Below are 230,686 nucleotides of genomic sequence, written 5' to 3' on the forward strand. Positions count from 1 at the left end.
ATCCGATGCCAGGAATGCGATGGCCTCTGCGACGTCGCCCGGCTGGCCGCCTTGCTGGAGGGAATTGAGCCGTCGGGCCACCTCCCTGGTAGCGAAGGGGATTCGGGCAGTCATGTCTGTTTCGATGAAGCCGGGGGCGACTGCATTGATGGATCCACCGCCTTCTGCCAGCAGGGGTGCCGTGGCGCGGACCATTCCGATCACTCCGCCTTTGGAAGCCGCGTAGTTCGTCTGCCCGCGATTCCCTGCGATGCCGCTCGTGGAAGCCACAGAGACGATTCTGGGGGCTTTGCTGAACCGCTTGGACTCCAGAAGCGCCTCGTTGATTCGCAACTGCGAGGCGATGTTGACGCCGATGACCGAGTTCCAGCGACTTTCGTCCATGTTGGCCAGGAGCCTGTCCCTGGTGATGCCGGCGTTGTGGATGACGATGTCAAGGCCGCCATGGCGTTCCATGGCGTGGTCTATGATCCGTTTCCCCGCGTTCTCCGCCGTGATGTCCAACTGCAGGGCGGTGCCGTGGACCTCGTTGGCGACGGCTGCGAGGTGGTCCCCGGCGGCGGGGATGTCCACCACCACCAGCCGGGCGCCGTCGCGGTAGAGGGTGCGCGCGATCGCCGCACCAATTCCACGGGCGGCCCCCGTGACCACGGCGACTTTGCCATTCAGGGGCTTGTCGGCGTCGGCGGGTAGCTGGCCGGCACCCGTGGTGACCGTCAGGAACTGCCCATCCACGAACGCGGACCGGCCCGACAGGAAAAAGCGCAGTGCACCCAGTGTGCTGGGGCTGGTTGTGCCGGCGCTGCCTCCAAGGAGAATGCCGTTGGCTGTGGCGCCCGCCCTGAGCTCCTTGGCCAGCGAACGCAGCAGCCCGTCGACCCCTTGGCGTCCGGCAGCGACAGCCGGGCTTGCCGCGGAGGCGGAGGTGCGCGAGATCGTGACGACTCTTGCGCACGGGACCAAATCCCGGAGCGATTGCGCGGCCGTGAGGACGGGGCCGCCTAGGTCATCAGGGTGCTCAACGTCGTCGAGCACCACGATGATCGCCCCGAGCTTCTCCTTGGGCAGTGCATTTCTCCGCACATCCAGCCCCCAGCCGAGGAGCGCTGCCGCCAGTTCATCGGCGCCTGATGCGTTCCCGTTCCCCAGCAAAAGTACCGGCCCTGGAGCCAAAGGTTCTCCCGCTTTGTACCTCCGAAGCACGGCAGGTTGGGGCAGTCCAAGTTTCTTGGCTAGGTCCTTGCCGATCCCCTGGCTGACAAACTGTGTGTATTTGTCGGTCATGCCGGCTACCGCCCTTCCGGAGCGGAGTAGGCCTCGAGGATCGCTACGACGCCCTGTCCTCCGGCGGCGCAAATGGAAATGAGTCCACGGGCGGGACGACCGTCCACCGGGCCGTTCTCGTGCAGCATCTTCGCCAGCGTTGCGACTATCCGTCCACCAGTGGCAGCAAAAGGATGGCCGGCGGCGAGGGACGAGCCGTTGACGTTGAGCTTGGCGCGATCGATCTTGCCGAGGGCGCCGTCCAAGCCCAGGCGGTTGCGTCCGAATTCTTCGTCTTCCCACGCAGCGAGCGTACTCAGAACGGTGCCCGCGAAGGCTTCGTGGACTTCGAAGAAATCGATGTCTTCGAAGGACAACCCGTTGCGGGCGAGAAGCCGTGGCACCGCAAAGACAGGGGCCATGAGGAGTCCGTCCTTGCCGTGAACGAAATCGACGGCGGCCGCTTCGCCATCGACGACGACGGCCAGTTTGGGCAGGCCGCGGGCGTCGGCCCATTCTTCCGTTCCCAAGAGCACGGTGGAGGCGCCGTCCGTGAGCGGGGTGGAGTTGCCCGCCGTCATAGTGGCCTCCGCTCCGAGGCTCTTGCCGAAGACGGGGTTAAGCGTCGCCAGCTTTTCCATGGACGTATCCGGGCGAAGGTTCGAATCGCGGCTCAGGCCACGGTAAGGAGTCACGAGGTCATCAAAGAAGCCGCGCTCGTAGGCCGCGGCGAGATTATGGTGGCTGTTGAACGCGAGCTCGTCTTGGGCCTCGCGGCTGATCTTCCACTGGGCCGTGGTCAACGCCTGGTGCTCACCCATGGACAAGCCGGTCCGCGGCTCCCCGGTGTTCGGGGCATCCGGGGCCAGATCCTTGGGACGAAGCCGGGACAGGACCTTCAGGCGCTCGGGCAGCGATTTGGCCCGATTGAGGTCGAGCAGGATTTCGCGAAGTCCCTCACTTACGGCAATAGGGGCATCGGACGCAGAGTCGACGCCGCCCGCGATGGCCGAGTCGATCTGGCCGAGCTTGATCTTGTTGGCCAGGCCGAGGACTGTCTCGAGGCCGGTGGCGCACGCCTGCTGGAGATCGTAGGCCGGCGTCTCCGGCGACAGCGCTGAGCCGAGCACCGCTTCGCGTGTCAGGTTGAAGTCGCGGGAGTGTTTCAGGACAGCACCTGCGGCAACTTCACCGATCCGCTCCTCCTGGAGCCCGAAACGGGCAATCAATCCGTCCAAGGCGGCCGTCAGCATGTCCTGATTGGAGGACTTGGTGTAGGCGCCGCCGGTTCGCGCAAAGGGGATCCTGTTGCCGCCAACCACCACGGCTTTGCGAAGCGTGACCCGGCCGGTGGCGGTTTCCTGTGGTGCGCTCGCGGACTCTGCTGCTTCAGGCATGCGTTTCTCCTTATGATCACATTCGGGTTACTGATACCCAGCGTACCTGATACGCTGGGTATCGTGAACATCCCGAGCCCAGCACTTTCGGCCGGCGCCCCTGCCGAGAGCGCCGCCCTGGCAGACGGTCGGAGCCCCGCCGTCGACGGCCGCGCCACCCGCTGGCAGAGCCACCGCGAGGAACGCCGCCGCGAACTCATCAAGGCCGCCCGCAAGGCTGTCCACGCGCTGGGCAGCGACGCGTCCATGGAGGACATAGCCGCCGCCGCGAACACCTCCAAGTCGGTGTACTACCGGTACTTCGGGGACAAAGCTGGCCTGCAGCAAGCCATGGGCGAAGTGGTGCTTGGACAGATGCAACGCCGGATGAAGGAAGCAGCGGAAAGCGCGCAGACTCCACGCGAAGGCTTGTTGGCCATGGTCTCGGCCTACTTGCAAATGGCAGAGTCGAGCCCCAACGTCTATGCATTCGTCACACGACTCACGCACGGGGAGCCCTCCGCCCAGGACGCCATTGCCGCTTCCGGAGCCCTCGGCCACTTCTTCGAGTCGATCAGTGCCATGATCGCCAAGCCCATGCGGGAACACCTTGGGGCGGAAAAGGAAGCACTCATTGAGTACTGGCCCACCGCTGCAATCGGGCTCGTCCGCAATGCCGGCGAAATGTGGCTAGCTAGCCCAGCCTCCCCAGCGAAGCCCAACCAGGAAACCATGGCCTCCCGGATCACCGATTGGCTGTGCGTGGGAATCGCCTCCGAACTCAAGACCAACTCCGCAGAAAACCAGCAATGACACATCAGTTGTTCGGAACCAAAGAAGGAATCAACATGACTGAAGTAGTGGATCGCACGCCCTCCAGCACCCGTGAGCCTGCCGGCACCGCTGCAACCGCACAGCCCGCAGCACCCGTAATGGATGTAGCGGCGCTCGGCGAACTACTGCTGGGCAAGTGGGCCCACATCCGGCGTACGGCGCGCGACCTCGCCGGCCGCCCGGAGGTACACAAGATCGAAGGCCTGACACATACCGAGCACCGCGAGCGCGTGTTCGGGCAGCTGAAGTACCTCGTGGACAACAAGGCGGTACACCGGGCCTTCCCCTCCAGCTTGGGCGGTTCGGACGACCACGGTGGCAACATCGCAGGCTTTGAGGAACTCGTCACAGCCGATCCTTCACTCCAGATCAAGGCCGGCGTGCAATGGGGGCTATTCGGTTCCGCCGTCATGCACCTCGGTACCGAGGAACACCACAACAGCTGGCTGCCGGGCATCATGAGCCTGGAGATCCCAGGCTGCTTCGCCATGACCGAAACCGGCCATGGTTCCGATGTTGCCAGTATCGCCACTACGGCCACGTACGATGACGCCACCCAGGAGTTCGTGATCAACACGCCGTTCCGTGCAGCGTGGAAGGACTACATCGGCAACGCAGCCGAAGACGGCTTGGCCGCCGTCGTGTTCGCCCAACTAGTGACCCGCAATGTGAACCATGGCGTCCACGCGTTCTACGTTCCGCTCAGGGACCCGGACACCAAAGCATTCCTTCCGGGAATCGGCGGGGAGGACGACGGTGTCAAAGGCGGCCTCAACGGCATCGACAATGGCCGGCTTCATTTCAGCGATGTCCGCGTCCCCCGCACCAACCTGCTCAACCGCTACGGCGACGTCTCCCCTGACGGGGAATACACCTCCCCGATCGCCAGCCCGGGACGGCGATTCTTCACGATGCTTGGCACGTTGGTGCAGGGCCGTGTCTCCCTGGATGGCGCAGCAGTAGCCGCGAGCAAGGTGGCTTTGACCACCGCCATCCGATATGCCACCGAGCGGCGCCAATTCAACGCCTCCTCTCCCACCGACGAGGAAGTCCTGCTGGACTACCAGCGGCACCAGCGCCGCCTGTTCACCCGGCTGGCCACCACCTTTGCTGCAAGTTTCGCGCACGAGCAGCTGCTCGAAAAATTCGACGACGTCTTCTCCGGCCGGCACGACACCGACGCCGACCGCCAGGACCTGGAGACCCTCGCCGCGGCGCTCAAGCCCTTGAGCACCTGGCACGCTCTCGACACCCTGCAGGAATGCCGTGAGGCCTGCGGCGGCGCCGGATTCCTCATCGAAAACCGTTTCGCCTCGCTCCGCGCAGACCTGGATGTCTACGCCACCTTCGAGGGCGACAACACCGTGCTGCTCCAGCTCGTCGCAAAGCGCCTGCTGGCCGACTACGCCAAGGAGTTCCGCAATGTTGACTTCGGCGTATTGGCGCGCTTCGTCGCAGCCCAGGCGGCGGACGTCGCGATCAACCGCACCGGGCTGCGGCAAGTGGCGCAGTTCGTGGCCGACACGGGATCCGTCCAGAAGGCAGCTTTGGCCCTGCGGGACGAAGAAGGACAGCGCACACTGCTGACCGACCGGGTGCAGTCGATAGTGGCGGAGGTGGGTTCGGCACTCAAGGGTGCGAATAAGTTGCCACAGCACCAGGCCGCCGCCCTGTTCAACCAACACCAGGACGATCTGATCGACGCCGCCCAGGCCCACGCCGAACTCCTGCAATGGGAAGCGTTCACGGAAGCCCTCGTCAAGATCAGCGATCCCGGCACACTTCAGGTGCTGACGTGGCTTCGCGATCTCTTTGGTCTCTCGCTCATCGAAAAACACTTGTCTTGGTACCTCATGAACGGCCGCCTCTCCATGCAGCGCGGGCGCACGGTGGGCGCCTACATCAACCGGCTCCTCATCAAGATCCGTCCCCACGCCCTGGATCTGGTTGATTCCTTCGGCTACGGTCCGGAGCACCTGCGCGCGGCCATCGCGTCCGGAGCCGAGAAAGAGCGCCAGGACGAGGCCCGCAGCTACTTCCGGGCACAACGAGCCAGCGGCAACGTTCCAGCCGATGAGAAGACCTTGCTTGCATTAAAAGGGAGGAAGTCCGGCTAGCATCCTGCCGGGACCGGCAGGTGAACAGTTGCCGAATCCTTAACGACGACGGCGCCGCACCCCTCAAGCGGGAGTGCGGCGCCGTCGTCGTTCCTTCCCAAGTGACTCGCACTTAAAGTCGTTTTGGTCGCCCAAAACGACACCTACTGCTAGCTAGTTGGGCTCGTGGGTTAGAGGCTCAGGGGGCGAGGACTGAACGATAGACCTCAAGGGTTGTCTCGGTGATGGACTCCCAGGAGAAGTGCTCCTCCGCCCGGACGCGGCCCGCGGCGCCCATGACCTTGGCCCGCGCAGGATCGGACACAACCTCGTTGAGGGCGGCGGCGAAATCTGCGACAAACTTTTCGGGATCCAGCGGGGTGCCGGTACCGTCCGTGACCTGCTCCAGTTCCACCAGCAGTCCCGTTTCACCGTGCTGAACCACTTCGGGTATGCCGCCCGTAGCGCTTGCCACCACGGCCGCGCCACATGCCATGGCCTCGAGGTTGACGATGCCGAGGGGCTCGTAGATCGACGGGCAGGCGAAGGCCGTGGCATGGCTGAGGACCTGGATGAGCTCATGCCTCGGAAGCATGCGTTCGATGACCAGGACACCTTCGCGTTTGCTCTGCAGGTCCTCGATGAGCCGGGCCGTTTCCGCTGCAAGTTCCGGAGTGTCCGCCGCGCCCAAGCAAAGCACAAGCTGCACGTCTTCCGGCAGGCTCGCGGCCGCCTTCAGGAGGTAGGGAACACCCTTCTGGCGCGTGTTACGCCCAACGAAGACCACACTGGGCTTGGCGGGGTCGATGCCGAGGGCGCGAATTGCGTCTTCGCCTTCGTCCGGCTGCCACATGACGATGTCGATGCCGTTGTGGACGACTCTGACCTTGGCCGGATCCACGTTCGGATAGCTACGCAGGATGTCCTTCCGCATGCCGTCCGAGACGGCAATGATAGCCGCGGCGGCCTCATAAGCGGTCTTTTCAACCCATGAGGACAACGCGTAGCCACCGCCCAACTGCTCCGCTTTCCACGGCCGCAACGGCTCCAGGCTATGGGCGCTGAGCACATGGGGTATCCCATGCAACAGCGACGCCAGGTGGCCGGCCATGTTGGCGTACCAGGTATGGGAATGGACCAGGTCCGCTCCGGCGATGTCCGGCACGATGCGCAAATCCACGCCGAGGGTCTGCAGGGCGGCATTGGCCGCACTCAGATCCTCCGGTGTGGAATACGACGTCACCGTTGCACCGTGGAAGTCCGCCTCACGGGGCGCGCCGAAGGCACGCACCTGCAGATCCACATGTTTTGCCAGGACGCGGCTGAGCTCGGCAACATGCACGCCGGCCCCGCCATAGATTTCGGGTGGAAACTCTTTAGTCACAATGTCTACGCGCACGCTACCTAACGTAGTCCTTCCGGAGTATGTGTTCTAGTGTGAAAGGGTCCGGCAACCCGGGCTTTTTTCGGGGGCTACAAAGACGTACAGGGAGAGCAAACACCATGGCGTTGAAGAAAGTATTGTCAATTGTGTTGGCTGGCGGCGAAGGAAACCGCCTTATGCCATTGACGGCAGACAGGGCCAAACCTGCGGTGCCGTTTGCAGGGGGCTATCGTTTGATCGATTTCGCTCTCTCGAATCTGGTCAATTCGGGGTATCTGCAGATCGTGGTGTTGACCCAATACAAGTCGCACAGCCTTGACCGCCACATTTCCGAGACCTGGCGGATGTCCACCCAGTTGGGCAAGTACGTGGCCTCGGTTCCCGCCCAACAGCGCGTGGGCAAGAGCTGGTTCCTCGGCAGCGCGAATGCCATCTACCAGTCCCTGAACCTGATTCACGACGCCAGCCCCGACATTGTGGTGGTTGTCGGAGCGGACCACGTCTACCGCATGGACTTCCAGCAGATGGTCCAACAACACGTGGCCAGCGGAGCCAAAGCCACGGTCGCCGCCGTCCGCCAGCCGCTGAACATGGCCAACCAGTTCGGTGTGATCGAGGTCGACAAAAACGATCCCCAGAAGATCTCAGCGTTCGTGGAAAAGCCTGCAGAAACAGAGGGCCTCGCGGCAGATCCCACGCAGTTCCTTGCCTCCATGGGCAACTACGTATTCGATGCCGACGCACTGGTGGAAGCACTTCGCATCGATGCGGAGCGTCTGGACACCAAGCACGACATGGGCGGCGATATCATCCCTTACTTCGTTGGGCAGGGCGAAGCAGGCGTCTACGATTTCACGCTCAACGACATTCCGGGATCCACCGACCGCGACCGCACCTACTGGCGCGATGTAGGCACCATCGATTCGTTCTATGACGCGCACATGGACTTGATTTCACCCGTCCCTGTGTTCAACCTGTACAACTCGGAATGGCCCATCTACACGCGGCAGAGCGTTTCACCGCCAGCCAAGTTTGTTAGGGGCGACAACAACACGGTCGGCACGGCGCTGGACTCCATCGTGGCCAGCGGCTCCGTGATCTCCGGCGGAATCGTGGAAGGATCCGTCCTCTCCAACGATGTCTACGTTGGACCGGCAAGCAGGATCCAGGACTCTGTGTTGATGGACAAAGTGCGCATCGGCGAAGGCGCAGTGGTCAAGCGAACCATCATCGACAAGAACGTGAAGGTTCCTGCCGGGGCTGCCATTGGCCTGGATGCCGACCTCGACCGTGCCCGCGGCTTCAAGGTCACCGAATCCGGAATCACGGTACTCGCCAAGGGTCAAGTGGTACCGGAGCCTGACGCTTCCGAGCTCTCCCTGGCTGCCGAATACCGGCTCTCCGTACCTGAGGCGATCAAAGCCGCCACAGAGAAATTCCCCGACATCCGGGATTCGGCCGAGCAGGTCACCAAAATCCAGGCTTCCTCGGTAGAAGTCTGACCCAGGCTCCAGGAACCAAGAGCAGCCCACGGCCTCTCCGGCGACAACAGGTATTCAGCCTCTGTCGCCGGGGAGGCTTTGCTGTGCCGGACCCTGTAAAATTGAGCCAATGAGCCCCGCCGATTTGACGCCTGAAGAGATCCAGGCCGCCCTCAAGGTCCTGAATACAATCCACGTTTATGACGAGGAGCACCCTGACTACGTCGCCGTCCGTCGTGCCACGGGGAAGATGTTCAAGGCCGTCAAGCGCCACCGCCGGGTCACCAAACGGGACGAGATCGCGGAAGCCGACCGCGCGGTCCTCGCCTTGACTGCCACTGCGGCCCCGGACAGGATCGACGACGAGACGCGCGGCAACAAGCTAGCCACCTCTGCCACGGGCGAAATCGCTGGCCATCTCATCCGCTCGAGGCCCTGCTACATCTGTAAACAGCACTACACGCAGGTAGATGCGTTCTACCACCAGCTGTGTCCGGAATGTGCGGCCTTCAGCCACAGCAAGCGCGATGCCCGTACCGAGTTGAGCGGACGCCGTGCGCTGCTCACGGGCGGCCGCGCCAAGATCGGCATGTACATCGCCCTGCGCTTGCTCCGCGACGGCGCACACACTACTATCACCACCCGTTTTCCCAAGGACGCCGCACGCCGCTTTGCAGCCATGGAGGACAGCGCGGACTGGTTGCACCGGCTCAGGATTGTGGGCATCGATCTCCGCGACCCTTCGCAGGTCATGGCCCTCACCGACTCACTCAATGAAGCCGGTCCCCTCGACATCATCATCAACAACGCCGCCCAGACGGTCCGCCGTTCCGGGAACGCGTACAAACCCTTGGTGGACGCCGAGGACGAGCCACTGCCGGAGGCCCTGCAAGCGGCCAATGGCGGTCCGGAGCTGGTCACGTTCGGACACGCCCACGACAAACATCCCTTGGCCATCACCCATAGCGTCACCGAGCGTCCGGTACTGGCAGGAGATGCGATTACCTCGCTCGCCCTGTCCACTGGCTCCGCGTCGTTGGAGCGAATCGCTACAGGCACCGCGATCGACGCCGGCGGATTGGTCCCCGACCTTGCGACGATCAACAGCTGGACCCAAGTGGTCGACGAAGTCGATCCCCTGGAGATGCTCGAGGTTCAGCTTTGCAACGTCACGGCGCCATTCCTCCTGGTCAGCCGGCTCCGCGAGGCCATGAAGCGCTCCACGGCACGCCGAAAATACATCGTGAACGTCTCAGCGATGGAAGGGCAGTTTTCCCGCGCCTACAAGGGCCCCGGGCACCCGCATACCAACATGGCAAAGGCTGCGTTGAACATGATGACGCGGACCAGCGCGCAAGAGATGCTGGACCTTGACGGGATCCTGATGACCGCCGTCGACACCGGTTGGATCACGGACGAACGTCCGCACTACACCAAAGTCCGGCTCATGGAGGAAGGCTTCCACGCACCGCTCGACCTCGTGGATGGAGCAGCGCGCGTCTACGACCCCATAGTCATGGGCGAAAACGGCGAAGACCAGTACGGCGTCTTCCTGAAGGACTACAAGCCCTCCCCCTGGTAATCCCAGGTGGAGGGCCGCGGGCCGCTCACGTCAATCGCGTTATCTCAACGGTCACGGTCAGGCCTGAGCCGCCGCCGCCGGACAAAATGCCCTTCAAGGGCGGAACATCCCGGTAGTCCCGGCCCCGCGCCACAGTGACGTGGAGATCTCCGGCAGGCTTGTGGTTGGTGGGATCCCAACTGCGCCATTCGCCGTCCCACCATTCCAGCCACGCGTGGGATTGGCCTGCGACCGTTTCGCCAATCTCGGCCGTGGGCCGCGGATGGATGTAACCGGACACGTACCGGGCTGGAATGCCGCAGCTGCGAAGCGAGCCGATGGCCAAGTGGGCCAGGTCCTGGCAGACTCCTTGACGCTGATTCCAGGCTTCCTCGGCGTTGGTGGTGACGCCGGTGGTGCCCTTCACGTAGCTCATTTCGCCGCGCATCCATTCGAAAACCGCCATGGCTGTCTCGTGCGGGTTCTTGCCGGCCACGACGGTGGGAATGATGCCGAGGACTTCCTCCCCTGGACCGCTGAGCTGCGACTGCGGCAGCCAATCGCTGAACTGGTCCCGGATCTCGTCCGAGCCCATCACATCCCAGCCAACGATCTCTTCGTCCAGGGCCACGCGTTCCACCCGGTGGACTTCAACGGTGGTAGTGGCCAACACCTCGAGGCGCTCGTGCGGCATCTGCATATCGAACGCGGTCACGCGGGTGCCCCAATAATCACGGTAGGTGCTCACGGCAGCCTGCGACGGCGTGATCTTCAGTGAGGATTCAAGGACCACCTGTTGCGGATCGGTCAACGGCGTCATGCGTGCCTCGTTGTACGACAGAGTCACGCGCCGGTTGTATTTGTAGGCCGTCTTGTGGACGATGCTCAGCCTGGTCATGAAACTTCTCCCACCCAGGCCAGTTCATCCGCCTGATTGAAGTACTTACGGGAAATCGCGTCGGAGGCCTGCGTTACTGCCTTCTGAACCCGGTCCATGTGCTCGGGCAACTCGGACATGAGATCGTCCGTGCGGTGGAACTCAAGGAACGTGCGGGCCTGGCCGACGATCCGACGGGCGTCATTGATGAAGCCCACCCGCTGGGCGGAGGGATCCAATTTGGCAAGGCACTCGTCGGCGTCGCGCAGGGCGAAGACGATGGAGCGTGGGAACAAACGGTCCAGCAGGAGGAACTCGGCAGCGTGCTGGTCTCCGAAAGCAGCACGGCGGGTCCGCAGGAACGACTCGTATGCGCCAGCGCAGCGCAGCATGTTCACCCAGGACATTCCAGCGGAGAGGACATCCCTGGTGGACAGCATCCGCGCGGTCATGTCGGCACGTTCGAGCGAGCGGCCGAGCACCAGGAAAAGCCAGCTTTCGTCGTGGCTCACAGTGGTGTCCGCGAGGCCCCTGACCATGGCGGTGCGTTCCAGTACCCAGTTGCAGAAACGGTACGTACCCACGACGTCTTTACGGTGCTGGTTCAGCCCGTAGTACGTGGTGTTCAGGCTCTCCCACAACGAAGACGACACGGTCTCCCGTGCCCGGCGCGCGTTCTCGCGCGCAGCCCCCAGCGAACCCGCGATGGAGGTGGCACTCGTCTTGTCGTAGGCGAGGGCGTGAAGCAGCTCGGGCAAGCCGAAATCTTCACTCTGCGGCCTGGCCCCCATGACAGCAAGGAGTTCCCTCGCCACGCTGCGTTGCTCTTCGAGCGGAAGGTGGTTCAGTCGTTCGAGATGGACGTCCAGGATTCTGGCCGTTCCGTCGGCGCGCTCCACATAGCGGCCGATCCAGAAAAGGGATTCAGCAATACGGCTCAGCATGGGGCTGTGCCTCCTTCGGGTCCTGCGTTGTGGCGATGAATGTCATCCGGTCCGTGCACCATGGCGAGGCCGGTCACTGCTGCTGGTCCGACTGGCGATCCCGCCAGTTGCTTTCAACGGGCCATACCGAGACCTGCTCACGGACCGTGATGGAGGACCGGGGCAGCTCCACGGCGGGCAGTTGCGGGGAGTCCGAGAGCACCCAGGTGTCCTTGGACCCGCCGCCTTGGGAAGAGTTCACGATCAGGGAGCCTTCCTTCAACGCCACCCGGGTCAGGCCGCCGGGCAGCACCCAAACGTCGTCGCCGTCGTTGACCGCGAACGGACGCAGATCGACGTGCCGGGGCCCGAACCGGTCCCCCGAGAGCGTCGGCACGGTGGAGAGCTGCAGGACCGGCTGCGCGATCCAGCCCCGCGGATCCGCCAACACCCGCTTCCGCAAGGCATCCAGCTCCTCCCGCGAAGCGTCCGGACCGATCACCAGGCCCTTGCCTCCGGACCCGTCCACCGGTTTGACCACGAGTTCCTCGAGCCGGTCCAGGACCTGCTCGCGGGCTTCCTTCTCCTCTAGCCGGAAGGTCTCCACATTGGCGATCACCGGCTCCTCATGCAGGTAGTACCGGATCAGGTCCGGCACGTAGGAATAGACCAGCTTGTCGTCGGCCACCCCGTTGCCCACCGCGTTCGCAATGGTCACCCCGCCTGCCCGGGCGGCGTTCACCAGTCCCGGACACCCCAGCATGGAATCGGAACGGAACTGCAACGGGTCGAGGAACTCATCATCAATCCGCTTGTAAATCACATCCACGCGCTGTTCACCGGCCGTGGTGCGCATGTAGACCCGGTTGCCGCGGCAGATCAGGTCCCTGCCCTCCACCAGCTCCACACCCATCAGCCCGGCCAGCAGCGTGTGCTCGAAGTAGGCGCTGTTGAAGACCCCAGGCGTCAACACCACCACCGTGGGATCATCCACCCCAGACGGCGCCGTCTTCCGCAACGCCGAGAGCAGACGGCGCGGGTATTCCTCCACGGGCCGGATGGGCTGCTGCCCGAACGCCTCGGGCAAGCCCTTCGCCATCGCCCGCCGGTTCTCCAGCACGTAGGACACACCGGACGGCACCCGCACGTTGTCCTCCAGCACCCGGAACGTGCCCGCCGCATCACGGACCACGTCGATCCCGGACACGTGCACCCGCACTCCGCCAGCCGGCTCGAAACCATGCACCGCACGATGGAAATGCGCGCTCGTTGTCACCAACGCCCGCGGCACCACACCATCTGCGACCACCGCCATCCGCCCGTACACATCATCGAGGAACGCTTCCAAGGCGCGCACGCGCTGCTTGACCCCACGCTCAAGAACATCCCACTCGTCAGCCGGAATCACCCTCGGCACGATATCCAACGGGAAAGGACGCTCCTCCCCCGCATAATCGAAGGTCACGCCCCGGTCCAAGAAGGTCCGCGCCATCGACTCGGCACGCGCACTCACATCGGCAAGCGAAAGCTCGCGGAGTGCACCGTCCACCTGACCATAGGATTTTCGCGCAACTGTGCCTGGGGCGAACATTTCGTCGTAGGCGCCGGAACGGGCGGCGGCCTCGGAGTAATCCCGGAATAGCTCTGACATGGGATTCAGACAATCACCTTTTCGATTACGAACGCATTTCGCGTTCTGCATGTTGCGACACCAAGTGTGAACCCGGTTCGCATTTCAGCGCTTGCATGCATCAAGGTTGACGAATGCACCCCAATCGTTTCCCGGCCCCCGTCTCCCGATTGGGAGCCGGGATCGTCATGGCAGTGGCAGCCACTGGACTTGCCTTCATTGTCCATGCCCTGCTTCCCCCCATCCCTGCCATGACAGCCGCTGTAGCGCTGGGTTTGTTAGCTGCAAATATACCGGGCACGGCGGCATGGGCTGCCGGACGCGCCCGCCCGGGGCTGGACTTCGCCGGCAAGCACCACATGCGGGCGGGCATCGTGCTGCTGGGCTTGAAGGTCAGCGTTGTCGATGTCCTCGACCTTGGCTGGTTTGCGCTCGTCCTGATTGCCGCCGTCGTGCTCCTCAGTTTCGCGGGCACGTATGGGCTTGCCCGACTGGTGAAGCTTCCGCGCGAGGGCGCCCTGCTGATAGCCACCGGTTTCTCCATTTGCGGCGCCTCGGCGATCGGCGCCATGGCCGCAGTGCGCCGCATCAAACACCAGGACACTGTCCTGCCCGTTGCCCTGGTGACGCTTTGCGGGACGCTCGCCATCGGCGTCCTGCCCCTGCTCATGCACCCCTTGGGCCTGAGTCCCCAACAATTCGGTGCTTGGACCGGCGCTTCCGTCCACGACGTCGGTCAAGTAGTTGCCACGGCACAGACCGCGGGTCCGGCGGCGCTGGCCATCGCCGTCGTCGTCAAACTGACTCGGGTGATCCTGCTGGCTCCCATTGTTGCGGGGGCCGGCCTCACGCAACGGTGGTCGATGCGGCGGAAGTCACGCAACGGCAATGAGGCGAATGACGACGGCGGCAAGTTCCCGCCGATCGTTCCCCTGTTCGTCCTCGGGTTCATGGCGATGGTGGCCGTCCGTTCCTTGGGCTGGTTGGGCCCGGGCGTCCTGGACGCTGCGGGCGGACTCCAGGACATCCTGCTCGCCTCAGCCTTGTTCGGTCTGGGTTCAGCGGTCCGCGTCCGGACGCTGTTGCTCACCGGGGGGCGCGCCGCTCTGGTTGCCCTGGGCTCGTGGTTCCTCATCGCATTGCTGGGACTGGGCGCCGTCTTGCTCATGATTAGATAGCTGAGTGTCGAATCGCAATCTGGCGCGCGCTGAGGCCGCCTCCCGTTCAGCCCTGATCAGCACGCACAGCTACGATGTCTCCCTGGACGTCCGCGAAGCCGCTGACCCTGACGTGCCGGGGTATATGAGCCGGAGCGTCATCAACTTTTCTGCCGAGCCCGGTTCCTCCACGTTCCTGGATTTCATCCACGGTGGTGTCCACAGCGTCTTCCTCAACGGAAAAGGGCTAGACGTAGCCGAGGTAGTGGACGGCGACAGGATCCACCTCAACAATCTTCAGGCCGAAAACCAGGTGACGGTCACCGGAACGGCCCTTTACAGCCGGTCCGGAGAGGGCATGCACCGCTTCGTCGATCCCGCCGACGGGCAGTGCTACCTCTACACGCAGTACGAACCGGCGGACGCCCGCCGCGTCTTCGCGAACTTCGAACAGCCGGACCTGAAGGCCGAATTCACCTTCCACGTCATGGCGCCTTCCGCCTGGCAGGTGGCCTCCAACGGCGCCGAGCTCGCCCGGACGCAACTGACGAGCGATCCGGCAACGAGCCGCTGGGACTTCGCCACCACCAAGCCGATGTCCACCTACATCACCACCGTCCTCGCCGGTCCCTATTTCCGCGCTACGGACCACTGGAGCAAGACGCTCGACGACGGGACCAGCCTTGAGGTTCCGCTGGCGCTTTATTGCCGCGCATCCATGCAGGAGTCCTTCGATGCCGCGGAGCTTTTCCGGTTGACGAAGAACGGCCTGGACTTCTTCAACGACCTCTTCGACTATCCGTACCCGTGGGGCAAGTACGATCAGGCGTTCGTGCCCGAGTACAACCTTGGTGCGATGGAAAACCCGGGCCTGGTCACCTTCACGGAGAAATACGTCTTCACCTCACGGGCCACCGATGCCCAGTACCAAGCCCGCGCCAACACCCTCATGCACGAGATGGCCCACATGTGGTTCGGCGACCTCGTGACCATGACCTGGTGGGATGATCTCTGGCTCAAGGAATCCTTCGCCGACTACATGGGCACGCTCGGCGTGGACAAGGCCACGGACTGGGACAGCGCCTGGGTGAATTTCGCGAACAAGCGCAAATCCTGGGCATATCTGCAGGACCAACTGCCCACCACGCACCCCATCGTTGCGGACATACCCGATCTGGAAGCCGCCAAGCAGAACTTCGACGGGATCACCTATGCAAAAGGTGCGTCGGTCCTCAAGCAATTGGTGGCTTACGTCGGCTTCGAAGCCTTCATTGGCGGCTCGCGACGCTATTTCAAGGATCACGAGTACGGCAACACGACGCTGACCGACCTCCTCGAAGCATTGAGCGCAGCGTCAGGCCGGGACCTTGGAACCTGGGCCCGGCAGTGGCTGCAGACTTCAGGGATTTCCACCATTGCAGCCGAAATCTCCGGGAACGGCGATGCCATGGAGTCAGTCACCCTGCGCCAGGACTCCGTGGACCCCATCACGGGGAGGCAGGAACACCGCCCCCACAGGCTCCGGATCGGTCTCTACGACTTCGATGACAGTGGCAGGTTGCTCCGAACCGAGGTCGTCGAGACCGATGCCCAAGGCGCCGAGACCGCGGTGGAGGCACTGGCGGGCAAGCCGCGCCCGGCTCTTCTCCTCGTCAACGACGACGACCTCAGCTATGCCAAGGTCCGCCTGGATGCGGGGTCCGAGGCAACAGTGCGTTCCGCCTTGGACCGACTCAGCGATTCGATGGCCCGGGCACTGTGCTGGACTGCCCTGTGGGATTCAGCGCGCGACGCCGTCACGCCGGCGGTGCTGTACGTCAACGCCGTCGAACGCTTCGCCCCCGCCGAGTCAGGAATCGGCGTGCTGCAGAACGTCCTGGGCAACGCTGTGACCGCCGTCGAGCGTTACGTGCCGGCGCCGCAACGCAGTGCCGTCCGCGGGAGCCTGCTGGAGACGAGCGGGCGGCTAATGCGCACAAGCGAGCCCGGTTCGGACCAGCAACTTGCCTGGGCCAGGACCCTGGCCGAGCTGTCGCGCCGTGATGATGCCTACGTAGAGTTCCTCCGCGGCATCCTCTCCGGAGGCGTCATTGTGGACGGCTTGACGGTGGATGCGGATCTGCGGTGGAGCCTGTGGCAGGCCCTTGCAGCGAATGGGTCGGCCGAGCTGCCGGAATTGGATGCCGAACTTGCCAGGGACCACACGGCATCCGGCCGCGAAGGCCATGCGCTGGCCGCCGCTGCCCGTCCCGATGCCGCAGTCAAGGCAGCCGCATGGGATGCCGCAGTGAACAACACCACCCTCTCGAACGAGATTCTGAGCGCGACGATCGCAGGTTTCTCCGTTTCCCCGTCGGGACTGCTGGACGGGTTCACAGAACCGTACTTCGATTGCTTGGAAAGCGTCTGGGAGTCCAGGAGCATAGAGATCGCAGGCCGGATTGTGCGGGGTCTTTTCCCGTCAGCCCAGGACCTCGCCCCGGGCATGATCCCGGCGGATCACCCGGTGCTCCAGCGCACGGACGATTGGCTTGCGACGCAAACGGGAACCCCGAGGGCCCTCCGACGGATTGTCATTGAGCAGCGGAGCCATTTGTTCCGCGCCCTGACGGCTCAAGCCCCCGGCTGAGTTCCGGGCGACGCCGACCCTTCTCCGGCCGGGCCGGCGTTGAACCTGGGGATCGCCGGCATCGTCTTTAGATGCAAGCCCGGCGCTCCGCATGGGCCTTTCTTGAGGACGGTTACCATGAAGATTCCCCGCCCCGTGCTTGCCGCCGCAGCGCTGGGCACCACCCTATTGCTCGGAGCCTGCTTCGGCGGACAGCCCGCCGCTCCGGCGCCGGTTAGCCCACCCACGAGCACTGCGCCTTCTACCGGCACACCGGCGCCTTCGCCGAACGTCACCACCGGGACTCCCACGCCGTCGGCCTCCCCGACAGCGACGCCGATCGCGCCACCGGCTGCCCCGCCTGCCACAGTTCCGCCCACGCTAGTCCCACAAACTCCAGTCCCGCCAGCCGTCGTTCCCCCACCGGTACAGGCGCCGCCCCCGATGGTGCCGGCTCCAGCACCCGCCCCGCCTCGTATGATACCGCCACCCCCGCGGCACCCCAATGGCGGCGACCACGACGGTGACGACAACGGCGGACCGGACGACGGCGATGGAAACAAGTAGCGCCCCGGCCCGCTCCAGGGCAACGCTGTCCGCAAGGATAGCTGTGATCACAGCTAGCGGGATCATAGCCATGGCAGCCTGCAGTTCCCCTGTCCAGAAGCCGTCGCCAACTGTTCTATCAGCAGAAGCGCCGTTCGCCTGGTTCAACGCCGCACCGGCTCCGGCAGGGTGGAAAACCATGGAACTTCCGGATGGCACCGGGGTCCTTTCAGTCCCATCCGACGCCAGTCCCGCGGAAAGCGATCCCGGCAGCGTATCCGCAGCTGTCACGTCTTCAACGGGCGAACTGCGGATATACCTCAATGCCACTCCTCAGCAGGGCAGCGAGTCGCTGGAAAACTGGAACACCTTCAGGCTCGACCACTTGGCTGACGAGAACTCCTCGGCGCCCACCAAGATCGCTGACCATACCGGAATGGCTTTCCGGGGAGGCACTGGTTCCTGCGTGGACGACAGCTACGTGACCCGCGTCGGCAACAACCGCTACCGTGAGATTGCCTGCTTCGTGGCCGGCAGCCGGGGCAGCAGCGTCCTCATCGTGGCGGCTCCCGCCGATTCATGGCCACTCTACGGTCCGGTCTTGGAACAGGCAGTGAATGCGTATCGGGCCGGGTAGCTATTAGGGAACACGGTGCAGCCATTCCTCGGTACCGAACTTTGACTGCACCCGCTCACGCGCCGTTGCCAATTCGGCGTCGGAGATGCGTGACTCCGTGGCGCCGTAGCGCTCGACGAAGACCTCCTGCATGGCCTTGATGATTTCTGTCCTTGCCAGGCCGGTCTGGCGTCGCAACGGATCCACGCGCTTCTTGGCACTCCGGGTGCCCTTGTCGGAGAGTTTCTCCTTGCCGATGCGCAGGACTTCGACCATTTTGTCTGCGTCGATGTCGTAGCTCATGGTGACGTGGTGCAGCATGCCGCCGTTGGCGAGGCGCTTTTGCGCGGCACCGCCGATCTTGCCTTGCTCGGTGGCGATGTCATTGAGCGGGACGTAGAACGCGGTAATGCCCAGTTTCTCCAGGGCGGCCATGACCCACGCGTCCAGGAACGCGTATGAGTCGGCAAAGCTGATGCCATCCACCAGGCTCTGAGGCACATAGAGCGAATAGGTGATGCAATTTCCGGCCTCCATGAACATGGCTCCCCCGCCGCTGATGCGGCGGACCACAGTGATGCCGTGGCGCGCGACGCCGTCGGGATCTACCTCGTTGCGGTAAGACTGGAAGCTGCCGATCACCACTGACGGCTCTTCCCAGTCCCAGAAGCGCAAGGTGGGGTTGCGGAGCCCCGCTCCCACCTGCTCAGTGAGGACCTCGTCCAACGCAACGTTGAGGTGCGTGGGAAGGACCGACGGCGGGATGACCTGCCACTCGTGGTCCGCCCAGCCACTGGCCTTGGCAAGCGCCCGGCGGACAGCAACGGCGACGGCATCGGCGGAAAAGCCGAACAGGACCGAGTCGGCAGGCAACGCGGCGGAGACGGCAGCGGAAATCTCGGCCGGCGTCGAACTTTCCGGGAGTCCCGTAATGGCCCGGTTGATGTCCAGCAGGGCCTCGTCCGGTTCCAGGAAGAAGTCTCCGCTGAGCGAGACGTGCGCGAATTTTCCGTCCACCACGTCGAGGTCAACGACCACGAGCTTTCCGCCAAGGACCTTGTATTCGCCGTGGAGTTGTTGCTCGCCTCGCTCGAAAGCCATGCTGGAAGTCATGGCTTCCATCCTGCCGGAAAACGCAAAAGCCCGCAGCCACCGAAGATACGGCGGGTGCGGGCTTTCACCAAAGCTTGGGGGTGAAGTTGATTACTTCTTGCCGCCGAAGCCCTTGAAGCGAGCGTTGAAGCGCTCGACGCGGCCTGCAGAGTCCATGATGCGCTGCTTGCCCGTGTAGAACGGGTGGGACTCCGAGGAGATTTCGACGTCGATGACCGGGTAAGTGTTGCCGTCTTCCCACTCGATGGTCTTGGAAGAAGACACGGTGGACTTGGTCAGGAACTTGACGCCGGAAGCCAGGTCGTTGAATACAACAGCTTCGTACTTCGGGTGGATATCAGACTTCATAATGGGACCTTTTGCTCACGCAGCTGGATTTTGCCAGCTGCCAGGTATGAATGGATTCGGTCCGCACACCATGTGCCGTTCAGAGCGGTTTCGCTTGAAAACAGATACCCAGTGCCGGGCCAACAATCCATCATAGCTGAAACGGCACCTCGCGACGAACCGACCCAACGGTGGGTGGCGTCACTCTCGGCTGGGGCGGCCACGTACAATCCCGCCAGGACAGCAGCCAAGAAAGCCTCGAAGACGCAGCAACAGGTGATGACGGGCAGGAACTCTGCGACGGACCGGCAGCGCCCAACAGCCGGCCACGGAGCGGACTCCTTCTTTCCTGAGCGACCGGCTTACGGGCACTTACGCGGAAGAAGAAGGGTGTCTCGCTGGAATGCGGACCCATCCCCAGAAGCCTCAAGCATTCCTTCAAGAGCTTTGGGACAATAATCACAACTGTGGAATTACTGCCATGTTAGCCCCGGACGCTTTCCGGTTTGAAAGGATCGAATGATGGCTGAGAACCAAGACCGCGGACCCATTGAACTTTCGACGGCCAACCTGGTCGAGAAGTCTTTCGACTCACTGATCACCAATCCCGAGACCTCCTCCGGGGTGTCCGCAAGTGACTACATGTCAATGATCGCCAGTTCGAACATCGTCAGCGACAGTTCGAACGTCGTTAGCGATAGCTCCAACATCACTGGGGACTGATGCCGGCGTCCGGTCTGGGCGTCCTGGTTTTCCTCGTGGCTGTAGCGCCCGGCTTCTATTACGAAATCCTCCGACAGCGCCGATTTACACGAGCGAAGGAATCTGCGTTCTTCGAGATCAGTCGCATTCTGGTCGCATCCGTGGTCATTGGACTAATCGCCGGGTCGGGCGCCTTTGGCGCATGGGTGTGGGCGGCCCCGAACGAGCCACCCAATGTCGCAGCTCTCCTTCGACATGACCTTCAATACATCGGCGATCATGTCGCGCTTGTCGTCGGGTCGCTAGTCACCTATCTCGGCGCCAGTGCAGCAATTGCCCATGTCGCCAATGCATTCCACAAACGCGGAGCCGGGGATTTGATCACAGCCCATTCCCTCTGGCACGAGGTCTTCCGGAATCGGGTCCCTCCTGGACGCAAACCTGTCGCGAGGGTCACTTTGAAATCCGGAGCAGTCTGGATGGGCAAAGTAGCGAAATATAGCGCAGAGCATGAACTTGCCGACCGCGAGTTGGTGCTCTTTAAACCCATCTACCTCGGCACGGTTTCGACAGGAAAGTTAGGTCTGACCCATCACGATTCAGTGGTCCTCAGGGGTGCCGAGATTGAGAGCTTTTCGGTAGATTACCCGGGGGCTGATCCTTCAGAGAGCGAGCCAGAGTGAAAACACCAAGGACCAGCGCAGAGACGATAGATTCCATGAGGGAGCAGCTCTTCTTCCTTCAGGCCTCATGCAAGGCATTCGATGACGGGGGGACGCGAGAGTCGAAGCGGATCGCTACATCGCTTAGAGTCCTCTTGTATCACACGGCGGACACACCACGCGGGTCGTCACATGCCCTTCTAAGGCTGGCAGGTGTGCTCGACAGTTTGCTGATCTTGGACAGTGCAGGAGAAGTCGACCTTCCGCGACCAGAGTCAACCTTCACTCTTACCGCAGTCCGCATGAAGGTTGGCGGGGATCACAAGACTTTCGACAACTCCTTCGCTCCGAAGTTCGACGAAGACGGCCCCTATGCGCAGCCGGAACCCAGCGTGCAGATCCGCGCCCTCCTCCAGGGCGGAAGGCCGGAAGGGCTCCAGGCCTGCACGTACCGTTCGACAGGTGGTGGACGCAGACTGTCATTAATGGCCCGAAGGGCCAGAAGTTCAGCAGGAAGACCCTCGTTCTGGCAGTTGCCAATCAGGACGGCGGGGCGCATGTCGACCCCACACTCAATGCTGACTACTACGAGCTGACCAGGCTCAATTCCTTGGAAGTCTATGCAGGCGGCGACAGGGAACAGATGTATTTATCGTGGGGAAGCCCGGATCCCGAAGCACCCGATGCGGAGTTGACGTCCGCAGGCTCTCCCGTCCCCGCGTCGCTGAGGCAGATTGCATGGCAACTGGTCAGAAGTCTAGAGGGACGCTATCCGCAGTTCATAGCGTGAGAGCCCGGGCATTGCTTGCCGCCCGGTAAAGGATCGGCTGACGGTCACCACAGGTGAGCCGTTAGTGAATTACAGACTATTGCGGGAGTCGCGGAGCATACTCGTGTCCCGCGAAGGTGTGCCGAACCCGGCGGGCCGCAAACCGATCTCCCGGGACCGACTGGGGTCGCCACGACGTACTTCTCCGAAGGAGCGAAGCTACTGGGGCCCAGCCTCGTGAATCCTCCAGCCTTCGGCCGGCGTGTAGGCCGCGAGGACGGGGCCCTCGCCAAAGGCGGGACTTAGTCCGTGGGCATACCGCAAGACAGCTGAGGTGCAATGCAAACCCTGCAGAACATCTTTCGCCCTGGGTAGAGCGTCGCCAAAACTAGCGCACTGGATAAGGGAACGACCAGCAGCCTGGTCGGTCACGTATTCCACGAAGTACGCCATGGGCGGAAGCATGACACACCCGTCAAAGCCGGAATAGAGCCTTAAGTCACAGCTGTGGACGTCGTTGATGCAGCCTCTGGAGATCACATGCAGCACGGACGTCTCCGGACTCATTCCCTGACGCCCGCCACGGCGGGAAAAGCCACCAACGTTACTAATGAGATGGGTCGTGGACATGCCACAAAGATGTCCACAAATAGGCCATAACCCGCGTAATTTCAGGGTTTTTGGTACCCACCTCATATATCAACTTTGGTCCCACGGAGTTCATGTGGTCGTACCAGACACTGTTAAGAAAGGAGATGGGTGCTCCCTAGGCAGAATCTTCCCTGCGTGCTGGACCGGGAAAACACATGCCCGAGGTGGGACTCGAACCGCATTCCAACCCTTGCAGACACTGGTAACTCCCGAAAGCATGCCGAGTACGGCCCAGTCCGGCGGGAAGAGTGTGCACCTTTGTGCACACCCCGTTTTTGGCGAAGGTGGAAGCCGCGCTGAATGCCGTCGTCGTCAGCTTCGGCGGAACAATCAAACGGGTTTGCCGAGGCGGTCTAGGCAGTCGTTGAGGTCCGAGCGGGTGTATATCCAGTCCAAGGGTTCGGCCGTGCTGTTGTAACGGCGATCGTCCTGTTTGGGAAGGAGTCCATTAGATGGCCGCAGTTCCAACTGTGACCCCGCCGCAGACGTAGAGCGTCTGCCCGGTCACAAAGCCCGCGCGTTCGTCGAGGAAGTAGGCGGCGGCTTGGGCCACATCTTCTGGGGTGCCCATGCGCCTTACTGGGATGCCGTCGATGATGGCCCTAGTGCGAGGGCTGTCGCTCGGGTTCGCCTTGGCGAACAGATCTGTCGTGATTGGCCCGGGACCGATCGCGTTGGCGGTGATTCCGGAGGCGCCCAGCTCCAACGCCCAGACCCGGGTGAGCCCGATCAGTCCGGCCTTGGTGGAGGCATACGCCGAGCGGAGTTCTTTGCCCAGAGCCGCTCGCGAGGAAATGGTCACGATCCGTCCGAAGCCAGACTCCTTCATGCCGGGCATCAGCGCTTGGGTGCACTGCATGGCGCAGCGGAGGTTCAGCGCCCATGCGCGGGTCAATTCGTCAAGGGACTGCTCCTCCGCTGAACCGGGGAAGACTGCTCCAACGTTGTTGACTATGCTGGTGATCGGTCCGCCTTCAAGTGCGTCTTCCAAGGCTTGGGCGGTGGAGGCGGTATCGGAGAGATCGGCAAGAATGCCGTCGCCGATGCGGTCGATGACGACGACCTCGAGGCCGTCTTGCCGGCAGCGTTCGGCGATGGCGGCGCCGATGCCCGATGAACCTCCCGTCACCAGAACACGTCGCGGGGCTTGCATTTGGTCAGTCATTACATGGTTCCTATCGGGGTTACTGGGGAGCCGAATCCGTTGCCATACCGCCGGCCTAGGTGGCGAAATGCGTCAGCGAAGTTGAGTTTGAACAACGTGTCGAGTATCTGGACGAAGGCACTTTGAGTTTGGATGTCGTGATCCCTTGCGGCTCTGGCCTATTGGTGTTGCTGCCGGATCAGTCCGAAAGGCACTGCCGGATCGGCCCTAACGGTGTACTTGCCGGGACCGGTTCGCGTGATCATCATTCCTGTCTGGTGGCGCGTCGCAGCGCCCTGGACCTCGGCGATTGCGTCGTCAAGCGCCCGGTCAACCTTTGAAGCGTGGTCGACCCTGACCTCCAACATTCCGGGTGATAATTCCAACGAAGACGATCCTGTCATGGTGCGAGGACCACTGAGGCGGTGGATTGCAGGTCCGTTACCGAAAAGCCGGCGTGGAGTTGATATGTGCCGGCCTCGTAAGTCCATCCTTTGTCCCAGTAGGCGAGCAGCCTGGTGGGCACGTTCACCACCTCAGAGACGGTTTCGCCTGGTTCGGCCCAGACTGGCCTGGAGGCGACGAGCCAGCGGACGGGGCGGTCTACGGTTGAGCCGGGTTTTTCGGCGTAGATCTGTACAACTTGTTTGCCGGGGCGGTTGCCGGTGTTGGTCAGGGATACGGTTACGGGTACTGCGCCGCCCGGCGAGGAAGCGGCCGGGGCATCGGCGCTGTCGAGCGTCCAGGTGGTGTAGCCGAGGCCGTAGCCGAATTCGTAGGCGGGTGTCGCTCCGGTCTTGAGCCAGGCGCGGTAGCCGATGTGGATGCCTTCGTCGTAGCGGAGTTTGCCGTCGGTGTCGGGCGTGGTGTTGATGACCGGGAGGGTGCCCTGGGTGGCGGGCCAGGTAGTAGGGAGCCGGCCGCCGGGTTCGGTGTGGCCGGTGAGGATATCCGTGAGGGCGTGGCCGAATTCCTGACCGCCGAAGTAGCCGATCAGGGTGGCCGCGACTTCGTGGCGCCATGGCATCAGGACCGGAGAGCCGGCGTTGACGATCACGATCGTACGGCGGTTGGCGGCTGCGACGGCATGGACCAGGCGGTCCTGCAGTCCCGGCAGGTCAAGGGTGGCGCGGTCGTAGCCTTCTGACTCGACACGGGAGTTGGTGCCGACCACGACGACGGCAACGTCGGCTTCCCGGGCTGCGCGGGCAGCGTCGATGATGAGCCGTTCGGGGTCGGAGTTGTCGGCCTCGGTGCCGATGGTGATGCTGAGGGCGTTGGCCAGTGCACCGGTGCGGTTTGCGATGTCGAGTTCGATGCGGACTCTAAGGGGCGTGCCCGCGGTGACTTGCACGGGGATGGTTTCGGAGGGTGGGGCGAGGAAGGCGGCGCCCAGGTCCGTGCCGGTGGGAACGATTGTGGCCTCGTGCCTGAGCTGGCCATCGATGTAGATGCGGCCGTGGCCTGCGGTCGCGAAACCGAGGTGGATGCTGCCGGTTTCATTCGGCGCGTACGTGGTCTCGAAACGGACCATGGATGTCTCCGCGATCGGCGCGTCTCCGCCGAACCAGACCAGCGCCGTGGATCGGCGGTCCTCGGCGAACAGCTCGCTGCCGTCCGCGCCCAGGAACGCGACCCGAAGCCCGGGTTTTCCGGTGGCCGGGTTGGTCAGCTGCTCCAGGGGAAGCTCGGCGACGCCTTCCTGGACCACGGCTCCGACATTGTACGTGACCTTGTCCGCCCCGAATGCGGCGCGGATCCCGTCGAGCGGGGTGACGACCTTTTCGGGCAGGACCGTGGCTGACCCGCCGCCTTGCGTGCGGGCTTGCAGGGCGTTGTGTCCGATCACCGCGATCCTGCCGATCCCGCCCGGGTCCAGCGGCAGCACACCGTCATTCTTCACCATCACTGTGCCGGCTGCGGAGGCCTCGCGGGCTAACGCGGTCGGATCCTCCCGGTCCACCGGCTCAGCCTGCACGGGATCAAAACCTTCCAGCGCGCCGACCCGGGCGGCGAGCTGCAGGATCCGCAGGACTTTCCGGTCGATGCTGGACTCTGCGACCTCCCCGGCCCGAACTGCGGCGACGAGCCCTTCTCCCCACGGCCCGTCAGGACCAGGCATGACCAAGTCCTGGGAGGCGTTGGCGGAGTCGATGCTGCGCACGGCCGTCCAGTCGCTGATGACCACGCCGTCGAATCCCCATTCGCTGTTCAGGGGCGTTTCCAGCAGGTCGTTTTCCGTGGCGGTGGCGCCATTGATGGAGTTGTAGGCGCTCATCACTAGCCACGCATTCGATTCGACGATCGCTTTTTCGAAGGCGAGCAGGTACAGCTCGCGGAGGGGACGTTCGTCGACCAGGACGTCCACGGTGAACCGGTCCGTCTCGGAGTCGTTGGCCACATAGTGCTTGGGCGTCGCGCCCACGCCGTTGCGTTGCAGACCGGCCACATAGGCCGCTGCGAGTTCGGCCGTCAGTACGGGATCCTCGCTGAACGCTTCAAAGTGGCGCCCTCCCAGGGGGGAGCGGTGCAGGTTGATCGTCGGACCGAGCACGACGTCGACGCCCTTGCGGCGGGCTTCGACCGCGGATGCGGCGCCGAGGCGGTCGGCAATGGCGGGGTCCCAACTGGAACTGATGGCAGTGGCGGAGGGGAAGTTCATGGAGGGTTGACGCTCGTCCCATACCTCTCCACGCACGCCACTGGGGCCGTCGGAGACCAGCATGCGGCGCAGCCCGATCTTCGGCACGGGCCAGGTGGTCCAGAAATCGCGTCCGGTGAGAAGCTGGATCTTCTCCTCCAGGGTCAACTGGGTCAACAGGGCGTGCAGATGTTGGCCTGTCGTGAGTTCCGGCGACTCGTTTGGGGTGAGGGCTTCCATGGTTCTCCTGGTAGTGATCGTGTGGTGCCGTCGGCAAGCGGCAACGTATTGGGCGGGGGGCTTTAGCCGGGAGGCTGAGCTCCTCCCGGGGCCGGTCTTACGCCTGGAGTAGGGCTTCCTGACGGCGCTGCTCGAGCGTGTCACGGACACGGATGACATCCCGCGGGTAGTAGAAGTAGAGAGCTGTCAGGACTGCTGCGTTGACCAGCATGAGGACGACCAGGGTCCAGAGGAATACCGACTGGATACCGAGTGTCGCGGCAAGGGCGCCGGCCCCGAGCGAGAAGACGGCCCAGCCAATTGTCTCGAACACGGTCAGGAAGATCGCAAAGGCCTGGCCGCGGAGTTCCGGCAATACCACGGCGGCGACGATGGGTCGGTTGGCGGGCGGGTTGGCGCCTTGGGCAAATCCGAGAAGTGCCCAGAATGCGCCGTAGATGCTGATGTTGTCATAGTGGAACTGGGTTGCGAAGAAAGCAACGGCGGCGAAAAGGACCTGGGCCCCTTGCAGGTAGGCTACCCGGCCACGGTCGGGCAGGATCCGGTCCAGAAGAGCCATCAGCCACCCCCCGCCCACCGTGCCGGCGAAATAACCCAGGCCGAACGGCACCAAAACGATCGCAGCGACCGCGTTCGTGAAGCCCCGCTCGACGACGAGGAACTGGATGCCGAAGATCGCAAGGAGGAGATGGCCTGAGAGCAATCGCGAAAACATCATGACGGAGAAGCTCGGGACGCGGAACAACGAGAGGACCGAGCGTATGGTGACTTTCGGGGCCAGATGCTCGCGGCCTGCAAGATCGGCAAGTTGTTTTTCCGAGGCGCCCACCCCGGGGTCCCCGAGGAATAGGGTCACCAAGAGGCCGGCCAGAATGCAGATGCCGCCAATGGTCCACATGCCGAACCGCCAGCCATCAGTGATGCCCGTGAACAATGCGATCAGCGGGGCAATAAAAGAGGTGATGAGGCTCATGAACCCGTAGAAGTATCCGGCCGCCTTGCCCCGGTGGCTGTCATCGAAGGAGTCGGCAATGATTGCGTTGGCGATCGGGCTTCCGCCGATGATGGACGCTGACATTAGCGTGTTGAATATCAGGAGCTGGACGAAATCGTTGGAAAAACCGGCTGCGATGCCGAAAACTCCGCCAGTTAAGGTGGTTGCAATCAAGGCGTTGCGGCGGCCAATCTTCCCCGCGAGCCATGCCCATGCTGGTCCGGCCGGGACCGAAGCGAGCTTTCCGAGGGCCGCAAGCAGGCCGAGGTGGCTGCTCTGCAGTTTCAGTGCGCTTGCGATGGTCGGGAAGAGGGTGGCGCTGAGGCCGGCCTCCGTGTTGTCCACGACAGTGACTCCGGTGAGGACTGCGAGGTTCCGCCAGCGGCCAGGTACCGTGCTGGCTTGATCGGCTCCCTCTGTGGGAGAAGCCGTGGAGAGTGCGAGGCCGGGATTGGTGTTCATGGAATTTGGTCCTGTCTACATTGTCAGGCTGGGGTGTCTTGGCTGGGATGTCACGCAGTCACTGCGAGGGCCAGTTCATCGGCGACGGCGATGAGGGCGCTTACGGGAACCGGGATCACGGCTGCTAGCCGGTAGAGACTGAGCTGCGCGGGGATGTTGACGAGCTCGGTCCGGATGAGTTCGGGGAGATTCTTCTCAAGCGCCTGGCGGCTGCGGGCGTCCTGAAGCAGTTCCAAGATCGAAACGGTGAGAGCGGCTCCGCCGTCGGCGAAGCTGGCGAGGGGCGGCAGCGGCTCCAGGGCCATCCGTGCTCTTTCGCTCTGTTCCATCACAAGCAGGTGCTCGCTGTTTGGTTCCTCGTTGAATGGAATCCCGAGCCGCTCAAACTGGCTTTGGGGAGCCTCATTGTTATGCATAAGACGGGCCAGGAGCTTTAGCATTCGCAGCTCGATGTCCTCATCCGTCAGAGGTTGTTGTTGCTGAGGGTCGGCTTCGAGGTCGAACAGCAAGGTTCCATGTGCCCAGGAGTTCATCATTGAGGTCGTCTGGATCTGGAGGGTACGTAGTCCTTTGGTGAAGCCGAATGGCTCTGCCGGTTGCCAGTCAAGGAGCTCGCCGATCCCGAAACGGGAACGCATGTGGGTCGGCATGAGGGTGAAGTCCTCGAGAGGGGAGTTGGAGGGGTCTTTGGCGGCGCGCATGTAGACATAGCGGCCGTCCGTGACATTGACATGGCCTCCGTGAATACCGAAGAGGGCTGCTTCGCGTACTTCGCTGTCGTCCTCCAGTACCAGGGCCAGGTCCTGGCCCTGCATATCGGGTGTGGGTTCCAGGCTGAAGTAGCGCAGCATCGTGGGTGCGATGTCAATGGTTTGCGCCAAGGCTCCGCGGCGGGTGTCTTTGCCCCCGGTCCGTGGGTCCCAGAGGAACATTGGCAGGTGGACGAGTTCGTTGAACCAGGGCTGGACGGATTTGGCCCACCAGCCGTGTTCGCCAAGCAGGAATCCATGGTCTGTGTTGACCAGCAGAAGGGTGTCTTCCCATAGGTTGTACCGGTCCATGGCGTCCAAGACACGGCCCAGTGACTTGTCACACATGGACACCAGCGCGGCGTACTCATAGCGGGCATGCTCCACCTGGTCCTCGGGCTCGGTGACCTTTTGGTAGCCGGGCCAATCGAACTGGGGACCATCGTATTCATGCTCGTACATGGCCTTATAAGCGCTGTGCGTAAAGAACGGTTCGTGCGGATCGAACAGTTCAAGTTGCAGCATCCACTGGTCGGCCCGATGGTTTGTATCGATGAAGTGCAGGCCGGCATCTACTGTTTTCGTTTGGGAGTGCTCAGCTTCGGTCTTCATGTAACTGCGGTTGATCATGTCCTGGCGCTTCATGCCGGCGTAGCGGTCCTGTGAGCTTTGGGCCGGTTCCACGACTCCCTTCCAGGGGTCGCCTTCCTGTCCGCGGAAGAACTCCCAGGTGGTGTAGCGGGGGTGATAAGTGGCGCCGCCGTCTTCCCAGTAGTGGGGGTGGTCGGAGACGAGGTGCGTGTGCACGCCGGCATTGCCAAGGATTTCTGGCATGGAGTCATCGAATGGTTCTAAAGGGCCCCAGCTGCGGTGCAGGAAGTTGTACCGTCCCGTGTGCATTTCACGCCGAGCGGGCATGCAGGGCATGGATCCGGCATAGAAATTCTCAAAGGTCACAGACTTCGCAGCCAGCCGGGCGAAATTTGGCGCGTTGACGAACGTGTCGGCAGCGTACGGAGCGAGCATGTGCCTGTTGAGGCTGTCGAACATGAGAATAATGGCCCTCATCTGGGGGTCCTTCCTGAAAGTACGGAACGGCCAAAGGCGCGCAACAGAACGACGACTGCGGTCAGCTGGCGGCGTCGGCCAGGAGCTCGCCGGGCACTGCCGTCAGAGAGCGGGAGGAAAGATTGCCCTCCAGAAGGTCGCGTCGGATTTCCTTCAGTGCAGCGACGTGTGCATCCATGGCGTTGGCTCCCATGATGTGCAGACGCTCCCCCACTGATTCGGCGAGCTCTGCATCGAACGGGATCGTCGGCGCCCAATCCTCCCGCCGATCCCGGGACCGGTAGCGAGCGATCTCATCCTGACGGGTCTGGATTTCAACATCGAGAATTCGCAGCAGTTGCTCGCCACTCATGAAGCCCGCGAAGGCCAGCCGGGCGCCTAGCTCGGGGTCTTGAAAGCGCGTGGCCGGATGGTAAGGCCCGGTGAGCCAGTCGAGGAATACTGTCGCCCCTTCGTCGGTGACTCGGTAGGTTTTCGCGTCCTGCGCACCGGGGCGAGGATCGACGCTGTGGGTCACCCAGCTTTGCTTCTCCATTCCTCCCAGTGATCGATAAACCTGGCTCATTTGCGTGTTCGACCGCAGGAAACGTCCGTGGCCGTCCAGGAACTTCTTGAGGTCGTAGCCCGTGGCCGGATGCTCCAGCAGGACCCCGAGGAGGAGGTCTTCAAGCTTCATATCTGTCTCCATTGGCGGGATGTTGAGTGACTTCGATCACTCCATTTATGATGACTATTGCACAAGTAGAAGCCTCAGTCAATGACACAAGTGGAATCCACTGCTACGCTATTCGTAGAAATTACCGACGATTGGCATGGGAACAAGCAAATGAACCCTTCATCGCTCAACAATTGCTGCTCTGTCCCCCGCTCTCCGGCGGACCGCGCTCAGGAGAATGCGAACCAGACCAGCCTTCCCTTGCCTGCGCAGGGTTTGGTCAGCACGGCCACACATGATGATGTGCTAGTTCGTGGTGGCGTCTTCGCCATGGGTGACGCTTTTCAGGAGGGCTACCCTGCTGACGGTGAAACTCCGGTTCACGAGGTCCGGCTTGATGCGTTCCGGATTGATGCGACGACGGTGACGAACCGGATGTTCGCGACATTCGTGGAGGAGACGAGCTACCGTACAGAGGCCGAGCAATACGGTTCTTCTGCCGTGTTCCATCTGCTGTCCACGGCATCTGACCGGGATGTGCTTCGAGCTGCCCCCGGAGTGCCGTGGTGGTTGAATGTCCGCGGGGCCGATTGGGCCCATCCGACCGGACCGGACTCAACCTGGCGCGGACTCGCGGACCACCCCGCAGTCCACGTCTCGCATAACGATGCCATCGCTTACTGCGCTTGGACTGGCCGTCGGCTACCCACCGAGGCCGAGTGGGAGTACGCGGCCCGGGGTGGATTAACTGGAATGCGTTACGCCTGGGGCAACGAACTCACACCCGACGGCGAACACCGCTGCAACATCTGGCAGGGCACGTTCCCAACGATCAACACCCGGGATGACGGACACCTTGGCACCGCGGGAGTAAGGGCCTTCCCGCCGAACGGATACAACCTCTACGAAATGGCAGGGAATGTCTGGGAATGGTGCCAGGACTGGTTCTTGCCCAATTACTACCGCAACTCCCCCGCCGACAACCCGCAAGGTCCAACAGCCGGCACGGGACGTGTCATGCGCGGAGGTTCCTACCTCTGCCACGACTCCTATTGCAACCGATATCGAGTCGCGGCCCGAACCTCAAACACACCCGATTCCTCCTCCGGGAACTGCGGCTTCCGGACCATAGCCCTGCCTTAGCCACCGTCAGGCACCACAGCCGGTAACGAACAAGAGGAAATCCCCCAGTGTCAGATGCAGAATCCCAAGACAGCGGAAATCGCAGTGGTTTGTCCGTCCGGATCCTTCGGGGCGGTCATGAACCAGATCCGCGGTTCAGCCTCGCCAACGAACGCACTTTCCTTGCCTGGATCCGCACCTCTTTGGCGCTCTTGGCAGGCGGCATCGCCGCTGAGGCATTCATGGGCGACCTCTTCGGCTCGGAACTGCGCAAAACAATCGCAGTATTCCTGCTATTACTCGCCCTGGTGATAGGCGGAGGCTCGTTCTTCCGGTGGCTGAACGTCGAGCGTTCCATGCGGCAGAAAACGCCACTGCCGCTGCCTTGGATCGCCCCCATCCTGGCGACCGGGGGCGCCCTCGTCGCCGCGGCCATGATTGTCGTCGTCTTCGTCCGGCCCGCCTGACCCATGCCAGCCCCACATCGCATCCCGGTGCACGACGACCCGGGACTCCAGCCTGAGCGGAGCGACCTTGCCTGGGGCCGCACAACTTTGTCCATGATTGTTTCCACCGCAAGCTTCCTGCGCTGGATGCCCCATCACGGCTGGTTTGCCGGCACTCTCGTGCTGACTGCGGGAATCGCCGCACTAGCCATCCATCTGTCTCGCAGGCGACGCTTCCACCGGGCCGTCCGAGGTATCAGTCAAGGTTCCATGTCACCTGACATCGCCGGCACCGCGGCTGTCGCGTCCAGCGTCGCAGTACTTTCGATCCTGGGAATCTACGCTGTCCTGTTCCTGCCCATAGGGTTATGATCAGGATCCGGCCGATTCGCATTGGCAGTCGCTGTCTGCACAACTGCGCGGCCGGCCCGGGCGCAGGACATGTCCAGTCCTCGGCCGCGACTGCCATCCAAATTGAGCTGCGGAGATGCGTGGGAATGTACTCCCCCGCACCGGAGGCCTCCACGGCCGAAGGCGCTCATCACTTTCCTTGGCGGGCGTTCTCCTGCAAGCTGTTCCTAGTCCATCCGTGATGAGATGAACGAGTATCCCTACACGGGAATGGCGGTTAGGAACAGCGTGCGTGGAAGACGCCGGGATCTGGGATGACTCATTTCTGTCGACGCCCTTCAGACGCTTCACTCGTTATTGCCTTCGCAACAGCACGGGAAACCTGCGACGCAATTCGCGAAGGCAACTTCCCTTACCAACTTCCTACACAATCACCGTAGGCGAGGACCGACCCACCCAATTCCCGGGCTGACCCTTGTCCAGGGGTTAGCCTGCGTAGCTATCAAAGTGACCGAGACCGCGAAACCTCCACTGGCTCGGTGAACATGCTTGGGAAGCGCTTGTGTAAGGCTTAGGCTTTTCGTCCTTGGCCTCTGTAAACGGTGTCCTTCGGTTGCACAACGGCGCCCAGGTGACGGCTGATGTCGCTGGAGGTGCGCAGTAGCTCGTCCTTGAGATCATCGAGAAGCGCTTGCTTTGTGAAGCGGCTGCTCGCAACGGCAATATTGACTCCCGCCACCACGCGTCCGTCGGCGTCGACGATGGGTGCGGCGATGGATCGCAGTCCTGCGGCCACCTCTTCGTCTTGGATCGCGTAGCCTTGCTCGCGGATACCGGCCATCTGGGCCTCGAACTCTGCGAAGGAACGGACAGCGTTGGGGCCTCCCCCCTCATTGAAGGATCTTTCGCTCAGAAGCTCCTGGCGTCTGCCGGCTTCGAGCTGAGACAGCAAAACTTTGCCGATGGAAGTTGAGGTTGCCGGCAGCGAAGAACCTGCTTCCAAATGCGCTGTGACAAGGTCGCTGTTCCGGATCCGGATCAGATACAAGATCCGGTCCCCGGTCAGGATGCCAAGGTTGACTGTTTCCCCGATTCTGCGCGAGAGGTCCTTCAGTGGGCCTTCGGCCACACCGACGAGTCCGGACGCGCGCAGGCTTGCGAAACCAAGTTGCAGCACTCCCACGGCCGGGAAGTATCGCCCATCCTTGTCCTTGTCCAGATAACCTTCATGCTCGAGGGTCGAGACGACGCGGAATAGCGTTGCTGTCGGTATCTGAACCAGTTCGACCAGCTCGGTCAACCGCTGTGGCTTGCCTGTATCAGCCAGAATCCGCAACACACGTAGCCCGCGGGCCAGCGCTTCCACTTGGTATTTAGCCATTGTCTCGAGCATCGATTCGCCTCCATTTCCTAACTCCCTTCCCCGCCAGGGACAGGGGTCTGGTAACCATAACGATCCCGCACGGAACCGTGGACAGGACTACATCGGCGAGCTATTATTTTCGTACAACGATAATCATTATCGCACAATGAAAATGGAGATGCAATGAGTAGTCCTGACTGGCTTGGCCTGGCCGGCAAGAAAGTATTGGTGGCTGGTGCTGGCGGATTGGGGTCTGCGGTAGCCACAGGGTTCGCAGAGGCGGCAGCCAACGTGCTGGTTATCGATCGCGATGAGGAACGGCTGGAAAAGATCGCCGTGGAACCCGCATTTCAGGCCGCCGGCGGACACACGCTCGTTGCAGATCTTTCCACAGGGGACAGCGGGACCTCCGTCGTGGAGCACGCGCTGAAAGTTCTCGGCGGCCTTGATGTAGTGGTGCACAGCATTGGCATCAATGACCGTCGGCCGGTGCTGGACTTTAGCGAAGAGGACTGGTGGCGCATCGTGGACACCAACCTGTCCACAGGATTCCGTCTGGCGCAGGCAGCAGGGAGGCACATGCTTGGGCAAAAGGACGGCCGAATCATTTTCTTTTCCTCGGTCTCGGGCCTGCTGGCACATAAGAACCACGCCCCGTATGCCGCAACCAAGGGTGGAATCAACCAGCTCATGCGCGTAATGGCTGCCGAGTGGGCGGGCGAGGGCATCACCGTCAACGCTGTGGCACCGGGGTATGTTGAAACCCCGCTGACGGAGGCCTACCTGGACAAGCCCGGCGTCCGGGAGAATCTTGTCAGCCTCGTTCCGGCCGGCCGGTTGGGAACTCCAGACGAGGTGGTCGGGCCAATCCTCTTTCTAGCCTCACCCCACGCCTCATTTGTGACCGGGCACGTCATGTACATCGACGGCGGCCGTACCTTGGTCTGAATCCTGTCCTCGGGAAGCAGGTTCAGTTCAGAATTACTTTGGAGTAACCATGAACCCAGAGACAGCCCCACCGGCGGCCCTGTCGATGCCGGAGAAGAACAAGAACCTATTCGGTGCGGGTTCCGGGTAGCCGGTACCCGCTCCGTGACGTAACTCCAAGAATAGGAAAACCATGTCTCAGCGGCACCGCAGCCTGACCAGTGACCAGCTAGACGCTGCCCAGAAAGAACTCTACGACAACATTCTCAACGGACCGCGTGGGGCCGGCAAACAGCTATTTCCTCTGGCGGCACAAGACGGCTCGCTCAACGGGCCTTTTGGCGTCATGCTGCATGCTCCCGTCCTGGGCAACGCGTTGCAGAACCTGGGCGCGGCGATACGCTACAAGTCCTCGCTCAGCGATCGAGTACGCGAGATCAGTATCCTCAGGGTTGCAGTCATACAGGGCAGTGATTTTGAATGGTTCGCTCATGAGCGGGTGGGCAGGGCAGCCGGTCTGACCGATGAGGAGCTACTGGGGATCCGCACCGGCAATTTTAAGTCGGCTGACGAATCGGAACAGGTCGGGTTTGAGATTGTCGACGCACTGTTGGTCAGAGGCGACGTCTCTGATGAAGAGTTCCATCGGACCGCCGGATTGATCGGTGTTCAGCAGATTTACGAGCTCGTCGTCCTGGTTGGCTATTATCGGACACTGGCGCAGTCAATGCGCGTTTTCGGCGTCGACGTGCCGCAGACCGACAACTGAGTTGGGTGCAGCCCCGAAGCAACGTGGAGGACGTGCTCTTCCAACTATGGATGATACACACCCCTGAATGGACTGCCCCGGATGACCCATCCGGCTTCGGCCGGGCCCAGAACGAGCTTGTCTCCCACGCTCGCGTCCGCAGTCCTGCCCGCACGCCACCCAGGCTGCCGTTGCCGCGGATGTCCTGCCCGCAAGGGTCAAACACCGGGAAGGCCCGCTGGAGCTGGCCCGGCGGTGCGGGGTCAGCGCCCGGACCGTGTCCAGAATCCTAGCCCGTGCCGGCATGCCGCGCCTGTGGGACCTGGACCCGGTCACAGGGACCCGGATCCTGTCCTGCCGCAGCACGGACCGCCGCTACGAACGCGATGCACCCGAGACATGATCCACGTCGACGTGAAGAAACTAGGCCGGATCCCCGACGGCGACGGCTGGCGGGCTGACCCGTCGCACAATGCGGCCAACCACCGCTACTCGAACCAGAAGATGGGCTTCGACTACGTCCACGTCGCCGTCGACGACCACACCCTTTTCGCCTACGCCGAGGTCCTGCCGGACGAGAAAAGACCAACCTGCGCCGGCTTCCTCACCAGAGCAGCCGCGGCCATGGCAGCCCACGGGGCGCCGGTGCGACGGGTCATGACCGACAACGCCGTCGCCTACCGGTTCTCCCGTGACTTCCAGGATGCGCTGGCCGCGCCGGGCACCAAGCACGTCCTGATCAATCCACGCTACTCGTGGCAGAACGGCAAAGCCCCTTTAGGAAGGCTGGGGCCTACCGGCAGGCCCTCACATCGAAGCAGGCACGCACCGATGCCCTGCAGCCATGGCTAGACTTCTACAACAACCACCGGCCCCACGGCAGCCTCGGGCGTATAGCACCGATCAGCAGAGTGCAACCAAGCTACTGACTGAGTACACCTAGGCCACGCGTTCCCCGGCCGCAGCCTGGGCTTCATTTCTTCGGCCCGGACCGGCGCCCAGGCGCGGCCGGCGTTGTACTTTCGCCGCAACCGTCTGGCGTCTCGCAGCATCGTGGCTTCAAACCATTCAGCGATGGGGGGACCCCTCCATGTGGCTGGCGGCGTCGAAAGTGGCGCAGACCTCCCATGTCAGTCTTGGCTGAATGCGGCGTCGAAGCTGGTTTGGGAGGGCGGGAAGTCGTATTTCTTGAGGTTGGCGAGGGCTTCGGGGGCGCCGTGGAGGCGGTCCATGCCGGCGTCTTCCCATTCGATGCTGATGGGTCCGTTGTAGCCGATGGCGGTGAGGGCCCGGAAACTCGATTCCCAGGGCACGTCGCCGCGTCCGGCGGAGACGAAGTCCCAGCCGCGGCGCGGGTCGCCCCAGGGCAGGTGGGAGCCCATGACGGTGTTGCGGCCGGTGGGGCGGAGCTTGGTGTCCTTGCAGTCCACGTGGTAGATCCGGTCCTTGAAGTCCCAGATGAAGGAGACGGGGTCGATGCCCTGCCACATGAAGTGGGAGGGGTCCCAGTTCAGCCCGAACGCTTCGCGGTGCCCGATCGCTTCCAGGGTCCGCACGGTGGTCCAGTAGTCGTAGGCGATCTCGCTCGGGTGGACTTCGTGGGCGAAGCGGACGCCGCATTCGTCGAAGACGTCCAGGATGGGGTTCCAGCGGTCGGCGAAGTCCTGGTAGCCGGCCTCGATGACTTTCTCGGGGACGGGCGGGAACATGGCGACGTATTGCCAGATGGAGGAGCCAGTGAACCCGACGACGGTATCCACCCCGAGCGCCTTGGCGAGCCGGGCGGTGTGTTTCATTTCCTCGGCGGCGCGCTGGCGGACGCCTTCGGGGTCACCGTCGCCCCACACCTTGGCCCCGACGATCGCCTGGTGGCGGAAGTCGATGGGGTCATCGCAGACGGCCTGGCCCTTGAGGTGGTTGGAGATGGCCCAGACCTTGAGGTTGTATTTGTCCAGGATGGCGAGTTTGTTCTCGGCGTAGCCGGGTTCGTCCCAGCGCCAGGCGTCCAGGTGGTCGCCGGACACGGCGATTTCCAGGCCGTCATAGCCCCAACCGGAGGCGAGTTTGGCGACTTCCTCGAGGGGCAGGTCGGCCCACTGGCCGGTGAACAGGGTGTACGGGCGGGGCATTGGTTCTCCTTGCAGAAAAGTTTCGGGGGGCGTGCTTCGGGCGGCTGCCGGTGGCTGCGCTACTCAGTGACCGGCGACCTGGATGATGGCGGACTTGGCGTCGGCGGATTCTTCGACAGCGGCCAGCACCCGCTGCACCTGAAGTCCGTCTTCGAACGAGGGCGACGGCGCTTCGCCGGCGCTGATGGCGGTGAGGAAGTCGCGGATCTGGTGGGTGAAGGTGTGCTCCCAGCCGATCACGTGGCCCTGGGGCCACCAGGCGCCCATGTAGGGGTGGTCCGGTTCGTTGACCAGGATCCGGCGGAAGCCCTGCTCCCGGACAGGGGCGGTGGCGTCGAGGAAGTTCAGTTCGTTGAGGTTCTCCAGGTTGAACGTCAGCGCACCATCCGTGCCGTAGACCTCGATCTGGAGGCTGTTCTTCTGCCCGGTCGCCACACGCGACGCTTCAACCGAGGCGCCCATATCGCCGCTGAGCCAGAACGTCGCCCAGGCGGCGTCATCCACCGTGACATCCTCCAAGCCGTCCGGCCCCGGGCGCTGGGTGACGAAGGTCTTCAGCACGCCCGAGGCCTCACGAACGGTCTGCCCGGTCAGGTACTGGACTTGGTCGATCGCGTGGGAGGCGATGTCGCCCAATGCCCCGGACCCGGCGGTTTCCTTCCGCAGGCGCCAGCTCATCGGAGACGCGGCGTCCGTGAGCCAGTCCTGGAGGTACGCGGCCCGGACGTGCCGGACCGTGCCCAGCCTGCCCTCGGCGATCAGTTCCTTCGCGAGGGCGAGGGCGGGTACCCGGCGGTAGTTGAAGCCGATCATGGACTGGACGCCGCGCGCCCGGGCGGCACGCGCGGCTTCTGCCATGGCTTCGGCCTCGGCCAGGGTGTTGGCAAGGGGCTTTTCCACGAGCACGTGCTTGCCCGCCTCGAGCGCGGCGATGGCGATTTCGGCGTGCATCCAGCCCGGGGCGCAGATATCCACGATATGGATGTCATCGCGTTCCAGGACCTGGCGCCAGTCCGTGGCGGACTCGCTCCACCCGTACTTCGCCGCGGCCTCGGCAACCTGTTCCGCGTCCCGGCCCACGAGCACTTTCTGCTCGAAGGCCGGAACGTCGAAGAAGCTGGCCACGTTCCGCCACGCGTTGGAATGGGCTTTGCCCATGAACGCGTAACCGATCGCGGCAACACCGAGGGTTGTGTTCCCGGGCTCGCCGTCCTGCGGGTTGGTGGGGGTAGGGGCGGAGCTTGTCATGAGGGATTCCTAGAGGGTGGCGGCCATCGGGTCCCAGTCCTCGGGGAGGGCCTGGGAGGTCACGGCGGAGCTGTCGACGCCTACAAAGGTGCCGGTTTCGGCGGACTCGGAAATGGAAACCAGGGTATCGACCACGTGGTAGGCGAGGGCTCCCTGGGCGCGGTGCGGAACACCGGCGCGGAGGGAACGGGCCATGTCCAGCACGCCCATGCCGCGGCCGTTGGCCGGTCCCGTGGCGGGAATGGTGGTCCAATCCTTGTCACCGGCATGCCACAGCTTGATGTCGCCCATAAAATAGTTGGGATCCGGAAGGGAAATAGTGGCCTCCGTGCCGGTGATCTCCATGAAGCCCGTGTTGGGCCGGGGGGATTCGAAGCTGAAGACACTGTGCGATGAGGCCCCGCCTTCGAACTCCGCTATCGCGCTAACGTGCGTGGGGACCTCGACGGCGAATTCCTCCCCGGCCTTGGGCCCGGAACCGACCACGCGGACTTCCTTGGCGTTGGAGCCGACGGCGGCGACCTTGCGGACCGAACCGAAGGTCTGCACCAGCGCGGTGATGTAGTACGGTCCCATGTCGAAGAGCGGACCCGCGCCGCGCTGGAACAGGAAGGCCGGGTTCGGGTGCCAGGACTCCGGACCCGGGGTCTGGAACATGGTCAACGCGGTCAACGGGGTGCCGATGTCGCCGCGTTCGATGATCCGCCGGGCTGTCTGCAGCCCGGCTCCGAGGAAGGTGTCCGGTGCGCAGCCCAGGCGGATGCCCGCGGCGTCGGCCGTCTTCAACAGGGCCAGGCCGGATTCGCGGTCCAGGGAGAAGGGTTTTTCGGTCCAGACGTGCTTGCCGGCGTTCACGGCCGCCGTGGCCACCTCGACGTGCGCGGCCGGGATGGTCAGGTTGACGATGATCTCGACGTCGGGGTGGTTCAGCGCGAGCTCGGGTGAACCGAACTCGGGGATGCCATATTCCTTCGCCCGTGCCTCTGCGGCCTCCTCGAACAGGTCGGCGATGACGTGGACCTTCAGGTCCGGGAAGACCGTCAGGTTGTCCAGGTAGGCCTTGCTGATGTTGCCGGCGCCGATGACGGCGACGCCCACCGGCCCCCGGCGGGTGGAAGGTGTGGTTTGGTGCGTTGCGGCGCTCATCCTTCGGCTCCGGCGGTTGCAGCTGAGTTCTGAAGGAAGGCGAGGCTCTCGGCGATGCCTTCGAAGATGTCTCCGGCGTAGTCGTCGAACTCCACGACGCCCACTTCCAGGGACTTGGCGGCAGCAACGACGTCGAGCACCGCGATGGTGCCCTGGCCGGCCGGCTGCTGGGCCTTGGTGTCCGTGGTGCCGGGGCCGTCCTTGATGTGGATGAACTTCACGCGGTCACCGAGACGGGCGAGCAGTTCCACGGGGTTCTGGCCGCCGACCGATGCCCAGTAGGTGTCCACTTCCAGGACCAGTTCCGGGTCAAGGAGGCCTTCGAAGTATTCCAGGGCGGTCTGGCCTTCGACGATGGACTCCAGTTCCCAGGCGTGGTTGTGGTAGCCGACGCGGATGCCGTATTCGGCACCCTTCTTCGCTGCGGCGTTGAGCTTCGCTGCGGTGGCCTGGATGTCCTCGGCGGACTGCCAGTGCTCGGCAGGCAGGTACGGATCGATCACGGTCGCGATGCCCAGTTCCTTCGCTGCGGCGAAGATCTCGTCCTGGTCCTGGCTCAGCAGTGGCGCGTGGCCGGACGGGGCCGTCAGCCCGTTGTCCTTCAACGCGGCGCCGAGCTCCTTCGCCGTGGCCAAGAAATTGTACGGCTCAACCTGGGTGAAGCCGATCTCGGCCACGCGGCGGATGGTCCCGGCGAGGTCTGCCTCGAGGGGCTTGCGGAGGGTGTACAGCTGGATTGAGTAAGACATGGATTGTTCCTTAGAAAGATGCGCCAGTAAGAAACTGCACAGCGGCGGGATGCCATTCGGCGGCGCCGGGAAATCAATACACTCAGGCAATAGATGCACGGCGCCGGAAGGTTTTGGCCGAGACGTTGTTACTTGATGCCGGTTGCGGAGCAGGCATCTCTGCGAACGGTCGGTTATAGGAATAGTCCCATAGTAGGGCCGTTGCTGCTCTTGTCAATGGCTGCCTCAAGACGCCCCTCGATACCGCCGGCTGTTAGTGCTTGACATCACATCTGACGTCACTCAATATAGGACTATTCCCATAGCCCAACTCCCGGAGTATCCGTGCCGGAACATTCAAAGGAGAATGCAGTGCATTCACCCAAACGAGCGGTCGCCGCTCTTGCAGCCCTCACGGCCGTCGGTCTTTTGCTCTCGGCCTGCGGAGGCGGTGGCCAAACGACTGGCCTGGCCAGCGCGGGAGGAGCGGCCCGTACGCTGACGATCGCGAGCGTCGCGGACAATAAATCGTTCGATCCCGCAGCCCTCGAAATTGGCAACGCGGTCCACTACTGGATGCCGGTGTATGACACCTTGCTGGTCTTTGACAAGAACGCTGAGTTGAAGCCGAATCTGGCTACCGCCTGGTCGTATAACTCGGACAACACGGTGCTTAATCTCAAACTTCGTGAAGGCGTCAAGTTCACGGACGGCACGCCGTTTGACGGCGCAGCAGTCAAGGCAAATCTGGAGCATCTGAAGGCCGGGAAGGGTCAGAACGCCTATATGGCGGCCTCCATCGCCAGCATCGACGTCGTCAGCCCCACCGATGTAAACCTCAAGCTCACGGCGCCGGACCCCGGCCTGGTGTTCTACCTCGGCGTTGTCGGCGGCGCCATGGCCAGCCCTGCTGCAGAAGCCTCCCCCGAGATCGCCACAACGCCGGTCGGCAGTGGTCCCTACAAGCTGGACAAGAGCGCGACAACGCCGGGCAGCCAGTACACCTACACACGAAACCCTGATTACTGGAACAAGGCGGACTTCCCGTACGACAAAATCGTCGTCAAGCCCATCACCGACGCCACGGCCCGGCTCAATGCCCTGAAATCCGGACAGGTTGATTCAGGTGTGATTGACGCTAAGAGCGTCAAGGAGGCCGAAGCAAAAGGGCTCAACATCACCACCGTTCCGGTTGACTGGCGAGGCCTGTTCATCGCCGACCGGGAGGGTAAGACTGTTCCGGCACTCGGCGACGTGCGCGTCCGGCAGGCAATCAACCTCGCCATTGATGGCGGTGCCCTTCTTAAGAGCCTTCAGCTCGGCCAGGGTGAAGTGACCGACCAAGTCTTCAATACCAAGAGCCAGGCCTACATGAAGGACCTGGACAATAAATACCGCTTCGACGTCGACGCCGCCAAAAAGCTGATGAAGGAAGCCGGCTTTGCGGACGGATTCGAGGTCCTGATGCCTGATTTGGCCGGCTTCCCGGAGGTAACTCCCATTCTCGAGCAGCAACTCAGCGCCATCAACATCAAGGTCAAGTGGCAGAAGGTTTCGGCGGACTCTACCATCTCCGCCTTGCTGTCAGGAAAGTTCCCGATGTTCTTCTTCTCACTGGGCAGCCAGTCAGCCTGGCAGGACATCCAGAAGGTGGCCCTGCCCACATCTCCCTGGAACACGGCCAAGGCCAACAATGCCGACCTGAACGCCCTCGTGCAGGCAGCCCGGATGGCAAAGCCAGGTGACGAACAGAACAAAGCAATGCAGGCTGTCAACGCCTGGCTGGTGGACAACGCCTGGTTCGCGCCCTTATACCGATCCAATACCATCATCGCTTCCAGCGCCAAAACCAATGTGACGCCCCAGCCGTGGAATGCGGCACCCTGGATCCGGAACTACCGGCCAGCCTCCTAACCGACTAAGTGGTGGCCCGCAAAAGCGGGCCGCCACCCTACCCTCGCTGGTGAAATCATGCTCAATTTTCTGGCACGTCGCCTACTCTCGGGCGTCGTCCTCATCCTCGTCATCACCACAATCACCTATGCACTGATCTACTCCAATGCCGGCAACGCTGCGCGCAACATCCTCGGCGAAAGTGCCACGGCAGCAGACGTCGCAGCTAAGGCCAAGGACCTGGGACTGGACCGGCCCCTGCATGAGCAGTACCTGGACTGGCTCAGCAACGCAATCCACGGTGATCTGGGGGTTTCCTGGTTCACCAACGAACCCGTCAGCAACCTCCTGGCCAACCGGCTCCCGGTCACCTTGTCCATAGTCATCTTCGCAGTGCTGGTAACAGCGCTCGTCAGTACCGTCCTCGGCGTTACAGCTGCGGTCCGTCGCGGCTGGCTCGACCGGCTCCTGCAGGTGGTCAGCGTCATTGGCTTCTCCCTGCCGAACTTCTGGGTAGCACTGGTCCTCGTTGTCCTGTTCGCGGTGGCGGTGCCAATCTTCCCGGCCACCGGCTATGTCCCGGTCACCGAATCTCTTTCCGGATGGTTCCTGGCGCTCATCCTCCCCGTGACTGCCCTGGTCCTGGGCGGCATCGCCTCCGCCGCACAGCAGATCCGCGGTGCAGTGATCGATGTGCTGGAGATGGACTACGTCCGGACGCTGCGGGCCCGTGGACTGAGTTCCACCAGCGTGCTCCTCAAGCACGTTCTGCGGAACGCAGCCCCACCGGCGTTGACCGTCCTGTCCCTGCAGTTCATTGCGCTACTGGGCGGAGCCGTGGTCATCGAGCGGGTCTTCGCCATCCCCGGCATGGGCACCCTGACCATCAACTCGTCCTTGCAGGGCGACGTTCCTGCCCTGATGGGCGTTGTGGTGGCCTTGGTGATCCTCGTCGTCATCGTCAACCTCGTCATCGACCTTGCCAATGGCTGGATCAACCCGAAAGCGCGCCTGCAATGACCGAAGCAACCACAGCCCTCACGAATGCTCCGCTGCCCGTAGCGCCCGGACGAGTCTCCATCACGCGCGCTGTCCTGCGCAACCCGCTGGGTCTGAGCGCACTGATCATCCTGACGCTGATCATTCTGATCAGCGTCGTCGCGCCATTCTTTGCCCCCCACAGCCCGACCGAGGTGAAGATCGACAAGATTCTTGCAATGCCAAGTTCGGACTATCCGCTTGGGGGCGACGGTGCCGGACGGGATGTTTTCAGCCGCCTCATCTGGGCAGGCCAAAACACTTTGCTCGGGGCTTTGATCGCAGTATCGATCTCGCTGGTGCTCGGCTCCGTGGCCGGCCTGGTCGCCGGGTACTTCGGAAAGGTCTTCGACACCACGTTCAGCTGGGCCGCCAATATCCTGATGGCCCTGCCTGCCATGATCGTTCTGCTCGCCCTCTACCAGACCCTGGGCGGATCGGTGTATTCCACCATGGCGGTCTTCGGAGTCATGCTCTCACCGGGATTCTTCCGGCTTGTCCGCAACCAGGTCATCGCCGTCAAGAACGAGCTTTACGTCGACGCCGCACGCGTGTCAGGGCTCAGTGACGCCCGGATCATCAGCCGGCACATCCTGCGCGTTGTCCGCTCGCCCATCATCATCCAGACAGCCATCATTGGCGGCATCGCCATCATCATCCAGTCCGGCCTGGAGTTCCTGGGCCTCGGAGATCCCGCTACGCCAACCTGGGGCGGGATGCTGCAGGACGCGTTCAGCAACATCTACATCAACCCCGCCGGCATCCTCTGGCCCGGGTTGATCATCGCCGCGACAGTGGCGTCCCTGGTCCTCTTGGGCAACGCCATCCGTGACGAGCTGGGGGGACCCCGCGCGTCCGCTGCGCGTCCCCGCGCCAAGCCCCGGCACGGACACGCCCATGCCCGCACGCAGGGCACCGAAGCGCTGAACCCCGGCTCGGGAAACGGTCCACTTCTTCGCGTCCGGGACCTGCACGTCGGTTACGGCAGCATCGAAAACCCGCTCACCGTCGTCAGGGGTGTCAGTTTCGACGTAACGGCCGGAGAGATTGTCGGCATTGTCGGTGAATCCGGCTCAGGCAAGACGCAAACTGCGTTTTCGATCCTGGGGCTTCTCCCCCGCGGCGGCAGGGTCCTGTCCGGATCCATCAAGTTCCGGGGACGGGACATCACCTTCGCCCCCGGGAACGAGATGCAGAAGATCCGCGGACGTGACCTCTCCTACATCCCGCAGGAACCCATGAGCAACCTTGACCCGTCCTTCACTATCGGACACCAACTGGTTGAACCGATGCAGGCTGTCTTCAAGATCTCCAAGGCTGAAGCCCGCAAGCGTTCGCTTGTGCTCCTGGCACGGGTGGGCATAGCGGACCCCGAGCGGACCTTCCGTTCCTACCCCCACGAAATCTCCGGCGGCATGGCCCAACGTGTTCTTATCGCCGGGGCGGTCTCCTGTGGGCCGAAACTCCTGATCGCCGATGAACCCACCACGGCCCTGGACGTGACAGTTCAAGCCGAAGTGCTCGACCTGTTGCGGGACCTACAGCGCGAAATGGGAATGGGCATCGTCCTGGTCACGCACAACTTCGGCGTCGTCGCCGACCTGTGCGACCGCGTCGTCGTCATGCAGAACGGGCGAGTGGTGGAAACCAACGACGCGGAAACACTGTTTTCCGCCCCGTCCGACCCCTACACCCAGGCCTTGCTCGCTGCCACCCTGGACGATTCCCCGCCACGTCCACCTCTGGCTGTCACGGCCGCAGGCACAAGCAAAGGAAAACTGTGATGTCTGAGACGGATACATCTGCGCCCCTCCTTGAAGCCAAAAACGTCGTTGTCGAATTCCCCATGAAAGGGTTCCGCAAAGCGCCCTTCCGGGTCCTTCACGGCGTCTCACTCGACATCCACCCCGGGGAAACTGTCGGGCTCGTCGGAGAATCCGGATCGGGCAAAACAACAATCGGCCGGGCCATACTTGGTTTGGTCGAACCCGCAGCAGGCACCATCACCTTCGACGGGCAGGACATCACCAGACTGCACCGCAAGGAGCGGCGTAAACTCAGTGACTCCATCCAGGTGGTATTCCAGGATCCCTACACATCACTGAACCCCACAATGACCGTCGGAGACATCCTCAGTGAACCCCTGCTGGTCAAAGCAGATCTGAAAGGCTCCGCAAGGACCCGGATCCGGGAACTCCTTGACCAGGTGGGGCTTCCTTCCGGCGCTGTGGATAAATTCCCTCGGGAGTTCTCCGGCGGTCAGCGGCAGCGTGTTGCGATCGCGCGCGCGCTGGCGCTTTCGCCCCGCCTCGTTGTCTGCGACGAGCCGGTGTCAGCCCTGGACCTCTCTACGCAGGCACGAGTCCTTGATCTGTTCATCGAAATCCAGGAAAGGACCGGGGTGGCCTATCTCTTTGTCTCCCATGATCTCTCAGTGGTCCGTCACATCAGTCACCGTGTGGCCGTGATGTACAAGGGAAACATCGTCGAATACGGAGACGGAGACCAAGTCACTTCCGAACCGGTGCACCCCTACACACAAAAGCTCCTGATGTCGGCCCCCGTCGCGAACCCTGTCCGGCAGCGCGAACGCCGTATCGAACGGCACACGATGCTGGCGGCCTCCAGCAAGGAAGGACATAACTGATGCGCGCTATCGTTGTCATGTTCGACAGCCTGAACCGGCACATGCTGCCCCCTTACGGGGCCGAAGGCGTCCACGCCCCCAACTTTGAACGATTGGCCCGATCCACGGCCATGTTCACCAACTGCTATGCCGGAAGCATGCCCTGCATGCCCGCGCGGCGGGAAATGCACACTGGCCGCCACAACTTCCTGCACAGGTCCTGGAGTCCGCTGGAACCATTCGATGACTCGGTTCCCGAGATGCTGAAGGGACAAGGCGTCTACACGCACCTTGTGACCGACCACCAGCACTACTGGGAAGACGGCGGCGCGACCTACCACAACCGCTTTAACACCTACGAGTTCTTCCGCGGCCAGGAAGGCGATGCCTGGAAGGGCCACGTTGCACCTGCCACGGCCCCGGCCACCCTGAATGCCGACACCCACCTCACCAGACAGGACTGGATCAACCGCCAGTACCTCAAGGAGGAAGCTGACCACCCCCAGACTCGGACCTTTGACGCCGGCCTTGAGTTCATGCAGACCAACGTCAGCCAGGACCGGTGGATGCTGCAGATCGAGTGCTTTGACCCGCACGAGCCGTTCTTCAGCTATGACCAGTATCGAAAGCAGTATGGTCTGGAAGACGCGGAAGGCCCCGTCTTCGACTGGCCTTCATACCGACGCGTGATCGAAGAGGACGACGTCGTCGACCGAGCACGCAACGAATATCTGTCCTTGCTCTCCATGTGTGACCGCTCGCTCGGACGGGTTATGGACTTCATGGACGAGCACGACATGTGGCAGGACACCCTCCTCATGGTCTGCACCGACCACGGGTTCCTTCTGGGCGAACACGGGTGGTGGGGCAAGAGTATCCAGCCCTGGTATGACGAGACCATCCACACGCCGCTGTTCATCTGGGACCCGCGCACCAACGTTTCCGGCCAGACCCGCGAGAGCCTCGTGCAGACCATCGACTTCGGTCCCACTCTCCTTGAGTTCTTTGGCGTCGACCGAACCGCTGATATGCAGGGCAAACCGCTGGTATCGGTTATCGAAAGTGACGAGCCGCTACGCGAGTCGGCACTGTTCGGCAGCTTCGGAGCCCACGTAAACGTCACCGACGGGCGGTATGTGTACATGCGGTCCTGCGCGACCCCGGAAAACAAACCTCTCTTCGACTTCACGCTGATGCCGACGCACATGCGAAGCCGGTTCAAGGTGGAGGAACTCCGCGATGCCGCCCTTGTTGACGGATTCTCCTTCACCAAGGGGATCCCGCTTCTCCGCGTACCGGGCTGGAGCATGGGCAGCCCCTACGGTTTCGGAACCCTGCTCTTCGATCTTGAAGCGGACCCGCACCAGGAAAATCCGCTCAAAGACACCGAGCTGGAGCACCATATGGCAACACTTCTCGTGGAACTCATGCGCGCGAATGATGCTCCGGTGGAACAGTTCATGCGCTTGGGGCTGCCGGGGACGGGTCCTGTGAGAGATGAGCACTTGCTGATTGAACAGAACTGGCCACAGGTAGTGGCCTCCCGGGAGCCAGCAGCCCGTGTGCAGGATTTTCCCGCGGACGCCATCGTTGCTACCGTGCCTCTAGCTGCGCTGCTCAAAAATCAGCATCAGCGGGAGACTCTTGTGGCCGCGATGCCGGCGTTGGGGAACGGGGCGTCCCTCGCCATTTTCGCTTCGCGCACCGTCGTGGAAGCAGCGGCCATGACCCCGAACCTGCGGGTTGCAGAAATCCTGAAGCTAGAAACCGCGCTGTCGCAAGCCGGGAGCTAACTGCGTGCCGGCTGCCCGCGCCTCGGAAAACGGGGCGCCGGGGCGCAGGCAGCCGGCACGTAGACGGTAAACTGGGTCTCAAGTACAACCGCGTGGGCTGAAGAAAGACGCTCCGGGGAAGCTTGAGACGGGAACAATGCCATGAAGTTCGAAGAAATCCTCCTGGCCTTGATCGCGCGGGCGCCCTCCAGTGGGTATGATCTGGGACGCTGGCTCGCCACTGAGGGACAATTCATGCGTGCCAACGCCGACCAATCCCAGATCTACAAGACGCTCAACCGTCTCTTGAAGCAGGGCCTGATCGAGTTCACCATAGCGAAGCGTGACGGAGCTCCCGACGCAAAGATCTACAGCGTCACGCCCGCGGGAGGACAACACCTCATGGAGCAGACGGAGTCAGAGTACGTACCTCCGGATCGTTGGCAGGAGCCGGACTTCACCGCGCGGCTTGCCTGCCTCGTTCCCATCAACCCTCCCAGCGTGATCCCGCTCATTGACACGGAACTTGCATTTCGCCGTGATCAGGTCCGCCGCTTCCGGCACCGTGACCGTACCGTCCGGCTGGTGCCGGGAATCGTTCCGATGGATGCCGAGGTCATGGCTGAACTGTTGGATGCCATGCATTATCGGAGCGCTGCTGCGACAGACTCCTGGATAGTGTGGCTGGAACAACAGCGTGAAAAGTGGACCACCTACCTGGCTACCCGCGCCCAGGACGGCGCCCGGGTGAGCTAGGCCCCTGGAGGCGGCGTGAGTCGCCCGTCCTGCTTCCAGCGCCCCGGCTCCCGTGTCGGGGCCGGTTCACGACCGGGGGGACGATTCAACGGAGCTTTTGACGGTGGAATCCGAAGTCCGCAGCCGACAATTGGTTGCTGCTCGCCTTCGCGCTCTGGAGCGCAACGCGTCACAGTGGAGGTGGCGCTTCCCGCCCGAGGGGATGATGCCCCCGTCGTCCATACGGACGGGCTGATCCGTGCAGGATCCTTCCTCATGGGAGACAGCTTCGGCGATGGCTATCCCTGCGACGGGGAGGTCCCCACCCACATGGTCGAGCTGAGCGCCTTCCGGATAGACACCACCGCCGTACCAAACAGCTCGTTCGCGGCCCTCGTCGACGCCAAAGGGTACCGGACCGAGGCTGGGCAATACGGAACGTCAGCGGTGTTTCACCTCATTGTGCAAGCTGAACGCAATGACATCCTTGGAACGGCTGCCGGTTCCCCGTGGTGGCTCAATGTCCGCGGCGCCGAATGGGCACGTCCCCTGGGACGCAAGCTTCACTGGTCGGAGGTCCCCGACCATCCGGTGGTCAGGTCTCGAACAACGACGCCCTCGCTTACTGCAGGTGGGCCGGACGCAGGCTCCCGACGGAAGCGGAGTGGGACGCGGCCCGTGGCGGTCTGCATCAAAAGCGCTACCCCTGGGCAACGAGCTTCACGGGCAGGCCGGAGCCCACCTTTGCAACATTGGCAGGGAAAATTCCCGGACGTAAATACCGGGGCCGACGGATACGTCGCCACTGCGCCCGTTCGGAGCTTTCCGCCCAACGATTACGGGCTCTACGAAGTCAGCGGCAACGTCTGGGAATGGTGAAAGGACTGGTTCTTGGCCAAGTACTACCGCAGTTCACCGGCAGAGACCCCCAGGTCCAGCCGTCGGCACCGGACGCGTCATGTGCGGGGGCTCCTACCTGTGCCACAACTCGTACTTCAACCGCTACCGCGTAGCAGTCAGAAGCTCCAACACCCCGGATTCATCCAGCAGCAACTGCGGTTTCAGGACCGCAACCGACCACTACTGCGGTGGCTGCAAACCGTCCACGGCCGAAGCTGACCCCTTAACCCAAGCGCAAAGACCCATACGTGCCCAGTGATACATCATCCGGAAACGGGAAAGGCAGAAGCCCGGCTTTCAAACCGCTTCCTCCACGACGGCACACAACCGGACCGGCAGCCCCACCCTCGCCGACGAAGGAGCACTGACGGCGTGGATCCGGACATCACTTGCCTTGCTGGCAGGCCGCACAGCCGTCGAAGCATTCACCTCCGGGCTCTTCTTCCCCGAAATACGCAAGACCACACCGGTCCTGTCGCATTCTTGCACTCTTCATCAGCCCATTGCGCGGGTCTTCTCTGTGACCTGGATAACGTCGCCTTGCGGCGCGCTTCAGCTCAAAGTGAAACAGACGATCCTCTTGCCGGGGAGCACGTCCGTCTGCCGGACCAGAACAACCGGAACGCAACGCTTCCCGGACCCGACGATAAAATACCGGGCGTCGCCCTGCGTTCAGGGAGGACACCCATGGCCGGCATGTTGAACTCTTCATCGACGAGGACACGTGCTTCAGATCCAGACTCGAATCCCCCGATGGAACCGTGGTGGCCTTCTCCCGGTCTTTTTCCGACAAGCGGGCCGCAGTGTCCGGCATCAACGGGGGGCCCTGCAGTCCTCCGCTGAACATTCCACCTGGGCCCCGCGGCGCACCACCGCCACGGATCTTAGCGGCTGGCAGTTCCACGTCGGGTTCCGGTCGGATCCGGCCTGCACAAGGTTGTCCGGGGCGCAGACCAGGGCGAGGCACACCCCGGCAGGGGCCGAAGACGGCATCAGAGCATCCATCGTTTGGAGGCTTTAGCTTCGGGATGGCTCCAGGCCTTAGAGGACCATCGTGTGCTGCCGCCGAGAGGGCATGCGTAGCGTGTGGCGACTACGATCAAGGTTATGGTCAAGAGGGGTTCATATGCCAAAGGTGTCGCAACGAAGGAAGATCTACTTGCTGCCGCTTTGGAGGTCGTCGGGCGAGTCGGCTATGGGCGCAGTTCGGTGCGGGAGATCGCCGAGGAAGTCGGGATCACGCATGCAGGACTGATGCATCACTTCGGTTCCAAGGACGTCCTGTTCCGGGAGGTGCTGCGGAAACGGGACGAGGTGTCGCGTGCCCGGGCTGAGCAGGCGGATATCGAGCTCGGGACCCCTGAACAATTGACGACAACAATCCGTTCCAATGCCGAAGTGCCCGGTCTTGTGCAACTGTACGTTCGGCTTTCCGGCGAAGCCAGCGAGGACGGGCACGCGGCCCATGAGTTCTTCGCGGAACGATACCGCGAGCTGAGAAACCTTGGAGCAGAACGAGTTCGCACCTTCCAATCCGAGGGCAAGTTTCCTGCGGCGTTGGACGCTCAACGAATTGCCACCCTCGTCCTCGCTGCCGCCGATGGACTCCAGCTGCAGTGGCTCTATGAGCGTGACCTCGATATGGCGGGGCTCATCGAGTACTTGTTTGAGGCTCTCGGCCTGGTGCAAGTCGCTGGAGCAGACGCCGACGAGGTCTGAATCCAGGCCGCAGGCGGCCACCGCCTGATAGTGCGATGCCCCGCGAATGACTTCCCCTGCCACACGTGGCTTTGCTCCCGAAGTCCCCGCGTCGAGCGCTTCGGTTTTGTCCTCTCAGCCGGATTCCCACGATCGGGCAGAGTTCGTTGATCAGCCCCCGCGTGAGATCAGGGTCGTAGCGGCAAGGTAGGGCGTGGCGGCGGGCCACGTCACCTTTACCTCTGTTCGATGTGGCCCATGCCTGTTTCTAGGCCCAAGAGCAGAAAACACAACCGGGCCTCGATCGCCTTCGATGATCCGTCCGCGCGCGCCGTTCCCGCGGGGTGCTTCTTCGTTTTCTCCCGGCGGTCAGGCCTCGACAATGACCAACCCATCCGCCAAAGTTCGCCGCAGCGCCCGGGGCCGATATTTCATGGGCATCTGACAGCCGATGAACGCACCCCGTTGCGCGAGCACCTTGGGTAATTCTCGGCGACCCCTTGTCGGCGAATACTTACCGTAGTAATGTTTTCACATTCGCCCCGACATGTTGAGTAGTAGCACTGGACGCCCAGCGCAACGTGGCCGTTGGCACCACTCCAATCGCACCGATTTACCGAAAGGTCAGTATGTCGACCAGTTTCCAACTCCCAGATGGATTTCTTTGGGGCGCCTCAACCGCGGCGCATCAGATCGAGGGCATGAATGTCAACAGTGATTTTTGGGCCTATGAGCACAGTGGTTTACTCCCGGAACGCTTTAGGGAAACCAGCGGTGACGCGTGTGACAGCTATCACCGCTGGCGGGAAGACATGGACCTTTTGGCGGAGCTTGGATTTACTGACTACAGGTTCAGCATCGAATGGGCGCGCATTGAACCGGCGCCGGGCGAGTTCTCCAACGCTGCAATCGCCCACTACCGTCGCATGGTTGAGGGGGCGATCGAACGAGGTCTTCGTCCGATGCTGACACTGCATCATTTCACCTGCCCCCGGTGGTTCGATGAGCAGGGTGGGTGGGATTCAGAGGATGCCGTTGATCTCTTTGGACGCTTCGTTGACGCCGCGGCCCCCATCTTTGCGACGAATGTTAAGCATATTTGCACCATCAACGAGCCCAACATGGTTGCCAGGTTCGCAACGTTGCGCAAGGCGGTCCTGGCGGACAACGATTTGCAGCAGTCAGGGAGCCTCGAACCTGACGGTGCCACCACCGGGGCGCTGATAAGAGCCCATCAACGAGCAGTTCAGGTGATCAGGGGCGTGACGCCGCACATCCAGGTCGGATGGTCGGTGGCAATCCCGAACTACTTCGTCGTCGACGGAGGGGAAGCGAGAGCGGCAGAGATAGCGTCCCGTTCGCGGGATGTCTTCGTCCTCGCCTCCGAGGGTGACGACTGGATCGGGGTGCAGGCATACACCCGGGTGTTCGTCGGGCCGGACGGGGAACTGCCGGTTCCCGAAGGCGCACCGAAGACGCTCACCGGCTGGGAGTACTACCCGCCGGCGCTCGGTGAATCGATTCGCAGCGTTGCCCAACTCGTGCCGGGGACACCCATCATCGTGACCGAGAACGGCATCGCCGAAAGCGATGACACGCGCAGGATAGCCTACACATCCGGCGCTCTTGAGGGGATGCGCGATGCAGCAGCAGACGGTATCGATATTCGCGGGTATTACCACTGGAGTGCCCTGGACAACTACGAATGGGGAAGCTTCGTCCCGACTTTCGGATTGATTGCGGTCGATCGGAAGACGTTCGTTCGTACGCCGAAGCCGTCCGCGGCATGGCTCGGCGCCGCCGGTCAGTCCCGATCCATCGAACTGATCTCCGATGACCTGATGTCCGAAAGCGTCGTCTAGCTTCACATCGCAACTTCAGCTTCTCCCAATCACCCGCATCTCGACCGGCTCACGGAGGGGTGTTCAAAAGCAATGCTCCAGACACCCCTCCCCCATGTTCAAAGGAACAGCCCGTGACATCGTCGTCAGGCAATCCCGGCGGTACAACCGCGATCACCACAGCACCACCTTCGCACCAGACTGCGCCTGAAGCGGAAGCCAAGACTCCGCGCAGACTGATGGCCTCCATCGCTCCTGCAACCTTCAGCATTTCCCTCATCTGGGGCGCGGTCCCGTCGATCCTCTTGGCATTGCAGGTTCAGCAGGCCTTCGGGGAGGACGCCAAAGTTGCGGTTCTGGCCCTTGTCTCAACGTTCGGCGCCTTCGCGGCCATGATCGCCCAGCCCGTCGCCGGGGCCCTGTCCGACCGCACGCGGAGCCGCTTCGGCAAGCGGGCCCCGTGGATCGTCCTCGGTTCCCTGTGCGGCGGACTCGCCCTGATCGGCCTGGCATTCGCCAGTAACCTCGTCTTCTTGATCCTCGCCTGGGTCATGGTCCAGATCAGCTTCAACTTCGCCCAAGCTCCGTTGAGTGCGATCATGCCCGATAGGGTGCCTCGGGCGGTCCGTGGAACGTTCGCCGCCATCCTGGGTCTGGGATCCATGTTCGGCTCTCTCGGCGGACAAATTTTGGCGTCCTCGTTTTCGAAGAACATCCCTGCGGCCTATCTGCTGCTCGGCGGATTCGCAATCATCATTCTGACGCTCTTCGTCGTATTGAACCCGGACCGCTCCAGCACGGACACTGTCGTCGAGACCTTCGTAGTGCGTAGCTTCGCACACACGTTTTGGGTCAGCCCCGTCAAGCACCCGGATTTCTTCTGGGCGTTCACCAGCAGGTTGCTGACATACACCGGCTACTTCGTCGTCGTCGGGTACAAGCTTTACATCCTCCAGGACTACATCGGCCTGGGAAAGGACGCGATTGCCTTGATCCCGGTCGTTGGACTTGTCTCACTGGGCGGACTGCTGTTCAGCACTCTTGCCGCGGGGAAGCTTTCCGACCACCTGGGCCGGCGGAAACCGTTCGTCTTCGTCTCCGGCTTGGTTGTTGCCACGGCCTTGTTCATCCCATCGGTACTTCCCAGCGTGACCGGGATGTTGATCATGGCCGGCCTCGCCGGCTTCGGTTTCGGCTGCTTCCAAGCTGTCGACGCCGCCTTGATTTCCGAAGTTCTCCCCTCGGACCGCTCGTTCGCCAAGGATCTCGGCGTGGTGAACATGGCCGTGACTCTTCCGCAGATCCTTGCCCCGGCATTCGCCGGTTTAATCGTGCTCACGTTCGGTTACGCACTGCTGTTCCCTGTCGGCGCCGCAATAAGCATTCTTGGAGCGATTTCCGTGATCCCAGTCCAATCGGTCAAATGACCACCCAAAGCCCGAACAAATCCCTTCAGAAGGACAATGTAGAAACCATGACCTCCAACAAAGCCACCCCGCTCAGCCTCGAGCAAAAGGCGGCCCTGACCTCCGGCGCGGGTTGGTGGGACACCGTGTCTTACCCCCAGGCCGGGATTCCCGCGGTCGTGATGTCGGACGGCCCGCACGGGCTCCGCTTCCAAGAATCGGACGCCGACCACCTGGGCCTGTCCAGCAGCGCCCCGGCCACCTGCTTCCCCCCGGCGGTCGCCCTTGGTTCCAGTTGGGACCTCGGGCTCACGCACCGCGTGGCCTCGGCCCTCGGGCGCGAAGCCCAATTCTTCGGTGTCAACGTGCTCCTCGGGCCGGGAATCAACATCAAGCGCAGCCCGCTTTGTGGCCGCAACTTTGAGTATTTCTCCGAAGACCCGCTGCTGAGCGGAGCGCTCGGCGTCGCCTGGGTGAAGGGTCTCCAGTCCCAGGGCGTCGGCGCATCATTGAAGCATTTCGCCGCAAACAACCAGGAAACGGACCGCATGACGATCAGTGCGGATATCGCCGCGCGCCCGCTCCAGGAGATCTACCTTCGCGCGTTCCGCCGCGTTGTCATGGAAGCGAAGCCGTGGACGGTGATGTGTTCCTACAACCGGATCAACGGCCTGCACGCCTCGCAGAACCCCTGGCTGCTCACGGAGATTCTGCGGGACGAGTGGGGTTTCAATGGCGTGGTCGTCTCGGACTGGGGTGCCGTGGTGGACCGGGTCAAGGGACTGGCCGCCGGTATGGACCTGGAGATGCCCTCCTCCTCGGGTGCCGGCCCTGCCCGGGTGGCCGCGGCCGTGCGTTCCGGAGAACTGGACGAAGTCAGGTTGGACCTCAGCGTGGCGCGCCTCACGACGCTGGCCGCGAAGAGCGCGTTCGGTGCCCGCCCGGGAATCATGTTCGACGCCGAGGCCCACCATGCGCTGGCCCGCGAGGCCGCCGTCCGCAGCGCGGTGCTGCTCAAGAACGACGGCGGGCTCCTTCCCCTGGATCCGGCCTCCGGGCAGAAGATCGCGGTTATCGGGGAGTTCGCGCGCACCCCGCGGTACCAGGGGGCCGGGAGCTCGCAGGTGGTGCCCACGCAACTCGACACTGCGCTTGACGCCATCAAAGGGCTGGCCGTCAACGCGGGAATCCGTTTCGCCCCGGGCTTCACCGTGGACGGCACCTCCGACCCCATCAGGGACTCCGCACTGCGCCAGGAGGCTGTGCGCACCGCGGCGGAAGCCGACGTCGTCGTACTCTTCCTCGGTCTTCCGGCGAGTTACGAATCCGAGGGTTTCGACCGGGAGCACATCGAGTTGCCGGCAGAGCAGACCGCACTGCTTGAGGCCGTGAGCTCCGCGAACCGGAACGTCGTGGTCGTGCTCGCGAACGGCTCCGTCGTGCGACTCTCCGGCTGGGCGGACAGGGTCCCGGCCATCCTGGAAGGCTGGCTGGGAGGCCAGGCGGGCGGCTCGGCAACGGCGGATCTGCTGTTCGGTCGAGCGAACCCTTCAGGCCGCCTGACCGAGACCATCCCGCTGCGGATCGAAGACACGCCGGCCTATCTGGATTTCCCGGGCGAGGGCGGACATGTCAGCTATGGCGAGGGCCTGTTCGTCGGTTACCGGCACTACGACGCCCGCAAACTGGAGGTCTCCTTTCCGTTCGGCCACGGCCTGAGCTACACGAGCTTCGAGTACTCCGATCTTCGCGTCGACAACGCCGACGGCGGTGCACGGCTTGCGGTCAGGGTGCGCAACAGCGGCGACCGTGCCGGACGTGAGGTGGTCCAGGCATATGTGCAAGCCCCGTGTTCCCGGGTGCAACGGCCCGAACGTGAACTCAAAGGTTTCGCTACGATCGAATTGCAGCCCGGCGAAGCCGCCGAAGTGGTCATCACCGTACCCCGCGACGAATTTGCCTACTACGACGTCGGCGCCGCGGCCTGGCTGGTGGAGGAACTGGAATACTCGTTCCAGGTGGGCACCTCCAGCCGCGACCTGAGACTAGCCGCTGCCGTCCACATCCAGGGCGACGACTTCGTGGCCCCCGTCGACAAGGAATCCACACTGGCGGAGTGGTTCCGTCACCCGGTCGGCGGCCCGGCCTTGCAAGTCCTGCTCGAACCCGTACTTGCTTCTGTGCGCGAGGGCGCACTGAAAGGTTCGCCGCGGGAAAAGATGATCATGGGCACGCGCCTCGGCCAACTCGCCCAGTTCCCCGCGGTGCCGGTCACCGAGGATCAGCTGGACGTCTTGATGGCCCAGGTTTTCAGCAACTAGACATCCTACATGGCGGTGTGGCGGCCTTCGGGCCGCCTCACTGCCATGCGTCACCTCGCGTCGGGGTGTCTCCCAAAGCTGCCAGCCACATGCTGATGGTGCCGCTGTGGTAGGTCAGGGTTTGTCAGCCGGCGGCCAGGGGGTGCCTTCGCTCGAAGGTGTTGAAGCTGCGTCAACTTTCATTGGGTCCCTGCACTCGGCCTTGTCAAAGGCAGGCGGCGTGCCGCTGGCCGAACCGCGGCGTTTGCGAGGACCGATCCCGTCCGCCGGCTCCGGGTTCACGGGCGCAGGCGGGTGCGGATCGCCTTCGCCGAGTAGGCCTTCTCCCCGCGCACCGGTCCGGGCGCAGCCAGGAGAATAAGGGGCCGGCCCTGCAGTCAACGAGGGCATGGATCTTCGTGCACTGCCGGGACGGGACCGGCCAATTCCGTGATCGGCCGACCCATGGCTCAGATTCATCTAATTCGACAGGCCCCCTTTGGTGCGGGGGGAGGTGTACTGGGGTGAACACAGATTGAAAGAATGCTCATGTCTTCTCGACCCGCTTCTTCCGATGGAGGTCAGGGCCGACCCGGCGCTAACCCGCAGGAAAACGATCCAGTCCGCCTCAGCGCCGGGGTAGAAGGCAAGAACTTCCTCGTCCGCAAATCCCATCGTCGAAACTCCGGACGAGGCTGATTCACTACCGACACCCGACAGGGAACCAGAACAGGAATTCGAGGGCACTGTGAAGAAGGAATTCTCTGACGCACTTCTGGAGTCACCGGGTTCCCAGCAGGCGCTGGGAACCCGCAACCGGGAAGCCGTCATCAAGGCGCTGAGGGCGACAGGTCCCACGACACAGGCTGGCCTGGCGCGACTCACGGGGCTTTCCACCGCGACGATATCCAACGCCGTGGCCAGGTTGAAGTCCGCTGGGCAAGTCGATACGCGTCCGGCGGTCAGCTCAGGACGCAAAGCGATTCTTGTCCAGCTGAGAGACTTCAAGACGGTATTCGCTGGCCTTGAAGTCACTCAGCGGCATGTGAGGGTAGTGCTGCTTCGTTCTGGTGGAGAAATTCTGGCAAGGGGGCAGTTTTCCCTGAACGAACCATCAAGTTCGGCCGATTTCGTTCGAATGTTCTTGAGCACCCATACGGATGCCGCTGGCTCAACGCTGCAAACGGCAGCGCTTGCGGGCATAGTCGCAGCAGTCCCATCGCAGAATCATAACAACTTTCACGAGCCCGGGCTGATGGGGGATGTCCTGGCCGGGATAGCAGAGCATGCAGACGGCGTGCCCTTTTTCGTCACCTCCTCGCCCGCAATGAGTGCCTATGCGCACTCCCGCCTCGCCGACGACAAATCAGTCCGCCTCCTGTATTTCGATGTAGGTGATTCGGTAACCGCAGGGTGGGTCAACAACGGTCAGCCCGGTCCCGGAGATACGAGGTATGCCGGCCGGATCGGCCACATGAAGGTTGTTCAGCACGGCCTTCCTTGCCACTGTGGAAACAGGGGCTGTCTTGACACCGTTGGCTCGCTAAAAGCGATCCTGGACGCCTACGGTGCCCGCAGCCAGAGAACCAGTTCTCTTCCAGAGGTGATCGCCGCAGTCAATGCAGGCGACGCCGCCGCCCTACGAGTAGTGGAAAACGCCGCGGACGCGTTGGGTCAAATCGCTGGCGCAGTTACTTGTCTGCTCGCCCCGCAACAAGTCATTCTCGGCGGTCCATTCGGCGCCTTGGGGGCGACGCTTCTTGAGCCCTTTGCACGCAGTCTCAGGCGGACAGAAAATCCAGGAGCAGGGATTCGCATCTCCGTTCAACTCGATGCTCTCGGAGACTTCGCATCCGCCACCGGCGCAGCGCATTTCGCTGCTGCCACGGCTGCCTACGTCAACCGCGACGGTTCCGCATCCGGCAACGTGAAGCAGATGCCAGCTGCAAACCCGGGAAACAGCGGCCGTCCAAGCTGGCGGACCGTGCCCTTGAACACTCGAATCCCCTTCTAGCCAGCGCGCGGGTGCGCTGGCTGTCGACTCCGCGGGCTCAGGTGACGCACGACAAATCACGCGGTTTGCCTGACTCCATGGCGAAATCGCTGACCAAGGATCCTCAATGTCGAGCTCAACATGGACCAAGCTGCCCGGTCAAAACCGACCACGAATTCGTGGCCTCGTTGACTCAGTCCTGCTTCAGAAGAGGGAGAGTCTCATCAACAGTGGTGCGCCATGAGGCGCTTCTAGTTCGAATGGAGGTGGAAGGCCTTCGTCGGCTGGCATCCGTAGTTGCTGGCTGAAGCTGACGGCAGCCTGATCCACGGATTGGTGGCGAGGGTGGGAGTAGCCGTGTCAAAGTCGGGACGGTTCAGGATTCCTTTATGGGCCGGGTCCGATGAGCGAGACGAGAGGGTATATGCGAGGAACCAGTGTTGTTACGCCTGTTGAAATGTAGGCCTGCTCAAATCAAGGGAATAGGGGTGTAAAGCGGCAACTCTAAACTGACCACAGACGGCAAATTTGATTGACCGTTCCCTTGAATTCCAGGGGTCGTTGCAACTCCCGCGCTTAGCTGGCTATCAGTAAATTGGCCGACATCGACCGCCACAGAACCCTGGAACTGATCCCGACCGCCCGCGTCAAGCGCCGGAAACCGGCAAGATCCGCGTCGAGATACTCCAGAAGGCAGTCGGGGTACGTTGTTGCGTGACCGGCCAGTTGCTGTTCCCGGTGTCCGCCCGCGGCGCGTCCACCCTGATGTTCCTGGAATATCGCCCGCGACCGCCTAGGTCGGGCACATGATGCGTCAGTTATGCTGATGGACATGTTGCCGCCAGAGGTCGGAATCGCATTCGCTATCACGTCGTTTTTGCTGATCGTTGTTCCCGGTCCAAGCGTGCTGTTTGTGATCGGGCGATCTTTGGCGCTGGGGCGGCGGGGTGGCTTGCTCACCGTGATCGGGAATGAACTGGGCGGAATCCCCCTGATCGCAGCCGTAGCCCTTGGAATCGGCACGATCGTTTCAGAATCCATCGTTATGTTTACGGCCATCAAGGTAGCCGGAGCTGCCTACCTGATGTTTCTGGGTGTTCAGGCCATACGACACCGTCACGACCACGCGCATTCGGTGGAAAAGAGCCACCCGCCTGTGCAGGGTCTGCGAGTCCTGCTCCAGGGTTTCTTCATTGGTGTCACAAATCCGAAGTCGATCGTGTTCTTTGTAGCCGTGCTGCCGCAATTTGTCGACTATCACCGTGACGGGGTGGCTGGGCAGATCCTGGTTCTTGGTCTCATTTTCACTGCAGTCGCGTTCATCTGCGATTCGGTCTGGGCCCTTACCGCGGGAACCGCTCGGACTTGGTTCGCTCGGTCTCCCCAACGCATGAGCCACATGACCATGGCGGGCGGGGGCATGATGATCGGCCTCGGCGGGGTCCTCCTGTTCACTGGAAACAAGCACTGATCCGCATTTTTCCTGGCGGGCCCGTCTGGAATTGGCGGCTGTCGGCTTACGTGACGGTTTCCGGCTGGGCGAGATGGCCGTGAAAACGTCACCCGGCTGTCTCCCGGGCAGACCGATTGCGGGAATTGGTGGCCGAAGGAAGCGACGCAGTGCCGGCTTTTCCTGGGCAAGACACCGGATTACTCACATGCGCGGGAGCAGTAGCCGACGCTTCCTCCGCAGGGGGTACTCCAGAGATACAAGCTCTTTTGACTCCGCCAGGGGTGGGCCGCACCGAGGCGGTGCCTTGCGGATGACGGAATCACCGTGAAAGGAGCAGAGCGTCGCCCTGCCCACCTCCGCCGCATAGCCCCACCGCGGCCCTTCCTGTGCCGCGCCGGAGTAGTTCGTGCACAGCGGTGACCACGACGCGGGCTCCGGATGCTCCGAGTGGATGGCCCAGGGCAACGGCGCCACCATTGATATTAACCCGTTCCAGATCCACTCCCAGCAGTGAGGCTGAATGGAGGACAACTGAGGAAAATGCTTCGTTGATTTCAATGAAATCAACGCCGGAGGCTGTCCAGCCTGCCGACTTGAGTGCCGCCTGAATAGCCCGGCCAGGTTTGTCTGACAGCCATGTGTCCGGGCCGGCAATTTGGCCGGCGCCGGCAACGCTGGCCAGGATCTCGTAGCCGTTAGCCAGAGCATATTCGCGGGTTGTGAGGACGACGGCTGCTGCGCCATCGTTCAGAGGGGATGCGTTGCCTGCGGTTACACTCCCATCGGGCGAAAACGCCGGTTTCAGCTTGCCCAAAGTGTCAGTGGAACTGTCGGCGCGGACTCCCTCATCCCTCGTGATCAGTTCCTTTTCCCGTCGACGGGGGACCTCGACCGGAACAATTTCCGCCCCAAAAAGCCCGGATGCTTGGGCGCGGCTGGCGCGCTGGTGAGAGGCAGCTGCAAACCTGTCCTGTTCGTCGCGGCCAATTCGGTAGGCCTCGTTCTCCTTGTCGGTCGCTTGGCCCATGGCCTCTTGACTGAAGGCATCGGTGAGCCCGTCATGGGCTGCGGAATCGATCAGACCGGCATTTCCGTAGAGGTGGCCGGACCGGGAGCCGGGAAGCACATGCGGCGCCTTACTCATTGACTCCTGGCCACCAGCGACGACAACTTCCGCTTCCCCGAGGCGCAGCATGCGGCGACCGTCGATGATAGCGCTCAAGCCGGACAAGCAGACCTTGTTAATGGTGACCGAATGGGCGTCGAGCGGGATTCCGGCGGCCCTGGCGGCCTGCCGTGCGGGGTTCTGTCCTGCCCGTGCCTGCAGTGCCTGACCCATGATTACGGCCTGAACGGCATGTGGAGCAATCTTGGCCTGTGCGAGGGCGCCACCAATCGCTGCCGCTCCGAGCTGGACCGCAGAGAGTGCGGACAGCTGTCCCATCAGTCTGCCCTGGGGAGTCCGGGCTGCACCGATGATTACGACGTCATTCAGAATGTTCAATGGGTTCCTACCTTTGAAGCGGACTGTTCGGCGGTTCCGGCGGTCCCGCGCAGGTCTGGGTGATATGAACTGCCGGTGGTACGGTCCAACAACGGTGTGAGACCGCCAGTGTGGAAGGGATAGTTGGCTCCGAGGATCATGCATAGGTCGATTTGTTCAGGTCCTGGCACCACCCCTTCACGGAGCATGATCGCGACTTCATCCGCCAGCCCGGCTAGTATCCGGCTGCGGACCGCAGCGGGGTCGGCAGGAAGCGGGGCCGGCAGGATATTTTCCGCAGCAGCGGAAACAAAGCCCCTGGGGTCCAAGTATCCTGGCAGCCCGGCATCGACAATCGCTTCCAGGCTCAGCGTCGAGGCAAACCGGTCAGGGTAAGCCTCGTGCATACGTCTGCAGATTCGCAGTTGGACAGTCGGGCCGATGAACTGAAGAAGCGTCAGGGGTGTCATCGGCAGCCCGAGGGGGTCCAAAGCGTGGTCAACGGTCCTCGGGTCCAGGCCGCGGTCGATCAATGAAAGAACTTCGCAGAATAGCCTGGCCAGGATGCGGTTAACCACGAATCCGGGCGAATCACCGACAAACACAGCTGTCTTGCCCAGTCTCTTGGTGATGTCAAAAGCAGTGGCCAGTGAGATCCCGTCAGTTTGGGGGGTGGAGATAATCTCGACCAGGGGCAGCGCCGCTACCGGGTTAAAGAAATGGAGGCCTGCCAGACGTGCCGGGTTCACCATGTGTGTGCCCAACTCTTCAACAGATAAAGCCGAGGTGTTCGTCAGGATAAGGGCGTTTGGCCGGAGGATGGATTCGAGCTGGGCGAAGACCTCACGTTTTACGCCTAGATCCTCAAAGACGGCCTCGATCACCACATCGCACGCGGCGAAGTCGGCCTTGTCTGTGGTGGCTTTGATCAGGTCGCGGACGCCCGAGGCTGTGTCGCGATCCAGGCGGCCGCTTTGGACCTCTTTAGCCAATTGACCATCAATCCAGCCCATTGCGCTCGTGAGGCGTTCATTCGAAAGATCCGTAAGGAGCACTGGCACCTTGAGCCTCCGGGCAAACAGCAGCGCCAGCTGGCTCGCCATCAATCCGGCACCGACGACGCCAACCTGACCGATGCTTTGGGCCTGGGCGTCCGGTTGACCCACCGGCCTTCTGGCAAGGGATTGTGTCAGATGTTGGGCATACATGCCCGCCCTCGCCTGATCTGAAAGCAGGAGTTCCCCGAAGACGCGAATGGTTGCATCTTCGGATTCGAGCACCGGTCCCGGCAACGCCCGGAACTCTGCCAGAAGAAGTTCGAGTGCGCGGTATGCGGCGGGCGCGGCGCCATGGACCTTGCGATCGAGCTGCTCCTGGACTGTGATCAGTTCCTTCCATTCGCTCGTCTTGCCAGGTGCACGAACAGGTGAAACGACGCCTGACAGTACAGAAACCGCGAAATCCAAGGAAGAACGCAGGAAGTCCGGTGCTGGAAGCACAGCATCCACGAGGCCTAGCTTCAGGGCGGCATCCGCGCTCAGGTTCTTTCCGGCCAGCGAGTCGAGGATCATCAGTTTCGCGGACGGCCCGGCGCCAAGAAGGTCGGCGGCGCGCCGGATTCCTCCCCAACCGGGAATCAGCCCGAGGCGTACCTCGGGAAAACCGAGGACCGTGTCCCGTGAAGCGACCGTCCGATGGTCGGCGTGCAGGGCGAGCTCAAGCCCGCCACCGAGGGCAACGCCGTTCAAGAAGGCAAACGTGGGGACGGGGAGGGCTGCCAGCTCCGAAAGACATTTCAGGCCCTGGCGGGCGACGTGCTCCGCCTGTTCTTGATTGGATGCCTCGCTCATTTTCCTCAGGTCGGCTCCGGCGCAAAAGGTCTTCCCGGAGCCGGTCAGGGCCACCGCGTCTATCGTGGCCAGATCAAGAGTGCGGAGGGCCTCGGCTAGATTTGAGATCGACTTTGGGCCGAGAGTGACCGGCTTGCCAATGTCGTTGACCAGGGTCAGAAGGGCGAATCGGAAGCTCCCGCGAGCAACGTAGGAGGTAAGGACGTGAGTTACGGATTCTGGAATCACTGCGCTCCTATTAAATGAAACTGAAATCACTTTTATAATCTGACTGGGCGGGTACGTCAAGAGCTACTGCGAAGGCCCGGCGGAGGAGAGCCCGGGAACCGGCCACGGGAATCAACTGCGCATGCCGAACTATCCGCATGCAGCGTCCGGGGATGTCTCCTGAGTGCTAGCCTCTCGCCGACGCCAACCCGGCGTCAGCAGCCCCGATCCTCGTTGTGCAGCGCGGAGCCAACATCCGTCACGCCAAGTGCACGGGTGCGGTTCACTGCCTGGCGATCCCAAGGCAAGGCGGACGGCCAGGGCGAAGTACCTTGTGCCCGGCGTGAGGGTCAGGCTCGCAGGGGTGATCATGTTGTTCCGTCGTCGAGCTGGACCGCGGCCGGCCGGAAGTGCGGGCCTTGCGCGGCGTTCATGCCGGCGCAGGTCGTCATGATAAGCAGGCCACTTGCCGAAGAGGGGCAGCCGCGCACACTGGTACCGACGACACAGGCACCTCCCCTCGTTCCCTGCGATTGTGCATGCCTCCCAGGCGGCCCCGCTTGTGACGCCACCAATGGCGGCAAATTCGCCGGCAGGATGTCGGCGGCGTCCAGCAGATTCAGATCGGCAGTGACTGATCCGCCGTAGTGCAGGTCGGAATGAGTGAAGCTGGCGTGTCGAATCTCGGATTTGAAGACGGTCCCAGGCGTTGAATTCCCGCCGGTCTCTACTCAGGCAAGGGCGGGGCCCAGTTTCAGGCATGTGGCTTGGTGGATGATCCCCGAGGGGCCCGATGACCTCGGTGACTCTCGACCGGTTCAGAGTTGGTACTCGGCCGGACAGGTGGCCAAGACGGGATCATGTGGATCCAAGCTCATGCATCGGCCGAATTGCGTATTCCTGTATGTCAAGGAGCTTGCGTTCGCCAGCGTCAGTGCGGATCCACATGACCCCGAGTTCAGGCACTGCTGTTTCCACGAAGCCCTGGTACTGGAGGCCAAGTGAATCACGAGCGAGGACTAACTCCCCCGGTAGGATCCGGCAGAAACTCCGAGCTTCAGTCCTGGTTAGTCTCTCTTTCATTGCAACCCTCTTATGCCTGGACGGGCGGGGCGAATCAGTTCCCAACAGCTGGCCGGAATACTTACCACTGGATCTTTCCTTTCTCTGCCGAGCACCCTCCCAGCCAGATGCCGTGAAAGGGCCGAAGCGTCCCGACCGAGCCAGGCCCGGCGGGATCGAAAAACCCCTCTTCGGGTTTCGTGACCCATGAGAGCCCGCCCTCACCTGAGTATTTCGTAGCCGGAAGCCCGTCAACCGTGGCTGGGATACCGGGGCCACTGTCCGATGTGGGTGCCGGCCTGAACACGTTCCTGCGGCGGGCCGGAGGGCACCGGCGTGTTCGTCAGTTCGCGGGTTGTCGGGGAGCTGATCGTGTGGTCTTCCCCGTCCGGATTACCGACGCGCAGCCCGTGGGAGCGCGCTGCGGCGAAGCGTCAGCTTTCCTGTCCGGATGCGTAGAGGGCACGGTACCAAATGATGCTCACGGTATCGGCGGCTTCTTCCAGGTCAGGAGCCTGCCCACCGTGCCTTTCCGACTCGACGAACCAGTGGAAGGCCAGTTGCTCCACCATTGTGGCCAGGGCCACCGCGGCGTACTCAGGCTTCAGCGGATCTTTTCCGGAGGCCCGTCGCACGTACTCTGCCTTCCGGGTGAAAGTCTTCTGCCTGAGGAGCCACCACCTCTCAGCGCATTCCGGGACCGCCGCCGACATTTCCAGTAAGCCGGCGATGAGGTGGCGGTTGGAAAAGTAGGTCGAGAGGTATCGCCTCGAGGACTCTCTGAGCGATTCTTGTTCCCTGCCTTTGACCCAGCTTCCGTCTACTGATGTGAAGAGCGTTTCCACCAGCTCCTCCAGCAGCTCCAGGAACAGGTCATCTTTGTTGTCGAAGTAGCGGTAGATACTGCCCAGTGCAAGACCGCTTCGCTCGGCGATTTCGCCGACTGTGGCCCCGAAGTATCCTCGGTCAGAGAGTACCTGTCGGCCGGCATCGAGGATCCGTGCCCGCGTCTGTTGGCCCTTCTTGGAGGGCGCGGACCGTACGCTTGTCTTGCGCTGTGCAATCACGGGCGCTGCCATGATGAAAATTCCAATCGTGAAACTGACGTCATTATCAATAACTAGCGTACCAGCCGACACCCGGCGGCTCTAGAAGACAGTCCCTCCGGGGCGAAACGTTCATATTGGACATTGTTCCATTTCTTGGATTGGACACCACGTCCACTCCCCCGCCTGCCACTCGATCCCACCACCTGGATGAGGACGGAATGGGTAGTCCACACAACTGCATAGCGAGTGCCTATCCATTCTCTGCTCCCCTTCCACGTGGCCCCAGGACGGATATCTATTTGATCTCGGGGAGGTGCATGCTGAGCTCGGCATCCTCGTCGCCAAGACCTGGTCGGATGTCGATCCAGCGTGTCTCGGGAAGGAATTTCCACAGGAGCGCGCTGCACACCGCAGCAACAACCGCCATATACACCGCAGGCAAGCCGGCTCCTTGGGTGGCGAGGGCCGCCGCGATCAACGGGCCAGGTCCGGCGATGATGGCAGCGGCCAGATTGTAGCCGATCGCACTACCGGTCGACCGTGTTTCAGCTGGGAAGAGTTCGATAAACATGACCGTGGTGGTTGAGATATGCATTGCCTGGAAGATGCCGAACAGGACTATGCCAATCAGGACCACGACGGGGTTTCCTGTCAGCATGAGAAGGAAAGCGGGCACCGAGAAGATGGCAAGACCAGCGCCGCCGAGGAGTGAAATGCGGCGGCGTCCGACCCTGTCGGAGAGGTGGCCCATGACTGGGCAAAGAACCGCGTAAATAAGGGCACCAACAGCGACAACTCCCAAGGCAACGGCAGGGCGCATAGCCACGGTCGCGATGAGGTAGTTGGGCACGTACGCAGCAAGATAGTAGAAACCGAGCACCGTGATGGCAGAGAGGCCGAACGCTATCGCAAGGCTCTTCCGGTTGGTGCTGCCGACCTGTCGGATTGGTGCCGCGGTCACAGCTCCCTGCGCCTTCAGTTCCTTGAAGACCTCCGTGTCCTCCAACTTCAAACGGAGATACAGGCCAAGGAGTGTCAGAGGGAGGGCAGACAAGAACGGCAGGCGCCAGCCCCAGCTGATGACCTCGGCTGCTGGCAGGGTCGCGATAAGCAGTGCCGTTGCCGCACCAGCGGCAACGGCGAGTCCTCCGGTGAGAGGGATGACGCTGGCTGTGATCCCTCGCCTGTTCGGAGCCGCGTTCTCCACCAGGAATGCTGTGGAGCCAGTGTATTCGCCACCGGCGGAGAATCCTTGCAGGCCTCTTAGCAGCACCAGGATGATCGGCGCGGCTACCCCGATCTGCGCGAAGCTGGGAAGGAAGGCGATCAGTGCCGTAGCCGTGCCCATCAGGGTGACTGAGAGTACCAAAGCGAACCGGCGTCCCCGGCGGTCTCCGATTGCACCGATCACAAGGCCGCCTAGGGGCCGGAGCAGGAAAGCGACTCCGTACACCGCGAGCGTCGCGAGAAGCGAAGTGGAGGGACTTGAGCTCGGGAAGAAGTTCGTGCCGATCACCACGGCAAAGAACCCATAGATAGCGAAGTCGTACCATTCTATGAAGTTGCCGAGGCCGACTGCGACGAGGCGGCGATTGCGGTCGGGAGCTTCCGGCGTCATTGCCGGATGCTGCGAAGTGTTCATCATGTCATTTCACCAATTCTATGAAGATTGCATTGTTGGGTTTGGGTGGCACCTGCGGCCTGAAGACAGGCCGCTTTCGGTGCGCAGAGTTGGGTGCTCTCCACGAGAGGGCTACCCTGTTTCGCGGCTCAGCGGGTTCCGTAGGCCAAGCGGGTTGGCTTAGCGGAAGGCGGCTTCCCCGGTCAGGGCCTGGCCGATGATCAGCTGGTGCACTTCCGAGGTTCCCTCGTAGGTCAGCACCGATTCGAGGTTGTTTGCGTGTCTCATCATGGGATAGTCCAAGGTGACACCGTTGGCTCCAAGGATGGTTCGGCATTCCCGGGTGATAGCCAATGCTTCCCGGATGCTGTTCAGTTTTCCGATGCTGACTTGTTCGGGCCGCAGGATACCTGCATCCTTCAGCCGGCCGAGGTGCAGCGCCAGCAGCATGGCCTTGCCAAGCTCGACGGTCATATTGGCGAGCTTGAGCTGGGTTGTTTGGTATCCGGCGAGGGGCTTGTCGAAGATCAGCCGGTGGCGCGAGTATTCGATTGCGCTGTCCAGGCAATCGCGGGCGGCTCCAAGTGCTCCGAAGATGATTCCGAATCGTGCCTCGTTCAGGCACGCCAGGGGGCCGGACAGCCCACGGGCATCAGGCAGGACCGCTGTCGAAGGGAGCCTGACTCCGTCGAGGACGAGCTCGCTGGTGGTCGATGCCCGCAGGGATAGTTTGCCCGGGATGTCCTGCGCTGAGAAGCCGGGCGTATGGGCGGGAACCACGAAACCGCGGATCTTGTCATCGGTTTGAGCCCAGATCACGGAAACATCAGCGATGGAACCGTTGCTGATCCACTTCTTGGTGCCATTCAGAACCCAATCGTTGCCGTCACGCCGCGCGAACGTTTGCATTCCGGCGGGGTCCGAACCGAAGTCCGGTTCTGTCAGTCCGAAGCAGCCGATCGCGTCGCCCTTTGCCATGCGGGGCAACCACTCCTGCTTCTGTTCCTCGGAGCCCCATTTCCAGATCGCGTACATCGCCAGCGATCCCTGTACAGAAACGAGGGTTCGGATACCGGAATCTCCCGCCTCCAGCTCCAGACAAGCCAGACCATATGCGGTCGCACTCACGCCGGCGCAGCCGTATCCGTCAAGGTGCATGCCCAAGAGACCCAGCTTGCCCAGTTCCTGGGTGAGCTCCCGTACCGGGGTCGCTCCGGTTTCGAACCAATTGTTGATGTGAGGCCGGATGCGGTTGTCGGTAAAGTCTCGAACGGAGTCACGGACTGCGCGGTCCTCAGCCGTGATCAATGAGTCGATGCCGAACAGCTCAAACGGCGATTGTGGTGTAGTCATGACAGCAATCCATTCAGATCAGGAAGTGTTCGGAGGTTCGCGCTCCGCGTAGTCATCAGGAGGCCCGCCATTGTGGAACCCGTTTCTCCAGGAACGCGCGGGTGCCTTCAGTAAAGTCACTCGTCTGTCGGATCCTGGTCATGCTGGCCTCGGCGGTTGCCTTGGCCTGTTCCACTTCCATGTCGAGTCCGGCGAGCAGGAGCCGCCGACTCTCGCGGACTGCGAGCGGGGCGTTGGAACAGACCCGGTCCGCAAGGGCCAGGGCTGCGGCCATCAGCCGGTCCGGGCTGACTACCTCGCTGACCAGTCCCAGCTGATAGGCGCGCTCAGCATCGATGGGGTCACCGGTGATCGCCATTTCCATCGCGACATTCTTCGGAATTGATCTCGGCAGGTGAAAAAGTCCTCCGGCTGCCGCCACCATCGACCGCTTGACCTCGGAGAGCCCGAAGGAGGAATCCGATGATGCAACGACCAGGTCGCAGGCGAGGACAATCTCGAACCCTCCGGCAAGTGCCGGACCGTTGACTGCTGCGATGAGGGGCTTGGTCCGCTCCCGGCTCACGATTCCAGCGAACCCGCCGCGTTCGGTTTTCGCCGGGCCGCCGCCATTAGCTATTGACTTGATGTTGGCACCGGAGCAAAAGACGCTTCCGGAGGCTGTGATGACCGTGGCCCAGATCGAATCGTCCTTCTCAACGATATCGATCAGTTGTTCGATGGCCTCGGCCTCAGCATTGTCGATGGCGTTGCGGACCTCGGGTCGGTCGAGGACCAAAATGGCAACGTGGTCCCGCTGCTCGAATTGAACCATTGGGGATTGAACCTTCCTTGTCTGAACATGGCACCGCGCGGCGCCGCCCAGGTTGTTGTGGTGGGCGTTTAGGGCCTGGTCTCTTGGCCGAAGCAGTTTCGGAGTTCTTTCTTGTCGATCTTGCCCACGGATGTCACGGGCAATTCCGGAACGAGACGGATCTCATCGGGAAGCCATAGCTTCGCGACTCGGGGACGGAGCCAGTCCATTAGCTCGCCGGGACTGACGCTGCCGTCCTTGCTCAGGGCGACGACGGCGATGGGACGCTCGTCCCAGCGAAGGGATGGGACCCCGATGACGGCGACGCTGTCGACGGCAGGATGGGACTGGAGAACCCCTTCCAGCTCCACTGTCGGGATCCACTCGCCGCCCGACTTGATGAGATCCTTCAACCGGTCTCGCAGTCGGATGTATCCGTCGGGGTCGATGCTGGCTGCGTCCCCAGTGCGGAACCAATGGTCGGAGGTCGAAACAGTCGTCCCTCCTGGTTCTCCGTGGTACCGGGCCGTAACCCACGGTCCCCGGCACTGCAGTTCACCGCTCGCCACACCGTCCCAGGGCAGCTCCTCCAGAGTGTCTTCACGAACGATCCGGAAGTCGACGCCCGCAATGGGAATGCCTTGTGATGATGTGACCTGTTTCTGCGCTTCCGGGTCAGCTGCATCGATGTGGGGGCGCGTCCTGGCCATTGAGGCGAAGGCCCCGGTTTCAGTCATGCCCCAGACCTGCATCATCGGTTTTCCGGTTAATTCGCGGCAGAGGTACGTCAACCGTTCCGGCACGGCGCTTCCGCCGGAGCAAAGCATCCGCAGGCTCGACGCGTCCCGTGTGCGCAGTTCAGGCAGTACCCGCGACCAGACCGCGGGTACTGCCGTCGCCAGGGTCACCCGATGGTCAGAGATCAGCCCGGCGATCGCTGCGCCGGAATTGTCAGAGCCCGGCAAAACGAGGTTGGCTCCAGCGGCGACAGCGGCATATCCCAGGTCCCAGGCATTGGCGTGAAAGAACGGAACCAACGGAAGGATGGTGTCGTTCTCACTGATCGCGGTGGCGTCCGCCTGCAGCAGCGCCATCGCATGAAGCCACAGCGAGCGGTGGGAATAGACGACGCCTTTGGGGTTTCCCGTTGTCCCGCTTGTGTAACAGACAGAAGCTGCTGCGTTCTCGTCGTCGGCCTGGATTTCGGTGTTCCCGGCTGCTGCAAGGAGCTCTTCATAGTCGGTAACAACCAGCTCCACGGGTAAGTCAGGATCAACATTCGGAGCACTTGGTTCGTCGTTCATGACGACGATCTGCCGCACCGTGGTGAGCATGTGCAGGTGGGGGGCGAGCCGGGGCAGCAGGGAGCGATCGACAAAGATTACGTCGTCTGCGGCGTCATTGATCACGTACGTCAGCTGTTCCGCGGGAAGCCGCACGTTCAGCGGGTGGAATACGAGGCCCGAGAGGGGTCCCGCGAAGCTGATCTCCAAATGCCGGCTGCTGTTCCACGCGAAGGTGCCAACCCTTGCGCCCTGACGCAGGTGCAAGCCCCGGAGGCCTCCGATCAGGCGCCTGGTCCGCTGGGCCCAGTACGCATAGGTGGTGACAGAAACTCCATCGGGCGAAGCCGAGATGATCTGCTTTTGCCCGAACTGACGCTCCGCCCTGCGGAAAAGCTGATCGAGCGTAAGGGGGTAGTCCTGCATGGTGGGTTTCATCGGGCGTACTTCCGGTTCGGGCTGGCTGCGGCTGCCCTTGCTCGGGCTTTGGATAACGGTGTTCAAGAGAGTCACTGTGCCGCCTCGATGAGGATGGCATCTGTCTGTCCGAAACCGCCGCAGATGGCTGCTACAGCCCATCGGCCGCCGATTCTCTTGAGTTGCCGGGCCGCTGTGAGCACGAGTCGCGCTCCGCTGGCCCCGGTGGCGTGGCCGATGGCTACGGCTCCGCCGTTCATGTTGGTGCGAGCGGCCAGCTGCTCCTCCAAACCGGCGTCACCATCTGCCAAGGTCTTGATGCTGACGACGGCCGTAGCGGCAAATGCCTCATTGATTTCGATGACGTCCAGATCCCGCGGGGTCAGGCCTGCATTCTGCAGGATGCGGGCAATGGCCAAACCCGGCAGGTACACAGAGGACGTCGGTGTTCCCGCGATCTGCAGGTGCGAGTGAACTTTGGCGAGCGGGGTTGCCCCGTTGTCCGCCAGCGCCGCGGACCCGGACAGGATCAAGGCGACGGCCCCATCATTCAGGCCTGGAGCGTTCCCGGCTGTGACCGTGGGCCCGCCGTAGACCGGTTCAAGCCGGGCGAGTTTTTCCAGACTGCTGTCGGAGCGGGGTTGCTCATCCAATCTAAGGTCGCCGCCTGGGGTGCTGACTGGTGTGATCTCGTCGTCGAAGTACCCATCAGCCAAGGCCTTGAAGTACCGTTCGTGGCTCTGCAATGCCCAGGCATCCTGCTCTTCACGCCCGACCCCGCGATTCACTGCTTCCTCGCCCGCTGAGCGGGCGATGGAGCCGCCGCCGGCAAGTGGATTCCGAAGCATCAGCAAATCTTCAACGGTGAGGTCCCCCCGTTTGGATCCCCAACGGGTCTCATGCAAAAGACGCGGCGTCTGGCTCATCGACTCGATCCCCAAGGCAATCGTGGATCGGGCGCCACTTTGAATGGCCCGCCACCCCAGCCCTACAGTCGTCATGCCCGAGCAACAAGCACGGTCCACAGTCAGGGAAGGCAGCGTTTCCGGGAAACCGGCGGCCATGGCGTATTGCCGGGCGGGAACCATCAGGCCACCCTCGATCATGGCCATGCCCGCGTTGAGCTCTGACACGTCCTGCACGGGCCAAGCCGTGCGTTGGACGACTGCCTGCAGGGTTTGACGGGCGAGGTCGACCACGGAAACCTCACGCAGCCCGCCGCCGAAGCGACCGAACGGCGATCGGATGCCATCTACGATCCACACGAGCTGAGGATCAGACATTTACTCTCCTTTGAAAAATGAAACTGATGTCACTTTTATAACTCCTGTCCTGGTCCGCGTCAAGAGTGGAGCGCGCGCGGGACGTCCACGAGGCTTTCACCGTGTTGAGCCACGAGAGCGCGGGGACACAGCAAGTGGTGGAGACGGCGGCCGCAATGATCGGCGCGCCGGTGGTGGTCGAGGACCTGCAGCACCTAGTCCTGGCATATTCCGCCCGCCGCCTCGCACCGACGGAATTGTTGGACGACTGGGAGCGGAGATCGCGGACCCTCCTTCGCCGGCGCCGGCCGATGGCTCGGCCAAGCGGATCGGTCCCGCGGAACCGTTGAAAACGCGATCGCCTATGAGCTTGATGATGTGACTACTCCGGTGGACCTCGTCCCGTCGGAGAATGTCGGCATGGACAAGATCGGCAAGGTTACGTATACGTTGAAGTAGGTCCGGTTCGTCACGGATCGACCAACACTGCAATGTATGAAGAGCGCCCCATCCTCCCGGATGAGGCGCTCTTCCATTGTTTCGGTTCCAAGACATGTCGGACGACCAAATTAGGCTGGTTGCATGACCTCTCAACCCCGAGTACTCGACACTGCCTCGGAGTGGCTGCACTCAGCCCTTTCGGATCCCGACGGCGACGTCGTCCTCACGAGCCCTTACCTCTCCTATGTCGTATGCAGGAGCATCGCCGACGCGGCGATCGGATCATCCCGCTCATGGACCCTCTACACAACGCTGGATCCGCTCGCCGTGGCGAGCGCGTTCCTCTCGGTCCCGGGAATGGCGCTCTTGCTCGACACGGGAGTCGAGGTTCGCCACGTTGACCGGCTTCACGCCAAATGTTTCCTCGTTGGCAGTCGAGGGATGCTCGGATCCGCCAACCTCACCGGAGCAGGACTGGGCAGCTCGGTGAATGCGAACCGTGAGCTTGGTGTCGAGCTGGATCCGGATCAAATTGACGAGGCACGGAGGATGATTCTCGCCTGGCCTTCCCGGTCAGTATCGAAGAGCGGCCTGGACATCTTGGCCGTGCAAGCCAACAGGCTACCGAAGCCCGCTCCGGGGGTGAGGGACCAGGACGAAGACTCAGCGCTTCTTGACGTCGAACGGCTCCTTGCCGATGCCCGGGAACCGGAACGATCTCTCTGGGTGAAGGTTGAGGACGGTGCTCCGGTCTTAGACCATTGGCGGCAAGAGTGGAGATTTGCGAACCCCGGTTCAAAGCGGGGAGACAAATGGATCGGAGAACCCTCTATCAAGACCGGCGATCTCGTCTTCATCTGCGCGACAGGGACCAAGGACTGCTACGTCGTAGTCGAAGTGACAACAGATCCGGAGCTTCTGCCGGAGGACTACGTCGAATGGGCTGCTTACCGGGAGGGCGAGGACCCGGAGCGATGGCCCTGGGTCAACCGCACTAGGCCACGCCTTGTTCCTTCGAGTCTCATCGATTTCACTTACGAAGACCTCCGTGGAGGAAAGAAACTACCCCGTGGAAGCCGTTTCCGGCTGAGCCCTGAGGAGTTCGTCGCAGGTGTCCGAGTCCTCGCTCAACTGCCGACGGATTGATCCACTCGCATAAGGCGGATCATCCGATCCGTATGGCATGGGCACCCTTCGTGTCTCAGGATGAGGCACATTCGCGTTGAGCAGTGCGTGCCATCAGCGCAATCCGCCCCCACCCTCTTAGTCGCGGCCCGCGCGCAGCGAAAGGATCTCGCCAGGCTCGAGGACCTGGACTGCGTCTCGTGCGACCTGTTCGATTGCCCGTCACAACTTGATGAGCCCCAGCCAACCCCTACACGGTCGACGGACTGACTTAGACGAGAAACACCCTGGCACGGTCCCCAATCACATGCGGCAAGGACGTCTCCGGACTCATTCCCTCACGCCCGCCACGGCGGGAAAAGAAGGCACCAACGTTACTAATGAGATGGGTCATTGCCGTGTCACAAAGACGTCCACAAATAGGCCAGAACCCGCGTAATTCCTGTGATTATGGCACCCACCCCCTTTAGCAACTTTGGTGCGACGGAGATCACGCGGTCAGGCCAGACACTGTTAAGAAAGGAGATGGGTGCTCCTTAGGCAGAATCTTCCCTGCGTACTGAACCGGGAAGACACATGCCTGAGGTGGGACTCGAACCGGGCTTCCGGGCCCGGAAACACTGGGAACTCCCGAAAACATCCCGAGTACGGCCCAGTCCGGCCCCGGTACGGCCCAGTCCGATGGCAAAGGTGTGCACATTGCGCACACTCTGTTCTTCTCGTTTGGAACTGCTGCGACGCTACACACACGGGGCCAAATTACTTTGTCCTAGCCGCAAAGTGGTCAAGGCTACAGCCTTTGCTGTCACGGGCCCGGCCGCGCAGCAACACCGCTTAACCGTCTGTGAACAGGGTCGTAAAGTTGGCAGATGAGGAGCAGTACGGGGGCATAAAAAGAACCGCCGCCCCATTTCGGGACAGCGATTCTTTTGGGACTGGCGCAACCGGGTGGTGCGTTTTGTTGTGGACTATGCCGCGACGGCCACCGATACCGGGAGGGCTTCGATGGTTTTGTTGAAGATCCTCTGCACGATGGCCGAGCCGATAGCTCCCAGAAGGAGCATCAACCAGAAGGCTGCGTGCCGACCCAGCCCCTTGCGGGTGAACGTTTCGACGCCGACCGAATACTTCCAAAGCCATACGACATTGGCGATCGGTACGATGAGCAGCCAAGCCGACGGAATGGCCGTGCCTGACTTGTTCATCTCGTTCTTGGTCTTAACACTCCAGACAAGGGCGTAGATGCCGAACGTGATTAGGGGCAAAAGCAAGGTCGCTGCGATACTGCGGTATTTCATGGGTCCTCCTGTAGATGAATCCCATTCCGGACAAGCCGGAGACGGGAAGACTCAGGGCAGCCACTGACAGTAACGGGCCACAATCACTTGCGGATTCGATCCTGCTTCGTTGCCGAGCTCAAGCGTCCAGTATGACTATCAGCCGCGCCAGAAGCTTCGTAAGGCGTTTGGGGCGGGAATGTTCCCGAATCGAAGCGGGCGTCAGGTCCGCCTGCACGGGAACGCAGCCATACGAACTGCGTCCAGGGCGCAATTCTGCGAGCCTGCCCGGGGCCCCGTGATTGCGCCTTGCATGTCCAGCAGGCACAAAGGGACCGCCGCCCTTACGGAGCACCGGGCCTTGGCGGCCTTGGTCTGCCAATACGTTCAGGAGTCAGCCCACTTGGGCTCTTCGGGCCCGGGCAGCACGCTTGACCAGCTGGCCCGCCGGTATCCGGCATGTAGATCGCGCTTCCTCCAGTGTCCTGAAAAGAGCCAAGAAGCTCTTCGACGCCATCGGTATTGGGATCTGCTCCTTGTTCTCGCCTCACGACCCCATAAGAACTAATTACATTGATGACGTTCTGGTAGTCCGACCCGGTGGAAAAATGGAGTCGATAATGCGGGGCCCGCCGCTTCCGCCCGGTTGTCTGGCCCACGCCTGGCAGTGGCAGCCTCTTGTGCGTCAGCTGACGAACCGTTGATTGCGCCCTACGCCCTGGAAGAACTGGCGAAACCGCCCTGAATACGGACTTCCTGTGATGCCGTGCCACTGGTCTCCACTCCAGTTTGTGAACACTGCCAAACGAAGGACCAAGACTGTTAGGGGTCGATCATGGCTTTCGGAAAAGATATCCCCGGCGCTGACCGCGAACAGATAGAAGATCTGGTCCGCGAATTCAATTGGCTGCTGGACCACGGGATAGCGGATGGGTTCGCTGAGCTCTTCACGAAGACAGGGACCTTCACCGCCGCAGGTAGGACACCGTCTGGAAGGTTGGAGCTGCAGGATTTCGCACAGAACCGTGTCGCCGAGCGTTGGCGTTGCACCGGTCGGTCAATAGTGCTGTAGGACACTAAGGGGACCCGAGGACTGCGTCAGTTCCCAGTCGGCTGCTGGGCTCTGGGCCAGCAGCCTCAGTAAGCCTGTTCCGCGGTCGGCATCTTCGATCTGATCCGTACGGCGTCCTCAGCTTAAAAGCGCTTCGGCGGCTGAAACGCCATCGTCGATGCCCTGTGGACCGTTGCGCTTGACACTGCGCATGATCGCTATCGCCGAGACAACGGAGATCAGTGAAATTGACAGCAACAAAGTGGCTGGCCCCCAGGACAAGTTGTTGCTCAGGGACAGGACTCCGGTGGCGATCAGGGGTGTGAACCCGGCGACGATGCCGGCGATGTTGGCAGACAACGCCATCGTGCTGTACAGAATATTGGACGGGAAGTAGTCACGGAACATGGCGCCGATCGGGGCGTATGGGATCGTGCCAAGGCCGAAGGTGAGAACCATGGCCACCGTGATCAGGCCCGTGTCCTTCGTATCCACGAGCCAGAACGTCGGGAAGGCCAGGACCAAGGTGACCAGGTACCCGATTACGACTGTCTTGGCGGCTCCGATGCGATCGGCGAGCTTGCCGCTTAGGAGAAGGACAATTCCCTGCGCGACGGCTCCTGCCACCGTGGCGTTCAGAATCACGGAAGCGGGCAAGTGCAGCGTCAGCGTCACATAGCTGATCATGAAGGTGGAGATGATACCGAACCCGGCGGTGGAGTACAGATACGCACCGACTCCCAGCATCAACTTGACCGGGTGCTTGAGGAAGGTTTCCTTGAGCGGCGATTTGGTGGTCAGCCTGTTGGCCTCAAGCGCCCTGAATTCGTAGGTCTCGGGGAGATACCAGCGGATCCAGATCGCGACGGCCACCAGGACAATGGAAACCAGGTAGGGCAAACGCCAACCCCAGCTCAGGAACTCGCTTTTCGGCAGCAAGGTCACGAGAGCAATGGCGCCGCTGCTCAGCAGCGTGCCCGACGGGGAGCCGAGCTGAACCATCGAGGCGTAGAAGCCGCGCTTCTCTTTGGGGGCGTTTTCCACAGCCATGGCCGTGGCCCCGCCCCATTCCCCGCCAGCGGCGATGCCCTGGACGAAGCGGAGTGCCACCAACAGGACCGGAGCAACGATGCCCGCGGTCTTGAAGTCCGGCAGGACACCGATCAGGGTCGTCGCGGACCCCATGATGATCACTGTGACGATCAACGCACCTTTGCGGCCGAACTTGTCGCCGTAATGACCGAAGATCATCGCCCCCAAGGGGCGCGCGATGAAGCCAACAGCCAGAGCCGCAAAGCTGCCCATCTGCGACGCAAACTGGCTCGAGGACGGGAAGAACAGTCCCCCGAACACAATCGCTGCGGTGGTGCCGAAGAGGAAGAAGTCGTACCATTCCAAGGCCGTGCCGATGTACGCGCCCACCACGGAGCGCCGCGCATTCCTCAATCTGGTTTCTGGTGTGGATTCAGCTAAAGCAATCATGTGGGTCTTCCTAATCGAACGCGCTCTGCGTAGCAGCCGGTTCATGGGTGGGGCTGGGAGCCTTTGGCTCGGCGGAAAATGCGGAGAGGTAGTCTTCCAACGCTTTAGTGCAATTGTGGGACGTGATGTGCATAACATCAAAGACCAAATTTGCATCCAATCAATAACAAATTGGCATGAAATTACCAATCTGCTTGCCCACCATAATCCATGCCCTTATAGCATGCATCTCTTGCAAAATACGTATTGGACGGCATGGTCGGAAAGCTTGGACACTGGAGTACAGACCACGAATCATAGGAGAACAATGAGCCTCTATGCAGTAACAAACCCCGCAACCGCGGAAACCGTCGCCACCTTCCCCACAGCCAACGACGCTGGCATCGAGTCGGCGCTTGCAAGTGCTCACTCCGCGTTCCTCGGTTGGAAGTACTCCGCCATTGAGGACCGCACTGGACTGCTCAACCGAGTTGCCGACCTCTACACGGAGCGCCGCGAGGAGCTTGCCGCGATCATCACGCGCGAAATGGGCAAGCCCACGTTCCAGGCCGGTATCGAAGTGGATATCGTCGTCTCGATCTACCGTTACTACGCCCGGAATGGCCCGAAATTCCTTGAGGACGAGGAACTAGAGGTGGCTGCCGGCGGCCGGGCAGTTGTCCGCAAGGAAGGGCTGGGCGTGCTCCTGGGCATCATGCCGTGGAACTTCCCGTATTACCAGGTGGCTCGCTTTGCCGGCCCCAACCTGATGAACGGGAATACGATTCTTCTCAAGCACGCACCGCAGTGTCCCGAGTCCGCCTTGGCCATGGAGCAGATCTTCAAGGATGCCGGGGCCCCAGTGGGGGCGTATGTCAACGTCTTCGCGACCAACGATCAGGTGGCGGACATTATTGCCGACCCACGCGTCCAAGGCGTCTCCCTGACCGGCTCCGAGCGAGCAGGATCCGCCGTCGCGGAAATCGCCGGACGCAACCTCAAGAAGGTTGTACTGGAGCTGGGCGGTTCGGATCCTTTCCTGCTGCTGGACACCGGTAACGTGGACGAATCGGTCCAGCGCGCCGTCTTCGGCCGCATGGTCAACGGCGGCCAGGCCTGCAATGCTGCCAAGCGTTTTGTGGTCATGGAGGACGTCTACGAGGAATTCGTGGAGAAGTTCACGGCCGCCCTGGCCGCCATCGAACCCGGGGATCCTACGGATCCCAAGACGTTCCTCGGGCCGCTGTCCTCGCAGGCGGCTGCCGACAACCTCGCCAAACAGGTCGACGCCGCGATCGCAGGTGGCGCTGTACTGCGCACAGGGGGCGGCAAGGTCTCCGAGGACCGTGCCTACTTCAAGCCGACAGTCCTGACCGGCATCACCCCGGACATGGACGTCTTCCACCAGGAACTCTTCGGCCCGGTGGCCATGGTCTTTAGGGCCGCCTCCGAGCAGGAAGCCGTGGCCCTTGCCAACAACTCGCCGTTTGGCCTCGGAGCCTCCGTTCACACCAACGACGCCGAAAAGGCTGCCCGCGTGGCCGATCAGCTCGAGGCCGGCATGGTGTACATCAACGAACCCGGCGGCACCTCCGCCGAACTCCCGTTCGGCGGCATCAAGCGCTCCGGCGTCGGCCGTGAACTCGGCAAGTACGGCATGGACGAGTTCATCAACCGAAAACTGATTCGCACTGCCAAGTAACATCCCGGCTGCGGGGAGGGGAAAGGCGCTGGCGGGAGTCCGGCTCCCGCCAGCGCCTTTGTCCGCCCAGGCCTTCAACGGTCGTCCCGCAGCAAGGTTGGCGACGGCCCCAGCGATGCACCCCCAGAAAGGAGAGACGGTTCCCCAGGGGGCAATGCCGTAAGCCGTTACTACCACCGTGATCAGGGCAGCCTCGGGGACCGCCGGGTGGCCCTCGAACCTGGTAACGACGTCTCGGAGCGCGCTCGGCAGTGCACCGAGAAGTGCCACGCCGGACAACGCCGTCAGCGTTGGTGCCGGAACAACGGCAAACAGCGCCACCACGGCAGAACTAAAGGTGCCGAAGACAAGGTAGAAGACCCCTCAGGAGATTCCGGCAATGAACCGGCGTCTGGAGTCCTTCCCGGAGCCCTGCGGATCGAAATGGCACCGCTCTACCCCGCCGAGGTCCAGGAATGGTCCCGTGAGCATCTGGAAAAGGAGCTCGCCTTTCCGGCCGCCCGCGCCCTGGTAGAGCACACTGCCGGCAACCCGTCCCTGACCGTGTCCCTGATGAAGCAATTCCCGTCCGCGGTCAGGTCCGGCGGCGCGGAACTGCTTCCGACACCAACAGGACTGCTTGCGTCAGTTGCCTCAAGGCTCCTTCGTCTTCCACCCGAAGCAGCGGCCCTGGTCGAGGCGGCCTCGGTCCTGGGCAGCGATCCGCAGCTTGCACTTGCCAGCGATGTCGCGGAGATATCGGACCCTGTGCGGGACGTGGAAGCCGCGGAGTCCAGAACAACCAAGTGACGTTCCCCGCTCCGGTGATCCGATCAGCCGTCTACCGTCAACTGGCCTTGACGCGGCGTATCCACATTCACGCCGTCGCCTCACGGCTGGTCCCGACTTCGGACGAACGGCTCCGCCACCGCGGCGCGGCTACTCTGTTGCCCGACGCCGATTTGGTCGCCGAACTGGAGCAGGCGGCCGATGGTTGGTTATGCCTTGGCGGGGGCCCGGGGCCACGCAGCGGACGGCTACCTGCGTGCGGCCGGGCTCAATCCCTCCCAGGCCGCGAGGGAAACCATGCTCCTGAGGGCCGTCGATGCCATGGTCGGCGCAGGCCAGCTGCCGCACGAGGTCGCAGCCTCGGAAGCCCTCGGCTCGCTGTCCAGTAGTCCCCTTCGGGACGCCGTCGGCGGATTCCTGGCAATTCTCAGGGGCAATCCCTCCCAGGCCGATGACCTGCTGATTAAGGCGTGGTCCGCCGTCGACCCTTCCAGTGATCCCGTGACGGCCGCGGGAGTCTGTCAACGCCAGGTGCTTCACGCACTCGGGCGGTTCAACGGTCGCGAACTCGTTCTCTGGGCCGGACGCGCCTTGGAACTGGCTCAGCCGGGCAGCCTGCCAGCCGTGGAATCGCAGGCCATCCTGGGCCTGGGTGCGATGGGCCGTTTCGAGGAAGCCGAGCGAAGCTACCATGCCGCCGACCACCTCCCTGAATACAATGCACAGCACCAGCGCAACGACATGGGCCGGGGTGGCTGTACCAGGCCATGGACCGGTTGGAGGCAGCCCGCTCGATGCTGGCCGGTGCAGTCCCCACGGAATTCGGGCACGGCTCGCAGCGCATTTCCCTCTGGGCTCAGGCCTGGCTCGCCCGGGTGGATCGAGCTTATTCGCCCGATCGTGCACTGGAGCGGAGCCCAGATACACGCCTTGCGAGGGAACTGGGCAGCAGCGGAACGCCACCTGGAGCGGGGCGCCGCGGCGGCCGACAGCTACCCCGTGATGCTTCTCCCCTATTGCCTTGCGCAAGCGCAGGTGGCCGAGACGAAGGCAGATTACGCCGGCGTGATCCGGGCTTTGGCCCCGGTGCTGCGGATGCAGCGCGCCGGTGGGATCGACGAACCAGGGTTTTGGCCCTAGCAGGACCATTATGCCAATGCCCTGGTCATGGTCGGCCGGGTGCCCCGCGAGCGAAATGATGTCCTTCTCCCGCACGAGCAGCTGGCGGCGGACCGCAGGCACCACTCGACCCTGGCGCGACTGTCCTGTGCCCGGGGCAGGATCCAGGCTTCGGCCGGGGACCTCGAGGCCGCTCGGAGCGCGTTCGTGGGCGGACTGGCGCATCTGAACACGCTGCCCATGCGGTATGCGCGGGCCGGATCAAATTCGCCTACGGCCAATCTTTCCGACGCGCAGGCAAACGGAGCGAAGCAGCCGCTGTCCTGGCTGAAGCCCGGTCATTGTTCGCAGTGCTTGGCGCCGACGCTTATGTGGACCGCTGCTCCCGTGAGATGCGTGCGAGCGGCGTCAGTTCGAGGGCCAATGACGTTGATAATGGCGCCGGGCGGAAGGCTCGGAGTGGCCCCAGCTCAGCCGGCAGCCTGACAGAACAGGAGAAGTCTGTTGCCGGGCTCGTCGCCTCAGGGCTGAGCAACAAGGATGCTGCGGCTGAACTCTATGTCTCCGTGAAAACCGTCCAGTACCACCTCACCCGGATCTACATGAAACTCGGCATCAGTTCGCGTTCCGAATTGGCTGCGTTTACCGCCCATTAACCATACGAATCCCACGACCCCGGCAGCTTTGAGCTCCGCGAAAGCGGCATTCCCCCTCTCGGGAGCCATCGCTTGGCCGGTGCCGCTGCCCTCCATTCACCCCGGTCCATGCTGTTTCGACATGGTTATGGTGCAATAGCGGTCTTAGACACCATGCGGTGAACATCACATACTCATAGAGGCGATGGCGCGCACCACGAGTCGCGTTGGGCGAATCCCCTGACCGGCGGGCACCCGCCTCGGATCATCGAGGCGCAACCGACCCCATGGACCCGCCCGGTTCTGCCTTCGCCAGCCCTTGCGAATGACCTTCATCCTCCCACGCACACTGACAAGGAAGTCTTACGTGATGCCCGAAACCACTAACTCCCCCACCTGGCGCAGCCGGCTCCCGCAGACGAAGGCCGGCATGGCGCTGGGCGCTGCTGGAATCGCCCTGGTTCTGGGCGCCGCCGGATGCTCCACGGGCAGCCCCGCGGGGCCCGCCTCCGCAGCCAAAATGTCCACGGACACCATCAACACCGTGCTGACGTCGGACCCGACCACTTTTGATCCTGCCGCTGTGCAGAACAATGACGATTACACCGTCAACCGCCTGCTTTTCGACACGCTCGTGCGTCGCGACGCCAACAACAAGATCGTCGGAGACCTGGCTACGGACTGGAAGGTCACACCGACCCAGGGTATCTTCACCATCCGCAAAGGCTCTACCTGTTCGGACGGAACACCCGTCACCGCCGAGGTGGTGGCTAACTCACTGAAGCACTTCGCTGCCCCCGAGACCAAGTCCAACTTCCGCAATCTCACCTTCGGCACAGGAACCGCGGCCATCAGTTCCGACGCGGCCGCCGGTACGGTCACCATCAACCTGAGCCAGCCCTGGACCGATCTGCTCCAAGGGATGAGCCTTCATGCCAGCGGCATTGTGTGCCCGGCAGGCCTGAAGGACCCCAAGGCGTTAAAGACCGGCGACGCGCCCGGAGCATTCTCCGGACCGTTTACCCTTGCCAAGCACGAGCATGGGGTGAAATACACCTTCAGCCTGCGCCAGGACTACGACGCCTGGCCCAAATACGCCACCGCCCTCAGCGGCGCCCTTCCGGCCACGATCAACGCGGCCGTCAACGCCAACTCCAGCTCGGTGGCCAACCAGCTCCTGACCGGCACGGTCGACATCGCCAACTTGACTACCAAAGACATGGACCGTTTCAAGGCGGACCAGGGCTATGGAACCGCCAAGTTCCCGATCGCCAGTTACTACGTCATGTTCAACGAGCGGCCCGGCCACCCGTTCACCGACACGACACTGCGCCAGTCCGTTGCCAAAGCGATCAGGCAGCAGGCATTCAACCAGGCCGCCTCGGGAGGACTCGGAGAGCTTTACACGTCCTTCGCCAGCCCCGGAGTACCGTGCGCCAACACGGATGCCTCCATCCTGATCAAGGAAAACACCGTCGAGGCCAAACCGAAACTGACCGGGCTGAAGGTCAATATGGAAGGCGCCCAGGTCTTCGGACCCAACGGAGCTGCCAACACGTACGTCTCGGAGGCACTGCGCGCAGCCGGAGCTGACGTGAAGCTCAACAACGTCGACGTCGCCACCTGGAGCACCGACCTGACTCAGAAGCCGGACTCCTGGGACATCACCGTCATGGCCGCCATCAACGCCGGCGGCACCATGAACGGCGCCCTGTCGACCATGGTCGGCACCCCCGCGGAAAAAGGCGGGCTCAACTGGGGCGGCGCGGAAAACTCGGCAGTCGTCGGGCTCTCCGAGAAGGCCATGACCCAGACCGATGAGAGCCAGCGCTGCGGAACGTTCCAGCAAGCCCAGCAAATCATGATCAGTGATGCCCATGCCGTACCGATGTCCTCCATGCCGGCCCAGGCGACGACCCGCTCAGGCTTCTCCATGCAGGTCCTCAATGGCCAGGCGGATGCCAGCACCATGCGCATCACCAAGTAGAGGCACCCGATTCATGACTTCAACACTTGTATCTGATGCCAACCGGACCCCCGGCACCAACGCCGGGGGGCCGGTCCCGATGCGGCTTCTGAACCATCCTTGGACGGCGTTCGTCCTGCGCCGGGCCGGAGGGCTGTTGCTCTCCTTCCTTGTGCTGACGATCGTCACCTTCGTCATCGTCCCGCTCATACCAGGGGATCCGGCCGTCATCGCCGCTGGCGAAGGTGCCAGTGCCGACAAAATCCAGTCCGTCCGCTCCGAGCTCGGCCTGGACCAGCCTTTGCTGGTCCAATTCCTGAACTACTTCACGGGGATCCTCCGTCTCGATATAGGCACCTCCTTCATCAGCGGCGACAATGTATCGACGATGATCGCCAACCGCTTTCCCTACACGGCCGAGATCGCACTGCTGGCCATCGGAATGGTATTGCTGATCGCGGTCCCGGTGGGCATGAGTGTGGCCGTTCTGACCAACGGTGGCCGACGGCCCTGGTTGGACAGCATGTTCAACGTCTTGACCAGTCTTTTCTATTCTGTTCCCCAATATGTGATGGCCACGCTCCTGGTAACCGTTTTTGCGGTCAGCCTGCGCCTGCTCCCTGCCGCAGGTGCCGCCGGACCAACGTCGCTGATACTGCCGACGGCGGCACTCATGATCGGCCCGAGCTGCGTGATCGCCCGCGTCGTGCGGCGCGAGACGGCCGTCGTCCTGGACAAGGACTACATCCGAACAGCCAGAGGCTGGCGGCTCAGCGCTTTCCGTACGCACATCCGCTACGTACTCCCCAACCTGATCACCACCACTCTGACGCTCTCCGGGCTGATCCTTGCCGCCCAACTCGGCGGTGCCGTCGTGATCGAAACAGTGTTCGCGTGGCCCGGATTGGGCCAGGGTATCGTCAACGCCATCCTGCAACGCGACTACCCCGTGATCCGGGGGATCATCATGGTCCTGGGGCTGCTGGCAACACTGATCATCGTCATCGTCGACGTCGTCCTGGCGGTCATCGATCCACGCAACCTCGGAGGCGGAACACATGAATAGCAAGAAGGTCCGGGCACTGCTCAGTCCGTCCATGATCGGTGGCATCACCATACTCCTGCTCTTGGTGCTCACGGCCGTCGTCGCGCCGATGACGATGTCCACAGCCGCCAACTCGCTGACCCCGGACGCCGGCGCCGGCCCGAGTCCCGCTCATTGGCTCGGCACCGACGATCTGGGTCATGACCTGTTTTCCCGCTCACTGGTGGCCACCCGGTTGACACTGCTGATGGCCTCCGGCGCAGCTACCATTTCAGTTGCCAGCGGCATCGTCGTCGGTCTAGCAATCTGGCTGGCCGGACCGCGAATCAGGGAGGCGGCACTACGTGTCTTGGAAACCGCCGTCGCCTACCCCTCACTGATTTTCGCCCTGGTCATCGCAGCCATCCTCCAGCCGGGTGCAACCTCGTCCGTCGTCGCGATCGGCGTAGCCGGCATCCCCGGATTTGCCCGGATTACAGCCAATCTGGCCTCCGCCGTCTCCCGCAGTGACTTCGTGGTCACGGCACGCCTGCTCGGTGTCAGCCCATTGCGTATCGCCTCGCGGCACATGCTTCCAAACATGGCCGAACCGCTGCTGATTCTGAGCGCCACCGTGTTCTCCCTTTCCCTCGTGGAAATCTCAGCCCTGTCCTTCATCGGCCTCGGGGTCCAAGCGCCGGACTACGATTTCGGCCGGCCGCTCAACGACAGCCTGAATGCCCTCTACACGCAGCCGATCCAAGCTGTTGGACCATCTGCCATGATCGTCCTCACGGGCCTCGCGGCCATGCTGGTGGGCGACTCACTCGCCGCAAACGCCAATCCGCGGACAAAGCGGCGGCAGGGACCGCGGTCGCTCGCTGCCAAACAAACCTTGGCCAACGACGCCGGGGACCAAGCCTTGGTCCGCGTGGACAATCTGCGCATCGGCATTCCTGGTGGCACCGAACTTATCAAAGGGGTCTCTTTCACAATCAAACCCGGCGAGGTTGTGGCTCTCGTGGGCGAATCCGGTTCCGGCAAGTCCCTCACTGCGATGGCCGTCGCTGGGCTCCCTGCCGAAGGGCTGAGCCTCTCGGCGGATCTGCTGCGCGTGGGGAACATGAACATGCTGGGCCGGCCTGACCAGGCACGCCTCGCCAAGGAAATCAGTGTGGTGTACCAGGACCCCGGAACGACGTTCAACCCTTCGCTGCGGATGGGGGCCCAGCTCACCGAGGTCCTGCGAACGCACCTGCGACTTAGCCGGGCCGAGGCCCGTCAGCGGGTGATCGAGGCCCTGGAGGCGGTCAACATCAGCCGCCCGGCAGAGCGGCTGCGTCAGCACCCCCATGAATTGTCCGGAGGCATGCGGCAGCGCGCCATGATTGCTTCTTCCATGGTGGTCTCCCCTGCACTGATCGTCGCCGACGAACCCACCACAGCCCTTGACGTCACGGTCCAGGCCGAGGTAGTGCGGGAATTCCGGCGGATCCACCGCGAAAACTCCACCGCCATGCTCTTCATCTCCCACGACCTTGGGGTCGTCCAGGAACTGTGCGACACCGTTTTGGTGATGAAGTCCGGAGAGATCGTGGAGCGGCTAACAGCAGTCGAACTCAAGAACCGCGATGTCAACCACCCCTACACCAAATCCCTCCTGGCCGCCGTGCCCGTCCTTCAGATATCAGGTGCCCCGGCAATGGCGGGCGAGCAAGGAAAACTACAGTGAAATCACCAAAGCACCTGACAGGAACCGCAACGACATCCGCTGCCCAACCGGCCGCCTTGATCAGTAGTCTCAATGTATCCTTCGGAGCGGCGCACGTCCTCAAGGACGTCAGCATGGAGATCCCCTCCCAATCGGTGGTCGGCCTTGTTGGCGAATCCGGTTCCGGGAAGTCAACGCTCGGCAAAACCCTCGTGGGCATCAACACCCCTAGCAGCGGGCAGATCCTGATCCATGGCGAGGACTTCACGCGGATGCACGGACGACGCCGGCAAGAGTTGCGCCGGGAAGTCCAGTACATTCCGCAGGATCCCTATTCCTCGCTGAGCCCGCGCCGAACCACCGGCCAGACCCTCGCCGAAGCCCTGGATCCGGTCGGAGCGAATCCGCTGGAGCGCCAGGAGGAAATCTCCGAAGCACTCTTGTCCGTGAAGCTGGACCCTTCGGCCGCAGACAAATACCCCCACGAGTTCTCCGGCGGCCAGCGGCAACGCATCGCCATTGCCCGCGCGTTAATGCTCAAGCCGCGCCTCATCATTGCCGACGAAATCACCTCGGCCCTTGATGTTTCCGTTCAAGCGGAGATCATCCGGCTACTCCAAGGCATGCGCGAAACAGTCGACAGCTCGATGCTCTTCATCTCGCACAACCTCGCCGTCGTGCAGCAGCTCTGCGACCACGTCGTCGTCATGTACCGAGGTGAAATCGTCGAACACGGGCCGATCGGCGAGGTCTACAACGACCCCGCCCATCACTACACACGCAAGCTGCTTTCCTCAGTTCCGGGGGCACCCGGGTTCAACCTGGACTAGGCAGCCCGCCGACCGACAAGCGCGCGAGAACGGTCGAGGCAGCTTGGTCGATCACGGCAGTGTATATGCCCTAAGGGCATTGATGCGACGCCATTTCGGTCTTGGACAGCATGCTCAATCGAATCGCATACTCAGAGGGAAGCAGCCGCGGAATTGTGGCCGCGCCCACATCATCCTCAGGAGGAATCCATGGCGGCACCAACCGCAGCTATCACGAAATCCGCCGGCCATGTCATCGTGGACAGCCTGGCGGCCCACGGGGTCAAGCGTGTCTACTGTGTCCCCGGCGAAAGCTACCTCGACGTCCTGGACGGGCTCCACGACGCGAAAATTCAGACGATCGTCTGCCGTCACGAGGGCGGCGCCGCGTACATGGCCGAGGCCGAAGGCAAACTTTCCCAGGTCCCGGGCGTCGCCATGGTGACGCGCGGTCCGGGCGCTGCCAACGCCTTCGTCGCCGTTCACACCGCCTGGCAGGACGCGACACCAATGGTGCTCTTCGTTGGCCTGATTCCGGTGGCTGACCGGGAGCGGGAGTCCTTCCAGGAATTCGATATCAAGGCCTGGTTCGGGACCGGCGCCAAGCGCGTCCTCGTTTTGGATTCCGCCGAGCGGGCTTCCGAAATCGTTGCCGAGGCCTTCTTCGCCGCCGCCAGCGGCCGACCCGGCCCAGTTGTCGTCGGTTTGCCCGAGGACGTCATCACCCACCGGATCGGCACCGAGCTGCACCCGGTCATTCCGGTCGCCGGCGGAGGGGTGTCCCCAGGGGACGCCGCCGTGCTCAAAGACGCCCTCCAATCGGCATCGAAGCCGCTCTTCATCACCGGCGGCAACGACTGGACCCGTGGATCCTCGGAAAAACTGACGTCCTGGCTCGAGGGACTGAACCTGCCGGCCGCGAGTGATTGGCGTGCCAACGGGGTGGTCAGTTCAGATTCCCCCAGCTACGTCGGCTCCTTCGGCTACGGCCGCGACGACTCAGTAGCCGCTTCCCTGAGCGAGGCGGACCTCGTGGTGACGATCGGCACTGTGCTGGGCGACGTGCTCACCGACGGCTTCACACTGCGGCAGGACTGGTCCGCACGCAACATCATCGTCAACATCGACACCTCGCTCCGTGGACGATCGGGCGGGGTCCACCACCAGATCGTGGCCAAGCCCGGGGCCTTCGTGGACGCGCTGGCCGCGCTTGAGATGAACGGCAGGCCGGAGTGGAAGGATTGGACCGCCGGTCTGCGCAACCATCAGGAAAATTATGCCCGCCTCAACGATGCCGCCGTCGAACACGACGTCCCTGCGCGGATGGACGCCGTCATGGCGGCCTTGGTCCCGGACCTCCCGCATGACGCCGTGGTAACCTTTGGCGCCGGCAACCACAGCGCCTGGGGACATAAGTTCTTCCCCACCCGTGTTTTCGGCAGTATGTTGAGCACACGCAACGGCTCCATGGGATACAGTGTGCCCTCCGCCGTCGCAGCCAGCCTTGAGAACCCCGGACGCCGGGTTGTTTCAGTGGCCGGCGACGGCGAGTTCATGATGAACTGCAACGAACTCGCCACCGCGCTCCAGTACGGCGCCACACCTCTGGTCATCGTGATGGACAACGGCCAGTACGGAACCATCCGCTCGCACCAGGAATTCCACTACCCGGGCCGGATAAGCGGGACCCAGCTCACCAACCCGGACTTCGCTGTGCTCGCACAGGGCTTCGGGGCCTACGGCGAGAAGGTCATGCACGACGGCGATGTTCGCGGCGCCGTCAAACGCGCCCTTGCCGCGATCGACGGCGAAGGCGTGCCCGCCGTGCTGCACATCGTCGTCGACCCCGCAGTGATGCTCCCGTAATTCTCCGTACCAGGAAGGACAAAACACCATGCCAACGACGGCAAACCGCAACATTGAACTGGCCCGGCGCACACTTGCCGCCCGCCCCTCCGAGGTCCGGAAAGTGTTCCGCGCCGCCCAGCGCCCAGGAATGATTTCCTTCGCCAACGGCGCACCGTACCTTGGGGCACTGGATTTCGAGCAGCTCGCCGAAAGCAGCCAGCGCATCCTGCGCGAGAGCGGCAGCATTGCCCTGCAGTACGGAGCAGGCCAGGGAACGCTTGAACTGCGCCAACACATTTGCCGGCTCATGGCACTCGAAGGCATCCGTGCCGCCCCCGAGGACGTCATCGTCACCTGCGGCAGCCAGCAGGCCCTCGACCTCGCCTCGAAAGTGCTCATCAATCCCGGCGACGTGGTCTTCGCCGAGGCCCCCTCCTACGCCGGCGGCATGGCCGTGTTCACCGGCCTAGAAGCGGAAATCGTCCACGTCCCCACCGACGAGAACGGCCTGATCCCGGAGGAACTCGAGGCCAGGATCGCCAAGGTCCGGGCCGCCGGGAAGACCGCCAAGGCCCTTTACACGATCCCCAACTTCCACAACCCAGGCGGCATGAACCTCTCCCCGGAGCGCCGCGCCCTGGTGGGACAGCTCTGCACCGAAAACGGCCTGCTGATCTTCGAGGACAATCCGTACGGACTGCTTGGATTCGAAGGCCAGACAATGCGCGCCATCCAGCCTGACTTCCAGGACATCACCCTGTACTTCGGGTCTTTTTCCAAGATGTTCGCGCCCGGGCTTCGCATCGGCTGGGTCGTGGCTCCGGAGCGGCTTCGCGAGCACTTGGTCAACGCGAACGAGACTACAGTGCTGAATCCTTCGGTTCTTTCCCAGATGATCCTCACCGAGTATCTGGACACTCCTGGGTGGAAGAGCACGTTGGAGGAATACCGTGCCTTGTACGCCGCAAAGTGCGACGTCCTGGTGGATGCCCTCAGCCAAAACATGCCGGCCGGGACTACCTGGACCCGGCCGGAGGGCGGCTTCTATCTCTGGGTCACCGTCCCGGAAGGAATCGACACCGATGCGCTTGTTTATGAGTGCATCGAGCGCGGCGTTGTTTATGTTCCCGGAACAGCCTTCTTCACCGATGGGTCCGGGCACGACAAGCTTCGCTTCTCGTTCTGCCTTCCCACCCATGAGGAGATCCGCAAAGGGGCCGCAATCGTCGGCGAAGTCTTCAGCCAAGCCCTCACAGGAACGGGAGCACGTTAATGAGCACGCAGGACATCGCGCAGGCCAAGGAAGTTGCCAGGGCCGAGCTTGACCGAAAACTTGAGCGCATCCTGGACTTCAGCCATAAACTCCACCAGAACCCCGAGCCGGGCTGGGAAGAGGTCAAAGCCTCGGCATGGATCTCGGAGGAACTGCGCGCCGTTCCGGGCGCCCGCGTGACCCACGGCCTTGGGGAGCTTCCAACGGCGGTGCGCGCCGAGCTCGGCCATGGTCCCCTGGTTCTGACCATTTGCGCCGAATACGATGCCCTGCCCGGGGTTGGCCACGCCTGCGGCCACAATGTCATTGCCTCCGCGGCCCTTGGCGCTTTCACAGCCTTGGCTCCGCTGGTTGACCAGTTGGATGCCACCGTTCGGTTGCTGGGAACACCTGCCGAGGAAAACGGTGGCGGCAAGATTGTCATGCTCGAGCAGGGCGACTTTGACGGCACGCACGCCGCGATGATGGTTCACCCCGGTGACGTCGACAATGCCAGCATGCGGCCCTTCGCCTGCACCGGAGTCAAAGTCCGCTATCAGGGCCGCAGTGCCCACGCCTCGGCACGGCCCTTCGAGGGGATCAACGCCCTGGATGCTATGACCATCGCATTGACATCCATCGGCCTGGCGCGCCAACAGTTCCGCGAAGGCCAGCAAATCCACGGTTTCGTGGAAGGGGCAGGCACGGCACCGAACGTCATCCCGGAAAGTGCCAGCGGCACCTGGATGGCGCGCGCCCATGACGTTGACTCCCTCAACGAGGTCATGGCCGTGCTGCGGCGCTGCTTCGACGCCGGCGCGGTAGCAACCGGAGCAACGCTTCACTTCGAGGAAGTGGGCAAGGCCTATCTCGAAATGCGCGATGACGACTCCATGCGCGATCTCTTCATGGCGAACTCAGCCGCGCTGGGCCGGGAACTTGAACCCGTCGGTCTCCGCGGCGGCTCAACGGACATGGCCAACGTCTCGCACTACTACCCGACCATCCATCCGATGCTCAGCCTTGGCAAGGAGTGCCCTCCCATCCACAATGCAGCGTTCGCGGATGCGGCCGCTTCCGCTGCCGGGGACAAAGCAGTACGGGACGGGGCCTTGGCGATGGCAATGACATGCATCGACCTTGCTTTGGATCCCCGGCAGCGTGAGCGCCTGATGACCCTCGGAGCAAAGAACTGACTTCGGCACCCTCACGGGCGTCATTGCCGCTCCGGCGGAATGGCAATGGCGCCCTGTTGTTCAAGGAAGCCCGAGAGCCGTCTGGCTAGCGCGGTAATGGTAGTGGCCGCGTAGTGGCGGGGGTCCCAAGCTACATGAAGGGGGACACCAATCACCCTTCCGCCATCTTCAACAACCTCCAGTGCGTAAGTTCCGTAGCGGGCGATGTCCGTCGCGAGTCCGATGCCCTGGCCCGCAGCAGCCAACGCCTGGATCGTATGCCCGTAATCGCACTCATGGTGCTCTCCCAAGGCGAGCCCTTCACGGCCCATGGCCAGATCGAGCTCCACCCGGCTGACACTCGCGGTGGTCGGGAGGATGAGTCTTTCGCGGCTCAATTCCCGCAGCGATATCGACTCTCGTCCCTGCATAGCCCACTCGTGACTCTGCCGAACATGCGCCTTGAGGGCCACGGTGCCCAACTTATGCCGTGTCAGAGCGGCCTGCGGTGGGGCGGGCGAGACCATGAAATCCACCCCCGCCCTGAGAACCTCGTGGATCCTGAAATGCGGGGCTTCGTGTGTCAGGAGCACAGGGTCCTCAGTATTCATGGTCGCGATGAACGGTGCCAGAAACCCGGTGATCGACGCCGTGGTGGCGGCGACCACCAGGGATTCGACGCGCCCCGTGGACAGGTTCCCGACGGCGGCCTCCACACGCCGCGCTTGCGCCAGAAGGTCCCTTCCCAGGTTCGCAAATGCCGACCCTGCGGCGGTCAGCATCAAGCGGTTGCCCTTTGCCTCGAACAGCGAGAGGTTGAGTTCCTTTTCAAGGACCCGCAGCTGCCGGCTCAATGCCGGTTGCGCGATATGGAGGGTCGCAGCCGCAGCCGTGACAGTTCCTTCATCCACAACGGCAAGGAACGCCTGAAGTCTTCCAAAATGCATGAACCATTATGCCCACACGATATGGACAAATGCCAAAAAAAGTATTGGCGGTTATGGACTCGGCGACCTTACTCTCAGAAGAAGCCACCACTCGCCTGCAAGGAAAGAAACCCATGATTCTTGATGCAATCTTCCACAACGGCCGCATCCACACCATGGATCGGGACCGCCCGACCGCCACGAGTCTCGGGATGATCAATGGTCGCATCGCGGGACTCGACGGCGAACTGGACGGACTGTCAGCGCGGCGGACCGTGAACCTTGGCGGCGCGACCGTGGTACCCGGCTTCAACGATGCCCATCATCATCTGAGCATGCGCGGTCAGCGGCTTCGCGCCCTGGACCTCATGGACGGACAAGTCGGTACCCTCGACGAACTCTACGAAGCTGTCCGGACGTTCGCCGCGGAATTGCCTGACGGCGCCTGGGTCCGCGGATCCGGTTACGACCAAAACAAGATCGGCAGCCATCCCACCGCAGAGGACCTGGACCGAGTCTCCGGCGGCCGGCCGGTATTCCTCGAGCACGTCTCCGGCCACATGGGCGTGGCAAACACTGCCGCGTTTGAGCGGGCAGGGTTCAGCGGGCGACAGGGCGTGCCCGACGTCGATGGCGGCCATGTCCCCCGCGATTCCGCCGGCGCGGCGCACGGTCTGCTGCAGGAACGGGCCATGAGCCTGGTGACCGACGCATTCCGGCCCCTGGACCTCGAAGAAATCATCAAGAACATCGCCGAAGCCTCCCGGGTGGGCCTCTCGGAAGGCCTGACAAGCGCCACCGAACCAGGCATCGGCACCATCGCGGGAATCGGCAACAGCCCCCTGGATCTGCATGCTTTCCAGCTGGCCCGCGAAACGGGGGCCCTGGGCCTCCGAATGACGCTCATGCCTTACATCACCGCCCTGCACGATGTGGATTCGGGAAATGGCAATACCCTGGGCCGCGGACTGGATCTCGGACTCCGCAGCGGTTTCGGGGACGAGTGGCTCAGGATCGGTCCCGTCAAGATCCTCGCGGATGGCTCGCTGATTGGCCGCTCGGCCGCGATGCACGATTGCTACCATGGCGAGGACCATAACAAGGGCTTCATGCAATACGAAGCCGGCGAACTGGAAACCCTGTTGCTCGGCGCCCACCGCAACGGCTGGCAGCTTGCCCTGCACGCGATCGGAGACGCAGCCGTCGACCACGCCCTGGACCTTTTCGAAACGGCCCAGCGTGACTGCCCTCGGGAGGATCCCCGTTTCCGAATCGAACACTTCGCCGTGGCGTCTGATCAGCAAATTTCACGGGCTGCCGGGCTGGGCGTCATCGCTGTCCCCCAGGGCCGGTTCATCACCGAGCTCGGTGACGGCATGATCGCTGCACTTGGTGAGGAGCGCTCCGCACACCTTTACCGGATGCGCAGTTTGCTGAACGCCGGGATGGTCCTGCCTGGCAGTACGGATTCCCCGGTGGTGGACGGGTCCCCTCTGAAGAACATCCACGACATGGTCAACCGTCGGACAGCCAACGGCCAGCTCGTGGCCCCGCAGGAGGCTCTGACCGTGGAACAGGCTGTGTACGCGAGCACGGTGGGTTCGGCCTACGCCGTGCGCGAGGAGCACCTCAAGGGCTCGCTCTCGCGCGGCAAGCTCGCGGATTTCGTGGTGCTCTCGGACGATTTGTTCACTGTCCCGCCGGAGAACATCGCGGAAATCACAGTAGGCGCCACGGTAGTGGGCGGGGAAGTAGCGTTCGACGCCGGCGTTCTCGCCGGCAGTAGCCGCTGACCGTGGCGCCCGAAACCCCGGGGCGCGCTCCGGTTCTCTACGCAAACACCCGGTTCCGCACTTTGGACCCGTCATATCCCACGGCGGAGGCCCTCCTCGTCGAGGAAGGCCGGATTGTCGCCTTGGGCGACTACCCCAGCCTATCCGCCCACGCCCCCGCCGGGACCCGAACCGCCGACCTGGACGGACTCACCGTTCTCCCCGGCCTCACAGACTCGCACATTCACACGGCCAGCCTAGGCCGCGCCCTGGACGAAGTAGACCTTCGGGGCACCCTCACCGCGGACGAAGCCCTGGCCAGGGTCGCCGGCTTCTCCGCCGGACTTGAGCCCGGCCGCTGGGTGTTCGGCGGCTGGTGGGATTTCAACAAATGGAAGGTCCCGGTGCAACCGGACCTCCGCGGCCTGGATGCCGTATGCCCCAACAACCCCGTGGCCCTCACGAGTGCCGACGGACACACCATGTGGGCCAACAGCCTTGCTCTCGCCGCGGTCGGTATCGAGGCCACCACACCGGACCCCGCCGGCGGGGAAATCGTGCGCTTCAGCGACGGCCGTCCCAGAGGAATCCTTCGCGAGGCAGCTCTGTTTCCCCTACGGGAGCTCGCCAACTCCCCACTCTCCGGCGACCTGCCCGGCCAGTTGCAGGCCGTTCAGGAACGGCTCCTGTCCGTGGGCATCACCTCGATCCACGACATCGACGGCGCCGACTGCCTTGAGGGATACCGGCGGCTCCGCACGGAAGGACACCTGGCCCTCCGCGTCCACAAGCTGCTCTCAATCGCGGAGCTGGACGCTGCGATCGAAGCCGGCACAAGAACCGGCGACGGCGACGAATGGATCCGCACCGGAGCCGTGAAAATCTTCTCCGACGGCGCCATCGGCTCCCACACCTGCCACATGAGCGAACCCTTCCCAGGCGAAGACGGCAACTACGGCATCGCCGTCACGGAGTACGCAGAACTAATAGATCTCGCGGGCCGGGCAGCCGCAGCAGGCATAGCCGTCGCCAGCCACGCGATCGGTGACCAGGCCAACCACAATGTGCTCCGCGCCTACCAGGAAATCAAGGAAGTGAGCCAGCGGCACAACCTGCGGCACCGGATCGAACACGCCCAATTCCTGCAACCCCAGGACATCGCGATGATGGCACGCCTAGGCGCGGTCGCGTCAATGCAGCCGACACACTGCACCAGCGACCTGCCTCTCATGCGCCTGATCGAGGGGCGGAACCTCGCCGCCTACGCCTGGCGGAGCATGCTCGATGCCGGCGTTCCCTTGGCCTTCGGCTCGGATGCCCCGGTAGAGGAACCCGACCCCTTTGCCGGAATCCATGCGGCCATTACACGGCAGGGCTCCTCCGGAGAGCCCGCCGGAGGCTGGATGCCCAGCGAGAGGATCAGCGCCGCCGAGGCGGTGCGGGCTTACACCACCGGCGCGGCCTACGCCTCCGGTGAGGAACACGTGAAAGGACGCTTGTCCCCCGGCATGCTGGCGGACTTTATCGCCGTCGACGTCGATCCCTTCACGGCCCCGGCGGACGAGATCCTGGAGACCACGGTCCACAGCGCCGTTGTGGATGGTGTGTTTCGTTATCGTCGGTGAGCCCCAGCCCGGTGTTGGCTCGGTGAACCGCCGCACCGGCGGCCGAGACCCGAGCTGTGTCGTCGAAGCGGACGGTGAGGCCGAGTGCGTTGGCTTGTTTGGTGATGCGGCGCATGACCTGGGTGGGTTCGCGTCGGGTGAAGTAGTCGGGTCCGAGTTCGTGGTAGTCGAGGTTGTTCACGAGCATGTGCCAGATCGCGGTGAGCAGAGAATGCTCGATCGCGATGATGGCTCGTTGTTTGCCTCGTCTGGCAGCGAGGCGGTACTAGTGATCGCGCAGGTAGGTGTTTTTGGTCCGGGCTGCGCCCATCGCCGCGTTGCCCAGGGCAGCTCCGAGTGCTTTGTTGCCGTTTCGCCGGCCTCCTGGCTTTTTGATCCCGCCGGATTCGTGGCTTCCCGGGCATACTCCGGCCCACGAGGCCAGGTGCGCGCGTTGAGGGCGTTGCGGTCCGCCGTGCGCCGCGTATCCAGTCCCTTGCGGCCGGTTAGCAAGACGCGAAGAGCCGCACGGAGCCCGTCGGCCCGCGGCACCGCCAGACGCTTCGCGTTCCTGTGCAGAACCTGCCGGACAGCTTCCAGCGCGTCAATCGGATCGGACTTGCCGACACCGGCTCGGGCTTCCCGTCGCGGTGGTTTCACTTCAGGGACGGGGATCCTTGCCGTCTTCGTCCTATGGGTCAACCCGGCCCCGTAGGACGAAGTCCCCTCAATAGCGGCGAGCACGTTGCCGTCCGTGTTCCGCTTCATCCAAGCGATGGCCCGACGAATGCCGGTTGCCGAAGTGGGGAACGATTCGGTAGCCGTGCAGGCGCACCCAACCCGCCGCCAGGGACAGGACCTGGTCGGTGAGGATCATTCCGGCATGGCAGCGTGCGAACGCGGCGGATCCCAGAACTTCTTTTCCTCCACAGCCAGAGTCTGCCACCGCGGGCAGACAAACTGGGGCCCACCTCTGACTATTACATTGGCCTCGTGGAAAGGTAGCCCATACCGGCGCGGCATTGGGGCTACCCGGAGACGAAATGGGGAACCCGTGGATGTTGGCGAGCTTGTAGACCACCTCAATCGGCAGACGAATGGATGGCCGGACTCGGCATGGGGCGGCGAAGAAGGCGTTCTGGCCGTCTTGGCACAGCACCGACTACTCAAGACAATCGGTGGGGATCCCGTCATTTGGGCGCACGGCTCGCACACGGAAACCGAGGATGGCGGCGTTGTTGTCCAAGCGCTCCTGTTCACGGAAGCGTACGTCGTCACCGACGAGGCCGGCGGCCCCAAAGCCCAGGGCCTCCCTCGCGCAGGAAATACCTCCTATGACTGGATTATAGCATTTATGCATAATTAGCGGTGGCGGAGATACCGCAAAGTAGGCGCTTTGGACTTACGTCTAGCAGAGACAAAGTAAATTGCGGCACAAATTAAAGTCACTGCCACTCCAGGGGCCTGCCAGTCATGCGGAGCGAATACATTAGTCCCAGATATCACCACAAACATAAATCCAGAAACGAACTGCACAAGTCGCCAAAAATCTCGCCGTTTTTCAGCAATCTCGACAGTCTCGGTGTCGTGGCCAGCTACTCTTGCGGACAGTGTGGGCGTCTCTACGTCACCATCAGTAACAAACTGAACTTCAAACCATTCATTCTTGTTGAGCAACGATGGAGTGAATGTGGCAGTGTTGCCGTCTTGGGTGATGTCCGCTGTCACGCCAATTCCCAGGCGGTCGTGCAGAGCCGCGCCGATGAGTTTGCTTCGTTTGAAGGACACCCGAATCGGTCCATCGAAGTGGTGCGCCGTAATTTCAGCTTTTCCGCGGTTTCCCAGTCGGATAACTGAGAGCTGCGGATACTGGGCTTCAACGCCATCGCCATGAGTTATCTTGATTGGCAACCCCGCAGCACTCCTGCTGAGGATTGGCGTTTGATCCATCAGCTGCCAGCCGAACCGCTTCGGCCTGCGTGACAGCCAGTAGAAGATGAAACCGGTCAAGACTCCTAGGACACCAACTACCAGGCCGGCAAACCCAATCCAACCCGCGTTGGCGTCAAACCATGACAACTGATGCTCCATGCGCTGAGCCTACTGGAGCAAGCAGACGATCCCTTGTAACAAATGGCAGCATCGAACCTGTCAGCCCCATCCCCTATAGTCCTCCTCATGACGATCTTCACATCTGCTGATCTAGCCGCATTGGCTGAAGAGATCCCCAACAAGGCCGTGGATCGCGGGTTGCTGTATGTAGCAGAAGCAGAATTTGTGAAGTCGGCTGACGTGCAGCTCAGCGCGGCGATTGTCAGCATCGACAACGCACTTGCTATCGCTATCTCCGCCCAGGCAGCGTTCGTCTCCCTCACGGTGAACAAGTTTGATCCTGACGAGCTGAGAGAAGTCATAGCCCAGGAGGACGGAGAGGAGCTTCCGGCCGAGGTGAACCGCCTTGTTTCGGCCGCCAGTTCACATGAAGGCGAAGTGGACGTGCTGTGGCTACGCTGGCCGGCGCACGGTCTTATTTTCGAATGGACGGCTACCTGCGAATGGCGGGAGTCGCTGTTTGAGAGCCTGGACACCGAGATGGCCGAAACCCATCGAACCATGACCCTGGAATCTCTAAACCACGAGATCGCTCAAAAAGTCAGGATCATTGAGCTCATCTCCGCTCTCGTCACATCTCCCGAGTTCCGCGGCGCGCCGGCCAATAAGCGCCGTCCGGTTGCGGAGTCGATAATAGCGTCCGTTACCAAAGACGAGATTGAACCCTATGTTGTAGGTGAAGCTGCTAGCCAAGCTGGTCGAGTAGCGGACCAGAACATCTTCGAGTATGAGAAAAAGTTCCAATACCAAATTCAGGAACTAGCTGATGAGCTGAAAACACTGCCTGATTGGAAAAAGGCCACCACGATGCAGCGTCGTCGTGAAGTCACCCAGGCGTTTCTGACTCAGAAAGCGGATGGTTATCGGATTGGCCCGCGGATCGTCGGGCCGGTTATGGAAGCCGCTCGAAACGCAGTCCGTGACATCTAAATTTAATGCTTCCTCGACTAAGCTTGTTCCCATGGCTACTAAAACATATATCCGTCTAGTCGACGACATCGACGGTACCGATGCAAACGAAACTATCAGCTTTGCCATCGATGGTGCTGAATATGAGATTGATCTCAATGAAGCTCACTCGAATGAACTGCGTGAAGCCGTGAGTAAATTCACTGCCGCGGCTCGTAAAGTGGGGCGAGTCAAGACTCCTCCACGTCGCTCGGCAGCTGCTACCACTGATACCAAGGCTATCCGCGCTTGGGCGAATGAGACTGGTATCCCGATCAACAGCCGGGGCCGGATTCAGGCCGATGTAATCGAGCGCTACCAGACAGCTCACTAAGTCCTATAACAGCCAGGAAAGCGTGCACGTCTAACTGGTATCGGCTGTAACTGAGCGTATGGGGGCGCAAATGACTATTCAACAAAAGAGATCAGGGACTGAAGAAATTAGCTTCAGTCCCTGATTCTTTTAATTGACCTCCATATTCTGCCGGTAACAGGATCAGGGCATGAAGGTTATTAGTAAGGCTTAGGCGGCGGGAGCGTTAGCTACGTCGCTAGCGCTGGTTTGTCGCGCTGTACCGGCGGAAGCGGTGGGTTGCGACTACAACTTCTCAACCAAGTGGCCGTACGTTGGTCCATTCGTTGTCCTCGACCGCAATGACCAGGGGTGCCATCGCCGCCGGCGGAGCATCAGTTGTGGCCGCTGGTGTCTGCATTATCACGGGAGGAGAACATGCCCTGGTCGTTTCTGACCCAATGGCCCCAGGATGTCTTTGAGGCTGCGGAAAAGCTCGGCTACCCGGTTCGATATGACGACCGAGTCCCATGACGATGCGCCTGGCCCGCGAGTTGCTCCGGAATGGAATACGCACAGGACATTTCGTGGCTGCGGGCCGCGCCGAGGAGTCGTCGCTGTCCGGTTCAAGCTGACGCTATCGCACTAACCACGTGGACACTCGTAAATTGTCGAGCGCCATGGAAGATTTTCCGGGTAGCGCGTACTCGAGTCCGGGTTTATTTCGAGGCGATAAGATCCGCACCACCAGTAGCTTTCATTGGCCGGCCCAGACACATTTGAGAGCAAGGCCGGACCCTTTATCCAAAACTGAAGATAGGTGCGATCATATGCGTAGTCTGTCGTTCCCGCGCGTGTGCGCTGCCGCTGTTCTGGCGGTGGCCCTGGTGGCTGCCCCGGTCACGATGGAGGCGGCTTCAGCCGCCCCTGCCGTGGCCGCAACCATCCCCGTCGGCAGCTTTCCCTTTGGGGTGGCTGTGGATCCGGGCACACACACCGTCTACGTCACCAACAACTCCGCCGGCACGGTCTCCGTGATCAACGGGACCACAGTGACCAGCACCATCCCCGTCGGCTTCGGTCCGCATGGGGTGGCGGTGGATGCGGGGACACACACGGTCTATGTCGCCAACTTCAACAGTCGCTCGGTGTCGGTGATCAACGGGAGCGCGGTAACGGACACCATCCCCGTCGGCAGCCGTCCGTTTGGGGTAGCTGTGGATCCGGGGACACACACCGTCTACGTCACCAACAACAACAAGGGCAGTGGCATCGGCACTGTGTCCGTGATCAACGGGACGATCGTGACCGACACGATCGTCGTCGGGCGGGGTCCGGTCGGCGTGGCTGTTGATCCGGGCATGCATACCGTCTACGTCGCCAACTCCAACAGCGGCACGGTGTCCGTGATCAACGGGTCGACCGTGACCGACACCATCCCCGTCGGAAGCAATCCGACTGGGGTGGCTGTGGATCCGGGCACACACACCGTCTACGTCACCAACTATGGCGACTCTACCGTGTCGGTGATCAACGGGAGCACAGTAACCGCCACCATCCCCGTCAGCTTTCCGGACGGGGTGGCCGTGGACCCGGAAACACACACTGTCTACGTGACCAACTTCGTCGCCAGCGGAACATTGTCCGTGATCAACGGGAGCACCGTGACAGACACCATCCCCGTCGGCGGCTTCCCGACCTCGGTGGCCATCGATCCGGGAACCCACAACGTCTACGTCGTCAACTCCGGCAGCGACACCGTGTCCGTCATAATTACGAGCAAGGATGGGTGCAAGGACGGCGGATGGATGAACTATCCACAGTTCAAGAACCAGGGGCAATGCGTCGCGTACGTGAACCAAAACGGCGGTTAATCAGCGAGTATCACGGGGGCGACTGATCATAGAGAATTCCGCCCCCAAGCGCCGTCCTCTCAGTCTCGTCACCGTGCCAGAAGCACAGGCCACTCCCCTGTGCTTCCGGCGTCGCTTTACCCCCAAAGATGCCTGCAGACATCATCACCGTGCCCGTGCCAGCGATGGGGCGAGAGCGAATCGAGACAAAGTGGTTCTCGACCGCTCGTCGCCCTCCGGTAGGCATCTTGCCGTCCCGCCAACGATCTGCGGCGGTTCGGGCGTTGGACTGTCCGCAAGCAGGCACGTCAAGCCGCCACGAAACGCAGGCATCCACTGCCGCGCGCCCAAGGCACGTGTCGTAGGTCAAATCGACATATGAACGTGTCCGGTGAGGAATCCCTCAGGGTGCGCTGCTTGTGACTGGAGCAGTGACTGGCTGAGACGAAGGGCTCATGGAAGACGTGTCAGAGGACCGCGAATGGGTCCGTCGGCTCTTGGGCTTGGACGTCCCTGAGCTTCACCGCCCGACGGCCGTTCGCCGTCGCCCGCTTGGCCCTGTTGGTTCGATCGCCCGGGAACGGATCGAAGTGGACACGAGCGACGGTGACACCGTCCCATGCCTTCTCCTGAGCCCTAAGGCGCCCGCCGGCATGCTGGTGATCGCCGTCCACCAGCATGCCGGTGAGTTCTCGCTCGGCAAGAGGGAAGTGGCCGGTCTCTGCGGTGATCCTTCGATGGCATACGGGCTCCGGCTCGCTGAACACGGAGTCCGGGTGCTCATCCCCGACTTGATCGGCTTCGAGGAGCGCCAACGAGGTTGGTCGCCCGGTTTCGATTTGATGTCTTCGACTAGCCTCGGTATTTCATGAGGGTGTGGATCCGGGCCAGGAGGCCTCTGGCCGGGGCTTTGGTGTCCGGGTCGGGCTGGCCGGCCTTGACGACCCGCACGCCCTTCCGGAAGGCGATGTGGCCTTTGATCTCGCGGGCGGCCGGGCTCGGGGTCGGGTAGTACCAAGCGGCGTCGCGGTTGGTCCTGCCGTAGACCTCAAGGGTGTAGTAGCTTGCGGTCCCCTTCCAGTGGCAGACCGTGGTGTGGTCGCTGGGGCGGAAGTACTCGGCGTTGATCGGGTCGGGCGGGAAGTACTGGTTCCCTTCGATCCGGACGATCCGGTCTGATTCGGCACGGTGCCCTTCCAGATCGCCTGATAGGCCCTATGCAGGTAGACATCGTTTCCCTTCTTCATCGTGTTGGCGCCAACTTAGCCCGTGGTCCGGGGCTGGTCTGTGATCTGTCCCATCCAGGACACGGAGATGACTTCACTCCGGATTTTCACGGTGATTAGCGGATCGAGCCGCGCAGATAAGGCTGCCTTGGAAACTTGGCCGCTGCAGGCATCGGGGCATTCGACAACGCCGCCCTGACTCGGCCGCCGGGGCTGGTTCAACTTCATGACCGGCAATCAACGGTTCGTCATCCCGCTTCCACTCGCCCACCGCTGAAACCAGTATGCTCCCCTTCGCCCGCCGCGAAAAGGGGCTGACAAACGCGCCGGGAATTCCCTGCCACGCGGGAAGCCCGAGAGCCGATCAAACCTGTTATCTGGGCCGGCTTCGGTATCCATATGGCGGTATCGGTCTCGGTCGGCCTCGGACTGACGGTACCGTTCGCCGGGCTTCTGGGCTCCTACGGCAAGGGCGGGTCCGGGTGGACTTGACCCGTCCCGCGGACTCGTTGCTGCCCGGGAAAAGTCCCGCTAAGTCGAGTATCGGTCCTCAAGCCCCAATATCGGACGTTACTTAGCGCTGCCGCGCAGCACCCTTGCATGGGCTTTTGATCGCGGAGTTCGTCCGGTGCTGTGTCCATTAGGGATTCGAGAATCAACCCGTTGAGCTTCTCCGACTGCATCATGTGCTCGAAAGCCAGGCTCTCTCAAGTTCCTCGGTCCGCTCACAGAGCTTGACCAATTCGTTCTTTGGCCAGTTCGGGAATACCTCCAAGGCGAGCGAATGCAGGTCCGGGAGCTCATCGCGCATTTCCGGCGGACGGGTAACCCCTGGCCGTTCAGATGGGTGCGCAATTCGTCAAAGGAATCCGCCGCGTCGAGCAGATCCCGGGTCTCGAACGTCCCGTCATCCTCTTCGGGTGTCTACTCCGAAAAGCTCATGACCAGAACCCTACTCAACATAAGCCCGGAACAAGCTGCTATCGGTCACGAGCATTGGTCCTCAAGCCCCAACGACACCATGGCTCAGCTTTCGATCGTCACCGACAACTGCCTCGATCGGGACTCCTTTAGGGAGCGGTTGTTTGGGGGCGTGGTCGCTTCCGGCCAGGCGGTGCTTCAGCAGGCACGGCCCGGGACTGCAGCCAGGCCGCGACCTGGCCTTCTGGCATTGGCTTACTCCACAGGTAGCCCTGTGCATGGCGGACGCCGAGGCGGCGAAGTTCGGCGAGTTGGTCATGGGTTTCGACTCCTTCGGCGATCACGACCAGGTTCAGGGTTCGTGCCATGCCCAGGATCAGTTCGACGATGGAGGCCCCTTGCGGGTCGGTGCCGAGCACTTCAACGAAGGACCGGTCGATTTTCAGGGTCCGGGCTGACATCCATTTGAGGTAGCTCAGCGAGGAGTAGCCGGTGCCGAAGTCATCGATGGAAAGCCCGACACCGAGGTCACGCAGCCGGTGCAGGATCTCCAACGGCAGCTCATTCTGCTCCATCAGGACGGTTTCGGTGATTTCCAGGTTCACCGCCGCCGGATCGATGCCCGCCGCCCGCGCCGCGGCGTGCACGACGTCCGGGAAGTCCGGGGCCACGAGTTGGCGGGCGGAAATGTTCACCGCGGCCCAGAGGTTCCCGGCTCCCGGAACATTGGAGCGCCACCGCTGGACCTGGGCCAGTGCCTCGTTGAGCACCCACGTTCCGATCGGGACGATAAGGCCTGTCTCCTCGGCGATGCCGATGAACGTGTCTGGCATGATCAGTCCGTGTTCGCGGTGGCGCCAGCGCAGTAGGGCCTCGAATCCGACTGTTTGTTCCGTGTCCAGTTCAATGATGGGCTGATATTCCAGAAACAGTTCATCCCGTTCCAAGGCCACGCGCAGGTCAGATTGCAGGTCCAGGCGCCCGGCTGCCTGCCCCGTTGTGCGATAGTCGTAGACCACCGAGCCGTCTCCGCCGGCGGCCTTAGCTTCATACATGGCTGTGTCCGCGCCATGCAGCAACGATTCCGCGGTATCTCCCGGACCCGAGACCGCGATCCCGACACTGAGGTTGAGGAAGATTCTTCGTCCGTCAATATTAAACGGCTGCCGGGTTGCCATCCTGATGCGTTCCGCAGCCGCGGCGGCGTCGCGCATACCCAGGTTCTCGCAGACGATGACGAATTCGTCGCCGCCGAATCGGCCGACGGTATCGCCGGGGCGGACGGCGGTCCGGAGCCGTTCGCCGAGCAGGATCAGGAGGGCGTCCCCGGCTGTGTGCCCGATGCCGTCATTGACGAGCTTGAACCGGTCGACATCCACGAACATGACCACCACCCGCCGGGACGGCTGCCCCAGGAAGCCCTGGAGGACATCGGTGAGCAGATATCTGTTCGGCAGGCCTGTCAACGCGTCGTGGCGGGCCTGCCATTCAAGAACCTGTTCGGCGTCTTTACGGTCAGTGATGTCCATCACGGTGGCCAGGAAACGCAGGGGTGCTCCGCTGGTGGCGTCATGGGTCATTCTGGCCTGGGACTGCATCCACCGAAGCTCGCCGTCGGCCCTGATGATGCGGAACTCGTACTCAACGCGCTTCGTGCCTGAATCAAGGGCCCGCCGCGCCGCCTGGATCAGCTCCAGGTCCTCGGGGTGGACCAGGGCAAGGGACTGTTTCCGGGAGATCAGTTCGCCCGGGGCCAGTCCGTAGATCCGGGCGTATTCATCCGAGTGCGACCACCGGTCCGAAACGATGTCATGTTCGACACTGCCCATATGAACCATTTCCTGAGCGGCGACGAGGCGTTCAAGCTCGGCGGCGGCCAGTCGCAGACGGTTCAGCTCAGTGACGTCCCGGACGATTGCCGATGCCCCCGTCTGCTTCCCGTCGGTCCCGTACACGGGGGACAGAGTCAAGGACACTTCCACCACTGAGCCATCCCTGTGCCGCCACAGGGCTTCAATCCCCGTCATCAACACCCCGCTTCCCAGCTGGGCAGCGATCACCTGCCTCAAACCCTCGTCCATGCCGGCGGCCACCAGACGGTAGCTTTGACCGACGGCCTCGTCGGCGCTCCAGCCGAACATCCTTAAGGCCCCGGAGTTCCAGCTCGTTATGATCCCTGCCATGTCCGCGCCGACAGTCGCGTCCCCCGAAAATTCCACCATCGCCGACAACCAACCCACGCTGCGCTTTCGGTCCATGACGTCCCTGGACACAGCCACCGCCGCGACGGGCACGAAATATTTGCCACGGACAGGGCTCACCGTGGCATATACCGCGAACTCACGTCCCGTCCGGTGACGCACCCAAAACTCACCGGCCCAGCCCCGGCCCGCGGCAATCCCATCCGCGATCTCCTGCCCGGTCGCCTCCTGGCTCGGTATGCCCGGTCCGGCGATGATCCCCAGCTCGGTAATTTTCCGACCGAGGACTTCTGCGGAAGTGAAACCATACAGCCGCTCCGAGGCATGGTTCCAATACGTCACCTGCCATCCGTCGTTGAGGCCAACCACCGACTGCCCGATTTCCTCCAGCAGTAGCGACTGCATCACCGGATCATCATGCTTCGCTGCAGGCATGGCCCCCCGACCCAGTTACGATCCGGAGCCGCCGACAAGAACCGGGGGTCGTCAGCGTAAACAAACAGCCGGCTGCCACCTTTTCAACGGCGAGACTAGACGTTGATTAATATGCAGATGCTTCAAACGACCATCGGAGGATCCGCGAACAGATCACGCACCCCACGTTGTGCTGCACCTACTGTAACCCCCCAAGCGCTTCGCACCGAGGTTCTGTTGATGCCGTCTGAAAACAGGGCCATTTCTGCCGTTTGAAAACAGGATTGCCGACCACTAACACCCGGTTGGGTCGCACCCCGGCACGGGCAAGTCGCTAAGAAGGCACGCGAAGTGCGGCCAGTCGGATTTTAGCCACCACCGGGACAGGCAACCGACACCAACCCTGCCAGCCAGTCCCAGACCAGCCACATCAAGACTCACAGTTGGATATTGACGAATTCACAAGCCCCCCGTAATGACCGAGCCAGATAATAGGGTCAGCCGCTGCGCGCCCGTTTTCCCATTGCTGGGATGGGTTTCGCAGCGGCTGCCCACCGAACCGGACGTGCGACTTTCACCGCATCCGGCTCTCCATGCGCCATTACCCGATGGGCATCGGGGCATTATCGGGCGTGAGCGTCCACGGGGTAGGGATGCGCGCTCCGCGGTAGCGGTAGCGTTCGACCGTGACCGTTGCGGCCCCGGTGAAATGCACTCCGTTGGATGCGTACCGCCATCCCCGGTCGCAGAACCTGCGCCGGATTTGGTGTCCGTTCATCCGCCCGTGTTTACGCTGCAACCATTTCCAGATCCGGCCCCACGTGTAAAAGTCGATACCGCTGAAGACTTTCTTGGAGACCCCGTGCCGGAAATAGTTTGCCCACCCTGTCAGGATTCGATTGATCCTCTTCAAGAGGTCCTCGAACTCCCAGTGCAGGGCCGACCTGTGGCAGGTTTGGCCGATCGTCGATCGCACTGTCTTGATCGATTTCTTGGACGGGATCGTGTAGACGAAGAACTTGTCCCGCGTTCCTCGTTTCCGCATCCTGCGAATGTTGAATCCGAGGAAATCGAATCCCTCCTCGATCGTGACGACCCGGGTCTTTTCTTCCGACAGCTCCAACCCCAGCGGGGCAAGGATTGTCGCGACCTGATCCTTCAACGCCAGCGCGTGGGCTTGTGATCCGTTGATGACGCAGACGAAATCGTCTGCATAACGGATCAATTTCCACGGCGCGCCACCGTTTCGGATCAGCCGCTGCCGGTGGTGCCACGTGTCGATGTCCCTCGCCCACGCCTTGACGGCGTGCTCGTCCAGAACATGCAACGCGATGTTAGCCAGCAGCGGGGAGAGAATCCCGCCCTGTGGAGTGCCGGACTTGGATCCGATCGGTTGACCGTCTCGGGTCATGATCCCGGCTTTGAGAAACGCCCTGACCAGTGCCAGGACTTTCTTATCGCCTACCCTTTGGCGCATTTGGCCCATCAACGCGGTGTGATCGATCTGGTCGAAACACGCCTTGATATCGGCCTCCAGCACCGTCACATAACCACGGCTGGTCATGTGCTGGATTTCCGCGATCGCGTCCTGAGCCCGTCGAAACGGCCGAAAACCGTATGAGCACGGATGGAAATCCGCCTCAAAAATAGGTTCCAGAACCAACTTCAGCGAGGCCTGCACCACCCGGTCGGCAAGTGTTGGGATACCCAGTTGCCTGAGTTTCCCGTTCGCCTTCGGAATCTCAACGCGGCGCACCGGCACCGGCCGAAACTCCCCGGACTTCACCAACGACCGGATACCGCCAAGGAATTCATCCACTCCCACCCAGAACTGAATTGTCGCTTTCGTGACTTCATCGATCCCGGGAGTGTGCGCGCCCTTGTTGCCCGCGACACGTTGCCACGCCACAAGCAAGAAATCAGGGTCGTGCACCAGGTTGAACAGGTCGTCAAACCTCAGGCCAGAATCGCCTCCGGCCCACCGATGTAGTTTCGTCTGCATCCGCTGTACTTTCATCTGGGCACCATCGATTCGCGCCCACATGTCCTCACTGGTATTCACCGGTGAACCTCCAACCATTACAACAACTCCGCTACCTGACACACTGCCGCCCTTCGCCATGTGGCCGGCTTTCCCGGCCTCGGACTACTACGGCGGCTCTGCCCCGGATGCGCCCTTCGACAGGCATCGCATCTATCCGCCAACTCGTTCGGAGTCAACGGAGCGGAACGCCTCCGGTTCCCACGCTCACTTGCATTCGATCAACGAGTTAGGCACCCGGCTTTACCCCTGCGGCATCATCACGGCTACGCCGTAGCCCTTGACCGTGATCTCCCGGCCCCAGCAGGTGAGACCGAACCGGGAGTTCCCCGACGGCACATCGGCCAGCGGGTACGCACCGCCCACCTGCCCTTATTCCCTTGATTTGAGCAGGCCTGAAATTCAAGAGGCGTAACAACACCGGTTCCTCGCGTATACCTTCTCGTCTCGCTCACCGGACCCGGCCCATCAAGGAATCCTGAACCGTCCCGACTTTGTCACGGCTGCTCCCACCCTCACCACCAATCCGTGGATCAGGCTGCCGTCAGCTTCAGCCAGCAACTACGATTGCCAGCCGACGAAGGCCTTCCACCTCCATTCGAACTACAAGCGCCTCGTGGCGCACCACCGTTATTCAGACAGTCCCAGCCAGCGTAGCGGGCGTTACTTTCGGACACTGCTGAGGCCCACCGCGCCGCGGCTGTAATTTCGAGTCCGGTAAGGCGGGAAAGGATGGCTGGCGGAAGGAGTCCCGCCAACGAGGTCAGGGCTCCTGACCGAGTAGTCTCCGGTTTGATACCGATCGATCTAAGACGCATGTTGATCGCTTGGGGTGAAGGAGCTCGACCTGGCCTGGTTCCCGGAAAAAGCCATTCCTCATCGTTGACAGAGCCGAATATGCGTGCCGCGTCACGTGCGGCAAGGGCGAGTTGCGCAACGTCTCCGACTTCTTTCGGCAAGGCGCTTCCTAGCTTGATGATGACCGTTTCAGCTTTGCTGAAGAGATCCAGCACGCGGAGCTCGGCGATGCGTGCGGGCCGGATGCCATACGGCAGAACCAACGCGGCGGCCAGTTTTGTGCGTGGATTCAGTGAGTTTGATGAAAGTGCGCGTGAGAGCTGATCCAAGCGCTCCTTCCCATCGTTTCCTCCGATGGTGAGTCGTGAGCGCATGAGCGCGTGAGCGCGTGACCGGCGGGGCCGTAAGGGCTTTGGCATGCCGGTTTAGCCTTGCCCATTCGAGAAATGCTCTGATGAGCCTTCGGTCGGCTTTCCCAGCTGCGAGCCAGCGGTCGACATCCGCTTGTGTAAGGGACCCCAGACTACGTCCCTGGTCGTGCGCCCACACCAGCAGGTTGATGACGCGTCTGAACTCTCGTTTCCGTCCGTTTCGTTGTGCCGGACGGGTCCAAAGCCTACGTGACCAATTGGATCGGAGGCTCGGTATCAGTGATTGATGTGGCATCCGGCACGGTGATCTCCAATTGGGCTTGGGGGCCTTTGATCAGGAGACGACTTGGGCTCCGGTCTCCCCCGGTTAATGAAGCGGCTACGGCAGAGTGGCTCGATCGGAGAAACTGTCACAATCACCTTCCCGACCAAACCGGTACGGTGGTGTGAAAGCACCTTGAGGTGGATTGGAATGAGATGGGGAAGCAGCCGGAATTCAGGGGAGGGCTCGCTCTCCCCGGAAAGTTCAGGGCGGGCACGCCTTGGATCCTTCTCGTGCCGACAAAGGAGCAGCTGGAGTTCCGGGCGCGGCATGGGCTAGGCAGGTTCTTCGGCCCATGGAGACTGGAACGGGATGACGTCCGTCTGGTTTACCGGACGATGAGGGGCCTAGATACTTTTCAGGGCCTGGGATTCCTGCGGCGGGACGGAACCTGGTGGACATTCTGGACCTATCACCCGAACGAGGTACTGGATTGTCTTGAGGAGCTTGGCTACCCGATAGATCCCAGAACGCGTCAGGGGCAAGGCCGATTCTTTGCCAGGTGAGTCGCCCCAACAACGCCCGGTAAAGGATCGATGAACGGGCATAGGGGATGACATTTGACGCTGCGAGATCGCCGCCAGTTATTGCTGCGATCCACCCCGGTAGGGTGGGAATTGGCCAGCGCATATCAACAAGAGGACGCCCATGCCCAGTGCAGTTACCCTCGTTCGCTCCAGCTCTCTTAGTGCTTCCGCGCAGTACGCGTATGCCGCGATCGTTCCCGGCGGTGCACGCCTCATTTTCCTGGCGGGATCATGTCCCTTGAATAAGGACGGTACGACCGCAGGCATCGGGGACTACGCGGCACAGGCTGCGAAAGCGATTGAGAACATGTACCTCGCCCTGGAGGCCGCCGGCGCCGGCATTGAGGATGTAATCTCCACGTGCGTGCTTGTGGCATCGACAGAGCGGGCCGACCTGGTAACAGCGTGGGGCACAGTTCGGGACGCCTTCGGCGACCACGATGTGCCAAGCACACTGATGGGAGTCACAGTGCTCGGCTACGAAGACCAACTGGTGGAGATCGAAGCAGTCGCCGCAGTTTGGGACCAGCCCACTTCGGGCGCCCGGTAGGGGATCCCTGACCGGACACGCATACGGCGCCTCTCTCTGGAGCGCAATCGGAACCCTCGTGCGACAAGATGGTGTCATGCTCGTGAACGAGATCCAGCGCTGGGGCAACGCCACTTTCAGCGCCCCTGCTTCGCCGGGCGCTCTGATGGCGTGCGAAGCCCAACTGCGCCACAGACTCCCTGACCACCTTCGACGACTCCTGGCAGAGACTAATGGCATCGAGAGTGAATATGGGCTAGGTCTGCTGTGGAGCGCCGAGCGGATCGCCGAAGACAACGACCGCTTCCGGAACAGCACCGTTTTCCGACAGCTCTACATGCCTTTCGACGGACTCGTCTTCTTTGCTGACGCCGGGAATGGTGACCAATTCGCCCTGTCGCTCAGCGGGAATCACGAGGTCTTCGTCTGGAACCACGTGGACGACAGCCGAATGTGGGTCGCGAGGACTGCCATCCGCTATCTCGAGGACTGGATGACCGGGGCGCTCACGGTCTGAACACCGCAGGCTGTCCCCGTGGAGGATCCCTCAACGTGCATGCTGCACGTTGGGCTGGTGTGAGCCAAGTGGAGTGCAATGCGCCACCACTTGCAGTTCGTGAGACTCGACAGCGCGCGTCAGAGACTTCGGGGATTGTTGTCCGGAATCCGAGCTTCCGGGTTAAGCTCGCGGAATGAAGCTCCGGGGCCTACTTCTCATCGTGCTTGGGGTGCTGGCCGTTGTACTGGCCCTGGCTGTGTTTATCCGATGGGGTGTCAGCACCATCTGTCCCGCCGTCGGGCACGCCTAAACAGGCGATGTGGAGTTGGTGTTTGCACACGAGCCAACGTCAGTTGCGGCATGCTTCGGGGAGGGCTGCACTCCGGCCCCGGTAACCAGGAACCCGGACGGCCGGTGGCTGGTGCCGCAGTCCGCGCCTTACCTGATGCCGCCCGTCAGTGTTTCCTCTGTCTTTGTTGACGCGATGGACTCTGCAGGTGTCCGTGTTGCCCGCGTGCTGGCGATCGAAACGGAGCCCACCGGGGAGCGCCCTGACGGCCCCGAATGCGGCGGGCCGTTTCGGTTCAAGCCGGTACAGGTACTGCCCAGTTGAGAACAAAACGCGCCCAAGGGCCATCTTCCGTCCGGTCAGGGATCCGCCAACGGGACGGCTGGGATAGGCGAGCACGCCAAATGGTGCTGCGAAAAAAGAGCCAAATAACTCCGCGACTCACAGACAGGGAGTTGGGAGCTTGCAGGAACCGGATTTGTCCTGCACGAAAACGAACGTTTTTCTCTGCCGCCGTTCCCAGCAGTCACAGGCGACGGCGCCTACACCGCAGCCCTCGTCTCGCGTATCGCTTCGGTACTATCAGGCATGGGCAGAAAGAACTACCTCGTCGAAGGCGGTTCCGGCACCGGCAAGACCTCGGTCTGCGACGAATTGCGGCGGCGCGGTTATCACGCCATCAACGGCGACCGTGAGCTGGCCTATCAGGGCGATCCGGAAACTGGTGAACCACTGGCGGGCATCACCGGCGTCGCCGTGCACGATCACCACATCTGGAGCGTGGACAAAGTGAAGGCCCTGATCGCAGACGAGCGCGAGGCGGTGACGTTCTTCTGCGGTGGGTCGAGAAACCTCGCGAAGTTCATCGATCTGTTTGATGGCGTCTTCGTTCTCGAGGTCGACCTCTACACGTTGAACCGGCGGGTTGACGAGCGGCCGGAAGACGAATGGGGAGGGCGACAAACGGAACGGAAACTGATCGAACGCTTGCACCGAACAAGAAAAGAAATTCCACACGGTGGCATCAGGATCGACGCCACCGCACCGCTCACGCGCGTCGCGGACGAAATCCTTCGTCGAGTTGAGACAGCCGGCCGGCGTGATCTCCCTTGATGCCGCCGCGCGGCGCAGGATTCAGTGCAACTATTCGACAGCGCAGGCACTATCACCAATCTCACTACGACCCCCGAGAGCGCAGACCTCTTCAATGTCGCCCGCTCCACCGTGTATCGAGCCATGGAGCGCCCCGGCGCAAGCTGCCAGAGATAAGGCTGGTCCGCCGCTGAGATGCAACGGAGTGACGGCGTCCGGTAGGGGATCGGCTTGCGGGCTCAAGCTCCTGATGTATGTCGCCAGTGCGCAAGGTCTATCTGTGAGCGATTACGACGCCAGGCTCGTTGACCTGTACGACCACGACAATCCGGATGGACCGGACCACGACTTCTACCGCTCTGTAACCGACGAGTACGAGGCGCAGTCCAACTCGACCTTGGGTGCGGGACTGGCATCCTGACAGTTACTTTCGCCCAAAAGCCACGCACTGTTGTTGGCATAGACCCTTCAGAGGCGATGCTTTCGTTCGCGCGATGTCGGCAAGGAGCAGATGCGGCGGACTGGATCCTCGGCGACAGTCGCGCCATCCCTCCCAGGAATTTCGATGACGCCGTGCTCACGGGCAACGTCGTCCAGCACATCCTTCACCCGAAGTGGCAACGTACGTTGCGGGATTTCCGCGCTCATCTGCGTGTAGGTGGAGTGCTGGCCTTCGACAGCAGGAACCCCCGAGCCCGCGGGTGGGAAAGCTGGGGTTCGCAGGAGCGCTCTCGCCGCGACACCCCACATGGGCCGCTCGTCGAGTGGGCAGACGTGTCCGAGCCCGAAGACGGCGTCGTTACCGCCACATTCCACAACGAATTTCTGCGAACCGGTGAAAGCGTGACCGAGAAGGCGCTTCGCTTTCCGCCACGCTGACACCCTTGGACACCAGCTCGCCGCGGCCGGGTTCGAGGTGGATGCCGTGTACGGAGACTGGGCGCGCAGGCCATTCACCCTTGAAGCATCTTTCGTGGTGTTCGTGGCACACGCACGCTGACGGATGGATGAGAGCCTTGACGTATGGGATGTCGAATCGAGATTCGCCCTCAAGGCTTTGGACGAGGGGCGCTATCGAGCAATGCATGCCGCAGCTGTTTCGCGGTCGCGACTATCTCGTCGCTACGTTTTTGCTCTTGCATGCCACCAGCTCCCATGGCCCAAATCCAGTCCGTTTCAGACGCGAACGCCTCGATGTGATTGGAAAGAACTTCCGCAGCCTTGGCCGTGTTCTGAGATGCGGTCAGCTCGATGTACTGGGCGTGGTGACGGGTGTCGCGGCCCAGGGAACGGAGAGCTTCGAGGTGACCTGTTGAGCGGGCCTGCTCTTCGGTGGAGGCGTATTGGTCCGGCCTGCGGTGCTGGTTCCATGTCGGGAACAAATCGACTGCACGGTCGGCTCGTTCAAGTAGATTCGCAATGCGGTCTCGTACATCAGCGTCCCTTTGCGCGTTGAGCTGCGTTTCCACGGTGGCCGACTGCGCAGCAAGTTGTGCGCGGAACACGTGCCACTGGACGGCCAGCGTGACTGCTACGCCGGCGACGGCAATCAGTCCGGCGATGATGCCACTGAGCAGGATGCCCCATTGATGGTGCGAGAAGCCGAGCCAGGGGTCCGGCAATTGACTTGTCAGCATGCCCAAAGGATATCGGTACGGACTGGGCGGACTCGGGAACTGGCTGGGAGATGCCCTCATGACCGCGCTGTCCGTATGTTGCTCGCGGTCTGGGTACATGCACGGTGAAGGATCGTCAAACGAACACGAGGGGTGTCGTTTGCGCCAGCGCAGGTCCCAATTTGCCGTATCTCACGACTCTGGCGTTTCGATCTAATCCGTCAAGTTATTGTGCACACAAGATCGAAACCGCCGGGTCGGTGACGCCGACATCGTTCCTGTCGGCGGCAAACATGATGGCGATGTCAGCAAAATGATGCCACCAACGTTACTAATGAGATGGGTCGTTGCGTTGCCACAAAGGTATCCAAAAATAGGTCAGAACCCTTGTAATTCCGTGGATTATGGTACCCACCTCCTATGACAACTTTGGTGCCACGGAGTTCTCCTGGTCACGCCAGAGACCGCGGTCAGATGAGTCCAGTCGCCGATCTGTGACTGGCAGCCGACCCGGCCCGGGTCACGCTGACGAAGGCCCCTGAGGAGGACGGACATTCCGTTCGTTACCTAGTCGCATAGAACGCCACAGCCGACGACGCAGCGACATTCAGCGAATCCACGCCGTTCATCATCGGAATCGTCACGCGCGCGTCGAGCAATCGATCGGTCTCAGGCGTCAGCCCATCGCCTTCGGTTCCGAAAACCAGCACCAGGTTTTGATGATCCTGGGCCACCAGCTCATCAAGAGTGATGGCTCCCTCCCCCAGAGACATGCCCGCCACGAAGTAGCCTGCTTCCTTCAACTGCTCGATACCCTCTGGCCACGATTCGATCCGCGTCCACGGCACCTGGAAAACTGTGCCCATGCTGACCCTGATCGAACGCCGGTACAACGGATCGGCACATTGCGGCGTCACCAGCACGGCATCGACGCCGATCGCTGCGGCGCTGCGAAAAACCGCACCTACATTCGTATGATCCGTAAGATCTTCCAGGATTGCGATCCTCGAACGCGTTCGTTTCTCAGGATCAACATCCGATATTTTGGAACACCTCACGTTCGTGTGGTCGACGACGTCTTCCAGTACAGCCACAGGGTGTGCTCCGGCGAGAAGTTCCTCGAGGGGCACCGGTGCAGGCCGATGCATGGCAGCCATGGCACCCCGGTGCAAGTGGAACCCCGTGATTTCCTCGAGCAGGGAAGCCTTGCCGATGTAGACAGGCACCTCGGGGAACTGTTGGAAAACGTCGTCGAGGTCTTCCAGCCACTTCTCCGCCAGGAAGAAGGAGCGGGGCCGATGGCCGGCCGCGAGGGCGCGCCGCAGGACCCGGGACGATTCGGCGATGTACATGCCCTCCGCGGGCTCGCGGAGCTTACGGAGGTGGACATCCGTCAGTTGTGTGTAGTCGGCAACGCGCGGGTCGTCCGCGGTTTCGAGGTAGTGGAAAGTCACGGGTTTCCTATTTCAGCAAGTTGGCGATCATGAAGCCGAGTGCCACGATGCCGAGCGCGAAGATCACGATGCGCAGGGCGAGAGGTTTCAGGCGCCGCCCCACCTTGGAGCCCACAAGACCGCCGATCAACGAACTGACGGCGATGATCGCAACGACGGGCCACTCGATCCGGCCGAAGGCGAACAAAAGGTACGAGGACGCTGCCACCACGTTGACGGCCAAGACCAAGATGTTCTTCATGGCGTTGGCGTTCTGGATAGTGCCCGTCATGAAGACACCCAGAATGCCGACCAGCAAGATGCCCTGGGCAGCCACGAAATAACCACCGTAGATTCCGGCGAGGAACACCAGCACCACGAGGATTACCGTGTGCCGTTTGTCCTGGATCGCATGCTCAGGATTGCCCGCCCGGTCCTGGACCCACTGCTGGAGTTTGGGTTGGAAGAGCACCATGAGCAGTGCGAGGACGATCAAGATGGGAGCGGCGTAGTAGAAAACCTTCTCCGGCAGGTGCAGGAGCAGCCAGGCGCCTGTGATGCCGCCAAGAAGCGATGCGGGCAGCAGCCGCAGCAATTGCCGGCCCCGGCCCCTGAGTTCGTGCCTGTAGCCCCATGCCCCTGTGGCGCTGCCAGCAACAAGGCCCGTGGCGTTGCTAATGGAGGCCGTGACAGGCGCGTAGCCCAGGGCGATGAGAACCGGGAACGTCACCAGCGTGCCCGAGCCGACCACGCTGTTGATGGTTCCGGCCCACAAGCCCGCGAAAAAGATCAGGATGCCGCTAAGGATCTCCACTGTTTCTAGGTGCCCGTGCCTAGCGGCGGGCGGTGGCCGTGTAGCGGCCGGAGTTCTCGGTCACATCCAGGGGCAGGCCGAAGGTGTTGCTGAGGTGCTCTGCGGTCAGGACCTCCTCGATGGGTCCCGCGGCCACCACCCCGCCATCGCGGAGCAGCATGGCATGCGTGAATCCGGGTGGTACTTCCTCCAAGTGGTGCGTCACAAGAACCATGGCGGGCGCGTCTTCGTCACGGGCGAGTTCACCGAGTTTGTGGACCAGCTCCTCACGCCCGCCAAGGTCCAGGCCCGCGGCCGGCTCGTCGAGTAGGAGCAGCTCAGGATCGGTCATGAGGGCGCGGGCGATCTGCACACGCTTGCGCTCGCCTTCGGAAAGCGAGGAGAAGGACCGGTTCAGCAGCGGACCCATCCCCCATTCGTTGAGCAGTCCGAAGGCGCGGCGCTCGTCGTCGCGCTCGTATCCTTCACGCCAGCGGCCGGTCACGCCGTAGGCAGCCGTGACAACTACGTTGAGCACCTTTTCGTGTTCCGGGATCTGGGTGGCCAAAGCTGCGGAGGAAAGACCGATGCGCGGACGGAGGTCGAAGACGTCAACCCGCCCGAGCGTCTCGTCAAGGATTCCGGCTTTTCCACTGGTGGGATGCATCCGGGCGGCGGCGATCTGGAGCAGGGTGGTCTTGCCTGCGCCGTTGGGACCGAGGATGACCCAGCGTTCGCCTTCATTGACCTGCCAGTCAACTTTGTCCAGCAGGGTCTTGGTACCTCGGACAACGCTGACGGAAGCCAATTCCAGAACATCACTCATAGGAGTAGACACTAGGACAAAAACGGGGGCGATGGATAACCGAAACTACGGTCACACCGTTTGCGCGTCGCATCGAATGAAACAGGAATTCGGGCGGTGCTTCCACGCTGGATAAGATTGCAGCCATGAGTTCGAACTTGACCGCGGTCAGCTATGGCGTGAATTTGTCCCTTTCGGAGCTTGAACACCTGCGCAAGGTGCTGTCCGGCTCGGGGGCTTCCTTCACGTCCGAGACGCGTTCGGGTGACGAGCGCTTTGGGGTGTACACCATTGGCCTGGCCGTTGACCGGGCTACTGCGGCCGACTTGTCCGGCATCCGGCGCCAGGTGGCAGATGCCGCGGCTCCCGGCATGGACACCGCAATCGTGGCCGACGCCCTGCGTGATGCCTCCCGCAAACTGCTGATCATGGACGTCGATTCCACCCTGATCCAGCAGGAAGTCATCGAACTGCTTGCTGCACACGCCGGCAAGCGCGAGGAGGTAGCCGCCGTCACTGAGGCCGCGATGCGTGGCGAATTGGACTTCGCGCAAAGCCTGCATGCCCGGGTGGCAGTGCTGGCAGGCCTGCCGGCCGCCGTCGTCGACGCCGTCCGTGCCGAGGTGCGCTTGAGCGAGGGTGCAGCGGAACTCGTCGCTGCGTTCAAAGCCGCGGGCCATGCGGTGGCGGTGGTGTCCGGAGGCTTCAACCAGATCCTGCAACCTATCGCGGAGGAACTCGGGCTGGACTACTGGATCGCAAATGAACTCGAGATCGTTGACGGCTTCCTGACGGGCAAGGTCCTCGGCGACGTGATCGACCGCGCGGCAAAGGAGAAGTACCTTCGCGAGTGGGCGGCCGCCGAGGGGATCGACCTGGAGCACACCATCGCCGTGGGCGACGGCGCGAACGACCTCGACATGCTGGGCGCGGCAGGCATCGGTGTCGCCTTCAACGCCAAGCCTGCCGTCCGGGCGGTCGCCGACGCCGCCATCAACATGCCCTACCTCGACGCGGTCCGGCATATCGCCGGCGTTTGAGCCGAATTCACGAGCGACGAAGAAGCGGCCGGGACATTGTCCCGGCCGCTTCTTCGTGTTTGAAATCTATCAGGCGCTCTTGCCGAAGTAGTCGGCGCCGCCGACATACTCGGTGTGGCCGCTCTCGACGTCGGCCGTGACCATCTTTGCCACCTCGGCAGCGAATTCCTCCACCGAGTACAGCTTGCCGGCCTCGGCACGGCGGGCTTCAATGGCACCCGGGTTGGAGCGGTCCAGCAACGTGGCCGTGACGGTGCCCTCGATCATGTCGCCGGAAACCACAACGAGGGAGATGCCCTTGTCGGCCAGGTTCGGGAGCAGTTCGCGCAATGCGTCTTCACCGGCGCGCTTGCTACGGGCGACCGGCTCGTATTCGGGCATCGTGGGAACGGTCTCGACGAAATGTGCCTGGTGGCTGGTGACGAAGACCACGCGGGAACCTTCCGGCATCAGCGGAACTGCTGCGTTGAGCATGTTGATCTGGGCGTCACGGTTCAGCTTGAGGGCGTAGTCCTCTTCCACGCCGGATTCCATGCCGCCGGAAGCGTTGAGCACCAGGACATTCAGGGAACCAAATTCCTCCATGGCCGCGCTGGCGAGCGACTGGACGCCTTCCTGGGTGGTAAGGTCCGCACCGACGGCGACAGCACGGCCACCGGCCGCTTGGATCTCGCCGACTACCTTGTTGGCCCGGGGGGCCTTCTGGCGGTAGTTGACGACAACGGCAGCGCCCTCGCCAGCCAGGATCTTGGCTACTTCAGCGCCGATGCCGCGTGAAGAACCGGTGACGATTGCCGTCTTGTTGTCCAGCAGTCCCATTCGTACTCCTTTATTCAAAGCGTCCAACTTGTTCAAAACATCCAAGTTCTATTAGTCCCGAGTCAATCATGCCAGCGGGAATCCTGACCTAGTGGCCCATACCCAAGCCGCCGTCCACCGGGATAACTGCTCCGGAAATATAAGCGGCCTCGTCACTGGCAAGCCAACGGACCACGTTGGCGACCTCGGACGCTTCGGCGAAGCGGCCGGCCGGAACACTGGCCAAGTAGGCCTTCTGGGTTTCCTCAGGAAGCTCGGCGGTCATGTCGGTGTTGATGAAGCCCGGGGCCACTACGTTTGCCGTGATGCCTCGACTGCCAAGTTCGCGGGTCAAGGAACGGGCGATCCCCACCATGCCCGCCTTCGAGGCCGAGTAATTGATCTGGCCCGGGGCGCCGTAGAGACCCGAGACGGAGGAGATCAGTACAACGCGTCCCTTGCGAAGGCGGATCATGCCTTTGGATGCCCGCTTGATGGCGCGGAAGGCACCGGTCAGGTTGGTGTCGATGACAGAGGTGAAGTCGTCCTCGCTCATGCGCAAGAGAAGCGTGTCCTTGGTGATCCCGGCGTTAGCCACCAAGACTTCAACGGGACCGTGGGCAGCCTCGACTTCCTTGAATGCCGCGTCAAGGGAAGCCTCGTCCGTCACATCGGCTCTGACGCCAAGGATCCCTTCGGGAAGGGTCGTTTCGCTGCGGTACGTCACTGCAACCTTGTCGCCGTTGGCGAGGAATGACTCCGCGATAGCCAGGCCGATGCCGCGGTTTCCGCCCGTGATGAGGACACTGCGGGCGGTTGATACTGCTTCAGACATGCTGTTCTCCAGAGTTCTGCGGCAGCACGGTGCCGCTTGAAAAAGGGTGATTTCCTGGATCGATCTTAGCCGCCGGGAGCCCACAGCCACGGGTAGCCGCCCCCGGCGCGGTTTGGGCGGCCGGTTCCATGGTGAGAGAATTAAGGGAAGCCGTTGGAGCGTGATGAATCAGCCGTGACAAGAGATAGCAGTCCCCTGCAGCAGGCGCCCGGGGACCCGGACGCCGTTTCAGGCGACCCCGTGGTGCACAGCATTACCGATGCCGCCTCTGCCCATTCGGACGACATGCGCGACCGAATGATCAAGTACGCGGTGGCCATGGGTATCCGCATGGTGTGCATCATCCTCATTTTCGTGGTTGATGGCTGGTTCAAGATCATCGCCGTGGCCGGGGCCGTGTTCCTGCCTTGGATTGCCGTTGTGATCGCCAATGGCAGCGACAAGGCCGAAATCCACAGTGATGCTTTATTGGATTACGTGCCGGCGGTCGAGCTGGAAGCGTCACCTGAGACAGAACCGGAGTCGCCCGCGGCGGCTGTGACGGTGCTGGAAGGTGAACTGATCGACGACGACGCCACGCACCAGGACGATTCCCGCCCGGAAACGGACGGCATCGCCGGCAGCGGCAAGCTCAAATATCCGCACAGCGGGGAAGAACAGGCGGCTTCATGAACATCTTCACAATGGGCGGCCTTGGTCTGGAGAATGAGCAGCAAGCCGGTCATCGCGGGTCACTCGCCGCGGTGTGCTCGCGCAAGGCCTGCCGGGCAGAGGCCACGTGGCAGCTCTTGTGGAACAACCCGCGCATCCATACTCCCGATCGCCGCAAGGTGTGGCTTTCCTGCCAGGAGCACCGGGAATGGCTGGAGGATTACCTGCAGACCCGCGGCCTGTGGAAAGAGACGATACCCTTCGAGAAGACCACAGACTCAGGCGAGGCCCGCTGAATGTACCGCTTTCTTTTTTCCAGCAAGTGGCTGGGCTACTTCGTCCTGGCTGTGATTTTTGCTGCGGGCTGCGTCTTCCTGGGTCGCTGGCAAATGGATCGCCGGGCGGAAACGTTGGCGGAAATCAACCGCGTTGTCAGTAACTATTCGGCCACTCCCCTTGCGTTCTCCGCCGCCAAGGCGGAGTTCCAGCGCTTGGACCCTGAACGGGAATGGACACAGGTGGAGCTACGCGGAAGCTATGACGTGTCAGGCCAACGCGTTGTCCGTAACCGGCCCCTCAACGGCCAGCCCGGATACGAAGTGGTGGTCCCGTTCCGTTTGACGAGCGGCGAGGCCGTGGTGGTTGATCGCGGGTGGCTGCCCATCGGAAACAAGACTCCCGGCCACCCAGACAGCATCCCGGCCCCGCCGGCCGGCGAGGTCACCGTCGTCGCGCGCTTGAAGGCCTCGGAACCGAAGCTGGACCGCGGCGCCGTCGACGGCCAACTGGCATCCATCGATCTGCCTTCCTACGCCGCAGAACTCGGCTACCCCGTCTTGACCGGGGCCTATGGGCAGTTGGCCACGGAATCGCCTGCTGTCCAGCCGATGCCCGCACCGTTCCCCAAGCCGGCCACGGACGAGGGCACCCACCTCTCCTATTCCCTGCAGTGGTTTGCCTTCGGCGTGCTGATGTTCGTCGGCTTTGGCTATGCGGCAAGGCAACAGGCCCGGAATGCCCGGATTGATGCCGAAGACGAGGAAGATGAGATCAGTGCGATGCCTCGTCGCAAGGTCCCCGCGCCACGGAAGTCAAAGCGGCCAACGGCCGAAGAAGAGGAAGACGCGATCCTGGATGCACAAGGCTACTGAGGCGATCCCTTTCCCCGTCCTGAACGTGAAGTCCGCGCTGACCGCGGCCGGCGCCCAGGACACGGTGCGCACTTTCGACGACGACGTCCCGACGGCGGCCGCCGCGGCTTCCCTGCTGGGCTGCGATGTCGCGGCGATTGCCAACAGCTTGGTCTTCGAGCTCGACGGCGCGCCCCTGCTGATTCTTGCGAGCGGAGCCGCGAAGGTGGACACAGCCTTGGTCGCGGCAACCTTACGTACGGCCAGGATCCGCCGCGCGAGCCCGGACTTCGTCCTGGAGCACACGGGCCAGGCCGTAGGTGGCGTGGCCCCCGTCGGCCACCCGCAGCCCATACGCACCATCCTCGACATTTCGCTTCAGGAGCATCCGCTCCTTTGGGCAGGTGCGGGCGACCATAACTCGATGTTTTCCATCAGCTACAGCGAGCTCCAACGGATCACGGCCGCGCAGCCCCTGCAGGTCCGCTGAACTGCAGGTCCGCTGAGCTGCAGGTCCGCTGAGCTGCAGGTTCACTGAGCCACTGATCCGCAAGACGGTTGATCCGATGCCGCCTGCGGCTAGGCTGGTTGGCATGGCTGAATACACCTACGTCACGTACATCGAAGGAACCCCGGACCAGATTTGGACGGCACTGACGGACGCAACCCAAAGCGCTGAGTACTGGGGCCACGCGAATGTCTCGGACTGGAAGGCAGGTTCGCGCTGGGAGCACCGGCGCACGGACGGCTCCGGAACCGCCGACGTCGTGGGAACCATCCTGGAAGCAACGCCGCCGGCGCGCCTCGTGAACACGTGGGAGGATCCCGCGGTTCCAGCCGTGGTGAAGCCCGACGTGGTGACCTTCACCATCGAGTCGTATGACGGCATCGCCAGGCTGACGGTCCATCACAGGAACATCGCCGACGACGAACAGTTGGCGATTGCGGGCCGCGGCTGGTCGGCGGTCCTGTCCAATCTGAAAAGCTACATTGAACTCGGCCGGCCCCTTGCTTCCGTGCCGTGGGAAATGCCCTGAGGCGGTCCCCTAATCGCGGGTGACCCTAAGCGAGGGTGATGAGGTCCAGGTAGTCTTCGTTCCAGTGGTCCTCGACGCCGTCCGGAAGCAGAACCACACGTTCGGGGTTCAGCGCCTGCACGGCGCCTTCATCGTGACTGACGAGCACGACGGCGCCGGAATAGTTTCGCAGTGCGCCGAGGATCTCGGCACGGCTGGCGGGGTCGAGGTTGTTGGTGGGTTCGTCCAGGAGCAGCACGTTGGCGCTCGAGGCCACGATCGTGGCGAGGGCCAGACGCGTCTTCTCACCACCGGAAAGCACACCTGCCGGCTTGTCGACGTCGTCGCCCGAGAACAGGAACGACCCCAGGATCCCGCGGACCTCTGCGTCTTTCATGTCCGGAGCGGATGAACGCATATTCTCCAGGACGGTGCGGTCGTGGTCCAGGGTTTCGTGTTCCTGCGCGTAGTAGCCCACTTTGAGCCCGTGGCCCGGGACGATATCGCCGGTGTCCGGCTTGTCCACGCCGGCGAGCATCCGCAGGAGGGTGGTCTTGCCTGCGCCGTTGAGGCCCAGGATGACCACTTTGGAGCCCCGGTCGATTGCCAGGTCCACGTCGGTGAAGATTTCCAGTGAGCCGTAGGACTTGCTCAAACCTTCTGCCGTGAGCGGAGTCTTGCCGCATGGAGCGGGATCCGGGAAACGCAAGGCTGCCACGCGGTCATTCTCTCGGACTGCTTCCAGGCCGCCGAGCAGCCGTTCGGCACGCTTCGCCATGTTCTGCGCAGCGACGGCCTTGGTGGCCTTGGCACGCATCTTGTTGGCCTGGTCCATGAGGACCTGGGCCTTCTTTTCGGCATTGGCGCGTTCGCGCTTGCGGGCGCGCTCGTCTGTTTCGCGCTGTTGCAAGTAGCGCTTCCAACCCATGTTGTAGAAGTCGATCTGCGCCCTGTTGGCGTCCAGGTGGTAAACCTTGTTGACCGTGGCTTCGAGGAGTTCCACGTCGTGGCTGATCACAATCAGCCCGCCTTGGTGGCTCTTCAGGAAGTCGCGGAGCCAGGTAATGGAGTCTGCATCGAGGTGGTTGGTGGGTTCGTCCAGGAGGAGGGTCTCGGCGTCCGAGTAGAGGATCCGGGCCAGTTCCACGCGGCGGCGCTGGCCGCCAGAGAGCGTCTTGAGTGGCTGGTTCAGAAGCCGCTCGGGAAGGGCCAGGTTGGAGGAAATAGCTGCGGCTTCGGCCTCGGCCGCATAGCCGCCTCCTGCGAGGAACTCGGCTTCCAAGCGGTCGTAGCGGTTCATGGCTTTGCGCTGGACTGTGGCATCTTCGCTGGACATGTCCGTTTGGGCCTGCTTCAGCTTGCCCACCACGACGTCCAGGCCGCGGGCGGAAAGGATGCGGTCGCGTGCCAGCTGTTCCATATCCGGGGTCCGCGGATCCTGGGGCAAGTAGCCAATCTCACCACTGCGGGCAACTTTGCCGGCCGCGGGCAGTCCCTCGCCGGCAAGAACGCGGGTGAGGGTCGTCTTGCCTGCACCGTTCCGGCCCACCAGTCCGATTTTGTCCCCCTTGTCCACGCGGAAGCTCACCTGGTCCATGAGCAGGCGGGCGCCGGCGCGCAGTTCGAGTTCCTGGACGGTAATCAATTCGGGGGATGCCTTTCAATGGGGAACACCCGCAGCACCGGAGGTCAAGGCGCGGCTGAAGTGGAGGGGCCGAACAAACGGCCTTTACGATTCTACCGCCCACCAGCTCGCTCGCTCGCCAGCGTCAGGGGCGCCCGCGAATGATCCCGGAATAGTAAGTACCCTTGCTACTATTTTCGACGCGTGGTTAGGTGAAGGTAGGACGATTGCGAGGGAGGCTCTCGATGAGCAGTGCAACAGGATCCGATGGCAAGCACGTCCGAGGTGACCGCGGCCAGGATGGAATCCCGGACGCCGTCGAACCACGGCGGGACCGGGTGGACGGTGCACATGGAAATGGCCCCGGCTACGCTGACGACGGCTACGTCGACAACACGAGCAGCTATCCCGTGGTTCCCCCCGCCTCAGACCCACGCGCCGCCACCCGTGAGACCGTCGTCGCCCGCGAAAAGGAGCAGTTCGGCGGAATCAAGATCGGCTCGGCCTTCTTCGGCTGGCTGACCGCCACGGGTATGGCCGTGCTGCTGGTCGCCCTCGTGGCGGCGGCGGGGATCGCTGTCGGACTCGCGAACAACGCGAATGTCAGTGATGCGGTGAATCTAGGGTCATCGCAGCCCGTCGGCGTTGCGGGGATCATCGCGCTCCTGGTGATCCTGTTCCTCTCCTATTATTGCGGCGGCTACGTTGCCGGACGCATGGCCCGGTTCAACGGCATCAGGCAAGGGTTCATGGTCTGGTTTTGGGCAATTATCGTCGCCGTGCTGGTGGCGTTGCTGGGCTTGTTCGCCGGACCGCGGTTCAATATCCTCGCCACCGTCAACAGTTTCCCGAGGATTCCGGTGAATGAGGGACAGCTGAGCACCATCGGCATCATCGCCGCCCTCGTAGTGGCAGCAGTGACCCTCATCGCCGCGGCACTCGGCGGACTGGCCGGCATGCATTACCACCGCCGGGTGGACCGCGCCGGTTTCACCCCAACGGAAGAGGACGTCGAGGCTTAGCCAAGGCGGCTCCGGCCGCCAACAGCGCGCTCTTTGTACCTTGACCCCAAGGCCTTGCTGTGCTGCTCGTGGACACCCTACAAAATGCCGTGCCGAGCTGCTCTGTAGTGTCGGTTTCAGGGGATTCCCTCTGCCCCGGAACCAGACAGGACACACCATGAGCAGCACCGAAACCGCATCCACGCGACAAACCTCACCCCGAACCCGCTGGACGTCCACGGACATCGGCCTCATCGCGGTATTCGCGGCCCTCGTGGCCGCCTCAACGCTGATTCCAGGCATTCCGGTCGGCGCCCTGGGCGTGCCGATCACCTTGCAGACCCTCACTGTCATCCTGACTGGCCTCGTGCTCGGCGGCGGGCGGGCCTTTGCCGCCGTCGGGCTTTACACCCTGCTCGGTTTCGCAGGACTGCCGATCTTTAGCGGGGGCCGGAGCGGGCTGGGTATCCTGGCAACGCCGTCGGCCGGCTACATCATTGCGTTTCCCTTGGCGGCGGCCGCCGCCGGCTGGTTGGCGGCGATCGTGATCCGCAAGACCGTCAAGCACCGCGCCGTCTTCCTGTTTGCCGCTGCGATGATCAGCACCATCGTCCTCATCCACGGCCTCGGAGTGCTTGGCTTCATGGTCAATGGCAAGTTCGACTTCGCCAAGGCATTCCTCGCCGACCTGCCGTACTACCCCGGCGACACCATCAAGAACGTCCTTGCTGCGATCATCGCCGTCTCGCTCCACAAGGCCTTCCCGGACATCCTGGTCCGCCGCGTCAAATAGAGCGGGAACAATCAGGACATGAACACCATCATTCTCAGCGAAGTCGCGGTCCGCGTAGCCGTCGATGACGGCCCCGCGCCCAAGACTTTGCTGCAGGACGTCTCGTTGGAGCTCACAGAGCAACGCGTCGCGGTCATCGGGGCCAACGGCTCGGGAAAGTCCACCCTGCTGCGCTTGCTCAACGGCTTGGTGGCTCCCAGCGAAGGTACCGTCACCGTCAACGGTGCGGACAGCATGGGAGACGTTCGCCACGTCCGCAGCCAAGTGGGTTTCGTCTTCACCGATCCTTTGTCGCAGCTTGTCATGCCGACGGGCCGGGAAGACGTTGAACTGTCATTGCGGCGTTCCATCAAGAATTCCAAGGAGCGTGCGGCCCGGGCTGAAGCTGTCCTGGACCGGTTCGGCCTCCTGAAACTCGCCGATCAGAGCATCTACGAACTCTCCGGGGGAGAACGGCAGCTGCTTGCCCTCGCCGCCGTTCTCGCGGTGAATCCTGCTGTCCTGGTTCTCGATGAGCCATCAACGCTGCTGGACCTCCGCAATCGGGAGTTGCTCCGGCGCACGCTTGCGGGCCTCGAGCAGCAAATCATCATGTCCACCCACGATCTCGACCTCGCGCTGGAAGCGGAGCGCGCCCTGGTGGTGGACGGCGGACGGATAGTGTTCGACGGCGGAGCAGCCGACGCCGTCGAGCACTACCGCGCGCTTTGCGCCCCTGAATCCACTCAAGGCAAGGTGCAAGCGACGTGAGGGGCCACGGGGTCCTGATCCCCAACTACGTGCGCGGCGACTCGATCATGCACCGCACTCCCCTGTGGCTCAAATTTCTCTCGGTTGCCGGCTGCGGTCTTGCATCGTTCCTGATCGTGGACTGGCTTATCTCGGCAGCCGTCCTTGCAGTGATGTGCGGACTTTTCCTCCTGAGCGGCGCGGGACTCAAACGGCTCGCGCGCTCCGTGTGGCTCGTGACGCCCATCCTCCTAGCGATCGGCGCCTTCCAATGGTGGCAGCTGGGCGGACCCGTTGCCGCGCGGATCGTACTCAATGTGCTTGTCTGCGTCGTTGCGGCGTCGGTACTTACGGTCACGACTCCCGTGCAGGCATTGCTGGACGGAGTGGTTGCCCTGTCCAAGCCCTTCCAGCGTTTCGGGGCGGACCCTGAGCGCTTCGCGCTGACCATCGCCATCATGCTGCGCAGCCTTCCATTCATTGCCGGCGCATTCTCGAATGTCCGCGACTCGGCCCGGGCGCGTGGCCTTGAACGCAATCCCCGTGCCTTGGTCTTGCCGGTTTTCATCACCACGGTTGCCTATGCGCGGCAGACCGGCGACGCCTTGGCCGCGCGCGGCCTTGGCGACGCCGAAGACTAATCGCGCTGTAGCTGCGAGTACTGGAACATTGCTGCCGTGCCCATTCCACCTGCGATGCTGATCATCGCCAGCGCCAGGCTCTCCCGGCCCGGCTGCGCTTCGGCAATCCTGCGGGCCTGGGCCAGTAGCCGCGTCACCAGGACAGCCCCCGACGCACCATAGGCATGTCCCAAGGCCAGCGCTCCGCCGTCGAGGTTCGCCCGTGCCGGGTCTACGCCCAACGCGTCAAGGCAAGCGAGGGTCTGCGAAGCGAACGCCTCGTTGAATTCCACGAGGTCCAGGTCCCCAGGCCCAAAATCAAGCTCGGCCAGCAAGCGCTGGGCCGCCACTGAAGCTCCGATGCCCAGCAGTTCAGGGTCCACGCCTGCGGTGTCGCAGCCCAGAACGAGTAAGCCGTCGGCGGCACCAATTTCCCGTGCCCGCTCCAGTGAAGTGATAACGACGGCGGAGGCCGCGTCCGCGTCGAAGCACGAGTTTCCGGCTGTCACGGTGCCGCCCGGTACGAATGCCGGCGGGAAGCGGGCCATGAGTCCGGCCGTCAGGGATGGGCGGGGTCCGTCATCCGCCTGCACCACGGCGCCCCCTGATTCCAGGGGAACAATTTCCGGGGCGAACGCACCCGCGGCAACGGCCGCGACCGCCCGCTGGTGACTCCGCAGGGCGAACTCGTCCTGTTGTTCGCGGCTGATGCCGCAGTCGAGTGCCACGTTCTCGGCGGCCACGCCCATGTCCGGGTCCCCGAACTCGGGCGGCACAAAGGTGGCCCGGGTGTAGAAGTCCGGCTCGCCGTCGGGGCCCTGGTTTCGCCTGGCGCGCAGCGGGGCAGTACTGATGCTCTCCACTCCCCCGGCCAGGAAGACGCCATTGCCGCCCGCGGCCACGAGCCGGGACGCCAGGACAATGGCGTCGAGCCCGGAACCGCACTGACGGTCCACCGTCAGTCCGGGGACCCCCACGGGCAGTCCCGCGTGCAATGCGGCATACCGGGCCAGGTTTCCGCCCCCGCCCACCGCATTCCCGATCACCACGTCACTGACGTCCGAACCGGCAACACCAATGGCTGTCAGGAGTGAGCGGAGGACAGGAGAGAGGAGTTCCTCTGCGCGAAGCGACTTCAGCTGTCCGTTGGCCCGGCAAATAGGTGTACGCAGGGCGGCAATGATCACTGGTTGGCGCGAAGGGTCCAAACCCATGCCGGGCTCGCGGCTAGGCAAGGGGTTTCGCCCGCGGATCGTTGTTCTCAATCCAGTCGAGCAACATCCGGCGGCTGACCTTACCGCGGTCGGTCACGGGCAATTCGGACAGCGTGAAATACCGCTGGGGTCGCTTGTCCCGGGCGAGCAAACCATCCAGACCCGTCTTGACTTGGGTTGCCGTCACGGAACCGTAAGCGGGCACGATGCCTGCGACAACTTTCTGGCCTCGGACTTCGTCCAGCATTCCGGCCGCGACCGCCGCCGAGACCCCTGGGACCGATGCCAAGGCAAGCTCCACCTCATGGGGATAGACGTTCCTCCCGGAGGTGATGATCATGTCGGACCGACGGCCGAGGATATGCAGGACACCGGAGTCCACATAGCCTTGATCTCCCACCGTGTACCAACCGTCAAAGCAGCGCAGCGCCTGGCCATCGTCACCCCAAAGATACCCATTGCTGACCATGCCGGAGCGGACGCAGATGTTCCCGTCGGCCCCTTCGGGCCGCTCCGCGCCTTCGTCGTCCAGTATCTTGAGTTCGACGGCGGGAAACGGTCCGCCGATTCCCGTGCCGCCGACGTCGAGCGGTTTCCCGGCAGCAAGGCGCGTTCCGGAAACGAAACTGAGCTCGGACGCACCGTAATACTCGAAAATCGCCGCATTGGGCGCCCACCGCCTGGCAGCCTCAAGGGTGCGGGCGTCCAGCTTCGAGCCCGCGCAGATGATGCTTCGCACCCCCGATGCGTCCACGCCTCCCGCCAGTCCACGCTCGCTCAGCAGCCGCAGCATAGTGGGCACGAGGACCAGTCGGGTGACGCCGTCATAACTGATGGCTGCGTGGGTATCGCCGACGTCGAAGGTCTCCAAGGTGTGGAAGGCGGCCCCCGCATACAGGCATTCCGAAAGGGCGTACAGGTTCAGGCTCGCGGCCAGCGGCCCGGGCGCGAGGGTCCTGTCCTCCGGTGTGAGCCCGAAGAATTCGATGGAGGCATCAAACGAAACCTGCCACGAACGCCGTGAACGGGTGAAGGCCTTGGGAACGGACGTGGTTCCGGACGTCAGGCCGATCAGGAACGTGGTGTCCCCATGGCCGTCGGACAGCTCGTCGCCTATGGCGGGCAGGGGGCCGGTGGCGGGCCCGGATTCTCCAATCCTCTGGGTGACCTCATCGATCATGGCTTGCGGCCACAACGGGTCGAGCACGGCGCAGCGCCGCCCGCCGGCCACCGCGGCCGTGTACGCCACCACGAAGTCCAGGGAATTGGGCTCGGCGAGTATCGTCGTCGCGGCCGTCTCCCCCAGGCGCAAGATTGCGGCATCCCGAAGGTCAGCCCAGTTGAGCCGTTTGCCGCCAACGACGACGGCGGTGTCGTCAGGGCGGTCATCGGCCCAGAGCTGAAGTTTGTCCAGAAAAGGCATCATCGAATTTTAGCCCCTGCCGCGGGTCGGCGGCTCTCTGTGACGCTAGTCGTTCGGCGGGAACCCGCTGGGCACGGCGAGGGCCGGCCACCTTCGCTGGAAGGTGACCGGCCGTCGTCGTACTCCAAGGAGGCGGTGGGGACTTAGATGTTGAAGCCGAGGGCCCGCATCTGGTCCTTGCCGTCGTCGGTGATCCGCTCGGGACCCCATGGCGGCATCCATACCCAGTTGAGGCGCCAGTCGTCGACGATACCGTCGAGGGACTGGCCGACCTGCTCTTCAAGGACATCCGTCAGCGGACAAGCTGCGGTGGTCAACGTCATGTCGATGAGCAGCGCGCCGTCGTCCTCCGAGTACTTCAGACCGTAGAGCAGCCCAAGGTCCACCACGTTGACACCGAGTTCCGGGTCAATGACATCCTTGAGCGCCTCCTCGACGTCCTCGAGGCTGGTGCGAGCCGCGTTGATTTCGGTCATGGCGGGAGTCCTAACTAGGCCTGTGCTGCTGCGGCAGCAGCAATGGTGGCTGCGCCGGCGCCCGTGGCGTAACGGTCGTAGCCTTCTTCTTCGAGGCGGTCGGCCAATTCAGGGCCGCCCTCCTCGACAACCTGGCCATCAACAAACACGTGGACGAAGTCCGGCTTGATGTAGCGCAGGATTCGGGTGTAGTGGGTGATGAGCAAGGTACCCATGTTGCCCGTGGCGTGGGCGCGGTTGACGCCCTCGGAGACGACCTTGAGCGCGTCGACGTCCAAGCCGGAGTCGGTCTCGTCAAGCACGGCGAACTTCGGCTTGAAGAGTTCGAGCTGGAGGATCTCCACGCGCTTCTTCTCGCCGCCGGAGAACCCCTCGTTGACGTTGCGCTGTGCGAAGTCGGCGTCGATGCGCAGCAGCTGCATGGCTGCCTTGACGTCCTTGGTCCAGGTGCGGAGGGCAGGTGCTACGCCATCGATTGCCGTTTTGGCGGTGCGCAGGAAGTTGGTCATGGTGACACCCGGAACCTCTACGGGGTACTGCATGGCCAGGAAGACGCCTGCACGGGCGCGCTGGTCAACGCTCATGGCCAGGACGTCTTCGCCGTCGAGCGTGATGGTGCCCCTGGTGACGTTGTAGCGCGGGTGGCCGGCAATGGTGGACGCCAGGGTGGACTTGCCCGAACCGTTGGGGCCCATGATTGCGTGGGTCTCGCCGGTCTTGATGGTCAGGCTGACGCCCTTCAGGATCTCTTTGGTGCCCTGCTCCGTCTCGATGCTGACGTGCAGGTCCTTGATCTCAAGAGTAGACATGCTCTTCTTTCTTTCGTAAGTCTTTAGGCACTTGGCGCTCAGTAGTTCTGTACTGAGGCGCCGTTCACAACGTTGGTCACGTCCACGTAGACATCGTCACCGTCGAGGGTGACGGCGAAGACGGGGACGGGGTCATAGGCAGGGAGCTGCAAGGGCTGTCCGGTGCGGAGATCGAACTGGGAGCCGTGGCCCCAGCATTCGATTGCGCAGCCTTCGATTTCACCCTCGGCGAGCGAAATGTCCGCGTGCGAGCAGGTGTCGCCGATGGCATGGATCTGTCCCATCGAGTCCTTGACGATGGCCACGGGGTAGTCATCGATCAGGATTCGCAGCGCCTGCTTGACCTGGATCTCATTGGCGTTGCATACCAGTTCGCCTTGTGGCTGTTCGCTCATAGTCTGTTTTCCCTGCTTGGATTGTATTAGTTGTCGCTCGCGGCGAGCTCGCGCTCAACAGCTTCGGTGAGGCGCTCTTCGAGTGCCGGTACCTTGATCTGCTGGATGATCTCATTGAGGAAGCCACGGACCACCAAACGGCGCGCTACGTCTTCAGGGATGCCGCGTGCCATGAGGTAGAACAAGTGTTCGTCATCGAAGCGGCCGGTGGCGCTGGCGTGGCCGGCACCCTCGATCAGGCCGGTTTCGATTTCCAGGTTCGGCACGGAGTCCGCGCGTGCACCGTCCGTGAGGACCAGGTTGCGGTTGGCCTCGTAAGAGTCGGTGCCTTCTGCTTCCTTACGGATCAGGACGTCGCCCACCCACACGGTGTGTGCGTTGCGGCCCTGCAGGGCACCCTTGTACAGCACGCGGGACTTGCAGTTGGCTACGGCGTGGTCAACAAACAGGCGCTGCTCGAGGTGCTGGCCGGCGTCGGCGAAGTACAAGCCGAACATCTCGGCTTCCGCGCCCGGCCCAGTGAAGCGCGTGGACGGAGTCATGCGCACGACGTCGCCGCCGAGGCTGACCACGATGTGCTTGAACTTGGCGTCACGGCCCAGCTTGGCCTGCTGCGAAGAGGCGTGAACGGCGTCGTCGTTCCATTCCTGGAGGGAGATGACCGTCAGGTCGGCACCGTCTTCGACGAGGATTTCGACGTTCTCCGAAACGATCGCGCTGCCCTGGTGGTCCAGGACGATCCGGGCCTTGGAGAAGCGCTCTGCCACGATCACGATGTGCTGGGCGGAAGCTTCAGTGGAGGTGCCGGTAAGCAGGACGGACACTTCGCCGTCGAGCTGGAGTTCGGCGGGCACCGTGATGACGGTGGCCTCGGTGAAGTTCTCCCAAGCGTTGGCGGACACGCGGTCCTCCGGGATGGCCGCCAAACCGATGCGGCGGTCTTCCCGGCCCACGGTTTCGACGACGACGCCGTCCGGGGCCGTAACAGCCACAGACGGTGCCGAACCGGACAGAACCTCGTTATGAAGACCGCGAAGCCGTTTGAGCGGGGTGAAGCGCCAGTCTTCTTCCAGGCCGGTGAGGGGCTTGAAGTCAGCCAGCTTGTACGAGGTCAGTCGACCTGCGCGCGAACTGTCCGGAACACCGACGCCGCCACCGTGGGAGTGGCTCTTGGCCGAGGCTCCGGCAAGCGGACCGGCCGAAGGCGCCTGTTCCGACGTCGTGGAGGTGTTGGTTCCAGTGTTGACCGGCGAGAGGTTCTCGCCCTCCTCGGTGAAACCGTTGATAAATGGCTGTGCCGATGGCGCGCCGATGCGAGCCTTTTCAGTAGTGATTTCAGTCATTGCTAACCGACGGATCCTTCCATCTGCAGTTCAATCAGGCGGTTGAGTTCAAGGGCGTATTCCATGGGCAACTCACGGGCAATCGGCTCAATGAAGCCGCGCACGATCATGGCCATGGCCTCGTCCTCGGGCATACCGCGTGACATCAGATAGAAGAGCTGTTCCTCACTGACTCGGGAAACGGTGGCCTCGTGACCCATCACCACGTCATCCTCGCGGATGTCGATGTACGGATAGGTGTCGGAACGGGAAATGGTGTCAACCAACAAGGCATCGCAACGCACGGTGTTGGCGGAGTGCTTGGCACCTTCGCGGACCTGGACCAGGCCGCGGTATGCTGCACGACCGCCGCCGCGGGCCACGGACTTGGAGATGATGGAGCTCTTGGTGTTCGGCGCGATGTGGACCATCTTGGAGCCGGTGTCCTGGTGCTGGCCCTCGCCTGCGAAGGCGATGGACAGGGTCTCACCCTTGGCGTGCTCGCCAACCAGGTAGACAGCCGGGTACTTCATGGTCACCTTGGAGCCGATGTTGCCATCGATCCATTCCATGGTGGCGCCTTCTTCGCAGATGGCGCGCTTGGTGACCAGGTTGTACACGTTGGTGGACCAGTTCTGGATGGTCGTGTAACGGACGCGGGCGCCCTTCTTCACGATGATTTCCACTACTGCGGAGTGCAGCGAGTCCGAAGTGTAGATCGGAGCAGTGCAGCCTTCGATGTAGTGGACGTAAGAGTCCTCGTCCGCAATGATCAGGGTGCGCTCGAACTGGCCCATGTTTTCCGTGTTGATGCGGAAGTAGGCCTGGAGCGGAATGTCCACGTGGACGCCCTTGGGGACGTACACGAAGGAACCGCCGGACCACACGGCCGTGTTCAGCGAAGCGAACTTGTTGTCGCCCACGGGAATGATGGTGCCGAAGTACTCCTGGAAGATCTCCGGGTGCTCGCGAAGCGCGGTGTCGGTGTCAAGGAAGATGACGCCCTGCTGCTCCAGGTCCTCACGGATCTGGTGGTACACCACCTCGGACTCGTACTGCGCGGCCACGCCGGACACGAGGCGGCTGCGCTCAGCTTCCGGGATACCCAGCTTCTCGTAGGTGTTGCGGATGTCCTCGGGGAGGTCTTCCCACGTGGCAGCCTGCTTCTCCGTGGAGCGTACGAAGTACTTGATGTTGTCGAAGTCGATGCCCGAGAGGTCCGCACCCCATGTGGGCATGGGCTTGCGGTCGAAGTACTTCAAGCCCTTCAGGCGCAGGTCCAGCATCCATTGCGGCTCGCTCTTCTTGGCCGAAATGTCGCGGACTACCTCTTCGTTGAGACCACGGCGTGCGTTGGCGCCGACGTCGTTCTTGTCAGCCCATCCGTACTCGTAGTTACCAATACCGTGCAGCTCGGGATTCTTCTCCAGAATCTCCGAGATCACAGCACCGTCAGCTAGCGCTTTCTCTGCTGTTCCTTCAGCTAATTGACCCGTCATCACGGCCTTTCTTACTGATAGTTGGATTCGACATGGGGCGTGGCCCGCAGCTTGGGAAACCCGAGGGCCTCCTTAGCGGCTGGCCTGCCGGTAGGAATGTGGGTTGTGCAGACGTGTCCGCCCTGCGCGAGGGTGGAGAGCCTGCGGACATCGACGCCGACCAAACGGGAAAACAGTTCAGTCTCCGTGTCGCAAAAAACGGGAAATTCGGCGGCGAGTTGCTGGATGGGGCAGTGTCCCTGGCATAACTGGACACTGGAGAGAGAAGCCGGCAGGGGTGCCTTGGTCTCAACCGAGGCAGCCGATGCAACGTAGCCGTCCCGGCTTAGCGCCTTGGACAGCGCCAAAGCACGCGCTGCGATATCGGATCCTGCGCGCTCAACTTCGGGAGCGTAGCGCAGTTCCATCTCGGCAAAGCGCTCTACCGCGTAGTCCCTGACAGCCTGTTCGCCCGCAAGGTCCCGCAGGCGCCGCAGCGCGGAACTGGCAATATTAAGGTAGTCATCTCCGAGCTTCGACTGGCCCTGGGAGCTGAGGACATAGCGACGGGCGGGGCGGCCCGCGCCAGCCCCTGCCTTCGCGACGCGTTTCACCTCGATGACCCCGGCGCGCTGAAGGTGGTCCAGGTGCCGGCGGACAGCCGCGGGGGTGAAACCCAACATGTCGCCGAGTTCGGCCGCGCTGACGGGGCCGTGCTCCAACACTGCGTTGAGAACACGGTCTCTGGTGCGGTCTTCCGCATCAGCCACACCTACGGCGGTGTCGCCGGGCATAGGCATGACTGTGCTTTGTCGCATTGCAGGCACAGAAACAGAACTCCTCATGGAATACACAACACAATCATGTCGTAATTTAGTCCACGCATCCAGTAAGGCAAGGCTGGCCTGCGAGACCCTCGCCCGCGGCACCCCTACTACTTCACGTAGAATACTTTGGTGCGATCCCCCGAATCCCCTGTCCTCACCATCGATGGACTCATCAAGGACGTCGGCCCGCTGGCTTCCCTTGACGGCAAGATGCTCCGGGTGGTCAGCGGACTGTCAATGTTTGCAGAACGCGGCCAGATCACTGCGTTGCTGGGCGCCAATGGCGCGGGCAAAACAACCACCCTCGAATGTGCGCAAGGCCTTCAAAAGCGTACGGGCGGCCGCATCGATCTGCTTGGCGAGGACCCGGACACTGCCGGAGCGAACCTTCGTTCGCGCGTGGGCGTGATGCTGCAGGACGGGGGCCTGCCGCCGTCGGCCCGCCCCATCCCCTTGCTCCGGCACATTGCCGGCATGTACCAAAGCCCCCTTCCCTTGGACGGCATCATAGAACGGCTGGGCATCGACACCTTCAGCCGCACCGGCGTCCGCCGCCTGTCCGGAGGACAGAAGCAACGGCTGTCTCTTGCAGCGGCCCTGATCGGCAATCCCGAAGTCCTGTTCCTCGACGAGCCCAGCGCGGGACTGGATCCGCAGTCCCGCCAAGTCGTGTTTGAACTCATCGCCGAACTGCGGGATGCGGGCATGGGCATCATCCTCACCACACACCTCATGGACGATGCCCAGAGGCTTGCGGACTACGTGTACATCATCGACGCCGGACGCAACGTTGCGGAGGGCACCGTCGCCGACTTGCTAAGCCACGGCCACGAAGCCATGGACGGGGTCACCGAACGCACACTTTTCTTTGATGCTCCCGCCGGTCTCGACATTGCAGCGGCCATCGGTAACGAACTGACCATCACTGAAAGCAGGGCCGGCAGTTACGCGATCGCCGGAACGCTCACTCCGGAACACCTGGCGAAACTCACGGCCTGGTGGGCGGAAAAGGGCATCATGCCGGCGTCCCTTCGCTTGGAGGCGCGCAGTTTGGAAGACGTTTTCCTGGACATATCCGGAAGGGACATCCGATGACCGGCGGAACCCCCGTGCTCAACACACCCCATGCCGGACCGGCACCCTTGATGCGCAGGATCCTGCTGCAAGGCCGCTATGAAACCTTGACCATGATCCGGAACGGCGAACAGCTGATCCTCGCGGTGATCATGCCCTTGCTGGCATTGGTGGGACTGACCGTCACACCGCTGCTCGATGGCTTGGGCGCCAATCGGGTGGACATCGCGACCCCGGGCGTTCTCGCACTGTGTGCCATGTCCACGGCATTCACCGGCCAGGGCATTGCCACCGGCTTCGACCGCCGCTACGGCGTGCTCCGCTTCCTCTCCACCACTCCCCTGGGCCGGACGGGCCTCATCGCTGGCAAGATCATCGCCGTCTTGGCCGTCCTGGTTCTCCAGGTCCTGGTGATCGGCGCCGTGGCCGCGTTACTGGGCTGGCATCCGCGTCCCGAAGGTTGGCTTCCCGGCCTGGGCCTGCTGGTCCTCGGTGCTGCAGCCTTCACTGCGCTCGGGCTCCTGGTTGCCGGAACCGTGCGGCCGGAGGCAACCCTCGCCATCACGAACCTGCTCTGGATTCTGCTGGGCGCCCTCGGCGGAATCGTGGTTCCTGCCGAGCGCTTGCCGGACCTGGCACAGAACATCGTGCACTTCCTGCCCTCGGGGGCCTTGGGGCAGTCGCTCCGGGACGCTTTCCTGCATGGCAACGTTTCCTTGCCCTACGTCCTCGTGCTGTTGTTGTGGACGGTTGTTCCCGGGGCGGCCGCGGTCCGCTGGTTCAAGTGGAACTAGGCGTTATGGAACCGAACCGTCAGCGTGAATTGAGTACCGAGAATTGAGAAAACTGTGAGCACGGCTTCCCGCCTCCCGAGGTCCATCCAGCAGCTGACCGCCAAGCTCCCCACGGAGGTCAATAGCACCATCCGCAGGCTGGCGATGTTGTCGCTGATCGGCCAGGTGGTCCTGGTGGTCACCGGCGGCGCGGTCCGGCTGACATCCTCAGGGCTCGGCTGCCCGACATGGCCGCGCTGTACCAGCGGTTCCCTTGTGAATACACCGGAGATGGGCATCCACGGCTTCATCGAATTCGGCAATCGTATGCTGACGTTCGCGCTGGCGGCCGTCGCCGTCCTGATGCTGGTGTACTTGTGGAACCTTCGCAAGGAACGTCGCGACCTTTTCCTGCTGGCCGTAGGCCTGCTCGCCAGCATTCCGGCACAGGCCGTCATCGGCGGCATCACCGTGCTGTCCAATCTGAACCCCTGGGTTGTCGGACTGCATTTCCTGGTTTCCATGGCCCTGGTTGTCTTCTCCACTCTGCTGGTCAACCGCGCCTATGGCCGTACCGGACGCTTCATGAACCGGCCGTTGGCACCGATTCCGGGCGCAATGAGCCCCGTCATGACCGCCGTCGCGTTCTTCTCGGCAGTTGCCGTGTGCCTGGGCGTCGTAGTCACTGGCGCCGGCCCCCACGCTGGCGACGCCAACGCACCGCGCAACGATCTCGACTGGGACCTCTTCTCGCATATCCACGCAGTGCCGGCGTACCTCATCACGGCAGGGGCCGTCTTCGCCGTCTACTTCGTCCTGCGCAAGGGAATCACCGGCCTGTTCCGCACGGCGACGTTCCTCCTGCTCGGCATGACAGTGCTTCAGGCAATCATCGGCTTCACGCAGTACTACAACGGCATTCCCGCCCTCCTGGTAGGCGCCCACATGTTGGGCGCCGCCCTCCTGATGAGTGCGGCCACGAACGCGGCGGATGTGGCCCGGTTCAGCCCGAAGGGCTAACCCCCGGGCGGTTGGTCGCCTGGCAGCTTGGCCAAAAGGAGGACCTTCCTTCACATCTGATGTGAAGGAAGGTCTTTCTCTTGCCGCAAAAGGTGCAGGAGGGTTTCGGCTTTTGCCCTTAAAGGTGGGCGAGCGTTCGGGAAAGGGCGCCCATACGTGAGCGAGCGTCCTGCGACGACCGCGACCTCGACGACGGCGACCGGCGGTGGGGCGACCGGGGGCCGGGGCGACCGGGTGCGTCAGCCGCCGATGATCGGGGAACCGATGAACGGGTCCACGGCGAGGGCAATGAAGAGCAGGGTCAGGTAGCTGATGGAGCCGTGGAAGACCTTCATGGCTCCCTTGTTCGATACGTCGCCACCCTGGGCCCGGTTATAAAGGGCATGGGATTCATACAGGAACCAGGCGCCCGCGAGGACGGCGGCGATGGTGTACACCCAGCCTGCGCGGCCAACCGGCACCAAAAGCAGCGAGCACACAACCATGGCCCACGCGTAGAGAACCACCTGGACGGACACCACCTTGGCGCCGGCGATGGCACCGAGCATGGGGACGTTGGCGTTGCGGTAGTCCTCGCCGTACCTCATGGACAGCGGCCAGTAGTGCGGAGGAGTCCACAGGAAGATCACCATGAAGAGCACGACGGCGGGCCACTCAACAGTGTTCGTCACCGCGGCCCAGGCGATAAGCACCGGGAAGCACCCTGCAGCTCCGCCCCACACGATGTTCTGCGCCGTCCGGCGCTTGAGGATCATCGTGTAGATGACAACATAGAAAACAATCGCACCAAGGCCAAGCCATGCCGAAAGCGGGTTGGCCCCGAACCACAGGATGGCGATCGAGGCAGCCCCAAGGATCCAAGCGAAGACAAGCGCTTCGCGGGGAGTGACTTCGCCCGTTACAAGGGGCCGCTTTTCCGTGCGGTGCATCAGCTTGTCAATGTCACGGTCGATGTAACAGTTGAAGACCCCCGCACTGCCGGCGGCGAACGCGCCACCCACCAGCGTGGCGACAATCAATCCGATGGAGGGGAAGCCGCGCTCGGCGAAGATCATGGTGGGCAGGGTGCTGACCAGCAGCAACTCGATCACGCGGGGCTTGGTCAGTGCCAGATACGCCTTGAACTTGCGGGATATTCCACGCTTCCCCGCAGCCGGGGAAGCCTTGAGGGGCGTATCTGTTGTGCTCACGTTGGCAGTCACTCTGTTCTTTGCTCTGGTGTTCTCGCAGCGGCGGCGCCAGTTCATCCGGGTACCTCAAAAACCGGGGCGCAGGTCCAAAAGTGGATTCAATGCGTGCTTTGGGCCCCGCTTTGGATGAAAGGCGCACTCGCCACTGGTGGCCTCCAAATATCATACCGTGGCCTGTCCGACGCCACGGCACCCGGAACTTTCCTTTGTTTCCGAAAGTTCACCGGCACTTTGACGTCGCGGTGATTCATAAAACGGAATTTGCGTCCATTTTTTGAGATTCCCACCATTTGGGGCCCGGAACCGGGCTAAGCTGTCTGCAGATCAGCTCACGCAGGGTTTCTGAGAAAGCGTATTCTCAGATGTGCATGTCTGGATGATAGATCAACGTTTCAATGGTGAACGGCTGGTAGACACTTCGCAGCGGGCGCCATCCTGTGCCCGAGGCTTGCCACGTGCCGTCACCAGCCGTCAGCACAGAGAGGGGCTCGGTTTACGTGCCACATTTGGAAGAGCAAGAACTGACTTGGACAAGCCTGGACCAGCGCGCCGTGGACACCGTCCGCGTTTTGGCCGCTGACGCCGTCGAGAAGGTCGGCAACGGTCACCCCGGCACGGCCATGAGCCTTGCACCGGCCGCCTACCTGCTGTTCCAGAAGCTGATGCGCCACGACCCGAAGCACCCGGACTGGATTGGTCGCGACCGTTTCGTCCTGTCCCCAGGGCACACATCGCTGACCCTGTACATCCAGCTGTTCCTTTCCGGCTACGGCCTGGAGCTGAAGGACCTCGATGCTCTGCGCACCTGGGGATCGCTGACCCCCGGCCACCCGGAATACAAGCACACTGCCGGCGTCGAGATCACCACCGGCCCGCTGGGCCAGGGACTCGCATCGTCGGTTGGTTTCGCTTACTCCCAGCGCCGGATGCGCGGCCTGTTCGACGCCGACACCCCCGCCGGCGAGAGCCCGTTCGACCACACCATCTGGGTCATTGCGTCCGACGGCGACCTTCAGGAAGGTGTGACTTCGGAGGCTTCCTCCCTGGCCGGCCACCAGGAACTGGGCAACCTCGTGGTGGTCTACGACGAGAACCACATCTCCATCGAAGACGACACCAACGTCGCGTTCACCGAAGACGTACTCAAGCGCTACGAGGCCTACGGCTGGCACACCCAGCGCGTGGACTGGACCCGCCCCAGCGAAAACAACCCGACCGGCGAATACGTCGAAGACGTCCAGGAGCTCTACGGCGCCCTGCTCGCCGCCAAGGCCGAGACGTCCAAGCCGTCCATCATTTCGCTGCGCACCATCATCGGCTACCCGGCCCCCAAGAAGCAGAACACCGGCAAGATCCATGGTTCCGCTCTCGGTGCCGAGGAAGTCGCAGCACTGAAGGAAATCCTGGGCTTCGACCCCGAGCGTTCCTTCCAGGTTGACGATGACGTCCTGGCACACGCCCGGGCTGTCGTAGAACGCGGCGCAGCCACCCGCAGCGACTGGCAGGCATCCTTCGAGGCATGGCAGACCGCCAACCCGGAGAACGCGGCACTGCTTGAGCGCATAGAGGCCAAGAAGCTTCCTGTCGAGCTCGACGCCGCGCTGCCGGTTTTCGAAGCAGGCAAGGAAGTCTCCACCCGCGCAGCTTCCGGCAAGGTCCTCAACGCCATCGGCCCGGTTCTTCCGGAACTATGGGGCGGTTCCGCCGACCTCGCCGAATCCAACAACACCACCATCGAAGGTTCACCGTCCTTCATTCCGGCCTCGCGCTCAACCGGCGCATGGAAGGGAAACCCATACGGCCGGGTATTGCACTTCGGTATCCGCGAGCACGCCGCCGCTTCGATCGTGAACGGCATTTCGCTGCACGGCCGGACCCGGGCATTCTCCGGCACGTTCCTGATCTTCAGTGACTACCAGCGCCCCGCCATCCGCCTCGGCGCCCTCATGGGTGTTCCGTCGCTGTACGTATGGACCCACGACTCGATCGGCCTGGGCGAAGACGGCCCCACCCACCAGCCGGTGGAACAGCTGTCCACCCTCCGCGCCATCCCGGGCCTGGATGTCGTCCGTCCGGGCGATGCCAACGAGGTTGCCGCCGCCTGGAAGACCATGCTGGAGAACCACGAGAACCCGGCCGGCATCGTGCTGACCCGCCAGAACATCCCGACCTACGCACGCGGCGAAGGCGTCGCTGAAGGTGACACCTTCGGCTCCACCGCAGGCGTTGCGAAGGGCGGCTACGTCCTGGCAGAGGCTTCGAATGACGGCGCCACGGTCCCGGCGGAGGTCATCCTGATCGGCACCGGTTCCGAAGTCCAGCTCGCCGTGAACGCCCGCGAAGCGCTCCAGGCCGAGGGCATCGCCACCCGCGTTGTCTCCATGCCGTGCGTCGAGTGGTTCAACAAGCAGGACGCCGCGTACCGCGAGTCCGTACTTCCGGCCGCCGTCAAGGCCCGTGTCTCGGTCGAAGCCGGCCTGGCACTGGGCTGGAAGGAATTCGTCGGCGACGCCGGCCGCTCCATCAGCCTTGAGCACTTCGGCGCCTCGGCAGACTACAAGCGCCTCTTCAAGGAGTTCGGCATCACGGCAGAAGCAGTCGCCGCCGCCGCCAAGGACTCCCTCGCGGGTCTCGGTAGCTGAAAACGCGCATGAGACGAATTCGACTGCAACGAATAGATTTTCAAGGAGATAAAAGAAAATGACTACGACTCCCACCCAGCAACTCTCCGACGCCGGTGTGTCCATCTGGCTTGATGACCTTTCCCGGGAACGCCTGTCCAGCGGCAGCCTGCAGAAGCTCATCGACGAGAAGAATGTGGTTGGTGTGACCACCAATCCGTCCATCTTCCACGCCGCCATCACTTCCGGCAGCGACTACGACGCCGTGATTGCCGAGGAGGCCGCCAAGGGCGCCACGGTTGAAGAGACCGTCTTCGAAATCACCACCACCGACGTCGCCGACGCTTGCGACCTCTTCGCTCCGGTCGCCGCAGCGAGCAAGGGCGTGGACGGCCGCGTCTCCATCGAGGTGGACCCCCGCCTTGCTTGGGACACCGAAGGCACCATCGCCGAGGCCAAGCACCTCTACAAGAAGGTCAACAAGGACAACGTCCACATCAAGATCCCGGCAACCCTTGAAGGCCTCGCGGCCATCACGGCAACCCTGTCCGAGGGCATCAGTGTCAACGTGACCCTGATCTTCTCCCTGGAGCGCTACCGCGCCGTCATCAACGCCTTCCAGTCCGGCCTGGAGCTGGCCAAGGAAAACGGCCACGACCTCTCCAAGATCCACTCCGTGGCGTCCTTCTTCGTTTCCCGGGTGGACTCCGAGATCGACAAGCGCCTCAATGCCCTGGGCACCGATGAAGCCAAGGCCCTCAAGGGCAAGGCAGGCGTTGCGAACGCCCGCCTCGCCTACCAGGTCTACGAAGAGCTGTTCTCGACCGAGCGTTGGGCAGTCCTGGCCGAGGCCGGCGCGCTGCCGCAGCGTCCGCTGTGGGCTTCCACGGGCGTCAAGGACCCGGCATACCCGGACACCCTGTACGTGACCGAGCTGGTCGCCGCCGGCGTGGTCAACACCATGCCGGAAAAGACCCTCGACGCCACTTTCGAGCACGGCGTGGTTACGGGTGACACCGTCTCCGGTACTTACGAGGAAGCAAACAGCGTCCTCAACGCACTGGAGGGCCTGGGAATCTCCTACAACGACGTCGTCGCAATCCTCGAATCCGAAGGCCTGGACAAGTTCGTCGCCAGCTGGAAGGAACTTCTGGCCGACGTCGAAGGCGCCCTCGCCTCTGCACGGAAGGCTTCCTAACCCACATGAGCACTCTCAGCTACGACGCCAACGGTGCTGCGCAGCACGCCATCGAACTGCACATCCCGGCACTTGTTGAAGACCGGATTGCCACCAGGATTTTCGCGAAGGACCACACCTTGTGGGGTCCCGATGCAGAGTCCGAATCCGCCATCCGGCTCGGATGGGTGGAGGCGGCAACCGTTTCCCAGCCTTTGGTAGAGGGAATCCTGGAACTCCGGGATGCCCTCCGGGCCGAAGGTGTCTCCCGCATTGTCCTGTGTGGCATGGGCGGCTCTTCGCTCGCCCCCGAGGTCATTGCCGGCACCGCTGGCGTCGAGCTGACCGTGCTGGACAGCACAGACCCCGAACAGGTCGGTGCTGCCCTGGCGGACCGCCTCGCCGAGACCGCCATTGTTGTCTCCTCCAAGTCGGGTTCCACTGTGGAGACCGACTCCCAGCGACGGGTATTCGAGCAGGCCTTTACCGAGGCCGGCATCGATGCCAAGAGCCGCATCATCATCGTGACCGATCCCGGTTCCCCGCTGGACAAGGCATCCCGGGAAGCCGGCTACCGTGCAGTCTTCAACGCCGACCCGAACGTCGGAGGCCGCTTTTCGGCGCTGACGGCTTTCGGCTTGGTCCCCAGCGGCCTTGCCGGAGTCGACATCCAGGCATTCCTGGATGAGGCCGAGGAAGCTGCGGAGATCCTCAACGACGACTCACCTGAAAACATCGGGCTCCGGCTTGGTGTCGCACTTGGCGGAACCACCCCGCTGCGCAACAAGGTCGTCATCGTCGAAGACGGTTCCGGCATTGTCGGCTTCGCCGATTGGGCCGAACAGCTCATCGCCGAGTCCACAGGGAAGCTCGGCACCGGCGTTTTGCCGGTTGTCGCAGGTCCGTCCGCACCCGAGGTCAGCGGCGGCGCTGAGGACGTCCTGGTGATCCGCCTCGTCGGCGCGGAATCCGACGTCGAACTCGGCGAAAACGAAGCCGCCATCGCTGGTGGCCTGGCCACCCAGATGTTCGTTTGGGAGTTTGCCACCGCCGTCGCAGGGCGCCTGCTGGGCATCAACCCCTTTGACCAGCCCGACGTCGAGGCGGCCAAGATTGCAGCGCGTGGACTCCTTGACGCACGTCCTGAGCCCACGCCGGCGAATTTCGTCGACGAAGCGATCGAGGTCCGCGGGGGTACGTGGCTCGGCGACGCGGCAACGGCCGCCGAGGCCGTCAAGGCACTCCTTGCCGAACTTGGCACCGATGGCTACCTGAGCGTCCAGGCATATTTCGACCGGATCGCATTCGCGCAGCTGGAAGGTGTCCGCGACGAACTCGCTGGCGTCAGTGGCCGGCCGGTCACTTTCGGCTGGGGTCCGCGCTTCCTTCACTCCACCGGACAATTCCACAAGGGCGGACCGGCTATCGGTTCGTTCCTGCAGATTACGGCTTCCGCAACCGGCGACATCGCCATCCCGGAACGCCCGTTCACCTTCGGTCAGCTGATTGCAGCCCAGGCGGCCGGTGATGCCCAGGTTCTGGAGAACCACGGCCGCCCGGTCCTGCGGCTGCACCTCACGGATCGTGGAGCCGGAGTTGCCCAGCTCCAGGAAATCGTCGCCGCACTGGCCGGCCAGGCCAGCGCGCTCGAAAGCTAAGGCACAAACCCAAACATGCCAGAAACTGAAAACGGTTACCGGTCCACCGGAAAGGCAAGCCACCGCAATCCCCTTCGGGATCCGCGGGACCGGCGCCTGAACCGCATCGCAGGACCGTCGTCATTGGTGTTCTTCGGAGTCACCGGTGACCTTGCCCGCAAGAAACTCATGCCGGCGGTCTATGACCTCGCCAACCGCGGGCTGTTGCCGCCGAGCTTCGCGCTCGTCGGCTTCGGCCGGCGGGACTGGAGCAACGAGGACTTCGCGGACGAGGTCAAGGAGAACGTCAAGGCGCACTCCCGCACCCCGTTCGACGACGCCGTCTGGAACCAGCTCTCCGAGGGCATCCGCTTCGTCCAGGGAGAGTTCGACGACGACCAGGCGTTCAAGCGCCTCAGCGCCACGCTCGATGAACTGGACGAGACCCGCGGCACCCGCGGCAATCATGGTTTCTACCTGTCCATTCCGCCCAAGGCCTTCGAGCAGGTCTGCCGCCAGCTGTCCAAGCACGGACTGGCGCAGGCCGGCGACGGCCAGTGGCGCCGTGTGGTCATTGAGAAGCCCTTCGGCCACGACCTGGAGTCCGCGCGCAAGCTCAACGACATCGTGGAGTCCGTCTTCCCGCCGGACGCGGTCTTCCGGATCGACCACTACCTCGGCAAGGAAACGGTCCAGAACATCCTGGCCCTGCGTTTCGCCAACCAGCTGTTCGAGCCTTTGTGGAACGCCAACTACGTTGACCACGTCCAGATCACCATGGCCGAGGACATCGGCACCGGCGGCCGGGCGGGATATTACGACGGGGTCGGCGCGGCCCGCGACGTCATCCAGAACCACCTCCTGCAGCTCCTGGCCCTGACGGCCATGGAGGAGCCAATCTCCTTCAACGCCGATGACCTGCGTGCCGAGAAGGAAAAGGTCCTGGCCGCGGTCAGGCTGCCCGATGACCTGTCCACCCACTCGGCCCGCGGCCAGTTCACCGGCGGCTGGCAGGGCGGGGAGCTGGTGCAGGGCTACCTGGAGGAAGAGGGCATTCCGGCCGATTCCAAGACGGAGACCTATGCGGCCATCCGCCTGGACATCCACACCCGGCGCTGGGCCGGGGCGCCGTTCTACCTGAGGGCCGGCAAACGGCTAGGCCGGCGCGTCACGGAAATCGCGGTGGTGTTCAAACGGGCACCGAACCTGCTCTTCCGCGGCCACGGGGAGGACGACTTCGGCCAGAACGCGGTGGTCATCCGCGTGCAGCCCGACGAGGGCGCCACCATCCGCTTCGGATCCAAGGTTCCCGGCACGCAGATGGAAGTCCGCGACGTCACCATGGACTTCGGCTACGGGCACTCGTTCACGGAGTCCAGCCCCGAGGCCTACGAACGCCTCATCCTGGACGTGCTGCTGGGCGAGCCTCCGCTCTTCCCGCGGCACCAGGAAGTCGAGGAGTCCTGGAAGATCCTGGACCCGTTCGAGGAATACTGGGCCGGACTCGACGAACAACCCGAACCTTATGCTCCCGGCAGCTGGGGGCCGGCCTCGGCCGACGAACTGCTTGCCCGCGACGGACGAACCTGGAGAAGGCCATGATCGTAGATCTTCCCGACACCACCACCTCCAAGATCTCCAAGAAGATCACCTCCCTGCGCGAGCAGGGAGGGGTGATCGCCCTTGGACGTGTCCTGACCCTCGTGGTGGTCACCAAGTCCGGTCTCGAGGAAGAGGCCATCGAGGCAGCCAACGAGGCCAGCCGCGAGCACCCGTGCCGCATCATCGTCCTCGCCGACGCCGGCAGTGAAGCGCCCAACCGCCTCGACGCCCAGATCCGGGTGGGCGGGGACGCCGGAGCATCCGAGGTGATCGTGCTGCGCGGCTTCGGTGAGCTCGCCAAGGAAAGCGAATCCCTCGTCGCGGCACTGCTCCTGCCCGACGCGCCGATCGTGGCCTGGTGGCCGCACGGAGCACCCGAGAACGCGTGCGAGACTTCCATCGGACGTATCGCGCACCGCCGCATCACGGACTCCGCCAACGAGGCGGACCCCGCAGCGGCCCTGGCCCGGATCCGGAAAACGTACCGGGCAGGCGACACCGATCTCGCCTGGACACGCCTGACCAACTGGCGCCTCCAGCTCGCAGCAGCCCTGGACCAGGTGGACGAGTCACCCGTCACGGCCATCGCCGTCGAGGGCGCTTCGGACTCACCCAGCACCCTGCTGCTGGCCGCCTGGCTCACCCTGTTCCTCGACGCCCCCGTCCAGATCGTTGCCGACCCGGCAGGAACGGGCATCCGCCGGGTGCGGCTGAGCCGCGCCACCGGCGACGTCCAACTGGTCCGTCCCGGCCTCACCATCGCGGAACTGACCCAGCCCGGCCAACCCGCCCAACGGATTTCACTGCCACGCCGCAGCCTGCGGGACTGCCTCGCCGAAGAACTGCGCCGCCTCGATCCCGACGATGTATTCGGAGAAGTGATTACTATGGGACTGCCCCGAACCAATAGCAAGGAGTGACCGTCCCAGTGAGCGCTGACCCCAGAGTAAGCATCCATCCCAACTCCGCCGTCCTTATGGCCGCGATCGCAGCAAGGCTTATCACCAAGCTGGTGGACGTGCAGGACAAGCACGGCGAAGCCACGGTGGTCCTCACCGGCGGAACTGTAGGCATCGGCACCCTGAAAGCGGTCGCCGACTCACCCGCAGCGCCCGCCGTCGACTGGTCCCGGGTGAACTTCTGGTGGGGTGACGAGCGGTTCGTTGGCAAAGACAGCACGGACCGCAACACCGTACAAGCCCGTGAAGCACTGCTCTCCAGCCTGCCGGTGGATCCCGACCGCGTGCACGAACCGGGTTCGTCGGACGAGTTCGCCACCGCAGACGACGCCGCAGCAGACTATGCAGCCCGTCTCAAGGCCGCTGCGGAGGCAGAGCACGCCGCAGATACTTCGGACCACCGACCGGAGCAGGCTGGCGAGCTGCCGCGTTTCGACATCCTGCTGCTGGGCGTGGGCCCGGATGCGCACGTTGCCTCGCTCTTCCCTGAGCAAGCGGGTATCCGTGTCCAGGACCGCACAGTGGTGGGTGTCGAGAACTCCCCCAAGCCGCCGCCGTCGAGGATTTCACTGACCCTGCCCGCCATCAATTCCGCCCAGGAGATCTGGATGGTAGTGGCGGGCGAAGACAAGGCCGGGGCCGTGGGCCTGGCCCTCGCCGGGGCCAACCCGATCCAGGTTCCCGCCTCCGGCCCTCTTGGCCGGTCGAGGACCCTATGGCTCATCGACGAAAATGCAGCCTCACGTGTCCCCCAGCAGCTCATCCGGAAGGATCCTGCGGGCGCGTAGCCGCTTCAGCGCTCCAGCCAGGACAATCTCCGCTTCCTGGCTGGAGCGTCTTTCTTTAACGTAGTCCAGGTGGCTCTTGAAGATTTCTTCGTCCGCACGCTCCATCGTCGCGTCGCCTTGTTCGCGGACAGCTACCAGGCCACACTTCGGGCAGTCCCACCGGACCGGAATTTGATCTTCCGGGAGCTTAACGAAAACAAGCCGCGTCTCATGTCCCTTGGCGCACCAATAGGGAACACGAATACGCGGCAAGCTTTCGCCGACTATGGAGTCGGGCTGGTTTCTCGGGGCCGATCCGGCTGTTACACCGGCCCGTGTGCCTCGGAATCCTGAAGAACCATGAACCATCGTCGATCCCCTTGAGAGTTCGGCTGCATGGCGGTGCAGGCCATGCAGCCTAGTCTAGTGCGGTCAACCCGACGACGGCAGGGTTCCGGGCAGTTTGCTCCAGCCGGAACCCTGCCGGGAAAGCTATGAGTCTCCGCCGGAGGTGAAGCGCATGATGAGGCCAAGGCCGATGATGACGACACCCCAAGTGCAGCCCAGGACGATGGTGAAACGGTTGAGGTTTCGCTCTGCGACACCCGAAGAGCTCAATCCCGAGCTCATGCCACCGCCAAACATATCGGACAACCCGCCGCCTCGTCCCTTGTGCAGGAGTATGAGCAGCGTCAGCAGAAGACTGGTGATGCCCAGCAGGATCTGCAGAATGACTTGAAGAACGTCCACGACGGCCTTTCAGAAGAACGGAAAACGGGAGCGGAATCTTGAACGGACTAAGCCGCGCTAAGGTGGCTCTCGAACCTGACAATGTTAGCAAACTCAGCAGGGTCGAGGCTCGCTCCACCCACCAGGAGGCCGTCGACGTCGGAGCCGGCCATGATCGCTGCTGCATTGTTGGCCTTCACCGAGCCACCGTAGAGGAGGCGGGTCTTGGCAGCGACCGAATCATCGAACAACGAGACGAGCTCGGCACGGATCGCGGCACACATTTCCTGTGCGTCTTCCGGACCAGCCACTTCGCCCGTGCCAATGGCCCAGACCGGTTCGTAGGCGACAACCAGATCGCCGGCTTGCTCCGCTGAGAGCCCTTCGACGCCGGCACGCAACTGGGCAAGCGTGTGCTCGACGTGGGTGCCGGCCTGGCGGATCTCAAGGCCCTCGCCGACACACAGGACCGGCGTTACCTCGTGACGGAAGGCAGCTTTGACCTTCGCGTTGAGGATCTGGTCATTCTCGTTGTGGATGGTGCGGCGTTCACTGTGACCCACCAGAACGTATGCGCAACCCAGCTTGTTGAGGAAATGGCCGGAGATGTCGCCGGTGTAGGCTCCGGAGTCGAACTGCGAGAGGTCCTGGCCGCCGTAAACAACGTCCAGTTCGTCGCCCTGGACGAGGGTCTGCACACCGCGGAGGTCCGTGAACGGCGGGAAGACCGAAACCTCCACCCTGCTGTAGTCGTGCTTGGCGTCGGACAGGGTCCATGCCAGCTTCTGCAACAGGGTGATGCCCTGGACGTGGTCCATGTTCATCTTCCAGTTGCCGGCAATGAAAGGCTTGCGGACGAAGTTTCCGTTGGCAGAAGTTGTCACGTGTGCTCCAAAATGCGTTGAGATAGGGAAGCCGGCGGGGCGCTTGCCTTCTAAGAAGGGCGCCCCGCCGGCTGTGTAGCCTTAGCGGTCCAGCACGCTCAGGCCAGGAAGATCCTTGCCTTCAAGGTATTCCAGGCTTGCGCCGCCGCCGGTGGAAATGTGGCCGAACTGGGAGTCCTCAAAACCGAGGGTCCGGACAGCTGCGGCAGAGTCGCCACCGCCGACCACGGTGAATGCAGGCGTCTCGGTCAAGGCCTGTGCAATGGCGCGGGTCCCGTCCGAGAAGGCCTCGAATTCAAAGACGCCCATAGGCCCGTTCCAGAACACGGTCTTGGCGGCCTTGATTTGCTCGGCGAAAGCCGCCGCGGATACCGGCCCGATGTCCAGGCCAATGCCTGTGGCACCGAATGAGCTGTCCTCGATCGCGTCGGCGGCGACCACTTCGTGTTCGGCGTCAGCGGCAAAGCGGCTCGCGACCACGACGTCGGTGGGTATGACGAAAGCGGTACCGGCGTCGGAAGCACGCTTGAGGTAGTCCTGGACCACGGGGATCTGGTCAGCTTCAAGCAAGCTGCCCGCGACCTTGTGACCAACCGCTGCGAGGAAGGTGAAGAGCATTCCGCCACCGACGAGGATGGTGTCAGCCTTTCCCAGGAGGTTGTCGATCACCGCGAGCTTGTCCGAGACCTTGGAGCCGCCGAGAACGACGACGTACGGACGCTGGGTCTCCGTGGTGAGTTTGCGAAGGACCTCCACCTCGGTGTGCACGAGGTCCCCCTGGTAGGAAGGAAGCTTCGTGGCGACGTCGTAAACGCTGGCGTGCTTGCGGTGAACAGCACCAAAGGCGTCATCAACGAAGGCACCGTTGTCACCGGTCAGCGCTACGAGTTCATCGGCGAAGGCGCCGCGCTCGGCGTCGTCCTTGCTCGTCTCGCGGGCGTCGAAGCGGACGTTCTCCAGAACCAGGACGTCTCCATCCTCGAGGGCCCCGGCCAACTCCTTCGCGGACTCACCAACGGTGTCTGCCGCGAGCCGGACCCTGAATGGAGCGAGCTCCGCAAGCCGCGCTACAGCGGGCTTGAGTGAATACTTGGCCTCGGGAGCACCTTTAGGGCGTCCCAGGTGGGCCGTGACGAGCACGCGGGCACCGGCGTCCGAGAGCTTTTCGATGACCGGGAGGGAGGCCTTAATGCGGCCGTCGTCGGTCACTGTAGAGCCGTCGAGCGGCACATTCAGGTCACTTCTGACGAGAATGTACCGCCCGCGGACACCTTCAGCGATCAGTTCGTTGAGGGTGTGAGATGTCATGTGTCTACCCTAGCCCAGCTTGGATGCGACAAGCTCCGTGAGGTCAACGAGGCGGTTGGAGTAGCCCCATTCGTTGTCATACCAGGAAACAACCTTGACCTGGTTGCCGATGACCTTGGTCAGGCCGGAGTCGAAGATCGAGGAAGCGGGGTCGCCAACGATGTCCGAAGAAACGATCGGGTCCGACGTGTAGCTCAGGATGCCCTTGAACTGCTCGCTCTCGGAAGCTGCCTTGAGTGCTGCGTTGACTTCGGCAACGGTCACTTCGCGGGAAACCGTGACGGTCAAGTCCGTGGCGGAACCGGTCGGGACCGGGACGCGGATGGCGTAGCCGTCGAGCTTGCCCTTCAGCTCCGGAAGGACGAGGCCGATCGCCTTGGCAGCACCCGTGGAGGTGGGAACCATGTTGATCGCTGCGGCGCGGGCACGGCGAAGGTCGCTGTGGGGGCCGTCCTGCAGGTTCTGGTCTGCCGTGTAGGCGTGGATCGTGGTCATGAGGCCGCGCTCGATGCCGAAGGCGTCGTTGACAACCTTGGCCAGCGGACCGAGGCAGTTGGTGGTGCAGGAAGCGTTGGAAATGATGTGGTGTGCTGCGGGGTCGTAGAGCTCGTGGTTGACGCCCATGACGATGGTGATGTCTTCGTCCGAAGCAGGAGCGGAGATCAGGACCTTCTTGGCACCAGCATCGATGTGCTTCTGCGCGGCGGCAGCCTTGGTGAAGAAGCCGGTGGACTCGATGACGATGTCCACGCCCAACTCACCCCACGGGAGGTTCGCGGGATCGCGCTCTGCAAGGACCTTGATGATGTTGCCGTCGACAATGAGGTTGCCCTCCTTGACTTCAACAGACTGGGTCAGGCGGCCGCCGACGGAGTCGTACTTCAGCAGGTGGGCAAGAGCCTCGGGACTCGTGAGGTCATTCACCGCAACAATTTCGAGATCCGCACCCTGGGCGAGTGCTGCGCGGAAGTAGTTGCGGCCGATGCGGCCAAAGCCGTTGATACCAATACGGGTGGTCACTATTTCAGTCTCCTTGGTGCTCTTGCAAGCACACCTAGTGAGTCGGATCTTGATTCCAACTAACAATTCCCGCACATCATTGGGCAGAAGTGATTATCAGATCGGAGGGCGACCAGCCACGTTGCTGAAGGCTAACCGCCTTCCGTGACCCATCTTACGTTTAACTACGTCTGCCCCCGCAACTGCGGGGGCAGACAATCCGGTATTTGGGCGAAATTCACCTGAATGTGAAGTTTGTTACATCTCTGTGTATTCCGCGTCACTCACCGATTCGGGACTGATTTCCCTAGAGAACGATCAGCCCGGTGGCGTTCGCGCGGGCCGCTTCGAAGCGCTTCGCGACGTCGGCCCAGTTGACAATGTTCCAGAATGCCTTGACGTAGTCAGCCTTGACGTTGACGTAGTCCAGGTAGAAGGCGTGCTCCCACATGTCGAGCATGAGCAGGGGCGTGGTGCCGACTGCGACGTTGCCCTGCTGGTCGTAGAGCTGCTCGATGAGGAGGTTGCCACCGATGGGCTCGTAGGCGAGGAAGCCCCAGCCGGATCCCTGGAGGCCAAGGGCAGCTGCCGAGAACTGGGCACGGAACGCATCGAAGGAGCCGAAGGCGTCGTCAATCGCTGCCGCCAGCTCGCCCTCGGGCTTGTCGCCGCCGTCCGGGGAGATGTTGTTCCAGAACACGGAGTGGTTGATGTGGCCGCCGGTGTGGAACGCGAGGTCCTTGGAAAGGCGGTTGATGTTGGCGAAATCGCCCTTGTCGCGGGCTTCTGCCAACTGGGCCAGGGCGTTGTTGGCGCCGGCTACATAGGCTGCGTGGTGCTTGCTGTGGTGCAGCTCCATGATCTTCGCCGAAATGTGCGGCTCAAGTGCTGCGTAGTCGTAGCCGAGCTCGGGCAGTACGTACTCTGTCACGAAATCCTCCAATGTAGTGGACCGGGGTCCGGTTGGTAACTCTCGTTTTGTTCATCCGACCGGCGAACCGCCCGGAAATCTACACCCTGACGATTCTAGGGCGGGGGCCTTATTCGTCCATCATTTCGGGGGTCACATTCGCCTCGGTACCCGGGATCCCCAGGTCACCGGCCCGCTTGTCCGCCATGGCCAGAAGCCGGCGGATCCTCCCCGCGATCGCGTCCTTGGTCATCGGCGGATCAGCGAGCCGGCCCAGTTCATCCAGGCTGGCCTGCTTGTGCGCCACCCGGAGCTCACCGGCATACTTGAGGTGGTCCGGAACGTCGTCGCCCAGGATTTCGAGGGCCCTGTCCACCCGGGCACCGGCGGCGACGGCAGCCTGGGCCGAGCGGCGCAGGTTGGCGTCGTCGAAGTTCGCGAGGCGGTTGGCCGTGGCCCGTACTTCCTTCCGCATGCGGCGTTCCTCCCACACCATGAGGGCGTCATGGGCGCCCATCCGGGTGAGCAACGCGGCGATGGTGTCGCCGTCGCGAATGACCACGCGATCCACCCCGCGCACTTCCCTCGCCTTGGCCTGGATTCCGAGGCGACGGGCGGCTCCGACCAGGGCAAGGGCGGACTCCGGTCCGGGGCAGGTCACTTCGAGCGAGGAGGACCTGCCCGGTTCGGTGAGCGAACCGTGTGCCAGGAAAGCTCCGCGCCAGACCGCTTCGGCGTCGGACGCCGAACCATTGACGACGGCGGATGGCAACCCGCGGACAGGCCGCCCGCGGCCGTCCAGGAGGCCTGTCTGGCGAGCCAAGGCCTCGCCGTCGCGCACTACACGCACCACATAGCGGCTACCGCGCCGGAGGCCGCTACCGGAGACGACGATGATCTCGCTCTGGTGCCCGTAGACTTCGGCGATCGCGGCGCGAAGCCGCCGGGCCGTGGAGGCGAGGTCGACCTCCGCCTCGATCACGATGCGGCCCGAAATGATGTGCAATCCGCCGGCAAAACGCAGCATGGCCGAGACTTCGGCCTTGCGGACTGAAGACTTCTTGATGTCCAGCCGGGAAAGTTCTTCCTTGACCGATGCGGTCAGTGCCATCGCATGTTCCTAACTATTCCCGAAGATATCGTGATACGCCGATGCCAGACGCAGCGGGTCGTGGACTGGACGGCGGCTCGACGCCCCCACTTTACCCAAGACCACCTCGGCACCGATCATTCCAGCAGCGCGCTCGAATTCCTTGTGGTCCGATATCGACGAGGGATCGGCGAGGACTACGTCCACACTGAACTCCGGCGCGTAGTGGCGCAGGGCGTCCAGATGGTCCGCGGCGGACATCCCGGAGGTTTCCTTGGTGTCCATGGCGAGGTTCATGGTGAGGCATCGTTTGGCCGGGGTGTCACACAAGGCTTGGCGCATCTCGGGCAACAGCAAGTGGGGCAGGACCGACGTGTACCAAGAGCCAGGGCCGAGAATAATCCAGTCTGCGAGCTCGATGGCCGTGAGCGCCTCGATGCATGCCCGCGCGTCTTCCGGCCGAAGCCGGACGTTTTCGAGGGATCCGGCAACAGCGCATTTGGCCTGGCCTTTGACGGTCTGGAACTCGTATCCGCCTCCGGGCAACGGCACCCGGACATCGCCCTCGATGTTCAGTGGCTGCGTGGACATCGGCAGGACCTGACCGCGGGCGCCCAGGAGGGCACCTGCCCATTTCAGTCCCGCCACGGCGTCGCCCAGCAGCTCCCAGAGGGTAACAATGAGCAGGTTTCCCATGGCGTGGTTGTCCAGGGAACCCTGCCGACCGCTCGGAGTCTTGAAGCGGTGCTGCATGACGTCCCGCCACGTGCGCCCCCAATCCGTGTCATCGCAGAGGGCGCTCAGCGCCATCCGAAGATCGCCGGGCGGAAGAACACCGTACTCTTCCCGCAGCCGCCCGGACGATCCGCCGTCGTCCGCAACGGTCACGATCGCAGTGAGCTCGGAGGTCAACAGCCTCAACGCAGAGAGCGACGCGGAGAGCCCGTGTCCGCCGCCTAGCGCAACAACAGAGGGGCCCTTGGAAGGCTGGCTGCCTGGCGTCCCCTTGGGCGGGACAAGCGGCAGGGGTCCGGTCAGAACCCCCATTATTCGCGACCCAGATCACGGTGGCTCGTGGTCACGGTGACCCGGGGATATTGGGCCAGCCGTTTGGAAAGTTCGACGGCGACCGCGACTGAACGGTGCTTGCCGCCTGTGCAGCCCACAGCAATGGTGGCGTAGTGCTTGTTTTCCGTCCGGTAGCCGTCGAGGACAGGCTCCAAGGCAAGGACGTAGCGGTCAACGAAGTCCTTGACGCCGTCGGCCCCCAGCACATAGTCGCTGACATCGGCGTCGAGTCCAGTGTGCGGGCGCAACTTCGGGACCCAGTGCGGGTTGGGGATGAAGCGCGCGTCGGCCACGAAGTTGGCGTCCACCGGCAGGCCATATTTGAAGCCGAAGCTCATGACGTTCAAGCGCAGCGCCACGGGGCCCGTGTCGCTGAAGAGCTCTGTGATGGCGGTCGCCAGGCCGTGCACGTTGTACGTACTCGTGTCCAGGACCACATCTGCCGATTCCCGGAGTTCCTTCAGGACGTCGCGCTCCGCGGCGATACCGTCCAGGATCCGGCCTCCGCCCTGGAGCGGATGCGGGCGGCGGCCTTGTTCAAAGCGCCGGACCAAGACGTTGTCGCTTGCATCGAGGAAGAGAACCCGGAACGTGATTCCGCTGGCGCTGAGTGCGCCGAGGGCCGTCCTGATATCGGTGAAGAGTCCCTTGCTCCGGACGTCCACGACGACGGCCAGCTTGGGGATCGACTGGGGTGCGTGCGAGACGATTTCGGCGAGCGTCCCCAACATCTGCGGAGGCAGGTTTTCGACGACGTACCAGCCGTGGTCCTCCAAGGCGTCCGAGGCGGTACTGCGGCCTGCTCCGGACATGCCAGTCACCACCAGCAGTTCCGCTTCAACAGGCTTGACGGGAATAAGGCCGTCCTGCTCCGTGTCGGATCCTGCTGTTGACTCTGACATCAAGTGTCCCCGTTTCTGAGATGGTCCAAAGCTTCTGTGAAGGTCCAAGCCGGACCGTGTTGAGGAGCGGTCCGTTTATTACCCTAGCTAATATTCAAGGATTTCGCCGGTGGTCATGTTCACTGCCGGGGCGGCCTCTTCGGACGCGCTGGCCTCCGCCAGGTGGCCGACAACGGCTTCTGCCAATGCCGGGCCGATTCCCTTCGCCGCGGTGAGCTCGCTTGCCGTGGCGGCCTTGATCTTCTTGAGCGAACCGAAATGTGCCACGAGCGCCTTCCGTTTGGCTTCACCGAGGCCTGGAACGCCGTCGAGCGCGGACACAGTCATGGCTTTTCCGCGCTTCTGCCGGTGGAAAGTGATGGCGAAGCGGTGGGCTTCGTCGCGGATGCGCTGCAGCAGGTAGAGCCCTTGTGAAGTTCGCGGCAGAATCACGGGGAAATCGCTATCCGGCAACCAGACTTCTTCGAGCCGCTTGGCCAGGCCCACGACGTAGACGTCGTCGATCCCCAGTTCCGCGAGGGCCCGCGCGGCCGCGTTCACTTGGGGCTGACCGCCGTCGACGACGACGAGGTTGGGCGGATAGGCGAACCTCGCCTTTGTCCCGGTGCCGGCAACGTCCTCCGACGGCGCCAGCTCCGCCGCGTTGGGGACTTCCCCGCTCTTGGGAAGCTGGGCGGACTTGTCCTGAAGGTAGTGCCGGAAGCGTCGCGTGAGGACGTCATGCATCGCCGCGGTGTCGTCGGTTGCGGCTGCACCGGTGATGGAGAATTTCCGGTAGTCGGCCTTCTTGGGGAGGCCATCTTCCACAACCACCATGGACGCGACCACGTTGGTGCCCTGCACATGGGATATGTCATAGCATTCGATCCGAAGGAGCGGCACGGGAAGCTCAAGCGCCTCCTGCAACTCCTGGAGCGCCTGGGAGCGGACGGTGATGTCGCCAGCCCTCCGGACTTTGTGGAGCTTCAGGGCCTGCTCCGCGTTTTCGCGGACAGTGGACATGAGGGCGGCCTTGTCGCCACGCTGCGGCACGCGGATATCCACTTTGGCGCCCCGCAGGCCGCCGAGCCATTCAAGCAACTCATGATGGTTGGACGGAATCTCCGGGACCAGGACTTCGCGAGGAATACGGCCCTGGTTGTCGCTGTCTTCTCCATAAACCTGCTGCAGGAGGTGCTCGATAAGCTCCGGTGTGGTGGCGTCTTCGACCTTTTCGACCACCCAACCCCGCTGGCCGCGTACCCGGCCGCCCCTGACGTGGAAGACCTGCACGGAAGCCTCGAGGTCGTCGTCGTGCAGGGCGAAGATATCTGCGTCCGTGTCTTCGGAAAGCACGACGGCGTTGCGCTCGAACACTTTACGCAGCGCCGCGATGTCGTCGCGGATTCGTGCCGCCCGTTCGTAGTCGAGTTCAGCTACGGCAGCTGCCATGTCTTTCTCGAGGCGCCGTATGAACTTGCCGGCCTCGCCGCCCATGAACGAGCAGAAGTCTTCGGCAATGGCGCGGTGCTCCTCGGGCGTGACACGGCCGACGCACGGGGCCGAGCATTTGTCGATGTAACCCAGCAGGCATGGCCGCCCACTGGCCTGCGCGCGCTTGAGCACACCGGCGCTGCAGCTCCGCACCGGAAAGACCCTGAGCAAGGTGTCCATGGTTTCACGGATGGCACCGGCCGTGTACGGCCCGAAGTAGCGGGTGCCTTTACGGCGTTCCCCGCGCATAACCTGGACCCGGGGGAGCTTCTCCCCCATGCTCACGGCAAGGTACGGGTAAGTCTTGTCATCGCGGAACACGACGTTGAAGCGCGGCTTGAATTCCTTGATCCAGGTGTACTCGAGCTGGAGGGACTCAAGCTCACTGCCCACCACGGTCCATTCAACGCTGCTCGCGGCGTGCACCATGGCGTATGTCTTCGGCAGCAACCCTGCCGGGTTGGCGAAGTAAGAGTTCAGCCGGGACCGGAGGTTTTTCGCCTTGCCCACATAGATGACGCGGCCGTGTGGATCCCGGAACCGGTAGACGCCGGGGGTGGTGGGGATTTCTCCCGTCTGGGGGCGATAACTCGCTGGATCTGCCACAGATCCAGTCTAGTAAGGGAAAGACGCTGCCCCGTACGCACCGGCCAGCTTCGCGGAGCTACTCCGCCGTCTTGCTCTGGTTGTAACTCGTTGAACGTTCCTGGCCGCTCAATGCCGCAATGGCATCCATGATCTTATCCGTCACTTCGCGGCGGGCAGGCAAGGAATGGTCCGGACCTGTTTTCTCGAAGTACAACGGCTCGCCCACCATCATGGTGAAGTGCTGCGGACGGACGGTGTTGCGGTCCACAGGCTGCAATTTGTCCGTGCCAATCAGGCCCACAGGAACGACGGGCGCACCCGTAGTCAAAGCAAGCCAGCCGACGCCCGTCCGCCCACGGTAGAGCAGGCCGTCACGCGAACGGGTTCCCTCCGGATAGATACCGATGCCCCTGCCGTTCTCCAGGATGTCCAGCAGGGTCTTGAGCGCTTGCACACTGGCCGCTTGCTCTCCGCGTTCCACCGGAATCGATCCAACTGCCTGGAAGAACGCTTTCATGGCGAGGCCTTTGAAGCCCTTGGTGGTGAAGTACTCGGCTTTGGCAAAGAATCCGACCGGGCGGGGCATCAAGGCCTGGACAATCACGCTGTCCAGAAAAGACAAATGGTTTGGGGCCACAATAAATGGCCCTTCCTTGGGCACGTTTTCCAGCCCGATGACCGTGGGTCGGCAGGTGCTGGAAATCAGTCCGCGCGTGGTCCAGCGGATGACATCAAAGGCTTCCATCGTTCTGCACCTCGCTCAGGGCCGCCGCGCGGACAGCGTCAAGTTCTTCGATCTTCTTCAGCAGTTGCGCAGTGGAATCCACGACGGCGACGGCTCCCGCTTCCTGAAGCTCGCCGTCGGGCGCAAATCCCCAACTCACACCGATGCAGTCAAGTCCGTTGGCCATCGCACCGGCAACATCCTGATGGCGATCCCCCACCATCACCGCGGGCTGCGAATGCAACGTCGCCAGCGCAGCTCCAACGATTTCCACCTTGCCGGGGGCCGTGTTTGCGGCCATTGATTCATCGTCCGGGGCACCGCAGATGGACGCAAAGAAATCAGCAATACCGTGGTGCTCCAACACGACGCGCGCCAGGCCCTGGGGTTTCTGAGTGGCCACAGCGACCTGACGCCGCGACTCCGCGAAGAACTCGAGGAGCTCACGGATACCTGGATAGAGCAGGCCCTGACCAATCCCTACAGATCGGTAGTAGCTGCGGTAAAGCCCAATGACTTCATCAACTCTCCCAGTGGGAACCCCGGCAATGTGCTCCAGGGAATCACTGAGCTTGGGTCCAACCATGGACTCAAGCACGGGCAGTTCCGGGACGGGGAGGCCCATTTCGCGCAGCGCCGCGGCGATGCCGCCGGTTATGCCACCTGCAGGATCGACAAGGGTGCCGTCCAGATCAAAGATTACGGGCACCATTGTTTGAGTCACCGGGTTAGTTTCTCACGAGTTGAGGCGTGCCTGAAACTCACATGCCCGCCAGGGAATACTCCGGCAGCCGCCGAAATATTCCCCGGTGGGAGCCGCAGCACTAACTCAGAATCTCCGCAAGGAAGGAAGCGGTATGGCTTTCCGTGGACTTGGCTACCTGTTCAGGTGTGCCTGTTGCCACGATGCGTCCACCGCCTGAACCGCCGTTGGGGCCAAGGTCCACAATCCAGTCGGCGGACTTGATGACGTCAAGGTTGTGTTCAATGGTGATGACCGTATTCCCCTTGTCCACCAAGCCCTGCAGCACCATGAGCAACTTACGGATGTCCTCGAAGTGCAGGCCCGTAGTGGGTTCGTCCAAGACGTAGACGTTGCGTCCGTTCGACCGCTTCTGGAGCTCCGAGGCCAGCTTCACGCGCTGCGCCTCGCCACCGGACAGCGTGGTAGCCGGCTGCCCAAGCCGGACGTAGCCGAGGCCGACGTCGACGAGGGTGTTCAGGTGCCGGGCGATGGGCGTGAACGCCGCAAAGAACTCGGCGCCTTCCTCGATGGGCATGTTGAGGACGTCCGCGATGGTCTTGCCCTTGTAGTGAACTTCAAGGGTCTCCCGGTTGTAGCGGGCACCATGGCACACTTCGCACGGGACGTAGACATCCGGCAGGAAGTTCATCTCGATCTTCAGCGTGCCGTCACCGGAGCAAGCCTCGCAGCGGCCGCCTTTGACGTTGAATGAGAAGCGGCCTGGCTGGTAACCGCGCACTTTGGCTTCGGTGGTTTCCGCGAAGAGCTTCCGGATGTTGTCGAAGACGCCGGTGTAGGTGGCGGGGTTGGAACGCGGTGTCCGGCCGATGGGGCTCTGGTCAACGTGGACCACCTTGTCGAGGTGTTCCAGGCCCACTACGGAGCGATGCCGGCCTGCAACCTGCTTGGCGCCGTTGAGCTTGTTCGCGAGCACCTTGTAGAGGATCTCGTTCACAAGGGTGGACTTCCCTGAGCCGCTGACGCCCGTCACGGCCGTGAAAAGACCCAGCGGGAAGGTGGCGTCAACGTTGTTCAGGTTGTTTTCGCGCGCGCCGATGACCTTGAGCTCACGCTTCTTGTCGTACTTGCGTCGCTTGGGCGGGATGCCGATCTTGCGTCGCCCGGACAGGTAGTCGCCCGTCAGCGAGTTCGTGTTTTCCAGGAGCTCCTTGTAGGAACCGGAGTGCACCACCTGGCCACCGTGCTCGCCGGCGCCAGGTCCGATGTCCACCACCCAGTCGGCCTCCTGGATGGTGTCTTCGTCGTGTTCGACGACAATCAGCGTATTACCGAGATCGCGCAACCGCGTCAGGGTTTCGATGAGGCGCCGGTTGTCCTTCTGGTGCAGCCCGATGGACGGCTCGTCCAGGACATAGAGGACTCCCACCAGGCCAGAGCCGATTTGCGTGGCGAGCCGAATCCGCTGGGCCTCACCGCCGGACAGTGTCCCGGACGGCCGTTCGAGATTCAGGTATTCGAGCCCCACGTCGAGCAGGAACGTCAGTCGTGCCTGGATCTCCTTGAGAACCTGATGCGCGATCTGGGCCTCGCGGTCGGTGAGCGTGAGGCTGCCGAGGAAGTCGGCGCAATCGCGCATCGGAAGGGCCGATACTTCGGCGATGGACTTGCCGTTGATCAGCACGGAGAGCGACGCCGGGTTAAGCCGGGCACCGTTGCATGCGGGGCAAGGAACCTGCCGCATGTACTCTTCGTAGCGGTCGCGTGCCCAGTCCGAGTCCGTTTCGCCGTGCTTGCGGTGTACGTACTGGATGGCGCCTTCGAAGCCGGTGCTGTACTTGCGCTCCCGGCCGAACCGGTTGCGGTACTGGACGACCACCTTGTGGTCCTTCCCATGCAGCACCGTCTGCCGAACTTCCTGCGGCAGCTTCTCCCAAGGGGTGTCCATGGAGAAATCGAGCTCCAAGGCGAGGCCCTCCAGGAGCCGATTCCAGTACTCCGTGGTGGCCGTACCCAACGACCACGGCGCTATGGCCCCCTGGCCCAATGAAAGCTCGGGGTTGGGGACCACGAGTTCTTCATCGACCTCCAACTTGGTGCCGATGCCGCTGCAGGCCGCGCACGCGCCGAAAGGGTTGTTGAAGGAGAAGGAACGGGGCTCGATCTCGTCGATGGCCAACGGGTGCTCGTTGGGGCAGGCAAGGTTCTCGGAAAACGCCCGGATCCGCGCCGGGTCTTCGGCATCGAGATCGACGAATTCGACCAGCACACGGCCTTCCGCAAGGCCAAGCGCCGTTTCGATCGAGTCGGTCAACCGTTGGCTGATTCCTTCTTTGACCACCAACCGGTCCACGACTACTTCGATGGAGTGCTTGAATTGTTTGCCGAGCTTGGGCGGATCGCTCAGCTGGACGAGTTCGCCATCCACCCGGGCACGCGAATAGCCCTTGGCGGTGAGCTCCTTGAAGAGTTCCACGAATTCGCCCTTGCGTCCGCGGACCACGGGAGCCAGGATCTGGAAGCGTGTGCCGGACTCGAGTTCCAGCAACTGGTCGACGATCTGCTGCGGAGTCTGCCTTGTGATGGGCTCATGGCATACCGGGCAATGCGGCCTGCCGACACGGGCCCAGAGAAGGCGCATGTAGTCGTAAATCTCGGTGATGGTGCCCACCGTGGAACGCGGGTTCTTGCTGGTGGACTTCTGATCGATGGAGACTGCCGGAGAAAGGCCCTCGATGAAGTCGACATCCGGCTTGTCCACCTGGCCCAGGAACTGGCGGGCGTAGGCCGACAATGATTCAACGTACCGGCGCTGGCCCTCGGCGAAGATCGTGTCGAAGGCCAAGGACGACTTGCCTGAACCTGACAAGCCGGTGAAGACGATCATGGCATCACGGGGAAGGTCCAGGTCCACGTTGCGGAGGTTGTGTTCACGCGCACCCTTGACCACGAGCCGGGACAGGTCATGTCTCACGGGCGTGGCAGGCTTCTGCGCGGAAACGCTTGCGAGGGATTCGACGGCGGGGACTTCAGCTACGGCTTTAGGCACCCACTAATGCTAATCGAAAACTTCTTCGAATTTCCATGCGGGCTCCCGCAGGCTACTGACGGGTATCAATCCGCGTCATAGGCGGCCGCCAGAAGCTGTACTGCCTCGGCGAAACTGGCGCCCTGCGCCTTGGCCGCGGCCGAGTAGTTCGCCGCGACGGCAGCTAAGGCGCTCCAGCGGTCGTCCCGGGCGCAGACCACTGTTCCGTTCCGGCCACGGGTTGCCACCACTCCGGCCGCTTCAAGTTCCTTATACGCGCGGGCGACGGTGTGGGGCGCAACATCCAGCTCGCCAGCCAGGCTGCGCACCGCCGGAAGTTTGGTCCCGACAGGGAGGGTGCCAGCGTCAGCCAGCTCGATAATGCGGAGCCGAAGTTGCTCGTACAAAGCCACGGTGCTCGACTGGTTCGGTCGCCACGAACCGGGAAACTCGATCGAGCCGCTCACGAGTCTTCACTCTCCCGTCGGACGGCGCGGTGCTTGGCGGTCCGTGCCGGCGTCGCGGCCAACTCGCCGTCTCCGACGGCAAATTGGGCGTCGTGCAATCGGGCATAGTGCCCGCCAAGCTCCAGCAGCGAATGATGGGTGCCGTGTTCAACGATCCGTCCGTGGTCCATGACGAGAATTAGATCAGCGTCGCGGATGGTGGACAAGCGGTGAGCGATGACGAAAGACGTCTTGTTGCTCCGCAGTCTGTGCATCGCCTGGCGGATGAGGACTTCCGTGCGGGTATCTACCGAGCTTGTGGCTTCGTCCAGGATCAGGATGGGGCGGCCGGAGAGCCGTGCACGGGCGATGCTCAGCAATTGTCTCTGTCCCTGGCTAAGCGGTTCCCCTCCATTGCTCAGCATTGTGGAGTAGCCGTTCGGCAGCGAGCGCACAAAGTGGTCCACGTAGCTTGCCTCGGCAGCGGCCACGATGTCAGCGTCGCTGGCACCTGGACATCCGTATTCGATGTTCTCCCGAATGGTGCCTGTGAAAATCCACGGATCTTGAAGAACCACGCCGAAGTTTCGCCGGAGATCATCACGTCCCATGCCCGCAATGTCCGCGCCGTCAATGGTGATCTTCCCCGAGCCGAGTTCATGGAAACGCATAAGGAGGCTGATCAGAGTGGTCTTCCCCGCGCCGGTGTGCCCCACAATCGCCACCGTTTGTCCCGGCTCCACGCGGAAGGACAGGTCCTCGATCAGTGGCGCATCGGCGCGGTAGCTGAAAACAATGCGTTCAAAGGAAACCCTTCCCGACGGGAGATCGAACTGCGCATCGGGCTGCCTGCCGGACCCAGTCACCGAACCAGCCCCGGTGCGCACGCCAGTCGCGGTTTCCGTCGACAATTCCGGTTCGTCCAACAACTCGAAGACCCTGCTGGCGGAAACCGCGCATGATTGCAGGACCTGGGCCATGCCGCCGATCTGGCCCAACGGCTGGCTGAAGAGCCGGTTGAATTGTATGAAAGCCTGGATCCCGCCGATACTCATCGCGCCGGCAAGGAACTGGAATGCCCCCACAATCGCAACCCCCACATAGCTGGCGTTCGAGACGAAAGCCATGAGCGGCATCAGCAGTCCGGATGCGAACTGTGCCTTGGAACTGGCGGAATATAGTCCGTCGTTGTGGGCAGCGAAGCGGTCGGCCATCGCAGATCGCGCGCCGAAAAGCTTGATGGTTTCGTGGCCGGTTGCCGTCTCCTCCACAAGTGAGTTGACGTCTCCCGTAGCCTCCCACTGCCGGACAAAGTACTTCTGCGAGCGCCGCGTCACCACAACGGATGCGAGGGCAGACACCGGAACAGCCAACAGGGACACGAGAGCCAGCAAGGGTGAGAGCAGCAGCATCATCCCCAGGGATCCGATGACCATCAACGCTGAGGTCAGGAGTTGCGCAAGGAGTTGGTTGAGGGTTTGTGCCACGTTGTCGAGATCGTTGGTGGCACGGCTGAGAACATCTCCCCGGGAGCGGCCGTCGTAGTAGGCCACGGGAAGCCGATGCAATTTCGCTTCCACCGCTTCCCGGAGGTCGTGCGCGAGCCGCTGGACAGCGAGGGCGTTGAGCCGGCCCTGGGCCCAACTGAGCAGCGAGGCGACCGCGTACATGGAGGCGGCAACGAGCAACAGCATGACAAATCGCCCGGTGTTGAACGGTGCGCCGAAGACGGTGGCTGCGATGACGTCGGTGGCGTCGCCGAGTATCTTGGGGGCCGCGACGTTGAGCGTGGCAAAACCGCAGATGCACAGAATCGCGGCGGTCATGACTCCCCTCGAGGGCTTCAGCAAGCCCGCGAGGCGGAGAAGCGATGGCGCCGGCTTCTCAGCGGGGGTGCGGTGCGCGCTATCGCCGCTCATGCGGCTTCTTCCGTTTCGAGCTGGGACGCTACGATCTCCCGGTAGGTCTCCGAGGACACGAGGAGTTCCTCGTGGGTTCCCTTTGCCACCAGACGGCCCTGGTCGATGAGGAGTATCTGGTCCGCCGACACCACCGTATTGACCCTCTGGGCGACGATGATGACGGTTGCCTCCCGAAGTTCGGGTTCGAGTGCGGCCCGGAGCCTTGCCTCGGTCGCCGTGTCCAGGGCTGAGAAACTGTCGTCAAACAAATAGACGGATGCTGGGCGCAAGATTGCGCGGGCAATGCACAAGCGCTGCCGCTGGCCTCCGGAGAGACCGGCACCGCTCTGGGACAGGGTGGTTTCCAGCCCTTGGGGCAGTTCGGCCACGAAATCTTCTGCCTGGGCCGTCTCGAGGGCTTGCCACAATTGGGAGTCCGTTGCCGACGGCAGTGAAAGGCGCAGGTTTTCCGCGATGGTTCCACGGAACAGCCATGTCTCCTGGGGCACGACGGCGAGCCGGCTGCGCAAGGCACCCAGGGGAACCGTGGCGATGTCCTGGCCATCGAGCGAGATGCTTCCGCTTGTCGCTTCAAGGAGCCTTGGCACAAGGCTGACCATAGTTGACTTGCCGCTTCCGGTGGAGCCGATCACCGCCGTCGTGGTTCCCGGGGCCGCTTCGAAAGAGATGCCTTCCAACACCGGTGCCTCGGCTCCCGGATAGGCGAAGGAGACGTTGTTGAAGCTCAAGCCCCCCGTCCGCTCAGGTCCTGCCGTCCTCCCGCCGGTTGGGTTTCCCGGCAGGGCCGATTCGGATTCAGTGTTGAGCACTTCGGTGACGCGTTCGGCGCTGACGGACGCACGGGGAGCCGTGCTCAGCACATACATGGCCATCATGATCGCGAGGAGGATTTGCATGATGTAGGCGATGAATGCGGTGAGTGCACCCAATTTCATGTCGCCGTCGATGATGCGGTGGCCACCGAGCCAGACCACCCCCACTGAGGACAGGTTGACGACGATCATGACGAGCGGAAGCATGGCAGCGACAATCCGGGCAGCACGGAGATTGTTGTTTGTCAGGGTGTCATTGGCGGCCTCGAACCGTCTCATCTCAAATGGTTGGCGGACAAAGGCCCTGATGACTGCGGTGCCCAGGATCTGTTCGCGAAGCACGCTGTTGATCCTGTCCACCAAGCCCTGGCCCTCACGGTACAGCGGTACGAGCTTGCGGACGATCAAGAGCATGATGATCAGCAGCACGGGAATGATCGCAAAAACGATCCACGACAGGGCCACGTCCTGTTCGGCTGCAAGAATGACGCCGCCTATGCCCATGACCGGCGCTGCCACCAGCATGCTGAACACGAGCACCGTAATGTTCTGCAGCTGCAGGACGTCATTGGTGGTCCTGACCACGAGGCTGGCGGGGCCGAAGGCCGCTACGTCCTGGTCCGGCAGGGTATGGATCTTGTCGAATAGGTCCTGCCGCAGCCGCCTGCCAAACTTCATGGCGACGATGGCACCAAGGTAGCCGGCTAGCACTGCTGCAACCACCTGGACGACTGCGAGGAGCAGCATCCAACCGCCCAGTCGCAATATCACTTCGCTGTTCCCGGCGACGAGGCCGTCGTCGACGATCTTGGCGTTGAAAGTGGGCAGGAGGAGTGTGGCTCCGATCTGGACCAGTTGCAGTACAACTATGGCCAGTACGCGGGTCTTGTAGGGGGCTAGGCGCTGCAGCAGCAAGGATGCCAGCACTTTGCCTCCAATCGTTGGTCTCCGGAGCGGCGGATTCCACACGATTCCGCCCCGCGATGGCCTTGTCATTCTAGTTCAGATCACACTGGGATTCGCTGCAATTCCGGCACTTACGGAGCCAAGAATCGCTCCCTCTTAGCCGCGTTTTCGGGCCACGGCGAAAATCCTGCGGAAGGGAAACACGGTCCCGTGCCGGTCTGTCGGATAGGCCCCGCGCAGCATGGCTGCGTACTGGTTTTCGAAAGCGGAGGCTTCGCCCTCGGGGAGGGCGGCAAGCACAGGACGGAGACCCGTCCCCCGCACCCAGTGCAGCACGGGGTCGGGTCCCGGTAGGAGTTGCTGGTAGGTGGTTTCCCAGGCGTCGGCGTCGCATCCGGCGTCGAGCATGATCCGGAGATAGTCGGCTGGTTCCCCGACGGCATCGTCGTGACGCAGCACACCGGACAATCTTCCGGACCATTCCGGCGAAGCGGCCAGCTGGCGCATCAGTACATGGGAGGGGGCACCGAAGTTTCCCGGGACCTGCAGGGCAAACCACGCACGGGGCTTCAGCGCGTCCAGCCACCCGGCGAGCATGGCCAGGTGTCCGGGCACCCATTGCAGGGCCGCGTTACTGACTACGACGTCGGTGTCTGCTTCCGGTGTCCACTCGGCGATGTCGGCGCGCTCGAACGAAAGACCAGGCCGGGCGGCAGTGAGGGGTTCGGCTTTCGCCAGCATCTCGGCAGAAGAGTCCAGCCCGACGACGGCGGCACCGGGCCAGCGCGTCGCGAGGGACGCTGTCAGGTTCCCCGGACCGCAGCCCAGATCCACCACGTGCCGAGGATCCTCCGCCAGGATTCCCGAGGTCAGGTTAAAAAACGGGCGGTCGCGGTGATTGCCGAACTCGACGTACTTGGCTGGATCCCATTTCACTGCTGTCTCCATCGTCCGTCTCCACGGTCTCTTCCTCTCCACACTAAGCTGGAAGGCAATGAAACTTCTTGAGCAGCTTCCGGTAACATCCAACGCTGGAACCTCCGACGCCGGATCGGGCAACGGACGCGTTGACCCGGACGAAATCTACACACGCTTCGTCGAGTGGACGGAGAGCCGCGGGCTGCAGCTATACCCTGCCCAGGATGAAGCCATCATGGAACTCGCCTCCGGCTCCAATGTCATCCTGGCTACACCTACCGGCTCCGGAAAGTCGCTGGTAGCCATCGCGGCGCATTTCGAGGCCATGTCCAGGGGAATGCGCAGCTACTACACCGCCCCCATCAAGGCCTTGGTCTCCGAGAAGTTCTTCGCCCTCTGCGAGATCTTCGGGGCGGAGAACGTCGGCATGATCACGGGCGACTCGGGGGTCAACCAGGACGCGCCCATCATCTGCTGCACGGCCGAAATCCTCGCCAACATCGCCCTGCGCGAAGGCAAGGGAGCCGAACTCGGCACGGTCATCATGGACGAGTTCCACTTCTACTCGGATCCCCAGCGCGGTTGGGCCTGGCAGGTGCCGCTCTTGGAGCTCCCGCAGGCCCAGTTCCTCCTGATGTCAGCGACTTTGGGGGACGTCAGCCGCTTCGAAACCGGCCTGACCGAACTCACCGGGCGGTCCACCACCACCGTCAGCTCAGCCGAACGCCCCATCCCCCTGCACTATTACTTCCAGGAAACTCCTGTCCATGAAACCCTCGAGGAACTCCTGAGCACCAAGCAGGTTCCGGTTTATGTGGTGCATTTCAGCCAGGTCGAGGCGATCGAACGCGCCCAAAACCTCATGAGCGTCAACATGTGCACCCGCGAGGAGAAGGACAAGATTGCCGAGCTGATTGCCGGCTTCAGGTTCGCTGCCGGCTTCGGCAAGACCCTGAACCGGTTGGTCCGCCACGGCATCGGTGTCCATCACGCGGGCATGCTGCCCAAGTACAGGCGGCTCGTGGAGCAATTGGCCCAGGCCGGACTCCTGAAGGTCATCTGCGGTACCGACACGCTCGGCGTGGGAATCAACGTTCCCATCCGCACCGTCCTCTTGACGGCCCTGAGCAAGTACGACGGCGTCCGCACCCGTTTGCTGAACTCCCGCGAGTTCCATCAGATCGCCGGCCGCGCGGGCCGGGCAGGCTATGACACCGCTGGAACGGTTGTGGTGCAGGCTCCCGAACACGTGGTGGAGAACGCGAAGGCGATGGCCAAGGCCACCGCGAAATTCGGTGACGACCAGAAGAAGCTGCGGCAAGTCGTCCGAAAGAAGCCGCCCGAGGGCTTCGTCTCCTGGGGGCAACCCACCTTCACGCGTTTAGTGGAGTCGGTCCCGGACCCGTTGACCTCGAGTTTCACTGTGACGCATGCGATGTTGCTCAACTTGATGGAACGTCCCGGCGACCCGTTCGCCGCCACGCGCCGCCTCCTCACCGAAAACCACGAGGCCCGGTCCGCCCAGCTGCAGCTCATGAAGAAAGCCCTGGGTATCTACCGCGAGCTGTTGGCCGCAGGAGTGGTGGAACGCATTCCCGAAGCCGAGCAGGAGACGGAAGGCCGTTCCGTTCGCTTGACCGTCCACCTGCAAGCCAACTTCGCACTGAACCAACCGCTCTCGCCGTTTGCGCTTGCGGCGCTGGAGCTCCTGGACCCGGAGTCGCCGTCGTACGCTTTGGACGTTGTGTCCGTGATCGAGGCAACCCTCGAGAAACCCCGCCAGATCCTCTCTGCGCAGCAAAAGAAGGCACGCGGCGAGGCCGTCGCAGCGATGAAGGCCGATGGCATTGATTATGACCAGCGCATGGCGATGCTCGAAGAGGTCAGCTACCCGCAGCCCCTCGCGGAGATTCTGGGCGAAGCTTTCGAGGTCTACCGCAAGGCCGCTCCATGGGTGGGCGACTTTGAGCTCGCGCCCAAGTCGGTGGTACGCGATATGTACGAGCGCGCCATGAACTTCGGTGAATTCGTCCAGTTCTATGGACTGGCCCGCTCCGAGGGCATTGTGTTGCGATATCTGGCCGATGGCTTCAAGGCCTTGCGCCAAACGGTCCCGCAGGACGCGCTCCGGGAAGACCTCGAGGACCTCACAGCGTGGCTGGGCGAACTGGTCCGCCAAGTCGACTCCAGCCTGCTGGACGAATGGGAGGAGCTCACGTCCGGCGCGGCCCCAACGCCGCACGACGCCCCGCCTCCCCCGCCGCCGTCCCTCACGTCCAACACCCGTGCCTTCCGGGTCATGGTCCGCAACGAAATGTTCCGGCGCGTCGAGCTGTTCGCCGACGAGGATGCCGCCGCTTTGGGCGAGCTCGACGCCGGCAGCGGCTGGGATGCCGAACACTGGGAAGACGTCCTGGACGACTATTTCGACGAACACGAGGACATCGGGACCGGCCCCGATGCCCGCGGCCCGGGCCTCCTCATGATCACCGAGGAACCTGGCATCTGGCGTGTGCGGCAGATCTTCGACGACCCCGCCCGCAATCATGATTGGGGCATTTCCGCCGAAGTGGACCTGGCAGCCTCGGACGAGAGCGGTACCGCCGTGGTCAGGGTGACCGCGGTCAACCGTCTCTAGGCTCCTAGTAAGCTCGAATCATGAGTGTTATCCGCCCTGCCACCGTGTCCGATGTCCCCGCGATCCTGCAGATGATCCACGAGCTTGCGGTGTACGAAAAAGAGCCCGACGCCGTGAAAAACACGCCGGAGATGCTGACCGCTGCCCTGTTCGGCGAGAATCCGCGGGTGTATGCGCACATGGCGGAGAACGCCGCCGGAGACGTCCAGGGCTTCGCCTTGTGGTTCCTGAACTACTCCACGTGGGAAGGTGTCCACGGCATCTACCTTGAGGACCTTTACGTCACGCCCGATGCGCGTGGTGAGGGCCATGGCAAGGCACTCCTGCAGCATCTGGCCGCCACCGCCGTGGAACGCGAATACGCAAGGGTGGAATGGAGCGTCCTGGACTGGAACGAACCGTCCATTAACTTCTATCGCAGCCTGGGCGCCGTGCCCATGGACGGCTGGTCCACCTTCCGGCTTGCCGGAGAAGCCCTGGGTGCCTTTGGCAGCGATGACAGGGTCTTGACGCGTGGCTGAGCGCATGGCCGGGCAAGCGGCACACACCACACGGGCACGTCACGAATTCCGTGGCGTCCGGACCACCGAGCATTTCTTCACGGTGCCCCTCGACCATTGGCTTTCCGAGAGTGAAGCTCCCGGCGACGGCGCTGCCGAGACAATCGCCGTCTTCGCCCGGGAGTTCGTCTCCGCGGAGCACTCGGCTGAAGACGCGGCCCGGCTGCCGTGGTTGCTCTACCTCCAAGGCGGGCCGGGCGGACGCGGAACGCGGACCACGTCCTTGTCCGGCTGGATGAAGGCTGCCGCAAGAAGCTTCCGCATCCTGATGCTCGACCAACGCGGCACGGGCCTGTCGACTCCAGCGGACCGCAACACCCTCCCGCTTCGAGGCGATGCAGCGGCCCAAGCGGACTACCTGGCGCATTTCCGGGCCGACTCGATCGTGGCCGACGCCGAACTCATCCGGAAAACCTTGGGCTCGGAACCGTGGACTGTCCTTGGCCAGAGCTTCGGTGGTTTCTGCGCGCTGACATACCTTTCCTTCGCTCCGGAAGGCCTTCGCGAAGTGCTCATCACGGGAGGGCTTGCGCCGTTGGAAGGCCCGGCCGAGCGCGTCTACCGGGCCACCTTCCAACGGGTCGCGGAACGGAACGCGGAGTACTTCGCCTGGTATCCGGAGGACCGCGAGGTGGTGACCCGGATCGCGCGGCATCTGGACGCCACGAAGGAGCGGCTGCCTAGTGGAGAACGCCTGACCGCGGAGCGCTTCCAAATGGTGGGATCGTTCCTGGGCGGGAACACCCGCGTGGATGCCCTCCACACCCTCCTGGAGGACGCCTTTGTACCCTCCGCGGATGGAGAGCGGCTTTCTGACGCCTTCCTGGAGCAGGTCCATGGACTCGTATCCCGGGCATCGAATCCCTTGTACGCGGTCATGCACGAGGCCATCTACGGCCAAGAGCAGGCCACGGACTGGGCGGCTTGGCGCGTGCTCGCGGAATTCCCGGAGTTCCAGCCCGAGGCCGCGGAGCCGCTCCTGACAGGCGAAATGGTCTACCCCTGGTATTTCGAGCAGGATCCGGCCTTGGTGCCCTTGCAGGACGTGGCTGCCCTTTTGGCCGGCAAGCAGGACTGGAAACCCCTCTACGATGTGGCCCGCCTGGCCGCGAACACGGTACCCGTGGCGGCTGCGGTGTATCGCGACGACATCTATGTGGACTTCCAGCTATCCATGGAGACCGCAGCCGCTGTGCGCGGACTGCAGGCCTGGACCACCGGGGACTTCCACCACGATGGTATCGGCGAAGACGGGGAAGGAATCTTCAACCGTCTCTTGGGGATGGTGCGCGGCAAGAACTGAACCCCGGCCACAGTGATGACCGGGGTTCCGTTATGGTCCGCCGTGCTCGGCGACGACGGGCGTTAGTGGCCGGAGACCTTGTTCATGCTCTTGCGGGAATCTTCCTCGAGCCGTGCGTCCAGCTTGGACCTGTTGGCGGCAGGGCTCAGGAGGCTCGCGACTACCGCCACAACGATGGTGCCGATGATGACTGCCAAGGACACATAGGTGGGGATCTCGGGAGCCCATTCAATGTGGTGTCCGCCGTTGATGAAGGGCAGTTCGTTGACGTGCATTGCGTGCAGCACCAGCTTGACGCCGATGAACGCAAGGATGACCGACAGTGCGTGCTTGAGGTAGACCAAGCGGTTCATGAGGCCGCCGAGCAGGAAGTACAGCTGGCGCAGGCCCATGAGGGCGAAGATGTTGGCAGTGAAGACGATGAACGCGCTCTGGGTCAACCCGAAGATGGCCGGAATGGAGTCCACGGCGAACAGGAGGTCCGTCATGCCGATGGTCACGAACACGATCAGCATGGGGGTGAAGAGCTTCTTGCCGCCAACCGTGGTGCGCAGCTTGCCGCCGTCGAACTTCTCCGACATCGGGACAACCTTGCGGATGCGGGCGATAAGGGGATTCTCGGAGGTTTCTTCTTCGTCTTCGCCGTCGTCCTTGGCCTGCTTCCAGGCCGTCCACAGCAGGAACGCGCCGAAGATGTAAAAGACCCAGCTGAACTGCTCGATCACCACCGCACCAAGGGCGATGAAGATGCCACGCAGGATCAAGGCAATGATGATGCCTACCATCAGCACCTCTTGCTGGTACTTACGGGGCACCGAGAAGCGCGCCATGATGATGATGAAGACAAAGAGGTTGTCGATACTCAGGCTGTATTCAGTCACCCAACCGGCGACGAATTGGCTGCCCTGCTCGGGACCGGCAAAGGCGAACATCGCTCCGGCGAACACCAAAGCGAGGGTGACATAGAACGCAACCCACAGGCCGGCTTCCTTCATGGAGGGTTCATGCGGGCGCTTGACGACCAAGAGGAGGTCTACAAGGAGGATGATTCCGAGAACGACGAATGAGCCGATCTCAAACCACGCGGGGAGTTGCATCAATATGCCTTTCGCAGGTACGCCAAAACGGCGTAAGTCTCTCCGACCTGCCTGCGTCTGCGTGCCTGAAGGCAAACAACGCTTATACGGCGATCCGCTAGGCCCGGCGAGGCGTCTATGCCTTGCGTGTTGACGGACGTAGCGCTTGGGATACTCCCCTACGTAGGCTCAACTTTACCCTAGGCGTGTCCTGCAGACTGCATCTGGCGGAGTTCGCGCTTGAGTTCACCGACTTCGTCGCGGATCCGGGCAGCGATCTCAAACTGCAGTTCGGCGGCAGCCCCGTGCATCTGCTCGGTCAGCTGTTCGATCAGTCCCACCAGGTCTTCCGCCGGGGCCGCGGCCAGGCCATCTTGCCGCACTTTCGTGGCGCCCTTGCCCTTTCCGGTCCGGCCGCTCTTGCTGGTCGCCGCAAGAAGCTCACGGGTATCGGCGTCTTCGCGGGCAAGTTGGTCAGTGATGTCAGCGATCTTCTTGCGCAGCGGCTGAGGATCGACACCGTTGTCGGAGTTGTACTTGACCTGGATTTCGCGGCGGCGGTTGGTTTCCTCGATGGCCTTGGCCATCGAGTCGGTGATCCGGTCGGCGTACATATGGACCTGTCCCGAGACGTTTCGGGCGGCCCGGCCGATGGTCTGAATCAGCGAAGTGGCAGAACGCAGGAAGCCTTCCTTGTCGGCGTCGAGGATGCTGACAAGTGACACTTCAGGGAGGTCGAGGCCTTCGCGGAGCAGGTTGATGCCCACCAGGACATCGAAACTGCCCATGCGGAGTTCGCGGAGCAGCTCCACACGCCGAAGGGTGTCGACGTCGGAATGCAGGTATTGAACCTTGACTCCGTGGCCCAGGAGGTAGTCCGTGAGGTCCTCGGCCATGCGCTTGGTCAACGTAGTGACCAGGACGCGCTCGTCACGCTCCACCCGGGCCCGGATCTCGCCGAGGAGGTCGTCGATCTGGCCCTTGGTCGGCTTCACGATGACTTCGGGGTCGATCAGGCCGGTGGGGCGAATGATCTGCTGGACGGAACCGTCAGCCTTGCCGAGCTCGTACTTGCCGGGGGTCGCGGAAAGATAGACGGTCTGGCCCACTCGCTCCAGGAATTCATCCCATTTGAGCGGCCTGTTGTCCATGGCGGAAGGAAGCCGGAAGCCATGGTCCACGAGGGTGCGCTTGCGCGACATGTCGCCCTCGTACATGGCGCCGATCTGCGGAACAGTCACGTGGGATTCGTCGATGACCAGAAGGAAGTCGTCCGGGAAGTAGTCGATGAGGCAGTGCGGGGCGGTGCCTGAGCCTCGGCCGTCGATGTGGCGTGAGTAGTTCTCGATCCCGTTGCAGAAACCCATTTGCTGCACCATCTCGAGGTCGTAGGTGGTGCGCATGCGCAGCCTCTGGGCCTCCACCAGTTTGTTCTGGCCTTCGAGGACCTTGAGCCGTTCCGCGAGCTCGGCTTCGATGGCGGTGATGGCGCGGGACATGCGCTCAGGGCCGGCGACATAGTGCGAAGCCGGGAAGATGTACATCTCGGTTTCCTCGCGGATGACATCGCCCGTGACCGGATGCAAGGTGTAAATATTCTCGATCTCGTCGCCGAAGAACTCGATGCGCAGGGCCAGCTCTTCGTACATGGGGATGATTTCCACGGTGTCTCCGCGGACCCGGAAAGTGCCGCGGTGGAAGTCCATGTCGTTGCGGGTGTACTGCATCGAGACGAATTTGCGCAGGAGATGGTCCCGGTTCATCTCGGCGCCCTTGGTGAGCGTGACCATCCCGGCGATGTATTCCTCCGGGGTACCGAGGCCGTAGATGCAGGAGACGGTAGCCACAACGATGACATCCCTGCGGGTCAGCAGAGCGTTGGTGGCCGAGTGCCGGAGCCGCTCGACTTCCTCATTCACGGAGGAGTCCTTTTCGATGAAGGTATCCGTCTGTGGAACGTAGGCTTCGGGCTGGTAGTAGTCGTAGTACGACACGAAGTACTCCACCGCGTTGTTGGGCAGCAGCTCCCGGAACTCGTTCGCGAGCTGCGCGGCGAGGGTTTTGTTCTGGACCATCACCAAGGTGGGCCTTTGGACCTGTTCGATCAACCAAGCGGTAGTGGCACTCTTGCCCGTACCGGTAGCGCCGAGCAGCACGACGTCTTTTTCGCCATTGTTGATCCGTTCGGTCAGCTCCGCGATGGCGGCCGGCTGGTCACCTGCCGGCTTGAATTCGCTAATGACCTCAAAGGGCGCGACAACACGGTTGATCTCCTGGGCAAGACTCATGAATCCAATTTACCCCCGCCCGCGGACAGGTACTGTCCGCGTTTTCTAGCCTCGCGCCACGGAGTACGACGGCGGCTGCCACCCACTGCTCTCTGCCCAAGCATCCATGAGCGGCCAGGCGACCTCGGTAAACCATGGCTCCTTGGCTTCCGCATACGCCAGCGTCCGGCGGTCTCCGGCGTGCACCCCGGCGAGCTCCTGTTTCATGTCCGCATACATCTTCACGGCAACGGGGTCGGCGCGGAGCCAATCCCGGAACAACAACGCATAACGCCAGCCCGGGCTTCCAAGGACCCGGACATGGACGTTGGCGGCCCGTCCAGGGTCCGCGCTGCAATGGAAGCGTTTTTGCCAAGCCGAGGGATCCAGGTGCGGCGGCTTCGGTGTGTCACGCGCAGAAGCCTCCTGCAAGGGGAAACCGGCCGCGCCCAACGCCGGAGCTATCCGATCCGCCACTTCCAGCGAGGCCACGGTGACCTGCAGATCGACGATGTCTTTGGCGGGAAGCCCGGGAACGGCGGTTGAACCGATATGGTCCGCGCCGAGCACTTCCGGAGATGCTTTCCGGATCCTCGCAAGCAGCCGTTCGGCCTGCAGCGGCCAATTGGGGTCAGGTGGGGACAATACGGGCCCGCCTGATCGCGGCGCAGGTCGGCCCGCGGCAAGATTACGGGCGAAGGGTACCAAGCGCTCTTGCCACAAAGTGTCCACGAGCGCCGTGACGTCTTCGACGGTTCCCGAGTTTTCCAGCACGATGTCCGCTGCTGCCAACCGTTCATCCCTGCCGGCCTGGGCAGCCATCCGGGACACGGCGTCCTCGACCGTCATGCCACGGATTTCCGTCATACGCCGGATGCGTTCCTCGTCCGGCGCGTCAACCACCAACACCAGGTGGAAGTTGCTCCCCTGCCCGGTTTCGACCAGCAGCGGAATGTCCTGGATCACAACGTCTCCAGGATTTGCCGTGGCGAGCATCGCACCGGCCCGTTCCCTGACGAGGGGATGGATGATCGCGTTGAGGGCCTCCCGGCGATCCGGCTGGGCGAATACAATCGCACCGAGGCGCGGACGGTCCAAGCGGCCTTCGGCGTCGACGATGTCTTCACCGAACTCAGCCACGACATGGGCGAGGCCGGGCGTACCCGGCTCAACCACCTCACGGGCCAGCGCGTCGGCGTCGATCAAGACGGCGCCTAACTCCTTGAGCCGGGCAGAGACGAGTGATTTGCCGGAGGCGATCCCGCCGGTAAGTCCAATCTTCAACACCCCTCCACACTAGACTGGGTCGGTGGCAGATCAGGACGAAAGCCGAGCGACGGCGTACACAACGTTGGCGCTTGGTGACGATTTCCGCCACGAACTCGAGATCAAGCGTTCGCGCTTCATCACCGTAATGCGCCGCGCTTCCAACGAAGACGCCGCGCGCGCATTGGTGGCGGAACTGCGGAAAGAATTCCATGATGCCCGGCACCATTGCTCCGCTTTTGTCCTCGGTCCGGATCGCGTCATCCAGCGTTCCAACGACGACGGCGAGCCCTCCGGAACAGCCGGCATACCGATGCTCGAAGCACTCATCAAACGGGAAACACTGCCCGGGGTGACCGACCTCAGCGATGTCAGTGCCGTCGTCGTGCGCTATTTCGGCGGGATCCTTCTTGGCGCCGGCGGGCTGGTCCGTGCTTACTCCGAATCAGTCTCGGCTGCGCTGGACTCCGCTCCGCTGGTTCAGCGTCGCCGCCTGCGGATTTGCGCCGTGGCTGTGCCACACCAAGCTGCCGGAAGGTTGGAGAACGATCTGCGCTCGGCCGGCTTCGTCATGGCTGAAACAAGCTACGGGCCCACGGAGACCGTCCTGCGCTTGGCGCTGCCTGACGATCCAACGGCAATCGCTGACGCCGGCGAACGGCTTGCCGCCCTGACCGGCGGCGCATCGGGACTCCAATTGCAAGGAACGGAATGGGTCGACGTCCACGTGGACATGCCCTCCCCTGATCGCCGCCACTGGACATAGTGGGTATATGTCCAGTCCTTGCTGCGAAGGCGGGGCATGTCCCGTGGGAGCAAAGTGTTAAAGAAAGCGGCTCCCGCGATTCGTACTGAATCGCAGGAGCCGCTTTCATTCCGGCCCGGAATTCCGGACCAGTGGCAATTAGTTGCCGGTCAGCTTCTCGCGCAGAGCGGCGAGGGCCTCGTCGGATGCCAAAGTGCCCGCGGTGGACTCGGTGGCAGCCGGCTCGGAGGAGTAGCTGGTGGTACCGGAGTCGCTCTCGCCGGAAACGGCAGCAGCGGCGTCGTCAGCCGCGTGCTGGGAAACCTGCTTCTTGTGAGCTTCCCAACGTGCCTGGGCGTCAGCGTACTGCTGCTCCCAAGCGGCGCGCTGCGTCTCGTAGCCCTCGAGCCATTCGTTCGACTCGGGGTCGAAGCCCTCAGGGTACTTGTAGTTGCCTTCTTCGTCGTACTCGGCGGCCATGCCGTACAGAGCCGGGTCGAACTCGGTGCTGTCAGCGTCAACGCCCTCGTTAGCCTGCTTGAGGGAGAGGGAGATACGGCGGCGCTCGAGGTCGATGTCGATGACCTTGACGAAGAGCTCGTCGCCAACGGAGACGACCTGCTCAGCAAGCTCAACGTGGCGGACAGCCAGCTCGGAGATGTGAACCAGACCCTCGATGCCGTCCTCAACGCGGACGAAGGCGCCGAACGGAACCAGCTTGGTGACCTTACCCGGAACAACCTGGCCGAGGGCGTGGGTGCGGGCGAAGGTCTGCCACGGGTCTTCCTGCGTGGCCTTGAGGGACAGGGACACGCGCTCGCGGTCCAGATCCACTTCGAGAACCTCGACGGTGACTTCCTGGCCAACCTCGACAACCTCGGACGGGTGGTCGATGTGCTTCCAAGACAGCTCGGAAACGTGAACCAGACCGTCTACGCCGCCCAGGTCCACGAATGCACCGAAGTTGACGATGGAGGAAACGACGCCGGGACGGACCTGGCCCTTTTCCAGCTTGTTGAGGAACGTGGAGCGGACCTCGGACTGGGTCTGCTCGAGCCACGCACGGCGGGAAAGAACAACGTTGTTGCGGTTCTTGTCCAGCTCGATGATCTTGGCTTCGATCTGCTGACCGATGTACGGAGCGAGGTCACGGACGCGGCGCATCTCGACGAGGGATGCGGGCAGGAAGCCACGCAGACCAATGTCGAGGATAAGACCACCCTTGACAACCTCGATGACGGTACCGGTGACAACACCGTCTTCTTCCTTGACCTTCTCGATGTCGCCCCAGGCACGCTCGTACTGAGCACGCTTCTTGGAGAGGATCAGACGGCCTTCTTTGTCTTCCTTGGTGAGCACCAGGGCTTCGACCTGATCGCCAACGGAGACGACGTCCCCGGGATCAACGTCGTGCTTGATGGAAAGCTCGCGGGAAGGGATGACACCTTCGGTCTTGTAACCGATGTCGAGCAGAACTTCGTCGCGGTCGACCTTGACGACGATGCCTTCGACGAGGTCTCCGTCGTTGAAGTACTTGATGGTGGCGTCGACAGCTGCGAGGAAGTCCTCAGCGGTACCAATGTCGTTGATCGCGACTACGGGGGTACCGGGCTTCTCGGTGGAGGTGATGGTCATGTAGTAGGGGCTCCGTTGTGGATAGAGTATCGGTCAGGCAAACCGCCCGCTTTCCGTTCCCGGTCTGCAGGACACGGCAAAACGCCGGGTCATCCTGAATTGTGGATTATAAATTTTCGCGCACGTAGTACGCGCCCGTTTATTCTAGTCGTTCGCCGCAAGGAGGGTCAAAGCGGCAGCGTGTCACCAAGCCGCGCGAACGTCACACCGCGGTCCAGCAAACGGGGCAAAGCACGTTCATAGCCCTCCGCGGTGCCGCCGGCAGGTTGGTTGAAGTGCGAAATCACAACCTGTCCTGCGCCCTGCCCCGCGCCGATCTTGCCAACCTCCGTCGCCACAGTGAGGGCAGGGAATGTCGCCCCGCCGTCGCCGTTCACCGTGAAGTTCACCGGAACCAGTCCGAGGGCGTGGGTGATCGCCGCGGCAACATCGTCGAAGTAGGCCGTCCCCGGCCGGAAAAAGCGCGGCGCCTTTCCCAAAAGCTGCTCCATGGCTTCCTGGTTGCCCATGATTTCGTCGTACACCTCGCCCACGTTGGACGTGCCCGCGATGCCGTAGGCGGAACGCCCGCCGACGGAAAGCGGTTGGTGCCGGAACCCGTGGTTGCCCAGCTCGAACAAAGGATCGGCAGCGAGTTCGGTGGCCAGTCCGGGGTTGGCCTTGATCCAGCGACCGTTGACGAACAGGGTGGCGGGAATGTTGAGCTTGCGCAGCGCCTTCAGCAAGCGTTGATCGCAGTCTGTTCCCCGGGGTCCGCCGCAGGCGTCAAAGGTCAAAACCGCATGAGTTGACGCCGTCTTCGTGACTACGCCAGTGACGCCGAGCCCCCATTCAACGGGCTTGCGTCCTGAGAATTCTGCAACGATCTGTGCCTTCGACGGCGGCGCCGGCCGCGTTTCGGGCGCGACCGCGTGGGGGCCGACGACCTCCACGCCCGGCGTTGAAACCGGAGCCGGACGGGGGGCAGGGGTGGCGTCGGGCTGTTGAGCGCATGCGCCCAGGCCGGCCGCGGCTAGTCCGGCGGCAGCCAGCAACAATGACCGCCTGCCGGGCAGCGCTGATTGGCCGGTGGACTCGCCACCGGGTTGGAATTCCCCCATGGAATCCTTCTTCTGTCGTAGATCCTGCGGGTGAGATTCTTGCCTAGAAATGCGTCAGGCAGTGGGCGGGGCGTTCGACGGCGAACATCTGCTGGGCAGCCAATGTTGCGCCCGGCGTGTGCTCGCGGATCCGGCCTGCCGAAGCCAAGGTTACCGGACTGACGGCACCCAAATAGACGGACCCCAGATCCGTGACGTCCATGCTCAAGTCCGGGCTCGAATCCTGGCCCCCGCCGCTGGCGTCGCTGACGGTGACCACACCGCCGTCGGACGCCAATTCCCACGTGCCGTTCGCAAAACCGAGCTCGTCCCGGATCTCCAGCACCAAACGGCCATCGGCGCCATAGCGGCGAGCCGACAAGGCCGCAGGAGCATCCAGGACGCGCAACCACAACATGTCCCGATAGTCGGACGACGTGATGCAGCGACCGTCCACGAGCGCCCATGCCAGGGGATCTTCAACGGGAGCTTCAGGCCAGGAGACCTGCTCGACCAGGTCAATGCTGCCCAGGAATTGCCACAGCTCCAAGTACCCGGAGTCTGTTACGGCAACGAGGTCCACGATTGCCATGGTGTATGGCTTGGTGTCCCAGCCCGCGAACTTGTAGGAGACGTAGCCGTCAATGGTGCCGTCCGGTCCATAGTGGAGGGCACACTTGATGGCTTTGTCCTCCGTGCCATCGCGTTTCATGGCTCCGGAAATGTGATGGCGATAGGCGTCCTGCCGCACGATGGACCCAGGCGTCCCCTGGTGAACGCGCTCGAAAACCTCGGGAGCGAGTTCAAGAAGGATCCTGGGGTCTGCGATTTCCACCCTGCCAACAGGTTCGTGGTGGATGCGGAATTTCGGACCGGTGTCCACCTTGATGCTCCGCTCAAAGGTTGCGACACCAAACCCGAAACGGCCGTAGATGGATGCCTCGGAAGCCGTCAGGGCCGCCATGGCGAAGCCATCGTCCTTGGCAGCGGCGAGATCGGCGGTCATCATCCCCCGCAAGAGGCCGCGGCGCCGATGGGTTCCGCGGACGCTGACAGCGGTGATCTGGCGCGTCCGCAGTTCCTGGCCAAAACCAATGTTCAGCTTGTTTTCCAGCGTTCCGAACGTTGCCACCGGAAAGCCCGGGTTGAGGGCATGCAACGGGGGTTCATCGTTGACGTAGACGCCCGTCAGTTCACGATTGTCCGCTTGGTACATCGCGAGGATCTTGTCAATGAGCTCATCGCTTTGCTGCTCGTCGTGGAATCCAAAACTGACGGCCCGGAGCCAATCACGTGCCTGTCCGTAGTCCGGGTTCTCCTTGCCTACGGAACGAAAGCGCTTGACGTTGTATTTTTCGTTTGTTTCCTTGGGATCAGCCACGTCCCGAGCCTATCCAGACGGCACCGGGCACGCCACCGTAGCGGCGGCGTGGCCGGTGCAAGCCCCCAAAAACAGTGGACTGTTCCTCCGGCTAGTGCCCGGCGTCGTACCAGCTGGAGCCGACGCCGACCTGAACGTCCAGCGGGACCGTGAGCTGGGCTGCCGAACCCATTTGTTCGGTCACGAGCTTTTCCACCGCTTCGCGTTCGCCGTGGGCCACCTCGAGGACGAGTTCGTCATGGACCTGCAGGAGCATCCGGGACTTTAGCCCTTGGCTGGTCAGCTCGGCTGAAACTCCGAGCATGGCCCGCTTCATGAGGTCCGCCGCCGAACCCTGGATCGGCGAGTTCAGTGCAATGCGTTCGGCGATCTCGCGGTGCTGGCGATCCGTGCTTGTCAGGTCCGGAAGATAGCGACGGCGGCCTTCGATTGTGGAGGTATAGCCATCGATCCTGGCCTGCTCCACCACGCCACGAAGGTAGTCGCGCACTGCGCCGAAGCGGTCGAAGTAGTCCTTCATGAGGGTCCTGGCTTCGTCCACGGAGATTTCAAGTTGCTTGGACAGGCCGAACGAGGTCAGCCCGTAGGCCAAGCCGTAGGACATGGCCTTGACCTTGGAACGCATGGCACTGGTGACGTCTTCGGGTGCCACGTTGAAGATGTGCGAGCCCACGTAGCGATGCAGGTCCTCACCCTCCTTGTAGGCCTGGATGAGCCCCTCGTCGCCGGACAGATGCGCCATGATACGCATTTCGATCTGTGAATAGTCGGCCGACAACAGGCATTCGTAGCCTTCGCTGACGACGAAGATTCCGCGGACGCGCCTGCCTTCCTCACTGCGCACCGGGATGTTCTGCAGATTGGGGTTGTTCGAGGAGATGCGTCCCGTGGCCGCGACGTTTTGCGCGTAGGTCGTGTGGATACGGCCGTCCTCGGCCACCGATTTCTTAAGCGTCTCCAGCATCTGGGCCAGTTTGGAGGATTCCCGGTGGGCCATGAGTTGCACAAGGAACTCGTGGCCGGTCTTCTCCAGGAGCGCCTTCAATGAGGCGGCGTCGGTGGTGTAGCCAGACTTGATCTTCTTGGTCTTGGGCAAGCCAAGTTCTTCGAAGAGGACGGTCTGAAGCTGCTTCGGCGAGCCGAGGTTGACCTCGTGGCCGATAGCGGCAAACGCCTGCTCCTGGGCATTGTCGATCACTTTGGCGAGGTCGGCGAGCTGTTCGTTCAGACGGTCCATCGAGATGGAAATGCCTGAGAGTTCCATCTGGGCCAACACCCGTGCGACCGGCAGCTCAAGCGTGGTCAGGAGCGCTTCGGCCTTGCGCTCGGCCAACTCGCCTTCGAAGTGCTTGCTCAGCGTGTGCACGACGGCGGCCTGCTGCACGAGCGCGGTGGCTGCGGCCCCATCCGGTCCGTCACCGAGTTCGAGTTCCAGCTGGCCTGTTTGTGCCGCGGCCGTGGTGAGCGTGATTTTCAGGTGGTGCTGGGCGAGCTCGGAGAGTTCGTAGCTGCGGCGGTCCGGCTGGATCAGGTAACCCGAGATGGCGGTGTCATCCACCACGCCCTCCAGGCCCAATCCGCCGTTGTGCAGGGCCTTGAGCGCGTCCTTGAACTCGTGCATGACCTTGGCTTCTTCGGGGTCTCGAAGCCACTTGGCCAGGACTGTCTCGGCCGCGGCACCGAGCGACGGAAGGTCGATGTAGGCGGCACCATTGGCGCGCACGATGGCGAGGGCATCGGCGTCGTCACCAATCCGTCCGGGGACCAACTGCACGGCGACGGCGGCACGGCTCCCCGCGCCGGCAGCGAAGAACTCCTCGAGGGCGGCGGCGTCATCGAGGACGCTGTAGGCAGGGGCGTCGATGGTTTCCGGCGCCGCTCCGGCTGTGTCGTCTCCATAGAGCGCGAACAGCCGGGTGCGGAGCGTCCTGAATTCAAGGGTGTCGAACAGCGTCTCGACCTCTTGGCGGTTGGGACGCGGCTCCTCGAGGTCGGCGAGTGTCACAGGGAGCTGAAGATCGCTCAGGAGTTGGTTGAGGCGGCGGTTCCGCTTGACTGCGTCGATGTTTTCCCGCAAGGCTCCACCCACCTTGCCGCCGATCGAATCCACATTCTCCAGGATCCCGTCCAGGCCGCCATAAAGGTTGATCCATTTGGCAGCGGTCTTGGGGCCCACACCCGGTACTCCCGCGAGGTTATCGGCAGACTCCCCCACCAGCGCGGCGAGATCGGAGTAGCGGGAAGGCGGAACGAAGTACTTCTCTTCGATCGCCGCTGCGTCCATGCGAGGAATGTTGGAAACGCCCTGTTTCGGGTACAGAACGAACACATTGTCAGTGATGAGCTGGAACGCGTCGCGGTCCCCCGACACGAGGAGGACTTCGAAGCCGGCGGCGTCGCCCTTGGCCGCGAGTGTGGCGAGGATATCGTCCGCCTCGTAGCCGGGCATCTTGATGGTCTTGATGCCCCAGGCCTCCATGACCTGGTCGATGAGATCAATTTGCCCGCGGAATTCCGGCGGGGTTTCGTTGCGGCCGCCCTTGTATTCGCTGTACTCAGCCTTGCGGAACGTGGTGTCGTCGGAGACATCGAAGGCAACTGCCACGTGGGTGGGCTGTTGGTCCTTGATGAGGTTGATCAGCATCGAGGTAAAGCCATGCACGGCGTTGGTGTGCTGGCCCGAGGAGGTGGCGAAGTTCTCTGCCGGCAAAGCATAGAACGCCCGGAATGCCATGGAGTGCCCATCCAGGACCAGAAGCCGGGGACGTCCACCTGCCACCGTGCTGGCAGGGGTTGCTGAAGGGTCTGGTGCCGTTGCGGTGACAGTAGCCACAGGCGCTGACGTTTCGGTTGGAACTGAGTCCGGTTTGGTTGTTTCGCTCACAGGTGCCAGCCTAGTTGCCATGATGGACAATTTCACGCCGGGCCGGTTCACCGACGAACTCAATGCAGCTGGCGTCCCGCAGGAGCTGCATGGTTGGCTTTCGCGCTATGGGGTGGGATCGCTCGTGACGAAGATGGGCATCAAGTTCCTTGAACTGGGCCCCGAACGGACCGTCGCCACCATGCCGGTGGAAGGGAACACCCAAGTTGCCGGCATCCTCCATGGCGGAGCCCACGTAGTTCTTGCCGAGACTCTGGGCTCCTTCTCGGCCGCCTTGCATGCGGGAGCCGGACGCCATGTGGTGGGAATCGAGGTGGGTGCAACCCATCACCGCTCAGTAGCAAGCGGTCTGGTGACCGGCACATGCACGGCCATCCACCTTGGCGGCACGCTCGCGACACACGAAATTGTCATGACAGACGAACACGGGCGCCGGCTCTCGACGGCCCGGATCACCAACATGATCCGAGACAACAGGCCTCACTGACTCAGCGCGCCCCTTATCAGCCCGCCGGGATCACTGTGACCGCGCGGGGAACCGGTAACGCAGCTCCACTGCCGCTCCACCAAGGGTGCGCGACGAGACCAGCTCAAGCGGCGCCGTCGCGCTCTCCACGGGAAGCAAGCGCTTGCCGGAGCCCAAAGCGACCGGGATGAGCGTGACAATCATCTCGTCCAACAATCCCTCCTTGGCGAATTGGGCAACCAGGTTTCCGCCGCCAACCAGCCACACGTTCTTGTCGCCGGCGTCCGCAATGAGGTCGGGAGCGAACTCCTGGACCTCACCACGCACGAACGTGACGTCCGCGCCGGCCGGCGCGGCATATTCGCGGTGGGTGAAGATCCAGCATGGGACACCCGGGTAAGGCCATTTCCCGGGTTCATGTTCCATGAGCCAGCGATACGTCTGGCCACCCATGACAATGCAGCCGATGCCGGCCATGAAATCTTCGTAGCTTTCGGTGACGCCCTCGGCCTCTTCGAACTGGAGCAGCCAGCCGAGATCGTCTTCATTGGTGGCAATGAACCCGTCAAGAGAGGATGCCACGTAATACTGGAAATCCGACATGGCCTTACCCTACTCATTCAGCCGATGGGTTCCCATACTCCACGCGCACGCTCGAATCATCGCGCAGCACGACGACGCGGCCTTCCTTCAGCGTCCAGCCATCGTTGAGCAGGAAGATCCGTCCGCCGCTCACCACGAGCAGCCGGAGCCCCGTGTACCGGTACAGCGGCTCGGCCGGGGTCCCGGCGGTTTCCTCGTGGACATTGGGGGCGGTAACGGCTAGCCGTTCCTTGCTGTAGACGACGGCGGTGGGCAAGAGTCGGGAGCGTTCCTGGTAGTCGACGGCGGCTCCGCGTCCCAGTGCCTGGGCGTAGTCGGACGTGCCCCAGAACAGGAGGAGCGTGACAAGCACAAAGATGAAAGAACGCTCCAGCGCGCGGGGTGTCACGGTGAGGCTGCGCCCAGAGCCCGCGGCGGCCCGACGGCGCAGGCTCATTCCCCAGGTTCCCAGCAACAAGCCGCCTGCGATCATGTACGGCACGTAGAGGAGGATCCGCTCCGGCTGCGAAATGGTCAGGATCCACATGACGGCGGCGAAAAGGAAGCCGAGCACCAGCAGCGCCGTCGCGGTCCTTCGAATGGCGGGCCGGAACCGCTGGTCCGCGAGCAGCCTGTCCACGCCGCGGTCCGCCATGAGCCAGAGGAACCCGATAAGGGCCAACCAGGCAAGAGGGCGGAACAGCGACTGGATGCTGCGCAGGATGAAGTCCTGGACAGTGTAGCCAAAGAGACTCACGTCCAGGCCCATGGATTTTGCCTGCGCATCCGTGCGCGCCCAACCGAAATAGACAAGCAGCGCCGTGGCTACGGTCAACGGCGGCCCGATCACCGAGAGGACGTCAAGCGTCCGCTGCCAGCGGGACTCGACCAGGACCACATCCTGGTTGTTGGATTCCTTCTTGGCGGATTCTTCGCTCACGGTGAGGCCGTGCCGCTTGGCGATGGTTGGATTGGGCGGGGCGGTCCGGCTGTCGACGATGGCCCGGCGGTGGAGCCTGCCGACGATCCGACTGTGTCGTCGTAGAAGAATTGCACCGCGCCGTCCGCTTCGAGCGTGTCAGTGATGGTGACAGTGAAGGAATTTTTGGTTGTGGCCGCCGGCGTCTTGAAATAGACCGGCGAGTAGTCGCCGGCGCTGCGGGTCTCGACTCCGGAATCGACGCCGTCGATCTTCAACGAGCCCACCCGGACGTAGTAACCGTCCAGGCGCACCCAGGTCCCACCCGTGCGCGGTCCGCTGGGTCGTTGCAGGCCGGGAACAGGATTGAGGTTTTCATCAACCACCGTGAGGCCACTCAGATGGCGGGGGCACGATTCGCCCACCCCTGGCTGAAGGGGAACGGCCGATGTGGGGTTGCTCGCGTGGTATTCCACCATGCCCCGCATTACAGAGACGATGGCCAACTCGAGGCAGCGGTTCGGGGGAACCTTTGTCATTGCCGCCGTGGCAGCTGCCGCAGCTTGCCACGACTGACCTGTGTTGGCACGCAGCGCGTCACAGACCGCGGCAGCGGCCAGCCACACGTCCTTGAAGGTGGTGCCGTCGACGCCGGCGCGCAGGTTACCGCAGTCTTTTCCCTGGGCGTAGAGGTACATCCGCCCTTCCTGGGGATCGTTGGGACCGATCGGCCCGATCGGTACCCACCGCACCACAGGAGCCGCCGCCGGCGGCGGAACATCCGGGCCCGCAGGACCCCCAGGAGGCGCAACGGTGGGTTCGACGACGGCGGTCGATGCGGGCGCCGGCGCACCGGATCGGGCGGAAGCAGAGTCTTGAGCAGGGGCCGAATCTTGTGAAGGACCGGCGCAACCGCCCAGCATGGCGAAAATAGCAGGAAGGAGCAGGAATCCGAGGATTCGGTTCCGGGTCCGGTAGTTCATTTCAGCCCCCACCTGCCGAAGGCGGCGCATTGGCCCCTCCCAGGGGACCAATCAGCGTGCGCAGCTACACAGCCGATTATTCTCCCGAATGGACTTGACTGCCAGAGCTTGCGTTCCCGCGGGCGAGGCTATTTGGTGAAATACGGGACGATCAGATAGATCCCGAAAAACACGGCGATTCCGCAGGACGCGAAACACAGATAAGCAAGGGACCGAACGATTGCCGGCGATTTCTGCCGGGCGTCGCCCGCGATCGCCGTGAGGCGAACGCCGAGCGAATACAGCACTACCAAAAGCACGGCCGCCACCAGGGTTGCCCCGGCTACCTGCACCAGATCCAACCACTTCATGCCTGGATGTCCTTACTCATGCTCTGGGCGAGACTTTGTTTTCTGGCGTTCTTCTTGCGGAAGCGGACTGCGGTGCCGGCTTCCTCGACTTCGACGGCGTTGTGGTGGCCCACGTGCGACTTCCTCGAATAAATGAACATGCAGACGACGACGACGGCGCCCACGACTGCCGCGATAACCACGCCGATGGGGCCGATGCCGACAAGCAATGCCGTCAGGGCGCCCACGATGGCAGCTGCCGGGAGGGTGAAGAGCCATCCGGTGGCGATACGCCCCACGGTTCCCCAACGCACTGTGGTGCCTTTACGTCCAAGTCCCGAGCCGATAACCGAGCCGGAGGCAACCTGGGTGGTGGACAGCGCGAAACCCAGATGGGAGGAAGCGAGGATGGCCGAAGCGGTACTTGCTTCCGCAGCAAAGCCCTGCGCCGGTTTGACCTCGGTGAGGCCGGAGCCCATGGTCCGGATGATGCGCCAGCCGCCGGCGTAGGTTCCGATGGCGATGGCAAGTGCGCAGGCCCCGATGACCCAGAGCTGCGGACCGCTGCCGGCCCGCTGGGTTCCGGCAGCAATCAGAACCAGGGTGATGATGCCCATGGTCTTCTGGGCATCGTTGGTGCCGTGGGCCAGCGCGACCAGGCTGGAGGTGAAGATCTGTCCGGTGCGGAATCCACCGCGCTTCTGGGTCAGCTTGTCACCGGTTTCGGGGTCGTGCCGGGATGTCAGGGCGTAGGCGAGCCTGGTGCAGAGATAGGCCACGGCACCGGCAAGCAAGGGTGAGAAGATGGCCGGAAGAATGACCTTTTGCAGCACGGTATCGAAATTGACCGCGTGGAATCCGATTCCAACGATCGCCGCCCCGATGAGCCCGCCGAAGAGTGCATGGGAAGAGCTTGACGGCAACCCCTTGAGCCACGTGAACATGTTCCACAGAATGGCACCCATCAGCCCGGCGAAAATGATCTCGGGCGTGATATGGATGCCGTCCGTGCCCTCGCGGATGAGGCCTCCGGAAATGGTCTTCGCCACTTCGGTCGACAGGAACGCGCCCACGAGGTTAAGCACAGCGGCAAGAGCCACCGCCGTCTTGGGCTTGATGGCGCCGGTAGCGATCGGGGTGGCCATTGCGTTCGCAGTGTCGTGGAACCCGTTGGTGAAGTCAAAAAATAAGGCCAGCGCTATGACAAGCGCGACCATGAAGGTGATTTCCACCTGGTGCCCAATCTGCAGAGTCGACGATGCGCAGTTCCACTTCCCCGGGCCTGCCGTGCACAGCACTGTTCAGCGACCGTTCATCTGACTGCACTGGCGGAATTAACTATGGCGGGCGTGAAACCTTAAGAATCTTACGTGCCATTGCCAGCATGGCCAAACATCGATTCAGCCGAGGAATCGCCGAACAGCCTCGATATCGCTCCGCGACAGGCCACGCCGCGGATCCGGTGAGATCCAAAGCACACGGTCACCAAGGAATTCCGCCCAAGAGCGGGCTGCAGCCTCGTGGGCCAACTGATCATCCATCCACACGAAGCGTTCGGCTCCGGCCTCTTGGACGTCCTTTTGCAAAACGTCCAGCTTCCACCAATCGGCGGTCTGGTCCCAGCCGTCACTGGTCAAGACGGGCCAATGTTCACCGTGGAGACCGATTGCCGGACACAGGAACTCCGGGGCGAGCCGCTGCCATGTGGTCAGCCAGACAAACCTCGCTGCGGGGTGGGCGGCCAGGGCGTTGAGCTCGTCAACCAGCTCGGCGGCATAAACGACGTCCAGTATTCCGGCGTCGGCGATTTTCCATTCAGTACCCCAATCGGTGAAGCCCATGGGACCAAAGGGGTTCACGACGCCGTCGACGTCCAGATACAGCGTAACGATGCTCACAGGCCCCCTCCCGGACTTGGCAATAAGCCCAGCGTAAGACACAAGAGCGCCGACTGCGCGGGCTCGATCGGGGGAACATTTTAAGAAAATTCACTATCTTGACGTCCGTCATAGAAGTGATACTATCGAGGCATGGAAAACCGCACCGGCCACTCCGCCCAAAGCATCAGGCCCATCGAGGATTCGGTCCGCACCGACTTCAGCCAGGCCATGTCCTACGGCGGGTATCTGGACCTTGACCGCCTCCTCACTGCCCAGCACCCGCTGAGTACACCGGAACACCATGACGAATTGCTGTTCATCATCCAGCACCAAACCAGCGAACTGTGGCTCAAGCTCGTCCTGCATGAACTCCTTGAAGCCCGCCGGCTCCTCGATGCGGACAATCTTGCCAAGGCCCTCAAATGCATCGCACGCGTCAAGGCGATCCAGCGGACCATGACCGAGCAGTGGTCGGTCCTGGGCACACTCACTCCGCGCGAGTACTCCGAATTCCGTCGCTTCCTAGGCAGTTCCTCGGGCTTCCAGTCCCACCAGTACCGCGGCGTTGAGTTCATCCTGGGCAACAAGAACCGCGATATGCTCCGGGTCTTCGAAAGTGATCCCGCAGCTCACAGCCAGCTCAGCGCGCTCCTCGAACAGCCGACTCTCTACGATGCCTTCCTCGCGGTACTGGCGCGGGCCGGCTACGCCGTCCCCGCCGAAATCCTGGAACGTGACAAGAGCCAACCATGGACGTTCCAAAAAGACCTTGTCCCGGTCTTCCAGGAGATCTACGAATCCGAGGCCACGCCATGGGGTTTCTATGAGGCGTGCGAAGACCTCGTGGACATCGAGGACAATTTCCACGCTTGGCGTTTCCGCCACTTGCGCACGGTGCAACGAACCATCGGCTTCAAGGTGGGTACGGGCGGCTCCTCGGGCGTCGACTTCCTCAAGCGGGCACTTGACCTGACATTCTTCCCGGAGCTTTACGCCGTCCGCACCGAGATCGGCAACTGAGCCCCCAAACAAGACCTCAAGCAACACGTCCAGCAACCGCAACAGAAATTTCTTCAGGAGAGACTATGAACAGCCTGCAGCAAACCCAACGGCCGACGTCGGGCGAACTCGACGCCACCGATCCCCTCGCCGAACAGCGTGAGGCCTTTTACGCCCCCGAAGAGGGGCAACTCGCCGCCTATCTCGACGGGAACTCGCTCGGGCGCCCGCTCAAGACCACGTCGGCGAAGCTGGCTTCATTCGTCCAAGATGCATGGGGCAGCCGCCTTATCCGGGGCTGGGACGAACAGTGGATGGACGAGCCCACCCGGGTCGGCGACCGGATAGGCGCCGTCACGCTCGGCGCGGCCGCCGGTCAGGTCACCGTGGGCGATTCCACCTCCGTCATGCTCTACAAACTCATCCGTGCCGCAGTGGACGCCCAACCGGGCCGCGATGAAATCGTGGTTGATCGCGACAACTTCCCCACTGACCGTTTCATCATCGAAGGCATCGCGGCGGAAAAGGGCGCCACCATCAAGTGGGTCGACTCCAACCCGGCCAGCGGCGTCCGGACCACAGACCTTGAGGGACTGCTCAGCGAACGGACCGCCGTCGTCGTCCTGAGCCACGTAGCGTACCGTTCCGGCTTCCTTGCGGATGCTGAGGCGATCACTGCGTTGGTCAAGGACGCCGGTGCGCTCATGCTTTGGGACTTGTGCCACTCAGTGGGCTCAGTGCCTCTCGAACTTGACGCCTGGGGCGTCGACCTTGCGGTGGGTTGCACGTACAAGTACCTCAACGGCGGCCCGGGCTCCCCCGCGTTCGCGTATGTCAACGCGGCGCAGCAAGACCGCTTGCAGCAGCCCATTTGGGGGTGGATGGGCGCCGACAACCCTTTCGGCATGACGGAAAGCTACACGCCCGCCAAGGGAATCCGCCGCTTCATCACCGGCACTCCGCCCGTTCTCGCCATGCAGCCACTCAAGGACATGGTGGAGCTCATTGCGTCCGTCGGGATGGACGCTGTGCGGGAGAAGTCCATCAAGCTCACCGAATACGCCGTCGCCCTGGCCGAAGGCATGCTGGTCCCGCTGGGCGCCGAGATTGTCAGCCCGCGCAACACCGCAGAGCGCGGCTCGCACATCACGGTGGACCATCCCCTCTTCGGCGAGGTCACCCAGAAACTTTGGGAGCTGGGGGTCATCCCCGACTTCCGTCCGCCGCACGGACTGCGCATCGGTCTCTCGCCGCTCAGCACGAGCTACGCCGAGGTTGAGCTGGGCGTGACCGCCATCCGGGACGCCCTCGCCGAGCTCTTGTGAGTGCTGTCCTTGATGACATGGACTCCCGTCCCGGGAGCACCACGTCGTTGCTGCGCACGGTCATCGGCCTTTACCTGCGCGATGCCGGCGGATGGATGTCCACTAAGCACATCATCGCCCTCATGGAGGCCCTCGGGGTCTCCGCGGCTGTGACCCGGACGGCCTTGTCACGGTTGAAAAAGAAGGAAATCGTCCTTCCCCAGCTGCGTCAGGGTGTTTCCGGCTTCGCCATCACCGACGGCGCCGCGGCCATGCTTGCCCGCGGCGACCGCAGGATCTACAACCCCCGGCTGATGTCGTCCGGGGACCGTTGGTGCCTCGTGTCCTTTTCCATCCCGGAAACAGAACGGGAAAAGCGGCACCAATTGCGGCGCAGGCTGCACTGGATTGGCTGCGGCACGGTGGCCGCGGGGCTGTGGATCTGCCCGGATTCCCTGCGCGAGGAGGTGGAGGAGATCCTGGAGGACCTTGAGTTGCGCGGCATGGCCACGGTGTTCGTCACGGATGCCCCCCTGGTTGGCGGCAGCCTCCGCGATGCCGCCTCCGCTTGGTGGGATCTCGACGCAGTGGCGGAACTGCACCGCGACTTCATCCGGCATCATGGTCCCGACGGCGGCAGCTCGGGTAACGGTTCCGGCGGCGGCTCGGACGATACTCACCAGCTGATGGGAGCCTCTCCCGAGGCGTCGGCCGAAACCTTCGCCAGCTATGTCCGATGCATCGACCGCTGGCGGATCATCCCGTACCTGGACCCAGGGCTGCCGGCTGAATTCCTGCCCGAGGATTGGCCCGGCATGGCAGGAATCGCCTTGTTCGAGCGCCTCGGGGCCGCCTATTCACGGCCGAGCGCGGACTTCGTACGAGGGACACTGGAGTCATAGGGGGCTGGAACCGGTGATCACCCACAGCACCAGGAGTAGTCTGGAAGCATGAACTTCCCCGATGGTGGACGGTTCGCGAGGTTGCCATGACTCGCCCCTGGTTGCGCTGGTTGCCGGCCGCGATGGTTCCGGTAGCTCTTGCTGCCGCAGCCCTGGCTGGTTCCTACCAGGCGGGCGCTGCGACGAGCCTGCCGCACAAGACGGCCGCGGAAGTCATCGCCATGATCGGGCGCTCCGAAGTCCGTGCGTTGTCTGGAACGCTCCAGCAGAATTCCGAACTGGGGCTCCCCCAACTCCCCTCCACCGGACCTGCTGCCACCCAGGGTCCAGCTTCCGTGATCGAGCTTTTGAGCGGTTCGCACACGGCCCGGGTCTACGTGGACGGCCCCTCCAAAGCCAGGTTCCAGGTGATGGACATGCTCGCCGAGCGCGATCTGGTCCGCAATGGCAACGATCTCTGGCTCTACAACTCGGCCGACAACAGCGCGGCGCATATGACGCTGCCTGCGGAGCCAGCGACCGGCAGCCCTGCCCCGCACGCGACACCAACCCCTGGAATGGCCACACCTGACGTCGTCGCGCAGCACTTCCTCGCCGCCGTCGAGCCCAGCACGGAAGTGTCCGTGGGCGATGGAACCACGGTGGCCGGGCGCACGGCCTACCAGTTGGTGATCAAGCCACGAAGTACCGGAACGCTCGTCGACTCCGTGACGATCGCCGTCGATTCTGCCTCCGGCCTGCCGCTCGGCGTCGATGTGCGCGCCCGGGGCCAGGCCGCAGCAGCCTTTTCGCTTGCCTTCACTGACGTGAACCTGTCCGCGCCCGACGCCGGTCTGTTCAGTTTCACTCCACCCCGCGGTGCCGCCGTGGAAGAGAAGGCAACTCCTCAACTGCGTGCCCTGCCCGGAAAGACCGGCCAGGCACCACAGACGAAGGCAGCAGCTGGCCGGCCCACAATCACGGGCAGCGGCTGGGACGCAGTGATCAGCTTGCCGGCAGGCACAGTGCCCACTGATGTCCGGGCTACCCCGATGTTCGCCCAGCTCACCCAGGCAGTGCCGGGCGGGCGCGCGCTGACCACCAGCCTGGTGTCTGTTCTGATGCTCGACGACGGCCGCGTCTTCGCGGGAATGGTGCCACTTGAGCGGCTGCAAGCTGCAGCCGCCCCGCAATGACGGAGGCATCCCCGCCAGCTGACCTGGCGATAGAAACACGGGGCCTCAGCAAGCAGTTCGGCCACCGGGCCGCGGTGGACGGAATCGACCTGGCAGTTCCCCGCGGATCCGTCTTTGGCTTCCTCGGCCCCAATGGTTCCGGCAAGACCACCACCATCCGTTTGCTGCTTGGCCTGGCGTCCGCCACAAGCGGCAACATCCGGGTCCTTGGCGGGGAAATGCCACGCCAACTGGCAGCCGTCCTGCCCCATGTTGGCTCCTTAGTGGAGGGGCCGGCTTTCTACCCCTTCCTGTCCGGGGCCGCGAACCTGCGGCGACTGGACAGCGCCGACCTGCATGCCTCCCCGTCAACCCGGGCCGCGCGGGTTAACGAAGCACTCGAGCGCGTCGGGCTGTCCCACGCCGCAGGCAAGAAAGTCCGCGCCTACTCCCTCGGGATGAAGCAACGCCTCGGGATCGCGCATGCGCTGCTGGGGCCGAGGGAGCTGCTTGTCCTCGATGAACCCACCAACGGCCTGGATCCACAGGGCACCAGGGAAGTGCGCAGCCTGGTCCGCTCCCTCGCCGCCGGAGGCACCACGGTATTTGTTTCAAGCCATCTCCTCGCGGAGGTAGAGCAGATGTGCACGCATGTGGGCGTCATGAGCGTCGGCAAGCTCGTGGCACAAGGGACCCTGCACGAACTCCGGGCCGCAGGGCAGGCCACCATCCGGCTCCACACGCCTGATGTTGAGGCCGCCGTCCGTGTCCTCTCGAGGCTCGGCCTACAGTCTGAACTATCGGCTCCGTCGGCCGGCTCGTCCGGTCCCGATGGCCAGAGTCTTGTCAGTACCGGTTCACCGGGGCACGATGTGGCGCCCGAGGCGATCGTGGCGGCCCTCGTCGCCGACGGCGTCAGGGTCCGGGGCTTTGGCGTAGAGAACGCCAGCCTGGAGGAGCGCTTCGTCTCCCTCACCGGAGAGGGGTTCGACATTGCTGGCTGAACGCGGGACTGAACCCATGACCGCCACGCCGGAGGACCGGCCATCAAGCTCGTGGTCCCTCATGGCCTCGGAGCTCTCGGTACTGTTCAGGCGGCTGCGGACGTGGGCCATGCTGCTGGCGCTCGCAGCCATTCCCATTCTCATTGCCGCGGCGGTCAAACTGAGCTCACACCCCGTGGCACCGGGCCGGGGCCCCCCTTTCCTGGATCGGATCACCCAAAACGGGCTTTTCGTTGGCGTGACTGCGCTGGTGGTTTCTGTGCCCTTGTTCCTGCCCCTCACTATCGGGGTGGTAGCAGGCGACACGATTGCTGGAGAAGCGAACCTGGGCACGCTGAGATACTTGCTCGTCGCCCCTGCGGGACGCGTCCGCCTCTTGCTGATCAAATACACGGCCGCCGCCGTGTTCTGCTTGGCAGCGACCTTGACGGTCGCCGCCGCCGGTGCGTTGGCCGGCGTCGTACTGTTCCCGGTAGGCCCCGTCACACTGCTCTCCGGCGACACTATCGGCGTCGGCGAATCCGTAGCGCGTTCCCTGCTGATTGCTGCCTATGTAGCCGTCTCGCTGCTGGGGCTGTCCGCCATCGGTCTGGCAATCTCCACCTTTACGGACATTCCCGTCGGTGCGATGGCGGCCACCATCGTGCTGTCCGTGGTCTCGCAAGTGGCCGACAATCTGCCGCAATTGGAGTGGCTGCATCCTTGGTTGTTCAGCCACTACTGGTTGGGCTTCGCTGATCTTCTGCGCCAACCCATTTCATGGGTGAGCTTTGGAAACAACGCCTTGCTGCAAGCGGGTTACATTCTGGCAGCCTGGGCGTTGGCCTATGGCAAGTTCACGAGCAAGGATGTTCTGTCCTGAAGCACGGCCTGCCCGTAAGCTCTTGGCATGGCAAGATTCTTCGATGTTCACCCGCAGGACCCCCAACCACGCGCAATTGCCCAGGTGGTGAACATCCTGAAGTCGGGCGGACTGATCGCCTACCCCACCGATTCCTGCTACGCACTCGGCGCGCAAATTGGCAACAGGGAAGCCCTCGATCGGATCCGCTCGATCCGCCAGCTGGACGGCAAACACCATTTCACCTTGGTCTGCAAGGACTTCGCCCAGCTTGGGCAGTTCGTCATGATCGACAACGATGTGTTCCGAAGCATCAAGGCCGTCACGCCGGGAAGCTACACCTTCATCCTTCCTGCCACCAAGGAAGTGCCGCGCCGGCTCCTGCACCCGAAGAAAAAGACGGTTGGCGTGCGCATTCCAGACCACAACTTCGTCCAGGCGCTGCTGGCCGAACTGGGTGAACCGCTCCTTTCCAGCACGTTGTTGCTCCCCGACGAGGAGGAGCCCTTGACCCAGGGTTGGGAAATCAAGGAACGCTTGGACAACCTGGTGGAAGCCGTGATCGATTCCGGGGACACCGGCGCAGAGCCCACCACCGTGGTGGACTTCTCGAGCGGCACAGCGGAAGTGGTCAGGCGCGGCACCGGCGATCCCTCCCGTTTCGAATGAGCGTCGACGAAACCCGGATCGCCATCGACGTCGACGGCGCACCGATCTCCGGCATCTACGCCCGGCCTGCCAAACCGTTCGCGACCCTAGTGCTCGCCCACGGAGCGGGAGCGGGCATGGAGCATCCCTTCCTGGGCGGCCTCTCGCGCGCATTGAACGACGACGGCGTCGCCACCTTGCGTTTCAACTTCCCCTACCGGGAAGCCGGCAAGAGGTTCCCCGACCGGCCACCCGCGGCGATCGCGGCGTGGCGGGCCGTCATGGCGGAAGCGGCGTCCCGTTCAGAGGGCGAGCCGCTGTGGGCGGCAGGTAAGTCCTTCGGTGGTCGCATGGCGTCGATGGCAGTCGCCGAAGGCATGCCCGCGGCTGGACTCGTCTACCTCGGCTACCCCCTGCACCCGCCGGGGAAACCGGAGAAGCTGCGTGACGAGCACCTCTACGGGCTCACCCTGCCGATGCTCTTCCTGCAGGGCACTCGAGACACCTTCGCGACGCCCGAGTTGCTCGAAGGCGTAGTGTCCCGGATTGGCCCGATGGCCACCATCGAGTGGTGGGACGGCGGGGACCATTCCTTTGATCGCGTGGGCGTCAAAAAGAGCGCGGCGGATGTAGGTGCCTCTTTGGCGGGCCCGGTATTAGCGTTCCTTCGCGGGAACGGCTGAGCCCGATGCGGGTCATCAAGACTTCACTGGATATCAGGCTTTCGCCGAGGCAACGGCAATACCCGGAGGCAGCGGCTCATGCCGCAGGTACTCCCGACGGAATCGGCCACTGCCCGCGGTCAGTCCCCGCAACACGATCGCGTACCGCAGCAATTCCTGTTCCGGAACTTCGGCGCTGATTTCAGTACTTTCCCCGCCCACGGACGTCGTTCCGGTGACACGCCCGCGGCGGGAAGACAGATCACTCATGACGGCGCCCACGTGATCGTCTGCCACGAGGACGGTAACGGCCGAAATCGGCTCCAGGAGTTGAATGCTGCTGGCCGCAGCGGCCTCCCGCAATGCCAACGCGCCAGCGGCCTGGAAAGCCGCGTCCGACGAATCGACACTGTGCGTCTTGCCACCCACCAGGGTCACCCTGATGTCGACTACCGGGAAGCCTGCCCGGACCCCCTTGTTCATTTGGGCTCGGACGCCTTTCTCGACCGAAACAACATAAGTTCCGGGGATGACTCCGCCGACAATCCTGTCGACGAATTCGAAACCTGCCCCGCGTTCAAGGGGTTCCACTTCGATATCGCAGATCGCGTATTGTCCGTGGCCTCCCGATTGCTTGACATAACGGCCGTGGCCGGCGGCTTGGGCGGCGAAGGTCTCCCTGAGCGGGGTGATGACGTCCACCGTTTGCAGCTTCACCCCTTGTTCGCGCAACCTGTCGAGGACCGCTTCCGAGTGTGCCTCTCCCATGCACCACAAGACCAGCTGGTGGGTTTCAGCGTTCCGCTCCACCCTCAGGGTCGGATCGCCCGCCGCGACTTTGGCCAGGCTCTTGGACAGCGCATCCTCGTCGCCGTGAGAGGCCGCTTCGATCGCGACAGGCATCAGCGGCTCCGGCATGTCCCAGGTTTCCACGAGTAGTGGAGCCTCGCGGGCGGAAACGGTGTCTCCCGTTTCGGCGCTCGCTACCTTCGCCAGCGCGCAAATGTCTCCGGCCACGGCGAAAGGCACCGGCCGGAGGCTGGACCCCAACGGGGAATAGAGGTGCGTGATCCGTTCGTCGTTGTCGTGGTCGGGATGGCCCCGTTCGGCCAGGCCGTGCCCACCCACGTGCACCGCAGAGTCCTCGCGAAGCGTCCCCGAGAAAAGCCGGACAAGGCAGACACGCCCCAGGAACGAGTCAACGGTAGTCCGCACCACTTCGCCAAGGAGCGGGCCGTCCGGATCGCACGTCAGCGGTTCGACGGGTGTCCCGCCCAAGTCGGTTACCGTAGGCAGGCTACGCTCAGTGGGCGACGGAAACGCCCGCGTCAGCACCTCCAACAGTTCGGCCGTGCCGACGCCGGTCACGGCGGACGTTGCCAGCACCGGGAAGAACGTCCCCCGGACGATCGCGGTCTCCAGGTCCTCCACGAGGGTACCGACGGGGACGTCTTCGCCGCCAAGGTACCGGTCCATCAGCGTCTCATCCTCGCTCTCCGAGATGATCCCCTCGATAAGCTCACCGCGGGCACCGTCAGAGCCGGCCAGTTCCTCCGCAGCGGCGGGACGGACAGCGGGGTGCGGATCCCCGGGGGTGTACTCAGACACCGATCCCGAAAGAAGTCCGAGCAATCCGGTGACGCTGTCACCTTGGCGAACCGGTAAGTGGAGGGGCAGCACCGAATCGCCGAAGGATCTGCGGCATTCAGCCAAGACGGCATCGTAGTTCGCGCGTGGATGGTCAAGCCGGCTGATCACTACGGCCCGAGGCATGCCGACGCGCTCGCATTCGCTCCACAACGCGGTGGTCCCGGCGTCGACCCCGTCAACGGCCGACACGACGAACAACGCCGCATCCGCAGCACGCAGCCCCGCGCGCAGCTCGCCCATGAAATCGGCGTAGCCCGGGGTGTCGAGAAGGTTCACTTTGACGTCGTCGAACACGAGGGGTGCTGCCGAAAGACCGATGGAACGCTGCTGGTGGATGGCCGTCGCTTCCGAGTCACTCACGGTGGTGCCTTCGACGATCGAACCCATGCGGGTTACGACGCCGGCGGCGTAGAGGAGGGACTCGAGCAGCATCGTCTTTCCTGCGCCCGAGCGGCCAATCAGGACGACGTTGCGGATTTTTTCGGGCCGATCGGCCGGCGCCGAGGAAGGGTCCGCGCGTCGAAGATCGGGGTTGCTCCGGTTCGACCCCTTCGTCGCACTGCCTGGGCCTTTCACCGACATGAGCACCTCCTGGAGTAGAAGCCGGATCCCCCGCGTCCTTTGCTAACCGATTCCACACCCTCGACCGGCGCACGGCAAGAGGAAAGCCAACTCACGGTCCTGAAACCGCGCCCGCAAGGGCTAGGAGAGCATGCTCCACACCAAGCGAACGGAAAACGCGGCGCTTGCGGCAATGACTACCGCGAATGCCACGAGCCACAGCAGCGACGGCACCCCGGTGGAACGGGCCAGGATGTAGGCGTCGGACGACGCCAGCCGATCCCGACGCCGGGTGTGGACCGATGCAACCTTGAACCAATCCCGTACGGCGCCCACTTCCAAGGCTATTCCGAGCCCCAACACCACATGGCTGACCGTTGAGGGATTGGCGAACATGACAAGCACTTGGGCAATCGCCGCGCTGAGAAGCGCAACAAAGATTCCGGTGAAATTCCGTAGGAAGATGAGGGCGACCAGCAACAACAACGCCCCAATGGACATGGCCGCCCCCGACCGTCCTGCGAACACAGACCAGATGAGCGCTACGCCCACCACGGCCGGACTCGGATATCCCCAGAACCCGGACCAGGCCGCTCCGAACTTGCCCCGTCCACTGCTGAGGAGCTGTCCTGAGTGGTCGAGCCCAATCTTGAGCCCGTGAACAATCCGACCCGTCATGAGGGCAGCGAACGCGTGTCCCAGTTCGTGCACGAACGTCACATAGAGGCCAAACCAGCGCCACGTGGCCCGCGGGATACTCAGCACGACGGCTACCGCGAGGATGCCCAAGACAACGGGCGTCGAGAAGTTTGGGACCTCCGGCGTGGTGAATCCCCGCACCACGGCTTGCCACCAGTCATTGGCCAGGTCAGCGGGACGCAATTCCATGTTCATCACCGTGGCATCCTAGAGAAGAAGCCTGTGAATGCCTCCCAGTCCTCAGCCAGGCCACCTCATCCCGGTCACATCCTCTGCTTGGTCTTGGCGGTAGCAGGCGCTGTCCAAGGGTCTTCAGGCCAGGGGTGCTTTGGATAGCGGCCGCGCATCTCCGCGCGGACCTGGGCGTAGGGGCCGGACCAGAAGGAAGCCAGGTCATCCGTCACGGCCAGCGGCCGCCTGGCAGGGGAAAGCAGGTGGAAGAGCACCGGCACCCGCCCGCCTGCCAAGCGGGGCGTCTCAGCCCAGCCGAAGCATTCCTGTAGCTTCACGGCCACCACCGGCCGGCCGCCGTCGTCCGCCACGTCCGGATAGTCGATCCGCACCCGCGAACCGCTCGGCACGTCAAGCCATTCCGGTGCCAGATCACCGAAGCGCGCCGCCTCTGGCCACGGCAACAGCCGCCGTAACGGCTCGGCCAGGTTGATCCCGTTCGTGGCGGCCCCTCCGGCCAACGCTTCAAGCTCCGGTCCCAGCCACCTGTCCAGACTGGCCAGCAACGCCGGTTCTGAAACGTCCGGCCAGGGATCACCCAATTCCCGGTGCAGCAAGGCCAGGCGTCGGCGCAACGCATCCCCCGCCGTCGACCATCCGATCGTCCCCAAGCCGTCCTTCGCCAGGGCGCGGGCTACGGCTGCGCGTCCCTCTTCCACGGACGGCCGTACCGGCGTGGAAGAGAGCACGATCGCCCCCAACCGCCGTTCCTGCCGGGCAGCAACCCGGCCTTGCTTGAATTCTGCTTCCACAGTGTCGCTCAGGAGGTGGCTGGCGGCAGCTTGTGCCGATTCCGCTGCAAGGGGCGCGGCGGAACGGATGACCGCGCCGGTCCCTGCCGCATCCCGACCCTCCGCGCGGGACACTTCGGCGACCGCGAGCCATTGGTGGCCGGCCAGCGGACTTCCTGCCGGCAGCCCGGCGCGCGTCCCTGACGTGAGCAGGTACCGCTCAGGCCCGGTGCCTGGAACGCGACGCGCCACGCGGTCCGGGAACGCAAGGGCGACCACGAACCCGAGCGCTTCCGCAGGGCTCGCCGGAGAAGTCAGGCCCGCTCGCGAAGACAGGGAGGGTACGACGCCGGAGCCCTCCTCGCGGGCGATCGCCTCCATGCGTCGGACGTCCTCCGCCCAACGTTGGGCTGCGGGGTCCTTGCCAGACCGGAGCAAAGCAAGGAGGCGGGTCAGATCAGCTCCAGGAGGGCGCTGATCCCCCGCGACGAGTGCAACGGCCTCAGCCGCCGTGCGACGCCCGACGACGGCGGCGCCATCGAGCAATGCGCGGGCCAGGCGCGGATCGGCGGGAATCTTTGCCAGGGTCTTTCCCACGTCCGTGGCCAGTCCATCCGGGGAAATCGCGCCGAGTTCCCGGAGCACTTCCACCGCATCATCCATCGCTGCCTGGGGGGGCGTGTCTGGAAGGGCCAGTCCCCGGCCGCGTGGCGATCCCCAACAGGCCAGGACCAGGGCGGCACCCGTCAGGTCCGCGGACGCTATTTCCGGGGTGGGATGGGCTGGTGCCGCACCAAACGCCTTTTGCTCGTAGCAGCGGACCACCCGTCCGGGCCCTTGGCGTGCCGCGCGTCCGGCACGCTGTTCCGCGGACGCGCGGGAACAGGAGACGGTAACCAAGCCGGACATACCGCGGTTGGAGTCGCGCCGCAACTCGCGGGATAGCCCCGCGTCGATGACAAGCCGGACTCCTGGAACCGTCAGGGAGGATTCGGCCAATGCGGTCGACACGATGATCCGGGGAGGTCCGCCAGGTTCCCGCCCGGAAACTGCCCGGTCTTGTTCAGCGGGGCTTGCCTGTCCGTGAAGCTCCAACACCTCCGCGTCCGGTACCCTCGCAGCGAGGCGGACACGCAGCCGGGAAGCGACGTAGGACACCTCCCATGCACCGGGGACGAACACGAGGGCGTCGATGTCCGGCTCGGCCGCGAGCGTTTGGGCATACGACGCCGCCGCTGTGTCCGCCACATGGTCCATGAAAGCGCGAGCCACCCCGCGTGCATCCAATCGCGGCACGGCCGCGGGTGCCCAGTCCACCTCCAAGGGGTGCAGCGCGGAAGGGCAGTCGACGACGGGGGCCGGCCCGGCGCCGTCGTGCTCTCCGGTTCCGCCCTCCCCGACGGCGGCACCCGCGATCAGCGCGGCGAACCGCGGCGCGTCCAGGGTTGCCGACATCGCCACAAGGGCGAGGTCTTCGCGCAACTCACGGACCTCGATAAGCATGCCGAGCAGCAGGTCTGTCTCCAAGCCGCGTTCGTGAACCTCGTCGAGGATCACGGCGTTGATGCTCTCAATCCCTGGATCCGCAAGCAGTCGCCGCAGGAGGATTCCAGGGGTGACGAACTCGATGAGGGTTCCCGGACCCGTCTTGCTTTCTCCCCGGACGGTGTACCCGACGCGGTCGCCCAATCGGCTCCCGTCGAGGGCTGCGAGGCGTCGTGCGGCCGAGCGCGCGGCAACGCGGCGTGGCTGGGTCACCACCACGCGGGGGCGTTCATCTCCGTTGACGGAGCCGGCGGCGATATTGGCAAGCAGGGGCGGAACGAGAGTCGTCTTGCCGGTTCCTGGAGGGGCTTGTACGACGGCGGTTCCAGCCGCCCCGCTTGCGCCGAGCGCTTCGGCGAGTTCTTCCAACGAGTCCGCGAAAACGAGTCCTGCCCCGATCGCGCCAAGGTCAAAGAGTCTGTAGGCAGGCGCGGCGTTCCGCGGGACGAGTGGGGAATTCACTCCTCCATTGTGCATACATGCGGAACCGAGCCGGAAAGGTGGACTGCTTGCCGAATCGGGAGGACTATTAAAGGGCAATCGCTAGAAGGAGGTCAGTGATGTGCTACGGGTACTACAAGGATTTCCAGCGGGACACCAGGAAAGATGCCTCACGGGAATCCGAGGAACGTCCTGAACCCAAGGTGGACGCGAAGGACTTCACGTTCTGGGCCTTCCCACGCCGCCGCCGTGAGTTCACGAACGATCCGGAACCGGTAATCGACCGGACCCGCGAGAGGGTCTAGCCCAAGAAGTGAAAGGAATGTCCTGCACGGGACGTTCCTTTCATTACGGCGGCATCTCGGCTCCTGTTTCAGCGCACTGCAACTCCCCGAAGTCTCACCGCCATGAATCCAACAGCGCCTAGGAACGGAGCCTGAGGTGGCTATGACGGCGGACTCCATCACCCTTCTCATTGTGCTCATTGTTGTAGCGGTCATCTGGTTCGCGATGGCCGTCCACATCGTCACGCAATACGAACGCGGCGTCCTGTTCAGGCTGGGAAAGGTCCAGCGTGTCAGGTCACCTGGCCTCGTCGTCATCATCCCGTTCGTCGACCGGCTGAGGAAGGTCTCCCTTCGGATCGTCACCATGCCCATCCAGTCCCAGGGCATCATCACCCGGGACAACGTCAGCGTGGACATTTCCGCCGTCGCCTATTTCCGCGTGGTGGACGCCATCAAGTCCGTCATCGCGATTGAAAACATCCACGCGGCCATCGACCAAATCGCACAAACCACGCTTCGAAAAGTTGTGGGGCAACACACCCTCGACGAAACGCTCGCGGAAACTGACGTGATCAACGCCAACATTCGCCAGATCCTGGACGGGCTGACTTTGGAATGGGGTGTCGAGGTCACATTGGTGGAGTTGAAGGACATCCAGCTGCCGGACAGCATGAAGCGCGCTATGGCCCGCCAGGCGGAAGCTGAGCGCGAGAAGCGCGCCAAGATCATCGCCGCCGAAGGCGAATCCCTGGCCGCAGCCGCCCTGGGCAGGGCCTCCGACACCATGATGGCCCACCCCTTGGCGTTGCAATTGCGCAACCTCCAGACCATGGTGGAACTCGGCGTAGACAAGAACACCACGGTGGTCTTCCCGGCTCCGTTGATGAGCACGATCAACGAACTCGGAGCGTTCCTTGCCCGGGAAGTGGCCTCGGCAAAGGCAGTTCAACCGCCCACAGCGGACAACGCCGCAGCGCCGCCGCCCAGAACCGACATAGCAGCGCCCGGACTGAGCCGGTAGCCTTACAAGCACAAGTTCGGAAGGAGGAAGACCATGACCGACCCCCTACGGGGCCGCGCCACCGCCTTCCTCCGCCGTATTGGCCTGCTAACCGCGCTCCTGGCGATCATCGCCGGAATCCTCGGGATGCACGTGATGGGTGCCAGCCACAGCATGCACGACCCCATCGCAATCGGGATCAACGCCGAAATGGCGGGCGCCCACGGTGGCCACATCGAGCCACCGGATGATCCATCGCCACCCGCCAACCTGTCTTCCAATCGATCGGCTCAGCTGACCGCATCGCATTGCACAAGCTCGGGCACCTGTACCGCGATGTCAGCCATGAGCGCCGTCTGCGTGCTTGCCTCGAGCCATAACTCGCTGACGGCACCTTTGCCTGGCGTCCCGCCATATGCAGATGAGGGCACCACGGAGCCGGGCTCGCAGAACGCCGGCTATTCGCACCGTCCGGGAAGTCCTTCCCCGGGCGATCTCTGCATCAGTCGAACGTAAAATACGCGGCCGCACCGAGCCGTTCGGCCCGCTGCATAAGACTTCACCCTGATGCGCCGCCCGCTAGTGGGCTTGCTGTGCGCGTCCCACGCAGCCGCACCTCTGCCGGCTGATTGATCGAAGGACCCCAAAACCATGAAGAAAACGTTGACCATGATCTCTTACACCTTGGCCACGGCCATCGCGCTGGCTGGCTGCTCAGCCGAAACCGGCGGCAACAACATGCCCGGAATGAACCACGGAGCCACCTCCGCGTCCTCATCTGCTTCCACGGTGGGCACTACCGGAGAGCACAACGCGGCCGACACATCGTTTGCCCGGATGATGATCCCCCACCATGCCCAGGCCGTCCAGATGAGCGACGTGGTGCTCGCCAAGAAGGATATCCCTGCTCCGGTGACCGCACTGGCTGGGAGGATCAGAGCAGCCCAAGGCCCCGAGATCGAGAAAATGAGGGGCTGGCTCAAAGCATGGAACGAGCCCGCCGAGATGTCCGGCGACCACATCATGAACGGAATGATGGGCGAGGAGGACATGAAGAAACTCACGGCGTCCCAGGGCCTTGAAGCAGCCAGGCTGTTCCTCACCCAGATGATCGCCCATCACCAAGGGGCCGTGGTCATGGCGCAGAAGGAAAGCGTTGATGGCGAGAACGATGACGCACTCAAGCTGGGCAACGGCATCGTGTCGGCACAGGAGGCTGAGATCAAGGAAATGAAGGAGCTGCTGGGAACCCTCTAGCCGAAGAGCACCGGTCCACCTGGGCTTGACTGGGTGGACCGGCGCCGTAGCTGGAGAGTAACGGTATCGGCGCTGGTCAGGCCGTGACGTCTACAGAAGTGTCGTCCGCTTCGAACACGGCTTCGGCTACATCTTCCCGGAGGTGGTAGTCCCTGGCTTCGACTGGATACAGGGAGCCACTGACCACGTAATAGCCACGGCCTTCCCCTGGCCCGCCAGCCGCGGAGTCTATGGCAGCTATCAGTTGTGGTTCCAAGGGTTGTTCGCTGCCGAGCTCCCGCAATCTAGCGAGGTCCTGGGCCTCCAGGCGACTGATCAAACCCGGAATATCGCACATCTAAAACACCGTCCTGTTCGGTCTGTGGGAAAGGTTCGCGCCGTCGCCCCAGCCGTAGGTGCATGCCAAGAACACTAAGCCCGGGAATCGTTTGTGGCAAGGGCCCAACCGGGACGAGTCCACTAAATGGACGCCGCTTGCTGCTGCCTGTGTTTTCATGCTGCGTTCTTGGTTGCGTTGCCTACTGTTCAGTAACGGTCGGCAACATGGAGGGGGTGAGTTCACCATGCAAAGCCCATTCGGGCGAAAATGTCCCCTTCTCCGCAACCCGGCGCGGTTTTATGGCCGCCGCTCTGACAGGCGCAGCTTTGACCCTGGCGCCGGTTTCCTTCGCGGCAGCCGCTACCGGAACAAGTAAGACCAAGACGATCACCGGCCATCTGGACCCGGGCGCCGCAGACTTTGTGTATTTGCCGATCGAGGTGCCGGCAGGCGTCAACAAGATCAGCGTCTCGTACACCTACAACAAGCCCCAGGTGTCCCCTGGACTTCTCGGGAACGCGTGCGACATTGGAATTTTCGATGAGAAGGGCACGGACATCGCCGGCAAGGGCTTCCGTGGCTGGTCGGGCGGTTTCCGCACGGAATTCAGCATCAGCGCCGGCGAGACGACGCCCGGCTACCTGCCTGGACCCGTCGGTAAGGGCACCTGGAACGTTGTTCTCGGCCCGTACCAGGTGGCCGAACAGGGCCTTGACTACACCGTGAATGTCACGCTCGAGTATGGACCGGACGGCACGCCCTTCAAACCCCAGTATCCGGCGCAGCAGATCGCCGGCCGCGGCGCAGGCTGGTATCGCGGCGATGCGCACCTGCACACGGTCTACTCCGATGGAAAGCGCACCCCCGAAGAGGTGGCAGCGGGCGCCCGCGCCGCGCGGCTCGACTTCATGATCTCCACGGACCACAACACACCGGCGTCGCACGGCGTCTGGGGACCGCTCGCGGGCAATGACCTGCTCATCCTCACTGGCGAGGAAGTCACCACGCGCAACGGTCACTACCTCGCCCTCGGCCTGGAGCCCGGCGAGTGGATCGACTGGCGCTACCGGGCCCGCGACAAGGGATTCGAGAAGGAAGCCCAGCGGATCCACGCCTCCGGCGGGATTGTTGTCCCGGCGCACCCGTATTGCCCCTACGTCGCCTGCCGCTGGAAGTTCGGGTATGACGACGCCGATGCGGTCGAAGTGTGGACGGGCCCGTGGACCCTGGACGACGAGTACTCAGTCAACACCTGGGACTCGATGCTGGCCCACTCCGCGCGTACAGGCGGGCGATGGCTCCCAGCCATGGGCAACAGCGACGCGCACAGCGTCCCCCAGGTTATCGGTTGGCCCCACAACGTGGTCAACGCTGCCGCTTTGTCTCGCGATGCACTGCTTGACGGCATCCGCAGCGGCCGGAACTGGATCGCCGAGTCCGCGGACGTCTCGGTGGACTTCAAGGTGACATCCGGAGGCAAGAGCGCAACGGTCGGCGATCGTCTCGACGTCGCGGCAGATGCCCCCGTCACGGTGACCGCGAAAATCGCCGGCGTGCCGAACGGCGTCGTGCGCTTCATCACGGATGAAGGACAGACCCAGCAGGTAACGCTTCCCGCGTCGGGCCAGGGAACGAGCACGTGGGTCACCACCCCTCAGCTCGCGGCCTACGTGCGTGTGGAGGTTCGGCATCCGAAGATCGACGGAACGTCGGGCAGCGGCACGGAGATGGGAGCGGTCATCCCGCTCGGCCCCATGGCAGCGTTGACCAACCCGATCTTCCTGGGTAAGGGCTAGTCCAGAACAGATCCCCCGAGGGAGTCCCTGCCAGTACCCCTACCAGCAGGGACTCCCTCACATCGGAAATCTCCTGTTGGATGGATAGTGCCAATCCTCCGTCCATAAACAGGAGAAACATGCTTACCGTGAATGCTTACGCCGCCCCGTCCGCGAGCGAGGCCCTCGTCCGGACCACCATTGAGCGCCGCGATGTCGGCGCCCACGACGTGCTGATCGAGATCAAGTACGCAGGCATCTGCCATTCAGACATCCACACCGTCCGCGGCGATTGGGGTCCGCAGTCCTATCCTCTTGCTCCCGGCCACGAAATCGCCGGTATTGTCACCGAAGTCGGCGCCGAAGTCACCCGCCACAAGGTCGGCGACCGGGTAGGAGTGGGCTGCATGGTCAACTCCTGCGGTGAATGCGGGAACTGCCGCAAGGGCGAGGAGCAGTACTGCCTCAAGGGAATGACCGGGACCTATGGCGCCGTGGACCGCGACGGGACGATCACCCAGGGCGGGTACTCCACCCACGTTGTGGTGACCGAGGACTTCGTCGTACGGATCCCTGAAGGAATAGAGCTCGACGCCGCCGCTCCCCTGCTGTGCGCAGGCATCACCACCTATTCGCCGCTTCGGCACTGGGGCGCCGGTCCCGGCAAGAAGGTCGCCGTGGTCGGACTCGGCGGGCTGGGCCACATGGCGGTCAAGCTCGCACACGCAATGGGCGCCGAAGTCACGGTGTTGTCCCAGTCATTGAAGAAGCTGGAAGACGGCCTGCGCTTGGGCGCAGACCAGTACTTCGCCACGAGCGACCCTGCAACGTTTGAATCGCTCGCCGGCACTTTTGACCTGATCATCAACACCGTCAGCGCCCCGATCGACATCAGCTCCTACCTTCAGTTGCTGGCCCTCGACGGCGCCTTGGTGAACGTGGGCGCACCCGCGGAGCCGCTCCCGGTCAACGTGTTCTCGCTCATCACGGGACGGCGTTCCTTCGCCGGATCCGCGATCGGCGGCATCCGCGAGACCCAGGAAATGCTCGATTTCTGCGCCGAGCATGGACTTGGTGCCGAGATCGAGGTCATCCCGGCAGACAAGATCAACGACGCCTACGAGCGCGTGCTCGCGTCCGACGTGCGGTACCGCTTCGTCATCGATACGTCCACACTGGGCTAGACCTGATTCGTCCCTCCCAAAAGTCCCTGCGGGGCACTTGCACCGTCACTCTTGCCGCGTGCTTGTGCCTCGTGGGGGGCTTTTTGCTGTCCGCGAGCATCTCTTGGCTACGGGAGTCCGCACCAACGATGATGTCCCCATGAAGGCAACCCGATGAACAAGAACCGGCTCGAGGCATTCAGTGACGGCGTCCTCGCGATCGTCATCACCATCATGGTGCTTGAACTGCGGGTACCCCCGGAACCAACCTGGACTGGCCTGCTGAGTGTCCTCCCGACATTCCTTAGCTACCTGCTCAGCTTCGCCTACGTGGGGATCTATTGGAACAATCACCACCACCTGATCCACTTGGCCGATCGGGTCAACGGCGGAATTCTCTGGGCAAACCTGCACCTGTTGTTCTGGATTTCGCTCTTCCCGTTCAGCACGCGATGGATGGATGAATCGGGCTTCATGGAGGTCCCCGTGCTCGCCTACGGGTTCAACCTACTCAGCGCGGCCATTGCCTACTTCGTCCTGCAGCAGGCGTTGATCCGTCAGCAGGGACGGCGGGGGGCTCTCGCCCAGGCGCTTGGCCGGGACTGGAAGGGAAAGACGTCGCCCCTCATCTACTTGGCCGGTCTTGGCCTCTGCTTCCTGCATCCATTGCTCGCCGTCGCCGCCTACACTGTGGTGGCACTGATCTGGCTGGTTCCGGACCGCCGCGTTGAACACTTTGTGGTCCGCGCACAGGAGGGCCCATCTGAATAGCGATCTTGAGCTCCACGCCGCAGGTTCGGAAATCAGACCCGGCGGGAGCGGCGTTCAAGCAGCAGCGTATCCCGCCATTGGCCGGCCAGGGGACCCGCATTCATGTGCGCGATGCGTTCACGCCGGCCTCGATGCCCTCGGCGAAAATCGCGCGGACTTCGGGCCAATCCTCAGGACTCATGGGCCGGATCAGGACGGCTCCGGCTTCGCTAGACATTCACCCATTATGCACTTGGACTGACGAGCCCTTGATTGAAGTCCCCTTCCTTGTTGCACTTGTCTATGCGGCCGGCTGAGTCCACAGACGCTACTTCGTCCCCGCCGCCGTCCTCGCCGCCAAATTGACACATCAGGAGCCCTCCATGAGTAAAGAACAGTTGGTCATCATCGGATCTGGCCCCGCCGGATACACAGCGGCAATCTATGCAGCCCGGGCGGGCCTGAATCCCTTGGTCCTTGCCGGATCAGTCACCGCGGGCGGCGCGTTGATGAACACCACGGAAGTGGAGAATTTCCCCGGCTTTCCCGCCGGCATCCAGGGCCCCGAACTTATGGAGGGCCTGCAGGAGCAGGCCGAGCGCTTCGGCGCCAAGATAGTGTTCGACGACGTCACTGAAGTCCAGCTGGCCGGGCACCTCAAGCGTGTGGTCACCGGGTCGGGCGATACCCACAAGGCACTGGCAGTGATCCTCGCGACCGGCTCCGCCTACAAGGAGCTTGGCCTGCCGGAGGAGAAGAGACTCAGCGGGCATGGCGTCTCCTGGTGCGCCACGTGCGATGGCTTCTTCTTCCGCGAGCAGGACATTGTGGTGGTAGGCGGCGGCGATTCGGCCATGGAAGAAGCAACGTTCTTGACCCGGTTCGCGAAGACCGTGACCGTCGTCGTCCGCAGGGAAGAACTCCGAGCCTCGCGGATCATGGCCCAGCGAGCCAAGGACAATCCGAAAATCCGCTTCGCCTGGAACTCGGCCGTCACCGCCATCCACGGCGACGCCAAGGTCACCGGCGTGACCCTGACTGACACCCGCACCGGTGAAACGCGCGAACATGCGGCTACGGGCATGTTCGTGGCCATTGGACATGTCCCTCGGACGGACCTTGTTGCAGGCCAGGTGGATCTCGACGCCGACGGCTACATCAAGGTTGACTCCCCCACCACGGTCACCAATCGTTCCGGAGTCTTTGCCTGCGGTGACGCGGTGGACCACCGCTACCGCCAAGCCATTACGGCCGCCGGCACAGGCTGCGCGGCCGCCTTGGATGCCGAGCGGTACCTCGCCGCACTTGAGGATGCTGACAGCATCGCCACCGCCCTCGTCGAAGAACCCACGCACGCCTAACTCACCCAACTAACTCACAGTTGTTGTCGTTATGAACCGCCAAAACGACACCTACTGCTAGTCAGTTGGGTGTAGCGGGTCTCAAGCCATGCCTAAAATCTACTTTTCGGTACGCCTAACTTAACGGTATCCTCATCATGTTCGTATCCCCGATGTTGAGGAAACCATGGCTACCACTCTTGCGGCGCAACCGGCGAGCAAGCCCCGGTGGCGGTCCCGGCTACTTTTGTTGGGACCGGCTTTCGTGGCCGCGATCGCCTACGTGGATCCGGGAAACGTCGCGGCAAATCTGACTGCCGGCGCGAACTACGGCTACTTGCTCGTGTGGGTCTTGGTTGCAGCAAACATCATGGCTGTCCTGGTGCAGTACCAGTCGGCGAAACTAGGTTTGGCCACGGGCCACAGCCTTCCCGAACTCCTCGGCATGCGGCTGGGAACTCACCGCCGCAGGCTGTTTTGGGTCCAGGCAGAAGTCGTTGCCGGGGCGACTGACATGGCTGAAGTCATCGGCGGAGCCGTAGCCCTCAACCTCCTCTTCGGGCTGCCGCTTCTTATGGGTGGTTTCATCATCGGGCTGGCATCCATGATGCTCCTGGCGCTCCAGTCGTCACGGGGCCAAAAGTCCTTCGAATACGCCATCATGATGCTCTTGGCGGTCATCGCCGTCGGTTTCGTTTCGGGGCTCTTTGTCAGTCCGCCGGAGACCGGAGGCGTGTTGGCAGGTTTGGTGCCGCGCTTCGAAGGCACGGACACCGTCCTCCTCGCCGCCAGCATGCTCGGTGCCACCGTCATGCCGCACGCGATCTACCTGCATTCCGCCCTGGCCCGTGACAGGCATGGCTTCTCCCAAGATCCGGCGGTGCGGACAAAACTCATCAGGGCAACCCGGGTGGATGTCGCGGGGGCGTTGATGCTGGCAGGGGTTGTGAACATTGCCATGCTCCTTTTGGCCGCCTCCAGCCTGCGGGGAGTCGAAGGGACTGACACCATCGCAGGAGCCCACGCCGCAGTCACCTCGGCGCTTGGTCCAATCATTGGCGTCGCTTTTGGAGTAGGACTGCTGGCCTCGGGCCTGGCCTCGACGTCCGTTGGATGCTATGCCGGAGCAACAGTGATGGGTGGCCTCCTCAAGATCCGTGTGCCACTCCTGCTCCGCCGGGTCATCACATTGATCCCGGCCTTGATCATTCTCGGAGCGGGAATAGAACCCACACTGGCCCTCGTCTTGAGCCAGGTCCTCCTCAGCTTCGGCATTCCTTTCGCCTTGATTCCGCTGATTCGGCTCACTGGCAAGCGCGAAGTCATGGGCATCCACACAGATTCAACAGCATTGAAGATTGCCGGGTGGACCAGCGCGGCACTCATCGTCGGCCTCAACTGTGTCCTCATCGGCCTGACAATCGCGGGGCACTCCTAGGCGCCCCTGGCAGTCTCGAATGCGCCGCGCACTTCGGGGAGGACCCAGGACTTAAGCTGGGTCTGAGCGCCGAAGGAGAACCCCCATGAGCAACCCCCAGGCCCTGGCCCGTCGGCTGGGTACCTTTGACGCGGTCGTGATTGGCTTGGGCTCCATGATTGGCGCCGGCGTGTTCGCGGCCTTCACCCCGGCCGCTTCCGCCGCAGGATCAGGTCTCCTGATTGGGCTTGTGGTCGCGGCTGCTGTGGCATTCTGCAACGCGACGTCTTCCGCCCAGCTCGCCGCCGCATACCCGACGTCGGGCGGAACCTACATTTACGGGCGCGAGAGGCTGGGACCGTGGCCGGGATACTTGGCCGGGTGGGGATTCGTGATCGGTAAGACCGCCAGCGCCGCTGCCATGGCGATGACCTTCGCCGCCTATGCCGCCCCCGCAGGGTGGGAGCGTCCCGTGGCGATCGCCGCCGTCGTCGTCCTTGCCGCCGTGAACTATCACGGCGTGACGCGCACGGCCGGCCTGACCCGCATTCTGGTACTCGCCGTACTGGCGGCCCTCGCCATTGCCGTGGCAGCCTGCTGGGGCGGCTCTGCTCCGGCGCCGGCCAGCATTCTTGGGGACGGGCTGCTTGCGCACGGCTGGTACGGGATTCTCCAGTCCGCCGGGCTGCTGTTCTTCGCCTTCGCGGGCTATGCGAGGATCGCGACCATGGGAGAGGAGGTCCGTGACCCCCGGCGCTCAATCCCGCGCGCCATCGGGATCGCATTGGGCATCACAGTCATTCTCTACGCCATCATTGCGGTGACCCTTCTCGCGGCCCTCGGCCCGGACGGCGTGGCAGGTACACCAACACCGCTCGCCGCCGCCGTCGAAAACGGAACATTATCTTGGGCCGTTCCCGTGGTCCGCGTGGGAGCCGCTGTCGCCGCCCTGGGCGCATTGCTGGCACTCATCGCCGGTTTGGGCCGGACCACGCTGGCCATGGCCCGGCACCATGATCTACCCCATTGGCTCGCCGCCGTCCATCCGCGCTATCGCGTCCCGCACAGGGCCGAAGCCGCACTGGCCGCTGTAATCTGCGTGGTTGTCGCCGTCGCCGACGTGCGCGGTGCGATCGGTTTTTCCTCGTTCGGCGTGCTCATCTACTATTTGGTCGCCAATATTGCCGCCTTCACCCAGCCGCCCGCAGACCGGCGATACCCCAAAGCACTCCAAGTGTTCGGGGCTGTGGCTTGCGTGGTCCTGGTAGCCACGCTCCCCCCGCTATCGGCGGGCGTAGGTGTGCTGATGTTCGCCGTAGGCATCGCCCTGCGAGCTGCCCGGCTCAATCGATAGCGTCAGGACGAGCACCGGATGCCGGCCCTCCAGACGCAGCGGCGAGGCGTTCCTTTGGACGCACTCGCCTGGGCGCCCGCCCAAGCAACAGAATGACAAGCAGCGCCAGGACGGTGAGTGCCGCGCAGGCCGCGAAGACGCCCTGGTAGCCGAGCGCCGTCGTCGAACCGAAAGCGATGATCGGGCCGGAGACGATAGCTCCGAGGCGCCTGGTGTTGGTGTAGAGGCCAGAGGCCAAGCCGGGGCGGGGAATCAGCCGCTGGAACAACGTCAAGCCCACGCCCGCCACAATCCCGAAGAACCAGGCATTCAGAACCTGGAGCGCAATCAGTGTGGCGGGGTTGGAGACAACGGCCATGGCCGCGTAATAGGCGATTCCGGCGAAGCATCCGGAAGCAATGAGCGCCCGGCTCGAAAAGCGGCGGGCCAGCCGTCCGATCAGGAAGAGCGCGGGGATCTCAAGTGCAGCCGAGACGCCCAGCGCGATGCCCGCCCAGATGACATCCACGCCGAGCCCTTGCGTCACGAACAGACCCATGATGGACACCGCGGCGCTGTTGGTGGCCTGCAACGCGATAAAGCCCAGGACGACGGCGGCGACTCCCGTTTTTGAGAACAGTTGCCCGTCGTCGGGGTCGTCGCTCTTGGGCCGGACCTCAACGGTAGCGGCCCGCCGTCGGGAAATCATGGCGGCGGTCGTGACGACATTGAGGACTGCGACCGCCCCGAGGGCGAGCAGGATGGCCCGGTTGCCCAGGGCACCCATGATGAACGTCGCCACGGGCGGCCCTGCCACCCAGGCGAAGGAGACAATCGCGCGGGTGTTCATGACGTCCGCGGCTCCCGCCCCTGAATGTTTCAGATGGGCGAACAGGAGTGAACTGCCCACTCCGGCCGGCCCTCCAAGGACGATCAAGCCCACGACGGCGAGCGGCAGCGAAGTGCTCACCGCCAGGAGGGCGGACAAGGCCAGGGTCAGGATGCCGCAAGCCAACAGGGGTCGCAGATAGTCCTTTGCGCGGTCTGCGTAGGCCGGCACGAGGAGGGAGGCCACGAAGCCGCCCGCATTGTAGACGGCAAGAATCCAGCCCACCTCTGCGGGAGTGGCGTCGAAAAGGGCCACCAGCAGGAGTGCCAGCGCGGGGTTAAGGAAGGCGAACTGAAGCCCCCACAAGAGCGCCGCAGATGGGACGAGCAAGCGCTTCATGCTTTCATTCCGGTGCTCCACGCACTCAACCCTAGAAGCTTTCCTGCCCGCGAGGGAGGCACTGCCGGTACCTGTATCGGCAAGTCTCCCGGCTGGTCAGGGCCGATTTCGGCAACATGCCCGATCAGATCGGGTCGGCGTAACGGCTTCGACAAAACCCGAACCAGGGGTGGACGGCGGGAGTCGCACAGAGCAGGATTGAGCCATGAGCACCCATGAGGCACTTCTGAAGCAGGCCAGCATCACCGCCACGGAAGCCACGCTCGTGGCCAAGTTCGAGATCGAGGGCAACATTCCTGGTTCCGGCGCCTATGTCGTGGGCTTGGTCGCGGCGAGTCCGGACTACTCCTCTCAACGAAGATTGGGCATCGAGTTCATGAACGGGGAGGCGATCGCGTTCTTCTCCTTCAACCACGACCAAAGCGCCGAAGAAAACTACGACCTCAAGGGCGTTGAGCACTCCGGGAATACCATCACGGGCCATTTCCCCCTCTCTGCGATCAACGGTCTTGGCAAGGGACACGTCATGACCGCCTTCAGTGAAGCTGACGGCCGCGAGTTCCAGTCCGGCGTCGCCGTCGAAGAGTCACTCTAGGACCGGACTGCTACGGTCCTAAGGAACCGTGCGTCGATTTCATCTCTTCGGCCGGCGCTTGTCCGTGCGTCGCGCCGTTTCTATGTCGTGAACACTTAACAGCACGGTCACCGCCTGAGCCAGCCCCTCCTTTGCGTGTCATGTGACACATGCCCGCGGAGGAATAGTGCCCGCCGGGTTACCGTTGACGCGAGTAGTTCCAACAAAGACGACAGGAGAAATCCGTGGACTTCACCCCCGAATCCGGCACCATCACCATGTTCTCGACCACTTGGTGCGGCTATTGCAACCGCCTCAAGAAGCAGCTGGACGCCAAGGGCATCGGCTACAACGAGATCAACATCGAAGAGGTCGAGGGCACTGCCGAACTCGTGGAGAAGTTGAACGGTGGCAACCAGACCGTTCCTACCGTCCTGTTCCCGGACGGCACCGCGGCAACGAACCCTTCGGCAGCCGAGGTTGAGGCCCGGCTCGCCGCCTGAGTTTCCGCGTCTTCGCGCGAACTGGCACCAGATACCCCCAAAAAACGGGGAGTGTCATCTGCTGCCAGTTCGCGGAGGCGCTCATCCTCCGGCGTTCCGTGTTCGTAGCGCACTACGCAACATGCCGCGCAAAGCGCAACAACCCTAGTCACGGATCCGGCCCCTGTGATAGACAGTTTGAGATCAGACCCGGACACGACGTCCGCGGTCCACGAACCTCACAGGGGAGTCTTCCATGGTCCACGCAGTCAAAGGGGCAATTGTCCGCTCGAAGGGCGCGCCCGTAACCCTCGAAACAATCCTCGTCCCGGACCCGGGCCCGGGCGAAGCGTTGGTGGACATCCTGACCAGCGGCGTGTGCCACACAGACCTGCATTACAAGTTGGGCGGCATCAGCGACGATTTCCCCTTCCTCCTCGGCCATGAAGCAACCGGCGTTGTGAGCGCCGTGGGTCCGGATGTCACGGACATCGTTCCCGGCGATCGTGTGATCCTGAATTGGCGGGCAGTCTGCGGCAATTGCCGAGCCTGCAATCGTGGCCAGGCACAATACTGCTTCAACACGCACAACGCCACGCAGAAAATGACGCTCGAGGACGGTACCGTCCTCTCCCCCGCGCTCGGCATCGGCGCCTTCGCCGAGAAGACGCTCGTTGCCGCCGGGCAATGTACCAAAGTCGACCCCGACGCCGATGCTGCCGCCGTCGGGCTGCTCGGCTGCGGCGTAATGGCGGGGCTGGGTGCCGCGATCAACACCGGAGGCGTCAAGCGCGGCGATTCGGTGGCCGTTATCGGCTGCGGCGGCGTGGGCGTGGCCGCCATCGCGGGGGCTGCCCTGGCCGGCGCCACCACCATTATTGCCGTGGACATTGACGCCAAGAAGCTGGACCGGGCACGCGAGCTCGGCGCCACGCACGTGGTGGACTCTTCGCAGGGAGACCCCGTTGAACAGATCCGCGAACTCACCGGCGGGTTTGGCGCGGATGTGGTGATCGACGCCGTCGGCCGCCCCGAAACGTATAAGCAAGCCTTCTATGCCCGCGACCTCGCCGGCACGGTGGTGCTGGTGGGAGTTCCGACGCCGGAAATGACGCTCGAACTCCCGCTGCTGGACGTTTTCGGCCGGGGCGGTTCCCTGAAATCATCCTGGTACGGCGACTGCTTGCCTTCCCGCGATTTCCCCATGCTCGTCAGCCTCTACCGCCAGGGCAAGCTCGATCTCGACGCGTTCGTCACGGAGCGGATCGGCATCGCCGATATCGAGGACGCTTTCGACAAGATGCACTCGGGATCAGTCCTTCGATCGGTGGTCGAACTGTGACGAATGAATCGCTGGCCAACGAAACCAAGACTGTACGCGTTGAGCGTGTAGTCACGTCCGGCACGTTCTCTCTGGACGGCGGCACGTGGGATGTGGACAACAACGTGTGGATCGTCGGAGACGACTCCGAGTGCGTCGTGATCGACCCCGCGCACGAACCGGCGGCCATCACCGAGGCGATCGGCGACCGCACAGTCAAAGCCATCCTCCTCACCCACGGCCACGACGACCACATCCGCTCCGCAGGAGCTTTCCGGGACATCGTCGGCGCACCGATCCACTTGCACCGTGACGACTGGATGCTATGGGAGACGGTTTACCCTGACGCCGATCCCGACGCCGACATCAACGACGGCGAGATCTTTGAGGTCGCAGGCACCCGGCTAAGGGCCATCCACACACCGGGTCACTCCCCCGGTTCCGTGTCCTTCCATCTGGAAAGCGAAGGAACCCTTTTCAGTGGCGACACGATGTTCCAGGGCGGACCGGGAGCCACCGGGCGTTCCTTTAGTGATTTCCCCACGATCATCGACTCCATCCGCTCCAGGATCCTGACCTTGCCGGAAAGCACCCTCGTCCTGACCGGCCACGGCAGTTCCACCACCGTTGGAGCCGAGGCGCCCCAGCTTGAGGAATGGATCGCGCGGGGGCACTAATCGTTCGGGGCACTAGGCGCGTCGCCCTTTTTGGGGAACGCTAGTGGGCACTGGCGCTGAAGTCCGGTGGTGCGGCTGGTTCCAGGCGCACCACCACGGACTTGGATGCCGGCGTGTTGCTGCCTTCTGCGGTTGAATCCAGCGGGACCAGGACATTCGCCTCCGGGTAGTAGGCCGTCACGCATCCACGGGCTGTGGGGTACGCGATCAACCGCAGCTGGCGCAGGACCCTGTCCACGCCGTCGTCGGCCTCGCTATGGACGTCCACATAGCCGCCGTCGGCGAGGCCAAGATCGGCCAGGTCGTCGCGGTGGGCAAAAAGCACCAGGCGGCCCTTCTTCACGCCCCGGTAGCGGTCGTTCATGCTGTAGGTGGTCGTGTTGAATTGGTCGTGGGAGCGGACTGTCTGGAGCAGCAGGCGCCCCGGCGGGACCTGGATGGTCTCAAGGTCATTGGCAGTGAAAATTGCCTTCCCGGTGGCGGTGGGGAACTTCCGCTCGTCCCTTGGACCATGCGGCAGGACGAAACCGTCGCGGCTCCGGGCCTTCTGGTTGAAGTTCTCGAAGCCCGGCACCACATGGGAAATGTGTTCGCGAATGGAATCGTAATTTCCTTCGAAACCCGGCCAGTCAACGCGAACTCGGTCGCCGAGTACCGCTCGGGCCATGCGGCAGACGATCGCCACTTCGGACAGGACCCTGTCGGAGATCGGCTCCAGCCTGCCCGCCGAACGGTGAACGGCGCAGACTGTGTCTTCCACGGTGACAAACTGCTCGCCGCTGGCCTGGCGGTCTATTTCCGTCCGGCCAATCGTCGGCAGGATCAGCGCCTGTTCTCCCACCACAGCGTGTGAACGGTTGAGCTTCGTGGAAATCTGGACGGACAACCTGGTCTTCCGTACAGCGGCTTCAGCCGCGGTGGTGTCCGACATCGCGTGGACCAGGTTTCCACCGAGCGCGACGAGTACCTTGATCCGCCCGTCCCGCATGCCTCGGATGCTGTCCACGGAATCGGCGCCGGGCCGCCGCGGCGGGTCGAATCCGAATTCCCGCTGCAGGGCGTCGAGGAACGGCTCGGGCATCTTCTCCCAAATGCCCATGGTGCGGTCGCCCTGGACGTTGCTGTGGCCCCGGATCGGTGACGGGCCTGCGCCGGGTTTGCCGATGTTTCCCCGGAGCAGGAGCAGATTCACGATTTCCTTGATGGTTGCCACGGCCTTCTTGTGCTGCGTCAAGCCCATGGCCCAGGTGACGATGACTTTTTCGGCACGCAGGTAGCGGGAAGCAAGCTCGTCGATTTCCTGGGTCCGCAGGCCCGTTGCGGCAAGGACGTCCCGTTCCTCCAAGGATGCAATGTGTGCTTTGAACGCTTCGAGCCCTTGGCAGTGCGCCTCGATGAAAGCGTGGTCCAGCACGGCCCCGGGTGCCGCTTCTTCTGCTTCCAGGACACGCTTGGACACAGCCTGCAGTAGCGCCATGTCCCCTGCGAGGCGGATCTGCAGGAACTGGTCTGCCAGGTCTGTTCCTTTGCCTGCCAGGCCGCGGGGACGTTGCGGGTTTTTGAAGTTGATGAGCCCGGCCTCCGGAAGCGGGTTCACGGCGACGATGCTGGCACCTGCGAGCTTGGCCTCTTCCAAGGCCGTGAGCATTCTGGGATGGCAGGTCCCTGGATTCTGGCCCATGATGATGATCAAATCCGCCTTGGCGAAGTCAGTATAGGTGACGGCGGACTTGCCCACGCCAAGGGTCTCCCCAAGGGCCAGACCGGTGGATTCATGGCACATGTTGGAACAATCTGGCAGGTTGTTGGTTCCGAAGGCACGCACGAAGAGCTGGTAGACAAACGCGGCTTCGTTGCTAGTCCGTCCGCTCGTGTAGAACGTGGCTTCGTCCGGCGAGTCCAGCGCGTTCAGTTCGCGGGCCACAATCCGGAACGCATTGTCCCAGCTGATGGGACGGTAGTGGTTAGCACCGGCGGGCTTGTAAACGGGTTCCACCAGCCGCCCCTGCTGTCCCAGCCAGTATTCCGAGCGCTGGGCGAGGGATTCGACGTCGTTCTCGTCCCAGAAAGTTAACGGAACTTTGAGCGGATCCGCCTCCCACCCGACGGCCTTCGCGCCGTTTTCGCAGAACTCAGCCAGCTTCCGCTCTGGAGGATCCGGCCACGCGCAACTCATGCAGTCGAAGCCGTCTTTCTGGTTCAACGCGCGCAATGACTTCCACATGCGGGATGGGCCCATTTGGCTCAGCGAATGCGGCAACGATTCAACCAGGCTGGGCAGACCCGCGGCCGATCGTTTGGGCGGACTGACTTTGAGGTCCGCGTCGGAATCGTGGACAACAGGCGGCTTCTTGTCCATTGCTCTACCTCGCTTCAGGAGGGCGGCACATCCCGGGTCTGGGCGGAAGGCAGTGCCGGGGACCACGTGGTTGTGGCCTCAAGCGTAGTCCTGGCAGTATCCGTCTACAACGGCGTAATGGTGCTAGTGACAGGGAGCAGGCTCTGGAAATCGCCGTCGATCAGTTCCGCGTATTCTGCGTAAGCCTTGACGACGGCGTCTTCCACCGTGGGTACGTCCAGCTGCGGCAAGAGGTCATTGGCGGCGCCGGCGGTGGCCGGGTCCCATTCCAGGCCGAGGGCTTCATAGCTGGCTGTCAGGACTTCACGAATGGGAGTCGAGTTCTCGACGACGATCACCGAGCTGAAAAGCCATCCTCCGGAGACTACCCTCTGGGCGGTGCCGATGAGCTTGATTTGGTGTGCTGGAAAATCCGGGTCCAAGCCGTGCACGCTGAACTCCCCCGGGCAGTACTCGCCGGGAATCTCCCCGACGGCGGCTTGCACGCCTACGCGACGGAGCGCACCCGCGAGGAGCTCGCCAAAGAATGAAAAACGGGCCTTGGCTCCGGCAATGGCGTCAGCGTGCGGCTCAACGTGGTCGATCACCAAGGTGCCGCGATGGTAGGCGGCAGCCCGCCCCCCTGCCTTGCGGATCAGTGGTTCGAACCCCAGGTCCCGGCAGGCCTCGGATGCGGCTTGGAACCCGGGTAGTTTGGCGTCGCGTTGCCCGAACGCCACCGTGGGGCCGGGCCGGTACAAGCGGAGTGTTGGCGCCAACTGCCCTCTGCGGGCCCGGTTCAGGAGTTCGATCCCGAAATCCAGGTCGTCAGCGACGCCGAGCGATTCTTCCTGTCGCACTACCGTCAGCGTGCGCCGGGTTCCGGCCGGGTCTCCGGCCATCAGCTCTTCCTCAGCGTGAGGATCTGCTCCGCGCGGCCGAAGGGGCCGCTAATGTCGTGGAGCACTGTGGAGGTGAGGCCGATGCCGTCTTTGCCGAATGAGACCATGTTGTCCAAGCCCAGCCATTCCCCCGCCGGTTCACGGTACATGTGGACCTGGAGGTCGAGGTTGGGGAAGATGTAGCTGTTCTTGCCGGGGGAAACGCGGGCGGCAATGCCGTTGGCAGTGTCCACGAGTCCGACGAGCCTCGCGAGATCGCGGCTGTCGGCCGTATCAGTCAGCGGGTGCTCGGTTCGGATCCACACTTTGCCCGAGCCTGCCCGGTGTCCTTCAGCGATGCGCATTTCCAGGGACCGGATGTAACCGCCGGGCCACACGTTGGAGCCGTCCCAGGGTTTGCATTCATCCGGGGCCGGCATGGCTACGTCTTCTATCGCGGCCACTGCACTCGTGTCGCTGGTCGCCATCCGCCAGGCGGTGGCCCGGATAGCCACTCGGCCTGCCGCCGCGAGTTCCGCCTGGATCAGTTCAATCGTCCTGCCGGGGCGGAGCGTGCTGGTGGTGATCTTGAACTCGCCGCCCGGGATCAGTCCCAGGATTTCGTAGCTGAGGCGCGCCATGCGGACGTCGTCACGCGGTTCATGGCGGAGCAGGGCATCAGCCAGGATCCCCGAGGCCGGCGCCATGTGCTGCTCATGCGGATTCCAGGCGCCCTGGGCGTGAATGGTGGAGCGAAAACGCCCATCGCCGAGCGATTCGTAGTAGAAGTCGCCTTCCGCAAGGTCCGGAAGTTCAATACTCAACGCCTGCCCTTTCGCCGGTCCGGTAGTGGAACTCAGACCACTGTATCTTCTGGCGCCACAGGCGTCCGACGTCGACGGCAAATGACCAAGCAGACAGCAAGCCCGGCAAAGGGCGAGGACCAGGAGGACTGCCGCCAAAGGCGGAAGTCTTGCCTTATCTCACCTGTGAAGACGGACGATCCGGGGGTTAGGTCGCCCTCCTTGTGTGGTCGACGGTGAAGTCGCCACCCGGATACAGAATGGTCTCGTGCCCGTCGTCAAAGCGCACGAAGTACGGCGGCGCACCATTGGCACCGCGGACTTCGATAATCTGGCCATGCCGGTCGGACGACCCGACAGTTCTGCCATGAATGATGATCCGATCTCCCTGGGTTGCTTCCACAGGAACCACCTCCCAGGATCAGATTACGAGTGTTGGGCTGCCGTGGGAACAGCTTGCAGGTGGCCCATTCAATTGGCTGACCGGTGGTACGTCGCAGCCCCTAAATTGTCAGTCCTCTCCCATACGTTTGACGAAATTGTCGCCGAACCACGTCGACGTCCATCGTCGCTCTAGTAGAGAGATCGCCAGTGCAAAGTCAAGAACTGAAACCGGAACAGACCACGACGGCGGCAGCAGCGGCGGCGTTCTCGGCTCTGCCGGCGCGCACCTCCATGCCGGATTGGTACCCCGAGCTGCTCGCCACTGTCTCCAGTGAAGTCAGCACGGGACGTTCACGGGCCATTTCGGCAGCGAACAGGGCGTTGCTCGCTTCCTATTGGTCCATCGGCCAGCAGCTGGCACAGCGGGAATCCGAGCAAGGCTGGGGCTCGAAAGTCGTCACCCGACTTTCCGCGGACATTCAATCCCGGTTTCCTGGATCCAAGGGATTCTCACCAAGGAACCTCCGGTACATGAAGACTTTCGCGCAAGCTTGGCCGGAGTTCCCAATGTTGCAAGAGCCGCTTGCAACATTGCCCTGGTACCACCAGATCGCACTGCTTGAGAAGCTCGACGACGCCGCGACCCGCCTCTGGTACGCAGCGGCCGCCGTCGAACACGGATGGTCGCGCAACGTTCTTGCCCATCAGATTGAAACCCGCCTCCATGAGCGCTCAGGGCAAGCGATTACCAACTTCAAGACCACCATGATGCCGGCGGACTCGGACCTTGCCCAACAAGCCACCAGGGACCCGTATGTTTTCGACTTCGTCGCCATGACTGACCGCCGCGGCGAGAGGGAACTGGAGCTTCAACTCGTGCAGCATGTGGAGAAGTTCCTCCTGGAACTGGGCCAAGGCTTCGCCTTCGTCGGCGAGCAAGTCCGGTTGGAGATCAACGGCGATGAGTTCTTCGCCGATCTCCTCTTCTATCACTTGAAGCTCCGCTGCTATGTTGTGATCGAGCTCAAGGCCGTGAAGTTCGAGCCGGGATTTGTCGGCCAGCTAGGCATGTACATGTCAGCTGTGGACGATCTTCTGGCGCATCCCGATGACAAGCCAACCATCGGCCTCCTGCTCTGCAAGGAGAAGAATAACGTGGTGGCCGAGTACGCGCTGCGGGGAATCAATCTGCCCATCGGTGTCTCGGAATGGCAGAGCAAAATCATTGAATCGTTGCCAGAGGAGCTCGCTTCAAGCCTGCCGAGCATCGAACTCCTTGAGGCAGAACTGGCTGCCTCGCAGGCGCCCGGGTAAACTGGTCAGGCGACTGATGAGGGGAATTGCAGCTCAGGCCGACGCTTGGAAACCTCAACCAGCACGGCGGAAACCGCCTCCCTGATAACCTCCGCTTCACCGCCCATCCCCCGAGCGGCGTCGAGCCCCGCCGTGGCGCGGCGTACAAAAGCGTCCCAGTCGCCTCCGCCGGCACGGAGCTCTCTCAGCGGTGACATCAGGGCGGCGCGGCACAGCCACTCGTCAGGCTCCCGCACCCAACGGTCCAGAACGCCGTCCGACCGCGCCCTGGCCTGCCCTTCCAGCCCGGCAATCAAAGGTCCGATCACGTCAACCGCTAGCGGATCGACCAGTTCGCGCAGCCTTCCTTCACGGACAAACCCCTCAAGGCGTGTCAGGTCGGTATTCGTCAGCAGATGGAGGTTGGACTGCAGCAGGACGATTGCCGCGAAGCGGCGCTCGAAAACCGGAGGCTCCCACAACTCCGAGCTCAAGGCGGCGACCTCGTCATGCGCGAGTTGCGGGTAGCGGCGGAGGGTGTCGCGGACCGTTCCCCGGATGGCCCCGATCGAGGATCCGTAGTAGCGGAGCCCTTTTCCCAGGCGCGTCTGCGCCTCCTCTGCACGGATCCAAGAGCTCTCACGGCGTAGCGCCTCATCGATGAACTCACCCGGGTCACTCATGCGAACATTCTTTCGCAATAGTGTCTGGTCAGACGTACTCACCGAACCATGAAAGCGTGTCCTGCCAGGCAGCAGTGGCCTGGGTTTGGTTGTAACGCTCGCTCGTGTCGTTGTGGAAGGCGTGGTCGACGCCGGGATAGACAGTGAGTTTGTGGCGCACCCTGGTGGCTGCGAGCGCATCCCGAAGTGCGGGCATTGCACCGGTGATGCGTTGGTCGAGTTCGGCATAGACGCCAAAGACGGCCGGTTTGATGGATGGAACCTTGTCCAGGTCGGGTGCGGGGCCGTAGAAGGCCGCTGTGGCTTTCAGCCTGGGTATCTCGGCGGCGGCATACCAGGTGATGCCACCGCCAAAACAGTAGCCGTTCATCGCGATCCGCTCGCCATCCACGAAATCCAATGACCGGAGGTAGTCGAAGCCCGCGGAAAAGTCGGAAACGTGTCGCTCGGCTCCTGCCCGCGTCAGCGCCCCGGGGACGGCGTCGGCATCCAGGCTTCGCGTGCCTCCCTCTCGGCTCAGGAGATCCGGCGCCAACGCGACGTACCCGGCCTTGGCAAAACGGCGCGCGATGTCCTGGATATGCAGGGTGAGTCCGCGGTTCTCATGGCAGACGAGCACCGCCGGTCCCGGATCGGCCCCCTCAGGCCTGGCGAGGTACGCGCTGATCTCGGTTCCGCCGGCGGGGAACCGCACAGTGGCCGTCACCAGGCCGGACGCGCCCTCCGGGACGGAGAGCGGACTCTTCGCCCCCGGAACTTGCCCTCCGGCCATCGCGCCCGAGGCCGCATCCCTTGGCAACCGGGCCGACGACGCCACTGGGCTCGGCATTGGGTCGGTGCTCTGCGGGACTTCGTCGGCGGTACAGCCGAGCTGCAGCATCGCTGAGGAAGCCGCGGCCATGCTCCCGGTAATGAACGCCACCCGACGGATAAACGCACCGTGGGACATGTCTCCGGCACGGTAGTCGTCGAAGAATTCCTCGACGAGGTACTTCTCAAATTTGCCAAGCTGGGTCACGACAGGCCTCCTGAGTTTGCCGCATATCTTCCTCCCAAGACCGTCACCGGGCAAGGGCGCTACGGGGCGCGCAAGATGGTGGGCGCGGCCGCCAAGTAATGAGACACTCAGTTCCATGCGTGAATTCGTGGTTCTCGGCACCGCCTCCCAGGTCCCGACCAGGACCCGCAACCACAACGGATATGTGCTCTATTGGGATGGTGAGGGCTTGCTCTTCGACCCCGGAGAAGGTACCCAGCGGCAGATGATCCAGGCTGGTGTCTCGGCCAGCCAGATCACGCGTATCTGTATAACCCATGTCCACGGCGACCACTGTTTCGGGCTGCCGGGCGTGCTTTCGCGCATGGCCCTGGACCGAGTGGAGCATCCAATCCATTTGCACTATCCCGCGTCGGGAGAGGACATGATCCACGCCCTCGTGGCTGTTGCGTCTCCCGGGATCGACCTTCGGCTTCACCCGCACGGGGGCGCCGGGCCTATCGCCGCGGGAGTGGAGGTGCGGCCGCTGCTCCATCGAATCGAGACATACGGCTATAGGGTTGTCGAGCCCGACGGCCGCAGCCTCCTGCCGGAGCGGCTTGCGGCGGCCGGGATTACCGGATCGGACGTCAGCCTCCTGCAGCAGGACGGGAGTCTGGGCGGCGTGCGCTTGGAAGACGTGAGCGTGCCTAGGCCGGGACAGCGCTTCGCCTTCGTGATGGACACGGCGCCATGCGCCGGTGCTGAGGAACTCGCCGAGGGTGCCGACCTTCTCGTGGCTGAGTCCACTTTCAGCGACGACGACGGCGGCCTCGCCACGCAGTACCGCCACCTCACCGCAGGGCAGGCCGGGGCGTTGGCTGCCACCGCCGAAGCAGGCATGCTCATCCTTACCCACTTCTCGTCACGATACACAGACGTCAGCCCGCTCGAAGAGCAAGCCCGGACGCGGTCCGGCGGGGCCGCCGTCGTGGCCGCAAACGACCTGGACCGGATCCCCTTCCCGAAGCGGCAGCGGTGGGTCTAAAAGACGCGGAAGAAGCGTTCGGCACCCCTGAGGGCGCCGGGTTGCGACACACGGCGGCTCGCGACGGCGTCGGAAGTACATGGCAATTTTGTGATGCTTTCGGGTCGGTTCCCGGATAATCTGTCCGTGGGAAGGGCCACGCCGGCACACCCGGGAGTCCGCGGATGTGGGCGGGCTTGTCATCTATTCAGCTCTGGGGGCCGAAATGACAAACGAAATGCGGCCACTGGATAACGTTGGCTCCTATGTGGGCCTCGTTGAGGCAGTACCCGACGCATTGCTGGTGATCGACGAGGACGGACGGATCACGTTCGGCAATGCCTACACAGAGCAGCTCTTCGGCTATTCGCGTAGCCAGCTGCTTGGCAAGCATTATGAGATGCTCTTTCCGGAGCGGTTCCAGGGCCACGGTGGCACCATCCGAGACCTCTTTGCCAGTGATCCTGGAATACGCCGGGCGGGCGCTGACCTGAAACTGTCCGGCCGTAACCGTGACGGCACCGAGTTTCCCATTGAGGTCAGCTTCGCTCCCCTCGGCGTCGGACCCGGCATGCAACTCGTCGCCTCCATCCGCGAAGTAAGTGACCGCAGCCGCGTTAACGCGGAACTCCGTGATGCCCTCTCCCTTCTCAGTGCCACCCTGGAGTCCACAGCGGACGGCATCCTGGTTGTCGCGGCAGACGGGACGATTGCGGGCGCGAACGAACGGTTCGCCGCACTGTGGGGTATCCCCGCGGATCTTATGGAGTCCCACGACGACGGCCGACTGTTGGCTTTCGTCCTGGATCAGCTCACGGATCCCGGCGGCTTCATAGGCAAGGTCCAGGAACTCTACGCGGATCCGGGGGCGGAGAGCCTGGATATGTTGGAATTCCGTGACGGGCGGACGTTTGAGCGGTATTCCCGGCCCCAACTGGTCGGGGATGAGATCGTAGGACGGGTCTGGAGTTTCCGCGACGTTACTTCCCGCCAGCTCGCAAGGGACCAGGCGCGGGAGGCGCTCGCCCAAGTGGAGGGTCTGGCCGCCATCGTTGAATCCTCGGCTGACGCGATCATTGGTATGACGCCCGAGGGCCTCATCACCAGCTGGAACCCTGGGGCCGAAAAGCTGTATGGATACACTGCCGCTGAAGCGACCGGGCAGAACGTCCGGCTCCTCATTCCGGACCACCTGCAGGCTGAGGACGAGGTACTGGCCGCTGTCCTGGATGGCGGACAGGCCCGTAGCTTCGAAACAGACAGGGTGCGAAAGAACGGGTCCATCGTGCCCGTATCTTTGACGGTTTCCCCGATCCGCGGCGAACACGGAGTCGTCGGAATTGCGACCATCGGACAGGACATCACCGCTCGGCGTGCCGCTGAGGCCGAGCTGCGGGCTGCCCGGGAGGCGGCCCTGGAATCGAGCAGGTTGAAGTCCGAGTTCCTGGCGACGATGAGCCACGAGATCCGTACCCCCATGAACGGAGTCATAGGCCTGACTACGCTTCTACTGGACACACCGTTGGATGAAGCGCAACGCAAATACGCCGAAGGGGTTCAGACCGCTGCCGGAGCTTTGTTGACCTTGATTAACGACATCCTCGATTTCTCGAAGTTGGAAGCTGGGAAAATCGACCTGGACATCACCTCCTTCGATCCGCAGCACCTGATGGATGAAGTTGCCGGGCTCCTGGCCGAAGCCGCACAGGGCAAAGGCCTGGAGCTCATCGCGTACTGCCATCCCGATGTTCCCGCACGGCTAGCCGGTGATGCCGGCCGGATCCGGCAGATCCTGCTGAACCTGGCTTCGAACGCCGTAAAGTTCACCGCGTCCGGTGAGGTCGCCATCCGGGTGAACGTCGCGGACCAGGACGCAAGAACCGCGCTAGTGCGGTTCGAGGTCAGTGATACCGGTATCGGTATCGATGCCGCGGACCATGTGCGCTTGTTCGATTCGTTCTCCCAAGCGGACGCCTCCACTACGCGTCGGTACGGTGGCACCGGGCTGGGGCTGGCCATATGCCGGCGCCTGACGGAAGTGATGGGCGGGGAAATCGGTGTGACCAGTACCCCGGGTGAGGGAAGCACGTTCTGGTTCTCTATCCGATTGCCGCTAGCTAAGGAACACGGGAGCCTTGCCGCCACTCCGGTCCCGGGACTGCTGACGGGCCTGCGCGTGCTGGTGGTCGACGACAATGCCACCAATAGGTTCGCATTGGAATCGCAGTTGAAGACGTGGGGACTGCGGCCGGACGCGGTGGCCGACGCGCGCACGGCCCTTGAACGATCCCGGACGGCAGTCGCCGCGGGGCAACCCTTCGACGTCGCAGTGCTCGACATGTGCATGCCGGACATGGACGGCCTCGAGCTTGCTCACGAGTTCCACAGGGACCCCGCCCTACGGGGCGTCCGGCTCATGATGCTGACGTCCGCGTCCCAGGTATCCAAGGCCGATATGACTGAGGCAGGAATCAGCGAATGGCTCACGAAACCCGTACGCAGCTCCGAACTCTACGACCGCCTTATGCGGCTGGTGGCGGGCAACCCGGCGATCGAGCCAGCGTCCTCACTGGCGCGGCCACCGATGCCGGACAGGCCTTCCCGGGGCCGGATCCTTGTGGTCGAGGACAATGAGGTGAACCAGCTCGTCGCCTGCGAAATGGTTGCCAAACTGGGATACCAGGCAGAGGTGGTTGCCGATGGCGCCGAGGCTGTCTCCGCTATCGCCGCCCACTCCTATGCGGCTGTGCTCATGGATTGCCACATGCCCGTCATGGACGGCTTCCAAGCCACCAGGAGCATTCGGGCACAGGAGAGCCGCTCTGAGCACCTGCCCATCATCGCCATGACCGCCGGAGCCCAGGACGAAGACCGAGAGCGCTGCCTCTCCGCCGGCATGGACGACTACCTCAGCAAACCAGTTGATCTGGTGGCCCTGGATGAAACCCTGAAGCGGTGGGTTCCCCGCGGGGCAACTCCCGACGCTGAAGCGCTGGCTGTTGATCCGGGACGCCTTGCGGTTCTGCGTGAATTGGGTCCGGTGGACGGGCGTGGTCTTTTGCCCTCAGCCGCCGGAGCCTTCCGGCGCGGTGTCCCCACCGGCGTCGCCGCCCTTCATCAGGCATTGGAGGATGGTGGCGGGGCGGCACTCGAACAAGCCGCCCACACGCTCAAGGGCGCCGCAGCCAGTATCGGGGCCACCGGTGCTGCATCCCTGTGCCAGGAATTGGAGGATCTGGGGCGCAAGGGCGGTGGCCAATCGGGAACCGAGCTGCTGACCCGGCTACTTGCCGAGCTGGCACGGGTGGACAAAGAGTTGGAGAACGCGTTGCATACGTAGGGCTGCCCGCGTGTTTGGCCGCCCGTACCTGGAAAACGAGTAGGCGGCACTCGTGCCTCAGGGCCGGGAAAGATGTTGAATTAACGCAGGAACACATCCGCGGCTTGAGACAGACCGGCCGGCCCTCCGGGACCGGCATTGGACGGGGCCGACGGCGGGAGGGCCCCTGGAGCCCGGGGCTCGGGGTCCTCTACCCCAGACGCCGCCGGCCCCCCATTTTGTGGGAAGTCGCCTGCTGACTCACCACCGAGCGGTCTATTGACACGGGTACTTTGCCGATGAGAGTGAGCGAAATCGCCGTTGCTTTCGCCCGGAACGCGGTGCCTTGACCTTGCCGGTGCAGGGCGCGGGTTCTTAGATGTTGCTGGCAATCATTGCGTAGTCCGTGAACACCACCGGGCCCGCAGTGAGGACAGGCTGGTAGACGGCCTCAAATGCCGCCACCTCTGCGGATCTCCCGTGGGCCTCGTGTGCTTCCTCCAAGTTTCGCCCGGCAGGGCAGTTCTTCCAAGCCAAGCACATCCACCGACAACCGTCACCGTCGGAGGGGCGCGGGCTGCCCAACCCCTCTCCGGGGGCGGCACTCTCCTCGGCGCCAGCCGGTGCCTGCCGGAGTCGCGCACCAATCCAAGCGCCAACACTAAATTGTCGGTGCCTGCTGCGATGCTGTGGGTATGGATCGAAGGACAGCGTGGGGTACGGAAAGCAGGGCGGCCGTGGAGGCCGTTGCCGCGTCCGTTGC

At 62.9% G+C, this 230,686-nt stretch carries 199 protein-coding genes and 5 pseudogenes (2 of these 204 running past the window's edge); 105 read left to right on the forward strand and 99 right to left on the reverse strand.

Going from position 1 to position 230,686, the window contains the following annotated elements:
* On the reverse strand, positions 1-1,284 hold the 5' portion of the coding sequence (locus OOZ51_RS03035) for a 3-oxoacyl-ACP reductase (RefSeq protein WP_265977415.1). 63 nt of this gene lie to the left of the window's left edge; the window shows 1,284 of its 1,347 coding nt (coding positions 1-1,284); the start codon lies at positions 1,282-1,284; the stop codon falls past the left edge of the window.
* A gap of 5 nt (positions 1,285-1,289) precedes the next feature.
* Positions 1,290-2,660, reverse strand: a complete 1,371-nt coding sequence (locus OOZ51_RS03040; protein WP_265977416.1) for an acetyl-CoA C-acetyltransferase — start codon at positions 2,658-2,660, stop codon at positions 1,290-1,292.
* A gap of 63 nt (positions 2,661-2,723) precedes the next feature.
* Between OOZ51_RS03040 and OOZ51_RS03045 the strand changes: the two genes are divergently transcribed.
* Together OOZ51_RS03045 and OOZ51_RS03050 are read left to right on the forward strand one after the other, a co-directional pair.
* The gene (locus tag OOZ51_RS03045; RefSeq protein WP_416346339.1) at positions 2,724-3,452 is read left to right on the forward strand and encodes a TetR family transcriptional regulator; all 729 of its coding nucleotides are present in this window, start codon (positions 2,724-2,726) and stop codon (positions 3,450-3,452) included.
* A 35-nt stretch (positions 3,453-3,487) separates the two neighbouring features.
* Positions 3,488-5,590 carry an acyl-CoA dehydrogenase family protein gene (locus tag OOZ51_RS03050; protein ID WP_265977418.1) on the forward strand — a complete coding sequence of 701 codons (2,103 nt, stop codon included), beginning with the start codon at positions 3,488-3,490 and terminating at the stop codon, positions 5,588-5,590.
* A gap of 178 nt (positions 5,591-5,768) precedes the next feature.
* On the opposite strand, the gene glgA is transcribed toward OOZ51_RS03050, so the two are convergent.
* Positions 5,769-6,968 (reverse strand): glycogen synthase, encoded by a 1,200-nt coding sequence (gene glgA, locus OOZ51_RS03055; RefSeq protein ID WP_265977419.1) that lies wholly within the window; start codon positions 6,966-6,968, stop codon positions 5,769-5,771.
* 104 nt (positions 6,969-7,072) lie between these two features.
* Between glgA and glgC the strand changes: the two genes are divergently transcribed.
* Both glgC and OOZ51_RS03065 read left to right on the forward strand, forming a co-directional pair.
* Positions 7,073-8,455 (forward strand): glucose-1-phosphate adenylyltransferase, encoded by a 1,383-nt coding sequence (gene glgC, locus OOZ51_RS03060; RefSeq protein WP_265977420.1) that lies wholly within the window; start codon positions 7,073-7,075, stop codon positions 8,453-8,455.
* Positions 8,456-8,564: 109 nt separating this feature from the next.
* Entirely contained in the window at positions 8,565-10,016 is a 1,452-nt protein-coding gene (locus tag OOZ51_RS03065) for an SDR family oxidoreductase (RefSeq protein ID WP_265977421.1), read from the forward strand.
* Positions 10,017-10,041: 25 nt separating this feature from the next.
* Here OOZ51_RS03065 and OOZ51_RS03070 read toward each other — a convergent pair whose 3' ends face one another.
* The 3 genes from OOZ51_RS03070 to OOZ51_RS03080 form a co-directional block, all read right to left on the reverse strand.
* Positions 10,042-10,893 (reverse strand): transglutaminase family protein, encoded by an 852-nt coding sequence (locus tag OOZ51_RS03070; protein WP_265977422.1) that lies wholly within the window; start codon positions 10,891-10,893, stop codon positions 10,042-10,044.
* Positions 10,890-11,816 (reverse strand): alpha-E domain-containing protein, encoded by a 927-nt coding sequence (locus OOZ51_RS03075; protein ID WP_265977423.1) that lies wholly within the window; start codon positions 11,814-11,816, stop codon positions 10,890-10,892. The genes OOZ51_RS03070 and OOZ51_RS03075 overlap by 4 nt, the downstream gene beginning before the upstream one ends.
* A 73-nt stretch (positions 11,817-11,889) precedes the next feature.
* A complete protein-coding gene (locus OOZ51_RS03080) occupies positions 11,890-13,446 on the reverse strand; it encodes a circularly permuted type 2 ATP-grasp protein (RefSeq protein ID WP_265977424.1) in 1,557 nt (518 codons plus the stop codon).
* 113 nt (positions 13,447-13,559) lie between these two features.
* Here OOZ51_RS03080 and OOZ51_RS03085 point away from each other — a divergent pair, with 113 nt between their 5' ends.
* A complete protein-coding gene (locus OOZ51_RS03085; protein WP_265977425.1) occupies positions 13,560-14,603 on the forward strand; it encodes a YeiH family protein in 1,044 nt (347 codons plus the stop codon).
* 4 nt (positions 14,604-14,607) lie between these two features.
* Positions 14,608-17,211, forward strand: coding sequence for an aminopeptidase N (gene pepN, locus OOZ51_RS03090; protein WP_265977426.1), 2,604 nt, complete (start codon positions 14,608-14,610; stop codon positions 17,209-17,211).
* On the opposite strand, the gene OOZ51_RS03095 is transcribed toward pepN, so the two are convergent.
* A complete protein-coding gene (locus tag OOZ51_RS03095; protein ID WP_265977427.1) occupies positions 17,196-17,570 on the reverse strand; it encodes a hypothetical protein in 375 nt (124 codons plus the stop codon). The two genes, pepN and OOZ51_RS03095, sit on opposite strands and share 16 nt — an antisense overlap.
* A 1-nt stretch (position 17,571) precedes the next feature.
* Positions 17,572-17,937, reverse strand: a complete 366-nt coding sequence (locus OOZ51_RS03100) for a hypothetical protein (protein ID WP_265977428.1) — start codon at positions 17,935-17,937, stop codon at positions 17,572-17,574.
* On the opposite strand from OOZ51_RS03100, the gene OOZ51_RS03105 reads away from it, so the two are divergent.
* A complete protein-coding gene (locus tag OOZ51_RS03105; RefSeq protein WP_265977429.1) occupies positions 17,936-18,373 on the forward strand; it encodes a hypothetical protein in 438 nt (145 codons plus the stop codon). The two genes, OOZ51_RS03100 and OOZ51_RS03105, sit on opposite strands and share 2 nt — an antisense overlap.
* Positions 18,374-18,376: 3 nt before the next feature.
* Here OOZ51_RS03105 and lplAB read toward each other — a convergent pair whose 3' ends face one another.
* Positions 18,377-19,474 carry a lipoate-protein ligase LplAB gene (lplAB, locus tag OOZ51_RS03110; RefSeq protein ID WP_416346340.1) on the reverse strand — a complete coding sequence of 366 codons (1,098 nt, stop codon included), beginning with the start codon at positions 19,472-19,474 and terminating at the stop codon, positions 18,377-18,379.
* An 81-nt stretch (positions 19,475-19,555) separates the two neighbouring features.
* Positions 19,556-19,813, reverse strand: a complete 258-nt coding sequence (locus OOZ51_RS03115; RefSeq protein ID WP_009358283.1) for a type B 50S ribosomal protein L31 — start codon at positions 19,811-19,813, stop codon at positions 19,556-19,558.
* 501 nt (positions 19,814-20,314) lie between these two features.
* On the opposite strand from OOZ51_RS03115, the gene OOZ51_RS03120 reads away from it, so the two are divergent.
* Both OOZ51_RS03120 and OOZ51_RS03125 read left to right on the forward strand, forming a co-directional pair.
* On the forward strand, positions 20,315-20,515 hold the full coding sequence (locus tag OOZ51_RS03120; protein WP_265977432.1) for a hypothetical protein: 201 nt from the start codon (positions 20,315-20,317) through the stop codon (positions 20,513-20,515).
* Positions 20,515-21,177 carry a DUF6338 family protein gene (locus OOZ51_RS03125; protein WP_265977433.1) on the forward strand — a complete coding sequence of 221 codons (663 nt, stop codon included), beginning with the start codon at positions 20,515-20,517 and terminating at the stop codon, positions 21,175-21,177. Before OOZ51_RS03120 ends, OOZ51_RS03125 begins: the two co-directional genes overlap by 1 nt.
* Before the next feature lie 1,847 nt (positions 21,178-23,024).
* Here the strand turns inward: OOZ51_RS03125 and OOZ51_RS03130 are convergent.
* The 6 genes from OOZ51_RS03130 to OOZ51_RS03155 form a co-directional block, all read right to left on the reverse strand.
* Positions 23,025-23,741, reverse strand: a complete 717-nt coding sequence (locus tag OOZ51_RS03130) for an SDR family oxidoreductase (protein WP_265977434.1) — start codon at positions 23,739-23,741, stop codon at positions 23,025-23,027.
* A gap of 158 nt (positions 23,742-23,899) precedes the next feature.
* Positions 23,900-24,106: a hypothetical protein gene (locus OOZ51_RS03135; RefSeq protein WP_265977435.1), complete on the reverse strand. Its 207-nt coding sequence runs from the start codon at positions 24,104-24,106 to the stop codon at positions 23,900-23,902.
* Positions 24,107-24,120: 14 nt separating this feature from the next.
* The gene (locus OOZ51_RS03140) at positions 24,121-26,601 is read right to left on the reverse strand and encodes a beta-glucosidase family protein (protein WP_265977437.1); all 2,481 of its coding nucleotides are present in this window, start codon (positions 26,599-26,601) and stop codon (positions 24,121-24,123) included.
* A gap of 97 nt (positions 26,602-26,698) precedes the next feature.
* A complete protein-coding gene (locus tag OOZ51_RS03145) occupies positions 26,699-28,057 on the reverse strand; it encodes an MFS transporter (RefSeq protein ID WP_265977438.1) in 1,359 nt (452 codons plus the stop codon).
* Positions 28,058-28,107: 50 nt separating this feature from the next.
* Positions 28,108-29,874, reverse strand: a complete 1,767-nt coding sequence (locus tag OOZ51_RS03150) for a sulfatase (RefSeq protein ID WP_265977440.1) — start codon at positions 29,872-29,874, stop codon at positions 28,108-28,110.
* Between the two features lie 61 nt (positions 29,875-29,935).
* A complete protein-coding gene (locus OOZ51_RS03155) occupies positions 29,936-30,550 on the reverse strand; it encodes a PadR family transcriptional regulator (RefSeq protein ID WP_265977441.1) in 615 nt (204 codons plus the stop codon).
* A gap of 150 nt (positions 30,551-30,700) precedes the next feature.
* Between OOZ51_RS03155 and OOZ51_RS03160 the strand changes: the two genes are divergently transcribed.
* From OOZ51_RS03160 to OOZ51_RS03170, 3 genes are read left to right on the forward strand one after another with little or no spacing between them, the layout of a single operon-like run.
* Positions 30,701-31,672 carry a formylglycine-generating enzyme family protein gene (locus OOZ51_RS03160; protein ID WP_416346341.1) on the forward strand — a complete coding sequence of 324 codons (972 nt, stop codon included), beginning with the start codon at positions 30,701-30,703 and terminating at the stop codon, positions 31,670-31,672.
* 47 nt (positions 31,673-31,719) lie between these two features.
* Positions 31,720-32,118 (forward strand): YidH family protein, encoded by a 399-nt coding sequence (locus tag OOZ51_RS03165; protein ID WP_265977442.1) that lies wholly within the window; start codon positions 31,720-31,722, stop codon positions 32,116-32,118.
* 3 nt (positions 32,119-32,121) lie between these two features.
* On the forward strand, positions 32,122-32,469 hold the full coding sequence (locus OOZ51_RS03170) for a DUF202 domain-containing protein (RefSeq protein WP_265977443.1): 348 nt from the start codon (positions 32,122-32,124) through the stop codon (positions 32,467-32,469).
* A 550-nt stretch (positions 32,470-33,019) separates the two neighbouring features.
* On the opposite strand, the gene OOZ51_RS03175 is transcribed toward OOZ51_RS03170, so the two are convergent.
* A complete protein-coding gene (locus tag OOZ51_RS03175) occupies positions 33,020-33,841 on the reverse strand; it encodes an IclR family transcriptional regulator (RefSeq protein ID WP_265977445.1) in 822 nt (273 codons plus the stop codon).
* 153 nt (positions 33,842-33,994) lie between these two features.
* Between OOZ51_RS03175 and OOZ51_RS03180 the strand changes: the two genes are divergently transcribed.
* The 4 genes from OOZ51_RS03180 to OOZ51_RS22470 all read left to right on the forward strand — a co-directional run bounded on the left by OOZ51_RS03180 (position 33,995) and on the right by OOZ51_RS22470 (position 36,415).
* Positions 33,995-34,759 (forward strand): SDR family NAD(P)-dependent oxidoreductase, encoded by a 765-nt coding sequence (locus OOZ51_RS03180; RefSeq protein WP_265977447.1) that lies wholly within the window; start codon positions 33,995-33,997, stop codon positions 34,757-34,759.
* A gap of 172 nt (positions 34,760-34,931) precedes the next feature.
* Positions 34,932-35,507: a carboxymuconolactone decarboxylase family protein gene (locus OOZ51_RS03185; RefSeq protein WP_265977448.1), complete on the forward strand. Its 576-nt coding sequence runs from the start codon at positions 34,932-34,934 to the stop codon at positions 35,505-35,507.
* A 378-nt stretch (positions 35,508-35,885) separates the two neighbouring features.
* On the forward strand, positions 35,886-36,338 hold the full coding sequence (locus OOZ51_RS03190; RefSeq protein WP_265977449.1) for a DDE-type integrase/transposase/recombinase: 453 nt from the start codon (positions 35,886-35,888) through the stop codon (positions 36,336-36,338).
* Positions 36,323-36,415, forward strand: coding sequence for a hypothetical protein (locus OOZ51_RS22470; protein WP_416346342.1), 93 nt, complete (start codon positions 36,323-36,325; stop codon positions 36,413-36,415). Before OOZ51_RS03190 ends, OOZ51_RS22470 begins: the two co-directional genes overlap by 16 nt.
* Before the next feature lie 201 nt (positions 36,416-36,616).
* Here OOZ51_RS22470 and OOZ51_RS03195 read toward each other — a convergent pair whose 3' ends face one another.
* From OOZ51_RS03195 to OOZ51_RS03210, 4 genes are all read right to left on the reverse strand, one after another.
* Complete coding sequence (locus tag OOZ51_RS03195) at positions 36,617-37,615, reverse strand: sugar phosphate isomerase/epimerase family protein (protein ID WP_265977450.1); 999 nt, start codon at positions 37,613-37,615, stop codon at positions 36,617-36,619.
* 63 nt (positions 37,616-37,678) lie between these two features.
* Positions 37,679-38,863, reverse strand: coding sequence for a Gfo/Idh/MocA family protein (locus tag OOZ51_RS03200; protein WP_265977451.1), 1,185 nt, complete (start codon positions 38,861-38,863; stop codon positions 37,679-37,681).
* Positions 38,864-38,872: 9 nt separating this feature from the next.
* The gene (locus OOZ51_RS03205) at positions 38,873-40,009 is read right to left on the reverse strand and encodes a Gfo/Idh/MocA family protein (RefSeq protein WP_265977452.1); all 1,137 of its coding nucleotides are present in this window, start codon (positions 40,007-40,009) and stop codon (positions 38,873-38,875) included.
* Positions 40,006-40,758, reverse strand: a complete 753-nt coding sequence (locus tag OOZ51_RS03210) for a sugar phosphate isomerase/epimerase family protein (RefSeq protein WP_265977454.1) — start codon at positions 40,756-40,758, stop codon at positions 40,006-40,008. The genes OOZ51_RS03205 and OOZ51_RS03210 overlap by 4 nt, the downstream gene beginning before the upstream one ends.
* Positions 40,759-41,109: 351 nt before the next feature.
* Here OOZ51_RS03210 and OOZ51_RS03215 point away from each other — a divergent pair, with 351 nt between their 5' ends.
* From OOZ51_RS03215 to OOZ51_RS03280, 13 genes and pseudogenes are all read left to right on the forward strand, one after another.
* Complete coding sequence (locus OOZ51_RS03215) at positions 41,110-42,651, forward strand: ABC transporter substrate-binding protein (protein WP_265977455.1); 1,542 nt, start codon at positions 41,110-41,112, stop codon at positions 42,649-42,651.
* A 57-nt stretch (positions 42,652-42,708) separates the two neighbouring features.
* Positions 42,709-43,650 (forward strand): ABC transporter permease, encoded by a 942-nt coding sequence (locus tag OOZ51_RS03220; RefSeq protein WP_265977456.1) that lies wholly within the window; start codon positions 42,709-42,711, stop codon positions 43,648-43,650.
* A complete protein-coding gene (locus OOZ51_RS03225) occupies positions 43,647-45,452 on the forward strand; it encodes a dipeptide/oligopeptide/nickel ABC transporter permease/ATP-binding protein (protein ID WP_265977458.1) in 1,806 nt (601 codons plus the stop codon). Before OOZ51_RS03220 ends, OOZ51_RS03225 begins: the two co-directional genes overlap by 4 nt.
* Complete coding sequence (locus OOZ51_RS03230) at positions 45,452-46,315, forward strand: ATP-binding cassette domain-containing protein (RefSeq protein ID WP_265977459.1); 864 nt, start codon at positions 45,452-45,454, stop codon at positions 46,313-46,315. Before OOZ51_RS03225 ends, OOZ51_RS03230 begins: the two co-directional genes overlap by 1 nt.
* The gene (locus OOZ51_RS03235) at positions 46,315-48,087 is read left to right on the forward strand and encodes a sulfatase (protein WP_265977460.1); all 1,773 of its coding nucleotides are present in this window, start codon (positions 46,315-46,317) and stop codon (positions 48,085-48,087) included. The genes OOZ51_RS03230 and OOZ51_RS03235 overlap by 1 nt, the downstream gene beginning before the upstream one ends.
* A gap of 141 nt (positions 48,088-48,228) precedes the next feature.
* Positions 48,229-48,822 (forward strand): PadR family transcriptional regulator, encoded by a 594-nt coding sequence (locus OOZ51_RS03240; protein ID WP_265977461.1) that lies wholly within the window; start codon positions 48,229-48,231, stop codon positions 48,820-48,822.
* Positions 48,823-48,930: 108 nt separating this feature from the next.
* Positions 48,931-49,960, forward strand: a pseudogene (locus tag OOZ51_RS22590) (formylglycine-generating enzyme family protein).
* 827 nt (positions 49,961-50,787) lie between these two features.
* Positions 50,788-51,420: a TetR/AcrR family transcriptional regulator gene (locus OOZ51_RS03250; protein WP_265977462.1), complete on the forward strand. Its 633-nt coding sequence runs from the start codon at positions 50,788-50,790 to the stop codon at positions 51,418-51,420.
* 608 nt (positions 51,421-52,028) lie between these two features.
* Complete coding sequence (locus tag OOZ51_RS03255) at positions 52,029-53,261, forward strand: glycoside hydrolase family 1 protein (protein ID WP_265977463.1); 1,233 nt, start codon at positions 52,029-52,031, stop codon at positions 53,259-53,261.
* Between the two features lie 113 nt (positions 53,262-53,374).
* Positions 53,375-54,667, forward strand: a complete 1,293-nt coding sequence (locus OOZ51_RS03260; RefSeq protein WP_265977464.1) for an MFS transporter — start codon at positions 53,375-53,377, stop codon at positions 54,665-54,667.
* A gap of 47 nt (positions 54,668-54,714) precedes the next feature.
* Positions 54,715-56,967 (forward strand): glycoside hydrolase family 3 C-terminal domain-containing protein, encoded by a 2,253-nt coding sequence (locus tag OOZ51_RS03265; protein WP_265977465.1) that lies wholly within the window; start codon positions 54,715-54,717, stop codon positions 56,965-56,967.
* Positions 56,968-57,694: 727 nt separating this feature from the next.
* Positions 57,695-58,960 carry an ROK family transcriptional regulator gene (locus OOZ51_RS03275; protein ID WP_265977466.1) on the forward strand — a complete coding sequence of 422 codons (1,266 nt, stop codon included), beginning with the start codon at positions 57,695-57,697 and terminating at the stop codon, positions 58,958-58,960.
* A gap of 811 nt (positions 58,961-59,771) precedes the next feature.
* The gene (locus OOZ51_RS03280; RefSeq protein WP_265977467.1) at positions 59,772-60,410 is read left to right on the forward strand and encodes a LysE family translocator; all 639 of its coding nucleotides are present in this window, start codon (positions 59,772-59,774) and stop codon (positions 60,408-60,410) included.
* Positions 60,411-60,711: 301 nt separating this feature from the next.
* On the opposite strand, the gene OOZ51_RS03285 is transcribed toward OOZ51_RS03280, so the two are convergent.
* The 9 genes and pseudogenes from OOZ51_RS03285 to OOZ51_RS03325 form a co-directional block, all read right to left on the reverse strand.
* Positions 60,712-61,896 (reverse strand): acetyl-CoA C-acyltransferase, encoded by a 1,185-nt coding sequence (locus OOZ51_RS03285; protein ID WP_265977469.1) that lies wholly within the window; start codon positions 61,894-61,896, stop codon positions 60,712-60,714.
* Positions 61,893-63,953 carry a 3-hydroxyacyl-CoA dehydrogenase NAD-binding domain-containing protein gene (locus OOZ51_RS03290; RefSeq protein WP_265977470.1) on the reverse strand — a complete coding sequence of 687 codons (2,061 nt, stop codon included), beginning with the start codon at positions 63,951-63,953 and terminating at the stop codon, positions 61,893-61,895. The genes OOZ51_RS03285 and OOZ51_RS03290 overlap by 4 nt, the downstream gene beginning before the upstream one ends.
* Before the next feature lie 347 nt (positions 63,954-64,300).
* Positions 64,301-64,621: pseudogene (locus OOZ51_RS03295) on the reverse strand (aspartate 1-decarboxylase); the annotation flags it as partial.
* 807 nt (positions 64,622-65,428) lie between these two features.
* Positions 65,429-66,073, reverse strand: coding sequence for a TetR/AcrR family transcriptional regulator (locus OOZ51_RS03300; protein ID WP_265977471.1), 645 nt, complete (start codon positions 66,071-66,073; stop codon positions 65,429-65,431).
* 265 nt (positions 66,074-66,338) lie between these two features.
* On the reverse strand, positions 66,339-67,688 hold the full coding sequence (locus tag OOZ51_RS03305) for an MFS transporter (RefSeq protein ID WP_265977473.1): 1,350 nt from the start codon (positions 67,686-67,688) through the stop codon (positions 66,339-66,341).
* A 156-nt stretch (positions 67,689-67,844) separates the two neighbouring features.
* Positions 67,845-69,017: an acyl-CoA dehydrogenase family protein gene (locus OOZ51_RS03310; protein ID WP_265977474.1), complete on the reverse strand. Its 1,173-nt coding sequence runs from the start codon at positions 69,015-69,017 to the stop codon at positions 67,845-67,847.
* Positions 69,018-69,072: 55 nt separating this feature from the next.
* The gene (locus tag OOZ51_RS03315) at positions 69,073-69,831 is read right to left on the reverse strand and encodes an enoyl-CoA hydratase-related protein (protein WP_265977475.1); all 759 of its coding nucleotides are present in this window, start codon (positions 69,829-69,831) and stop codon (positions 69,073-69,075) included.
* A gap of 68 nt (positions 69,832-69,899) precedes the next feature.
* Complete coding sequence (locus OOZ51_RS03320; protein WP_265977476.1) at positions 69,900-71,606, reverse strand: long-chain-fatty-acid--CoA ligase; 1,707 nt, start codon at positions 71,604-71,606, stop codon at positions 69,900-69,902.
* Complete coding sequence (locus OOZ51_RS03325; protein ID WP_265977477.1) at positions 71,603-72,793, reverse strand: thiolase family protein; 1,191 nt, start codon at positions 72,791-72,793, stop codon at positions 71,603-71,605. Before OOZ51_RS03325 ends, OOZ51_RS03320 begins: the two co-directional genes overlap by 4 nt.
* 101 nt (positions 72,794-72,894) lie before the next feature.
* Here OOZ51_RS03325 and OOZ51_RS03330 point away from each other — a divergent pair, with 101 nt between their 5' ends.
* On the forward strand, positions 72,895-73,122 hold the full coding sequence (locus OOZ51_RS03330; RefSeq protein WP_265977479.1) for a hypothetical protein: 228 nt from the start codon (positions 72,895-72,897) through the stop codon (positions 73,120-73,122).
* Between the two features lie 232 nt (positions 73,123-73,354).
* Entirely contained in the window at positions 73,355-74,359 is a 1,005-nt protein-coding gene (locus OOZ51_RS03335; RefSeq protein ID WP_265977480.1) for a phospholipase D-like domain-containing protein, read from the forward strand.
* 947 nt (positions 74,360-75,306) lie between these two features.
* Here OOZ51_RS03335 and OOZ51_RS03340 read toward each other — a convergent pair.
* Both OOZ51_RS03340 and OOZ51_RS22595 read right to left on the reverse strand, forming a co-directional pair.
* A complete protein-coding gene (locus OOZ51_RS03340) occupies positions 75,307-75,636 on the reverse strand; it encodes a DUF4234 domain-containing protein (protein WP_265977481.1) in 330 nt (109 codons plus the stop codon).
* A 323-nt stretch (positions 75,637-75,959) separates the two neighbouring features.
* Positions 75,960-76,388 carry a DUF8548 family protein gene (locus OOZ51_RS22595; protein WP_489667149.1) on the reverse strand — a complete coding sequence of 143 codons (429 nt, stop codon included), beginning with the start codon at positions 76,386-76,388 and terminating at the stop codon, positions 75,960-75,962.
* Between the two features lie 62 nt (positions 76,389-76,450).
* Between OOZ51_RS22595 and OOZ51_RS03345 the strand changes: the two genes are divergently transcribed.
* Positions 76,451-76,687: a nuclear transport factor 2 family protein gene (locus OOZ51_RS03345; protein ID WP_265977482.1), complete on the forward strand. Its 237-nt coding sequence runs from the start codon at positions 76,451-76,453 to the stop codon at positions 76,685-76,687.
* A gap of 117 nt (positions 76,688-76,804) precedes the next feature.
* Here OOZ51_RS03345 and OOZ51_RS03350 read toward each other — a convergent pair whose 3' ends face one another.
* On the reverse strand, positions 76,805-78,148 hold the full coding sequence (locus OOZ51_RS03350) for an MFS transporter (RefSeq protein WP_265977483.1): 1,344 nt from the start codon (positions 78,146-78,148) through the stop codon (positions 76,805-76,807).
* A gap of 307 nt (positions 78,149-78,455) precedes the next feature.
* On the opposite strand from OOZ51_RS03350, the gene OOZ51_RS03355 reads away from it, so the two are divergent.
* Positions 78,456-79,829 (forward strand): NAD-dependent succinate-semialdehyde dehydrogenase, encoded by a 1,374-nt coding sequence (locus OOZ51_RS03355; protein WP_265977484.1) that lies wholly within the window; start codon positions 78,456-78,458, stop codon positions 79,827-79,829.
* Between the two features lie 162 nt (positions 79,830-79,991).
* Here OOZ51_RS03355 and OOZ51_RS22475 read toward each other — a convergent pair.
* Positions 79,992-80,153, reverse strand: a pseudogene (locus OOZ51_RS22475) (benzoate transporter); the annotation flags it as partial.
* 645 nt (positions 80,154-80,798) lie between these two features.
* On the opposite strand from OOZ51_RS22475, the gene OOZ51_RS03365 reads away from it, so the two are divergent.
* The 9 genes from OOZ51_RS03365 (at position 80,799) to OOZ51_RS03405 (ending at position 92,157) form a co-directional block, all read left to right on the forward strand.
* Entirely contained in the window at positions 80,799-81,737 is a 939-nt protein-coding gene (locus OOZ51_RS03365) for a hypothetical protein (RefSeq protein WP_265977486.1), read from the forward strand.
* 329 nt (positions 81,738-82,066) lie between these two features.
* The gene (locus tag OOZ51_RS03370; protein WP_265977647.1) at positions 82,067-82,372 is read left to right on the forward strand and encodes a helix-turn-helix domain-containing protein; all 306 of its coding nucleotides are present in this window, start codon (positions 82,067-82,069) and stop codon (positions 82,370-82,372) included.
* A gap of 349 nt (positions 82,373-82,721) precedes the next feature.
* Positions 82,722-84,338: an ABC transporter substrate-binding protein gene (locus OOZ51_RS03375; RefSeq protein WP_265977487.1), complete on the forward strand. Its 1,617-nt coding sequence runs from the start codon at positions 82,722-82,724 to the stop codon at positions 84,336-84,338.
* Between the two features lie 13 nt (positions 84,339-84,351).
* Positions 84,352-85,383 carry an ABC transporter permease gene (locus OOZ51_RS03380; RefSeq protein ID WP_265977488.1) on the forward strand — a complete coding sequence of 344 codons (1,032 nt, stop codon included), beginning with the start codon at positions 84,352-84,354 and terminating at the stop codon, positions 85,381-85,383.
* Positions 85,376-87,073, forward strand: a complete 1,698-nt coding sequence (locus tag OOZ51_RS03385; RefSeq protein WP_265977489.1) for a dipeptide/oligopeptide/nickel ABC transporter permease/ATP-binding protein — start codon at positions 85,376-85,378, stop codon at positions 87,071-87,073. Before OOZ51_RS03380 ends, OOZ51_RS03385 begins: the two co-directional genes overlap by 8 nt.
* Positions 87,070-87,882 (forward strand): ABC transporter ATP-binding protein, encoded by an 813-nt coding sequence (locus OOZ51_RS03390; protein ID WP_265977491.1) that lies wholly within the window; start codon positions 87,070-87,072, stop codon positions 87,880-87,882. The genes OOZ51_RS03385 and OOZ51_RS03390 overlap by 4 nt, the downstream gene beginning before the upstream one ends.
* Positions 87,883-88,071: 189 nt before the next feature.
* The gene (locus tag OOZ51_RS03395; protein ID WP_265977492.1) at positions 88,072-89,727 is read left to right on the forward strand and encodes a thiamine pyrophosphate-dependent enzyme; all 1,656 of its coding nucleotides are present in this window, start codon (positions 88,072-88,074) and stop codon (positions 89,725-89,727) included.
* Between the two features lie 28 nt (positions 89,728-89,755).
* Positions 89,756-90,982: an aminotransferase-like domain-containing protein gene (locus OOZ51_RS03400; protein WP_265977493.1), complete on the forward strand. Its 1,227-nt coding sequence runs from the start codon at positions 89,756-89,758 to the stop codon at positions 90,980-90,982.
* Positions 90,982-92,157 (forward strand): amidohydrolase, encoded by a 1,176-nt coding sequence (locus OOZ51_RS03405; protein WP_265977495.1) that lies wholly within the window; start codon positions 90,982-90,984, stop codon positions 92,155-92,157. Before OOZ51_RS03400 ends, OOZ51_RS03405 begins: the two co-directional genes overlap by 1 nt.
* Before the next feature lie 20 nt (positions 92,158-92,177).
* On the opposite strand, the gene OOZ51_RS03410 is transcribed toward OOZ51_RS03405, so the two are convergent.
* A complete protein-coding gene (locus tag OOZ51_RS03410; RefSeq protein ID WP_265977496.1) occupies positions 92,178-93,083 on the reverse strand; it encodes a LysR family transcriptional regulator in 906 nt (301 codons plus the stop codon).
* Positions 93,084-93,196: 113 nt separating this feature from the next.
* Here OOZ51_RS03410 and OOZ51_RS03415 point away from each other — a divergent pair, with 113 nt between their 5' ends.
* Together OOZ51_RS03415 and OOZ51_RS03420 are read left to right on the forward strand one after the other, a co-directional pair.
* Positions 93,197-94,855 (forward strand): amidohydrolase, encoded by a 1,659-nt coding sequence (locus tag OOZ51_RS03415; protein ID WP_265977497.1) that lies wholly within the window; start codon positions 93,197-93,199, stop codon positions 94,853-94,855.
* 2 nt (positions 94,856-94,857) lie between these two features.
* A complete protein-coding gene (locus OOZ51_RS03420) occupies positions 94,858-96,459 on the forward strand; it encodes an amidohydrolase (RefSeq protein WP_265977498.1) in 1,602 nt (533 codons plus the stop codon).
* Between the two features lie 265 nt (positions 96,460-96,724).
* On the opposite strand, the pseudogene OOZ51_RS22480 reads toward OOZ51_RS03420, so the two are convergent.
* Positions 96,725-96,892: pseudogene (locus OOZ51_RS22480) on the reverse strand (transposase); the annotation flags it as partial.
* 11 nt (positions 96,893-96,903) lie between these two features.
* Positions 96,904-97,245 (reverse strand): annotated as a pseudogene (locus tag OOZ51_RS22485) (IS110 family transposase); the annotation flags it as partial.
* A gap of 247 nt (positions 97,246-97,492) precedes the next feature.
* Here OOZ51_RS22485 and OOZ51_RS03425 point away from each other — a divergent pair.
* A complete protein-coding gene (locus OOZ51_RS03425) occupies positions 97,493-97,804 on the forward strand; it encodes a hypothetical protein (RefSeq protein WP_265977499.1) in 312 nt (103 codons plus the stop codon).
* On the opposite strand, the gene OOZ51_RS03430 is transcribed toward OOZ51_RS03425, so the two are convergent.
* Positions 97,801-98,529, reverse strand: a complete 729-nt coding sequence (locus OOZ51_RS03430; protein WP_265977500.1) for a hypothetical protein — start codon at positions 98,527-98,529, stop codon at positions 97,801-97,803. The genes OOZ51_RS03425 and OOZ51_RS03430 overlap by 4 nt on opposite strands.
* An 87-nt stretch (positions 98,530-98,616) precedes the next feature.
* Between OOZ51_RS03430 and OOZ51_RS03435 the strand changes: the two genes are divergently transcribed.
* The 4 genes from OOZ51_RS03435 to OOZ51_RS03450 all read left to right on the forward strand — a co-directional run bounded on the left by OOZ51_RS03435 (position 98,617) and on the right by OOZ51_RS03450 (position 102,515).
* Positions 98,617-99,480, forward strand: a complete 864-nt coding sequence (locus tag OOZ51_RS03435) for a hypothetical protein (protein ID WP_265977502.1) — start codon at positions 98,617-98,619, stop codon at positions 99,478-99,480.
* A 31-nt stretch (positions 99,481-99,511) separates the two neighbouring features.
* Complete coding sequence (locus OOZ51_RS03440) at positions 99,512-99,832, forward strand: histone-like nucleoid-structuring protein Lsr2 (RefSeq protein ID WP_265977503.1); 321 nt, start codon at positions 99,512-99,514, stop codon at positions 99,830-99,832.
* A 788-nt stretch (positions 99,833-100,620) separates the two neighbouring features.
* Positions 100,621-101,664, forward strand: coding sequence for a YncE family protein (locus OOZ51_RS03445; RefSeq protein WP_265977504.1), 1,044 nt, complete (start codon positions 100,621-100,623; stop codon positions 101,662-101,664).
* A 434-nt stretch (positions 101,665-102,098) separates the two neighbouring features.
* A complete protein-coding gene (locus tag OOZ51_RS03450; RefSeq protein ID WP_265977506.1) occupies positions 102,099-102,515 on the forward strand; it encodes a dienelactone hydrolase family protein in 417 nt (138 codons plus the stop codon).
* Here OOZ51_RS03450 and OOZ51_RS03455 read toward each other — a convergent pair.
* The 3 genes from OOZ51_RS03455 to ltrA all read right to left on the reverse strand — a co-directional run bounded on the left by OOZ51_RS03455 (position 102,496) and on the right by ltrA (position 108,467).
* Entirely contained in the window at positions 102,496-102,843 is a 348-nt protein-coding gene (locus tag OOZ51_RS03455; RefSeq protein ID WP_323054668.1) for a DUF427 domain-containing protein, read from the reverse strand. The two genes, OOZ51_RS03450 and OOZ51_RS03455, sit on opposite strands and share 20 nt — an antisense overlap.
* Positions 102,844-103,939: 1,096 nt before the next feature.
* Positions 103,940-106,396, reverse strand: coding sequence for a sensor domain-containing protein (locus OOZ51_RS03460; protein ID WP_265977507.1), 2,457 nt, complete (start codon positions 106,394-106,396; stop codon positions 103,940-103,942).
* 610 nt (positions 106,397-107,006) lie between these two features.
* Positions 107,007-108,467, reverse strand: coding sequence for a group II intron reverse transcriptase/maturase (gene ltrA / locus OOZ51_RS03465; protein ID WP_265977508.1), 1,461 nt, complete (start codon positions 108,465-108,467; stop codon positions 107,007-107,009).
* Positions 108,468-109,840: 1,373 nt separating this feature from the next.
* Between ltrA and OOZ51_RS03470 the strand changes: the two genes are divergently transcribed.
* The 6 genes from OOZ51_RS03470 to OOZ51_RS03495 all read left to right on the forward strand — a co-directional run bounded on the left by OOZ51_RS03470 (position 109,841) and on the right by OOZ51_RS03495 (position 113,752).
* Entirely contained in the window at positions 109,841-110,065 is a 225-nt protein-coding gene (locus OOZ51_RS03470) for a hypothetical protein (RefSeq protein WP_265977509.1), read from the forward strand.
* 520 nt (positions 110,066-110,585) lie between these two features.
* A complete protein-coding gene (locus tag OOZ51_RS03475) occupies positions 110,586-111,014 on the forward strand; it encodes a RidA family protein (RefSeq protein WP_265977511.1) in 429 nt (142 codons plus the stop codon).
* Between the two features lie 76 nt (positions 111,015-111,090).
* Positions 111,091-111,510: an SMI1/KNR4 family protein gene (locus OOZ51_RS03480; protein WP_265977513.1), complete on the forward strand. Its 420-nt coding sequence runs from the start codon at positions 111,091-111,093 to the stop codon at positions 111,508-111,510.
* Between the two features lie 859 nt (positions 111,511-112,369).
* Positions 112,370-112,894, forward strand: a complete 525-nt coding sequence (locus OOZ51_RS03485; protein ID WP_265977514.1) for a DEAD/DEAH box helicase family protein — start codon at positions 112,370-112,372, stop codon at positions 112,892-112,894.
* A gap of 259 nt (positions 112,895-113,153) precedes the next feature.
* Positions 113,154-113,294, forward strand: a complete 141-nt coding sequence (locus tag OOZ51_RS03490; protein ID WP_265977515.1) for a hypothetical protein — start codon at positions 113,154-113,156, stop codon at positions 113,292-113,294.
* Entirely contained in the window at positions 113,291-113,752 is a 462-nt protein-coding gene (locus OOZ51_RS03495) for a class I SAM-dependent methyltransferase (protein ID WP_265977651.1), read from the forward strand. Before OOZ51_RS03490 ends, OOZ51_RS03495 begins: the two co-directional genes overlap by 4 nt.
* 170 nt (positions 113,753-113,922) lie before the next feature.
* On the opposite strand, the gene OOZ51_RS03500 is transcribed toward OOZ51_RS03495, so the two are convergent.
* The 4 genes from OOZ51_RS03500 to OOZ51_RS03515 all read right to left on the reverse strand — a co-directional run bounded on the left by OOZ51_RS03500 (position 113,923) and on the right by OOZ51_RS03515 (position 117,541).
* Entirely contained in the window at positions 113,923-114,510 is a 588-nt protein-coding gene (locus tag OOZ51_RS03500) for a hypothetical protein (protein ID WP_265977516.1), read from the reverse strand.
* A 542-nt stretch (positions 114,511-115,052) separates the two neighbouring features.
* Positions 115,053-115,943 carry a TrmH family RNA methyltransferase gene (locus OOZ51_RS03505; protein WP_265977517.1) on the reverse strand — a complete coding sequence of 297 codons (891 nt, stop codon included), beginning with the start codon at positions 115,941-115,943 and terminating at the stop codon, positions 115,053-115,055.
* Between the two features lie 7 nt (positions 115,944-115,950).
* Positions 115,951-116,736 carry a sulfite exporter TauE/SafE family protein gene (locus tag OOZ51_RS03510; RefSeq protein ID WP_265977519.1) on the reverse strand — a complete coding sequence of 262 codons (786 nt, stop codon included), beginning with the start codon at positions 116,734-116,736 and terminating at the stop codon, positions 115,951-115,953.
* A gap of 19 nt (positions 116,737-116,755) precedes the next feature.
* Entirely contained in the window at positions 116,756-117,541 is a 786-nt protein-coding gene (locus OOZ51_RS03515; protein ID WP_265977520.1) for an ABC transporter ATP-binding protein, read from the reverse strand.
* Positions 117,542-117,666: 125 nt separating this feature from the next.
* On the opposite strand from OOZ51_RS03515, the gene serB reads away from it, so the two are divergent.
* The gene (gene serB, locus OOZ51_RS03520) at positions 117,667-118,560 is read left to right on the forward strand and encodes a phosphoserine phosphatase SerB (protein WP_265977522.1); all 894 of its coding nucleotides are present in this window, start codon (positions 117,667-117,669) and stop codon (positions 118,558-118,560) included.
* Positions 118,561-118,629: 69 nt separating this feature from the next.
* Here the strand turns inward: serB and OOZ51_RS03525 are convergent, their stop codons facing one another.
* Complete coding sequence (locus OOZ51_RS03525; protein ID WP_265977523.1) at positions 118,630-119,379, reverse strand: SDR family oxidoreductase; 750 nt, start codon at positions 119,377-119,379, stop codon at positions 118,630-118,632.
* 88 nt (positions 119,380-119,467) lie between these two features.
* Complete coding sequence (locus OOZ51_RS03530) at positions 119,468-120,193, reverse strand: beta-ketoacyl-ACP reductase (RefSeq protein WP_265977524.1); 726 nt, start codon at positions 120,191-120,193, stop codon at positions 119,468-119,470.
* Positions 120,194-120,346: 153 nt separating this feature from the next.
* Between OOZ51_RS03530 and OOZ51_RS03535 the strand changes: the two genes are divergently transcribed.
* The 5 genes from OOZ51_RS03535 to OOZ51_RS03555 all read left to right on the forward strand — a co-directional run bounded on the left by OOZ51_RS03535 (position 120,347) and on the right by OOZ51_RS03555 (position 123,011).
* Positions 120,347-120,865 (forward strand): DUF3099 domain-containing protein, encoded by a 519-nt coding sequence (locus OOZ51_RS03535; RefSeq protein WP_265977525.1) that lies wholly within the window; start codon positions 120,347-120,349, stop codon positions 120,863-120,865.
* Positions 120,862-121,140, forward strand: a complete 279-nt coding sequence (locus OOZ51_RS03540; RefSeq protein ID WP_265977527.1) for a hypothetical protein — start codon at positions 120,862-120,864, stop codon at positions 121,138-121,140. Before OOZ51_RS03535 ends, OOZ51_RS03540 begins: the two co-directional genes overlap by 4 nt.
* Complete coding sequence (locus OOZ51_RS03545; RefSeq protein ID WP_265977529.1) at positions 121,141-121,995, forward strand: SURF1 family cytochrome oxidase biogenesis protein; 855 nt, start codon at positions 121,141-121,143, stop codon at positions 121,993-121,995. It abuts the gene before it with no gap.
* On the forward strand, positions 121,979-122,464 hold the full coding sequence (locus tag OOZ51_RS03550) for a YbaK/EbsC family protein (protein ID WP_265977531.1): 486 nt from the start codon (positions 121,979-121,981) through the stop codon (positions 122,462-122,464). Before OOZ51_RS03545 ends, OOZ51_RS03550 begins: the two co-directional genes overlap by 17 nt.
* A 103-nt stretch (positions 122,465-122,567) precedes the next feature.
* Complete coding sequence (locus OOZ51_RS03555) at positions 122,568-123,011, forward strand: SRPBCC domain-containing protein (RefSeq protein ID WP_265977532.1); 444 nt, start codon at positions 122,568-122,570, stop codon at positions 123,009-123,011.
* A gap of 25 nt (positions 123,012-123,036) precedes the next feature.
* Here OOZ51_RS03555 and OOZ51_RS03560 read toward each other — a convergent pair whose 3' ends face one another.
* Positions 123,037-124,635 carry an ABC-F family ATP-binding cassette domain-containing protein gene (locus tag OOZ51_RS03560; RefSeq protein ID WP_236811100.1) on the reverse strand — a complete coding sequence of 533 codons (1,599 nt, stop codon included), beginning with the start codon at positions 124,633-124,635 and terminating at the stop codon, positions 123,037-123,039.
* A gap of 224 nt (positions 124,636-124,859) precedes the next feature.
* Between OOZ51_RS03560 and OOZ51_RS03565 the strand changes: the two genes are divergently transcribed.
* From OOZ51_RS03565 to OOZ51_RS03580, 4 genes are all read left to right on the forward strand, one after another.
* Positions 124,860-125,636: a YrzE family protein gene (locus OOZ51_RS03565; protein WP_265977533.1), complete on the forward strand. Its 777-nt coding sequence runs from the start codon at positions 124,860-124,862 to the stop codon at positions 125,634-125,636.
* A 157-nt stretch (positions 125,637-125,793) separates the two neighbouring features.
* The gene (locus OOZ51_RS03570; RefSeq protein ID WP_265977534.1) at positions 125,794-126,408 is read left to right on the forward strand and encodes a biotin transporter BioY; all 615 of its coding nucleotides are present in this window, start codon (positions 125,794-125,796) and stop codon (positions 126,406-126,408) included.
* Positions 126,409-126,426: 18 nt separating this feature from the next.
* Positions 126,427-127,158 (forward strand): energy-coupling factor ABC transporter ATP-binding protein, encoded by a 732-nt coding sequence (locus OOZ51_RS03575; protein WP_265977535.1) that lies wholly within the window; start codon positions 126,427-126,429, stop codon positions 127,156-127,158.
* Positions 127,155-127,778 (forward strand): energy-coupling factor transporter transmembrane component T family protein, encoded by a 624-nt coding sequence (locus OOZ51_RS03580; RefSeq protein WP_265977536.1) that lies wholly within the window; start codon positions 127,155-127,157, stop codon positions 127,776-127,778. The genes OOZ51_RS03575 and OOZ51_RS03580 overlap by 4 nt, the downstream gene beginning before the upstream one ends.
* On the opposite strand, the gene OOZ51_RS03585 is transcribed toward OOZ51_RS03580, so the two are convergent.
* From OOZ51_RS03585 to OOZ51_RS03620, 8 genes are all read right to left on the reverse strand, one after another.
* Positions 127,775-128,971, reverse strand: coding sequence for a thiolase family protein (locus tag OOZ51_RS03585; protein ID WP_265977537.1), 1,197 nt, complete (start codon positions 128,969-128,971; stop codon positions 127,775-127,777). The two genes, OOZ51_RS03580 and OOZ51_RS03585, sit on opposite strands and share 4 nt — an antisense overlap.
* A 13-nt stretch (positions 128,972-128,984) precedes the next feature.
* Entirely contained in the window at positions 128,985-130,394 is a 1,410-nt protein-coding gene (locus OOZ51_RS03590; protein WP_265977538.1) for a class I adenylate-forming enzyme family protein, read from the reverse strand.
* A gap of 143 nt (positions 130,395-130,537) precedes the next feature.
* A complete protein-coding gene (locus OOZ51_RS03595; RefSeq protein WP_234749426.1) occupies positions 130,538-130,870 on the reverse strand; it encodes a metal-sulfur cluster assembly factor in 333 nt (110 codons plus the stop codon).
* A 14-nt stretch (positions 130,871-130,884) separates the two neighbouring features.
* The gene (gene sufC, locus OOZ51_RS03600; protein ID WP_265977540.1) at positions 130,885-131,679 is read right to left on the reverse strand and encodes a Fe-S cluster assembly ATPase SufC; all 795 of its coding nucleotides are present in this window, start codon (positions 131,677-131,679) and stop codon (positions 130,885-130,887) included.
* 38 nt (positions 131,680-131,717) lie between these two features.
* Complete coding sequence (locus OOZ51_RS03605; RefSeq protein ID WP_184735328.1) at positions 131,718-132,074, reverse strand: non-heme iron oxygenase ferredoxin subunit; 357 nt, start codon at positions 132,072-132,074, stop codon at positions 131,718-131,720.
* Positions 132,075-132,100: 26 nt separating this feature from the next.
* A complete protein-coding gene (sufD, locus tag OOZ51_RS03610) occupies positions 132,101-133,417 on the reverse strand; it encodes a Fe-S cluster assembly protein SufD (RefSeq protein WP_265977542.1) in 1,317 nt (438 codons plus the stop codon).
* A gap of 2 nt (positions 133,418-133,419) precedes the next feature.
* A complete protein-coding gene (gene sufB / locus OOZ51_RS03615) occupies positions 133,420-134,895 on the reverse strand; it encodes a Fe-S cluster assembly protein SufB (protein ID WP_265977544.1) in 1,476 nt (491 codons plus the stop codon).
* A gap of 11 nt (positions 134,896-134,906) precedes the next feature.
* Entirely contained in the window at positions 134,907-135,674 is a 768-nt protein-coding gene (locus tag OOZ51_RS03620) for a helix-turn-helix transcriptional regulator (protein ID WP_265977545.1), read from the reverse strand.
* Between the two features lie 156 nt (positions 135,675-135,830).
* Between OOZ51_RS03620 and OOZ51_RS03625 the strand changes: the two genes are divergently transcribed.
* From OOZ51_RS03625 to OOZ51_RS03635, 3 genes are read left to right on the forward strand one after another with little or no spacing between them, the layout of a single operon-like run.
* Positions 135,831-136,796: an ABC transporter ATP-binding protein gene (locus OOZ51_RS03625; protein WP_265977546.1), complete on the forward strand. Its 966-nt coding sequence runs from the start codon at positions 135,831-135,833 to the stop codon at positions 136,794-136,796.
* A complete protein-coding gene (locus OOZ51_RS03630; RefSeq protein ID WP_265977547.1) occupies positions 136,793-137,569 on the forward strand; it encodes an ABC transporter permease in 777 nt (258 codons plus the stop codon). Before OOZ51_RS03625 ends, OOZ51_RS03630 begins: the two co-directional genes overlap by 4 nt.
* Before the next feature lie 54 nt (positions 137,570-137,623).
* A complete protein-coding gene (locus OOZ51_RS03635; RefSeq protein WP_265977548.1) occupies positions 137,624-138,568 on the forward strand; it encodes a COX15/CtaA family protein in 945 nt (314 codons plus the stop codon).
* 239 nt (positions 138,569-138,807) lie between these two features.
* Here the strand turns inward: OOZ51_RS03635 and OOZ51_RS03640 are convergent, their stop codons facing one another.
* Positions 138,808-139,770, reverse strand: coding sequence for a heme o synthase (locus tag OOZ51_RS03640; protein ID WP_265977549.1), 963 nt, complete (start codon positions 139,768-139,770; stop codon positions 138,808-138,810).
* A gap of 494 nt (positions 139,771-140,264) precedes the next feature.
* On the opposite strand from OOZ51_RS03640, the gene tkt reads away from it, so the two are divergent.
* Genes tkt through pgl form a run of 6 tightly spaced genes read left to right on the forward strand, consistent with a single transcriptional unit; the run spans position 140,265 to position 148,542 of the window.
* Positions 140,265-142,400, forward strand: a complete 2,136-nt coding sequence (tkt, locus tag OOZ51_RS03645; protein ID WP_265977652.1) for a transketolase — start codon at positions 140,265-140,267, stop codon at positions 142,398-142,400.
* A 58-nt stretch (positions 142,401-142,458) separates the two neighbouring features.
* Positions 142,459-143,577: a transaldolase gene (tal, locus tag OOZ51_RS03650; RefSeq protein WP_265977550.1), complete on the forward strand. Its 1,119-nt coding sequence runs from the start codon at positions 142,459-142,461 to the stop codon at positions 143,575-143,577.
* Positions 143,578-143,582: 5 nt separating this feature from the next.
* Positions 143,583-145,214 (forward strand): glucose-6-phosphate isomerase, encoded by a 1,632-nt coding sequence (locus tag OOZ51_RS03655; protein WP_265977551.1) that lies wholly within the window; start codon positions 143,583-143,585, stop codon positions 145,212-145,214.
* A gap of 15 nt (positions 145,215-145,229) precedes the next feature.
* Positions 145,230-146,795 carry a glucose-6-phosphate dehydrogenase gene (gene zwf / locus OOZ51_RS03660; protein ID WP_265977552.1) on the forward strand — a complete coding sequence of 522 codons (1,566 nt, stop codon included), beginning with the start codon at positions 145,230-145,232 and terminating at the stop codon, positions 146,793-146,795.
* Positions 146,792-147,715 (forward strand): glucose-6-phosphate dehydrogenase assembly protein OpcA, encoded by a 924-nt coding sequence (locus OOZ51_RS03665; RefSeq protein ID WP_265977553.1) that lies wholly within the window; start codon positions 146,792-146,794, stop codon positions 147,713-147,715. Before zwf ends, OOZ51_RS03665 begins: the two co-directional genes overlap by 4 nt.
* Positions 147,716-147,723: 8 nt before the next feature.
* A complete protein-coding gene (pgl, locus tag OOZ51_RS03670) occupies positions 147,724-148,542 on the forward strand; it encodes a 6-phosphogluconolactonase (protein WP_265977554.1) in 819 nt (272 codons plus the stop codon).
* Here the strand turns inward: pgl and OOZ51_RS03675 are convergent.
* From OOZ51_RS03675 to OOZ51_RS03755, 17 genes are all read right to left on the reverse strand, one after another.
* On the reverse strand, positions 148,495-148,890 hold the full coding sequence (locus OOZ51_RS03675; RefSeq protein WP_265977555.1) for an RNA polymerase-binding protein RbpA: 396 nt from the start codon (positions 148,888-148,890) through the stop codon (positions 148,495-148,497). The genes pgl and OOZ51_RS03675 overlap by 48 nt on opposite strands.
* Before the next feature lie 123 nt (positions 148,891-149,013).
* Positions 149,014-149,271, reverse strand: coding sequence for a preprotein translocase subunit SecG (gene secG / locus OOZ51_RS03680; protein ID WP_074589634.1), 258 nt, complete (start codon positions 149,269-149,271; stop codon positions 149,014-149,016).
* Positions 149,272-149,318: 47 nt separating this feature from the next.
* A complete protein-coding gene (gene tpiA / locus OOZ51_RS03685) occupies positions 149,319-150,134 on the reverse strand; it encodes a triose-phosphate isomerase (protein WP_265977556.1) in 816 nt (271 codons plus the stop codon).
* A gap of 81 nt (positions 150,135-150,215) precedes the next feature.
* A complete protein-coding gene (locus OOZ51_RS03690; protein ID WP_265977558.1) occupies positions 150,216-151,442 on the reverse strand; it encodes a phosphoglycerate kinase in 1,227 nt (408 codons plus the stop codon).
* Positions 151,443-151,451: 9 nt separating this feature from the next.
* Positions 151,452-152,462, reverse strand: a complete 1,011-nt coding sequence (gap, locus tag OOZ51_RS03695; protein WP_265977559.1) for a type I glyceraldehyde-3-phosphate dehydrogenase — start codon at positions 152,460-152,462, stop codon at positions 151,452-151,454.
* Positions 152,463-152,748: 286 nt separating this feature from the next.
* Positions 152,749-153,372, reverse strand: coding sequence for a superoxide dismutase (locus OOZ51_RS03700; protein ID WP_059389282.1), 624 nt, complete (start codon positions 153,370-153,372; stop codon positions 152,749-152,751).
* A 109-nt stretch (positions 153,373-153,481) separates the two neighbouring features.
* Complete coding sequence (gene whiA, locus OOZ51_RS03705; RefSeq protein WP_265977562.1) at positions 153,482-154,462, reverse strand: DNA-binding protein WhiA; 981 nt, start codon at positions 154,460-154,462, stop codon at positions 153,482-153,484.
* 9 nt (positions 154,463-154,471) lie between these two features.
* Complete coding sequence (locus tag OOZ51_RS03710) at positions 154,472-155,488, reverse strand: gluconeogenesis factor YvcK family protein (protein ID WP_265977564.1); 1,017 nt, start codon at positions 155,486-155,488, stop codon at positions 154,472-154,474.
* Entirely contained in the window at positions 155,488-156,411 is a 924-nt protein-coding gene (gene rapZ, locus OOZ51_RS03715; protein WP_265977566.1) for an RNase adapter RapZ, read from the reverse strand. Before rapZ ends, OOZ51_RS03710 begins: the two co-directional genes overlap by 1 nt.
* An 87-nt stretch (positions 156,412-156,498) precedes the next feature.
* On the reverse strand, positions 156,499-158,490 hold the full coding sequence (uvrC, locus tag OOZ51_RS03720; RefSeq protein WP_265977567.1) for an excinuclease ABC subunit UvrC: 1,992 nt from the start codon (positions 158,488-158,490) through the stop codon (positions 156,499-156,501).
* A gap of 58 nt (positions 158,491-158,548) precedes the next feature.
* Entirely contained in the window at positions 158,549-159,217 is a 669-nt protein-coding gene (locus tag OOZ51_RS03725) for a lysophospholipid acyltransferase family protein (RefSeq protein ID WP_265977569.1), read from the reverse strand.
* Positions 159,204-159,920 carry an HAD hydrolase-like protein gene (locus OOZ51_RS03730; RefSeq protein WP_265977570.1) on the reverse strand — a complete coding sequence of 239 codons (717 nt, stop codon included), beginning with the start codon at positions 159,918-159,920 and terminating at the stop codon, positions 159,204-159,206. Before OOZ51_RS03730 ends, OOZ51_RS03725 begins: the two co-directional genes overlap by 14 nt.
* A gap of 100 nt (positions 159,921-160,020) precedes the next feature.
* The gene (gene uvrA, locus OOZ51_RS03735) at positions 160,021-162,948 is read right to left on the reverse strand and encodes an excinuclease ABC subunit UvrA (RefSeq protein WP_265977571.1); all 2,928 of its coding nucleotides are present in this window, start codon (positions 162,946-162,948) and stop codon (positions 160,021-160,023) included.
* Positions 162,949-163,013: 65 nt separating this feature from the next.
* Positions 163,014-163,394 carry a GntR family transcriptional regulator gene (locus tag OOZ51_RS03740; RefSeq protein WP_265977573.1) on the reverse strand — a complete coding sequence of 127 codons (381 nt, stop codon included), beginning with the start codon at positions 163,392-163,394 and terminating at the stop codon, positions 163,014-163,016.
* Positions 163,391-165,292: an ABC transporter ATP-binding protein gene (locus OOZ51_RS03745; protein WP_265977574.1), complete on the reverse strand. Its 1,902-nt coding sequence runs from the start codon at positions 165,290-165,292 to the stop codon at positions 163,391-163,393. The genes OOZ51_RS03740 and OOZ51_RS03745 overlap by 4 nt, the downstream gene beginning before the upstream one ends.
* The gene (locus tag OOZ51_RS03750; RefSeq protein ID WP_265977575.1) at positions 165,289-167,034 is read right to left on the reverse strand and encodes an ABC transporter ATP-binding protein; all 1,746 of its coding nucleotides are present in this window, start codon (positions 167,032-167,034) and stop codon (positions 165,289-165,291) included. Before OOZ51_RS03750 ends, OOZ51_RS03745 begins: the two co-directional genes overlap by 4 nt.
* A gap of 135 nt (positions 167,035-167,169) precedes the next feature.
* Entirely contained in the window at positions 167,170-167,949 is a 780-nt protein-coding gene (locus OOZ51_RS03755; RefSeq protein ID WP_265977577.1) for a trans-aconitate 2-methyltransferase, read from the reverse strand.
* 58 nt (positions 167,950-168,007) lie between these two features.
* Here OOZ51_RS03755 and OOZ51_RS03760 point away from each other — a divergent pair, with 58 nt between their 5' ends.
* The 3 genes from OOZ51_RS03760 to OOZ51_RS03770 are packed head-to-tail and all read left to right on the forward strand — an operon-like array spanning position 168,008 to position 172,432.
* On the forward strand, positions 168,008-170,569 hold the full coding sequence (locus tag OOZ51_RS03760; protein WP_265977578.1) for a DEAD/DEAH box helicase: 2,562 nt from the start codon (positions 168,008-168,010) through the stop codon (positions 170,567-170,569).
* A 20-nt stretch (positions 170,570-170,589) separates the two neighbouring features.
* Entirely contained in the window at positions 170,590-171,090 is a 501-nt protein-coding gene (locus tag OOZ51_RS03765; protein ID WP_265977579.1) for a GNAT family N-acetyltransferase, read from the forward strand.
* 4 nt (positions 171,091-171,094) lie between these two features.
* On the forward strand, positions 171,095-172,432 hold the full coding sequence (locus OOZ51_RS03770; RefSeq protein WP_265977653.1) for an alpha/beta fold hydrolase: 1,338 nt from the start codon (positions 171,095-171,097) through the stop codon (positions 172,430-172,432).
* Between the two features lie 62 nt (positions 172,433-172,494).
* On the opposite strand, the gene OOZ51_RS03775 is transcribed toward OOZ51_RS03770, so the two are convergent.
* From OOZ51_RS03775 to coaE, 3 genes are all read right to left on the reverse strand, one after another.
* Entirely contained in the window at positions 172,495-173,529 is a 1,035-nt protein-coding gene (locus tag OOZ51_RS03775; RefSeq protein ID WP_265977581.1) for a TerC family protein, read from the reverse strand.
* A 179-nt stretch (positions 173,530-173,708) separates the two neighbouring features.
* Positions 173,709-175,796 carry an excinuclease ABC subunit UvrB gene (uvrB, locus tag OOZ51_RS03780; RefSeq protein ID WP_265977582.1) on the reverse strand — a complete coding sequence of 696 codons (2,088 nt, stop codon included), beginning with the start codon at positions 175,794-175,796 and terminating at the stop codon, positions 173,709-173,711.
* Positions 175,797-175,841: 45 nt separating this feature from the next.
* Complete coding sequence (gene coaE / locus OOZ51_RS03785; RefSeq protein ID WP_265977583.1) at positions 175,842-177,062, reverse strand: dephospho-CoA kinase; 1,221 nt, start codon at positions 177,060-177,062, stop codon at positions 175,842-175,844.
* Positions 177,063-177,084: 22 nt separating this feature from the next.
* Between coaE and OOZ51_RS03790 the strand changes: the two genes are divergently transcribed.
* Positions 177,085-177,807: an IMPACT family protein gene (locus OOZ51_RS03790; RefSeq protein ID WP_265977585.1), complete on the forward strand. Its 723-nt coding sequence runs from the start codon at positions 177,085-177,087 to the stop codon at positions 177,805-177,807.
* 138 nt (positions 177,808-177,945) lie between these two features.
* Here OOZ51_RS03790 and rpsA read toward each other — a convergent pair whose 3' ends face one another.
* From rpsA to polA, 4 genes are all read right to left on the reverse strand, one after another.
* Complete coding sequence (rpsA, locus tag OOZ51_RS03795) at positions 177,946-179,421, reverse strand: 30S ribosomal protein S1 (RefSeq protein ID WP_265977586.1); 1,476 nt, start codon at positions 179,419-179,421, stop codon at positions 177,946-177,948.
* Between the two features lie 167 nt (positions 179,422-179,588).
* Positions 179,589-180,521, reverse strand: a complete 933-nt coding sequence (locus OOZ51_RS03800; RefSeq protein WP_265977587.1) for a polysaccharide deacetylase family protein — start codon at positions 180,519-180,521, stop codon at positions 179,589-179,591.
* 43 nt (positions 180,522-180,564) lie between these two features.
* Positions 180,565-181,881, reverse strand: coding sequence for a GNAT family N-acetyltransferase (locus OOZ51_RS03805; protein WP_265977588.1), 1,317 nt, complete (start codon positions 181,879-181,881; stop codon positions 180,565-180,567).
* Positions 181,882-181,972: 91 nt separating this feature from the next.
* Complete coding sequence (gene polA, locus OOZ51_RS03810) at positions 181,973-184,615, reverse strand: DNA polymerase I (RefSeq protein ID WP_265977654.1); 2,643 nt, start codon at positions 184,613-184,615, stop codon at positions 181,973-181,975.
* A 169-nt stretch (positions 184,616-184,784) separates the two neighbouring features.
* Between polA and OOZ51_RS03815 the strand changes: the two genes are divergently transcribed.
* Positions 184,785-185,252 carry a hotdog fold thioesterase gene (locus OOZ51_RS03815; protein ID WP_265977589.1) on the forward strand — a complete coding sequence of 156 codons (468 nt, stop codon included), beginning with the start codon at positions 184,785-184,787 and terminating at the stop codon, positions 185,250-185,252.
* 30 nt (positions 185,253-185,282) lie between these two features.
* Here OOZ51_RS03815 and OOZ51_RS03820 read toward each other — a convergent pair whose 3' ends face one another.
* From OOZ51_RS03820 to OOZ51_RS03845, 6 genes are all read right to left on the reverse strand, one after another.
* A complete protein-coding gene (locus OOZ51_RS03820; protein ID WP_265977590.1) occupies positions 185,283-185,834 on the reverse strand; it encodes a dihydrofolate reductase family protein in 552 nt (183 codons plus the stop codon).
* 13 nt (positions 185,835-185,847) lie between these two features.
* On the reverse strand, positions 185,848-186,753 hold the full coding sequence (locus OOZ51_RS03825) for a hypothetical protein (protein WP_265977591.1): 906 nt from the start codon (positions 186,751-186,753) through the stop codon (positions 185,848-185,850).
* Complete coding sequence (locus OOZ51_RS03830) at positions 186,750-187,745, reverse strand: hypothetical protein (protein WP_265977592.1); 996 nt, start codon at positions 187,743-187,745, stop codon at positions 186,750-186,752. Before OOZ51_RS03830 ends, OOZ51_RS03825 begins: the two co-directional genes overlap by 4 nt.
* Before the next feature lie 98 nt (positions 187,746-187,843).
* Positions 187,844-188,065 carry a hypothetical protein gene (locus OOZ51_RS03835; protein WP_265977593.1) on the reverse strand — a complete coding sequence of 74 codons (222 nt, stop codon included), beginning with the start codon at positions 188,063-188,065 and terminating at the stop codon, positions 187,844-187,846.
* On the reverse strand, positions 188,062-189,276 hold the full coding sequence (locus OOZ51_RS03840) for an inorganic phosphate transporter (RefSeq protein WP_265977594.1): 1,215 nt from the start codon (positions 189,274-189,276) through the stop codon (positions 188,062-188,064). Before OOZ51_RS03840 ends, OOZ51_RS03835 begins: the two co-directional genes overlap by 4 nt.
* A 168-nt stretch (positions 189,277-189,444) precedes the next feature.
* Entirely contained in the window at positions 189,445-189,942 is a 498-nt protein-coding gene (locus OOZ51_RS03845; RefSeq protein WP_265977595.1) for an HAD domain-containing protein, read from the reverse strand.
* 132 nt (positions 189,943-190,074) lie between these two features.
* On the opposite strand from OOZ51_RS03845, the gene kynA reads away from it, so the two are divergent.
* From kynA to OOZ51_RS03885, 8 genes are all read left to right on the forward strand, one after another.
* Positions 190,075-190,944 carry a tryptophan 2,3-dioxygenase gene (kynA, locus tag OOZ51_RS03850; RefSeq protein ID WP_265977596.1) on the forward strand — a complete coding sequence of 290 codons (870 nt, stop codon included), beginning with the start codon at positions 190,075-190,077 and terminating at the stop codon, positions 190,942-190,944.
* Positions 190,945-191,009: 65 nt separating this feature from the next.
* Positions 191,010-192,248, forward strand: a complete 1,239-nt coding sequence (locus tag OOZ51_RS03855) for a kynureninase (RefSeq protein ID WP_265977598.1) — start codon at positions 191,010-191,012, stop codon at positions 192,246-192,248.
* Positions 192,245-193,129, forward strand: coding sequence for a PaaX family transcriptional regulator (locus tag OOZ51_RS03860; protein ID WP_265977599.1), 885 nt, complete (start codon positions 192,245-192,247; stop codon positions 193,127-193,129). The genes OOZ51_RS03855 and OOZ51_RS03860 overlap by 4 nt, the downstream gene beginning before the upstream one ends.
* 86 nt (positions 193,130-193,215) lie before the next feature.
* Positions 193,216-194,304, forward strand: a complete 1,089-nt coding sequence (locus OOZ51_RS03865) for a LolA family protein (RefSeq protein ID WP_265977601.1) — start codon at positions 193,216-193,218, stop codon at positions 194,302-194,304.
* On the forward strand, positions 194,301-195,287 hold the full coding sequence (locus OOZ51_RS03870) for an ABC transporter ATP-binding protein (protein ID WP_265977602.1): 987 nt from the start codon (positions 194,301-194,303) through the stop codon (positions 195,285-195,287). The genes OOZ51_RS03865 and OOZ51_RS03870 overlap by 4 nt, the downstream gene beginning before the upstream one ends.
* A gap of 16 nt (positions 195,288-195,303) precedes the next feature.
* Positions 195,304-196,149, forward strand: a complete 846-nt coding sequence (locus OOZ51_RS03875) for an ABC transporter permease (RefSeq protein ID WP_265977604.1) — start codon at positions 195,304-195,306, stop codon at positions 196,147-196,149.
* A 27-nt stretch (positions 196,150-196,176) separates the two neighbouring features.
* On the forward strand, positions 196,177-196,797 hold the full coding sequence (locus OOZ51_RS03880; protein WP_265977605.1) for an L-threonylcarbamoyladenylate synthase: 621 nt from the start codon (positions 196,177-196,179) through the stop codon (positions 196,795-196,797).
* The gene (locus OOZ51_RS03885) at positions 196,794-197,459 is read left to right on the forward strand and encodes an alpha/beta hydrolase family protein (protein ID WP_265977606.1); all 666 of its coding nucleotides are present in this window, start codon (positions 196,794-196,796) and stop codon (positions 197,457-197,459) included. The genes OOZ51_RS03880 and OOZ51_RS03885 overlap by 4 nt, the downstream gene beginning before the upstream one ends.
* A 33-nt stretch (positions 197,460-197,492) precedes the next feature.
* Here the strand turns inward: OOZ51_RS03885 and OOZ51_RS03890 are convergent, their stop codons facing one another.
* The 3 genes from OOZ51_RS03890 to hrpB all read right to left on the reverse strand — a co-directional run bounded on the left by OOZ51_RS03890 (position 197,493) and on the right by hrpB (position 203,317).
* A complete protein-coding gene (locus OOZ51_RS03890) occupies positions 197,493-199,670 on the reverse strand; it encodes an elongation factor G-like protein EF-G2 (RefSeq protein ID WP_265977607.1) in 2,178 nt (725 codons plus the stop codon).
* Between the two features lie 120 nt (positions 199,671-199,790).
* Positions 199,791-200,543 (reverse strand): M50 family metallopeptidase, encoded by a 753-nt coding sequence (locus OOZ51_RS03895; RefSeq protein WP_265977655.1) that lies wholly within the window; start codon positions 200,541-200,543, stop codon positions 199,791-199,793.
* 68 nt (positions 200,544-200,611) lie between these two features.
* Positions 200,612-203,317, reverse strand: coding sequence for an ATP-dependent helicase HrpB (hrpB, locus tag OOZ51_RS03900; RefSeq protein ID WP_265977608.1), 2,706 nt, complete (start codon positions 203,315-203,317; stop codon positions 200,612-200,614).
* 98 nt (positions 203,318-203,415) lie between these two features.
* Between hrpB and OOZ51_RS03905 the strand changes: the two genes are divergently transcribed.
* The 4 genes from OOZ51_RS03905 (at position 203,416) to OOZ51_RS03920 (ending at position 205,840) form a co-directional block, all read left to right on the forward strand.
* Positions 203,416-203,601: a hypothetical protein gene (locus tag OOZ51_RS03905; RefSeq protein ID WP_265977609.1), complete on the forward strand. Its 186-nt coding sequence runs from the start codon at positions 203,416-203,418 to the stop codon at positions 203,599-203,601.
* A gap of 142 nt (positions 203,602-203,743) precedes the next feature.
* Positions 203,744-204,604 carry a slipin family protein gene (locus tag OOZ51_RS03910; RefSeq protein WP_265977656.1) on the forward strand — a complete coding sequence of 287 codons (861 nt, stop codon included), beginning with the start codon at positions 203,744-203,746 and terminating at the stop codon, positions 204,602-204,604.
* Between the two features lie 33 nt (positions 204,605-204,637).
* Positions 204,638-205,099, forward strand: a complete 462-nt coding sequence (locus OOZ51_RS03915; RefSeq protein WP_265977611.1) for a hypothetical protein — start codon at positions 204,638-204,640, stop codon at positions 205,097-205,099.
* 135 nt (positions 205,100-205,234) lie between these two features.
* A complete protein-coding gene (locus OOZ51_RS03920; protein WP_265977612.1) occupies positions 205,235-205,840 on the forward strand; it encodes a DUF305 domain-containing protein in 606 nt (201 codons plus the stop codon).
* A gap of 76 nt (positions 205,841-205,916) precedes the next feature.
* Here OOZ51_RS03920 and OOZ51_RS03925 read toward each other — a convergent pair whose 3' ends face one another.
* Positions 205,917-206,177 carry a hypothetical protein gene (locus OOZ51_RS03925; protein ID WP_265977614.1) on the reverse strand — a complete coding sequence of 87 codons (261 nt, stop codon included), beginning with the start codon at positions 206,175-206,177 and terminating at the stop codon, positions 205,917-205,919.
* A 308-nt stretch (positions 206,178-206,485) separates the two neighbouring features.
* Between OOZ51_RS03925 and OOZ51_RS03930 the strand changes: the two genes are divergently transcribed.
* The 6 genes from OOZ51_RS03930 to OOZ51_RS03960 all read left to right on the forward strand — a co-directional run bounded on the left by OOZ51_RS03930 (position 206,486) and on the right by OOZ51_RS03960 (position 213,958).
* Complete coding sequence (locus OOZ51_RS03930) at positions 206,486-207,955, forward strand: CehA/McbA family metallohydrolase (RefSeq protein ID WP_265977615.1); 1,470 nt, start codon at positions 206,486-206,488, stop codon at positions 207,953-207,955.
* 119 nt (positions 207,956-208,074) lie between these two features.
* On the forward strand, positions 208,075-209,118 hold the full coding sequence (locus tag OOZ51_RS03935) for an NAD(P)-dependent alcohol dehydrogenase (protein ID WP_265977616.1): 1,044 nt from the start codon (positions 208,075-208,077) through the stop codon (positions 209,116-209,118).
* A 153-nt stretch (positions 209,119-209,271) separates the two neighbouring features.
* Positions 209,272-209,868: a TMEM175 family protein gene (locus OOZ51_RS03940; RefSeq protein ID WP_265977617.1), complete on the forward strand. Its 597-nt coding sequence runs from the start codon at positions 209,272-209,274 to the stop codon at positions 209,866-209,868.
* A 362-nt stretch (positions 209,869-210,230) separates the two neighbouring features.
* The gene (gene trxB, locus OOZ51_RS03950) at positions 210,231-211,208 is read left to right on the forward strand and encodes a thioredoxin-disulfide reductase (RefSeq protein WP_265977618.1); all 978 of its coding nucleotides are present in this window, start codon (positions 210,231-210,233) and stop codon (positions 211,206-211,208) included.
* A gap of 166 nt (positions 211,209-211,374) precedes the next feature.
* On the forward strand, positions 211,375-212,625 hold the full coding sequence (locus tag OOZ51_RS03955) for an Nramp family divalent metal transporter (protein ID WP_265977620.1): 1,251 nt from the start codon (positions 211,375-211,377) through the stop codon (positions 212,623-212,625).
* Between the two features lie 85 nt (positions 212,626-212,710).
* Entirely contained in the window at positions 212,711-213,958 is a 1,248-nt protein-coding gene (locus OOZ51_RS03960; RefSeq protein WP_265977621.1) for an APC family permease, read from the forward strand.
* Here the strand turns inward: OOZ51_RS03960 and OOZ51_RS03965 are convergent.
* Positions 213,948-215,165: an MFS transporter gene (locus tag OOZ51_RS03965; protein ID WP_265977622.1), complete on the reverse strand. Its 1,218-nt coding sequence runs from the start codon at positions 215,163-215,165 to the stop codon at positions 213,948-213,950. The two genes, OOZ51_RS03960 and OOZ51_RS03965, sit on opposite strands and share 11 nt — an antisense overlap.
* Positions 215,166-215,370: 205 nt before the next feature.
* On the opposite strand from OOZ51_RS03965, the gene OOZ51_RS03970 reads away from it, so the two are divergent.
* The 4 genes from OOZ51_RS03970 to OOZ51_RS03985 all read left to right on the forward strand — a co-directional run bounded on the left by OOZ51_RS03970 (position 215,371) and on the right by OOZ51_RS03985 (position 218,219).
* Positions 215,371-215,760 carry a hypothetical protein gene (locus tag OOZ51_RS03970; RefSeq protein ID WP_265977623.1) on the forward strand — a complete coding sequence of 130 codons (390 nt, stop codon included), beginning with the start codon at positions 215,371-215,373 and terminating at the stop codon, positions 215,758-215,760.
* A 224-nt stretch (positions 215,761-215,984) separates the two neighbouring features.
* Complete coding sequence (locus tag OOZ51_RS03975; protein WP_059389319.1) at positions 215,985-216,242, forward strand: mycoredoxin; 258 nt, start codon at positions 215,985-215,987, stop codon at positions 216,240-216,242.
* 235 nt (positions 216,243-216,477) lie between these two features.
* A complete protein-coding gene (locus OOZ51_RS03980; RefSeq protein ID WP_265977624.1) occupies positions 216,478-217,563 on the forward strand; it encodes an S-(hydroxymethyl)mycothiol dehydrogenase in 1,086 nt (361 codons plus the stop codon).
* A complete protein-coding gene (locus tag OOZ51_RS03985; RefSeq protein WP_265977625.1) occupies positions 217,560-218,219 on the forward strand; it encodes an MBL fold metallo-hydrolase in 660 nt (219 codons plus the stop codon). Before OOZ51_RS03980 ends, OOZ51_RS03985 begins: the two co-directional genes overlap by 4 nt.
* 40 nt (positions 218,220-218,259) lie before the next feature.
* On the opposite strand, the gene OOZ51_RS03990 is transcribed toward OOZ51_RS03985, so the two are convergent.
* From OOZ51_RS03990 to OOZ51_RS04005, 4 genes are all read right to left on the reverse strand, one after another.
* Complete coding sequence (locus OOZ51_RS03990; RefSeq protein WP_265977626.1) at positions 218,260-220,578, reverse strand: FdhF/YdeP family oxidoreductase; 2,319 nt, start codon at positions 220,576-220,578, stop codon at positions 218,260-218,262.
* A 104-nt stretch (positions 220,579-220,682) separates the two neighbouring features.
* Positions 220,683-221,459 (reverse strand): lipoate--protein ligase family protein, encoded by a 777-nt coding sequence (locus OOZ51_RS03995; RefSeq protein ID WP_265977627.1) that lies wholly within the window; start codon positions 221,457-221,459, stop codon positions 220,683-220,685.
* Positions 221,459-222,262 carry a thioesterase family protein gene (locus tag OOZ51_RS04000; RefSeq protein ID WP_265977628.1) on the reverse strand — a complete coding sequence of 268 codons (804 nt, stop codon included), beginning with the start codon at positions 222,260-222,262 and terminating at the stop codon, positions 221,459-221,461. Before OOZ51_RS04000 ends, OOZ51_RS03995 begins: the two co-directional genes overlap by 1 nt.
* A 187-nt stretch (positions 222,263-222,449) precedes the next feature.
* Complete coding sequence (locus OOZ51_RS04005; RefSeq protein WP_265977630.1) at positions 222,450-222,644, reverse strand: DUF1918 domain-containing protein; 195 nt, start codon at positions 222,642-222,644, stop codon at positions 222,450-222,452.
* Between the two features lie 188 nt (positions 222,645-222,832).
* Between OOZ51_RS04005 and OOZ51_RS04010 the strand changes: the two genes are divergently transcribed.
* Positions 222,833-223,939, forward strand: a complete 1,107-nt coding sequence (locus OOZ51_RS04010) for a PDDEXK nuclease domain-containing protein (RefSeq protein WP_265977631.1) — start codon at positions 222,833-222,835, stop codon at positions 223,937-223,939.
* Positions 223,940-223,944: 5 nt separating this feature from the next.
* Here the strand turns inward: OOZ51_RS04010 and OOZ51_RS04015 are convergent, their stop codons facing one another.
* Both OOZ51_RS04015 and OOZ51_RS04020 read right to left on the reverse strand, forming a co-directional pair.
* The gene (locus OOZ51_RS04015; RefSeq protein WP_265977632.1) at positions 223,945-224,601 is read right to left on the reverse strand and encodes a DNA alkylation repair protein; all 657 of its coding nucleotides are present in this window, start codon (positions 224,599-224,601) and stop codon (positions 223,945-223,947) included.
* Between the two features lie 28 nt (positions 224,602-224,629).
* Complete coding sequence (locus tag OOZ51_RS04020; protein WP_265977633.1) at positions 224,630-225,619, reverse strand: dienelactone hydrolase family protein; 990 nt, start codon at positions 225,617-225,619, stop codon at positions 224,630-224,632.
* A 115-nt stretch (positions 225,620-225,734) separates the two neighbouring features.
* On the opposite strand from OOZ51_RS04020, the gene OOZ51_RS04025 reads away from it, so the two are divergent.
* Together OOZ51_RS04025 and OOZ51_RS04030 are read left to right on the forward strand one after the other, a co-directional pair.
* Positions 225,735-226,625, forward strand: coding sequence for a ribonuclease Z (locus OOZ51_RS04025; protein ID WP_265977634.1), 891 nt, complete (start codon positions 225,735-225,737; stop codon positions 226,623-226,625).
* A 205-nt stretch (positions 226,626-226,830) separates the two neighbouring features.
* Positions 226,831-229,944, forward strand: a complete 3,114-nt coding sequence (locus OOZ51_RS04030; RefSeq protein ID WP_265977635.1) for a PAS domain S-box protein — start codon at positions 226,831-226,833, stop codon at positions 229,942-229,944.
* 354 nt (positions 229,945-230,298) lie between these two features.
* On the opposite strand, the gene OOZ51_RS04035 is transcribed toward OOZ51_RS04030, so the two are convergent.
* A complete protein-coding gene (locus tag OOZ51_RS04035; RefSeq protein WP_265977636.1) occupies positions 230,299-230,460 on the reverse strand; it encodes a hypothetical protein in 162 nt (53 codons plus the stop codon).
* Between the two features lie 158 nt (positions 230,461-230,618).
* On the opposite strand from OOZ51_RS04035, the gene OOZ51_RS04040 reads away from it, so the two are divergent.
* The coding region annotated (locus OOZ51_RS04040; RefSeq protein WP_265977637.1) for a DUF222 domain-containing protein crosses the window boundary (this coding region is incomplete at its 3' end): on the forward strand, positions 230,619-230,686 show 68 of its 1,044 nt. Its footprint extends 976 nt past the window's final position.

The organism is Arthrobacter rhizophilus (genome assembly GCF_026241105.1).
In the GTDB taxonomy this organism is placed as follows: Bacteria; Actinomycetota; Actinomycetes; order Actinomycetales; family Micrococcaceae; genus Arthrobacter.

Bases quoted from the DNA above. Each gene is read 5' to 3' on its own strand.
- OOZ51_RS03590 (WP_265977538.1), bottom strand. From the start codon at position 130,394: ATGCCTTTTCTGGACAAACTTCAGCTCTGGGCCGATGACCGCCCTGAC.
- OOZ51_RS03220 (WP_265977456.1), top strand. From the start codon at position 42,709: ATGCTCAATTTTCTGGCACGTCGCCTACTCTCGGGCGTCGTCCTCATC.
- OOZ51_RS03690 (WP_265977558.1), bottom strand. From the start codon at position 151,442: ATGACATCTCACACCCTCAACGAACTGATCGCTGAAGGTGTCCGCGGG.
- tal (WP_265977550.1), top strand. From the start codon at position 142,459: ATGACTACGACTCCCACCCAGCAACTCTCCGACGCCGGTGTGTCCATC.
- sufD (WP_265977542.1), bottom strand. From the start codon at position 133,417: ATGACTGAAATCACTACTGAAAAGGCTCGCATCGGCGCGCCATCGGCA.
- sufB (WP_265977544.1), bottom strand. From the start codon at position 134,895: ATGACGGGTCAATTAGCTGAAGGAACAGCAGAGAAAGCGCTAGCTGAC.
- OOZ51_RS03395 (WP_265977492.1), top strand. From the start codon at position 88,072: ATGGCGGCACCAACCGCAGCTATCACGAAATCCGCCGGCCATGTCATC.
- OOZ51_RS03130 (WP_265977434.1), bottom strand. From the start codon at position 23,741: ATGACTGACCAAATGCAAGCCCCGCGACGTGTTCTGGTGACGGGAGGT.
- OOZ51_RS03575 (WP_265977535.1), top strand. From the start codon at position 126,427: ATGAACACCATCATTCTCAGCGAAGTCGCGGTCCGCGTAGCCGTCGAT.
- rpsA (WP_265977586.1), bottom strand. From the start codon at position 179,421: ATGACCATCACCTCCACCGAGAAGCCCGGTACCCCCGTAGTCGCGATC.
- OOZ51_RS03630 (WP_265977547.1), top strand. From the start codon at position 136,793: ATGACCGGCGGAACCCCCGTGCTCAACACACCCCATGCCGGACCGGCA.
- OOZ51_RS03255 (WP_265977463.1), top strand. From the start codon at position 52,029: ATGTCGACCAGTTTCCAACTCCCAGATGGATTTCTTTGGGGCGCCTCA.
- serB (WP_265977522.1), top strand. From the start codon at position 117,667: ATGAGTTCGAACTTGACCGCGGTCAGCTATGGCGTGAATTTGTCCCTT.
- OOZ51_RS03940 (WP_265977617.1), top strand. From the start codon at position 209,272: ATGAACAAGAACCGGCTCGAGGCATTCAGTGACGGCGTCCTCGCGATC.
- OOZ51_RS03105 (WP_265977429.1), top strand. From the start codon at position 17,936: ATGGAACTTCCGGATGGCACCGGGGTCCTTTCAGTCCCATCCGACGCC.
- OOZ51_RS03885 (WP_265977606.1), top strand. From the start codon at position 196,794: ATGAGCGTCGACGAAACCCGGATCGCCATCGACGTCGACGGCGCACCG.
- OOZ51_RS03765 (WP_265977579.1), top strand. From the start codon at position 170,590: ATGAGTGTTATCCGCCCTGCCACCGTGTCCGATGTCCCCGCGATCCTG.
- OOZ51_RS04030 (WP_265977635.1), top strand. From the start codon at position 226,831: ATGACAAACGAAATGCGGCCACTGGATAACGTTGGCTCCTATGTGGGC.
- sufC (WP_265977540.1), bottom strand. From the start codon at position 131,679: ATGTCTACTCTTGAGATCAAGGACCTGCACGTCAGCATCGAGACGGAG.
- OOZ51_RS03280 (WP_265977467.1), top strand. From the start codon at position 59,772: ATGTTGCCGCCAGAGGTCGGAATCGCATTCGCTATCACGTCGTTTTTG.
- OOZ51_RS03515 (WP_265977520.1), bottom strand. From the start codon at position 117,541: ATGAGTGATGTTCTGGAATTGGCTTCCGTCAGCGTTGTCCGAGGTACC.
- OOZ51_RS03070 (WP_265977422.1), bottom strand. From the start codon at position 10,893: ATGACCAGGCTGAGCATCGTCCACAAGACGGCCTACAAATACAACCGG.
- OOZ51_RS03315 (WP_265977475.1), bottom strand. From the start codon at position 69,831: ATGGTTCAATTCGAGCAGCGGGACCACGTTGCCATTTTGGTCCTCGAC.
- uvrB (WP_265977582.1), bottom strand. From the start codon at position 175,796: ATGAGTCTTGCCCAGGAGATCAACCGTGTTGTCGCGCCCTTTGAGGTC.
- OOZ51_RS03890 (WP_265977607.1), bottom strand. From the start codon at position 199,670: ATGTCGGTGAAAGGCCCAGGCAGTGCGACGAAGGGGTCGAACCGGAGC.
- OOZ51_RS03760 (WP_265977578.1), top strand. From the start codon at position 168,008: ATGAAACTTCTTGAGCAGCTTCCGGTAACATCCAACGCTGGAACCTCC.
- OOZ51_RS03830 (WP_265977592.1), bottom strand. From the start codon at position 187,745: ATGCGCCGCCTTCGGCAGGTGGGGGCTGAAATGAACTACCGGACCCGG.
- OOZ51_RS03235 (WP_265977460.1), top strand. From the start codon at position 46,315: ATGCGCGCTATCGTTGTCATGTTCGACAGCCTGAACCGGCACATGCTG.
- OOZ51_RS03125 (WP_265977433.1), top strand. From the start codon at position 20,515: ATGCCGGCGTCCGGTCTGGGCGTCCTGGTTTTCCTCGTGGCTGTAGCG.
- OOZ51_RS03350 (WP_265977483.1), bottom strand. From the start codon at position 78,148: ATGATTGCTTTAGCTGAATCCACACCAGAAACCAGATTGAGGAATGCG.
- OOZ51_RS03345 (WP_265977482.1), top strand. From the start codon at position 76,451: ATGGCTTTCGGAAAAGATATCCCCGGCGCTGACCGCGAACAGATAGAA.
- OOZ51_RS03170 (WP_265977443.1), top strand. From the start codon at position 32,122: ATGCCAGCCCCACATCGCATCCCGGTGCACGACGACCCGGGACTCCAG.
- OOZ51_RS03310 (WP_265977474.1), bottom strand. From the start codon at position 69,017: ATGACTACACCACAATCGCCGTTTGAGCTGTTCGGCATCGACTCATTG.
- OOZ51_RS03065 (WP_265977421.1), top strand. From the start codon at position 8,565: ATGAGCCCCGCCGATTTGACGCCTGAAGAGATCCAGGCCGCCCTCAAG.
- OOZ51_RS03300 (WP_265977471.1), bottom strand. From the start codon at position 66,073: ATGGCAGCGCCCGTGATTGCACAGCGCAAGACAAGCGTACGGTCCGCG.
- OOZ51_RS03410 (WP_265977496.1), bottom strand. From the start codon at position 93,083: ATGCATTTTGGAAGACTTCAGGCGTTCCTTGCCGTTGTGGATGAAGGA.
- OOZ51_RS03240 (WP_265977461.1), top strand. From the start codon at position 48,229: ATGAAGTTCGAAGAAATCCTCCTGGCCTTGATCGCGCGGGCGCCCTCC.
- OOZ51_RS03895 (WP_265977655.1), bottom strand. From the start codon at position 200,543: ATGAACATGGAATTGCGTCCCGCTGACCTGGCCAATGACTGGTGGCAA.
- OOZ51_RS03920 (WP_265977612.1), top strand. From the start codon at position 205,235: ATGAAGAAAACGTTGACCATGATCTCTTACACCTTGGCCACGGCCATC.
- OOZ51_RS03140 (WP_265977437.1), bottom strand. From the start codon at position 26,601: ATGGAAGCCCTCACCCCAAACGAGTCGCCGGAACTCACGACAGGCCAA.
- zwf (WP_265977552.1), top strand. From the start codon at position 145,230: ATGCCAGAAACTGAAAACGGTTACCGGTCCACCGGAAAGGCAAGCCAC.
- OOZ51_RS03185 (WP_265977448.1), top strand. From the start codon at position 34,932: ATGTCTCAGCGGCACCGCAGCCTGACCAGTGACCAGCTAGACGCTGCC.
- OOZ51_RS03655 (WP_265977551.1), top strand. From the start codon at position 143,583: ATGAGCACTCTCAGCTACGACGCCAACGGTGCTGCGCAGCACGCCATC.
- lplAB (WP_416346340.1), bottom strand. From the start codon at position 19,474: ATGGAAGCCATGACTTCCAGCATGGCTTTCGAGCGAGGCGAGCAACAA.
- OOZ51_RS03665 (WP_265977553.1), top strand. From the start codon at position 146,792: ATGATCGTAGATCTTCCCGACACCACCACCTCCAAGATCTCCAAGAAG.
- OOZ51_RS03225 (WP_265977458.1), top strand. From the start codon at position 43,647: ATGACCGAAGCAACCACAGCCCTCACGAATGCTCCGCTGCCCGTAGCG.
- OOZ51_RS03675 (WP_265977555.1), bottom strand. From the start codon at position 148,890: ATGGTTCATGGTTCTTCAGGATTCCGAGGCACACGGGCCGGTGTAACA.
- OOZ51_RS03555 (WP_265977532.1), top strand. From the start codon at position 122,568: ATGGCTGAATACACCTACGTCACGTACATCGAAGGAACCCCGGACCAG.
- OOZ51_RS03880 (WP_265977605.1), top strand. From the start codon at position 196,177: ATGGCAAGATTCTTCGATGTTCACCCGCAGGACCCCCAACCACGCGCA.
- OOZ51_RS03910 (WP_265977656.1), top strand. From the start codon at position 203,744: ATGACGGCGGACTCCATCACCCTTCTCATTGTGCTCATTGTTGTAGCG.
- OOZ51_RS03925 (WP_265977614.1), bottom strand. From the start codon at position 206,177: ATGTGCGATATTCCGGGTTTGATCAGTCGCCTGGAGGCCCAGGACCTC.
- OOZ51_RS03480 (WP_265977513.1), top strand. From the start codon at position 111,091: ATGCTCGTGAACGAGATCCAGCGCTGGGGCAACGCCACTTTCAGCGCC.
- OOZ51_RS03960 (WP_265977621.1), top strand. From the start codon at position 212,711: ATGAGCAACCCCCAGGCCCTGGCCCGTCGGCTGGGTACCTTTGACGCG.
- OOZ51_RS03115 (WP_009358283.1), bottom strand. From the start codon at position 19,813: ATGAAGTCTGATATCCACCCGAAGTACGAAGCTGTTGTATTCAACGAC.
- OOZ51_RS03190 (WP_265977449.1), top strand. From the start codon at position 35,886: ATGATCCACGTCGACGTGAAGAAACTAGGCCGGATCCCCGACGGCGAC.
- OOZ51_RS03340 (WP_265977481.1), bottom strand. From the start codon at position 75,636: ATGAAATACCGCAGTATCGCAGCGACCTTGCTTTTGCCCCTAATCACG.
- OOZ51_RS03400 (WP_265977493.1), top strand. From the start codon at position 89,756: ATGCCAACGACGGCAAACCGCAACATTGAACTGGCCCGGCGCACACTT.
- OOZ51_RS03725 (WP_265977569.1), bottom strand. From the start codon at position 159,217: ATGGAAGCCTTTGATGTCATCCGCTGGACCACGCGCGGACTGATTTCC.
- OOZ51_RS03195 (WP_265977450.1), bottom strand. From the start codon at position 37,615: ATGCCCCGCCCGTACACCCTGTTCACCGGCCAGTGGGCCGACCTGCCC.
- OOZ51_RS04025 (WP_265977634.1), top strand. From the start codon at position 225,735: ATGCGTGAATTCGTGGTTCTCGGCACCGCCTCCCAGGTCCCGACCAGG.
- OOZ51_RS03990 (WP_265977626.1), bottom strand. From the start codon at position 220,578: ATGGACAAGAAGCCGCCTGTTGTCCACGATTCCGACGCGGACCTCAAA.
- OOZ51_RS03415 (WP_265977497.1), top strand. From the start codon at position 93,197: ATGATTCTTGATGCAATCTTCCACAACGGCCGCATCCACACCATGGAT.
- OOZ51_RS03935 (WP_265977616.1), top strand. From the start codon at position 208,075: ATGCTTACCGTGAATGCTTACGCCGCCCCGTCCGCGAGCGAGGCCCTC.
- OOZ51_RS03800 (WP_265977587.1), bottom strand. From the start codon at position 180,521: ATGGGGGAATTCCAACCCGGTGGCGAGTCCACCGGCCAATCAGCGCTG.
- OOZ51_RS03230 (WP_265977459.1), top strand. From the start codon at position 45,452: ATGTCTGAGACGGATACATCTGCGCCCCTCCTTGAAGCCAAAAACGTC.
- OOZ51_RS03710 (WP_265977564.1), bottom strand. From the start codon at position 155,488: ATGGGGGTTCTGACCGGACCCCTGCCGCTTGTCCCGCCCAAGGGGACG.
- OOZ51_RS03745 (WP_265977574.1), bottom strand. From the start codon at position 165,292: ATGAGCGGCGATAGCGCGCACCGCACCCCCGCTGAGAAGCCGGCGCCA.
- OOZ51_RS03870 (WP_265977602.1), top strand. From the start codon at position 194,301: ATGACGGAGGCATCCCCGCCAGCTGACCTGGCGATAGAAACACGGGGC.
- OOZ51_RS03405 (WP_265977495.1), top strand. From the start codon at position 90,982: ATGAGCACGCAGGACATCGCGCAGGCCAAGGAAGTTGCCAGGGCCGAG.
- OOZ51_RS03475 (WP_265977511.1), top strand. From the start codon at position 110,586: ATGCCCAGTGCAGTTACCCTCGTTCGCTCCAGCTCTCTTAGTGCTTCC.
- OOZ51_RS03175 (WP_265977445.1), bottom strand. From the start codon at position 33,841: ATGCTCGAGACAATGGCTAAATACCAAGTGGAAGCGCTGGCCCGCGGG.
- OOZ51_RS03205 (WP_265977452.1), bottom strand. From the start codon at position 40,009: ATGAGCGCCGCAACGCACCAAACCACACCTTCCACCCGCCGGGGGCCG.
- OOZ51_RS03100 (WP_265977428.1), bottom strand. From the start codon at position 17,937: ATGGTTTTCCACCCTGCCGGAGCCGGTGCGGCGTTGAACCAGGCGAAC.
- OOZ51_RS03815 (WP_265977589.1), top strand. From the start codon at position 184,785: ATGATGGACAATTTCACGCCGGGCCGGTTCACCGACGAACTCAATGCA.
- OOZ51_RS03050 (WP_265977418.1), top strand. From the start codon at position 3,488: ATGACTGAAGTAGTGGATCGCACGCCCTCCAGCACCCGTGAGCCTGCC.
- OOZ51_RS03145 (WP_265977438.1), bottom strand. From the start codon at position 28,057: ATGAACACCAATCCCGGCCTCGCACTCTCCACGGCTTCTCCCACAGAG.
- OOZ51_RS03460 (WP_265977507.1), bottom strand. From the start codon at position 106,396: ATGCAGTCGCTACTGCTGGAGGAAATCGGGCAGTCGGTGGTTGGCCTC.
- OOZ51_RS03550 (WP_265977531.1), top strand. From the start codon at position 121,979: ATGCACAAGGCTACTGAGGCGATCCCTTTCCCCGTCCTGAACGTGAAG.
- OOZ51_RS03500 (WP_265977516.1), bottom strand. From the start codon at position 114,510: ATGCTGACAAGTCAATTGCCGGACCCCTGGCTCGGCTTCTCGCACCAT.
- OOZ51_RS03335 (WP_265977480.1), top strand. From the start codon at position 73,355: ATGACCTCTCAACCCCGAGTACTCGACACTGCCTCGGAGTGGCTGCAC.
- OOZ51_RS03855 (WP_265977598.1), top strand. From the start codon at position 191,010: ATGAACAGCCTGCAGCAAACCCAACGGCCGACGTCGGGCGAACTCGAC.
- OOZ51_RS03450 (WP_265977506.1), top strand. From the start codon at position 102,099: ATGGAAGACGTGTCAGAGGACCGCGAATGGGTCCGTCGGCTCTTGGGC.
- OOZ51_RS03365 (WP_265977486.1), top strand. From the start codon at position 80,799: ATGGTTGGTTATGCCTTGGCGGGGGCCCGGGGCCACGCAGCGGACGGC.
- OOZ51_RS03835 (WP_265977593.1), bottom strand. From the start codon at position 188,065: ATGAAGTGGTTGGATCTGGTGCAGGTAGCCGGGGCAACCCTGGTGGCG.
- kynA (WP_265977596.1), top strand. From the start codon at position 190,075: ATGGAAAACCGCACCGGCCACTCCGCCCAAAGCATCAGGCCCATCGAG.
- OOZ51_RS03980 (WP_265977624.1), top strand. From the start codon at position 216,478: ATGGTCCACGCAGTCAAAGGGGCAATTGTCCGCTCGAAGGGCGCGCCC.
- OOZ51_RS03525 (WP_265977523.1), bottom strand. From the start codon at position 119,379: ATGGGACTGCTGGACAACAAGACGGCAATCGTCACCGGTTCTTCACGC.
- OOZ51_RS03440 (WP_265977503.1), top strand. From the start codon at position 99,512: ATGGCTACTAAAACATATATCCGTCTAGTCGACGACATCGACGGTACC.
- OOZ51_RS03210 (WP_265977454.1), bottom strand. From the start codon at position 40,758: ATGTCTTACTCAATCCAGCTGTACACCCTCCGCAAGCCCCTCGAGGCA.
- OOZ51_RS03200 (WP_265977451.1), bottom strand. From the start codon at position 38,863: ATGACAAGCTCCGCCCCTACCCCCACCAACCCGCAGGACGGCGAGCCC.
- OOZ51_RS03430 (WP_265977500.1), bottom strand. From the start codon at position 98,529: ATGGAGCATCAGTTGTCATGGTTTGACGCCAACGCGGGTTGGATTGGG.
- OOZ51_RS03445 (WP_265977504.1), top strand. From the start codon at position 100,621: ATGCGTAGTCTGTCGTTCCCGCGCGTGTGCGCTGCCGCTGTTCTGGCG.
- rapZ (WP_265977566.1), bottom strand. From the start codon at position 156,411: ATGTCAGAGTCAACAGCAGGATCCGACACGGAGCAGGACGGCCTTATT.
- OOZ51_RS03570 (WP_265977534.1), top strand. From the start codon at position 125,794: ATGAGCAGCACCGAAACCGCATCCACGCGACAAACCTCACCCCGAACC.
- glgC (WP_265977420.1), top strand. From the start codon at position 7,073: ATGGCGTTGAAGAAAGTATTGTCAATTGTGTTGGCTGGCGGCGAAGGA.
- OOZ51_RS03820 (WP_265977590.1), bottom strand. From the start codon at position 185,834: ATGTCGGATTTCCAGTATTACGTGGCATCCTCTCTTGACGGGTTCATT.
- OOZ51_RS03435 (WP_265977502.1), top strand. From the start codon at position 98,617: ATGACGATCTTCACATCTGCTGATCTAGCCGCATTGGCTGAAGAGATC.
- OOZ51_RS03565 (WP_265977533.1), top strand. From the start codon at position 124,860: ATGAGCAGTGCAACAGGATCCGATGGCAAGCACGTCCGAGGTGACCGC.
- OOZ51_RS03080 (WP_265977424.1), bottom strand. From the start codon at position 13,446: ATGTCAGAGCTATTCCGGGATTACTCCGAGGCCGCCGCCCGTTCCGGC.
- OOZ51_RS03605 (WP_184735328.1), bottom strand. From the start codon at position 132,074: ATGAGCGAACAGCCACAAGGCGAACTGGTATGCAACGCCAATGAGATC.
- OOZ51_RS03160 (WP_416346341.1), top strand. From the start codon at position 30,701: ATGAACCCTTCATCGCTCAACAATTGCTGCTCTGTCCCCCGCTCTCCG.
- OOZ51_RS03995 (WP_265977627.1), bottom strand. From the start codon at position 221,459: ATGGCCGGAGACCCGGCCGGAACCCGGCGCACGCTGACGGTAGTGCGA.
- OOZ51_RS03970 (WP_265977623.1), top strand. From the start codon at position 215,371: ATGAGCACCCATGAGGCACTTCTGAAGCAGGCCAGCATCACCGCCACG.
- OOZ51_RS03375 (WP_265977487.1), top strand. From the start codon at position 82,722: ATGCCCGAAACCACTAACTCCCCCACCTGGCGCAGCCGGCTCCCGCAG.
- OOZ51_RS03955 (WP_265977620.1), top strand. From the start codon at position 211,375: ATGGCTACCACTCTTGCGGCGCAACCGGCGAGCAAGCCCCGGTGGCGG.
- OOZ51_RS03385 (WP_265977489.1), top strand. From the start codon at position 85,376: ATGAATAGCAAGAAGGTCCGGGCACTGCTCAGTCCGTCCATGATCGGT.
- OOZ51_RS03770 (WP_265977653.1), top strand. From the start codon at position 171,095: ATGGCCGGGCAAGCGGCACACACCACACGGGCACGTCACGAATTCCGT.
- whiA (WP_265977562.1), bottom strand. From the start codon at position 154,462: ATGGCACTGACCGCATCGGTCAAGGAAGAACTTTCCCGGCTGGACATC.
- OOZ51_RS03265 (WP_265977465.1), top strand. From the start codon at position 54,715: ATGACCTCCAACAAAGCCACCCCGCTCAGCCTCGAGCAAAAGGCGGCC.
- OOZ51_RS03905 (WP_265977609.1), top strand. From the start codon at position 203,416: ATGTGCTACGGGTACTACAAGGATTTCCAGCGGGACACCAGGAAAGAT.
- OOZ51_RS03585 (WP_265977537.1), bottom strand. From the start codon at position 128,971: ATGGGTTTGGACCCTTCGCGCCAACCAGTGATCATTGCCGCCCTGCGT.
- OOZ51_RS03085 (WP_265977425.1), top strand. From the start codon at position 13,560: ATGCACCCCAATCGTTTCCCGGCCCCCGTCTCCCGATTGGGAGCCGGG.
- OOZ51_RS03325 (WP_265977477.1), bottom strand. From the start codon at position 72,793: ATGTCTGATCCTCAGCTCGTGTGGATCGTAGATGGCATCCGATCGCCG.
- OOZ51_RS03485 (WP_265977514.1), top strand. From the start codon at position 112,370: ATGGGCAGAAAGAACTACCTCGTCGAAGGCGGTTCCGGCACCGGCAAG.
- OOZ51_RS03040 (WP_265977416.1), bottom strand. From the start codon at position 2,660: ATGCCTGAAGCAGCAGAGTCCGCGAGCGCACCACAGGAAACCGCCACC.
- OOZ51_RS03180 (WP_265977447.1), top strand. From the start codon at position 33,995: ATGAGTAGTCCTGACTGGCTTGGCCTGGCCGGCAAGAAAGTATTGGTG.
- OOZ51_RS03540 (WP_265977527.1), top strand. From the start codon at position 120,862: ATGAACATCTTCACAATGGGCGGCCTTGGTCTGGAGAATGAGCAGCAA.
- OOZ51_RS03155 (WP_265977441.1), bottom strand. From the start codon at position 30,550: ATGAAGCTTGAAGACCTCCTCCTCGGGGTCCTGCTGGAGCATCCGGCC.
- OOZ51_RS03355 (WP_265977484.1), top strand. From the start codon at position 78,456: ATGAGCCTCTATGCAGTAACAAACCCCGCAACCGCGGAAACCGTCGCC.
- OOZ51_RS03595 (WP_234749426.1), bottom strand. From the start codon at position 130,870: ATGACCGAAATCAACGCGGCTCGCACCAGCCTCGAGGACGTCGAGGAG.
- OOZ51_RS03380 (WP_265977488.1), top strand. From the start codon at position 84,352: ATGACTTCAACACTTGTATCTGATGCCAACCGGACCCCCGGCACCAAC.
- OOZ51_RS03305 (WP_265977473.1), bottom strand. From the start codon at position 67,688: ATGATGAACACTTCGCAGCATCCGGCAATGACGCCGGAAGCTCCCGAC.
- trxB (WP_265977618.1), top strand. From the start codon at position 210,231: ATGAGTAAAGAACAGTTGGTCATCATCGGATCTGGCCCCGCCGGATAC.
- OOZ51_RS03875 (WP_265977604.1), top strand. From the start codon at position 195,304: ATGACCGCCACGCCGGAGGACCGGCCATCAAGCTCGTGGTCCCTCATG.
- OOZ51_RS03120 (WP_265977432.1), top strand. From the start codon at position 20,315: ATGGCTGAGAACCAAGACCGCGGACCCATTGAACTTTCGACGGCCAAC.
- polA (WP_265977654.1), bottom strand. From the start codon at position 184,615: ATGGCATTCCGGGCGTTCTATGCTTTGCCGGCAGAGAACTTCGCCACC.
- OOZ51_RS03075 (WP_265977423.1), bottom strand. From the start codon at position 11,816: ATGCTGAGCCGTATTGCTGAATCCCTTTTCTGGATCGGCCGCTATGTG.
- OOZ51_RS03530 (WP_265977524.1), bottom strand. From the start codon at position 120,193: ATGTCTGAAGCAGTATCAACCGCCCGCAGTGTCCTCATCACGGGCGGA.
- OOZ51_RS04015 (WP_265977632.1), bottom strand. From the start codon at position 224,601: ATGAGTGACCCGGGTGAGTTCATCGATGAGGCGCTACGCCGTGAGAGC.
- OOZ51_RS03150 (WP_265977440.1), bottom strand. From the start codon at position 29,874: ATGAGGGCCATTATTCTCATGTTCGACAGCCTCAACAGGCACATGCTC.
- OOZ51_RS03545 (WP_265977529.1), top strand. From the start codon at position 121,141: ATGTACCGCTTTCTTTTTTCCAGCAAGTGGCTGGGCTACTTCGTCCTG.
- OOZ51_RS03865 (WP_265977601.1), top strand. From the start codon at position 193,216: ATGACTCGCCCCTGGTTGCGCTGGTTGCCGGCCGCGATGGTTCCGGTA.
- OOZ51_RS03965 (WP_265977622.1), bottom strand. From the start codon at position 215,165: ATGAAGCGCTTGCTCGTCCCATCTGCGGCGCTCTTGTGGGGGCTTCAG.
- OOZ51_RS03915 (WP_265977611.1), top strand. From the start codon at position 204,638: ATGACCGACCCCCTACGGGGCCGCGCCACCGCCTTCCTCCGCCGTATT.
- OOZ51_RS03775 (WP_265977581.1), bottom strand. From the start codon at position 173,529: ATGCAACTCCCCGCGTGGTTTGAGATCGGCTCATTCGTCGTTCTCGGA.
- OOZ51_RS03620 (WP_265977545.1), bottom strand. From the start codon at position 135,674: ATGCCTATGCCCGGCGACACCGCCGTAGGTGTGGCTGATGCGGAAGAC.